The 230,686-nt window shown below is 41.5% G+C and carries 220 protein-coding genes, 2 other RNA genes, 2 pseudogenes and 1 riboswitch (2 of these 225 cut by a window edge); of the genes and pseudogenes, 163 read left to right on the top strand and 61 right to left on the bottom strand.

Going from position 1 to position 230,686, the window contains the following annotated elements:
• Together NKR21_RS11175 and recU are read right to left on the bottom strand one after the other, a co-directional pair.
• On the bottom strand, positions 1-1,830 hold the 5' portion of the coding sequence (locus NKR21_RS11175) for a PBP1A family penicillin-binding protein (protein ID WP_144457923.1). It extends 882 nt beyond the left edge of the window; only the first 1,830 of its 2,712 coding nucleotides appear in the window; its start codon is at positions 1,828-1,830; its stop codon lies beyond the left edge, outside the window.
• Positions 1,831-1,867: 37 nt separating this feature from the next.
• Entirely contained in the window at positions 1,868-2,485 is a 618-nt protein-coding gene (gene recU, locus NKR21_RS11170) for a Holliday junction resolvase RecU (protein WP_012010348.1), read from the bottom strand.
• Between the two features lie 46 nt (positions 2,486-2,531).
• Between recU and NKR21_RS11165 the strand changes: the two genes are divergently transcribed.
• Positions 2,532-3,488: a DUF2515 domain-containing protein gene (locus NKR21_RS11165; protein ID WP_012010347.1), complete on the top strand. Its 957-nt coding sequence runs from the start codon at positions 2,532-2,534 to the stop codon at positions 3,486-3,488.
• A gap of 22 nt (positions 3,489-3,510) precedes the next feature.
• On the opposite strand, the gene sspM is transcribed toward NKR21_RS11165, so the two are convergent.
• Entirely contained in the window at positions 3,511-3,615 is a 105-nt protein-coding gene (sspM, locus tag NKR21_RS11160) for an acid-soluble spore protein SspM (RefSeq protein WP_012010346.1), read from the bottom strand.
• Between the two features lie 196 nt (positions 3,616-3,811).
• On the opposite strand from sspM, the gene NKR21_RS11155 reads away from it, so the two are divergent.
• From NKR21_RS11155 to NKR21_RS11145, 3 genes are all read left to right on the top strand, one after another.
• On the top strand, positions 3,812-4,045 hold the full coding sequence (locus tag NKR21_RS11155) for a YppD family protein (RefSeq protein ID WP_225970028.1): 234 nt from the start codon (positions 3,812-3,814) through the stop codon (positions 4,043-4,045).
• Positions 4,046-4,102: 57 nt separating this feature from the next.
• Positions 4,103-4,474 carry a YppE family protein gene (locus NKR21_RS11150; RefSeq protein WP_012010344.1) on the top strand — a complete coding sequence of 124 codons (372 nt, stop codon included), beginning with the start codon at positions 4,103-4,105 and terminating at the stop codon, positions 4,472-4,474.
• A 106-nt stretch (positions 4,475-4,580) separates the two neighbouring features.
• The gene (locus NKR21_RS11145) at positions 4,581-5,033 is read left to right on the top strand and encodes a YppG family protein (protein ID WP_012010343.1); all 453 of its coding nucleotides are present in this window, start codon (positions 4,581-4,583) and stop codon (positions 5,031-5,033) included.
• A gap of 20 nt (positions 5,034-5,053) precedes the next feature.
• On the opposite strand, the gene NKR21_RS11140 is transcribed toward NKR21_RS11145, so the two are convergent.
• On the bottom strand, positions 5,054-5,473 hold the full coding sequence (locus NKR21_RS11140; RefSeq protein WP_012010342.1) for an Hsp20/alpha crystallin family protein: 420 nt from the start codon (positions 5,471-5,473) through the stop codon (positions 5,054-5,056).
• Between the two features lie 168 nt (positions 5,474-5,641).
• On the opposite strand from NKR21_RS11140, the gene NKR21_RS11135 reads away from it, so the two are divergent.
• Positions 5,642-6,148 (top strand): PTS sugar transporter subunit IIA, encoded by a 507-nt coding sequence (locus tag NKR21_RS11135; RefSeq protein WP_144457921.1) that lies wholly within the window; start codon positions 5,642-5,644, stop codon positions 6,146-6,148.
• Between the two features lie 67 nt (positions 6,149-6,215).
• Here the strand turns inward: NKR21_RS11135 and NKR21_RS11130 are convergent.
• Positions 6,216-7,366 (bottom strand): IS3 family transposase gene (locus NKR21_RS11130; protein ID WP_253602515.1). Its coding sequence is split into 2 segments (ribosomal slippage): positions 6,216-7,093 and positions 7,093-7,366, totalling 1,152 coding nucleotides; the frame shifts between segments, so codons are not numbered across the junction.
• Positions 7,367-7,485: 119 nt separating this feature from the next.
• On the bottom strand, positions 7,486-8,604 hold the full coding sequence (locus NKR21_RS11125) for an NADH-dependent flavin oxidoreductase (RefSeq protein ID WP_253602587.1): 1,119 nt from the start codon (positions 8,602-8,604) through the stop codon (positions 7,486-7,488).
• 160 nt (positions 8,605-8,764) lie between these two features.
• On the opposite strand from NKR21_RS11125, the gene NKR21_RS11120 reads away from it, so the two are divergent.
• The 12 genes from NKR21_RS11120 (at position 8,765) to pbuX (ending at position 21,719) form a co-directional block, all read left to right on the top strand.
• Entirely contained in the window at positions 8,765-11,011 is a 2,247-nt protein-coding gene (locus NKR21_RS11120; RefSeq protein WP_144457584.1) for a DEAD/DEAH box helicase, read from the top strand.
• A 23-nt stretch (positions 11,012-11,034) separates the two neighbouring features.
• Positions 11,035-12,282 carry a ribonuclease H-like domain-containing protein gene (locus tag NKR21_RS11115; RefSeq protein WP_144457582.1) on the top strand — a complete coding sequence of 416 codons (1,248 nt, stop codon included), beginning with the start codon at positions 11,035-11,037 and terminating at the stop codon, positions 12,280-12,282.
• Between the two features lie 315 nt (positions 12,283-12,597).
• Positions 12,598-12,834 carry a spore coat protein CotD gene (gene cotD / locus NKR21_RS11110; protein ID WP_144457580.1) on the top strand — a complete coding sequence of 79 codons (237 nt, stop codon included), beginning with the start codon at positions 12,598-12,600 and terminating at the stop codon, positions 12,832-12,834.
• Positions 12,835-12,883: 49 nt separating this feature from the next.
• The gene (locus NKR21_RS11105) at positions 12,884-13,444 is read left to right on the top strand and encodes an SLOG family protein (protein ID WP_254109572.1); all 561 of its coding nucleotides are present in this window, start codon (positions 12,884-12,886) and stop codon (positions 13,442-13,444) included.
• A gap of 57 nt (positions 13,445-13,501) precedes the next feature.
• Entirely contained in the window at positions 13,502-13,807 is a 306-nt protein-coding gene (gene gpsB / locus NKR21_RS11100) for a cell division regulator GpsB (RefSeq protein WP_012010336.1), read from the top strand.
• A gap of 60 nt (positions 13,808-13,867) precedes the next feature.
• Positions 13,868-14,251: RNase P RNA component class B (gene rnpB, locus NKR21_RS11095), an RNA gene on the top strand.
• A 110-nt stretch (positions 14,252-14,361) separates the two neighbouring features.
• Complete coding sequence (locus NKR21_RS11090) at positions 14,362-15,516, top strand: THUMP domain-containing class I SAM-dependent RNA methyltransferase (protein WP_144457576.1); 1,155 nt, start codon at positions 14,362-14,364, stop codon at positions 15,514-15,516.
• Positions 15,517-15,622: 106 nt separating this feature from the next.
• Positions 15,623-15,820: a hypothetical protein gene (locus tag NKR21_RS11085; protein WP_088001047.1), complete on the top strand. Its 198-nt coding sequence runs from the start codon at positions 15,623-15,625 to the stop codon at positions 15,818-15,820.
• Between the two features lie 74 nt (positions 15,821-15,894).
• On the top strand, positions 15,895-17,832 hold the full coding sequence (locus NKR21_RS11080) for an ATP-dependent DNA helicase (RefSeq protein WP_088001049.1): 1,938 nt from the start codon (positions 15,895-15,897) through the stop codon (positions 17,830-17,832).
• A gap of 127 nt (positions 17,833-17,959) precedes the next feature.
• Positions 17,960-19,465, top strand: coding sequence for a carboxypeptidase M32 (locus tag NKR21_RS11075; RefSeq protein WP_144457574.1), 1,506 nt, complete (start codon positions 17,960-17,962; stop codon positions 19,463-19,465).
• 136 nt (positions 19,466-19,601) lie between these two features.
• Positions 19,602-19,701, top strand: a riboswitch (purine riboswitch).
• Between the two features lie 117 nt (positions 19,702-19,818).
• A complete protein-coding gene (gene xpt, locus NKR21_RS11070) occupies positions 19,819-20,403 on the top strand; it encodes a xanthine phosphoribosyltransferase (RefSeq protein WP_003215672.1) in 585 nt (194 codons plus the stop codon).
• Positions 20,400-21,719, top strand: coding sequence for a xanthine permease PbuX (gene pbuX, locus NKR21_RS11065; protein WP_144457572.1), 1,320 nt, complete (start codon positions 20,400-20,402; stop codon positions 21,717-21,719). Before xpt ends, pbuX begins: the two co-directional genes overlap by 4 nt.
• Positions 21,720-21,918: 199 nt before the next feature.
• Here the strand turns inward: pbuX and NKR21_RS11060 are convergent, their stop codons facing one another.
• A complete protein-coding gene (locus tag NKR21_RS11060; protein ID WP_144457570.1) occupies positions 21,919-22,722 on the bottom strand; it encodes a polysaccharide deacetylase family protein in 804 nt (267 codons plus the stop codon).
• A 562-nt stretch (positions 22,723-23,284) separates the two neighbouring features.
• Here NKR21_RS11060 and NKR21_RS11055 point away from each other — a divergent pair.
• From NKR21_RS11055 to NKR21_RS11030, 7 genes are all read left to right on the top strand, one after another.
• Positions 23,285-24,385: a type III polyketide synthase gene (locus tag NKR21_RS11055; RefSeq protein WP_144457568.1), complete on the top strand. Its 1,101-nt coding sequence runs from the start codon at positions 23,285-23,287 to the stop codon at positions 24,383-24,385.
• On the top strand, positions 24,382-24,891 hold the full coding sequence (locus NKR21_RS11050) for an isoprenylcysteine carboxyl methyltransferase family protein (RefSeq protein WP_144457566.1): 510 nt from the start codon (positions 24,382-24,384) through the stop codon (positions 24,889-24,891). Before NKR21_RS11055 ends, NKR21_RS11050 begins: the two co-directional genes overlap by 4 nt.
• A 64-nt stretch (positions 24,892-24,955) precedes the next feature.
• A complete protein-coding gene (gene fbpC, locus NKR21_RS21195) occupies positions 24,956-25,063 on the top strand; it encodes a Fur-regulated basic protein FbpC (protein ID WP_306172627.1) in 108 nt (35 codons plus the stop codon).
• A 132-nt stretch (positions 25,064-25,195) separates the two neighbouring features.
• Complete coding sequence (gene dynA, locus NKR21_RS11045; protein WP_144457564.1) at positions 25,196-28,795, top strand: dynamin GTPase; 3,600 nt, start codon at positions 25,196-25,198, stop codon at positions 28,793-28,795.
• Positions 28,796-28,836: 41 nt separating this feature from the next.
• Positions 28,837-29,100, top strand: coding sequence for a YpbS family protein (locus NKR21_RS11040; RefSeq protein WP_012010324.1), 264 nt, complete (start codon positions 28,837-28,839; stop codon positions 29,098-29,100).
• An 18-nt stretch (positions 29,101-29,118) separates the two neighbouring features.
• Entirely contained in the window at positions 29,119-29,271 is a 153-nt protein-coding gene (locus NKR21_RS11035) for a hypothetical protein (protein ID WP_186299659.1), read from the top strand.
• A gap of 105 nt (positions 29,272-29,376) precedes the next feature.
• A complete protein-coding gene (locus NKR21_RS11030) occupies positions 29,377-30,264 on the top strand; it encodes a 5'-3' exonuclease (RefSeq protein WP_144457562.1) in 888 nt (295 codons plus the stop codon).
• Between the two features lie 16 nt (positions 30,265-30,280).
• On the opposite strand, the gene NKR21_RS11025 is transcribed toward NKR21_RS11030, so the two are convergent.
• The 3 genes from NKR21_RS11025 to NKR21_RS11015 are packed head-to-tail and all read right to left on the bottom strand — an operon-like array spanning position 30,281 to position 31,537.
• Positions 30,281-30,406, bottom strand: coding sequence for a hypothetical protein (locus tag NKR21_RS11025; protein ID WP_012010322.1), 126 nt, complete (start codon positions 30,404-30,406; stop codon positions 30,281-30,283).
• 44 nt (positions 30,407-30,450) lie between these two features.
• A complete protein-coding gene (locus NKR21_RS11020) occupies positions 30,451-30,846 on the bottom strand; it encodes a reverse transcriptase-like protein (RefSeq protein WP_144457560.1) in 396 nt (131 codons plus the stop codon).
• A 1-nt stretch (position 30,847) separates the two neighbouring features.
• Positions 30,848-31,537 carry a queuosine precursor transporter gene (locus NKR21_RS11015; RefSeq protein ID WP_144457558.1) on the bottom strand — a complete coding sequence of 230 codons (690 nt, stop codon included), beginning with the start codon at positions 31,535-31,537 and terminating at the stop codon, positions 30,848-30,850.
• A 94-nt stretch (positions 31,538-31,631) separates the two neighbouring features.
• On the opposite strand from NKR21_RS11015, the gene NKR21_RS11010 reads away from it, so the two are divergent.
• The 3 genes from NKR21_RS11010 to NKR21_RS11000 all read left to right on the top strand — a co-directional run bounded on the left by NKR21_RS11010 (position 31,632) and on the right by NKR21_RS11000 (position 32,839).
• Positions 31,632-32,303: a ribonuclease H family protein gene (locus tag NKR21_RS11010; RefSeq protein ID WP_144457556.1), complete on the top strand. Its 672-nt coding sequence runs from the start codon at positions 31,632-31,634 to the stop codon at positions 32,301-32,303.
• A gap of 1 nt (position 32,304) precedes the next feature.
• Positions 32,305-32,487: a zinc-finger domain-containing protein gene (locus tag NKR21_RS11005; protein ID WP_003215998.1), complete on the top strand. Its 183-nt coding sequence runs from the start codon at positions 32,305-32,307 to the stop codon at positions 32,485-32,487.
• 169 nt (positions 32,488-32,656) lie between these two features.
• Positions 32,657-32,839, top strand: coding sequence for a hypothetical protein (locus NKR21_RS11000; protein ID WP_003215507.1), 183 nt, complete (start codon positions 32,657-32,659; stop codon positions 32,837-32,839).
• Positions 32,840-32,884: 45 nt separating this feature from the next.
• On the opposite strand, the gene cspD is transcribed toward NKR21_RS11000, so the two are convergent.
• Complete coding sequence (cspD, locus tag NKR21_RS10995) at positions 32,885-33,085, bottom strand: cold-shock protein CspD (protein WP_003215784.1); 201 nt, start codon at positions 33,083-33,085, stop codon at positions 32,885-32,887.
• Positions 33,086-33,343: 258 nt separating this feature from the next.
• Here cspD and NKR21_RS10990 point away from each other — a divergent pair, with 258 nt between their 5' ends.
• On the top strand, positions 33,344-34,045 hold the full coding sequence (locus tag NKR21_RS10990; RefSeq protein WP_144457554.1) for an AIM24 family protein: 702 nt from the start codon (positions 33,344-33,346) through the stop codon (positions 34,043-34,045).
• Positions 34,046-34,078: 33 nt separating this feature from the next.
• Here the strand turns inward: NKR21_RS10990 and NKR21_RS10985 are convergent, their stop codons facing one another.
• The gene (locus NKR21_RS10985) at positions 34,079-35,230 is read right to left on the bottom strand and encodes a diglucosyl diacylglycerol synthase (RefSeq protein ID WP_144457552.1); all 1,152 of its coding nucleotides are present in this window, start codon (positions 35,228-35,230) and stop codon (positions 34,079-34,081) included.
• 228 nt (positions 35,231-35,458) lie between these two features.
• On the bottom strand, positions 35,459-36,367 hold the full coding sequence (gene metA, locus NKR21_RS10980) for a homoserine O-acetyltransferase MetA (protein ID WP_119125030.1): 909 nt from the start codon (positions 36,365-36,367) through the stop codon (positions 35,459-35,461).
• Between the two features lie 138 nt (positions 36,368-36,505).
• Between metA and NKR21_RS10975 the strand changes: the two genes are divergently transcribed.
• The 12 genes from NKR21_RS10975 (at position 36,506) to NKR21_RS10920 (ending at position 47,312) form a co-directional block, all read left to right on the top strand.
• Entirely contained in the window at positions 36,506-38,188 is a 1,683-nt protein-coding gene (locus NKR21_RS10975; RefSeq protein WP_119125029.1) for a formate--tetrahydrofolate ligase, read from the top strand.
• A 74-nt stretch (positions 38,189-38,262) separates the two neighbouring features.
• Positions 38,263-38,745 (top strand): glutathione peroxidase, encoded by a 483-nt coding sequence (locus NKR21_RS10970; RefSeq protein WP_003216059.1) that lies wholly within the window; start codon positions 38,263-38,265, stop codon positions 38,743-38,745.
• Between the two features lie 13 nt (positions 38,746-38,758).
• A complete protein-coding gene (locus NKR21_RS10965; RefSeq protein ID WP_144457550.1) occupies positions 38,759-39,370 on the top strand; it encodes an HD domain-containing protein in 612 nt (203 codons plus the stop codon).
• Positions 39,371-39,400: 30 nt separating this feature from the next.
• Entirely contained in the window at positions 39,401-40,537 is a 1,137-nt protein-coding gene (locus NKR21_RS10960; RefSeq protein ID WP_088001074.1) for a conserved virulence factor C family protein, read from the top strand.
• Positions 40,538-40,844: 307 nt separating this feature from the next.
• Entirely contained in the window at positions 40,845-42,521 is a 1,677-nt protein-coding gene (gene ilvD, locus NKR21_RS10955; protein WP_012010311.1) for a dihydroxy-acid dehydratase, read from the top strand.
• A gap of 81 nt (positions 42,522-42,602) precedes the next feature.
• Positions 42,603-43,037 carry a BrxA/BrxB family bacilliredoxin gene (locus NKR21_RS10950; protein ID WP_003215999.1) on the top strand — a complete coding sequence of 145 codons (435 nt, stop codon included), beginning with the start codon at positions 42,603-42,605 and terminating at the stop codon, positions 43,035-43,037.
• 66 nt (positions 43,038-43,103) lie between these two features.
• Positions 43,104-43,892, top strand: coding sequence for a class I SAM-dependent methyltransferase (locus NKR21_RS10945; RefSeq protein WP_144457548.1), 789 nt, complete (start codon positions 43,104-43,106; stop codon positions 43,890-43,892).
• A gap of 233 nt (positions 43,893-44,125) precedes the next feature.
• Positions 44,126-44,743, top strand: coding sequence for a YpjP family protein (locus NKR21_RS10940; protein ID WP_012010308.1), 618 nt, complete (start codon positions 44,126-44,128; stop codon positions 44,741-44,743).
• An 18-nt stretch (positions 44,744-44,761) separates the two neighbouring features.
• Positions 44,762-45,289, top strand: coding sequence for a phosphatidylglycerophosphatase A family protein (locus NKR21_RS10935; RefSeq protein WP_034660983.1), 528 nt, complete (start codon positions 44,762-44,764; stop codon positions 45,287-45,289).
• 103 nt (positions 45,290-45,392) lie between these two features.
• A complete protein-coding gene (locus NKR21_RS10930; protein ID WP_012010306.1) occupies positions 45,393-46,187 on the top strand; it encodes a thymidylate synthase in 795 nt (264 codons plus the stop codon).
• Entirely contained in the window at positions 46,184-46,669 is a 486-nt protein-coding gene (locus NKR21_RS10925) for a dihydrofolate reductase (protein ID WP_012010305.1), read from the top strand. The genes NKR21_RS10930 and NKR21_RS10925 overlap by 4 nt, the downstream gene beginning before the upstream one ends.
• Before the next feature lie 19 nt (positions 46,670-46,688).
• Positions 46,689-47,312: a lysophospholipid acyltransferase family protein gene (locus NKR21_RS10920; protein ID WP_012010304.1), complete on the top strand. Its 624-nt coding sequence runs from the start codon at positions 46,689-46,691 to the stop codon at positions 47,310-47,312.
• Positions 47,313-47,346: 34 nt separating this feature from the next.
• Here the strand turns inward: NKR21_RS10920 and trhA are convergent, their stop codons facing one another.
• A complete protein-coding gene (trhA, locus tag NKR21_RS10915; RefSeq protein WP_012010303.1) occupies positions 47,347-47,985 on the bottom strand; it encodes a PAQR family membrane homeostasis protein TrhA in 639 nt (212 codons plus the stop codon).
• 14 nt (positions 47,986-47,999) lie between these two features.
• On the bottom strand, positions 48,000-48,968 hold the full coding sequence (locus NKR21_RS10910; protein WP_012010302.1) for a sigma 54-interacting transcriptional regulator: 969 nt from the start codon (positions 48,966-48,968) through the stop codon (positions 48,000-48,002).
• A gap of 181 nt (positions 48,969-49,149) precedes the next feature.
• Here NKR21_RS10910 and ilvA point away from each other — a divergent pair, with 181 nt between their 5' ends.
• The 7 genes from ilvA (at position 49,150) to ypmT (ending at position 53,978) form a co-directional block, all read left to right on the top strand.
• Positions 49,150-50,418: a threonine ammonia-lyase IlvA gene (gene ilvA / locus NKR21_RS10905; RefSeq protein WP_012010301.1), complete on the top strand. Its 1,269-nt coding sequence runs from the start codon at positions 49,150-49,152 to the stop codon at positions 50,416-50,418.
• 36 nt (positions 50,419-50,454) lie between these two features.
• The gene (locus tag NKR21_RS10900) at positions 50,455-50,706 is read left to right on the top strand and encodes a YpmP family protein (RefSeq protein ID WP_012010300.1); all 252 of its coding nucleotides are present in this window, start codon (positions 50,455-50,457) and stop codon (positions 50,704-50,706) included.
• A 187-nt stretch (positions 50,707-50,893) separates the two neighbouring features.
• Positions 50,894-51,736 (top strand): DegV family protein, encoded by an 843-nt coding sequence (locus NKR21_RS10895; RefSeq protein ID WP_012010299.1) that lies wholly within the window; start codon positions 50,894-50,896, stop codon positions 51,734-51,736.
• A gap of 24 nt (positions 51,737-51,760) precedes the next feature.
• Positions 51,761-52,351 (top strand): SCO family protein, encoded by a 591-nt coding sequence (locus NKR21_RS10890; protein ID WP_088001637.1) that lies wholly within the window; start codon positions 51,761-51,763, stop codon positions 52,349-52,351.
• A 69-nt stretch (positions 52,352-52,420) separates the two neighbouring features.
• Positions 52,421-53,182, top strand: a complete 762-nt coding sequence (locus tag NKR21_RS10885; protein ID WP_012010297.1) for an SGNH/GDSL hydrolase family protein — start codon at positions 52,421-52,423, stop codon at positions 53,180-53,182.
• A 9-nt stretch (positions 53,183-53,191) separates the two neighbouring features.
• The gene (locus NKR21_RS10880) at positions 53,192-53,758 is read left to right on the top strand and encodes a YpmS family protein (protein WP_012010296.1); all 567 of its coding nucleotides are present in this window, start codon (positions 53,192-53,194) and stop codon (positions 53,756-53,758) included.
• Positions 53,759-53,780: 22 nt separating this feature from the next.
• The gene (ypmT, locus tag NKR21_RS10875) at positions 53,781-53,978 is read left to right on the top strand and encodes a protein YpmT (protein ID WP_012010295.1); all 198 of its coding nucleotides are present in this window, start codon (positions 53,781-53,783) and stop codon (positions 53,976-53,978) included.
• Between the two features lie 32 nt (positions 53,979-54,010).
• On the opposite strand, the gene NKR21_RS10870 is transcribed toward ypmT, so the two are convergent.
• The 3 genes from NKR21_RS10870 to NKR21_RS10860 form a co-directional block, all read right to left on the bottom strand.
• The gene (locus NKR21_RS10870) at positions 54,011-54,676 is read right to left on the bottom strand and encodes a DUF4397 domain-containing protein (RefSeq protein ID WP_144457546.1); all 666 of its coding nucleotides are present in this window, start codon (positions 54,674-54,676) and stop codon (positions 54,011-54,013) included.
• Between the two features lie 120 nt (positions 54,677-54,796).
• A complete protein-coding gene (locus NKR21_RS10865; RefSeq protein ID WP_012010293.1) occupies positions 54,797-55,057 on the bottom strand; it encodes a hypothetical protein in 261 nt (86 codons plus the stop codon).
• A gap of 54 nt (positions 55,058-55,111) precedes the next feature.
• On the bottom strand, positions 55,112-55,525 hold the full coding sequence (locus NKR21_RS10860; protein WP_370339267.1) for a MarR family transcriptional regulator: 414 nt from the start codon (positions 55,523-55,525) through the stop codon (positions 55,112-55,114).
• Between the two features lie 155 nt (positions 55,526-55,680).
• Between NKR21_RS10860 and msrA the strand changes: the two genes are divergently transcribed.
• Together msrA and msrB are read left to right on the top strand one after the other, a co-directional pair.
• Positions 55,681-56,217: a peptide-methionine (S)-S-oxide reductase MsrA gene (gene msrA, locus NKR21_RS10855; RefSeq protein ID WP_119125020.1), complete on the top strand. Its 537-nt coding sequence runs from the start codon at positions 55,681-55,683 to the stop codon at positions 56,215-56,217.
• Positions 56,214-56,645: a peptide-methionine (R)-S-oxide reductase MsrB gene (gene msrB / locus NKR21_RS10850; protein WP_012010290.1), complete on the top strand. Its 432-nt coding sequence runs from the start codon at positions 56,214-56,216 to the stop codon at positions 56,643-56,645. Before msrA ends, msrB begins: the two co-directional genes overlap by 4 nt.
• Positions 56,646-56,696: 51 nt before the next feature.
• Here msrB and NKR21_RS10845 read toward each other — a convergent pair whose 3' ends face one another.
• A complete protein-coding gene (locus NKR21_RS10845) occupies positions 56,697-57,725 on the bottom strand; it encodes an SDR family NAD(P)-dependent oxidoreductase (protein ID WP_144457544.1) in 1,029 nt (342 codons plus the stop codon).
• 243 nt (positions 57,726-57,968) lie between these two features.
• Here NKR21_RS10845 and NKR21_RS10840 point away from each other — a divergent pair, with 243 nt between their 5' ends.
• Positions 57,969-58,685 (top strand): acylneuraminate cytidylyltransferase family protein, encoded by a 717-nt coding sequence (locus NKR21_RS10840; RefSeq protein ID WP_144457542.1) that lies wholly within the window; start codon positions 57,969-57,971, stop codon positions 58,683-58,685.
• A gap of 34 nt (positions 58,686-58,719) precedes the next feature.
• Here NKR21_RS10840 and NKR21_RS10835 read toward each other — a convergent pair whose 3' ends face one another.
• Both NKR21_RS10835 and NKR21_RS10830 read right to left on the bottom strand, forming a co-directional pair.
• Positions 58,720-59,682 (bottom strand): CgeB family protein, encoded by a 963-nt coding sequence (locus NKR21_RS10835; protein ID WP_012010287.1) that lies wholly within the window; start codon positions 59,680-59,682, stop codon positions 58,720-58,722.
• Positions 59,683-59,697: 15 nt separating this feature from the next.
• Positions 59,698-60,099 (bottom strand): hypothetical protein, encoded by a 402-nt coding sequence (locus tag NKR21_RS10830; protein ID WP_012010286.1) that lies wholly within the window; start codon positions 60,097-60,099, stop codon positions 59,698-59,700.
• 207 nt (positions 60,100-60,306) lie between these two features.
• Between NKR21_RS10830 and cgeC the strand changes: the two genes are divergently transcribed.
• From cgeC to NKR21_RS10770, 12 genes are all read left to right on the top strand, one after another.
• Positions 60,307-60,627: a spore maturation protein CgeC gene (gene cgeC, locus NKR21_RS10825; protein WP_144457540.1), complete on the top strand. Its 321-nt coding sequence runs from the start codon at positions 60,307-60,309 to the stop codon at positions 60,625-60,627.
• A gap of 17 nt (positions 60,628-60,644) precedes the next feature.
• Positions 60,645-61,940 (top strand): glycosyltransferase family 2 protein, encoded by a 1,296-nt coding sequence (locus NKR21_RS10820; protein WP_144457538.1) that lies wholly within the window; start codon positions 60,645-60,647, stop codon positions 61,938-61,940.
• Positions 61,941-62,098: 158 nt separating this feature from the next.
• Entirely contained in the window at positions 62,099-63,475 is a 1,377-nt protein-coding gene (locus NKR21_RS10815) for a sigma-54 interaction domain-containing protein (RefSeq protein WP_144457536.1), read from the top strand.
• Positions 63,476-63,592: 117 nt separating this feature from the next.
• A complete protein-coding gene (gene kamA / locus NKR21_RS10810) occupies positions 63,593-64,993 on the top strand; it encodes a lysine 2,3-aminomutase (protein ID WP_012010282.1) in 1,401 nt (466 codons plus the stop codon).
• Between the two features lie 2 nt (positions 64,994-64,995).
• The gene (locus NKR21_RS10805) at positions 64,996-65,277 is read left to right on the top strand and encodes a YokU family protein (RefSeq protein ID WP_012010281.1); all 282 of its coding nucleotides are present in this window, start codon (positions 64,996-64,998) and stop codon (positions 65,275-65,277) included.
• 78 nt (positions 65,278-65,355) lie between these two features.
• A complete protein-coding gene (locus NKR21_RS10800; protein WP_088001623.1) occupies positions 65,356-65,580 on the top strand; it encodes a YozE family protein in 225 nt (74 codons plus the stop codon).
• Between the two features lie 144 nt (positions 65,581-65,724).
• Positions 65,725-66,405, top strand: coding sequence for a hypothetical protein (locus tag NKR21_RS10795; RefSeq protein ID WP_012010279.1), 681 nt, complete (start codon positions 65,725-65,727; stop codon positions 66,403-66,405).
• A gap of 250 nt (positions 66,406-66,655) precedes the next feature.
• Positions 66,656-66,826: a YozD family protein gene (locus tag NKR21_RS10790; RefSeq protein WP_012010277.1), complete on the top strand. Its 171-nt coding sequence runs from the start codon at positions 66,656-66,658 to the stop codon at positions 66,824-66,826.
• 48 nt (positions 66,827-66,874) lie between these two features.
• Positions 66,875-67,483 (top strand): phosphatase PAP2 family protein, encoded by a 609-nt coding sequence (locus NKR21_RS10785; protein WP_119125012.1) that lies wholly within the window; start codon positions 66,875-66,877, stop codon positions 67,481-67,483.
• 54 nt (positions 67,484-67,537) lie between these two features.
• Complete coding sequence (locus NKR21_RS10780; protein ID WP_012010275.1) at positions 67,538-67,855, top strand: YodL domain-containing protein; 318 nt, start codon at positions 67,538-67,540, stop codon at positions 67,853-67,855.
• 113 nt (positions 67,856-67,968) lie between these two features.
• Complete coding sequence (deoD, locus tag NKR21_RS10775) at positions 67,969-68,664, top strand: purine-nucleoside phosphorylase (protein ID WP_012010274.1); 696 nt, start codon at positions 67,969-67,971, stop codon at positions 68,662-68,664.
• A 68-nt stretch (positions 68,665-68,732) separates the two neighbouring features.
• Positions 68,733-69,563: a M15 family metallopeptidase gene (locus NKR21_RS10770; protein ID WP_012010273.1), complete on the top strand. Its 831-nt coding sequence runs from the start codon at positions 68,733-68,735 to the stop codon at positions 69,561-69,563.
• Between the two features lie 50 nt (positions 69,564-69,613).
• Here the strand turns inward: NKR21_RS10770 and NKR21_RS10765 are convergent, their stop codons facing one another.
• The gene (locus tag NKR21_RS10765; protein WP_003216113.1) at positions 69,614-69,865 is read right to left on the bottom strand and encodes a hypothetical protein; all 252 of its coding nucleotides are present in this window, start codon (positions 69,863-69,865) and stop codon (positions 69,614-69,616) included.
• Positions 69,866-69,957: 92 nt separating this feature from the next.
• Positions 69,958-70,656, bottom strand: a complete 699-nt coding sequence (locus NKR21_RS10760; protein WP_144457534.1) for a class I SAM-dependent methyltransferase — start codon at positions 70,654-70,656, stop codon at positions 69,958-69,960.
• Between the two features lie 151 nt (positions 70,657-70,807).
• Between NKR21_RS10760 and NKR21_RS10755 the strand changes: the two genes are divergently transcribed.
• A complete protein-coding gene (locus NKR21_RS10755; protein WP_088001617.1) occupies positions 70,808-72,193 on the top strand; it encodes a S41 family peptidase in 1,386 nt (461 codons plus the stop codon).
• A gap of 345 nt (positions 72,194-72,538) precedes the next feature.
• Entirely contained in the window at positions 72,539-73,453 is a 915-nt protein-coding gene (locus tag NKR21_RS10750) for a class I SAM-dependent methyltransferase (protein ID WP_144457532.1), read from the top strand.
• Between the two features lie 78 nt (positions 73,454-73,531).
• On the opposite strand, the gene NKR21_RS10745 is transcribed toward NKR21_RS10750, so the two are convergent.
• The 3 genes from NKR21_RS10745 to NKR21_RS10735 form a co-directional block, all read right to left on the bottom strand.
• A complete protein-coding gene (locus NKR21_RS10745; RefSeq protein ID WP_012010269.1) occupies positions 73,532-75,025 on the bottom strand; it encodes a sodium:solute symporter family protein in 1,494 nt (497 codons plus the stop codon).
• Positions 75,025-75,228, bottom strand: a complete 204-nt coding sequence (locus tag NKR21_RS10740; RefSeq protein WP_003215965.1) for a DUF3311 domain-containing protein — start codon at positions 75,226-75,228, stop codon at positions 75,025-75,027. The genes NKR21_RS10745 and NKR21_RS10740 overlap by 1 nt, the downstream gene beginning before the upstream one ends.
• Before the next feature lie 236 nt (positions 75,229-75,464).
• Positions 75,465-76,082 carry a nitroreductase family protein gene (locus NKR21_RS10735; RefSeq protein WP_012010267.1) on the bottom strand — a complete coding sequence of 206 codons (618 nt, stop codon included), beginning with the start codon at positions 76,080-76,082 and terminating at the stop codon, positions 75,465-75,467.
• Between the two features lie 139 nt (positions 76,083-76,221).
• Between NKR21_RS10735 and NKR21_RS10730 the strand changes: the two genes are divergently transcribed.
• Positions 76,222-76,554, top strand: a complete 333-nt coding sequence (locus NKR21_RS10730; protein WP_088003465.1) for a winged helix-turn-helix transcriptional regulator — start codon at positions 76,222-76,224, stop codon at positions 76,552-76,554.
• Between the two features lie 75 nt (positions 76,555-76,629).
• On the top strand, positions 76,630-76,848 hold the full coding sequence (locus tag NKR21_RS10725; RefSeq protein WP_003215921.1) for a hypothetical protein: 219 nt from the start codon (positions 76,630-76,632) through the stop codon (positions 76,846-76,848).
• A gap of 39 nt (positions 76,849-76,887) precedes the next feature.
• On the opposite strand, the gene NKR21_RS10720 is transcribed toward NKR21_RS10725, so the two are convergent.
• Positions 76,888-77,361, bottom strand: a complete 474-nt coding sequence (locus NKR21_RS10720; RefSeq protein WP_144457530.1) for an Hsp20/alpha crystallin family protein — start codon at positions 77,359-77,361, stop codon at positions 76,888-76,890.
• An 86-nt stretch (positions 77,362-77,447) separates the two neighbouring features.
• Here NKR21_RS10720 and rarD point away from each other — a divergent pair, with 86 nt between their 5' ends.
• From rarD to bshB2, 4 genes are all read left to right on the top strand, one after another.
• Complete coding sequence (gene rarD / locus NKR21_RS10715; protein WP_144457528.1) at positions 77,448-78,353, top strand: EamA family transporter RarD; 906 nt, start codon at positions 77,448-77,450, stop codon at positions 78,351-78,353.
• A 78-nt stretch (positions 78,354-78,431) separates the two neighbouring features.
• Complete coding sequence (locus NKR21_RS10710) at positions 78,432-78,713, top strand: hypothetical protein (protein ID WP_012010263.1); 282 nt, start codon at positions 78,432-78,434, stop codon at positions 78,711-78,713.
• The gene (locus NKR21_RS10705; protein ID WP_144457526.1) at positions 78,710-79,060 is read left to right on the top strand and encodes a YojF family protein; all 351 of its coding nucleotides are present in this window, start codon (positions 78,710-78,712) and stop codon (positions 79,058-79,060) included. The genes NKR21_RS10710 and NKR21_RS10705 overlap by 4 nt, the downstream gene beginning before the upstream one ends.
• 18 nt (positions 79,061-79,078) lie before the next feature.
• A complete protein-coding gene (gene bshB2 / locus NKR21_RS10700; RefSeq protein ID WP_144457524.1) occupies positions 79,079-79,744 on the top strand; it encodes a bacillithiol biosynthesis deacetylase BshB2 in 666 nt (221 codons plus the stop codon).
• 44 nt (positions 79,745-79,788) lie between these two features.
• Here the strand turns inward: bshB2 and NKR21_RS10695 are convergent, their stop codons facing one another.
• On the bottom strand, positions 79,789-81,150 hold the full coding sequence (locus NKR21_RS10695; RefSeq protein ID WP_144457522.1) for an MATE family efflux transporter: 1,362 nt from the start codon (positions 81,148-81,150) through the stop codon (positions 79,789-79,791).
• Positions 81,151-81,208: 58 nt separating this feature from the next.
• Entirely contained in the window at positions 81,209-81,334 is a 126-nt protein-coding gene (locus NKR21_RS21190; protein ID WP_260851547.1) for a hypothetical protein, read from the bottom strand.
• 79 nt (positions 81,335-81,413) lie between these two features.
• Here NKR21_RS21190 and cdaS point away from each other — a divergent pair, with 79 nt between their 5' ends.
• The 7 genes from cdaS to odhB all read left to right on the top strand — a co-directional run bounded on the left by cdaS (position 81,414) and on the right by odhB (position 91,653).
• A complete protein-coding gene (gene cdaS, locus NKR21_RS10690; RefSeq protein WP_088003473.1) occupies positions 81,414-82,040 on the top strand; it encodes a sporulation-specific diadenylate cyclase CdaS in 627 nt (208 codons plus the stop codon).
• 406 nt (positions 82,041-82,446) lie between these two features.
• Entirely contained in the window at positions 82,447-83,772 is a 1,326-nt protein-coding gene (locus NKR21_RS10685) for a C40 family peptidase (protein ID WP_140404314.1), read from the top strand.
• Between the two features lie 75 nt (positions 83,773-83,847).
• Complete coding sequence (locus tag NKR21_RS10680) at positions 83,848-84,426, top strand: superoxide dismutase family protein (RefSeq protein WP_041815635.1); 579 nt, start codon at positions 83,848-83,850, stop codon at positions 84,424-84,426.
• 89 nt (positions 84,427-84,515) lie between these two features.
• Positions 84,516-85,394 carry an ATP-binding protein gene (locus NKR21_RS10675; protein ID WP_003215912.1) on the top strand — a complete coding sequence of 293 codons (879 nt, stop codon included), beginning with the start codon at positions 84,516-84,518 and terminating at the stop codon, positions 85,392-85,394.
• Between the two features lie 11 nt (positions 85,395-85,405).
• Entirely contained in the window at positions 85,406-87,322 is a 1,917-nt protein-coding gene (locus NKR21_RS10670) for a vWA domain-containing protein (protein WP_012010257.1), read from the top strand.
• A gap of 225 nt (positions 87,323-87,547) precedes the next feature.
• Positions 87,548-90,382, top strand: a complete 2,835-nt coding sequence (gene sucA, locus NKR21_RS10665) for a 2-oxoglutarate dehydrogenase E1 component (protein WP_012010256.1) — start codon at positions 87,548-87,550, stop codon at positions 90,380-90,382.
• A gap of 14 nt (positions 90,383-90,396) precedes the next feature.
• Positions 90,397-91,653: a 2-oxoglutarate dehydrogenase complex dihydrolipoyllysine-residue succinyltransferase gene (odhB, locus tag NKR21_RS10660; protein WP_012010255.1), complete on the top strand. Its 1,257-nt coding sequence runs from the start codon at positions 90,397-90,399 to the stop codon at positions 91,651-91,653.
• A gap of 34 nt (positions 91,654-91,687) precedes the next feature.
• On the opposite strand, the gene NKR21_RS10655 is transcribed toward odhB, so the two are convergent.
• From NKR21_RS10655 to NKR21_RS10640, 4 genes are all read right to left on the bottom strand, one after another.
• Entirely contained in the window at positions 91,688-92,638 is a 951-nt protein-coding gene (locus tag NKR21_RS10655; protein ID WP_119125002.1) for a bile acid:sodium symporter family protein, read from the bottom strand.
• Between the two features lie 150 nt (positions 92,639-92,788).
• Positions 92,789-93,610, bottom strand: a complete 822-nt coding sequence (locus tag NKR21_RS10650; protein ID WP_119125001.1) for a superoxide dismutase — start codon at positions 93,608-93,610, stop codon at positions 92,789-92,791.
• Positions 93,603-95,477 carry a terpene cyclase/mutase family protein gene (locus NKR21_RS10645; RefSeq protein WP_144457520.1) on the bottom strand — a complete coding sequence of 625 codons (1,875 nt, stop codon included), beginning with the start codon at positions 95,475-95,477 and terminating at the stop codon, positions 93,603-93,605. Before NKR21_RS10645 ends, NKR21_RS10650 begins: the two co-directional genes overlap by 8 nt.
• A gap of 102 nt (positions 95,478-95,579) precedes the next feature.
• Positions 95,580-97,064 carry an aldehyde dehydrogenase family protein gene (locus tag NKR21_RS10640; protein ID WP_012010251.1) on the bottom strand — a complete coding sequence of 495 codons (1,485 nt, stop codon included), beginning with the start codon at positions 97,062-97,064 and terminating at the stop codon, positions 95,580-95,582.
• Positions 97,065-97,277: 213 nt separating this feature from the next.
• On the opposite strand from NKR21_RS10640, the gene NKR21_RS10635 reads away from it, so the two are divergent.
• From NKR21_RS10635 to NKR21_RS10600, 8 genes are all read left to right on the top strand, one after another.
• Positions 97,278-97,490: a DUF6501 family protein gene (locus tag NKR21_RS10635; protein ID WP_012010250.1), complete on the top strand. Its 213-nt coding sequence runs from the start codon at positions 97,278-97,280 to the stop codon at positions 97,488-97,490.
• A gap of 49 nt (positions 97,491-97,539) precedes the next feature.
• Positions 97,540-97,677: a DUF4025 domain-containing protein gene (locus NKR21_RS10630; protein WP_223250615.1), complete on the top strand. Its 138-nt coding sequence runs from the start codon at positions 97,540-97,542 to the stop codon at positions 97,675-97,677.
• 279 nt (positions 97,678-97,956) lie between these two features.
• The gene (locus NKR21_RS10625; protein WP_012010249.1) at positions 97,957-98,295 is read left to right on the top strand and encodes a PH domain-containing protein; all 339 of its coding nucleotides are present in this window, start codon (positions 97,957-97,959) and stop codon (positions 98,293-98,295) included.
• Between the two features lie 177 nt (positions 98,296-98,472).
• Positions 98,473-99,120, top strand: coding sequence for an SDR family oxidoreductase (locus NKR21_RS10620; RefSeq protein ID WP_119125000.1), 648 nt, complete (start codon positions 98,473-98,475; stop codon positions 99,118-99,120).
• Positions 99,121-99,211: 91 nt separating this feature from the next.
• Positions 99,212-99,712, top strand: coding sequence for a TraR/DksA family transcriptional regulator (locus NKR21_RS10615; RefSeq protein ID WP_119124999.1), 501 nt, complete (start codon positions 99,212-99,214; stop codon positions 99,710-99,712).
• Between the two features lie 132 nt (positions 99,713-99,844).
• Positions 99,845-100,030: non-coding RNA, 6S RNA (gene ssrS, locus NKR21_RS10610), on the top strand.
• A 133-nt stretch (positions 100,031-100,163) separates the two neighbouring features.
• The gene (gene recQ, locus NKR21_RS10605; protein WP_144457517.1) at positions 100,164-101,945 is read left to right on the top strand and encodes a DNA helicase RecQ; all 1,782 of its coding nucleotides are present in this window, start codon (positions 100,164-100,166) and stop codon (positions 101,943-101,945) included.
• 256 nt (positions 101,946-102,201) lie between these two features.
• A complete protein-coding gene (locus tag NKR21_RS10600; protein ID WP_012010245.1) occupies positions 102,202-102,993 on the top strand; it encodes a LysM peptidoglycan-binding and 3D domain-containing protein in 792 nt (263 codons plus the stop codon).
• Positions 102,994-103,146: 153 nt separating this feature from the next.
• Here the strand turns inward: NKR21_RS10600 and NKR21_RS10595 are convergent, their stop codons facing one another.
• Positions 103,147-103,653, bottom strand: coding sequence for a hypothetical protein (locus NKR21_RS10595; protein WP_081112354.1), 507 nt, complete (start codon positions 103,651-103,653; stop codon positions 103,147-103,149).
• A gap of 204 nt (positions 103,654-103,857) precedes the next feature.
• On the opposite strand from NKR21_RS10595, the gene NKR21_RS10590 reads away from it, so the two are divergent.
• The 5 genes from NKR21_RS10590 to NKR21_RS10570 all read left to right on the top strand — a co-directional run bounded on the left by NKR21_RS10590 (position 103,858) and on the right by NKR21_RS10570 (position 109,733).
• Positions 103,858-104,397: a DUF420 domain-containing protein gene (locus tag NKR21_RS10590; protein ID WP_012010243.1), complete on the top strand. Its 540-nt coding sequence runs from the start codon at positions 103,858-103,860 to the stop codon at positions 104,395-104,397.
• A gap of 168 nt (positions 104,398-104,565) precedes the next feature.
• Positions 104,566-105,708, top strand: a complete 1,143-nt coding sequence (mmgD, locus tag NKR21_RS10585; RefSeq protein ID WP_012010242.1) for a citrate synthase — start codon at positions 104,566-104,568, stop codon at positions 105,706-105,708.
• Positions 105,709-105,710: 2 nt separating this feature from the next.
• Complete coding sequence (locus NKR21_RS10580) at positions 105,711-107,147, top strand: bifunctional 2-methylcitrate dehydratase/aconitate hydratase (RefSeq protein WP_088003504.1); 1,437 nt, start codon at positions 105,711-105,713, stop codon at positions 107,145-107,147.
• 12 nt (positions 107,148-107,159) lie between these two features.
• Positions 107,160-108,077, top strand: coding sequence for a methylisocitrate lyase (prpB, locus tag NKR21_RS10575; RefSeq protein WP_012010240.1), 918 nt, complete (start codon positions 107,160-107,162; stop codon positions 108,075-108,077).
• 300 nt (positions 108,078-108,377) lie between these two features.
• On the top strand, positions 108,378-109,733 hold the full coding sequence (locus tag NKR21_RS10570; RefSeq protein ID WP_012008915.1) for an IS1182-like element ISBpu1 family transposase: 1,356 nt from the start codon (positions 108,378-108,380) through the stop codon (positions 109,731-109,733).
• 104 nt (positions 109,734-109,837) lie between these two features.
• On the opposite strand, the gene NKR21_RS10565 is transcribed toward NKR21_RS10570, so the two are convergent.
• Both NKR21_RS10565 and NKR21_RS10560 read right to left on the bottom strand, forming a co-directional pair.
• Positions 109,838-110,500, bottom strand: a complete 663-nt coding sequence (locus NKR21_RS10565) for a lysozyme family protein (protein WP_012010239.1) — start codon at positions 110,498-110,500, stop codon at positions 109,838-109,840.
• Between the two features lie 97 nt (positions 110,501-110,597).
• Complete coding sequence (locus NKR21_RS10560) at positions 110,598-111,923, bottom strand: APC family permease (protein ID WP_012010238.1); 1,326 nt, start codon at positions 111,921-111,923, stop codon at positions 110,598-110,600.
• A gap of 186 nt (positions 111,924-112,109) precedes the next feature.
• Here NKR21_RS10560 and czrA point away from each other — a divergent pair, with 186 nt between their 5' ends.
• Complete coding sequence (gene czrA / locus NKR21_RS10555) at positions 112,110-112,439, top strand: Zn(II)-responsive metalloregulatory transcriptional repressor CzrA (protein WP_007500691.1); 330 nt, start codon at positions 112,110-112,112, stop codon at positions 112,437-112,439.
• 32 nt (positions 112,440-112,471) lie between these two features.
• On the opposite strand, the gene NKR21_RS10550 is transcribed toward czrA, so the two are convergent.
• Positions 112,472-112,996: a CcdC protein domain-containing protein gene (locus tag NKR21_RS10550; protein WP_012010237.1), complete on the bottom strand. Its 525-nt coding sequence runs from the start codon at positions 112,994-112,996 to the stop codon at positions 112,472-112,474.
• A 118-nt stretch (positions 112,997-113,114) separates the two neighbouring features.
• Here NKR21_RS10550 and NKR21_RS10545 point away from each other — a divergent pair, with 118 nt between their 5' ends.
• From NKR21_RS10545 to NKR21_RS10515, 7 genes are all read left to right on the top strand, one after another.
• On the top strand, positions 113,115-114,047 hold the full coding sequence (locus NKR21_RS10545; protein ID WP_012010236.1) for a helix-turn-helix transcriptional regulator: 933 nt from the start codon (positions 113,115-113,117) through the stop codon (positions 114,045-114,047).
• A 54-nt stretch (positions 114,048-114,101) separates the two neighbouring features.
• A complete protein-coding gene (locus tag NKR21_RS10540; protein ID WP_012010235.1) occupies positions 114,102-114,575 on the top strand; it encodes a GyrI-like domain-containing protein in 474 nt (157 codons plus the stop codon).
• A gap of 37 nt (positions 114,576-114,612) precedes the next feature.
• The gene (locus NKR21_RS10535; RefSeq protein ID WP_144458550.1) at positions 114,613-115,332 is read left to right on the top strand and encodes an MBL fold metallo-hydrolase; all 720 of its coding nucleotides are present in this window, start codon (positions 114,613-114,615) and stop codon (positions 115,330-115,332) included.
• 3 nt (positions 115,333-115,335) lie between these two features.
• Positions 115,336-115,908 (top strand): TetR/AcrR family transcriptional regulator, encoded by a 573-nt coding sequence (locus NKR21_RS10530; RefSeq protein ID WP_012010233.1) that lies wholly within the window; start codon positions 115,336-115,338, stop codon positions 115,906-115,908.
• Positions 115,909-116,056: 148 nt separating this feature from the next.
• Positions 116,057-116,938, top strand: a complete 882-nt coding sequence (locus NKR21_RS10525) for a hypothetical protein (protein ID WP_012010232.1) — start codon at positions 116,057-116,059, stop codon at positions 116,936-116,938.
• The gene (locus tag NKR21_RS10520; protein ID WP_012010231.1) at positions 116,901-117,506 is read left to right on the top strand and encodes a DUF4166 domain-containing protein; all 606 of its coding nucleotides are present in this window, start codon (positions 116,901-116,903) and stop codon (positions 117,504-117,506) included. Before NKR21_RS10525 ends, NKR21_RS10520 begins: the two co-directional genes overlap by 38 nt.
• Positions 117,499-119,130, top strand: coding sequence for a YndJ family protein (locus tag NKR21_RS10515; protein ID WP_144458551.1), 1,632 nt, complete (start codon positions 117,499-117,501; stop codon positions 119,128-119,130). The genes NKR21_RS10520 and NKR21_RS10515 overlap by 8 nt, the downstream gene beginning before the upstream one ends.
• Here the strand turns inward: NKR21_RS10515 and NKR21_RS10510 are convergent.
• The gene (locus NKR21_RS10510; protein ID WP_012010229.1) at positions 119,120-119,599 is read right to left on the bottom strand and encodes a site-2 protease family protein; all 480 of its coding nucleotides are present in this window, start codon (positions 119,597-119,599) and stop codon (positions 119,120-119,122) included. The genes NKR21_RS10515 and NKR21_RS10510 overlap by 11 nt on opposite strands.
• Positions 119,600-119,828: 229 nt before the next feature.
• Here NKR21_RS10510 and csaA point away from each other — a divergent pair, with 229 nt between their 5' ends.
• The 3 genes from csaA (at position 119,829) to NKR21_RS10495 (ending at position 124,110) form a co-directional block, all read left to right on the top strand.
• Entirely contained in the window at positions 119,829-120,161 is a 333-nt protein-coding gene (csaA, locus tag NKR21_RS10505) for a chaperone CsaA (protein ID WP_003215734.1), read from the top strand.
• Positions 120,162-121,090: 929 nt separating this feature from the next.
• Complete coding sequence (locus NKR21_RS10500) at positions 121,091-122,482, top strand: MFS transporter (RefSeq protein ID WP_012010228.1); 1,392 nt, start codon at positions 121,091-121,093, stop codon at positions 122,480-122,482.
• Positions 122,483-122,505: 23 nt separating this feature from the next.
• Positions 122,506-124,110, top strand: a complete 1,605-nt coding sequence (locus NKR21_RS10495) for a glycoside hydrolase family 43 protein (RefSeq protein WP_012010227.1) — start codon at positions 122,506-122,508, stop codon at positions 124,108-124,110.
• A 49-nt stretch (positions 124,111-124,159) separates the two neighbouring features.
• On the opposite strand, the gene xylR is transcribed toward NKR21_RS10495, so the two are convergent.
• Entirely contained in the window at positions 124,160-125,320 is a 1,161-nt protein-coding gene (xylR, locus tag NKR21_RS10490) for a transcriptional repressor XylR (RefSeq protein ID WP_012010226.1), read from the bottom strand.
• Positions 125,321-125,533: 213 nt separating this feature from the next.
• On the opposite strand from xylR, the gene xylA reads away from it, so the two are divergent.
• The 3 genes from xylA (at position 125,534) to NKR21_RS10475 (ending at position 129,183) form a co-directional block, all read left to right on the top strand.
• Positions 125,534-126,871 carry a xylose isomerase gene (gene xylA, locus NKR21_RS10485; protein WP_088004390.1) on the top strand — a complete coding sequence of 446 codons (1,338 nt, stop codon included), beginning with the start codon at positions 125,534-125,536 and terminating at the stop codon, positions 126,869-126,871.
• Between the two features lie 35 nt (positions 126,872-126,906).
• Positions 126,907-128,406: a xylulokinase gene (xylB, locus tag NKR21_RS10480; RefSeq protein WP_144456435.1), complete on the top strand. Its 1,500-nt coding sequence runs from the start codon at positions 126,907-126,909 to the stop codon at positions 128,404-128,406.
• 90 nt (positions 128,407-128,496) lie between these two features.
• Positions 128,497-129,183, top strand: coding sequence for a glycoside hydrolase family 11 protein (locus tag NKR21_RS10475; protein WP_012010223.1), 687 nt, complete (start codon positions 128,497-128,499; stop codon positions 129,181-129,183).
• Between the two features lie 244 nt (positions 129,184-129,427).
• Here NKR21_RS10475 and NKR21_RS10470 read toward each other — a convergent pair whose 3' ends face one another.
• A complete protein-coding gene (locus tag NKR21_RS10470; protein ID WP_144456437.1) occupies positions 129,428-131,470 on the bottom strand; it encodes a molybdopterin oxidoreductase family protein in 2,043 nt (680 codons plus the stop codon).
• Positions 131,471-131,591: 121 nt separating this feature from the next.
• Entirely contained in the window at positions 131,592-132,788 is a 1,197-nt protein-coding gene (locus NKR21_RS10465; protein ID WP_144456439.1) for a cytochrome P450, read from the bottom strand.
• 471 nt (positions 132,789-133,259) lie between these two features.
• Here NKR21_RS10465 and proC point away from each other — a divergent pair, with 471 nt between their 5' ends.
• The 4 genes from proC to NKR21_RS10445 all read left to right on the top strand — a co-directional run bounded on the left by proC (position 133,260) and on the right by NKR21_RS10445 (position 137,130).
• Positions 133,260-134,057, top strand: a complete 798-nt coding sequence (gene proC / locus NKR21_RS10460) for a pyrroline-5-carboxylate reductase (RefSeq protein WP_253602512.1) — start codon at positions 133,260-133,262, stop codon at positions 134,055-134,057.
• A 27-nt stretch (positions 134,058-134,084) separates the two neighbouring features.
• Positions 134,085-135,203 carry a glutamate 5-kinase gene (gene proB / locus NKR21_RS10455; RefSeq protein WP_144456443.1) on the top strand — a complete coding sequence of 373 codons (1,119 nt, stop codon included), beginning with the start codon at positions 134,085-134,087 and terminating at the stop codon, positions 135,201-135,203.
• A gap of 13 nt (positions 135,204-135,216) precedes the next feature.
• Positions 135,217-136,485, top strand: coding sequence for a glutamate-5-semialdehyde dehydrogenase (locus NKR21_RS10450; RefSeq protein WP_144456445.1), 1,269 nt, complete (start codon positions 135,217-135,219; stop codon positions 136,483-136,485).
• Positions 136,486-136,569: 84 nt separating this feature from the next.
• A complete protein-coding gene (locus NKR21_RS10445; RefSeq protein WP_144456447.1) occupies positions 136,570-137,130 on the top strand; it encodes a GNAT family N-acetyltransferase in 561 nt (186 codons plus the stop codon).
• 45 nt (positions 137,131-137,175) lie between these two features.
• On the opposite strand, the gene NKR21_RS10440 is transcribed toward NKR21_RS10445, so the two are convergent.
• The gene (locus tag NKR21_RS10440) at positions 137,176-137,745 is read right to left on the bottom strand and encodes a GNAT family N-acetyltransferase (RefSeq protein WP_144456449.1); all 570 of its coding nucleotides are present in this window, start codon (positions 137,743-137,745) and stop codon (positions 137,176-137,178) included.
• A gap of 86 nt (positions 137,746-137,831) precedes the next feature.
• Here NKR21_RS10440 and NKR21_RS10435 point away from each other — a divergent pair, with 86 nt between their 5' ends.
• Complete coding sequence (locus NKR21_RS10435) at positions 137,832-138,653, top strand: MerR family transcriptional regulator (protein ID WP_144456451.1); 822 nt, start codon at positions 137,832-137,834, stop codon at positions 138,651-138,653.
• 46 nt (positions 138,654-138,699) lie between these two features.
• Here NKR21_RS10435 and NKR21_RS10430 read toward each other — a convergent pair whose 3' ends face one another.
• The 3 genes from NKR21_RS10430 to gltC form a co-directional block, all read right to left on the bottom strand.
• Positions 138,700-140,529: an ABC transporter ATP-binding protein gene (locus NKR21_RS10430; RefSeq protein ID WP_144456453.1), complete on the bottom strand. Its 1,830-nt coding sequence runs from the start codon at positions 140,527-140,529 to the stop codon at positions 138,700-138,702.
• Complete coding sequence (locus NKR21_RS10425; RefSeq protein WP_144456456.1) at positions 140,526-142,259, bottom strand: ABC transporter ATP-binding protein; 1,734 nt, start codon at positions 142,257-142,259, stop codon at positions 140,526-140,528. The genes NKR21_RS10430 and NKR21_RS10425 overlap by 4 nt, the downstream gene beginning before the upstream one ends.
• Positions 142,260-142,353: 94 nt before the next feature.
• Entirely contained in the window at positions 142,354-143,256 is a 903-nt protein-coding gene (gltC, locus tag NKR21_RS10420; RefSeq protein WP_012010212.1) for a glutamate biosynthesis transcriptional regulator GltC, read from the bottom strand.
• 153 nt (positions 143,257-143,409) lie between these two features.
• Here gltC and gltB point away from each other — a divergent pair, with 153 nt between their 5' ends.
• The 10 genes and pseudogenes from gltB (at position 143,410) to NKR21_RS10375 (ending at position 158,174) form a co-directional block, all read left to right on the top strand.
• A complete protein-coding gene (gene gltB, locus NKR21_RS10415) occupies positions 143,410-147,981 on the top strand; it encodes a glutamate synthase large subunit (RefSeq protein WP_088000656.1) in 4,572 nt (1,523 codons plus the stop codon).
• A gap of 16 nt (positions 147,982-147,997) precedes the next feature.
• Entirely contained in the window at positions 147,998-149,482 is a 1,485-nt protein-coding gene (gene gltD / locus NKR21_RS10410) for a glutamate synthase small subunit (RefSeq protein ID WP_144456458.1), read from the top strand.
• Between the two features lie 75 nt (positions 149,483-149,557).
• Positions 149,558-149,650: pseudogene (locus NKR21_RS21380) on the top strand (hypothetical protein); the annotation flags it as partial.
• A 303-nt stretch (positions 149,651-149,953) separates the two neighbouring features.
• Positions 149,954-152,374, top strand: coding sequence for a nitrite reductase large subunit NirB (gene nirB / locus NKR21_RS10405; RefSeq protein ID WP_144456460.1), 2,421 nt, complete (start codon positions 149,954-149,956; stop codon positions 152,372-152,374).
• Positions 152,375-152,388: 14 nt separating this feature from the next.
• The gene (gene nirD, locus NKR21_RS10400; RefSeq protein WP_012010208.1) at positions 152,389-152,712 is read left to right on the top strand and encodes a nitrite reductase small subunit NirD; all 324 of its coding nucleotides are present in this window, start codon (positions 152,389-152,391) and stop codon (positions 152,710-152,712) included.
• Between the two features lie 66 nt (positions 152,713-152,778).
• Positions 152,779-153,474 carry a DUF421 domain-containing protein gene (locus NKR21_RS10395; RefSeq protein ID WP_041815618.1) on the top strand — a complete coding sequence of 232 codons (696 nt, stop codon included), beginning with the start codon at positions 152,779-152,781 and terminating at the stop codon, positions 153,472-153,474.
• Between the two features lie 94 nt (positions 153,475-153,568).
• The gene (locus NKR21_RS10390; RefSeq protein WP_119124977.1) at positions 153,569-154,549 is read left to right on the top strand and encodes a pectinesterase family protein; all 981 of its coding nucleotides are present in this window, start codon (positions 153,569-153,571) and stop codon (positions 154,547-154,549) included.
• A gap of 127 nt (positions 154,550-154,676) precedes the next feature.
• The gene (dacB, locus tag NKR21_RS10385) at positions 154,677-156,161 is read left to right on the top strand and encodes a D-alanyl-D-alanine carboxypeptidase/D-alanyl-D-alanine endopeptidase (protein WP_119124976.1); all 1,485 of its coding nucleotides are present in this window, start codon (positions 154,677-154,679) and stop codon (positions 156,159-156,161) included.
• Positions 156,162-156,180: 19 nt separating this feature from the next.
• Positions 156,181-157,548 carry an MATE family efflux transporter gene (locus NKR21_RS10380; RefSeq protein ID WP_119124975.1) on the top strand — a complete coding sequence of 456 codons (1,368 nt, stop codon included), beginning with the start codon at positions 156,181-156,183 and terminating at the stop codon, positions 157,546-157,548.
• A 64-nt stretch (positions 157,549-157,612) separates the two neighbouring features.
• Positions 157,613-158,174: pseudogene (locus NKR21_RS10375) on the top strand (CatB-related O-acetyltransferase).
• A 19-nt stretch (positions 158,175-158,193) separates the two neighbouring features.
• On the opposite strand, the gene NKR21_RS10370 reads toward NKR21_RS10375, so the two are convergent.
• Positions 158,194-165,168: a hypothetical protein gene (locus tag NKR21_RS10370; protein WP_483298367.1), complete on the bottom strand. Its 6,975-nt coding sequence runs from the start codon at positions 165,166-165,168 to the stop codon at positions 158,194-158,196.
• 183 nt (positions 165,169-165,351) lie between these two features.
• Here NKR21_RS10370 and NKR21_RS10365 point away from each other — a divergent pair, with 183 nt between their 5' ends.
• Positions 165,352-166,371 carry an LLM class flavin-dependent oxidoreductase gene (locus NKR21_RS10365; RefSeq protein ID WP_041815615.1) on the top strand — a complete coding sequence of 340 codons (1,020 nt, stop codon included), beginning with the start codon at positions 165,352-165,354 and terminating at the stop codon, positions 166,369-166,371.
• Positions 166,372-166,409: 38 nt separating this feature from the next.
• On the opposite strand, the gene NKR21_RS10360 is transcribed toward NKR21_RS10365, so the two are convergent.
• Positions 166,410-167,030: an acetate uptake transporter gene (locus tag NKR21_RS10360; protein ID WP_012010200.1), complete on the bottom strand. Its 621-nt coding sequence runs from the start codon at positions 167,028-167,030 to the stop codon at positions 166,410-166,412.
• 143 nt (positions 167,031-167,173) lie between these two features.
• Between NKR21_RS10360 and NKR21_RS10355 the strand changes: the two genes are divergently transcribed.
• Positions 167,174-167,995 carry a uroporphyrinogen-III synthase gene (locus tag NKR21_RS10355; RefSeq protein WP_012010199.1) on the top strand — a complete coding sequence of 274 codons (822 nt, stop codon included), beginning with the start codon at positions 167,174-167,176 and terminating at the stop codon, positions 167,993-167,995.
• Positions 167,996-168,035: 40 nt separating this feature from the next.
• On the opposite strand, the gene uptA is transcribed toward NKR21_RS10355, so the two are convergent.
• The gene (uptA, locus tag NKR21_RS10350; RefSeq protein WP_144456465.1) at positions 168,036-168,638 is read right to left on the bottom strand and encodes an undecaprenyl phosphate transporter UptA; all 603 of its coding nucleotides are present in this window, start codon (positions 168,636-168,638) and stop codon (positions 168,036-168,038) included.
• 270 nt (positions 168,639-168,908) lie between these two features.
• Between uptA and NKR21_RS10345 the strand changes: the two genes are divergently transcribed.
• On the top strand, positions 168,909-169,139 hold the full coding sequence (locus NKR21_RS10345; protein ID WP_012010197.1) for an excisionase family DNA-binding protein: 231 nt from the start codon (positions 168,909-168,911) through the stop codon (positions 169,137-169,139).
• 61 nt (positions 169,140-169,200) lie between these two features.
• Complete coding sequence (locus NKR21_RS10340; protein ID WP_253602510.1) at positions 169,201-169,749, top strand: hypothetical protein; 549 nt, start codon at positions 169,201-169,203, stop codon at positions 169,747-169,749.
• Between the two features lie 199 nt (positions 169,750-169,948).
• On the opposite strand, the gene NKR21_RS10335 is transcribed toward NKR21_RS10340, so the two are convergent.
• From NKR21_RS10335 to NKR21_RS10310, 6 genes are all read right to left on the bottom strand, one after another.
• A complete protein-coding gene (locus tag NKR21_RS10335; protein ID WP_144456467.1) occupies positions 169,949-171,049 on the bottom strand; it encodes a Ger(x)C family spore germination protein in 1,101 nt (366 codons plus the stop codon).
• The gene (locus NKR21_RS10330; protein WP_144456469.1) at positions 171,046-172,146 is read right to left on the bottom strand and encodes a GerAB/ArcD/ProY family transporter; all 1,101 of its coding nucleotides are present in this window, start codon (positions 172,144-172,146) and stop codon (positions 171,046-171,048) included. The genes NKR21_RS10335 and NKR21_RS10330 overlap by 4 nt, the downstream gene beginning before the upstream one ends.
• A gap of 12 nt (positions 172,147-172,158) precedes the next feature.
• Positions 172,159-173,634: a spore germination protein gene (locus NKR21_RS10325; RefSeq protein WP_144456471.1), complete on the bottom strand. Its 1,476-nt coding sequence runs from the start codon at positions 173,632-173,634 to the stop codon at positions 172,159-172,161.
• 73 nt (positions 173,635-173,707) lie between these two features.
• On the bottom strand, positions 173,708-175,051 hold the full coding sequence (locus NKR21_RS10320) for a (Fe-S)-binding protein (RefSeq protein ID WP_144456473.1): 1,344 nt from the start codon (positions 175,049-175,051) through the stop codon (positions 173,708-173,710).
• Positions 175,048-176,457, bottom strand: coding sequence for a glycolate oxidase subunit GlcD (gene glcD, locus NKR21_RS10315; RefSeq protein ID WP_041815607.1), 1,410 nt, complete (start codon positions 176,455-176,457; stop codon positions 175,048-175,050). Before glcD ends, NKR21_RS10320 begins: the two co-directional genes overlap by 4 nt.
• A gap of 77 nt (positions 176,458-176,534) precedes the next feature.
• A complete protein-coding gene (locus NKR21_RS10310) occupies positions 176,535-177,668 on the bottom strand; it encodes a CdaR family transcriptional regulator (RefSeq protein ID WP_041815604.1) in 1,134 nt (377 codons plus the stop codon).
• Positions 177,669-177,790: 122 nt separating this feature from the next.
• Between NKR21_RS10310 and NKR21_RS10305 the strand changes: the two genes are divergently transcribed.
• Positions 177,791-178,369: a branched-chain amino acid aminotransferase gene (locus tag NKR21_RS10305; protein ID WP_144456475.1), complete on the top strand. Its 579-nt coding sequence runs from the start codon at positions 177,791-177,793 to the stop codon at positions 178,367-178,369.
• Positions 178,370-178,388: 19 nt separating this feature from the next.
• Here NKR21_RS10305 and NKR21_RS10300 read toward each other — a convergent pair whose 3' ends face one another.
• Positions 178,389-179,153 carry a DeoR/GlpR family DNA-binding transcription regulator gene (locus NKR21_RS10300; RefSeq protein ID WP_144456477.1) on the bottom strand — a complete coding sequence of 255 codons (765 nt, stop codon included), beginning with the start codon at positions 179,151-179,153 and terminating at the stop codon, positions 178,389-178,391.
• Between the two features lie 122 nt (positions 179,154-179,275).
• Between NKR21_RS10300 and NKR21_RS10295 the strand changes: the two genes are divergently transcribed.
• The 10 genes from NKR21_RS10295 to NKR21_RS10250 all read left to right on the top strand — a co-directional run bounded on the left by NKR21_RS10295 (position 179,276) and on the right by NKR21_RS10250 (position 191,388).
• Positions 179,276-180,082, top strand: a complete 807-nt coding sequence (locus NKR21_RS10295; protein ID WP_144456479.1) for a tyrosine-protein phosphatase — start codon at positions 179,276-179,278, stop codon at positions 180,080-180,082.
• Between the two features lie 24 nt (positions 180,083-180,106).
• On the top strand, positions 180,107-181,645 hold the full coding sequence (locus NKR21_RS10290) for a glycoside hydrolase family 10-like protein (protein ID WP_144456481.1): 1,539 nt from the start codon (positions 180,107-180,109) through the stop codon (positions 181,643-181,645).
• Between the two features lie 142 nt (positions 181,646-181,787).
• A complete protein-coding gene (locus NKR21_RS10285) occupies positions 181,788-182,930 on the top strand; it encodes an acyl-CoA dehydrogenase family protein (protein WP_012010185.1) in 1,143 nt (380 codons plus the stop codon).
• 42 nt (positions 182,931-182,972) lie between these two features.
• Positions 182,973-184,610 (top strand): AMP-binding protein, encoded by a 1,638-nt coding sequence (locus tag NKR21_RS10280; RefSeq protein ID WP_144456483.1) that lies wholly within the window; start codon positions 182,973-182,975, stop codon positions 184,608-184,610.
• Between the two features lie 8 nt (positions 184,611-184,618).
• Positions 184,619-185,968, top strand: a complete 1,350-nt coding sequence (locus tag NKR21_RS10275) for an acetyl-CoA carboxylase biotin carboxylase subunit (RefSeq protein WP_144456485.1) — start codon at positions 184,619-184,621, stop codon at positions 185,966-185,968.
• A complete protein-coding gene (locus NKR21_RS10270; RefSeq protein ID WP_144456487.1) occupies positions 185,965-186,180 on the top strand; it encodes an acetyl-CoA carboxylase biotin carboxyl carrier protein subunit in 216 nt (71 codons plus the stop codon). Before NKR21_RS10275 ends, NKR21_RS10270 begins: the two co-directional genes overlap by 4 nt.
• 11 nt (positions 186,181-186,191) lie before the next feature.
• On the top strand, positions 186,192-187,100 hold the full coding sequence (locus tag NKR21_RS10265; RefSeq protein WP_012010181.1) for a hydroxymethylglutaryl-CoA lyase: 909 nt from the start codon (positions 186,192-186,194) through the stop codon (positions 187,098-187,100).
• A 14-nt stretch (positions 187,101-187,114) separates the two neighbouring features.
• A complete protein-coding gene (locus tag NKR21_RS10260) occupies positions 187,115-187,897 on the top strand; it encodes an enoyl-CoA hydratase (RefSeq protein WP_144456489.1) in 783 nt (260 codons plus the stop codon).
• A gap of 18 nt (positions 187,898-187,915) precedes the next feature.
• The gene (locus NKR21_RS10255; protein ID WP_144456491.1) at positions 187,916-189,439 is read left to right on the top strand and encodes an acyl-CoA carboxylase subunit beta; all 1,524 of its coding nucleotides are present in this window, start codon (positions 187,916-187,918) and stop codon (positions 189,437-189,439) included.
• 14 nt (positions 189,440-189,453) lie between these two features.
• Positions 189,454-191,388 carry an AMP-binding protein gene (locus NKR21_RS10250; RefSeq protein ID WP_144456493.1) on the top strand — a complete coding sequence of 645 codons (1,935 nt, stop codon included), beginning with the start codon at positions 189,454-189,456 and terminating at the stop codon, positions 191,386-191,388.
• A gap of 29 nt (positions 191,389-191,417) precedes the next feature.
• On the opposite strand, the gene cysI is transcribed toward NKR21_RS10250, so the two are convergent.
• Together cysI and NKR21_RS10240 are read right to left on the bottom strand one after the other, a co-directional pair.
• The gene (cysI, locus tag NKR21_RS10245; protein WP_144456495.1) at positions 191,418-193,136 is read right to left on the bottom strand and encodes an assimilatory sulfite reductase (NADPH) hemoprotein subunit; all 1,719 of its coding nucleotides are present in this window, start codon (positions 193,134-193,136) and stop codon (positions 191,418-191,420) included.
• 37 nt (positions 193,137-193,173) lie between these two features.
• The gene (locus NKR21_RS10240; protein WP_144456497.1) at positions 193,174-194,994 is read right to left on the bottom strand and encodes an assimilatory sulfite reductase (NADPH) flavoprotein subunit; all 1,821 of its coding nucleotides are present in this window, start codon (positions 194,992-194,994) and stop codon (positions 193,174-193,176) included.
• Positions 194,995-195,174: 180 nt separating this feature from the next.
• On the opposite strand from NKR21_RS10240, the gene NKR21_RS10235 reads away from it, so the two are divergent.
• Positions 195,175-195,849 carry a hypothetical protein gene (locus NKR21_RS10235; protein WP_119124966.1) on the top strand — a complete coding sequence of 225 codons (675 nt, stop codon included), beginning with the start codon at positions 195,175-195,177 and terminating at the stop codon, positions 195,847-195,849.
• 179 nt (positions 195,850-196,028) lie between these two features.
• On the opposite strand, the gene NKR21_RS10230 is transcribed toward NKR21_RS10235, so the two are convergent.
• Positions 196,029-197,456, bottom strand: a complete 1,428-nt coding sequence (locus NKR21_RS10230; RefSeq protein ID WP_119124965.1) for an aldehyde dehydrogenase family protein — start codon at positions 197,454-197,456, stop codon at positions 196,029-196,031.
• A 211-nt stretch (positions 197,457-197,667) separates the two neighbouring features.
• Between NKR21_RS10230 and NKR21_RS10225 the strand changes: the two genes are divergently transcribed.
• The 3 genes from NKR21_RS10225 to NKR21_RS10215 are packed head-to-tail and all read left to right on the top strand — an operon-like array spanning position 197,668 to position 199,294.
• Positions 197,668-198,093 carry a DMT family transporter gene (locus NKR21_RS10225; RefSeq protein WP_012010174.1) on the top strand — a complete coding sequence of 142 codons (426 nt, stop codon included), beginning with the start codon at positions 197,668-197,670 and terminating at the stop codon, positions 198,091-198,093.
• 13 nt (positions 198,094-198,106) lie between these two features.
• Entirely contained in the window at positions 198,107-198,787 is a 681-nt protein-coding gene (locus NKR21_RS10220; protein WP_012010173.1) for a Crp/Fnr family transcriptional regulator, read from the top strand.
• A gap of 21 nt (positions 198,788-198,808) precedes the next feature.
• Positions 198,809-199,294 (top strand): DMT family transporter, encoded by a 486-nt coding sequence (locus tag NKR21_RS10215; protein WP_144456499.1) that lies wholly within the window; start codon positions 198,809-198,811, stop codon positions 199,292-199,294.
• Between the two features lie 10 nt (positions 199,295-199,304).
• On the opposite strand, the gene NKR21_RS10210 is transcribed toward NKR21_RS10215, so the two are convergent.
• Complete coding sequence (locus NKR21_RS10210; protein ID WP_041815589.1) at positions 199,305-200,711, bottom strand: phospholipase D-like domain-containing protein; 1,407 nt, start codon at positions 200,709-200,711, stop codon at positions 199,305-199,307.
• A gap of 159 nt (positions 200,712-200,870) precedes the next feature.
• Between NKR21_RS10210 and NKR21_RS10205 the strand changes: the two genes are divergently transcribed.
• From NKR21_RS10205 to NKR21_RS10185, 5 genes are all read left to right on the top strand, one after another.
• Complete coding sequence (locus NKR21_RS10205) at positions 200,871-201,647, top strand: MurR/RpiR family transcriptional regulator (RefSeq protein WP_012010170.1); 777 nt, start codon at positions 200,871-200,873, stop codon at positions 201,645-201,647.
• Positions 201,648-201,777: 130 nt separating this feature from the next.
• Entirely contained in the window at positions 201,778-202,692 is a 915-nt protein-coding gene (pfkB, locus tag NKR21_RS10200; protein ID WP_144456501.1) for a 1-phosphofructokinase, read from the top strand.
• Between the two features lie 12 nt (positions 202,693-202,704).
• Entirely contained in the window at positions 202,705-204,120 is a 1,416-nt protein-coding gene (locus NKR21_RS10195) for a PTS fructose transporter subunit IIC (RefSeq protein ID WP_144456503.1), read from the top strand.
• Between the two features lie 15 nt (positions 204,121-204,135).
• Positions 204,136-204,594 (top strand): PTS sugar transporter subunit IIA, encoded by a 459-nt coding sequence (locus NKR21_RS10190; RefSeq protein ID WP_012010167.1) that lies wholly within the window; start codon positions 204,136-204,138, stop codon positions 204,592-204,594.
• Between the two features lie 2 nt (positions 204,595-204,596).
• Positions 204,597-205,466, top strand: a complete 870-nt coding sequence (locus NKR21_RS10185; RefSeq protein WP_003210866.1) for a class II fructose-bisphosphate aldolase — start codon at positions 204,597-204,599, stop codon at positions 205,464-205,466.
• Positions 205,467-205,505: 39 nt separating this feature from the next.
• On the opposite strand, the gene NKR21_RS10180 is transcribed toward NKR21_RS10185, so the two are convergent.
• A complete protein-coding gene (locus NKR21_RS10180) occupies positions 205,506-207,026 on the bottom strand; it encodes an MDR family MFS transporter (RefSeq protein WP_144456505.1) in 1,521 nt (506 codons plus the stop codon).
• Positions 207,027-207,144: 118 nt separating this feature from the next.
• On the opposite strand from NKR21_RS10180, the gene NKR21_RS10175 reads away from it, so the two are divergent.
• From NKR21_RS10175 to NKR21_RS10095, 17 genes are all read left to right on the top strand, one after another.
• Positions 207,145-207,615, top strand: coding sequence for a MarR family winged helix-turn-helix transcriptional regulator (locus tag NKR21_RS10175; RefSeq protein ID WP_144456507.1), 471 nt, complete (start codon positions 207,145-207,147; stop codon positions 207,613-207,615).
• 205 nt (positions 207,616-207,820) lie between these two features.
• Positions 207,821-209,449: a T7SS effector LXG polymorphic toxin gene (locus NKR21_RS10170; protein ID WP_186299640.1), complete on the top strand. Its 1,629-nt coding sequence runs from the start codon at positions 207,821-207,823 to the stop codon at positions 209,447-209,449.
• Positions 209,450-209,468: 19 nt separating this feature from the next.
• The gene (gene cdiI, locus NKR21_RS10165; RefSeq protein WP_253602509.1) at positions 209,469-209,828 is read left to right on the top strand and encodes a ribonuclease toxin immunity protein CdiI; all 360 of its coding nucleotides are present in this window, start codon (positions 209,469-209,471) and stop codon (positions 209,826-209,828) included.
• A gap of 150 nt (positions 209,829-209,978) precedes the next feature.
• Positions 209,979-210,341: a hypothetical protein gene (locus NKR21_RS10160; protein ID WP_144456511.1), complete on the top strand. Its 363-nt coding sequence runs from the start codon at positions 209,979-209,981 to the stop codon at positions 210,339-210,341.
• Positions 210,342-210,471: 130 nt separating this feature from the next.
• Positions 210,472-210,888 (top strand): hypothetical protein, encoded by a 417-nt coding sequence (locus NKR21_RS10155; protein ID WP_144456513.1) that lies wholly within the window; start codon positions 210,472-210,474, stop codon positions 210,886-210,888.
• Between the two features lie 637 nt (positions 210,889-211,525).
• Complete coding sequence (locus tag NKR21_RS10150; protein WP_144456515.1) at positions 211,526-211,966, top strand: rhs-associated protein; 441 nt, start codon at positions 211,526-211,528, stop codon at positions 211,964-211,966.
• 272 nt (positions 211,967-212,238) lie between these two features.
• Positions 212,239-214,311, top strand: a complete 2,073-nt coding sequence (locus tag NKR21_RS10145) for a BglG family transcription antiterminator (protein WP_260851716.1) — start codon at positions 212,239-212,241, stop codon at positions 214,309-214,311.
• Positions 214,312-214,326: 15 nt separating this feature from the next.
• Positions 214,327-214,593, top strand: coding sequence for a PTS sugar transporter subunit IIB (locus tag NKR21_RS10140; protein ID WP_012010156.1), 267 nt, complete (start codon positions 214,327-214,329; stop codon positions 214,591-214,593).
• A gap of 26 nt (positions 214,594-214,619) precedes the next feature.
• Complete coding sequence (locus NKR21_RS10135; protein WP_144456519.1) at positions 214,620-215,882, top strand: PTS ascorbate transporter subunit IIC; 1,263 nt, start codon at positions 214,620-214,622, stop codon at positions 215,880-215,882.
• Positions 215,883-215,899: 17 nt separating this feature from the next.
• Positions 215,900-216,592, top strand: coding sequence for a D-allulose 6-phosphate 3-epimerase (gene alsE / locus NKR21_RS10130; protein WP_144456521.1), 693 nt, complete (start codon positions 215,900-215,902; stop codon positions 216,590-216,592).
• 171 nt (positions 216,593-216,763) lie between these two features.
• Positions 216,764-217,804 carry a LacI family DNA-binding transcriptional regulator gene (locus NKR21_RS10125; RefSeq protein ID WP_144456523.1) on the top strand — a complete coding sequence of 347 codons (1,041 nt, stop codon included), beginning with the start codon at positions 216,764-216,766 and terminating at the stop codon, positions 217,802-217,804.
• A gap of 218 nt (positions 217,805-218,022) precedes the next feature.
• A complete protein-coding gene (locus NKR21_RS10120; RefSeq protein WP_253602508.1) occupies positions 218,023-218,694 on the top strand; it encodes an ABC transporter substrate-binding protein in 672 nt (223 codons plus the stop codon).
• 344 nt (positions 218,695-219,038) lie between these two features.
• Positions 219,039-220,499, top strand: coding sequence for a CoA-acylating methylmalonate-semialdehyde dehydrogenase (locus tag NKR21_RS10115; RefSeq protein WP_144456525.1), 1,461 nt, complete (start codon positions 219,039-219,041; stop codon positions 220,497-220,499).
• A 235-nt stretch (positions 220,500-220,734) separates the two neighbouring features.
• The gene (locus NKR21_RS10110) at positions 220,735-222,255 is read left to right on the top strand and encodes a glycoside hydrolase family 43 protein (protein WP_186299643.1); all 1,521 of its coding nucleotides are present in this window, start codon (positions 220,735-220,737) and stop codon (positions 222,253-222,255) included.
• A 31-nt stretch (positions 222,256-222,286) separates the two neighbouring features.
• Positions 222,287-223,555, top strand: a complete 1,269-nt coding sequence (gene xynC / locus NKR21_RS10105; protein ID WP_041815581.1) for a glucuronoarabinoxylan endo-1,4-beta-xylanase XynC — start codon at positions 222,287-222,289, stop codon at positions 223,553-223,555.
• Between the two features lie 132 nt (positions 223,556-223,687).
• Positions 223,688-224,395, top strand: a complete 708-nt coding sequence (locus NKR21_RS10100) for a response regulator transcription factor (protein WP_012010145.1) — start codon at positions 223,688-223,690, stop codon at positions 224,393-224,395.
• Between the two features lie 2 nt (positions 224,396-224,397).
• Entirely contained in the window at positions 224,398-225,801 is a 1,404-nt protein-coding gene (locus tag NKR21_RS10095) for a sensor histidine kinase (protein WP_144456530.1), read from the top strand.
• A 54-nt stretch (positions 225,802-225,855) separates the two neighbouring features.
• Here NKR21_RS10095 and NKR21_RS10090 read toward each other — a convergent pair whose 3' ends face one another.
• A complete protein-coding gene (locus NKR21_RS10090) occupies positions 225,856-226,164 on the bottom strand; it encodes a magnetosome magnetite crystal formation protein family (RefSeq protein WP_144456532.1) in 309 nt (102 codons plus the stop codon).
• A gap of 374 nt (positions 226,165-226,538) precedes the next feature.
• Between NKR21_RS10090 and NKR21_RS10085 the strand changes: the two genes are divergently transcribed.
• The 3 genes from NKR21_RS10085 to NKR21_RS10075 form a co-directional block, all read left to right on the top strand.
• Entirely contained in the window at positions 226,539-227,381 is an 843-nt protein-coding gene (locus NKR21_RS10085; protein WP_012010142.1) for a PRD domain-containing protein, read from the top strand.
• 119 nt (positions 227,382-227,500) lie between these two features.
• The gene (locus tag NKR21_RS10080) at positions 227,501-229,393 is read left to right on the top strand and encodes a beta-glucoside-specific PTS transporter subunit IIABC (protein ID WP_144456534.1); all 1,893 of its coding nucleotides are present in this window, start codon (positions 227,501-227,503) and stop codon (positions 229,391-229,393) included.
• A gap of 14 nt (positions 229,394-229,407) precedes the next feature.
• A protein-coding gene (locus tag NKR21_RS10075; RefSeq protein ID WP_144456536.1) for a glycoside hydrolase family 1 protein crosses the window boundary here: on the top strand, positions 229,408-230,686 show its 5' portion. Its footprint extends 197 nt past the window's final position; only the first 1,279 of its 1,476 coding nucleotides appear in the window; it begins with the start codon at positions 229,408-229,410; its stop codon lies off the right edge, out of view.

Below are 230,686 nucleotides of genomic sequence, written 5' to 3'. Positions count from 1 at the left end.
GATTCCAGTCCAAACGGCTGCTGTATATTGCGGCGTATAACCAACAAACCACGAATCTTTCGCACCGCCAGAAGGAATATTGTATTTATTAATATCATCTTGTGTAAAGTTCGTTGTACCTGTTTTACCAGCAACTTGAACGTTCGGTACTTGTGCAAGTGTACCAGTTCCAGATTGGACAGCAGTTTTTAGCATATCTGTGACCATAAAGGCTGTGTAGTCACTCATAGCCGCTTTAGAATCTGGTGTAAGGTCAAGCTTTGTACCGTCATTAAATTCAACAGACGTGACAGCATGCGGTTCGTTATAATATCCATTATTACCGAATGCACTAAAGGCCCCAGCCATTTTTAGAGAGGACACGCCATCGTCAAATCCACCGATTGAGTAAGACTCTGGAATGTCTGACGGTAAGTCCATACCTAAGTTGTTAGCAAATTGAACGGCATTGTCTGTGCCAGCTTCTTGGAAAGCCTTTAGGGCAGGGATGTTTCGTGATTGTGCCAAAGCACTTCTCATCGACATTTTCCCTAAATGTCTTCTGTCAAAGTTATTAATCGGTGTACCGTTTGAGTACGTATACGGCGCATCATCAATTTGCTGGTACGTTGACCATTTTTTGTTTTCAATGACAGGACCGTAATCTAAAATTGGTTTAATTGTTGAACCTGGCTGACGTTTTGCATCAGTTGCATAGTTAAAGCCGCCGGCTGGTACATCACGTCCACCGCCAATAGCTCGGATTTCACCATTTTTTGTATCAAGCAAGGTGACACCCGCCTGCATACCTTTCGTAAATCCAACAGAATCCCCATTGATAATATCATCTAGGTGATCCTGAGCTTTACGATCGAGTGAAGTATAGATTTTTAATCCATCTGTTGATACATCTACTTTGGCTTTTTTCTGTACTTCTTCCATGACTTCTTCAATATAAGCAGAGTACTTACTTGAGTTCTGGCTCTTATATTTATCAGCAGGCACTACGGTCTTTTTGACAGGGGTTGCTTTTGCCACTTCATAGTCTTTCTCAGAAATATAGCCTTGTTTTTTCATGAGGCCTAACACGATATTACGACGTTTTTCTGCTGCCTCAGGATTTTTCACTGGGTTATAAGCAGAAGGGCTCTGCGGCATACCTGCAAGTGTGGCAGCCTGTGCAACAGTTAGCTTATTTAAATCTGTCACGCCGAAAAATTGTTCAGCCGCTTTCCCAACACCGTAAGCATAAGGCGAGAAGAAAATGCGGTTTAAATACATTTCTAAAATTTCATCTTTAGAGTACTTTTGCTCAAGCTGAATCGAGAGCCATACTTCCTGTACTTTACGTTTTAACGTTTTTTGATTGGTAAGTAGAGTATTTTTCACAACTTGCTGTGTAATTGTACTTCCACCTTCAGCTCCAAAGCCGTCCTCAACGTTTGCGACAAGGGCACCGCCAATACGGATTGGATCAATCCCGTGGTGTTTATAAAAACGTGCATCTTCCGTTGCAATAAATGCTTCTTTTACCACATCGGGTATATCTTTAATCGAGACATACGTTCTTTTTTCCGCACCGACTTCTGCAAATACTTTTTTGTCTATGTCATAAAGCTTTGAAGAATAAGGTGTTTTGAGCTTACTATCATCAATTGAAGGAGCGCTTGATGCAAAAACGGCAAAAGTTGTGATTCCGGCCACTAGACATAGAAGACCGATCACGAGTAAAGATAAAAATATTTTTTTAAATAGACCTGCTTTCTTTTTGCCTTTTTTGTTCTTTTGCTTCTTATTGTTTTCTTGACTTGCTTTACGTCGCTGTTCACGACTTGTAAATTGATCAGACATCACATCTCAACCTTTCGTGTTAAACCTTTTTCGAACGTTATTGATACTCACTTTCATCCGAAAAATGAAGTGTCTCCACTACTTTAATATAATCAATTCTTGGCGAATATCCAAGTGTCATTAAGTGACCGGCTTCCATTAGTTCATCTTTACTAATGGATTTCCGGCCGTTTAGTTTCTGCCGTTCCCAGAAGAAAAAGAGATCTGAAGCGGGCAAATAATAAACGGAGCCAAATGCGGATATAATAACGAAACAAATACCGCCTTGCTTTTCAACCTGTTTCATATGCTCAATTTGATGTTCATGAAAATTTTTGAGCGGAAACGAGGTGGTGCTTTTGGTTTCCTTTGCTTCAAAATCGATATAGCGCCCTCTGTACACTCCATTATAGTCTGTTGTGGATGATTGTTTAAAATAGGCTTCTTTGATCACAGCAGCGCTTCTTTTTGGATAATCCACGTTCACAATTTGAACGGGGGTAGGCTTTTTATGAATGACTGCGATCCCGTTGACCAAATAGTACTGGTTGGTTTCGTTTAAGTCAGCCTCAAGAGTCATCCCGCGGTTACTATAAGAGGATTCGCCGCTAATTCGTTTTTTTGTCCCAATTGGTTGAATGGGCTGATACGATTTTCCGTTTGGATACCGAATCATCAAGTTTCAGCCTCCTTTTAATGCATTTTGTATTGGAGAGATACTTATGTTGTCACAAGAAGAGCACATCATCACTCAGCATATATTGCGTGAAACGAAAGTGAAAAATAAAGACAACCTGACGAGGACAAATGCTTACAAGCGCTTTTATGATCGTCATCCAGAGATGAAATGGTCGCTGCTTGCTTCCTTTGTCTCGAGAAATGCTGGATGGTCTATGACGGATCTAAAGGGCGAGCTCTTCCATCCAGGTTTAACAGATCAAGAGGGGCACCTTTTTTTCACAGCATATGAAAGAGCGAATTGGCTGATCTTTTCAGATGCTTACCCCCAGCTTCTTTTGTATGAATGGTCTAAGCGGTGCGGCAAACCTTTGTTCCATCTGCTTCCGTATTTTTCTGTCTCTCGTTTTATGAGCACTGAGTGGGAACGTTTTTGGCTAAAGCGTGACACAGAGCGTCTACTTTATGCACTCATCATAAATGAACAATATACTATACAATCTCCTATTATACAAAATCCTCTTCTGAAAAAGAATGTTTTTCACTCGATTCAATATCTGTTTAGCGAGTGGGGACATTTTCAAACCGTTGTTTTCCCAACGGTTGACGGGCATTTGTACGGGTTAACCATACGGAAGTTTTCCAACGTAAAAGAGCGTATTACATTAGGGAAAAAACTAGCGAAACTATTATTTCGGGCCGATTTATTTTCGGATTTTTATCATTTTTTGCATACTGTTCCGCATACCGGATCACGGTTTGATTTTGAGCCGTTTTTAGGGATCGCTAGAAGGTCAACACCTTTTCTTCGAACTGTTTATCCAGTGATGACACATTCATTAGACGATCAAAGAGAAGATTGGTTTCAAAAGAAATTGAGCCCAACTTTGTTTGATGAAGAGACGTTACCAAAACAAATTGAACTGACCGACTGGTATTTTCATAAAAAAAGACAGCTGCGTTTTCTTTTCTCATTAGAGCACTATTTTTTGCATAAATAAAAAGCAGGGGGTACCTGCTTTTTTACGTAGATGGTCGATTAGGACCGCCAAGCTTTTTATCAAGCTGATCTGTACTGTTTTCTTTCCCTTTTGGCTTTTGCTCTTTTGGTGCTGGCTGCTTTTTCATGAAATCTACCTCCTTTGTCCTTAGAATTTACACAATCGGACGCAATCATACAAAGAAGGACAAGCAGATGTCGAAAAGGAAGAAATAGCGCTCATCTACACATAGATTGGCGATTTGCTTCTAGTTTTGTCATGTGTGAAGGAGGGTGTGAAAGAAAAGAGAATGTAACGAGAGACGATAAAGGAGGAATCTGATGATGAGCGAATTTGTATCAAAAGAATCCATTTTGCAGTTATTAGAGGAAATCGAACGAAAAATTGATGCGGTGGAAGAAGAACTATCTCTTGCTGTGAATGAAACAACACGAATAGCCATAGAAGAGCAAGAGCAAATGATAGACCGGCTTGAATCGGAAGTAAAGGACTGTGAAGGGAAGATTCACGTAGCTGAGTATCAACTGGCGGCAAGACCGGCATACCACGCAGGGTAGCTTTCTATTTGAGCAATAAGTAAACGTTTGATAGGATGGTTCATAGAGGTGAACACTTTGGATAATCAAACATTACTTGAACATACACAAAACTTGAGAATATGGATCGAAGAGGCGTATGAGCAGTACCAAAAGGGAAAGGCTGAAGAGGAATACCCTGTTTATGATTTTCACACAGACATTCAGCCAGCCGTTGAGACATTTGATCAGAAAATGAAAGAGTGGCTCACTGCTGCGATCTCGTTTATTCATCTGGCGAAACCTAGATATTTACACGAAGAACAGCTTGAAGCCGTCAAAGAAAATGGGAAAGAAGTTGTCCTGCAATCTTATTTTGGCAAACAGCATGCACCCCGTGTGAAAAATTTAGTTGAGTCAGTGATTTACACTCTGAACCTTTTAATAGAAGAAATTAACAAGCGCAGCTGAAGATATGGCTGCGTTTTTCTTATTGCTGCTTTAGGCACATCTTCTGTTTCTCATCATAATATATGAGTGACAAGACTATGCGCTGAGAGCGAGAGGAGCGAGATATATGATCCCTTATTCAAACCAGCAGCCTTATGAATTCAATCCATTCAATCAAGGGCCTTTTCCGTATCCAGAAATGCAGCAACAGCCTCCGCAGCCTCCAGAATATTTCATGCCGCCGCATCAAGGTGCCATGAGCCAGGCATCACCTGCTGTCTATCAGCCGCCTTATGGATACCAAGAAAATGTGCCGCCTTTTCAGCCGCCCGAAGCGATCAATCAGCCCCAGATGCAGCCATCAGGCATGATGCCCATGCAGCAGCCTATGAACCCTTATCCTTTGCCAAGACCGCAAAAACAGCAATCATCTCAATTTAAAAGTGTACTATCGCAATTCAAAAAAACGAATGGACAATTCGATTTTAACAAAATGTTTGATACAGCTGGGCAAATGATGAGTACAATGAATCAAGTAGGCTCATTAGCGAAAGGATTTACGAGCATTTTTAAAGCATAGTGAAAACCCAATAGAAGGATCTATTGGGCTCTTTGCTTTGGTGCCGTCACACGAAGCGTTTGATCTTTCCACACGCTTTTCATGTTCGTCTCATCTATTTTTGCCGGCATTAAAATGGTTTTTGTAAAGCTCGAATACGAGGAAGCTGTATCCGTTTTGATTGTTTCTTGCACGGATAAGTGTAAATATTGGGCTTTTACTTCTAGTGCGATATCGCCTTCGACAAAATGGTCGGGAAATTGGATTGCGATATACACAAACTGCTCATCCTCTGTCACATCGGTCGTAATCGATGCAAGAGAATGAGATGTGGTCATGAGCGCCTCCGCACTATTTAATATCTCATGAAACGGGGAGGATGCGAAAAATTGTTCAATCGCTTCATAGAGAATATCTTCATTAGCCAGCAATTCATGTTTCTTTTCGCCTTCATGTTTCATTTGGAATCACCTCTTATCTACAGCCTATGCAGAAAGGACTCAGGCGGTTATCAATTGATGAGAGGAAAAAATTATGATTAAATAGTGTTGAATGAAGCAAGGTGTATGAGCGCAGCGTTTCATACACGGAATAGATCTAGAAGCAAAGCTTGAAGGGAGCAATTGACATTGCTGAAAAAATTATTCGGTTTCGGGAAAAACCAAGATGATGTAAAGGAAGAAATCATTTATTCTCCAGCTGATGGAGAGTTAATGGATATGACGGATGTACCAGACCCTGTTTTTTCTCAAAAGATGATGGGAGACGGCGTAGCAGTCAAACCAAATAGTGGCACAATTGTGTCACCAGTAGAGGGTGAAATCATTCAGCTCTTCCATACAAAACATGCAATTGGCATTCGAACACTCTCAGGGCTTGAGCTTCTGATTCATATCGGACTTGAAACAGTGGGATTAAATGGTGAAGGATTTGAAGCGCACATCAAAGAGGGAGATAAAGTGAAGATCGGTGACCCTCTCATTACGTGTGATTTAGAACTGATTGAAGAGAAAGCGGCAAGCACAGTGACGCCGATTGTCATTATGAATGGTGACTTGATCGAGCAACTCTATAAAGAACCAAAGGGAACTGTTGAAAAACAGACATCTAAGCTTTTTACCGTTAAGTTAAAATAATAGAAAAAAAAACTACCCAAATGTATGGGGACTGACCCCCGTTTTTGAGACAGGAATCAAAACACCTTTATACAGCCAATTGCCGATAGTTTATCGGTGATTGGTTGTTTAGTTTCGTTTGAATACGAATGTTGTTATAATAATAAATGTATTCTTTGACAGTGCGTTCTACGATGGTGGTCGTAGTACGATCAATCCTGTTAAGATAGAACGTTTCAGACTTTAGTGAGGAATGAAACGATTCGACGGAGGCATTATCAGCGGGCGTCCCTTTACGGGACATGCTCATGGTAATGCCTTTTATATGAACAGCTTTTTGATACTCGTAAGATGTATACACAGAACCTTGATCGCTATGTAACACGCAATTCTCAGGCAGTGCTGGGAGCTGATTAAGTGTGTTTAAGATAAAGTCTGTGTCCTGCTTATCACCAATCGTAAAAGCAATCACTTCTCCATTATATAAATCCAATATACTGGAAAGGTACAATTGTTTCTGTCCATAAGGCAAATACGTGATGTCCGTTACTAATTTTTCAAGAGGGCGATCAGACTGAAAATTCCGATCCAGTATATTACCGGCTACGGCATAAGGCTGCCCATTCTTCTTACGCTTTTTCATTTTAACCCGGCATTGCCACTGGTTTTTCTGCATGATACGTTGAACAGTTTTATGGTTAATACGCATTCTCATTTTTAGTATGGCTGTGATTTTCCGATAACCATATCGATATTTGTGCTTTCGGCACAACGTGCCGACCTGTTTCTCTAGTTGTCTTTTAGAATGAGTCTGAGTCAAATCCTTTTTCCATCTATAATACGAAGTACGTAAGATACCTAAATGGACACAGATGTCCTGTACCGTCATCGTTTTGCACAATTCTTCTACGAGTTTGATTGACGTTTCCTTATCAACTTCCTTTCCAATTCGTTGTACTTTTTTAAAACTTCATTCTGTTGACTCAAATAGCGATTTTCTGCCTGTAGTCTCTCTAATTCAGAAGAGTACTCGGGACCCTTTCCATAGGTATATTGTTTTCCAACAGGTTGTTCGAACCTGTGTGTATCCCCAGCTTTATGCCATCTCACCCATGTCTGAACCTGCGTCTTATTCTTGATATTCAATTTCTGCATGATCTCTTTCATAGGTACGCCTGCCAACCTCATTTCCACAGCCTTCTGTTTGACTTCAACCGGATAACTCACTCTTGTCCCCATAGAAAAAACACCTCCATGTTTTATTTCGGATCACAACGATCCTTTTTCAAACTTGAAGGTGTTTTTTATTTGTCTCATCTTATGGGGTCAGTTCCATGAGGGTAGTTTTTTTGATGACATTAATCTTCCATCGGAACCCAGCCTTTACTCGCTTCCATAACAGACCACAATCCTTCTGGAATCAAATACTGACCTTTTTGGCTTCGTTTAATGACAGTTTCAATCTCGCTTTCTCTGCCTTCTTTAATCTTCTTTGCCCAATCTGGGTCGACGATCAGTTCACGTGCGACAGCGATAAGCGGAATTCCTTGGTTATAGGCACTTAGTGCATCTTCGGCTGTAATGACGCTGCCTACACCGATGAGCGGAAGAGTATCGCCACAGCGATCTTTGAGCAGCTCCATACGCGTCTTATCCGTATCTGCACCGCGTCTTGCTTTAGAGTCAATCTCCATTAAAGAGATATGCAAATAATCAAGGTTTTTCGTTTTAAGAACATCGACTAAGGTAAACGTCTCTGTCATCGTTAAACCAGGCGTTTCTGGTTCTTCAGGGGATAATCGATATCCAAAGATAAACGGTTTTGTCGCATGCTTTTCGATTGCTTCTTTTACTGCATCCACAACAGCGATAGGGAAAGCTAGACGCTTTTCTTCATTTCCTCCCCACTGATCTGTCCGCTGATTGCTATGCGGGGAGTAAAATTGCTGTAATAGATAACCGTTTGCACCGTGGATTTCCACACCGTCAAATCCTGCTTCGACCGCTCGTCTTGTCGCTTCTTTAAAAGAGTCAATAATATGGACAATTTCCTCTTCTTTTAAAGAACGTGCCATCTGTTTTCCATCTTTAAACACGTCACTTGGCGCAACCACATCACCATTTGGAACTAGGTGAGGGAGAGCCTGAGAGCCGCCGTGATGAATTTGAATGATGGCTTTTGTTCCCTTTGCCTGAATCGCAGAAGCTAGTTTTTTCAGGCCAGGTATATCTTCATCTCTTGCGATAGAAGGCTGTCCTTCAAATGCCTTACCATCTGGAGTCACGTTCGCACATGCTGTGATCACCATGCCCATATCACTAGATCTAGCTGTAATGAAATCAATTTCCTCTTTAGAAATAGTGCCATCCTCGTGAGAACCGAAGTGTGTCATTGGCGCAACAACTAACCGGCCATCAATCGACGCACCTCCTGGAAACGTAAATGGTTCAAATAAAGGCTTAAATTCGTTTTTCACTCTCATCATCTTCTTCCTTGATAAAATCATTTCACTATAGAAGTGTAATAGATACTGTTACAACACTTCAAAGTATTTGCTCATAAGCTCCGTATCAAAAAATTGCCGCCTAGTCATGCAAACAAATATTCGGTACACTATGTAAGAGAGGTGATGCGATATGAAAAAGAAAACAATGAACGAACTCATAGAAGAATTAAAAAAAGATGCACAGGTAGAACATTGGCATGAAATTGAAGCGAAGCCTGCACAGACCTCTCCGTTGCCTAAAAGAGTGAATGAAAAGCTGAAAAAGGCGCTTGAGAAACGAGGCGTGAGTGAACTCTACATTCATCAAAAGGAAGCTTTTGAACGTGTGATGGACGCGGAGCATGTCGTAACTGTCACACCAACAGCTTCAGGTAAAACACTTTGCTACAACCTGCCAGTCCTTCAGTCGATCGTTGAAGATCAGACAAGTCGCTCCCTTTATTTATTCCCAACAAAAGCGCTCGCACAAGACCAAAAGAGTGAACTTAACGAGATCATCCACGAGATGGATGTTCCGATTCATAGTGAAACATATGACGGGGATACCTCTCCTGCCATTCGGCAGCGAGTCAGACAAGCAGGACACATTGTCATCACAAACCCAGATATGCTACATTCAGCCATTTTGCCTCATCATACAAAATGGGTCAGCTTGTTTGAGAATTTGAAGTATATTGTCATAGATGAGCTGCATACATATCGAGGCGTATTTGGTAGTCATGTGGCGAATGTGATTCGCAGGTTAAAACGAATTTGTGCATTTTATGGAAGTGATCCGATTTTCATTTGTACGTCCGCAACAATTGCGAATCCAAAAGAGCTTGCGCAGCAGCTAACGGGAAGCAAGATGCATTTGATTGAGCGGAACGGGGCACCTAGCGGTAAAAAGAATTTTGTGTTTTACAATCCGTCAGTTGTGAATAAACCACTAAATATTAGACAAAGTGCCGCCACTGTCGTTAATCAACTCGCTAAAACTTTTTTAAAGGAAAAAATCCAAACGATTGTTTTTGCTAGAAGCAGAGTAAGAGTTGAAGTGATTTTAAGTCATATTCAAGAGCTAGTGAAAAAAGAGATCGGTCCAAAATCAATTCGTGGATATCGCGGAGGCTATTTACCAAAAGAGCGGCGCGTGATTGAAAAAGGATTGAGAGAAGGAGACATTCTAGGTGTCGTCAGTACGAACGCACTTGAATTAGGTGTGGATATAGGTCAGCTCAAGGTTTGTATCATGACCGGGTATCCTGGCAGTGTAGCGAGTACATGGCAGCAGGCAGGCCGTGCTGGAAGACGTCATGAGGAAGCACTCATTATAATGGTGGCAAGTTCCTCACCCCTTGACCAATATATTGTCAGACACCCTGAATATTTCTTTAATAGACCGCCTGAAGCTGCCAGAATTAACCCAGAAAACCTCATTATTTTAGTGGATCATTTAAAATGTGCATCCTACGAGCTTCCGTTTCGGGAGGATGAACAGTTTGGCGACATGGACGTAGAAGAGATTTTGCAATACTTACATGAGGAAGGCGTTCTCCATTTTAGCGGGAATCGGTATTATTGGTCAGATCAGTCATTCCCGGCACATGGCATCAGCCTCCGGTCTGCAAGTCAGGAAAATGTCGTGATTGTGGATCAATCAGATGTGGCGAATGTTCGGATTATTGGCGAGATGGACCGTTTCAGTGCGATGACGCTGCTCCATGATGAGGCCATTTATTTACACGAAGGGGTTCAGTATCAAGTGGAAAAGCTAGATTATGAGCATCTGAAGGCTTATGTGAAACAAGTAGATGTAGAATACTATACAGATGCGAATTTAGCTGTTCAACTTAAGGTACTTGAAATCGATCAGACGACAGAGAAAGAAGCTGTATCTGTTCACTTCGGTGATGTGACTGTCAACGCAATGCCTACAATATTTAAAAAAATCCGTCTGAGTACTGGTGAAAATATCGGGTCTGGACCGATTCACTTACCAGAAGAAGAAATTCATACGAGTGCGGCTTGGTTTGAATTACACGAGGCAGAGCGGAGATTTGAAGAGAAGACACTTGAACAGCTCCTACTAGGCATCGCAAATGTTCTTCAGCACATTGTACCTGCTTTTGTCATGTGTGACCGTTCTGATATTCATGTGGTTTCACAAATTAAAGCGGCACATACCGGAAAACCGACGGTCTTTTTATATGACCATTACCCTGGCGGAATCGGTTTAAGTAAGGAAGTACAAGCTCGTTTCGATGAAATAGCAGGCGCAGCCATTCAGCTCATTGAGCGGTGCCGCTGTGAAAATGGCTGTCCATCCTGCATTGGCATGGAAATGAAAGAGGTCAACGGAAAAAGGAGCATTGTTGAATTGATGTCCGTATTTTAAGAGAAAGGAGGGGACATCTGCTCATGTCTTTAAAAGGGAAATTAAACAGAATGAAAAAGCATCTATCGCACAATCAGCCACAAGAAAACCGGCAGAAAACATCAGAAGGACAACCTCAGCCTGTGACTTCAGAAAATATACCATTTTTAAAAGAATGGGAAGCATTAGGTGTGTCGCCTTATCATTTTGAGGATTCCTTTTGTCTGATTCGGGAAGTCACCTATTCATTAGATGATCAGCATGGGCGCTATTCGTTTGCGGAGCTGCCGAAAGTCATTGAGCAATGGAACGAAAGCGGCATCCAGCATTCGCTATCGGCTAAAGGGTACGAGCCGCACGAGCTGTTTTTCTTTGATACTGAAACAACAGGATTATCTGGCGGTACGGGAAATATGATCTTCTTGCTTGGACACGCACGTGTCTTTTCTGACAAAGTGGTGGTGAAACAGCATCTGCTCACCAATCCAGGAAATGAAGTGGCTCTTTACAAAAGCTTTCTAGATGAAGTAAATGTTGAATCGCTAGTTACATATAATGGTAAATCATTTGATTGGCCGCAAGTGAAAACGAGACATACACTTTTAAGAGATCAAATTCCAGCACTTCCTGAATTCGGCCATTTTGATCTTTTGCACGGATCTAGACGATTGTGGAAGCATAAATATGAACGGATGGCGCTATCTGTTGTGGAAAAGGAAGAGCTGCACGTGCAGCGTGAAAACGACACGCCTGGGTTTTTGGCACCGATGATTTATTTTCATTTTTTAAAGGAACAAAACCCGAAGCTGATTGAAGGAATCTTGACTCATAATGAATTAGACGTCTTATCGTTAATCAGTCTCTACATTCATCTATCCAAAAAAATACTATCTGTGGATGCAGTAAAGGAACACAATGAGAAGTATGCGCTCGCTAGGTGGCATCTTGCTCATCGGGATGTACAGGAAGCAACAAAGCATTTGCAGGAATTAACGAATGCTGATTTTGAGCATGCGAATCAGGCGTCTTATGATCTTTCATTGCAATATAAACGACAAAAGAAGTGGGAACAAGCGGTTCAAATATGGTGGGAATTATTTGCATCAAGCGATGTCCATTTAGCATTAAAAGCGGGTATAGAGCTTGCGAAGTATAAAGAACATCGTGAAAAAGATGCAAGATCAGCTCTTTCTGTCACTGAATCGTTATTATCATTCTCCTCGTTAAGTCAGCGGGAAACTGAAGAACTTGAAAAGCGAAAAAAACGGCTTTTGAGGAAAGCTGGGCAATAAACATTATTGCCCGGGAAAGCGCAAAACATGACAACGTTCGGCTCTCGGCCGAAAATAAAAATTGTTTAGCACTTTTATTGTAGAAAAGTCACGAATCCTGTAAAATAACGTTAGATATTGAATGAGGAGCGTAGAGCATGTATAAGGGTCTTTTCTACTTGTTTTTTCTTGTTGTCATTTTGGTTGCTTTTGTGTTTTCAAACTATAAGGATGTTTTCCTTGCAAACTTTTAAAATAGGTTAATGCATTAGTACATGTACACCCCTTAATTCATACATTGTTAATGTAAGAAAATTAAGGAGAGGGGAATGCTACATGTACCATCATCATCATTGTCACCCGAATGTTACACAGCCAATTGTTCATCCGACGAATCATTGCTGTACACACAGTGATTCCACAACAATTGTGCCGCATATCCATCCGCAACATGTGACAAATGTTCACCATCAAAATTTCAAACATGTTCACTACTTCCCGCATACGTTTTCTCAGGTGGACCCGGCAACACATCAACACTTTAACTGCGGTGGACCTTGCTGTAACAGATAAAGTGGAAAGGGACTTTTATAAGTCCCTTTTTTTAAAAGCAGGTGAAAAAATGAAAATTATTGCTGTCACAGGGTACAAGCCATTTGAGCTTGGAATATTCAAACAAGATGAGCCTGCACTTCAATACATAAAAGCGGAGCTTCAAAAAAGGCTGACGGCTTTGATTGAAGATGGACTGGAGTGGGTTGTCATATCAGGCCAGCTTGGGGCAGAAATATGGACAGCCGAAGTGGTATTTGAGCTTCAAGAGGAGTATCCAGCGTTAAAACTTGCTGTCATTACGCCATTTTATGACCAGGAAGAGCGCTGGAATGAACAAAACAAAGAGTTGTATGAAGGAATTCTTGCACAGGCCGATTTTGTAGAAAGTGTCACGCATAGACCATATGAAAGTCCGGCACAATTTAAACAAAAGAACCGTTTTTTTATTGAAAAAACAGATGGACTCCTCGCTCTGTATGATCCGGAACATGATGGCTCGCCAAAGTACATGATCAAAGAAGCGGAAAACTATACCGATTACCCCATTATGTACATCACAATGGATGATTTGAGAGCGCAAGTTGAGGCGGAAGATCCGTTTTTTGATGAAAAGCAAGAGAAAATTTGACAACGTCACGTATTTCTGAAAAAATATACTATGAATTCACGATATGAGGTGAAAAAGATGCTTGCTGATAAAGTAAAGCTTTCTGCGAAAGAAATTTTAGAAAAAGAATTTAAAACAGGTGTCAGAGGATACAAACAAGAAGAAGTCGATAAATTTTTAGATATGGTCATTAAAGACTATGAGACATTCAACCAAGAAATCGAAAAGCTTCAACAAGAAAACCTCCATTTGTCTAAACAGCTTGAAGAAGCCGTTGAGCAAGGGAAAAGACAGCCTGCACAGTCTAATACAACAAACTTTGATATTTTAAAAAGACTATCTAACCTTGAGAAACACGTTTTCGGAAGCAAACTTTATGATTGAGCCTTGCTGAAAAAGCTTGTGCCTCATGTCATTGTCGTTTATAATAACGCTTGTTGATTAACGTTCGGGTAATCGCTGCAATGCATTTAGACATTGCAGAGGAAAGTCCATGCTCGCACGGTGCTGAGATGCCCGTAGTGTTCGTGCCTGGCGAAAAGATAAGCCAGGGCAGCCTGGGAAAGGCTGACGGCAGGAAAAATGCCTACGTCCTTTTAGGATATGGCAAAGTATCCTTGAAAGTGCCACAGTGACGAAGTCTCACTAGAAATGGTGAGAGTGGAACGCGGTAAACCCCTCGAGCGAGAAACCCAAACTTGGTAGGGGAACTTTCTCAAAGGAACCAAACGGAGAGAAGGACAGAGTATTCTGTAGATAGATGATTACCACCTGAGTACGAGGCATTTGCCGTTTGCAGTACAATGGAACAAAACATGGCTTACAGAACGTTATATCCGTTATTATAAACATGATGAAAACAAAGCTCTCCTATTTCAACATATGGAGAGCTTTTATCTTGGAATACATAAAAGGACGAGAAAACAGGTGATAAATCAATGAAAACCTATACACTTATCGCAACGGCTCCAATGGGGATTGAAGCGATTGTTGCAAAAGAAGTAAGAGACCTTGGCTACGATTGTACAGTAGACAACGGAAAAGTGATTTTCGAAGGGGACGCTCTTGCGATTTGCCGTGCGAACCTTTGGCTGCGTACAGCAGACCGAATAAAGGTACAAGTCGCTGAATTTTCGGCAAAAACATTCGATGAGCTGTTTGAAAGCACAAAGGCGATTGACTGGGCTGCATTTTTACCGAAAAACAGCACGTTCCCAGTCATCGGTAAATCTGTGAAATCACAGCTTGCCAGTGTGCCGGATTGCCAGCGTATCGTCAAAAAGGCGATCGCGCAAAAGCTTATATCCTCTTACAACATACAGTCTGAATGGCTTGAAGAAACAGGGCCTGAGTATAAAATTGAGGTTGCCCTTTTAAAAGATAAAGCTGTCTTCACGCTTGATACATCTGGTGTAGGTCTTCATAAACGGGGGTACCGCATGGATCAAGGCGGAGCACCTATTAAAGAAACCCTTGCGGCTGCACTCGTGCTATTAACGAACTGGACACCTGACCGTCCGTTTGTTGATCCCTTCTGCGGATCAGGAACAATCGCTATTGAAGCGGCCATGATTGGACAAAACATCGCCCCAGGGTTTAACCGAGATTTTGCTTCAGAGTCATGGGAATGGATTGGTGAAGACGTATGGAACAAAGCGCGTCACGAAGTGGAAGAAAAAGCAAACTATGATCAGCCGCTCCACATTATTGCAAGTGATATCGACCACCGGATGATAGACATTGCCAAAATGAATGCGGAAGAAGCAGGACTCAGCGAATTGATTGAGTTTAAACAAATGCAAGTGAAAGACTTTCAAACAAAAGTAGATTACGGTGTGATTGTCGGAAATCCGCCTTATGGAGAACGACTCAGTGACAAACCAGCTGTTGAAAAAATGTATCAAGGAATGGGCGAAGCATTTAAAAGCCTAGACACATGGTCCATTTATATCTTAACGTCACACGAAAAGTTCGAAGAGTGCTTTGGTAGAAAAGCAACGAAAAAGAGAAAACTGTTTAATGGTTTTATTAAAACAGACTATTACCAATACTGGGGAAAACGCCCACCTAGAAAACAGACAACTGAATCATAAAAAATGGCCACACCTACAGAAGGTGTGGCTTTTTTTACCCGAGAAAGGTATAAACCTTCATGGGACGGAATAAACTGAACTTGATTTTAAAAAAAGAGGTGTCTCTATGATTCAATATGATCAATTTCAGTTAATCCAAAAAGCACTCGATTCGACTGCTCAAGAAATGAAAGGGCAAGAAGGTGGACAATCTACTCAGCTAACTGCAGCCATTGAAGATTTAGCGCTTGCTCAGGCATACATAGAGCGATCTGAGCATGCTTTTTTAATGAAAGAAACGTATCAACATCGTTTGCGGTCATAAAAAATATTGTCATTCCCCAGCATAAATGTTACTATAGAATGTCTGAATGATTCAAAAGTTGGGGGTTGAAGCAGGTGACAGCATCTCGTTTGCCTTTTTCATTATCAAAAGAACATAATTTTTACGAAGAACTGGGCAACTGGATTGGTGATGTGTTCTATGACATTTTGCCAGAAAAGGGCTTTGATCTTCGAGATGAACAAATATTTATGGCTTTTCAATTAGAAAGAGCCTTTAAAGAAAAAAGTGTGATGTTTGCCGAAGCTGGGGTAGGCACAGGCAAAACCATCGTTTATCTATTATTTGCGGTCACATATGCAAGGTATACAGGGAAACCAGCGATTATTGCATGTGCAGACGAAACGTTAATTGAACAGCTAGTGAAACAAGAGGGTGATATCTATAAAATTGCCAATCACCTTGATATTCAAATAGATGCGAGATTAAGTAAATCGCATGATCAATATTTATGCTTAAAGAAATTAGAGAAAACCATGCAGCGTGAAGATGATGAGAAGTGGCTCGATATTTATGAATCGCTTCCTTCGTTTGTTCATGAATCACATGGGATGCAGAACTTTTATCCGTATGGTGATCGGAAGGAGTACCCAGAGCTATCCAATGATGAATGGTCACGTATTGGCTATGACTCGTTTCAGGACTGTTTGACGTGTGATATGCGTCATCGCTGTGGTTTGAATTTATCAAGAGATCATTACCGGAAAGCAACAGACCTCATCATCTGTTCTCATGATTTTTATATGGAGCATGTGTGGACAAAGGAATCCCGCAAACGCGAAGGTCAGCTTCCGCTGCTTCCAGAACATAGTTCCGTTGTATTTGATGAAGGCCACCTTCTTGAATTTGCCGCGCAAAAAGCACTGACATACCGCGTGAAGCAATCCATGCTCGAAACCTTTTTAGAGCGCCTGCTTCAAAACGATATACGTGAGGAATTTGCCGAACTTGTTGAAGATGCACTTGCTACAAACGATGAGTTCTTCTATCTCTTAAAAACACATGCCAAAGAAATCAAGGGCTCACATCGACTTGAAATTGGACGTGTGGATGAGGTGAAGCGTTCTGCAAGTGAATTGTGTGATTTACTTGAAAAAATCGGAGAAGCACTCGTATTTGAATCAGAGATGTATACAATCGATCAATACGAATTGTCTGTTGTAGAAGAGTACATTGAACAAATGGCGTATTCTCTGTCACTTTATCAAAAAAATGCCATTAGCTGGCTTGAAAAACAAGAATTAGATACAACATTTGTTGTGATGCCAAAGACTGTCGCAGAGGTGCTTGGTGAAAAGGTATTCTCGCAAAAAAGACCATACATTTTCTCTTCTGCTACATTGTCTGAAAATCAATCCTTTGATTATTTAGCTGAAAGTCTTGGGATTAAAGATTACTTATCAATGAGTGTCGCTTCGCCGTATGATTACGATGAACAAATGAAGATTTATTTCCACGGGATTCAGCAGCTTCAAGAGCAAGAAGCAAAAGGACAGCAAGTGATCACTCAGCTGAAAGATAATGGGGGACGATCTCTCATTTTGTTCCCTTCATTTGATGAACTTCATTTCTTTAGAAAGCAGCTTGAGGCATCGAATGAATCACTGCCTTTCGACGTGTACTTTGAGGGAGACGAAGAAATCAGTACAATTGTTCAAAAGTTCCAAGCAGATGAGACATCTGTGTTATGCTCTGTTCACCTTTGGGAAGGGCTGGATATTCCAGGACAATCATTAACAAATGTGGTCATCTGGGGACTTCCATACCCGCCTCATGATCCGGTATTTGAGGCGAAACGGAATGAAGCAAAGGATGCTCGTGCTGAAGTCGACCTTCCGTATATGCTACTGCGCTTGCGACAAGGTATTGGAAGACTGATTCGGACAAGCCAAGATGCAGGAACCATTCATATTTACTTTGACCATAAGGAAAATGCAGAGCTTCAAAGTAAAATTGAATCCGTTCTGCCAGTGAAGCCAATCATTACATCCTAAATCATATATAACGAGAAAAGAGAGGAGGATACCATCTGCGTATCCTCCTTTTTCATTGACAAAAGAACATTCCTTGAAGTAGCCTTGAAACGTACATACATATTTTATCGATTGGGGGAACAAACGTATGAGTCTTGAAGCACAAGAGAAAGCGTTTTATCAATTACTAGGAAAAATCGCCCACTATACGGAGGCGCTCCATTTACTTTACTGGGACTCTAGAACACAGGCGCCTAAAAAAAGCGCCGATTTCAGAGCTGAAACGATCGGACAATTATCAAGTGATATTTTTAATATGAAGACTTCTGATGAAATGAGAGATCTTCTTGACGCATTAAATAAACACCGAGATGAGCTGTCAAAAGATACACAAAAGGCGCTCGAATTATCACAAAAAGAGTATGATGAAAACAGCAAAATTCCGAAAGAAGAATTTAAAGAATACTCGATTTTACAATCAAAAGCAGAGCATGTCTGGGTAGAAGCAAGGGAGAAATCAGACTTTTCCCTCTTTGCACCATACTTAAAACAGCTCATTGATTTTAACAAGCGTTTTATTCAATATTGGGGCGTGAAAAAAACACCATATGATGTGCTGCTCAATAACTATGAGCCAGATATGACGGTTGAACAGCTCGATCAAAAGTTTGGTGCACTTCGTGATGCCATTGTTCCTCTCGTGAAAAAAATCGAAGCCTCTCCTCATAAACCGGATACTTCATTTTTAACGAAAAGTTTTCCGATCGACAAACAAAAGGAACTGAGTCTTTTCTTCTTAAAAGAATTAGGGTATGACTTTGATGCAGGACGTCTGGATACAACAGTACATCCATTTGCTGTGACATTGAGCAGAGGGGATGTTCGTGTGACGACCCGTTATGATGAGCATGATTTTCGGATGGCGATTTTTGGCACGATTCATGAGTGTGGTCATGCCATCTATGAGCAAAACATTGATGAGGCGCTGAGCGGAACGTTATTATGTGATGGCACATCAATGGGGATCCATGAATCACAGTCTCTTTTCTTTGAGAATTTTATTGGCAGGCATGAAGACTTCTGGAAAACGTATTATCAAAAGCTTCAAGAAGCGTCTCCTGAGCAGTTTAAAGATGTCTCTTTGGAAGCATTTGTGCATGCAGTGAATGAATCGAAGCCAACTTATATTCGAATTGAAGCAGATGAGCTTACATACCCGCTTCACATTATCATCCGCTATGAAATTGAAAAAGCGATATTCAATGAAGAAGTGGCGGTTGAAGACCTGCCTGCACTGTGGAATGAAAAATATAAAGCATATCTTGGCATTACGCCTCCTAATGATGCACTTGGCATCTTGCAGGATGTTCACTGGTCTGATGGTAGCTTTGGATATTTCCCTTCATATGCCCTTGGTTATATGTATGCGGCGCAACTAAAGAACCAAATGATCAAAGATTTACCGAATTTTGATGAGTTGATTCAAAATGGGTCTTTTGCACCGATAAAAGAATGGCTCACAACTCATGTTCACCAGCATGGAAAACGCAAAAAGCCTTCTGAAATCATTCAAGATGCGACTGGTGAGGAATTAAATGTGCAATATTTAATCGATTATTTAACTGATAAATATACGAAACTGTATTTGTCTTAAATAAATGGCACCCTTTCCTCAGAAGGGTGCTTTTTTGATGCTTGAATATTCTAAAAACGAACGTTTTGATCTTATCTATTATTTAAGTTCGGTATTTTTCTAGAAAAGTGCTTTCCAAGCGTCTGAAATCTTGTTATAATTTGAACACTATAACACTCATATAATCGCGTGATGATGGCACGCAAGTTTCTACCGGACACCGATACTGTCCGACTATGAGTGAGCAAATGAAACAGCTCTTGTTTGAGTTGAAGATCCGTGGATCGTTTTCGCATTGCTTGCTCCTCATGGACAGCAATGCTTTTTTTATGCGAAAAATGAAAATGTTTGCCAATATGCTGGGAGGAAGAATGATGGAATTGTTACGTCAAAAAATTGAGAACGAAGGAATCGTTCTGTCAAATCAAGTGTTAAAGGTAGATGCCTTTTTAAATCATCAAATTGATCCTGTCTTAATGCATGAAATCGGGCAAGAGTTTGCTAGATTATTCAAGCATGATGGCATTACAAAAATTATCACAATCGAGTCTTCAGGTATTGCACCTGCTGTGATGGCCGGACTAGCTCTTCAAGTACCCGTTGTTTTTGCTCGAAAACGTCAATCACTAACACTAACAGAAAACCTATTAACAGCGAGTGTGTACTCTTTTACAAAAAAAGTAGAAAGTACGATCGCTGTCTCAAATACGCATCTCGGTGAAAAAGATTGTGTATTAATCATCGATGACTTCTTGGCGAACGGTGAAGCCGCTAAAGGACTTGCCGCAATAGCAAAGCAGGCGAAAGCAAAAGTAGCGGGATTTGGTATTGTCATTGAAAAGTCATTCCAGCCAGGAAGAGATGCGCTTGTTCAAATGGGCTACCGCGTCGAATCCCTTGCACGTATTGAATCACTTGAGGAAGGAAAAGTCACGTTTGTACGAGAGGTACAATCATGAGTGCTGCTAAAAAAGCGAAAACACTCTCGCTAGGGATTCAGCATGTGCTGGCGATGTATGCTGGTGCCGTTCTTGTACCACTCATTGTGGGAGATGCACTTGGCCTCACACCTGCACAGCTGACTTACTTAATTTCGGCAGATATTTTTATGTGCGGGGCTGCCACGCTTCTTCAAGTATGGAAAAACCGTTTCTTTGGTATCGGTTTGCCAGTTGTATTAGGATGTACGTTTACTGCAGTTTCTCCTATGATTGCGATTGGTTCTAAATACGGGATTTCGTCTATCTATGGAAGTATTATCGCTTCGGGGTGTATCATCATTCTGCTTTCCTTTTTCTTTGGGAAGCTTGTGAAATTTTTCCCACCTGTCGTGACAGGGTCTGTCGTCACCATTATTGGGATAACCCTTATTCCAGTAGCGATGAATAATATGGCAGGAGGAGAAGGAAGTGCTGATTATGGTTCTTTTGAAAATCTAGGCCTCGCTTTCCTTGTGCTGTTTATCATTGTGTTGCTCTATCGATTCACAACTGGCTTTATGAAGGCGATCGCCATATTAATCGGTATTCTCCTTGGGACAGCCGTTGCTGCATTTATGGGGAAAGTGGAAACAGCTGAGGTGGCGAATGCGCAAGTTTTTCGCATGATTGAACCATTTTATTTTGGCATGCCTACCTTTGAATTTGCACCGATTATGACGATGACGTTAGTTGCGATTGTGTCATTAGTCGAATCAACAGGTGTTTATTTCGCATTAGGTGATTTAACAAACCGTTCATTAAAAGAGAAAGACTTAGCGAAAGGCTATCGCGCAGAAGGGATTGCTGTGTTATTAGGTGGTATCTTTAATGCTTTTCCTTACACAGCCTACTCGCAAAACGTTGGGTTGATCCAGTTGACAGGGGTCAAGAAAAATCAAGTCATCGTTGTGACAGGCGCATTGCTCATGTTATTTGGACTTTTTCCTAAAATTGCTGCATTTACGACGATTATTCCAAAGTCAGTTCTTGGCGGCGCAATGGTAGCCATGTTTGGGATGGTCATTGCCTACGGTATTAAAATGCTCTCGCGTGTGGATTTTGCCAAACAGGAAAACCTACTCATTGTTGCATGCTCAGTGGGGATCGGCTTAGGTGTCACTGTTGTGCCGCAAATGTTTGAGCATCTGCCAGAATCAATCAAATTATTAACAAGTAATGGCATCGTGGCCGGCAGCTTTACCGCTATTTTGCTTCATATTATTTATCACATGATTCCTTTTAAAAAAGAAAGCGGGCATGACCTGGTAGAAGAACCTAAGCAATCTGCTATGTAAACCCCTCTCTTGGAGAAGGGGTTCAGATTATGGACAAAGAGCTAAAATGACCTTTTATTTTAGCTCTTTGTCTTCTTTTTAGCTTGATAAAAAACCTTTGAAGCCCTAGGATTCTGAGAAGGAGCGTGTGAGGATTTGTCTACAAGCTGAAAGCCCGCATCTTTTGGATACGGGCTTTTGCTTTTTGTGATTAGCACTATTAATGTTGTACCGGCGGCATTGTTTCGTTAATGACTGCAAATGTATAGCCCCTTGCTTTTAGCTGTATAATTAGGCTATCTAAATAGTTTGTGGTAGAGGGTTGATCATGCATTAAAATAACTTTTGGTTCCCATGGTTTATTTTTCTCAAACATTTGCAATTGATTCAATACCTCTGGAACATATTGTGAGTTTTTATATCTCCAGTCAAGGCTATCAATCGTCCAGTCCCAGTAAATAAAGCCACTTTGGTTTAAACGTACTTTTTGATGATATGTTAAATTTGGAACACTGCCATAAGGGGTTCTCACAAGACGACTGTAGACACCTGTAACAGAGGCAAGAATACGCTGAGCTTCTCTCATTTCATTTACAGGAGACTCGCTGTTCTGATAAAAGAGATTTTTATCATGCGTCATGCCATGAAGACCTAATTGATGTCCTTCTTGATAAAGTCTTTTCACAGCTGATTGGTGTGCTTGGATTTGCGGTCCAAGCATAAAGAACGTCGCCTTCACGTGATGTGCTTTTAATACATTTAACAGCTGATTTGATGTAGCAGAAGGACCATCATCAAATGTTAAAAAAACCGTTTTATTCATTGCCTGTTGGTTTGGGTTGGTCTTAAAATGTGTATCCAATGTTCTTGTAGACTGATCTTTTGCTTGCCCATTTGTCGCCTGCAAATGGGGTTTAGACATATCCCAGCTAAAAAAGAGAAACAGTGTAAGAAGCACTAAACCAATTACCTTTGAGAGAAGTATCGTGTTGTAGGGTGTCTTTTTTGGGGAAACCTTTTTCATGATAATCACTCCAGTCAATTAAATTTTGAGCCGAATCATGTTGTCGATTCTTTCCTTTTTCACTGTTTTTCTTGGTGCTCATATTGATTAAGTATATAGTGGGAAAAATCCTTTTGTATAGAAAATTCAAATAAATTAGAAATTTATGGTTGTTACTTTGTATTGATCAGCAAAAAAGGTGACATCGAAACGTTAATATGTATACGCTAAGATAGCAGCAGATTTGACCATTAACTCGAAGCGAAAAAGAGGTTCCGTATGAAAGTGTTGTATCATGATGATTTCATTAAAAGGGTACTCATGGAAGGTGTGGGTGCCTACGGTCTGAACACTCCTCTTTTAGAGGTGTTTTTTTGCATAAAAAAGCAGGTTCGCTTGGCTTGGAACGAACCTGTGAAGGAGGAAAACTACATCATGTTTTCACCTATATTATCCAATATTTATCAATTGTCGTCAAGACAAAAAGTTAGACGGAGGAAAATGTTTTGACTGAATTGTGACGTTTTGGCATGTATATCCTTTTTTCATTAGGGGATATTAACCGAAAAAAGAGGTGAAGCCGATGGCATATATTCTTTCAGTTGGAACAAGTCACCCGAAGCATCACGTTGATCAGAAAAAAGCTGCCAAATTTGCAAGGTCTCAATTTAAACGATCGTTTAAAGATATTGACCGGCTGCTGAGAGCATTTCAAAATGGAGAAATTAATAGTAGGCAGTTTGTGCAGCCCATTGAATGGTATCGGACGCACCACTCTTTTGAAGAGAAGAACAATATCTATTTGGAAAAAGCCCTTACTCATGCAAAAGAAGCAATCATACATTGTCTTCAAGAAAAGGCATTTCTGAAAAAGCCAGTCCCAGTTGAAGAGATTGATGCATTGTTTTTTATTTCAAGTACCGGTTTATCGACCCCAAGTCTAGATGCAAAACTTATGAACGTCCTTCCTTTTTCTCCTTATACGAAACGAGTACCGATCTGGGGTCTAGGGTGCGGAGGCGGTGCAGCAGGGCTGTCGCGGGCTTATGAATACATAAGGGCATTTCCAGAAGCAAAGGTACTTGTTATTGCCTGTGAGCTGTGCAGTTTAACGTTTCAGCCGCAAGATCAATCAAAAAGCAATTTAATCGGCACCTCCTTGTTTGGAGACGGTACGGCAGCGGTTCTTTTAACTGGAGAAGAAGCTGCGCTTGAATATGCCCATTTAAAAACGGTCCCTAAAGTACTAAGCACGCAATCCGTCACAATGAAAGATTCTGAGGATGTGATGGGATGGGACTTTACAAGTGACGGCTTTCGGGTTATTTTCTCACGTGACATTCCATCAATGATTTCAGGCTGGTTAAAAAAGCAGGTGGATCAATTTTTAGAGGAGCAAGGATATTCAACTAAAGACCTGTCCGTTTTTCTAGCCCATCCTGGTGGAAAAAAAGTAATTGATGCGTATGTTGAAAGTCTATCTTTACGAGAGGATCAGCTATTTTCTTCAAAAGAAGTCCTCAAACAACACGGAAATATGTCCTCTGCCACAGTTTTGTATGTCATCAAGCATTTCCTTGAACATCAATCTGCTGAAGCGAAGGAACTGGGGCTTTGCGGAGCACTTGGTCCGGGTTTTTCCTCAGAGCTGCTGCTTATGAAGTGGGAGGAGGTCATGTCATGATTGTTTGGTTTGTCATCGGTTTCTTCGTTTGTCAGCGACTTATTGAATTGCTTGTCGCCAAAAGAAATGAAAAGAAAGTAAAAGCAATAGGTGCCATTGAATTTGGTGCGAGTCATTATCCTTATATGGTCGCTATGCATACAGCCTTTTTTCTCTCACTTATAGTGGAGATAAGGCTTTTACATAAAGGGCCATCACAGTATTTTCTTGTACTGCTCCTTTTCCTGATGGCTACACAAATCATTCGGTACTGGGCATTGTGTTCCCTTGGGACGTACTGGAATACAAAGATTTTAGTCGTGCCAAACGCAACGATTGTTAAAAAAGGGCCGTATCGTTGGTTGAAACATCCTAACTATGTAGTCGTAGCGATTGAGCTTTTGCTGATTCCGTTATTGTTTGAAGCGTATGTCACTGCCATTTTGTTTACATGTTTAAATGCATGGATGATGGTTGTACGAATTCAAACAGAGGAGAAAGCATTAAATCAGTATTTGCTAAATTAATATTGAAAATCATTATCAATTGTGCTACACTTTCATTAATGATAAGCATTCTCAATCATGAAGGATGGACGGTGATCACATGACAATGATTTTCTTGCTCGGTACGGTGTGTGTATATAGCCTATTAATTGGCTTCGTATTAAAAGGTGTCTCCAAAAAATCTGCTTCCTGATTCCAGTCAATTGCGACTGATCGGGTAGCAGATTTTTTTATTTCCTCAGATCAGAAGAAAAATCTCTTTATTTTGTGTAAAATGGTATCACATACATAACTGACTTTTCTAAAAACAAAGGGGTTTATCGTCATGAAAGACTTGTCTATTCGAGATTCGCTCGTTCAAACTGCTGGGGCTTTATATCAAAGCCTTCTCAAAAGGAATGATCATGAGCGCGCAGCTAAACTTGCATCGATTATCAAAAAGGAAGCAGAAGAAGAAGTATATATCGCATTTACCGGCCACTATTCTGCTGGAAAGTCATCACTTGTGAATCATCTGCTTCATGATCACATTTTGCCAACGAGCCCAATCCCAACAAGTGCAAACTTGGTCGTCGTGAGGAAAGGGGAAAGTGAAGTACAGCTTCACACCTCTGATGGCCGTTTTGCAAAAATGAGCGGCTCTTATGATAAAGAAGCTGTACAACGTTTCTGTAAAGATGGAGAACAGATTGAAATGGTGGAAATTAGCGGTGATTATAGAGGCCTTGAAGAAAATGTGGCACTGATTGATACGCCAGGAATTGATTCAACGGATCATGCGCACTTTTTATCTGCTGCTTCTATTCTTCATCAAGCAGATGCTCTTTTTTATGTCGTTCACTACAACCATGTTCATTCTGAAGAAAACATTCGTTTCATTCGATCCATTAAAGAAAAAGTGCCAAATCTATATTTCATCGTGAATCAAGTAGATCGGCACGATGAGCATGAGACAGCATTTGAAGACTACAAAAATCAAGTGATTGACATGCTCCTTAAAGAGGGGATTGAAGAAGACCATCTATACTTTACATCTGTAACCGATGAGACCCATCCAAGAAATGAAATGATTCGTTTAATCAAAAAACTGCAAGAATTACAGACATTGCCCAAGGCCTCACTCCGAGCTTATACGGAGCAGAAAATTGAGCATGTCTTAAAAGAACACATTGACTCGTTAAAAGAAGACCTGCAAGGTGAGGAGCTTGAGTCACAGCTCGAAGAAAAAAGAAAAAAAGTAAAAGAATGGGAAGCGAAAATTCACTTCATTAAAAATGGAGCCAAACAGTTAGAAGAAGAAGTATCTAATGAAGTCGAGAGCATTTTGAAAAATGCCAACCTAACGCCATTTAAAATGAGAGAACTCGCAAGTGACTATATTGAATCAAAAGCACCTGGTTTTAAAGTGGGGTTGCTTTTTGCTAAAAATAAAACTGAGCAGGAAAAAGAAAAGCGGGCTACTGACTTCTTAACAGATGTCAAAGCGAGAATGAAGGCAGAAGTGGACTGGCATATTGCTGAGCTACTAAAAAAAGAAGTCAAAAAACATCAACTTGGTGAAGACTTATTAAATCAAGTGATGGCGTTTGAAACACCTGTACAAGAATCACTTCTTGAAAGTGTGATTCATCATGGAGCAACGTTCTCCAATGAATACGTACTGCAATATGCAAAAGATGCTGGCGAAGCCTTGAGAAGACAGGCTAAGCAACAAGCGATGCCACTGATTGAACAAATGGTGGAATCGCTGAAAGCCAAGCTTATGGAAGATAGGGTAGAACAGCAAGAAAAATGGGCTCAGTCTGCAAAAGAGCTCCAAACACTCGAGCAGTGTACCAAAAAAAATGAACAAATGAAGCGAGATATTCAGCATCTATGGGATATATGGCAAAATGGAACGGATGAAAAAATCGAAGAAGATTGGTTTTACGCGAAAAAGAGTCAAATGCAGCATGACCAGCTACAGCAGGATCTAGCGACCATTCCACCTGAAGAGAGAGACCAAGAAAAACCGAACAAGCAGATAGAGCAACCTCAAATGCGTCAGTCACAGCATGTCACGACGGCACAGTCGATTGCCCAGTTTGAGCAGCTTTCTCAGATTTTATTGCCATTAGATGCGCTCCAATCTCAAAGAAAGTCCTTTGAAAAACGAACAAAACGGCTGCAAGCGAAAGAATTCACACTCGCTTTATTTGGGGCTTTTAGTTCGGGGAAATCTTCCTTTGCAAATGCTCTCGTTGGGAGAAAGGTGCTGCCATCCTCTCCCACACCAACAACGGCAACCATTAATAAGCTGACTCGGCCGACGGAAGATCATCCTCATGAAAGTGTCAAAGTGGTGTTCAAAACCGAACAGGATATATTAGAGGAGCTCAATCAGATCCTAGGATTTCCGGTCTCAGACGAAAAGGGAGAGACGTTACCATCAAAGCTCGAACGAACGCTGAAAAAAAGACAGCTTGAACAAGATCACCGCATTATTGTTGAACATTTTTTACATGCACATACCCGTTTCCTTGATCACATTACGAAGCAAACGCCGCTTCATGTTACTCTTCAAGAACTGAGGCCATACGTGGCAGAAGAAGCTGTTTCTTGTGTAGTGAAGGAAGTGACGGTTTATTTGAGTACACCTCTAACAGATAAAGGGCTGACTATTGTTGATACGCCAGGCGCTAGCAGTATGAATAAGCGTCATACAGAGATTGCCTTTCAATATATGAAAGACGCAGATGCGCTTCTTTATTTAACTTACTACCAGCACTCTTTTTCGAAGGCAGATCGGTCATTTTTACGTAAGCTTGGGCTTGTAAAAGATTCATTTAGCATGGATAAAATGTTCTTTATTATCAATGCAGCGGATCTCGCAAAGGATCAAGCAGAGCTTGTCACCGTCTTTGACTATGTGAAAAATGAGCTTACAAAAGAGGGCATAAGAAACCCTAACCTTCATCATGTGTCCAGTAAGGAAGAGATCGAAGGAAAGGGAGAGACGGCTTATAATCAATACGCAAAGCTTAGAAAGCAGCTCGACTATTTTATTGAGGAAGAATTAACGAAAGATGCGATCGAGCTGTTATATTTTGAAGCTGGTACGTTATGTAGAACAGTCGACAAACTGCATGCGACGCTGCATCAGTCAGAAGATGAGAAGCAAGCGGAAAAGAAGAAGATAGATGCATCGTATGAAGCGATTCTTGATCAAATGAGTCATGTAAAACAATCTAAGCTAGTGACAGAAAGTGTGAAAAAGGACTTACTTGAGCAGCTCTATCATATTGTGCAGCGCCTGTCACTATTTGCGAATGATCTGTTAAAGACAGCCTTCTATCCTGGAATATCCCAAGGGAATTTCGGACAGCAATTGAAAAAAGCACTTGAGAAGGCACTAAAGGATTATGAATTTGAATTTGTACAGGAGTTAAAGGCACTTGATATTCGGATGGAATCATTTATTCATCAATACTTCCAAGAGGAGTGGGAGAAAGGGTTACAGGCGGCATGTGCAGGTGATCCCTACTTCTCTCTCTCACTGTCGCCGCCAGAAGAGAAAAATGCTGAACTGAAACAAATTGAAGTCGAAGCTGAACTGATGCCATTTGAACCGATCCTAAAGAAACAAAAATCAGCGAAAGTTTTCTTTGAACAGAATGGTAAGGCTGCTTTTATTGAAGGGATTCGAGACATTCTTCATCAGGTAACCACGAAATGGGCAGATAAAGAAAAAGAAGAATTACTAAGCAGGTACGACATGATGGTGAAGACGTTTACGGAAAGATATGAAACAGAAGCACTCGAGCAGCTAAATGGACAAAAACAAACATTTATCACGAGTCTCACGACAGATGCTAAAGAGCAGGCGGTCATTGAACAAGTTTATGAACAAACAAACGAATGGAAGAACCAGTTGAAATCCATTTGATTCATGGTAGACTAAATAAAAAAGAAAGCAGTTGATACAAAATGACGAGCGTACACGAAGAGATCTCCGCACACTCACAAAAGCAGCATGCTCATATCCAGTCTTTTCTTGAGCTTGAACAGAAAAGAGAACAAGCAATAGAGATGGCTGTATTCAAATGTGAGCAAAACGAGCCATTTACAACAGACGAGATCAACGCCATTACGTCGAAGATGAATGAGCTTGCACGAGGCGGTATTGTTCCATTGCGTAAGCTTGTGACGAATGATATGGTCAGGGAGTATGTCGAGCGGAAACAGAAGTAAAGAGTAACATTCGCTTTTTTGGTCATCTTAATGAATGTACCGAGAAAGGGGAATGATCATGAAAAAAAAAAGCAACAGACAAAGCAGCAGGATGAGCGTGACCCTAAACAATTAGACATGCCGTCCTATGCAGAAGCAGAATCAAAAAAAATGCAATACGGTCAAAAGTAAACAGGCTGCCTCTTCTTTTCCAAAAGAAGAAGGCGCCTTTTTTATGTCTAGTATTGCGTTCTGTGATAGAATAGGAGTATTGTTTTGAAAAGGGAGTTTATAAGAATGAGTAAACACGTACTGCTTGTAGATGGAATGGCGCTATTGTTCAGATCGTTTTATGCCACGGCCGTCCATCGCAATTTTATGATAAATGACCACGGTGTGCCGACAAATGGAGTGAATGGCTATTTGAAACACTTATTAACAGCTGTACAAACATTTGAGCCAACTCATATTGTGTGCTGCTGGGATATGGGGAGTCAAACCTATCGAAACGAATTGTTTCAAGATTATAAAGCAAATCGTGGAGAGGCGCCTGTCGAGCTCATTCCGCAATTCGATTTAGCAAAAGAAGCTACAGAAGAACTAGGAATTGTGAACATTGGTTTAAAGGGCTTTGAAGCAGATGATTGCATTGGTACTCTTGCTGCGCTTTACCAAAAAGAAGCACGTGTGACTGTCCTAACTGGTGACAAAGACTTACTGCAAATTTTGAATGGGCAAGTGACTGTTGCCTTGATGCAAAAAGGAATTGGCAATTATAAGCATTATACAAAAGCCTTATTTGAAGAGGAAATGGGAATATCACCGAAGGCACTCATTGATATGAAAGCACTCATGGGTGATGCAAGTGATAATTATCCAGGTGTCAAAGGAATCGGAGAAAAAACGGCTTTAAAATTTATTCAAACCTATAAATCAATTGACGGTTTGTTAGAAAATGTCCATGAACTAACGGCTGCACAGCAAAAGAAAATGCAAGCAGGGTTAGAAGATTTGCAGCTTTCTCGTCTATTGGCAGAGATCAAATGCGATGTCCCGCTCAGCTGCCCAATGGATGATGCGAAAATGAGCATCAATCAAGAACGTGCTGCTGCTATGCTAAGGCACCATCAAATCAAAGGAATCGAACCGATGATCAATCGTTTAAATATAAGAGAGATCAGCTAAAGCCGATCTCTTAGGTTTATCTTTTTGTATTGCTTTTCTTCGCGCTATTTTCTAGCTGAGATAGTGGCTGTTTATCTTTTGTTTGCGCATCACCTTGTGGGGTTGTCCCATTTGTGACACGACCTTTATTTTCTTTATCCAATCAGTATCACCTCACATACATTAGCATAACCGAAAAAAAGCGATTCATCCTTTAGAAAGGTGAATCGCTTTTCTAGCGAGCTGATCTGCTACTTGATTTTCCTTACTCGGAATCCATTTAATAAAAAATAAATCAAATTGGTTTTGAAGCTCGATCATCTCTTTAATAAAATGCTGAAAGTCTGGATTTTTAGCAAATCCTGCATTGGCTGCGCGGTCAACTACTTGTGAATCTGTGCGAAATGAAACGGTACGCAATCCTTTTTCCACGCAGATTTTCATCCCTTCGATCAGAGCAGAAAATTCTGCTTCGTGATTGCTCATGGACCCTAGAGGAATGGAGAAGGATTCAGCCTTTCCATTATATTTGATGAAAATGCCGATGCCAGAAGGACCTGGATTCCCTGCACTTGCACCATCAATGTATATTTCAGCTGGCAAATTACTTCACCCTTTCATCAAGTGGAACCATTTTTTTCGCTGCATAAGCGTATGGTGTAGAAATCGCAGCGACGATAAATTTAATGACATATGTCGTGATAAAGATTTCAATCCATACTTGAGTCGGATACGTGCCAAGAAAGGCAATGGTCGTGAAAATCAGTGTATCAAGAAGCTGGCTAATCATCGTACTTCCAGCATTGCGCATCCAGAGCGCACCATCAGAGGGGAAAATCCGGCGAATAAACGAATATACATAAACATCTAGCATTTGACTGATGATATAAGCAGCGAGACTGCCGAGTGCCACCCTTGGCATAAAGCCAAATATGGTTTCCAGCGATGATTGTGAGATATCAGATGGAGCAGGATCAAAAAGCAATGCCTCCTGCATGACAATAGTTAGTGTTAAAAGGGTCGTAAAACCAATCCAAACCGCTTTTTTCGCTTCATGTTGTCCATATTTCTCATTCAACACATCCGTTGCAAAAAAGACACTGCCGTACAAAATATTTCCAAGTGTCGCTGTTAAGCAAAACAATTCAACGGTTTTCACCACTTGTAAGTTAGCGGCTGCCGTCGCAAAGCCAATCCAGACGAAAAGGCCCATCTTGCCAAATCCTTTATAAAATAGAAGAACAATGATAAAATTAATGATCGCAAATAAGATCCAAATACCTTCATTAAACAAGTGACATGAACTTCCTTTCTGATTGTAAAATGTAACTTTTTGATTATAGCATAACGTATGTTTACCTTAAAAGCACGGGAAGGCGATGTGATCAATGAAATTAAGAGCACACTACACAATGAAAGTGAAATCGATTGGGGCCATTGCTTTTTATCAAGAAGATTGGTTGGAGCTAAAAGAGGCCCTAAGGTTAGCAAAACATATCGACAAAAAAGAACCCCAGTCACTTCTATCATTTGAAGATGAAAAAGGGGCCATGTGGTCTATAAAAGAGCTTGAAAAGCTAAATGAAGAATTAAAGCTTGAACCGGATGAGCTTCAAGTCTATTTTGATGCAAGTTTTCATAAAGAAACAGGCGACTCTGGTCTTGGTGTTGTCGTCTACTATAAGCTAGGAAAAGACGCTTATCGATTGAGGAAAAATCAGCCTTTCCAAGGGAGCACTAATAATGAAGCAGAGTATGCGGCTTTATTTGAGGCAGTAAAAACTTTAAAAGACCTAGGAGCAAGCAGAAATTCTGTCACGATTAGAGGAGATTCACTTGTTGTCATGAATCAGTTAAAAGGAGAATGGCCTTGTTATGATGATGTACATAACAAATGGCTAGACCGAATTGAAGCTTACTTAAAAGAGCTGAAGCTGACGCCAACCTATGAAGCCATCGATCGGAAACAAAATGCAGAAGCGGATCAGCTTGCAAGACAGGTTCTTGCAGACGTCCCAATCGAAAGTACATTGAAATTAGAAGCAGACGGAGCTGAATAATGTGGATAAAAAAACAGCAGTACAAGAATTGACCGATCTTCAAGACACGTATTGTTCAGATTGTTTGATTAAGAAGCATTTTCGAAAAGAATTTGGCAAAAAATATGCCCATTCCTTTTGTATACAGCAATGCACCGTTGGAGAGAAAATAAAAGAATATGGCCAAACGCTACTCAAAAAATAAAGGGATGCACCGGTTTTCCCTTCTCAAACATCCGTTCTTGAAAAAAAACGGATAGAATGTGTAAAAAAAGAACATATTCCGAAAAATGAGCCGATATAACTATAGAAAGTTTTGGTTGAGTTACTTTTTGACTAAGTGACGGATATTAGAGGAAAAGGGGAAGGCCGGTATGAATAATAAGGAGTTCGAAACGGTATTACATCGAACATTTCAAGAGGTGTACAGCGATCTAGAGCAACTTGTAGATGTAGCAAAGAAGGGAAGACCTTTTCTCGAAAAAGATATTTCTGAAATTGAACAACGACTAAAGCAAAATATTTTAGCAATTGAAATTCAGCTGAAAATCAAATAAGAGAGGCATAAGCCTCTCTTTATTTTGCATCATTGATTTAGTTGATTAGATTTTTGTTACGTTTGCAGCTTGAGGTCCACGATTACCTTCAACGATTTCAAAAGAAACTTCTTGTCCTTCTTCTAAAGACTTGTAGCCGTCACCTTCGATAGCTGTGAAGTGAACGAATACATCGTCTCCGCCTTCAACTTCAATGAAGCCGAAACCTTTTTCATTATTGAACCATTTTACTTTACCGTTTTGCATATTGCTTTTTCCTCCTAGTACTGTAGCATACCTTTTGGCATACTAAAAAAAATTTTCATCACCTAACGACTTTGCAGTTGCTAAATGATGGTTCCACTATACACCATTAAAAGTAAAGCGTCAAGCAGGAGAGCCAAATTTTGAGCAGAATGTTTGATTTTTTGGATAAATAACAATAATAGCTAAACCGTCCCCATTTTCTGAAACTTTATGCACAGTTTGTCCGTATATAAAAAAAATACAGAAAGAGGTGCTATCATGAATCGTTATACACTCGAAGAATTTGTTCAGAATACGCAGCAGGAAGATAAGGGAGAAGGGGTTTTTGAACTTGAAACACCAAGACTTTTAGAAATTAATTTGACGGATACCATTTGGGCCAAAACAGGGGCCATGGTTTCGTACCGAGGCAAAATCAAATTTGAACGTGAGGGCGTGTTTGAACATGGTGTCTCAAAGATGTTCAAAAAAATGCTATCAGGAGAAGGCACTTCACTCATGAAGGCAACAGGTGATGGGAAATTATATGTAGCAGATCAAGGCAAAAAAATCTCAATTCTGCGTTTGGCTCAAGGGGAATCTATTTTTGTGAATGGGAATGATTTGCTCGCATTTGAACCTTCAGTTCGCTGGGATATCAAATTGATGAAAAAAGTGTCGGGGATGCTTGCAGGTGGATTATTTAACGTCAAATTAGAAGGACCAGGTCTTGCTGCAATTACGAGTCATTATGAGCCACTCACATTGATTGTTCAGCCGGGGGACTCTGTCTATACAGATCCTAATGCGACAGTTGCATGGTCAGGGGATTTAAAAACGGAATTTGTGACAGATGTTTCATTCAAAACCTTTATTGGTAGAGGAAGCGGCGAGTCTATTCAAATGAAATTTAGCGGAAGTGGATTTGTTGTCGTGCAACCGTTTGAAGAAGTGTACACAGCAAATGGAAATCAAGGATAAAGAAAAAGGTGTCCGTCATTGACGGACACCTTTTTATGATAATGCGCGAGCATATGTTTTGTTATTCGTGATGAGATCTGATTGCTCAACGATATCTTCCAAAATGGTTTGAGAAGAATGCTTTAAGTGAAGACTTTTCATGTTTTGTTTCATGGTTTCTAACTTTTCTTCATCTTGAAGCAAGTTGGTCACAGATTCTAAAATGTCTTCATGTCTGTTGATGACGATGGCTGCACCATAATCCTCAAAGAAATGAGCATTTTCCTTTTCTTGTCCAGGGACAGGCTTGTAAAGAATGACTGGGACACCGAGTGCTGTTGCTTCTGTTAAAGTAATGCCACCTGGTTTTGTGATCATACAATCTGTTACTCTGAACAATTCATCAATTTGTTCCACATATCCAAGCGCCTTCAATTGATCTGGATGTGTTTGTTCAAGATCGCTTAGTGATTGTTTCAGCGCTGCGTTCTTTCCACATACAACAACAATTTGTACTTCACTGTCTAGAAGCAATGCTTGACATAATTCCTTGACATTTTTCAGTACACCATGAGCACCGGCCATAATCAGAAGAACTTTTTTGTTTGATGATAATCCATATTTTTTATAAATCTTCGATTTTGGCACGTTTGCTTCAAATTGTGGTCTAATAGGAATACCTGTCACTTTGACATCGCTTGGATGTGTGCCGATTTCCACTAATTTTTGTTTCACATAATCGGTTGCAACATAGTACCGGTCGATGTTTTCATGTACCCAAATTTTATGAAGACAAAAATCTGTCATCACATTAAACGTCGGGATGATTTTTCCTGTTTTGTTTCGGTATTCAGGAACAACAATCATTGGGAATGTAATAATAATGATATCTGGATTGTGTAATTGAATAAGTTCATCAAGACGCTTATTTCCCATCTTTAAATAAATGTTAAATTTGCGTTTATTGTAAATTTTATCTACACCGTAATAAAACAAGCGATAAAATTGTTTCCCAATGGAAAAGCTCTTCAAGTATAAATATTGAGTCACTTCCGACACAATGGGATTTGATTCTTGATACAAATTAGAAACTACAACATGCTCAAATCCTTGGGATTTGCACTCATCATACAGTGTTTTAGCCACCTGCATATGTCCATTTCCATAATTTGCGGTCAAGATTAATATTTTTTTATTGGTATTCAAGAATATTCACCTCAAATGTATTCAACAACAACAAAACTTCGTACGAAAACTATTAATCTCATAGGTCTACATATACATAAAGATAACATATAAACAGTCAGAGCATATCGTTCGTTACGAAAGAATTAAACTAATTTTAAAAAACAACAAGACTAAATTGATAATGGAAGACAGAGCCATTTGTATTTTAACACATTTTGCCCATTTATCATCGGACTACAGTCTATTTTATTCCCAAACGTATGGTGTTTCTTGATAAACATAATAATTGAGCCAATTCATAAACAGTAAAGTGGCATGGGCTTTCCATCGATTCACTGGGACTAATGCGTCACCATCTTCTATAAAATAGTGAACAGGTTTTTTGACTGTATCATCCTTCAACAAATCTCTTTCATATTCCTGCTTCAATGTGTCTGTATCATATTCAGGATGTCCAGTTAAAAATACTTGTTTATCATCATCTGAAACAATTAAACAAACTCCCGCTTCTTCAGAGACACTCAATACTTTCAAATTCGGCGTGTTTTTTAATTGTTCTGTATTAATATCTGTATGCCTCGAATGTGGGACATAGTATACTTCATCGAAACCTCTGACTAATCTTTCTTTTTTCTCATTCACAAGATGCTCAAATACACCAAATTTCTTCTCGGCAAGTTTGATTTTCTCAATACCATAATGGTGATACAGGCCTGCCTGTGCACCCCAGCAAATGTGAAGAGTAGACGTCACATTCGTTTTACTCCAGTCCAAAATCTCCTGCAGCTCTTTCCAATAGGATACTTCTTCAAAAGCTAAATGCTCAATTGGTGCGCCTGTGATGATCATTCCATCAAATTTTTTATGGCGAATCGATTCAAAGGTCGTATAAAATTCATCTAGATGCTCTCTCGACGTATTCTTCGGTGTATGCGTACTTGGAATTAAAAACGTAAAGTACACTTGTAAAGGAGAATTTCCGAGCATTCTGAGTAGCTGCGTTTCAGTTTGTATTTTTTTTGGCATTAAATTTAAGATCACGATATTCAAAGGACGGATATCTTGCTTGAATGCCCTTGTCTCATCCATGACGAAAATGTTTTCGCTCTCTAGTATTTGTTTTGCCGGCAGATGAACTGGTATGTTTATAGGCAACTCGCCACCCCCTGAACCAAAGCTAATTTCACTTCATTATAGGAACTTTCTGGCGATATTTCAATGTTTCAATTATGTTACAATGAAAAACAGAGCAAAAACAAAGCTGTTTCTCGAAAAAAAGGAGGCCGTTTATTTATGATCACAAAGCATTTATCAGATATTGACATCGCCCAACAGGCAAAACTGAGACCTATTCAAGACATCGCAGCTAAGCTGCAATTACATGACGAAGAATTAGAATGCTATGGTTTCACAAAAGCGAAAATATCTTTGACTATTTTTGACCGTTTAAAAGAACAAAAAGAAGGACATGTGATTCTTGTCACATCCATCAACCCAACGCCAGCAGGTGAAGGGAAGTCCACAGTCACAGTCGGACTCGGTCAAGCCTTCGAAAAAATTGGGAAAAAAGCAATCATTGCAATGCGAGAGCCTTCATTAGGTCCTACAATGGGCATAAAAGGCGGTGCAGCAGGTGGAGGATATTCACAGGTGCTGCCAATGGAAGAAATCAATCTTCATTTTACAGGAGATTTTCATGCCATTACTTCAGCACATAATGCGTTATCTGCGTTCATTGATAACCATATCCATCACGGAAATGAACTTGGCATCGACGCGCGCCGCATTGTATGGAAGCGAGTGCTTGATTTAAACGATCGTGCATTAAGACAGGTCGTAGTCGGACTTGGTGGACAGGTAAATGGGTATCCTAGAGAAGACGGGTTTGACATAACAGTTGCCTCCGAAATGATGGCCATCCTTTGTTTAGCAGAAGACTTAACTGATTTAAAAAAACGTCTTTCTTCTATTGTTGTTGCCTATAATCAAGACGGGGAGCCAGTCACAGTTGGTGCACTTGGATATGAAGGTGTTCTGACGTTACTTTTAAAAGACGCACTCAAACCGAATCTTGTACAAACGATAGAAGGAACTCCGGCCCTTGTTCATGGCGGTCCTTTTGCCAATATTGCGCATGGATGTAATAGTTTAATTGCAACCAAAATGGCGGCGAAATTAGCCGATTATGTCGTAACAGAAGCTGGATTTGGAGCAGATCTTGGAGCAGAAAAGTTCCTGAACATTAAAACAAGAGCTGGTGATTTCAAGCCTGGTGCAGTGGTTATTGTGGCGACTGTCAGAGCATTAAAGATGCATGGCGGAATGAAGAAAACAGAACTCAAAGAAGAAAATACACAAGCTGTATTAAAAGGTATACATAATTTAGAAAAGCATATTGAAACTGTGCAAGCCTTCGGTCTTCCATATATCGTCGCAGTTAACAGGTTTATCACGGATACAAAAGAAGAGATTCAAGCGATAGAAGATTGGTGCCTTACACATGACCATCCAGTCAAAGCTGTGAATGTATGGGAAGAAGGAGGCGAAGGCGGGACAGCACTTGCCGAAGAACTCACGACACTTATTGAAAAGAAGAAGAACAGCTTTTCCTATTTGTATGAAGAGGATGATTCCATCGAAGAAAAATTATCTAAAGTTGCCAAAGTGGTTTACGGTGCAGACGGGGTCACACTCACTTCAAAAGCAAGAAAGCAGCTGGCAGCCATCGAAGAAAACAGCTGGGGACATTTACCGGTTTGTATGGCAAAAACGCAATATTCACTTTCTGATGATCCAGCTCTCATTGGGAGACCTAAAGGCTTCACCATTACGATTCGTGAGTTAAAGCCATCTGTAGGAGCAGGATTTATTGTTGCCTTAACTGGAAGCATTCTGACAATGCCTGGATTACCTAAAAAACCTGCGGCGCTCGAGATGGATTTATTAGAAGACGGCAGTGTGACAGGACTCTTTTAACCGGAAGCATAAAAAGCGATTTTATAAAAGAAGCATGTTACGATAGGAAAAAGTGAATCCTAGGAGGCTATGAGATGTCAATTTATGATATTCAGGTCAAGACCATTAACGGTCAAGAAAAATCAATGGCAGATTACAAAGGAAAAGTCCTCATTATTGTTAACACAGCAAGCAAATGTGGACTAACTCCTCAATTTAAACAACTGCAAGAACTATATGATCAATATCATGAAAAGGGCCTTGAAATTTTAGGGTTTCCATGTAACCAATTTATGAACCAAGAGCCAGAAGGAGAAGAAGCCATTCAAGAATTCTGTTCTTTGAATTATGGGGTGACCTTCCCTATGTTTGCGAAAGTAGATGTCAATGGTGACAATGCGCACCCGCTTTTCAAACATTTAACAAGTCATGCTAAAGGTGTACTTGGGACGAAAACAGTGAAATGGAATTTCACAAAATTTATCGTGGATCAAAACGGAGAAGTCACTGAGCGTTTCTCTCCGAAAACATCACCAAAAGAATTAGAAAGCTCCATCATCGCTCTTTTGGACAAATAAGGTGTTGACCGTCATGCAGAAAAAACAATTGGAGGCAGCTGCCTCCTTTGTTTCGGATCGGCTGAAATATGAACCGACTGGACACGATGCGGCTCATATTGATCGCGTGCGGCAGCTTGCCTGCCACATGGCTAATCAGGAAGGCGGCTCCCAGTTTGTGATTGAAATGGCAGCGATTGTTCATGATATTATTGATGAAAAGCTGTCGAGTGAATGGAAACTTTCACCAAAGCAGCTTGAGCTTCAGCTCCTTTCTTGGGAAGTTCATACGCGGGATATTCGTTATATCATGGACATCATTACAACGATGTCTTTTCGTCATCGACATAAGCAGAATAGACCAATATCGTTAGAAGGGGCCATTGTTCAAGACGCAGATCGGCTTGATGCGATAGGAGCAACCGGTATTGCGAGGGTGTTTACTTATGCAGGCGCAAAAGGGGAAGCTCACTATACAAAGGACACGCAGCAGGGCTCCGTACTAAAGCATATGGAAGAAAAACTGCTCAAATTAAAAGACTTAATGAATACTCGTTCTGGAAAGCAGCTTGCTGAGGAGCGGCATGATTTGATGAGCCTGTTTATCAAGACATGGAAAGAAGAATGCGGCCTTACAGATGAGTAGGGTCTTTATGTGTGTAAGGAGGATGTATAGATGAAAATAACAGCGATAGAACCGACGCCAAGTCCAAATACGATGAAGGTCATTTTGACAGAAGCGCTTGCCGGCGGTAAAAGCAACAACTACAAAAAGGATCAAAAAGAAGAAGCGCCAGAGATGATTAAACGTATTTTAAACATTGAAGGTGTAAAAGGTGTTTATCATGTCGCAGATTTCTTAGCGGTTGAGCGTAATGCGAAGTTTGACTGGCAGGGCATTTTGCAGCAGGTCAGAGAAGCCTTTGGTCAACAAACAGAAGGCCTTCAGGAAGGATCGCAGTCTGGTGGTGACACATTTGGCGAAGTCAAAGTGTTTGTCCAAATGTTTAATGGAATTCCGATGCAAGTTAAATTAACCGACGGTGAAAGAGAAGAGCGATTCGGCATGCCTGAACGCTTCCAAGCAGCTATTTTAAAGCTCAGAAGCAGTTCAGACAATGTCGTATTTGAACGTGTGTGGAAAGAACATGGCGTTCGTTTTGGTGACTTTGCAGATATTGGCCAAGAAGTCACAGAAGAGCTGCAGGCAGCCTATGACGACGAGCGTTTAGCCCGCTTAACAGAAGCGGTCAAAGAAGGACAAGAAGCTGTAGATCGACAGGTGAACCGAAAGGCATATGATGTAACAGAAGATATGCTGCGCGAGGAAGACTGGAAAAAGCGTTTTGCCCATTTAGAGCAAATGCAGCCAGAACAAAAGGATATCCCTGTTTTAATGAAAGCAATGGAAGACCCTAAAACTTCCATTCGCAGACAAGCTGTTGTGAATGCTGGAATGATTGAAGATCCTGCTATTTTGCCTATTCTATATAAAGGGCTTAAAGACAAAACAGTGACAGTCCGCAGAACCGCTGGAGACTGCATTTCAGACCTTGGTGATCCGAGCGCTATAGAAGCAATGATTGAATCATTAAAGGATCCAAGTAAACTTGTTCGCTGGCGTGCAGCGATGTTTCTTTATGAAGAAGGTGACGAAACAGCACTTGACGCATTAAAAGAAGCTGAGCAAGACCCTGAATTTGAAGTCAGCCTTCAAGTGAAAATGGCAATTGAGCGTATTGAGCACGGAGAAGAAGCGAAAGGCTCAGTATGGAAGCAAATGACAGAAAGTAGAAAAAATGCATCAGAATGATGAGACTTATGAACAAGCTGCCTATCATTGGTAGCTTGTTTTTCTTAAAGTCGTAGACAGAAAAATTTTTTTAGAAAAATTATTTTGAATATTGTTGAAATATACGAAAAAACTCTATATAGTAGTACCAATATAGAATATTGGAGGTCAGATTTTATGACACGAACCTTGCTGAGCGCTAGCTTCAGCAAACATGTTGGTCATCGTTCATTCATCGGTGGCTGAATAAACAGAAAATTTGTAAAATAAAATCAACTCAAAATCATACAGTCAACAAGACTTGTAGTATAGGAGGCTTTTTAAACAGATGGCAGAACTTCGTAGTAACATGATTAAACAAGGAATTGACAGAGCACCTCACCGAAGCTTACTAAGAGCAGCGGGGGTAAAGGATGAGGACTTCGGCAAACCATTTATTGCTGTATGTAATTCCTATATTGATATTGTCCCAGGACATGTCCATCTTCAGGAATTCGGAAAGATTGTGAAAGAAGCTATTCGTGAGGCTGGCGGGGTCCCATTTGAATTTAATACGATTGGGGTCGATGATGGAATTGCAATGGGTCATATCGGGATGAGATATTCACTACCAAGCCGTGAAATCATTGCTGACTCTGTCGAAACCGTTGTATCTGCTCACTGGTTTGATGGAATGGTTTGTATTCCTAACTGCGATAAAATTACACCAGGGATGATGATGGCAGCGATGCGTGTCAATATTCCGACGGTCTTTGTCAGCGGTGGTCCGATGGAAGCGGGTAGAACAAGTGATGGCAGAAAAATTTCACTTTCTTCTGTATTTGAAGGCGTCGGTGCTTATCAGTCAGGTAAAATTAACGAAGAGGAATTAAATGAATTAGAACAGTTCGGCTGTCCGACCTGCGGATCTTGTTCAGGTATGTTTACAGCAAACTCAATGAACTGTTTAGCAGAGGCACTTGGCATTGCTCTTCCTGGAAATGGAACGATTTTGGCGACATCACCAGAGCGAAGAGAATTTGCGAAAAAGTCAGCAAAACAACTGATGGAGCTCATTAAAAAGGATATTAAACCGCGTGATATTGTGACTGAAAAAGCCATTGATAACGCATTTGCATTAGATATGGCACTTGGTGGGTCAACGAATACTGTTCTTCACACACTGGCGATCGCAAATGAAGCAGGTGTTGAATATTCACTTGAACGCATCAATGAAGTAGCAGAGCGTGTGCCTCATTTATCAAAACTTGCGCCAGCTTCGGATGTTTATATTGAGGATTTACATGAAGCAGGCGGCGTCACAGCTGCGCTAAATGAATTGTCCAAAAAAGAAGGCGCACTTCATTTAGATACAATGACCGTCACAGCGAAAACGCTTGGTGAGAACATTGCCGGTCATGAAGTCAAAGACTATAATGTCATTTATCCAATCGATAAGCCATTTACTGAAAAGGGCGGCTTAGCCGTTCTATTTGGAAACCTTGCGCCAGATGGAGCTATCATTAAAACGGGCGGTGTACAAGATGGGATCACACGCCACGAAGGGCCTGCGATCGTATTTGAATCCCAAGAAGAAGCTCTTGAAGGCATTATTAATAGAAAAGTAGAAGCAGGACATGTTGTCATCATTCGCTATGAAGGACCTAAAGGCGGACCTGGTATGCCAGAAATGCTTGCTCCTACTTCACAAATTGTCGGGATGGGACTTGGACCAAAGGTTGCTTTAATTACAGACGGACGTTTTTCCGGCGCTTCTCGCGGCTTGTCTATCGGACACGTCTCTCCTGAAGCAGCTGAAGGCGGTCCGCTCGCTTTTGTTGAAAATGGTGACCATGTCGTCGTCGATATTGAGCAGCGCATTTTAAGTGTCGATGTTCCAGAGGAAGAATGGGAAAAAAGAAAAGCAAACTGGAAAGGCTTTGAACCAAAAGTGAAAACTGGCTATCTTGCTAGATATTCAAAACTTGTGACATCAGCCAATACAGGCGGAATCATGAAAATTTAATCTGAAATAGAACATTTGAAAATTGGCTCTCTCTATAGTATCCTTTATTCACAACAAAAGGATTTTAGAGGGGGCTTTTTTATGTCAATGGCATATGAAGAATATATGCGCCAGCTCGTTGTGCCAATGCGCCAAGAGCTGACAAGTGCAGGATTCCAAGAACTGACGACGGAAGAAGAAGTAGAACAAACGATGCAAGAAGCTGAAGGAACAACATTTGTTGTTGTAAATTCTGTATGCGGCTGTGCGGCAGGATTAGCACGCCCTGCAGCGACTCAAGCTGTGATGAAGGCAGAAAAAGCGCCAGACAAAATTGTCACAGTATTCGCTGGGCAGGACCGAGAAGCTACGGCAAAAATGAGAGAATATTTCACTGGTGAAGAGCCATCATCTCCTTCTATGGCCCTTTTAAAAGGAAATGAGCTCGTTCATTTTATCCCGCGTGACGAAATTGAAGGTCATGAAATGGAAGATATCATGAAAAATGTCTTAACTGCATTCGAAAAACATTGCTAATACACGTGTTGAAATGCCCTGCGATCAGATCAGGGCATTTTTTCTTGATCATGATGGAGGAACGATATGCTCATTACTACAAGCTTTAGAGCGAATGAACAAACGATTGAAACAGCGAAGGCACTTGCAGAAGATTTACATGGTGAGTATGTAGAAAGACGCAAACAATCTGTCAAGCAGCTTGCGCTGAAACGAGGAGATGTCCTTGTTGTCGGGAAAGAAAGGTTTGAATGGTATCAGCCAAATGGTGAAAAGTTCTTCTTTCATCCAAGCTCAGCGATGTTCAGGGTGAAGCGGCTCTTGCGCGAAGAAAAGGATCCTTTAATTGAAGCAGCACAGCTAAAGCCAGGCGATTCCTTTTTAGATTGCACACTTGGCTTAGGATCTGATTCGATTACTGCAAGCTTTGCGGTAGGCAGGGAGGGAAAGATCGTCGGTATTGAAAAGAATCCCATTACGGCTTTACTTGTGCGAGAAGGACTGAATACGTGGGAGACGGGAATAGAGGAAGCAGATGAAGCGATGAAACGGATTTCTGTTATCAGTGGAGACAGTATCGAGCAGCTAAAGAAGTATCCTGACGGTTCATTTGATGTCGTCTATTTTGACCCAATGTTTGAGGAAACGATTCAAGAATCTACAAGTATAGCGCCGCTACGTCATGCAGCAGAGCACGACTTTGATCATGAAGCAGCAGTGCTTGAAGCGTTGAGGGTGGCAAGAAAAAGAGTGGTGTTAAAAGACCATTGGAAAAGCACACGATTTAAAGCGGACTCTTACCAATTTCAGGTCATCAAACGAAAAACAGCCCAATTTCATTATGGGTATATCGAGAAAGAAAAAAGCCCTTACTAAGGGCTTTAATCCGTAATCTCCATATAGACAAAATAAAACAGTGTTAGCAAGGAAGCTGTGACGAAAAAGCCTTCAAGCATACCCATTCCTCCCAAATTTTAGTTGCCTGCACTGTAATTGTAAACGTTTTATTATGAAAAAGAAAGTCTCAAATCAGTGACCAAATTGAATGACTGAAAATTCATTATATGCTAGAATAGCAGTATGATAACTTATGGAAGGAATTAGATATCATGAAGATGTGGATGAGAAAAACGCTTGTTGCGCTCTTTACAATTGCAACTTTTGGTTTGGTTTCTCCTCCGTCGGCTTTGATGACAGACAAGCCATCTGAACTTTCTTCACCTGATAAAACGCCTTATACAGCGGTTTATGATTCATCAGATGAATTGCGCAGCTGGGAACGATCGCAAGAGGCAAGCGAAGAGCAGGTAGACCCCTTTGAGCAATATAAGGAAGAGGTTCTATCAAGTGCAGAAAATCAATCCTTTCTCAAATTCGGACGTAAAATCACACCTGTCATTGAAGACGAGTACAGAGAAGAGATTCAACCGAAAATTGAACAAGTATTAACCGATGTTTTAACAAATTTCAAAGATGACGAAAAATTTCAAGATGTTGTGTTAACTGATCAGCCTTCAAGCGGAAATGGTGAAAAAATCTTTCACATCTACAACCGGAAGACTGGAGAAGATTTGCTCCGTTTCCATGTGAGAAGAGATCAGCCGCCACACAGCGGATATTGGTTTAACTTTCACTACCATACAGCAGAAGATGGATTCCAGACGCATCATGAACTCGGTAATATTTACTGGGACAAAAACACCCCGCCGAGCTGGATGAGCCACTAGAAGGAGATGTCATGCCAATTGAAAAAGTATACAATGAACGAAATGGTGCAGATTACAAAACAAATGTTAAACGAACGTGGAGTGAAAATTGAAGATATTGCACACATTGTGCTAAAGCTTCAAGAAAAATATCATCCAAACCTTCCACTTAGTGTCTGTATTGAAAATGTTGAGAAAGTGTTGAATAAAAGGGAAATTGTCCATGCGGTTTTAACAGGACTTGCCCTTGATCAGCTGGCTGAAAAAAAGCTATTGCCAGAACCTTTGCAGCACTTAGTTGAAACAGATGAGCCGCTTTATGGAATTGATGAGATTATTCCGCTTTCCATTGTCAATGTATATGGATCAATCGGTTTGACCAACTTCGGTTATTTAGATAAAGAGAAATTCGGTATTATCAGAGAATTAGATGAAGGTCGCCCTGGTGAAGTGCATACCTTCCTTGATGACCTTGTCGCTGCGCTTGCCGCAGCAGCAGCTAGTCGTATTGCTCACTCACACCAAGATATTAAGGACGAAGAGCAGGATCGGGTGAATCAAGTATAAAAAGAAAAACATGTCTGCTCCTCATGCAGGCGTGTTTTTTTGGTTTAAACAAAAGCAGAAATAAGGTAAACTACAACAAGAACATAAATAAAGGATGAAAAAAATGAAACAATACAAAGAGTTATGCCGTCATGTATTACAGCACGGGGATGAAAAAGGTGACAGAACGGGAACAGGTACAATCAGCACGTTCGGTTACCAGATGAGATTTGATTTGCAGGAAGGATTTCCACTTTTAACAACAAAGAAATTGCACCTGAAATCAATTATTCATGAGTTGCTTTGGTTTTTAAAAGGTGATACAAATGTCAAATACCTTCAGGAAAATGGTGTCCGTATATGGAATGAATGGGCAGATGAAAATGGCGAACTAGGCCGTGTGTACGGAGCGCAGTGGCGATCTTGGGCTAGTGGAGACGGTGAGACTGTGGATCAGATCACAAAGCTGATCCACGATATCGAGCATAATCCCAATTCAAGAAGACTAATCGTCAGCGCTTGGAACCCGGGTGAAATTGATCAAATGGCGCTGCCACCATGTCATTGTCTGTTTCAATTTTACGTATCAAACGGAAAGCTTTCTTGCCAGCTTTATCAAAGATCGGCAGATATCTTTTTAGGTGTTCCATTTAATATTGCTTCATATGCTCTTCTTACGATGATGATTGCCAAAGTCACAAATCTTGAGCCAGGAGAGTTTGTTCATACGCTAGGGGATGCTCATATTTATCAGAATCATCTTCCTCAGGTGAACATGCAACTAGAGCGTGAGGAACGTGCGCTTCCGCAGCTTCGCATCACAAGAGATGTGAAGAGCATTTTTGATTTCACGTTCGATGATTTTGTACTTGAAAATTATGATCCGCATCCGCACATTAAAGGAGAAGTCAGTGTATGATTTCGATGATTGTGGCGACAGGAAAAGACAGAGTCATTGGTCAAGATAATCAAATGCCTTGGCATTTACCAGCTGATTTAGCATATTTTAAGAAGGTCACAGGTGGCCATACGATTGTCATGGGCAGAAAAACGTATGAATCCATTGGACGAGCGCTGCCTAACCGCCGTAATATCGTGCTCACAACAAGTTCTTCTTTTGAAGCAGAAGGATGCGAGGTTGTCCATTCCATTGCCGATATTTTGGCAATTGGAAAAGGTGAGACAGAATTATTTATCATTGGCGGGTCTAAGCTGTATGAAGAAATGATGCCATATGCGGATCGTCTATATATCACGCATATCCATCATGCGTTTGAAGGAGACCGCTACTTTCCTCATTACGATGAAAACAAATGGACTGTTGTATCACGCGAAAAAGGCCATCGCGACGAAAAGAACCCCTACAATTATGAATTTGTCGTTTATGACAAAAAAGGATAAATGAGTAGGAGGAGTACGGTTGTTTCGTTATTGGTTTTTAACGATTTATGTTGTTGTATCTTTTTTTAAAAGTATGAGGCATTTGCATGCCCATGAATTAACTGATCCGCGCATTTCCTATACGAAACGAATGCATCTCATACATGAGCATGCGAAAAGGTTTGCCCGAGGCTGTATTGATCAGTCAGGATCAGTCATGACCATTCACCAGCAAAAGAAGCTGCCGGATGAGCCTGTTATTTATATCACGCAAGAACTGAATCCAGTTACGATGACATTATTAATTGGCCATCTTGAAAAACCATTTGCTTTCATGGCAAAGCCGAATCTTTTTCGATATCCCATTTTAAAACAATGGCTGAAAAAGATGGCGGTTATTCGCCAGAATCAATCTGACGATGCCTTATTAGAAGAAGCGAAGGAAAGAATCTTATCTGGTCAGAGTGTATTGCTTTCAGAAGCACAGCGCCACATGGCAGAGGCACTTGCTGAAGATTGTGATTGTCCGGTTGTACCGATTGAAACAAGTGGAACAGATCGTCTATTAACTGGTAAAGTCGTAAAAAGACTGCATCCTGTGAATGTTGATATTCATATTAAAGCACCTGTCATGATGAGCGATTACGCCCAAAAGCGGGCATAGAAAAACCAGCATCCGAAGTGGATGCTGGTTTTTTTCATGCAGCAGGAATGTTCACACAGTAGAACAGAATGCAGAAGAACATTGATGCACTACCGCCCAGAACAAAGCTGTGCCAAATCGCATGATGATAGGGGATTTTCCGCCAAATATAAAAGATCGTTCCGACCGAATACAATAGACCGCCTAACAGTAAGAGGCCAAACCCTGGACCTGTTAACCCAATGTAAAGTGGTTTGATGGCAATGATAATCATCCAGCCCATTAATAAATAAACGAGGGTAGACACAATGATAAACCGTTTGACGAAAAAGATTTTAAAGACAATTCCGCCAGCAGCAAGAGCCCATACAATCGCAAGAAGCGTATAGCCGAGTGCACCTTTTAATGGTCCGAGTAAAAAGGGCGTATATGTACCAGCGATCAATACATAAATAGCCGAGTGGTCGAGAATTTCAAATACATCTTTTGTTTTTTTATGCCGAATGCTATGAAGCAAGGTCGAGCTTAAATAGAGCAGTAGCATGGATGCACCAAATATTGAAAAGCTCACGATCTCTGTGACAGTGCCGTATTGAACAGCGAATAACACGAGAAAAACAATGGCTGGAATGGATAAAATCACACCAATGCCATGTGTAATGGCGTTTGCAATTTCTTCTTTTACAGTAAACAATGGATGTCCTCCTTTTATTGAACCGGTATATAACCATCAAGTGACTTTAGGAATGACAGACCTTCAAGTGTAATCTTTGTGCCGGCCCTGCCTTTTCCTTTCGTCACGTATGCTTTTTTCTCAAGGTCATCTAATCGGCTCCTCACCTGCTGAGGGGTCAGCGGGATGTCGCCTTGTTTGCTTAACTCAGACAAGATGCGCCTGCTAGCAGCTTCACCTTTCTCATTGAGAGATTTAATAGCTTCTAGCAGGAAAACAAACTCTTGCTTTTCCATTAGTGTGAGCTGGTGTTCTTCCTTTTTTCCTTTTACCTCTGGTGAAAGAGGGGTTAACACAAAGGGCGGCAGGTGGTGTAAAAATACCGTTTGCCCCTCGAGAATGACTGCAGCATATTGAACGATATTTTTAAGTTCCTGGACGTTTCCTTCAAACGGATACTCCTGCAAGGTTTCCCAAACACTTGGATCAATATCAGGTGTCATGCTCAGCTCCTGAAAGAAAGCAGTTGTTAACACAGGAATGTCTGTTTTTCGATCTGCTAATGACGGCAAAGGCAAATGGAAAACATTTAAGCGATAAAACAGTTCAGGTAAAAAGGTAGATGAAACCCTCAATGCCTCTATTGATAAAGACGAAGTGGCAATGATTTTTGTTGCAGGAGAAATTTCTAGAAAACGAATGACCTGATGCTGCATTGGAATACTTAATGAGGCAATTTCGTCTAAATAAAGAATTTGACGGGTTTTTTCCGTGAAGGCTTTCTGCAACGTAGCTTCATCTAGGATGGGACAATATAGATGTGTCAGTGAAGCGTTTGAAGCCGATGCATGAGCAATTTCATAGGCAAATCGCGTTTTGCCTGTGCCGATTTCTCCTGTGATCAAGACTGGCTGTTCGTGTTTTGTGAATTGCTTTGCTAGGTGAATGGCACGCTTTATTTCTTGATGCTCTCCATATATAGACGTAAACGAATGAGTGGTCATCGGGTGATTCCTTTCTTTATGGTTCTAATTGGTTCAATTGTAACACCCAATAAAACCAAATGTACAGAGAAACGAAAAAGTTTATAAAATTTATACTTGATCCATGATCTATTGGTTTATTTTTTGAATATTCATGTTATAATGACAAATTAAATAAGGTTAAAGAGAAAGGATCTTGTACATGAAACCGTTGCTCAAAGAAAACACGCTAATTCAAGTGAAAGATATTTTAAAGGCCCATCAAAATTTGAAGGATGTAGTCATTCATACACCTCTTCAAAAAAATGAGCGACTTTCTGAACGATATGAATGTAATGTCTACTTAAAAAGAGAGGACCTTCAAGTAGTTCGTTCCTTTAAATTAAGAGGCGCTTTTAATAAAATGAGCCAGCTTCCAAAAGATAAACTAAAAAACGGCATTGTCTGCGCAAGTGCAGGAAATCACGCACAAGGGGTTGCCTATTCTTGTAAATATCTAGGTATCCACGGAAAAATCTTTATGCCTGCTACGACACCAAGGCAAAAAGTATCTCAAGTGGAGCTTTTCGGAAAAGAATATGTTGAAATTATCTTAACCGGAGATACGTTCGATGATTCATATCATGAAGCAGTGAAATGCGGAGATGAAGAAAAGCGTGAATTTATCCATCCGTTTGATGATTTGGATGTGATGGCAGGACAAGGAACGACTGCTGTAGAAATATTAAATGATATCGAAGTGGAGCCTCACTTTTTATTTGCAAGTGTTGGAGGTGGAGGTTTGTTATCTGGAGTGGGTACATATATTAAAAATATCGCCCCAGAAACCGAAATCATCGCAGTCGAACCGCTTGGCGCAGCATCACTCCATGCTTCCCATGAAAAGGGCAAGGTTGTGACACTTGATTCCATTGATAAGTTTGTAGACGGAGCAGCGGTTCAGCGGATTGGCGAAAAGACGTTTACATCTCTACAGTCTGTTGTTGATAAAATTAGTCTTGTACCTGAAGGGAAAGTATGTACAACCATTTTAGAGCTTTATAATCAATGTGCGATTGTAGCAGAGCCGGCAGGTGCACTTCCGATCGCAGCGCTTGATGCTCACCGCGAGGAGATTAAAGGGAAAAATGTTGTCTGTATTGTCAGTGGAGGAAATAATGACATTGGCAGAATGCAAGAAATCAAAGAACGGTCGATGATTTATGAAGGGCTTCAACATTATTTCATTGTCAATTTTCCGCAAAGAGCAGGTGCGCTTCGGGAATTTTTAGATGAAGTATTAGGGCCAAATGATGATATTTCCCGCTTTGAATATACGAAAAAGAATAACCGAAGCAAAGGACCTGCGCTTGTTGGCATCGAATTGAAGGAAAGAGATGACTATACGGCGCTCATTGAACGGATGAATAAAAAAGGATTCCATTATGTTGAAGTGAATAAAGATCAAGATTTATTCCACCTATTTATTTAGGCTTAACAGAACATGGGAAAAGAGGATTGATCGTTTGTGCTGCTCAAAACAATATGTTTTAGACGGATGGATGGAGCTCAGATCAAGGTAACAGAAGTTCCTGTACTAAAGGGAGATGAGCCGCATTGTTTCATGCTCACCTTTAGACTTGAAGCTTTCTTGAAAAAAGTCTATGTATCTAAAGGAAAGAGGGCTGTGTACTCTTTCAGAGAGGATGTGAAACGTAACGTCAAGTGGAGCACATATGAGCAGATCTATCAGGAGCCTACACTGAAACACAATGCGTAAAAAGGAATCTTTGTCAAAGGGAGTGAGCGGCTGTTTTGAAATGGCTGCTGCTCAGCTTGGCAAGGATTTTTTTCATGCAACCAAGAAAATGTGACAATTTCAAAAACGTTCTGACAGTTGTTTTCAACTATGCGTGAAATAAGGTAATATCATATGTAAAGACTAAGACAGCAAGGATGAGACGATAGTGAAACAAATTAAAATTGTAACAGATTCTACTGTGGACCTTCCGCAAGAAAAAATCAATGATCTTTCGATTCACGTGATTCCGCTCAATATCTCCATTTCTGGGGTTGATTATATTGACCGAGTGAATATACAGCCAGATGAATTTATTGAAAAAATGGAGGCCGCTGAAGAATTGCCGAAAACGTCTCAACCTGCGATCGGTCAATTCGTCGAGTTATATGAAAAGCTAACGGCAGATGGAAGCGAAGTCATTAGTATCCATTTAACGGGCGGAATGAGTGGTACAGTTCAAACTGCTGAAAGCGCTTCGAAAATGGTAGACGGAAACATTACCGTGATTGATTCAAACTTTATTTCCTATGGATTAGGATTTCAAGTCACCAAAGCAGCCGAACTTGCACAAAATGGTGCAAGCCGCGAAGACATTATTAAAGAAATGGATAAAATCCGCCTTGAAACAAAGCTATTTGTCACAATCGATACATTAGAAAATCTCGTGAAAGGTGGAAGAATTGGAAGAGGGAAGGCGCTGATCGGCTCACTTCTTCACATCAAACCAATTGCCAGCTTAACAGACGGGGTATATACGCCGGAAGCGAATGTGAGAAGCTATTCTGCTCTTGTCCGCTATTTAACCAAACAGTATGTACAGGCGGTGAAAGGAAAAACAGTTCAAGCCATTGGGATAGCGCATGCAGATGCATTAGAACTCGCTGAAAAGCTCAAATCAGCGCTGCTTGATCATACACCTGAAGCTCTTGTCGACATCGCCTACACTACACCGATTATTTCGTGTCACACAGGAAAGGGCGCAATAGGTTTTACTTTTTATACCGATTGATTTGAAAAAGGGGATGGACGTGTCATGCTTAACAAAAGGGGAGCCTCACTTGGTGCGCTTATGATCATAAGCGTGCTTCTTTTAGTCTCATGTTCAAATGGACAAATCAAAGATGCGTTAAATTATCAAATACAGCCGTTTGAGTATGAAAATCAGGATGGACAAAAGGTGTCGTTAGATGATTTGAAGGGGAAAGTATGGGTGGCAGATTTTATATTCACAAGCTGTGAAACGATCTGTCCGCCGATGACCGCGCATATGACAGAGCTGCAAAAACGGTTAAAAGAAGAAAAATTGGATGCACGTATCATTTCCTTTAGCGTGGACCCGGAGGTAGATTCACCGAAAAAGCTAAAAGAATTTGCAAAAGCATATCCTTTATCCTTTAAAAATTGGGATTTCCTCACTGGCTATTCACAGTCTGCGATCGAAAAATTCGCAATGAAAAGCTTTAAAACCATTGTGAAGAAACCTGAAGATGAAGACCAAGTGATTCATCAGTCATTGTTTTTTCTAGTTGATCAAGAAGGAAAAGTGATGAAAAATTATGATGGTGTACAAAACACGCCATATGATGACATCATCAAGGACATCAAAACGCTGATCCGAAGCTAGCATAAAGATGTTCAAATGAGCAAAAACATGATACACTTTTTTAATCAGAAAAAGGAGGGACATCATCGTTTGAAGGCTCGTTTGATTTTGATTGTGATGTCTCTAGCTTTTGTTCTTTCTGCATGTTCCGCGCAAGAGGCTGGCATAAAGGATAAACTAGAAGACACACAAGACGTAAAAGAACATATTACCATCGCAGCGGTTGGAGATTCCTTAACAGAAGGAATCGGAGATCAACAAAAAAAAGGATATGCAGGCATGACCCGTGATAAGCTAGAAGCGGTGGATGGCGTGCAATCTGTCACATTAAAAAACTATGCCATTAAAGGCAGTAGAACGGTAGATTTATTAAAAAGATTAAAAGAAAAAAAGGTGCAAGACGGTCTGAAAGATGCTGACTATATCTTCTTTACGATCGGCGGCAATGATTTAATGCATGTCGTTCGTCAAAATGTACTCAATTTGACGTTTGCTCCTTTTCAAAAAGAGCAGGGGCCTTTTGAGGAGCGCTTTAAAACCATTCTTGCTCAACTGAGAGAGCATAATGACCATGCGAAGATCATGTATGTAAGCATGTATAATCCTTTTAAATTCAGTCTCACTGAGCTGAAAGACATTGATGAAGTCGTCAAAGACTGGAATGCCGTCGCCAAAAAAGAACTAAAAAAAGACGGCAACGCTGAAATGATCAACGTAGCAGATTTATTTGAGGAAGATTCTGATGAAAAATTACTGGCAGATGATGATTTCCACCCAAACCAAAAGGGGTACTCTCTTATGGCAAATCGATTATTCTCCAAAGTGAAAAAAGAAGGACTGCCGAAGGAATAGGGTGAACGTATGAAAAAGTGGAAAAGCTTATTTTTTATTTTACTTGCAATCAATCTATTGATTGTACTTGCCTGCGGTATTTTAATGTTGCTGCCAGGCGGTCAATCCGCTTCAACGAAAGAATTGAAAAGCGAGTATTCTTTTAATATATCTAGCTCAAAAGAATCACTCACTAGCTTTATCAATGATTATTTGAAAAATCAAGGGTCAAGTGATATGCCAGACTTTCATGTGGCGATCGATCAAGATGTGAAAGTAACAGGCGCCATTAAAGCTTTCTCTTCGACGATTGATGCAAACGTCTCATTTACGCCAACTGTTGAAGATAATGGTGATGTGCTTTTGAAAGTGGATGGTCTTTCAATTGGTCAATTAAGCATTCCGGTTAGTTTTGTTCTAAGCTACATGGGCCAGTTCTATGAACTGCCAGAATTCGTTCATGTGAAACCGGATCAAAAAACGGTTGAAGTGCGCCTTTCAGAAATGCCACTGACGAATGATATGTATGTGAAAGCGAACAAAATTGATCTAGAGAACGATGAAATTGAGTTCTCCTATTATCATCCAAAGCAATAGAAAGTGAGTCAGGAGTGAAATCATGAAGCGAGTCTATCAATATTTTAGTTTACTGTCGTTTTTATTTGCTGCATACTTTGGCATTACAGCTGCCACTGATTTACGAGCAGAAAATATCGATCAGTTTTACTTAAATATTGCCTATTGTGCATTATTTCTAGGTATCATGATTCTTGCTTTTGATTTTCAAAAGCAAGAAAAAGCTGAAGATGTCTCGTAAAAGAGCCTTTCCTCTATGGAAAAGGCTCTTTTTTATATTTGCTGAGACAAGACTACCTTCGCCATAAGCTCTGGCTCTCCGTTAGCAAAACCATGAAGTAGAATGAGATATGCACGATTAGCTTGCAGATGAACTTTTGGAATATCAAGCAATATACTTTGAGTGCCGGCAGCTTTTAATTCAAAATGATATTTATTCGGAGAGAAATGATGAATGTGAGTGCTGTTTACATAGTGAAGCTCCTTTGCCAACATCCCTTGATCACGTTCATATAGATCAATGGAAGGAAGGTCTGGAGACAGATGGACAAATGTAAGGGCTGAAAGGTCCTCATGTTGAATCAAAGGGTCTTGCCGCTCTGTGAGTAGCGCAAAACCTGCATGTGCACCTGTGATGCATAAAGTGTAAATCTCGTCACGCTTAATTATCATACGAGAATGAAGAACTCTTTGTTTTGTAGCTAGCTTGAACACTTCAATCTCATACATTCCCTCATCCCACTCCATATAAGCTGTTAATTGGCTGTAAGGTATTTTTTTCAAGACCTCATTTCGGTTCACATATACAGCGAGCTCATTAAGATCTGGGGCAGCGTGAAAGAGCCGAATAAAGGCTTTATTTGCAGGACTGCTCTGAGGGTGCTCGAATCCCGCAGCGAGTGGACGATATGGATATTTATGATAAAAGAGCTGCTGCATGTTATCAATCCCTCCTTTCTTATACGATGGTGTTTTTTGTAGCGTATGCATGTAAAAGGTGATCTGTATAGGCAAATGGGACATAGAAAAAAGCCTGACGTTTTCCGTCAGGCCCGCATGTTAAGAAGGAGAAGAATATTGATGATATTCAGCTAGCTTAATGAACGTTTTTTCATCCTCAATGAGGCCACAAACACCGCACTGAACTTTTATTTGTGGACCTTGATAGCTCATGTGAAAAGGAGAAAGCTGCTCTCCTTCGTATCTTTCAACAACTGCTCCGGTCGCAGGGTCAAGCTTCACAGGTTCTGAAAGCTGCTCAATCAAATTAAAGCGCGTTCTGTTCGTTTTACAGTTTGGACAAAGATAAGGGCTCGTCATGGTTCATTCCACCTCTTTTTATCTGTAGCATGTCCAGAGCGCTAAATTCTATGCTTAATCCTTTTGACTTTTATCCAGCTTTTTAAATAATTTGATCATTGTTTTTAGTTCCTCGTCGTCGAATGATTCAAATCGCTCCATAAAGTATTCTGTTTTCTTTTTCTCAAAATGCTCAGTAATTTCCTTACCCTTATCGGTTAAGTGGATTTTGATGATGCGGCGATCCTCTTTAGAACGGATACGGGTGATCCAGCCCTTTTCTACAAGTGTGTCGGTTACAGCTGTGATATGGCTTGCTGACACTCCTAAAATGGACGCAAATTCCGTTACTTTTTTTGCCCCTTGCTCACGAAGCAGATTTAAAATGAGAAATTCATTCCGAGATAATTCGTTTTCGAGCAGGCTGTTAATCTCATAACGGATCTGCTTAAATACGGTTCTCAGTAAGGTATCCATTTCATACATCATTTTTTTTCTTTGTTCCAATCATTAAACCCCCATTATATTTTAAAATACGACAAAATGCTTTTTGATCATTTAGGTATACAAGTCGTATCATTTTCATTATTTTTCATCATGTTATAATATGATGATACCATTTTTTAAATGAAGGGGGCACTAATATGTCTGAAAAACAAGAATTAGCCACATTTGCAGGAGGCTGTTTCTGGTGTATGGTTAAGCCTTTTGATGAACAGCCGGGCATTATCAAAGTTGAATCAGGGTATACTGGCGGACATACAGTGAAACCGACCTATGAAGAAGTATGTACAAATACAACGGGACATAGAGAAGCGGTTCAAATTACGTTTGATCCAGACGTTTTCCCATATGAAAAGCTATTAGAACTGTATTGGCAGCAAATAGACCCAACAGATGATGGCGGGCAATTTGGTGATAGAGGAGAGTCCTACCGCACAGGTATCTATGTTCATCATGACGAGCAGAGAAAGCTTGCAGAGGCATCGAAAGAGAAGCTGAACGAAAGCGGCATCTTCCAAAAGCCAATCGTAACAGAAATTTTAGATGCTGCTCCTTTTTATCCCGCAGAGGAGTATCATCAGCACTATTATAAAAAGAATAAAATGCATTATGAACGTTATCATGTCGGTTCTGGCAGAGCGGGTTTTATTGAGTCCCATTGGAGTGATAAATCATGACAAACGATAAAGAAAAACGACTAAAAGAATTAAACCGTATGCAGTACGAAGTCACACAGAATAATGGCACGGAGCCGCCATTTCAAAATGAATTTTGGGATCATAAAGAAGAAGGCATTTATGTCGATATCATCTCAGGCAAGCCGCTTTTTTCTTCTTTAGATAAGTTTGATGCCCATTGCGGCTGGCCGAGTTTCACAAAGCCGCTTGAAGATGAGGAAGTAGCGGAGAAAGTGGATAAAAGCCATGGGATGGTGCGGACAGAGGTACGCAGCAAGACAGCTGATTCTCATCTAGGCCATGTCTTTCCTGATGGACCTGGACCAAATGGTCTTCGGTATTGTATTAACTCAGCCGCTTTGAAGTTTATCCCAAAAGATGATCTTGAAAAAGAAGGCTATGGGGATTTGAAACATCTATTTGATTGATCTATTGAAAAATCGTCACATGGAAAGCATCTGCTTCCATGTGACGATTTTTTATTTTTTATGATGCGTGTGATGTAATTGTTCAATGATGTGGAACAGCTTTTCTTTTGTAATGAGAGGCGCTTCATTGGATGTGTAATTGGTTAAGTCGACTTTTTGAAAGTCAGGATGACGTTTGGGCCTTGGCAAAATGGCATAAAATTGTTCATGCTCAAATAGTGCATCTGCTTCGTGCTGAAATGTAAGCTCTTCGTGAAGCTTTTCTCCAGGTCTTTTCCCGACAACGAGAATCTCCGGAGATGCGACACTGATTTGATCAGCATATTCTTGAAACGCTTTTAAGAGATCAGCAAGCTGTAATGACTCCATCTTGAGAATGAATGTTTCTCCGCCTTTCATCATGATGGCTGCTTGAAGTGTGAGGGAGACAGCCTCTTCGATGGACATAAAAAAACGTGTCATAAGAGGATCAGTAACAGTCAAAGGTTTTTCATTTAACAACTGCTGGAGCATGATGGGAATGACGGAACCTCTTGATCCAAGCACATTGCCAAAACGCACAGAGCAAAACATCGTTTTTTGGTTCGGAATACTTTCGTTTGCTTGGAAAAATAATTTTTCTGAAATTAATTTTGTTGCACCCATGGCATTTGTCGGAGACACTGCTTTGTCAGTGGAGATATTGACAACATGACTGACCTCATGTTCAATCGCAGCCTCAATGACGTGCTGCCCGCCGATAATATTTGTTTGTACGGCTTCAAACGGATTGTCTTCACAAGTAGGTACTTGTTTTAAGGCGGCTGCATGAAAGATGATATCAACGCCTTTGACGAGCTGTCTCACTCGGCTTGCATCTCGTACATCCCCTAAAGCGAAGGCCACTTCTGGGTGATCTGCATACTCATTTTTCATCATGTATTGTTTGCTGTCATCTTTGCTGAAGACGATAATCTTCTTTGGAAAGCATGCTGTTAATTTTTTCACAATTTGACGGCCGATTGAACCTGTACCGCCTGTGACTAATATTGTTTTATCACGAAAAAAAGCCCTCAAATTCTTTTCTATCTTTTTGGACATATCTAATCCCCCAACTCTCATTTCTCTACTTTGCATCATATGTGAAAGAGTGGTATCCGTTTGAGGAAAAGAACCACTTTCTATATAAATTAGGTGAACACATTATAACCATCTGCTTGACGTGTTAATAGAATATGGAGAGATAAGAGAATAAGTAGAAAAACGAGAGACCTGAATACTTCAGTACTGCGATCAGCTCAGGAGAAAATGAAGAGAGCTTTGCGCGAGGGGAGAAGGGAATACATGTATAGGGGAAATCGTATATTAGCCTTGATACCAGCTTTTAGAAGCAGGCGCGATCAGCATGATGAACACATTCGCGTATTGGCGGAGCGGCCGCTCATCTATTGGACCATTCAGCCGTTACTGCAAATGATTGAGTTAGATGAAATCATCGTCTCTACAGAGGATGTCAATACGCAAATCATTTCTTCTCACTACGGAGCCCGTGTAATTGAACTGCCAGACAGTCATGTAACAGAACAAACACCGTCACTCATAGCGGTGAAACATGCGCTTGCTTATTTAGAGCGTGAGGGGAAAACATTTGATATTGTTCTATATTTACATCCATCGTCTCCTTTGAGACAGCCGGAAGATATTGAGAAGTGCTTGAAGCTTTTAGTAGAAGGAAATTATGACTGCATGGCAACTTTTACAGAGGCGCTAGAAAACCCAAATGAAACATGGACACTGCATGAGAATAATGAAGCTACTTTATATAAGGACAATCATTACTTTTTCATGCCAAAAAAAGAGCAGCCATATACGTATGGTCGTTTAAATGGAGCAGTGTATGCTTTTCATGTTCCATATGCAAAAGAATGCATTCATTCCTTTTTAGAAGGATCTGTTGGAGCGTATATTATGGATCCCCAAAAATCACTTGTGGTGAAACAGGAAGAAGACCTTGAGAAAGCGGAGAAAGTCTTATTGGCTCGTAGAGATGCGGAGGGTTAGGCATAAGATGAATTTCAACGAGAAAAGCGCCCTGTCATAGGGCGCTTTTTACGATTTCATAAAGTCTGTGTGGAAATGACTCAAATGTATTCCAGGAAACGACTTGTTCGTAATTGTTTTGTGCGATTGCTTTTCTTTTCACGGCATTTGATCCATAATATTCAACCTGTTCTAGCATATCGTCCTTATCTTTATAAAAAGCGAAGCTTGAAAAGGCTGGAGGCGGTTGTAGATCCGTCAATTGAAAGCTTCCCGCTGCAGCGATATCAAACGCTCTATTGTTCAGGCTTACATTTTGAATCATGGCTTTGTTTTTGTTATAGGCAAATTGAGCTGGTCTGTGCGGATTAAGAACAATCGCTGATTGTTGATAGATGCCCGCCATTTGCTGAGGACTCAGCCAATTGGTCACTAATGTGAGATCTCGATCATGTCTTCGAATCTTATTTAAATGACGATGCCATTCCTTACCTGCAACGAGAATGCGCCATTTTTTCTGCTGTAAGAGTGTATCAATGGCTTTCGTGCGATTGGGGTAAGGGTAGCCAATGAGTGCAATGTCGTAGATGCACATTTTTTCAGGCGATTCGTTTTTTTGAAAAATACGTGTATTTGCCGGAATGGGAAAGTAGTAGGCGTCACCTATGCCCAATTGCTTGTAAAATGGCAAAGCTCCTTCATCAATTGTTAATATGAGCCGCGCATCATGTGCACAAGCAGCTGACACATCTGTATAAAAAGGATCTTCTGTCATCCACAAAACGATCGGGATCTTTTCTTGTTTGAATTGATGAAGTACTTCGCTCGGAACATGATCACCGATCATCATCAAAACAAAATCCGGAGAAAATGTCCGGATTTTGTGCATGTGAGTGGGTAGAGATTCTCGGTTAATCTTTACACATGAAAAGGGGGAATCAATGAAGCTCTCTTCTACCCATTGATCAAACATGTGATAGATTCCGCCGTAGCCAGAGCTGATATAAAGAAGCTTCATGATGACCCTCTCACATTAAGACGTGAACGTAACACTTTCAACTTTATCTACATCTAATAAAGTCGTTGCAGAGCCTGTTGGTGTGACTGAGCTTTCTTGTGTAACAAAGACAACACCTGTTGACGCATCGAATGATACGAATTGAACTGGCCCGATTAAGTCTCCTGAATCAGTGACAATGCTAATGACAGTTCCTGGTGAAAGTCTTGCAAAAATCCATCTTGCTGGCTGAGATACATCGAGTGTTGTAGCAGAATCTGAAGGTGATGCCTCAGCTGCCACTTCACTTAATAAATCATTCAATTTCTCTTCCATTTGAACTCCTCCTTCTTCAAGATTAACTGTTAATGCACGAGTAAGTGGTTTGAAAAACACTTTAAATAGTTCTTTTTTTAATTCGGCACGCTTGTCGTTCATTTTTTCCCCATCCTTTCTTCATCAATTCAAACTCACCCCTATGTATATGCCGTTTATTTTTTTTTGTATAAGCAGAACGCTGATTCCTTGTTCTTTTTAAAATTTAATCACTTCACACATTTTTAAAAATGTTTTCAAATGCTGAGGCTAAATGAAGTGAATCTCATACTCTAGTAAAGATTAAATGTGAAGAGAGAGGGATTATGAATGGAATTTGATCAATTATTAAATGGTTGGAACGAAGAATTACTAGAAGCAGAAGGAGTACTTGAAGTCATCTTGATTTTACTTCTTCTTCGTCTATTAGAAGAAAGTGAGGAAGAGAGTGTGTCAGACATTAAAGAATTACTTCGTCCATGGCTTGAACTTGGCATTCCAGTGCCACGCGTTCATTTAGTCAATGGAGATGTCCTTCAAAACGTAGTTGTTGTGCAGCTCTTTGATTCAGTAGCGGTCTTTAAAAACGCGACAAATCAGCTAAGAGTGAATGTTCCTTACGTGAACATCGTCAGCTGGGGGGCTTTTTAATCTAATTAAAAAGGATAATGATCATGAAAGTATCGGTGATTTTAACAAGTTACAATAAACCTGATTTCATTGATCGTGTGCTAAAGAGTATGATGGAACAAACGTATTCAAATTGGGAGCTTCTCATTATGGATGATGGCTCAGAACAAGACACCATCGAAAAGATCCAGACCTATTTAGAAGATGAGCGCATTCATCTATATTCACGCACGGTTCATCCTGCAAAACGGCTGTTAACTGTACGGTATGCGACGCTCATTAATGAAGCGTTAGCGCGTATAACAGGTGAGCTCATTTGTTATTTAACAGATGATACAGTGTATCAACAAGAACGTTTGCAGAAAATGGTGGATGTTTTTCAGTCGATGCCTCATATAGATATAGTGTATTCCTCGCAGCGGGTCGTGCATGTTGATAAGCAATTAGTCGAGACGATGAGCTTTGTGCGTGAAGCAGACCAAATATTGGAGCATGCGTCCTTTCAAGTGGATCATTGTTCGGTCATGCACAGAAGGCGTTTGCTTCCGCTCATTCATGAAAAATACGGACAATATTGGGATGATGAGGCGAAACACTGGCATCATGCAGATTCTGTTTTTTGGATGAGGCTGAATCAATTTGCTGCGTTTTATCCATTAAGAGATGTGCTTGATACAACGTATAAAACGCCCCATTCCTTTCATCATTTGTTTTCGAGTATGCCGTATGATCTCATTGACGGAACGGTGATTGAAAAGGAAGGGGACTACTACCAAATCGCAAGCGGGAATCTTCATAGAATTGAAAGGTGCTGGGTGAACGAAAAAAATAGGCGCGCCATTCGGGTTCCTTCGTTATGTGCGATGAAATATGAGATAAAAGATATGCTGGCAGTACCCAATTATACAGTTGTCACGGCAGATCATGGGAAGACGTTCTATTATATTGAAAATCAGAAAAAAAGGCGATTTGCTTCAAAGCGTGACGTGCAATATTTTCAGTTTCACTCTAAGGAGATCTATACGATTTCAAATGAACGCCTTCAGATGTATGAAGATGGAGGCATGATTCAAGTGTCTCCAGTATTTCATCCGCCAAACAGGAGGCTCTTTAAATGGAAACAAGAGGTGTATTTACTGATGCATCACACCTTTTGCCGGATTGACCCTGAGGTTGTCAAGCGATTTGCTTTTTATCATCAGCCCATAAATTTATACCCTTCCCAATTTACTTTATTTCAAGAAGGAAAGCCGATCATACCGCTGTATATGGAATCGCTGCAAGAATTCGATATGTCTCTTTATCAAACATCAGGGCGAAAGCACTCCTCATAAGAGGGGTGTTTTTTTGACGCTATTGACAAAAAAAGCAGGAAGTTGCACGGAAAAAGCGAAACATGAAAGGACAGAAGAACGTGTGATGAAGCTGATCAAGCCGCTGAAAATCCGGCAATAGATGCCGGTTTTTCGGCACTGAAAGTGAGGGGGAAAGAATGGGGAAGGTTGTCGAAAGAGCGGATTGGTTTGAATTAATTTTAGAAGCCATTGATGAAGCCATCCATGTTGTAGATGATCAAGGAATGACGATCTTTTACAATCATAATGCTGCTAAGTTTGACTGTTTACAAAAAGAAGAGGTGATTGGCAAGTACATCCTTGATGTGTATCCTTCATTAACAGAAAAAACAAGTACGCTGATGCATGTTTTGAGAACAGGGAAGCCCATATATCATTCGCTGCAAACCTATTTGAATAAAAACGGCGAAAGAATTGAGACCGTCAACACGACATTGCCAATTATTGAAGACAGCCAGTTAATAGGTGCTGTCGAAGTCGCAAAAGATGTATCGAAACTGTCAGCCCTTTCGAATCGTTTAGATCAAAAAAAACGAATACACGATGCGGCTGGTGCAGAACAAATGCACGATTTTTCTTCATTTTTAACAAATGATCCGCTCTTAAATGAAATGCTTGAAAAGGCAAAAAAAGCGGCTGCTTATCCGTCGTCAGTTGTTGTCTACGGGGAAACAGGGACAGGGAAGGAAGTGCTTGTTCAAGCCATCGTTCATGAATCTGACCGGAAAAACCAAGTGTTCATTCCGCAAAACTGTGCAGCACTCCCAGAGTCGTTACTTGAGAGCCTCTTATTCGGATCTGTCAAAGGGAGCTATACGGGCGCAATTGATCGCAAGGGTCTCTTTGAACTGGCTGATGGAGGCACGCTTTTTCTTGATGAACTGCAAGCGATGCCGCTCACGCTACAGACAAAATTATTACGTGTGTTAGAGGATGGCGTGGTGCGCCGTATTGGGGATGCAAAAGCGATTCAAGTAGATGTAAGACTCATTACTGCACTCAATATGGACCCATTTGAAGCGATGAAAAAGCAAATTTTAAGAGAAGACTTATTTTATAGACTGCATGTGTCATCTTTTCATATCCCGCCGCTTCGTGAGAGAAAGCAAGACATCTTGCTACTTTCCCGCCATTTCATTCAAACCTATCATCAGCAGTTTTCAAAAAACGTCAAACGCCTTTCTGAAGAAACAAAGCATTTATTTATGGCTCATCACTGGCCGGGGAACGTTCGAGAATTAAAACATACCATTGAGCATGCTGTATTGATGATGCCAAAGGAAGCGGAAGACATTACACCTTCCTATCTTCCTGCTCACTTACGTACGCAGAAACTTGAGGAAGAAACACCAGATGCCTCCTTAAAAAGTCAGGTCTCCTCATTTGAACAAACACTCATTCAAGAAGCTTTAAACAAGCATCAAGGCAATATTAAAAAAACTGCCGCAGCTTTAAAAATCCCTCGACAAACGCTGCAATATAAACTGAAGAAATATGCAGATGCCGAAATATAGGCACCACCATCCATTCAATATCACGGGTAAAGCTCCTTTTATAAAGAAAAGGGGCATTTTCCCATGTTGGCACATAACTTGCATAGTATAAGGTGAATGCTGATAGGGGGAATGGATATGAATCAGAAACTATATGAACCGGCACGTCATTGGAAGGACATTGAGCTTTGGAAAGATGTACCTGAGGAAAAATGGAACGACTGGATTTGGCAGCTGACGCATACAGTGAAAACGCTTGAAGATTTAGAGAAAATCGTAAACTTAACAGAAGAGGAAAGAGAAGGGGTGAAGATTTCCACCAAAACCATTCCACTCAACATTACACCCTACTATGCCTCATTGATGAATCCAGACGATCCAAGATGTCCAGTACGTATGCAATCTGTGCCAATTGCTGAAGAGCTTCATAAAACAAAATATGATCTTGAAGACCCTTTGCACGAAGATGAAGACTCACCTGTCCCGGGGTTAACGCATCGATACCCAGATCGTGTGCTCTTTCTTGTAACCAATCAGTGCTCCATGTACTGCCGCTATTGTACGAGAAGACGTTTTTCTGGACAGATCGGTATGGGCGTGCCAAAAAAGCAGTTAGATGCTGCCATTGGATATATTAGGGAAACGCCTGAGGTGCGGGATGTGTTAATTTCCGGCGGAGATGGTCTTTTAATCAACGATCAAGTACTTGAATACATTTTGAAAAACTTACGAGACATTCCGCACGTTGAAATCATTCGCATAGGCACACGTGCGCCGGTCGTCTTTCCGCAGCGAATTACAGATGAGCTGTGCGAGATTTTGAAAAAATATCATCCGGTTTGGCTAAATACTCATTTCAATACAAGCATTGAAATTACGAAAGAAGCGAAAGAAGCGTGCGAACGTCTTGTAAATGCTGGCGTGCCTGTAGGTAATCAGGCCGTCATCCTTGCAGGAATTAACGACAGTGTGCCGATTATGAAAAAGCTTATGCACGATCTCGTGATGATACGGGTCAGACCTTATTATATTTATCAGTGTGATTTATCTGAGGGGATTGGCCACTTTAGAACACCAGTATCAAAAGGTCTTGAAATCATCGAAGGCTTAAGAGGACATACGAGCGGCTACGCCGTGCCAAGCTTTGTTGTGGATGCACCAGGAGGCGGGGGAAAGATCGCCTTGCAGCCAAATTATTTATTATCGCAAAGCCCTGACAAAGTCGTGCTTCGTAACTTTGAAGGTGTCATCACCTCTTACCCTGAACCAGAGCATTACGTTGCAGGCCAGGCAGATGCGTATTTTAATGAAATTTATGAAGAGAAACAAGATCCGGCAATTGGTATTACTGCACTATTTCAGGATGAAGCGAAATCGTTTACGCCAGAGAATTTAAGCCGGATGAAACGAAGAGAAGCATATGAAACAAATCCTGAGCATGACACACTCAAAAACAAACGTGAAAAACGAGATGAATTAAAAGAGAAAAAATATCAAGCGCAGCTTAAAAAAGATCAAACTGTAAAGGAGGAGAAATAGCCTTGCTGACATGTGATTGGTGTGAGGAAAATAAAGCAAACGCAGAGCAGACAACAGTCTATTGGGAACTGATCACTGGCACACAATCCATTGAAATCATCGAAACACCGTCCATTTCCTGCACGCATTGTGGTATGACATATCAAAAGGATGAGACGGTCAAAGAGATAGAAGATCAATTAATTTTAGTGGATCAGACAAAACTTCCAGAAAAAATTTCATATGAAGAATTAATGAGCATGGAGCGGTTATTAAAGCGAAATTACTTTGACTTTTCATCATAAGTTGTACCTCCGCCTATACAAGTCATCAAATTGCTGTATAATATAACAACAAAATAGAGTGTCGCGGAGGGAAAATAGGTGAAGTCGTTTTACCATTATTTAATGAAGTACAGACATCCAAAACCGAAAGATGAAATCAGCCATTTTGCAAATGCTGCTTATGAGGATCACAGCTTCCCGAAAGCGTCCACTGATTATCATGAGCTGTCTGCCTATTTAGAATTAAATGGCGATTATTTAAGCTCAATGACAACATTTGACGAAGCGTTTGAGCAATATGATGTAGAAGTCAAAAAAAAATAACACACAACCGCTTTTTCCAGATGGGAGAAGCGGTTTTTTGATGAGAAATAAAATGGCGTTTTGCATGGTGTGGTTGCCCATGCAGAATTCCTTGCGCCGGCATACGATACGTTAAGACCAAAAGTCGGGCAAGGGGGAGACAGAATGAAGGCGAAAGCACCAAAATATCAAGTAGGGGATATTGTCGTCGTTGTCATGTACGGCACAGTCGGAACGATTACAAAAGTCCATCAAATTGACCAACACTATTTGTATGAGGTCAATCATAATGAGGTGCTTTATTTTGAAACATCACTTCAGCTTTACGATGAGTACGACGGGGTGATTGTGGATACAGAAAAGCTGGACATTGAATATGAGTTCCTCATTGGCGATGTTGTATATGTAAAAGACTACGGAAAAGAGCTATTTAAAATTATTGGCCATCGGACTGAAATATGGCGATACCTTGATGATGGCTGGGAAGATGTCATTTACGAACTCACGAGGCTAAAAGACGGAGAGTGGCTGGAAACAGAAGAGGAAGACTTAACGCTTGTCCTGAGGAAATATGAGATGGACCAGTTCGTTCATCAGCTTCTTTTTGTGCATTACGTGGGTGAAACCTCAAAAGAAATGGAAGAAGATATGGTGCAAACGGCTCTATTACAATTAGAAGAGAAACAAGAAAGCGAAGCATCACTAGAATTCCTCGCTGTATCTATAGTGGATGAGCTTCTTGATATTTATAATGACTATAAAATTCTCTACGAATTTTTCGAAGATCCAGAATACAAAGATATGATGGATTTTATATTGGAAAGTTTACACGAGCATTTTGGTTAAAGAAAGACTTGTCCTAACACGAATAAAAAATAAGGCACACAGAAAAAAACAATCACATAAAACCATCCCCTCAAGATACGGCCCATCACCTGATCAAACATTTCTCCATCTAATATGTTGAACCATTTCATTGCCTCAAACCCCTTTTCTTTTTGTTTACTGCATTTATATGTATGGAATGAGCCATTATGACAAACTGTAATAAAAAACAGGCGACGTTCATACATCATAAAAAAGGAGGCGGAATGTAATGAAAGAAGCAGATTTGGTGATTGATACAGAGGAAATTGCGGAATTCTTCTACATGGAGCTGATCAAAAGAGGGTACATACCTGCGGAGCTAGAAACGTTTGAGCTGGCTGACATTACGTTTGAATATATGCTGAAAAAAACAATGATAGTTGAAGAAGAGGCGTGGTAGGCACTATACTTTGAAGAGATTCTGAAAAGAGGGAGGAGAATCTTTCGCGTGTATATCTTATGTCTTTTGATTTTATTTGGCGCCATTGCTGCGCTCATGGTATCTGGAGCGGGTCAAGCATTGGACAACCAGATCATTTTATCGTTTGAGAGCATCAGACTCCCTTTTTTAAATGATGTCATGCTGACTTTGACAGACTTTGGCATTAGTGCGCTGCTCGTGCCCATCATGCTCATTTTCAGTGTCGCTTTATTCATATATAAGCGCTATTACTCTATCATGATGCTTTTTCTATTATATCTCACAGAAAAAACCATTAATCATGAACTAAAAGGGCTGTTTGCTAGAGAGCGCCCAGCCTTTGATCATCTTGTCAATGAAACGTATTACAGCTTTCCGAGCGGACATTCGATGAATGCAGCCACCATCTATCCTTTTATAGCTTACCTACTCGTTGAAATGATTCCATGGCTGAAAGAAAGGCAAAAAATCGTCTATTTGATCACAGGGATCTGTGTTCTTATGATTGGGGTCAGCAGAATGTATATCGGCGTTCATTTTTTGACAGATGTGGCAGGTGGTTTTGCGATAGGACTTGCTTTATTCCTCATTTGTAAAAAGATTGACGAAAAATTGTCTGTCATTCGACAAAAGTAGAAGAAGGAAATTGACAGATCCCAGCCAATTTTATATAAAAGGGGAGGGATTTGAATGCAATTGACGTTGAGATTTTTTCAAAAGAAACCTTCAGCATTTCACTTAACCATCTATCAGACACCTGAATATGGCGCTGCAAGCGGGCATCAGCCTGTGTACCGGACAAAAATTGGCGGCAGAACACACCTGGATGTTCTGGAAAAAGCATTCTCGACATTTAATGTACATGATACAGTCCCTAGTGATTACAATGCACGGTTTATGACAACAGGCGATATTGTTGTGATTGATGATAAGAAAAAAGGAAAGTGCTATTATCAGCTTTTTCCGGCAGGATGGAAACGCAGTGAGCGACTGATGACAATGAGTTAAATAGATGATTGACGATGCCAGCTTGAGCTTCAGCTGGTATTTTCTTTTTTGGGCTTAATCGTTTATACTTAATAGGACAAATCACATAGTAAACGTAAGTGGAGGCTAAAAACATGAGTGTACATATTGGAGCAGAAAAAGGACAAATTGCAGAAACGGTATTGCTGCCAGGCGATCCGCTTCGTGCGAAATATATTGCAGATACATATTTAGAAGATGTCGAATGTTATAACGAAGTGCGCGGCATGTATGGTTATACTGGAACCTACAAAGGAAAGCGCGTTTCTGTACAAGGAACTGGAATGGGCGTACCTTCTATTTCGATTTATGTGAATGAACTCATTCAAAGCTATGATGTTCAAAACTTAATCCGCGTCGGATCTTGCGGGGCGATCAAAAGGGATGTCAACGTACGTGATGTCATTTTAGCTCAAACCTCTTCAACAGATTCACAAATGAATCGTGTGGCGTTTGGACCGATTGATTACGCACCTTGTGCTGATTTTGGACTTCTTAAGAAAGCTTACGACACAGCGGAAGCAAAAAATGTCGCTGTACGTGTCGGCAATGTATTTACAGCAGACCAGTTTTATAATGAAAAACCACTGGAGCTCATGGCTCAATACGGAATTCTAGCAATTGAAATGGAGACAACCGCTCTATATTCGCTTGCAGCAAAATTTGATCGAAAAGCGTTATCTATTCTGACAGTGAGCGATCATGTTCTCACAGGAGAAGAAACAACGGCTGAAGAGCGTCAAACGACATTTGACGAAATGATCTTAATTGCGCTAGACTCCGTTTTATAATACTATAAAGGGTGTGCTACGATGTAGCGCATCTTTATTTTTTTAGAAGAGCAAAAGGAAGGTATGTCATGAAGAAAAGCTATAAAATACTCTCAATCGCATCGATTCTTGGTTTGACAGCCGCATTATCGGGCTGCCAGTTGCTGGATCAAAAAAGCGGTACATCTGAATCGAACAAAACAAACGAACAAAAAAGCGCAGAAAATTCATCTACCCAGCAAAACTCAAACAATACAGCAGATTCATCTGATCAAGAGCTGACGTTAAAGAGTGAATATTTCAATGACATCAAGGTGGTAAGCGGGCTGAAAACCATTCAAAATCCTGCAAACGTGCTAGCACTTGTCAACAAAGAATACGCATTACCAGGAACCTATAAACCTTCTGATCTCGTTGTACCAAAAGTAGAATTCTCTTTTTCAGAGGATATTGAAAAACGATATATTCGTAAAGAAGCAGCAGAAGCACTTGAGACATTATTCAAAGATGCGAAAAAGAAAAACTTCGAGCTGGCTGCCGTATCTGGCTATCGTTCCTATGACCGTCAAAAGGTCATTTTTGATAGTGAAGTCAAGTTAAAAGGCAAAGAAAAGGCGCAAGAAGCAGTAGCATTACCAGGCGAAAGTGAACATCAAACAGGCCTTGCGATGGACATTTCTTCAAAAAGTGCCGGTTTTGACATCTCTGAAAAGTTTGGTGAAACACCTGATGGCAAATGGGTGGCTAAAAACGCCTATAAATATGGTTTTATCATTCGCTATCCAAAAGGAAAAGAAGATATTACAAAATATGAATATGAGCCGTGGCATCTACGTTATGTTGGAAAAGAAGCCGCAAAAGCGATGCATGATCACGATTTAACATTTGAAGAGTACATGAACAAAGTAAAGAAAATTTAATCAAATAAAAAGGCCTCCCAGCTATTCGGGGGGCCTTCTTTATTCTTCTTTTAAAAAAAGAACAATCCTGCTAATGCGAATCCTGTAATGAACCCAAGCCCGATGCCATAAGCGGCACCCCAGCCGTAATACCCACCGTAATAACCAAAGCCAAAGCCGCCGCGAGAACCGCCGACTGGGCGAATATACACTTTACGGTTTGTCACCCGCTCAATGCGTCCAACATGTACTCTGCCATTACGATCTGTGATTCTAGCGACTTTTCCCATATGCTGCTGACAAAGCTTTTGATAGCGCTCCATATTTTTCCTCCTTATGACAAACTCTTTTCACTCTTATCCTATGCGAGAGACCTCATAGAGTTTGGACAAAACATATAGGAGATTCGCTCATTTTATACAGTACATTCAAATAGAATGTGGCTTAGATGCTTTCGGTGCGCCTGAATCAGATCGTAGTGTGTTTGCATCGTTTCGTAAAGAGAAGGTGGGATATACTCAGATAATTCCATTTCTGTCGGCTCTTCTTGTACCATGTGTTCATCAAATGAGAGAATGCGAACGTCTTGTAATCCTGCTGCTTTTAGCTGCTCCTGCCAATCTTCAACTGAAAAGAGTGCGTGAAACCCGTAAAAATCTCGAACGGTCGCAAGCTCCTTCGGCGTAAGGGGTGCTTTTAATACTGCTTCGTTTGCAATTATTTGACTTCCAGGAGCAAGCACACGTTTGATCTCAGCAAGTGCTGCTGAAAGGTTCGTAAAGCTTAAAACAGATTCACTGATCAGAAGATTGAACACTTCATCTGGAAATGGCAGCTGTTCGATCGATGCTTGCAATGCGCGGATCGGCAGTTCTTCTCGTTCAAATCGCAGATTGGCTTTTTCAATCATCAAAGGGTGTGTATCAATCGCCTCTACCTGATAACCAATATTGCCTAAATATGCCGCCGTTTGTCCAGTTCCGCATCCTGCATCCAGTATACGTGCCTCTGGTGTCAATTTTATATGCTCAAGCATCGTTTTTGTTAGCTCTATTCCACCAGGATGGGCACTAGATACGCCAAAATAGGCAAGCATTTCTACATAATCACTCATGAAATCCCTTCTTTCCTTATCAAGTTCCTCTTTAAAGATTATGCAATGTAAGGTCAAATGGCTTATCTTTTCAAAGAGAACTTCGATCCTTTGGTTGACGGATGGTGCATCGTCCTTGATAATAATGAAAGGAGATAAAGGTGGTGTTTTTTTGAAAAAACAATTTAAGTTCGTCATCGCCATTCTAGTGACAGCGGCACTGTCCTCAGCGATTACATTTGTGATCACAAAACAAGGGGCAGTCAATGTCTCAGGAGATGAGAAGTTTAGTAAACTCATGGCTGCGTATACGAAGGTAAAAGATGAGTATTACGAAAAAACGGATGATCAAAAACTAGTAGATGGTGCGATTCAAGGAATGATTGCATCACTTGATGATCCATACTCTACATATATGGATCAGGAGGAAGCCGAAGGATTTAACAACACCATTTCTTCATCATTTGAAGGAATTGGTGCGCAAGTAGAAGAGAAGGATGGACAAATTTTAATTGTCGCACCGATAAAAGGCTCTCCTGCTGAAAAAGCCGGGTTGAAACCTCATGATCGTATTTTAAAGGTGGATGGAAAAAGCACAAAAGGCATGTCAGTCAATCAAGCAGTCTCTCTAATCAGAGGGAAAAAAGGTACCGATGTGAAGCTGCACCTTAACCGCCAAGGAGTGGGCAATGTTGATGTGACCATCACAAGAGACACTATTCCGGTTGAAACAGTGTATGCAAAACTCACAAAAGACAAAATAGGAGAAATCCAAATTACGTCCTTTGCTGAAACAACATCGAAAGAGTTAGATAAAGCCATTGATGACCTCGAGAAAAAAGGGGCAAAAGGATTTGTCATTGACCTGAGAGATAATCCAGGCGGCATCATGACAGAAGCGATTGAAATGAGTAATGACTTTATCGATAAAGGGAAAGTCATCATGCAAGTTGAAGAAAAAGGGAAGAAAGAAGAGTACAAAGCAGAAAAAGAACGTAAAGTTCATCAGCCGGCAGTTGTCCTTGTAAATGGCGGCTCAGCCAGCGCTGCAGAAATCATGGCAGCGGCTCTGCACCAATCTTCAGGTATCAAAATTATTGGTGAAAAGACATTTGGTAAAGGAACTGTTCAAAATGCGCAAAGCTATAATGATGGTTCTAGTGTCAAGTTAACCATTGCTAAGTGGCTGACGCCGGATGGTTCATGGATTCACAAAAAAGGAATTGAACCACAGGTCAAAGCATCACTCCCAAGTTATGCAAAGCTGCCATACTTAAGCCCGAAAAAAACGTATCAGCTGAATGACAGTGGAGATGAAGTCAAAGCGGCTCAAAAAATGTTCCAAGCGCTTGACTACAAAGCAAAAGCAAATGGTGAGTACGATCAAGCCTTCCAGACGATCGTCAAAAAATTCCAAACAGATAACGATCTGAAAGCAGACGGAATGCTGACGGGAGATACAACGACAGTACTGATGACAAAAATTCAAGATAAGTTAAAGAACAATGATACGCAAATGAAAAAAGCGATTGAAGTCTTGAAAAAAGATATGAAATAAAGAAACAGTCACATCAGAGGACTGGTTTCGAACTGTAGATAAACCCCACCTTTACTTTAAGTAGAGTGGGGTTTTTATATTTTTTGATAAAAACTTAAAGTGTTATACGATGCATAGCGTGCACTGAAACCATTTTGGGATAAGGTAATACTTCCTTCTTTTTTGCTCCATCTAACGCTTGCTAAGTGAGAATATTTGTACAAAAAAAGCTGCGATAAATAATTTATATTGACAAAATAATTTAGTTATGCTATAATTTACTTTTAAATTTTTTGAGTATATAATAGGATTCTCCTGGCCAGGAGAATCCTATTTTTTTGTTCTAAAATGAAGGAGTGTGTCTGTATGAAGAAAAATGAATCAAGTGTGACTTCGTTAATATCGGCTTTTGCCAGATCCTATCATAGTCAATTTGATACCCCTAAAATCTTTAATGATTATTTAGCCAAAGAATTCATTTCGGAAAAAGAATTCACTGAAATCAAAGAAAATATGGTCCAAGGCATACACTTCTTCAACAAAGATATCGCACAGAAATTTGAGGGAAATACAGAAGAAATATTAAAATGGATTACACAAGTCCAACTTTCTCCAATCACCTTGTCACGAGCTGCGTATTGTGAAAAAATATTACTTCATGAGGTAACGCTAGGATTAAGACAATACGTCGTACTTGGTGCTGGATTAGATACTTTTAGTTTTCGACATCCAGAATTGGAAAACAGCTTAGAAATATTCGAAATTGATCATCCCGCTACACAGGAATTTAAAAAGCAAAGGTTGGACGAGGCTAAATTAAAAATCCCAAGTAATCTTCATTTTATTTCTATGGACTTCACCAAAAATTTGTCCTATCAAAACCTAAAACATAAAGGATTTGATCACAAAAAGACGTTTTTTAGTCTTTTGGGTGTTTCTTACTATTTAACGAAAGAGGAAGTTTCAAGCTTAATAGATGATTTATTCACCAAGGTTCCATCAGGAAGTTCGATCGTTTTTGATTATGCAGACGAAAATCTATTCGAAGAAAAAGGAATCTCTAATAGAGTTGAAAATATGGTGAAAATGGCTTCAATAGGCGGAGAACCGATGAAATCATGTTTTTCGTACTTTGAAATCGAAAAAATGTTAGAAAAATCAGATTTACTTATTTATGAACATTTATCACCTGAAAAAGTGAATGAACTGTATTTTAACAATAGAGAAGATGACCTGTCAGCTTTTGAGACCATTCATTACATTCATGCTATAAAAAAATAAAACACAACGAACATGGTGTTATAGTAGATTTTGTCTACAAGATAAAAGCAGTCCTCATAAGGGACTGCTTTTTTAATCTCATACTTCGTTTACGGTCGTCGCTGTTTTGTCGTGATCTTTTTCAAATAGATCATTCATGACAGAATTGGTTGTGACCTTCTTTTGAAAGAATGGATTCAAAATCAGGATGACCACAACGTTTGCTAGTAAACCAAGAAATCCTTCATAAAGACCAAACGTGACTTGTGAGATATTGGCTGTAAAGGTGACGATGATGCCAACAACTAACCCTGCAATCGTTGCTTCTCTCGATTGTTTTTTCCAGAACAAGCTGATCGCAATGGCAGGGAAGATTTGAACCATTCCTGAAACACCAATGAGCTGAAGCGTTACAAGTGCTGTTGGGAAGAGCATTCCGAATAGTAGAGCCAGCCCAATGACGATAAATACCATTGAACGAGTGATCATGGTCAATTTTTTAGGTGATACATTCGGATGAATTAAATCACGATATAAATTATTGGCAAATAAATTCGATGCACCAATGGCCATGATCGAGCATGGAATGAGGGAAGCAAGTGCAATCGTTGAATAAGCAAGACCCTGCATCACGCCGCCATATGACGTTTGAATTAAATGAAGAAGTGCAAATCTTGGATTCGTATCTTCTGGTAAGACTAAGAAGGCAATAAATCCAAGGAAGATGACCAAAATCAATACAATGTTATAAAGAGGCAAAAACATACTGTTTTTACGGATAGCGTCTGCACTTTTGGCTGTGAAAACCCCTGTTGCCGCATGTGCCCACATAAATAAAGCAAGGGCAGAAACGCCTGAAGCGGTAATGAACCATAAAATACCTTTAGGGCCGCCGTCAGGAATTGTCAGAAGCTGTGGCGCTTCCTTCGCTAACGTATTCATCATCGGAGTCCAGCCGTTAAAATGAATGATTGGTAGTGAAACCACCATAAACAGCATGATGACCCAAACGAGAATATCCTTGATAATCGCTGTATATGTAGGACCTTTTATCCCGCTGAAAAATGTATAAAGTGCAACTAAAATAAATGAAATAATAACAACTGCATTCACATTAATATAACTAGTTCCAGCGACAGTTAACGTATCTTGAATTCCGCTTAGTTGAAGACAAATATAAGGAATGAGCATAAGTACTCCAATAATCGCAATGAGACTGGATAACAGCTTGCTGTCAAAGCGCTCACGTGCATAGTCAGCAAGCGTTGTGAGGTTGTGATTTTTCGCAACCGTCCATAACTTTGGTAAGAAGAAATAAGCAATAAAATACGCTAGTACTGAATAGGGAATAGCGAAAAAAGCGACACTTCCAGCTGTATAGGCTGTACTAGTGAGCCCTAAAAAGGTATAAGCTGTGTATAAATCGGCGCCAACAAGGAACCAGACGAGCAGCCCGCCAAATTTCCTCCCGCCGACAGACCATTCCTCTACTGATTGTCTGGATGATTTATCACGGCCAGCGGCAAATCCAATGACCACCACGATGAAAATGATACTTGCTGTAATCAATAAAGCTGTCAAATTTCCTTGCATTAGTCAGTTCCTCCATTTGAATGTTGCATCCGATAAATGATAAATGTACAGACTGGTGTGAGAACAATCCATAGTAAGAGCCAGAAATGGAAAAAAGGCAGGCCGATCACAAATGGATGAATACGATTCGCAAAGGGCAGCAGTGCGAGCTGTCCGATAAATGGAATCGCTATAAGTAGTGCCAGTATCAATTTTTTATTCATGATTCCCTCCTGAATTTTTTGTAATTTCATAATAATAGCAGTTGTCAGATTAGATCACAAGACCATTTTCAGAAAAAACAATCATTTCGGAGAATATCATACTAATATAACGCTTTCATTCTTAAAAAAAGAAAAAGTGTAGATGAAAAGGGGGAAAGTAAAAAGAAAATATGCAAAAATAATATTTAAAGCAAATAAAAAAAGCCCCAGCACGAAAGCTGGGGCCTTGCCATTTTTTAAAGAAAATCAGAAACTTCTTCGATGTCGAAACGGTTGCTTTTATGAGCTTCTTTCGCTGCTTTACCAACTGAAATCAGCATGACTGGCTCGTAACGGCCGCTTACATTGAATTCTTTGATGAAGGCTTCCTTACTGAAACCACCCATTGCACATGTATCATAGCCCATTGCTTTTGCAGCAATCATTAATTGCATAGCAGCTAATGAAGCATTTGAATACGCAGCTTCACGTGCATACTGCTCGCTTTGATATGCGCCATTGATTTGAGTCATCAATGTTTCTTTGATGTCTTCAGTAATAAACCCTTGTTCTGCTAGCTCACTGTAGATTTTTTCGCCATTTTGATTGGCTTCAAGATCACCTAGTACAGCAATAACAGCTGATGCTTGTGAGATTTGTTTTTGGTTATAAGCGATTGGAAGTAACTTCGCTTTGGATTCAGCACTGTGGAACACAGTAAAATGCCAATGCTGAAGGTTCCACGCAGATGGAGCTTTTGTTGTGATATCAAGTAGCTCTGTTAGCTCTTCTTTTGTCATTTCATGAGTTGTATCATACTCTTTTACTGAAGCTCTTTGTTTTAAAATGTCAATCGTTTTTTGATCAGTCGCCATATGGATATTTCCTCCCGTTTTTGCAAATAGTATGGTACAATAACTAAAAAAGTGAGAAACTTACTTATTGTAACTAGAGATATTTTAAATTGTATACCGTTAGTTTGTCAAACAATCATGAAAAGAAAGGCTGAAATTTATGGAATTTCAATTATGTCCACACATTCAGCAAGCTTTTTTACTGCTAGGCAAAAGGTGGAATGGTCTCATTATTCATGTATTGCTTGATGGTCCAAAGCGATTTAAAGACATGACGGACATTATCCCATCTATCAGTCAGAAAATGCTCGCAGAGCGTTTAAAAGAACTTGAGCAAGAAGGGATTATAAAGCGAACTGTACTTCCTGAGACGCCTGTTAAAGTCATTTATTGTTTAACTGAAAAAGGAAATGCGCTACATGATGTGTTTCATGAGGTATCTAGGTGGGCAGGGGAATATACAGCATCTCATGAAAAAAAGGAGCAAGCCTAGTTTCAGGTTTGCCCAAACGTTTTGACTCCTGATGAATATGCTGATCTTAGGCACATGACAAAGGAGGAGAAATGCATGTACCCTCATACTCCGTATTTCCGAGGCGGCGCCCCTGGCATTCCGCCATATGAATCCAGAGTCCCTTTGTTTTTTGGTTTTGGCGCTCCTTTAGTCGGCGGACTGCTTGGCGGATTTTTAGGAAGTGCGATTTTTAATTATCCCCGTCCATATTACCCGCCACCACCTCCGCCTGTTCCACCACCTTATGGCGGAGGATATCCACCATATTATTAAGAAAAAGAGTAAGCCTGCTTCTATATCAAAGCAGGCTTTTTATAATGGAATATCGATTTCAGAAATCCCCGGATCATCATGCTTTAAAAACATAATCTCCAAAATACCGTCCTGATACGAAGCTTTCGTTCCTTTTCTTTTGACAGCAGCAGGGAGGACGACTTTCTTCTGCGTACCTTCCTCAGGAAAATGATCAATAAATAGCAGGTTGGCTGTATGTTTGATTTTTACTTTTTCTGTGTTCGGCCGAGCAAGCTCAATCTTAACGAACACGTGATCAGTGGTTTCAAACACTTCCACTTCGGGTTCTTTTTCTTTTTTGACGTCTGTTTCTTTCATTTTTTGATGTTGAGAGAGTGGGTTCTGGAAAGGGAACTGAGCAGGATAATTGGAGCCGAATACACTTTCCATCACTTGATTGACGTACTGCTCGACGTCTTTAGGGTCTGAGTTTTTTAAGGCTTCTTTTGAAAATTGCTTTTGAAAAGGGAATAATCGGTTCCAGTCAAACATGCAAATCATCCTTTCTAAATGCCCTGAATTAGTATATGCCCATTCACTTGAGTGCGTGCTATAATATACGATAAGGAATGGTTAGATTGAACGAACAACAGCAATCAAAAGGTGTTCTCTATACGGCAGCATCTTTTACATTATGGGGGTTATTCCCGTTATATTGGAAACTGATGGAACATATTTCGTCAGGCGAAATTTTAGCGCACAGAATTTTATGGTCATTTGTTTTTATGTGCGGTATTCTTCTGTATTTAAAACAAGTCCGGCCAGCCATGCAGACAGTGAAGGGTCTCATGCTCGATGGTAAAGCACTTTTTTCATTACTACTATCTGCTATTTTAATATCGGTTAACTGGTATGTGTACATTTGGGCAGTCAACCATCATCTTATGCTAGAAGCTAGTTTAGGGTATTATATTAATCCGCTTGTCTCTGTTTTACTAGGGATCATTTTCTTGAAAGAGCGGCTCAATAAATTACAAACCATTGCGATTTTAATTGCCGCAGCAGGGGTGATTCTTTCTACGATTCAGTACGGTTCATTTCCTGTCGTTGCCATATTACTTGCCTTTAGCTTTGGTTTTTATGGATTGATTAAAAAAAGAATGAGCTTTACGAGTGCCATTGGTTTGACCATTGAAACGCTGCTTCTCGCACCGGCAGCTCTTGTTTATTTATTGTTCTTCTTAAAAGAACCTGTTGTGACAATGAATCCTAACAGCTTCGGATCGCTTGGTCTGTTATTCTTCGCAGGGGTCTTTACTGCGGTACCGCTTCTTTTATTCTCTGAAGGGGCAAAACGAATTCCTCTTTATCAAGTGGGTATTTTGCAATACATTGCACCAACGATTACGCTGTTTTTGGGGTTGTTTGTGTATCACGAGCATTTATCTTCAGCTAAAATTGTGACGTTTCTTTGTATCTGGGTGGCGATTTTATTGTTTACGACCTCTCAATTACGCATGAAAAAAACAGTGAATTCTCATTAAGCTCGACGAGCAGTTTGCTTTTTTTTGAAGGCGGATCATGTCATAATAAGTTGTTACTAAAACTGTAGAGGTGATTACATGTCATCAGCCAATGAGCTTACAGCTGCTTATCAATCTTTATGGAAAAATCGTCAGCTTGATGTCGATAATATGACTTCTTTACTCGAGGCAATTTGTGATGATTTAAGCGATGCGCGCACTCATCCGAGGGCGAGGAAATCATTCCATCAAAAATATGTACTTGCTGTAGAGAGAATATTAGAAAGTGGGCTTGGGCATGATCATCAACTGCAGCTGATCAGTTTACATACAAAAAAGCTGCGCGAATTAATTCAAAATGAAGGAAGGAACCACTCATGAAACCAATTCAAACGGAAGATGTCACAACACATCTTGAATCGTTTTTAAATCGCCCAGTCTTCGTTCATCTTGAAACGACGACTGGTTCTTATTCAGCTCATGTAAATGAACAAAATATGACGGTCGTTGCCTATATCCGCAATTCGAAAGTCGTCTATTCACAGGCAAAAATAAAAGGACAAGGTCCGTACCGTGTTGGAATGAAAACAGAAGATGGCTGGATTTACGCAGAAGGCTTAACCGATTATGAATTTGATGACCAAGGCCGCTTGCTGTTAGCAGGGCACTTGCCAGACGGGAAGCTAGCGATCTCATTACAAATTAGTGAAACACCATTTCAGGTGTAGAAGAGAGGGTGACGAGTCATGAATGAACATGTACTAGTGATGTTGCCTCACCCAGATGATGAATCGTTTGGGGTTGCAGGTCTCATTGCACAAAGCAGAAAACGCGGCATCCCAGTCACGTATGCATGCGGGACACTTGGGGAAATGGGTAGAAATATGGGCAGCCCAACATATGCCAATCGGGAAACACTTCCTGAGTTAAGAAAACAGGAATTAATCAATGCCTGCAAAGAAATGGATATCACAGACTTACGTATGCTTGGTCTTCGTGATAAAACGTTGGAATTTGAGGACGACGAGTATTTAGCTGATGTGATGGAAACCATCATTGATGAAGTCAAACCTTCACTGATTGTCACGTTTTATCCTGGACATGGTGTACACCCTGATCATGATGCGACAGGGGAAGCAGTAATCCGCGCTCTTTACCGTAAGAAAAAAGAAGATCGTCCTGTCACATACTGCATGGCGATTACGAAAAATAGAGAAGAAGTGCTCGGAAATGCAGATATTACGATCGACATTACAGATGTAGCAGATATCAAATTAAATGCTTTAAGAGCACATAGAACGCAAACAGAAGGCATGCTGAGAGAGCTTGAACAAAAGCTAAAAAACAAAGAACCTGTTGTCCAAAAATGGTTCGATGAAGAAATCTTCTGGACATACCAATGGAATGACTAAATAAAAAGCAGCTGACATCGATCAGCTGCTTTTTTGTGGCGTATTTAGTGACTGGGCGCTTGCTGAAGCAAACGTTTTTCCATCAATCTGAGACGGATAAAGAGGACAACAGCACCTGCTGCAAGTCCTGCAATGAGACCAATCCAATACCCGAATGCCCCATACGAGGTATAGGTGCCAATCAGATAGCCGGAAGGAAGACCGATCACCCAGTATGAAACAAATGCGGCAATGAGCGTATAGTTCACATCTTTATAGCCGCGTAGCGCCCCTTGAATAGGTGCAGCAATGGCATCTGACAGCTGGAAAAAGATCGCATAAATCAAGAAGTGCTGTGTCAGCTGTAAAACAGCCGATTCAGCTGTGTATAAACCAGCAATTTCTGGTCTAAATAATAAAATGAGTGCTGCCGTAAACAAGGAGAATAATACCGCCGTTCCAATTCCGATATAGCTATAGCTTTGCGCATCTTTATAGCGCTTGGCACCGGCTTCAAACCCAACGACAATCGTTAAAGCCATTGATATACTAAGCGGTAAAATATATAAGATAGAAGCAAAGTTCATCGCGGCCTGGTGACTTGCAATCGTCACAGTATCAAAGTGCCCCATTAATAACGTAACAGCAGCAAAGATACTCGTTTCAAAAAAGATCGCAAACCCAATAGGAAGACCAATTTTCAGTATTTGCCCCATACGGGAGATATTGATTCGAGGCAGTTTTTGAAACAAATGAAATGAGGCAAAGGGTTCTGCTTTCATGACAATACAAATGCTCATGATAAAAATTGCCCAATACGTCATCGCAGAAGCAAGACCAGCTCCCGCACCGCCAAGCTTTGGAAAGCCAAAATTCCCAAAAATAAATACATAGTTTAACACAAAGTTAATCGGAAGTGCTGTTAACGTGATAAACATCGTTACACGTGTTTTTCCTAGTGCATCAATAAATGACCTAAGCACTGAATAACCAAACAGCGGGATAATACCAAAAGCAAGAAAACTTAAGAAATGGCGGGCAATATCCTCTACGGATTGTTCCAGTCCAAGTCCCCCTAATACGTAAGGGATGCCAATTGTTCCAATCGTAATCACACAGATACTTAAAAGAAACGATAAATAAATCGCCTGAAAGACAGCCTTTGGAACATCTTTTTTATGCCCCGCGCCCATCAGTTGCGCGACAATTGGCGTAACGGCCATTAATATACCTGCAAGTCCTGTATAAACGGGTGTCCAAATACTTGAACCGATCGCAACACCCGCAAGGTCTTCTGCACTCACTTTTCCAGACATGACGGTGTCTAAAAACGTAATAAGCGAAAGACCCGCTTGAGTGATTAAAATCGGAATCAACATAGTTAAAAATAGTCTCACCTTAGCTCGAATGCTATTTGTTTCTCTCATCATAAGTTCCTCTCTGAACAGAAATAACGAGAGGATTATATCATGCTATGTAAAAAAATCAATTCTCCGTCGGATTATTTTTCTTTGATGGCTTCGTTTTTTTAAACATTTGGGCATAAATAAAGGAAAGACTCACAACACCTAAAATGCTGCAAGCATATTGAATCACTTTCTGAACGGTCATTATTAAGTCACCTCCCTAACAATAGAATGCGCATCATTTGTTATTTTATGACAACGAAAAGGAGGAGGGAAAAGATCAAATGATCAATCGTACAAATGAAGAAGCACAATTTAAAGTGGGTATGAGAACACACTTGATGAAAATTATGAAAGATGCAAGTGACATTATCGATTCTCTTGATGAAATTGAGCAATGTCTACTTTGTGATCTCGAGTCATTACATGATGAGTTTAATGAAATGCATGCAGAGGCTTCCTCGTTTTATTTGCAATCGTATATGGAAGAATACACACCCGGATTTGCTCAATTTTCGTTAGCCATTGAAAACTTATCAAAACAAAAACACGGGGCATTGATTGTGATTCAAAGGCGGGATGAGGTTGAGGATTTTATTCAAAGAGGGACAAATCTTCATGCGAAAATAAGTGCATCATTAATTGAAAGCATTTTCTACCCAGGAAATCCACTTCATGATGGTGCGCTTTTAGTCAAAGAAAATACGCTCGTATCTGCGGCAAATGTGCTGCCGCTTACTTCAAAAAAAGTCAGTCCTTCTCTCGGGACAAGACACAGAGCTGCGATTGGACTCTCTGGCATGACCGATGCACTTGTTCTCGTCGTTTCAGAGGAAACAGGGAAAATGTCATTTGCGAAAGAAGGCGTCCTTTATCCGCTCACTGTAAAAGAGCCTGAAATCAAAAAATAAAAAATCACTTGTTGCATTCTTCATTCGGAAGGATGCTTTTTTTCATTCGAGGAGAAAAAACAGGCAATTAAGTAAAAAGTCATTTGATACAGAAAAATTTGTCATGTAGAATAGAACTATGAAACTAGCAACGTGCTTGTTTTGACAAATTTCTAAACGTCAACTTAAAAATTCCTTAAAAAATGTTTATAAATACAGTAAACTGTCGATACAAACGATATGGCTTTGTTTTAGCATTTTGAGTTGACTGCTTTAGCCTATTTGTTATTGCCCAACGTCTACATGTCGAGTAATATAATAGAAATAAAGATAAAATAGTGCAAGAGAAGCAGGATCATTAAATGCTAAACTTAAAACTAGTACATATGTATTATTGAATGAAATCATGAAAGGCGGAGATTCATCTATGAAGAAAAAAGTAGTAACCGGCCTCACAGTTTCAGCGATCGCTGGCTCAGCTGTGTTTGCTGCACCGGCAGAAGCACAGACGATCAAGGTGAAAAGCGGTGACTCACTTTGGAAGATTGCCGAACAGTACAATACAAGTATTTCGGAGCTTCAATCTCTTAATCAACTAAAAACGACGATGATTTTTGCAGGACAGAGCTTGAAAATTCCTGGCGCAAAAAGCACAAAATCCAGTTCGTCAACTGGTTCAAAAGCAACGAAATCAAATGCTTCAACGACATCAAGCTACACTGTAAAGCTTGGAGATTCTTTATGGCTCATTGCAAACAATCATAAAATGTCAGTCGCAAGCTTAAAAAGTCTCAACAGCTTAAACAGTGACTTAATTCGTCCTGGACAAAAGCTAAAAGTATCTGGAAGCACAAAGACAAGCGGGAGTCAGTCATCAAACTCCTCTTCAAATTCCAGCTCAAACAATAAGACAACGAACTCAAATAGTTCATCTTCATCAAGTACATACAAGGTCAAATTAGGGGATTCTCTCTGGAAAATTGCCAATTCGCTCAATATGTCGATTGGTGAAATTAAAACATTGAATGGGATCAAATCTGATACGATTTATCCGAATCAAGTCTTAAAAGTAAAAGGGACGGCTACATCAAAACCAAGTCAGCCTAAAGCACCTGCAAAACCAAGCAATCCACCTTCAAACGGTAACCAGTCTTCAAGCGGGAAAGCGACATCTTATACTGTAAAATCAGGTGATTCTTTATGGAAGATTGCGAATCAATTTAAAGTGCAAGTTCAATCCATCCGTACAGCTAACAGCTTAAAAAGCGATGTGCTTAGAATTGGACAAGTTCTCAAAATTAATGGTGCAGCTTCAGGCTCAACTGGGTCAAATGGTTCGACGTCTAACGGCTCGACAACTCCAGTCAACAATGACAAAAACAATGTGCCAATGAATGCAAAAATCACGACGATGATTCAAGAAGGGAAAAAGCTGACAGGCATCCCTTACAGATGGGGCGGCAATACACCATCTGGATTTGACTGTAGCGGCTTTGTTTACTATCTCATTAACAAGGTTTCATCTGTCTCGAGATTAAGCACAGCAGGCTATTGGAGTATGATGACACCTGTGAGCACACCTCAAGTTGGCGATTTTGTTTATTTCACAACGTACAAAGCGGGTCCATCTCATATGGGACTATACCTTGGCGGAGGAGATTTCCTTCATGCAAGTGACAGCGGTGTGGGGATCTCGAACTTGAGCAATCCATACTGGAAAAAAGCCTATTTAGGTGCAAAACGTTTCTTCTAAAAAAGCCGATTTTCGGCTTTTTTTGTTTGCCTATTGATCAGGTTGTCCATACTGATATCAAAAGGGGGCAATCATATGAAAAAGTCAGTGTGGTTGATCATGATGTGTCTGGTTTTTGTCACAACAGCATGTCATGCACCGCCGAAAAAAGAAACGACAGAAGAAACCATTGAAGTTGCAGCACCTAAACAAGCACCGGTTACCACGCCACTCATTAATGAAAGCGGGCAAAAAATAGGAAGTATCGAAGTAAGAGACTCCTCAGAAAATGGGCTGGATTTACATGTGAAAGCAAAAAATCTGCCGCCAGGTCCTCATGGCTTCCATATTCACGAAACAGGAAGATGTGAAACGCCAGATTTTGAAACGGCAGGGGCTCACTTTAATCCCACACACCGGGAGCATGGCTTTGATAACCCAAAGGGCCACCATGCTGGAGATATGCCTAATTTAGAGGTTGGGGCAGATGGACAAATTGACGTTGTCGTGAATGTACCAGATGTGACGTTAAAGGGAGGAATGAACCAATTAATCGATCAAAATGGGCGCAGCTTTATCATTCATGCAGAAGCAGATGATTACTTAAGCAACCCTTCTGGAAACTCAGGGAAACGCATCGCCTGCGGAGCAATCACAAAAGAAATGGTAAAATAACAGATGTCTAGCCTTTATGTATTGAGTGCATAAAGGTTTTTTTAGTATACTTGGTGAGGAAAATGATCGAAGAGAGGAATTAATCATACATGTTTAACGAACAATCACTCCCAGAAGAAATTCAAGCAATGATTGAAGCAAAAGCAAAAGGACTAGAAGAAGAATTCCGTCCGCTTATTGGAACAGGCGGCTATGAATCACAGGACACGTCTATCATACAAGATGCGATGATTGCACTGGCACTTGGCAAAAATGTTCTTTTAAAAGGGCCGACCGGTTCAGGTAAAACAAAACTAGCAGAAACTTTATCTGCTTTCTTTCAGCAGCCGATGCACAGTGTGAACTGCTCAGTTGATCTTGATGCAGAAAGCCTGATTGGCTATAAAACCATTCACAATGATGGTCAAGTTGCTTCTATTGAATTTATAGAAGGACCTGTAACAAAAGCAATGAAAAAAGGCCATCTTTTATATATTGATGAAATCAACATGGCGAAGCCCGAAACCTTGCCTATTTTAAACGGTGTACTCGACTACAGAAAAATGATGACCAATCCATTTACAGGCGAGGTCGTTCGAGCAGATGAAGGCTTTGGCGTAATTGCGGCCATCAATGAAGGCTATGTCGGCACAGTCCCACTAAATGAAGCGTTAAAAAACCGTTTTGTTGTCATTGACGTTCCATATATCGGCGGTGGCATCTTAAAGGATGTACTGCAATCTCAATCTGTATTAAAGGATGAACGCTTGATTGATCAATTCGTGCAGCTCTCATCAGACCTCATTACACAGGCGCACAACGGGCAGGTAAGTGAAGAAGCAGCATCCATTCGCGCACTGCTAGACACATGTGATCTTGCGCAATACATCCCGCCGCTTCGGGCAGTTGAACGAGGGATTGTGGAAAAGCTAGAAGATGACCGGGAAAAAGCAGCGGTAAGAAATATTGCCCAAACATTATTCGAGTGAGGTTCTGAGCTTTGAAATTCATCAAATTTAATGACAGCAGAATCGATTCATTTTTATTTATGGAATTAACGGATTTAGCCAAAACGTTAGCGAAAAGTGATGATGTCGAGCTTGAATATGGCGTGCAGTCCTACTATGATCCTTTTGAAAAGAAAATTTTCATCAGTCATTTTTGGGATGACCGTAAACAAGAAGACATGACAGCTGGGCTGAAAAGTGATGTATTCCTCCGAGCAGTAGGTACCGTTTATAGTGATCTGAGTGTCTTTCAAGAAATCATTCGCTATGCTCACACAATATCCATTCCAGATTTGTGTAAACAGTTATTTATGCTCTTTGAAGATATCCGGATTGAAGAGCGGATTAAACGTGAACGTCCAGGAACAAAAAAGGTATTTAAACGAAGAAGAGAACTGTACCGGCGTCATTTTAAGACGCAATTAACGATTAACCAAGAGCGGAGCATTTTAACAGATGCACTTTATTGTGCAATGTATGTGAAGCTGACAGCAGATTCGCCGCTGGAAGAAATTCCGCCTCTTCACGAGCAAATCAACCCAATGATTCCGTTTATTGAATCAAGTCTCGAGCGTGTTTATGAAGCGCATTCAACCGGAGATATCGCAGTCATTGTCAAAGAATTAATGGAAGGTTTTGATGAGCTTCTTGATAAAGATATGCTGAATACGTACTTTTTCTTCCCCGAATTGGATTATGAAAAAGCGGCAAAAGAACCGCTATTTCATGACTTGAAAAGGAAACCTAAATTAAGTGAGGACATCAAAGTCGACCGGGAAAAAGAGGGTGATGAAGACATCCACGAAGAGTATATGGAAGTGTGGCACCGGGAAACAGAGGCCCCATCAAAAAGCTTCCTTCAATTTGATTTAGAGCACGGCGGGAAAAGTGATCTCGGGAAGGATGCAGCAAGAGAAGGCGATGACGGAGATCAAGCACTTGGCACTGTCCAAGGCTCTGCCAAGCAGACTCATCGAAAAGATTATTCAAAGCTTGAGGCGCTGGAAGAGGCTGAAGGCGAAGAAAGCGGGGCGGATGCTCATGAGAATGGAAAAGAGAACAAATATGCATTTCCAGTCATGATTTCACCAGAACCTCCCGCGCCAGAGCAAATCGACGTATACAAACAGCATGCCAAGGAGATTGAGCCTTATCAGAAACGGCTAAAACAGATGATTCAAAAAACGCTCGAACATAAAAAAACATGGCCAAAAACGGATCTTCATGCAGGACGACTGAGTAAAAAGCTCATTCGTTATTTTACAGAGTCAAATCCGCGTCTCTTCTATAAAAAACAGGCACCTTCTACGGAGATTGATGCTGTGTTCACTTTATTAGTGGATTGTTCTGCCAGCATGTTTGACAAGATGGACGAGACGAAAAAAGGCATTGTTTTATTTCATGAAGCCTTAAAGTCCGTTCAAGTCCCACATCAAATTGTGGGGTTTTGGGAAGATACAAACGATGCATCAGAAACAAGTCAGCCGAACTATTTTAACACAGTCGTGTCGTTCAAAGATTCTTTATTTGATGCAGGCCCTTCCATCATGTCTCTTGAACCGGAAGAGGATAATCGGGATGGCTATGCGATTCGCCAAATGACAAAAATGATATTAAAAAGAAGAGAAGAGCAAAAGTTTCTCATTGTATTTTCTGATGGAGAACCGGCTGCATTCAGCTACGAACAAAATGGGATCGTCGATACACATGAAGCAGTTCTTGAGGCGAGGAAAAAAGGCATTGAGGTCATCAATGTGTTTTTATCCAATTCACCGATCGAAGAAGCGCAGATGAAAACGATTCAAGATATGTATGGCAAGTTCAGCATTTTTGTACCAGATGTCGATACATTGCCAGATGTTTTATATCCGTTACTGAAGAAATTACTGCATAAAAGCATTGGGGCATAAGGTTTTGCCCCTTTCCCTCAAAATATTTTTCGGAATGATTTAAATTTTTTGTTTTTCTGTGAATTTTTTATCTTTAATTGAACAAAGAATGTAGAAAGTAATCCGAAACAGTGGTAGAATATTATTGGAAGCGTTTTATTACATAAATTTGGTCATTGTGTTCTGGAAGTTATATCGAGATAGTGTTCAATCACTTGATGATCAAAGTTGGGGGTAGTGTTCAAAATGTTTCAAAATGATGTGAAACAACCGTTGAGTTGGGAAGAATTTCATGGTCCGAACCTCGGCTATGTGCTCGAGCTCTACGATCAGTATGTCCAGGATCCTACTAGTGTTGATGAAGATCTAAGAGGCATATTTGATGAACTTGGTGCACCACCGAGTGAAATGAAGGAGGAAATTGGGAAAAAAGAAAATAGCGTAGTTACTTCTGAACAAATCCAAAAGATAGCATCAGTCGTTAAACTGGCAGAAGACATCAGAACGTATGGCCATTTAAATGCTTCCGTCAATCCTCTTCGCAAAGAAAAGGAATTACAAGAGCTGTTTCCTTTAAAGGAGTACGGCTTAACAGAAGAAGACGTCAAGAATATTCCAATATCTATTATTAGTCCTGACGCACCAAAACACATTTCAAACGGCATAGAAGCCATTAACCATTTGAGAAATACGTATAAGCGTACGATTTCATTTGAGTTTGATCACGTACATGATTTCGAAGAGCGGAACTGGCTCTCAAAATCAATCGAGTCTGGTGAATTATTTAAGAAAAAACCAGCCGATAAACTAGTTTCTGTATTCAAGAGATTAACAGAAGTTGAGCAGTTCGAACAGTTTCTTCATAAAACATTTGTTGGGCAAAAGCGCTTCTCGATAGAAGGTTTAGACGCACTTGTCCCAGTACTTGATGAAATTATTTCAGAGTCTGTTACACAAGGGACTTCAAATATTAACATTGGAATGGCACACAGAGGCCGTTTAAATGTATTAGCACATGTGTTAGGAAAGCCATATGAGATTATTTTCTCGGAATTCCAGCATGCGCCGAATAAAGAGCTCGTTCCATCAGAAGGCTCTATTGGCATCAGCTACGGATGGACTGGTGATGTAAAGTACCATCTAGGAGCGGATCGTCAAATTAAAGACGAAGATACAAAGAGTGCGAGAGTCACGCTTGCTAATAACCCAAGTCACCTAGAATTCATTGATCCAATCATTGAAGGTAGCACACGTGCCGCTCAGGAATTGCGTACTCAAAAGGGGTATCCAGCTCAAGACGTTGAAAAGGCATTAGCCATCTTAATTCATGGTGATGCAGCATTTCCTGGAGAAGGAATTGTGGCAGAAACATTAAATTTAAGTCAACTTGTAGGCTATCAAGTGGGTGGAACGATCCATATCATTGCAAACAATATGATCGGATTTACGACGGAAAGCAATGAATCTCGCTCAACGAAATATGCAAGTGACCTTGCAAAAGGGTTTGAGATTCCAATTGTTCACGTCAATGCAGATGATCCAGAAGCATGTTTAGCAGCTGTTCAATTAGCTGTGGAATACCGCAAACGCTTTAAGAAGGATTTCTTAATTGACTTGATCGGTTACCGCAGATATGGTCATAACGAAATGGATGAGCCTTCTACGACTCAGCCGATGCTATACGATGCCGTCAGAAAGCACAAAACGGTCAAGAATATCTTTGCAGATAAACTTGTCTCAGAAGGTCTTCTAACGAAAGAACAGCGTGAAGAAATCGAGCAGGCTGTAGCGACGAGAATAGAAGAAGCCTATCAAAAGGTGCCTTCAAAGAAAGAGCATACGATTCAAGAAATTGAACTGCCAGAACCAGTATCAAATGGCTTCCCAGCAGTGGATACATCGGTAGAATTTGATGTATTACGTAAGCTGAATGAAGAATTGATCAGCTGGCCGGACGATTTCCAAGTATTTGGTAAGCTTAAACGGATCCTTGAAAAACGGGCAAAAGTGTTTACAGATGACCGTAAAGTAGAATGGTCACTTGGAGAAGCACTTGCATTTGCATCTATATTAAAAGACGGTACGCCAATTCGAATGACCGGACAGGATTCAGAGCGCGGTACTTTTGCTCAAAGAAACCTTGTTCTTCACGACAGTCAAACTGGAAATGAATTTATTGCTCTTCATGAGCTAAGTGATGCAAACGCATCATTTACTGTTCATAATAGTCCACTGTCAGAGGGCTCAGTCATCGGGTTTGAATATGGTTATAATGTCTATTCTCCTGAAACGTTAGTCATTTGGGAGGCTCAATTTGGAGACTTCGCAAATGCGGCTCAAGTGTATTTCGATCAATTTATTTCGGCTGGACGTGCAAAATGGGGACAAAAATCAGGTCTAGTGATGCTCTTGCCTCATGGATATGAAGGACAAGGTCCTGAGCATTCAAGTGGAAGAACAGAGCGATTCCTGCAATCAGCTGCTGAGAATAACTGGACAGTGGCGAACCTCACAAGTGCAGCGCAATACTTCCACATTCTAAGAAGACAGGCGAAGATGCTGCTTCGCGAAGAGATTCGTCCGCTTGTCATCATGACACCGAAGAGTCTGCTTCGTAACCCGAACTCATTGTCTGAAGTCCAGGAATTAACGGATGGACAGTTCCAACCAGTTCTTGAACAACCAGGCCTTGTGCATGATCATGAAAAAGTATCGCGCCTTGTGCTATCTAGCGGGAAGGTATCCATTGATATTAGTGATCGTTTTACTCAAATGGAAGAGCCGAAAGATTGGCTTCACATTGCGAGAGTGGAACAACTATATCCATTCCCAGCCAAAGATATTAAAGCGATTTTATCAAAACTAACAAACTTAGAAGAAATCGTATGGACGCAAGAAGAGCCACAAAATATGGGGGCTTGGGGATACATTGAGCCATATTTACGTGAAATTGCGCCTGAAAAAGTAAAAGTACGTTACATCGGCCGAAGAAGACGTTCAAGTACGGCTGAGGGCGATCCAACTGTGCATAAAAAAGAACAAGAACGAATTGTATCTGATAGCTTGACTCGCAAAAACTAAGGGGGAAATGAAAAATGGCGGAAATTAAAGTACCTGAATTAGCGGAATCGATCTCGGAAGGAACGATAGCTCAATGGCTCAAGCAGCCGGGCGATTATGTGGAACAGGGAGAATACCTGTTAGAGCTTGAAACAGATAAAGTCAATGTCGAACTGACAGCCGAAGAATCTGGTGTACTCAAAGAAGTGCTGAAAGATTCTGGTGACACTGTACAAGTTGGAGAAGTCATCGGAACAATTGCAGCGGGTGAAGCTGGCGGAAGCGAGTCCGCAGCTCCAGCACCTGAGCAAGAGTCTGCACCAGCTCCGAAAGATGAACCGGCTGCTGCTCAAAAAGAAGAAGCAGTGAAAGAAGAGCCGAAATCTGGTAATGGCAGAACCATCGCTTCTCCTGCAGCTAGAAAACTAGCGAGAGAGAAGGGGCTAGACTTATCTGAAATTCCAACCGTAGATCCGCTGGGCAGGGTACGAAAGCAGGATGTTGCTTCTTATCAAAAGAATGAAGCACCTGCAAGTGCACCAAAAGCCGCGCCAAAAGCAAATGCTGCGGTGCAAAATGAACAAGCAGGAAAGCCAGTTGAACGTGAGAGAATGTCGCGCCGGAGACAAACGATTGCCAAACGTTTAGTTGAGGTTCAGCAAACGGCTGCAATGCTGACGACATTTAATGAAGTAGATATGACAGCTGTGATGGACTTAAGAAAGCGCCGTAAAGATGCCTTCCTTGAACAAAATGATGTAAAGCTTGGTTTCATGTCCTTCTTCACAAAAGCAGTTGTAGCAGCACTGAAGAAATATCCGCTGCTTAACGCAGAAATTCAAGGTGATGAGCTTGTCTTGAAGAAATTCTATGACATCGGCATCGCTGTTGCTGCTAACGAAGGACTTGTCGTACCGGTTGTCCGTGATGCAGACAGATTGTCGTTTGCAGGGATTGAAAAGGAAATTGGTCATCTTGCGAAAAAAGCACGAGATAACAAATTGTCTCTAAATGAGCTACAAGGTGGATCATTCACGATCACAAACGGCGGAACATTCGGTTCACTGCTTTCAACACCAATTTTAAACAGCCCTCAAGTTGGAATTTTAGGGATGCACAAAATTCAGCTTCGACCTGTGGCAATTGATGAAGAACGTTTTGAGAACCGTCCGATGATGTATTTAGCTCTTTCTTACGACCACCGGATTGTCGATGGAAAAGAAGCAGTTGGATTCCTTGTCACGATTAAAAACTTGCTTGAAGATCCAGAGCAGCTATTGCTTGAAGGATAATCTTCAATTTGAAAAGCTAGCACCTATTAAAGGGCTAGCTTTTTTTCTTTTCACTTTCAGCATTTCCTCTTTTTGACCAATATGTCGCAAGCCAGGAACCGGATAAATTATGCCACACACTAAAAATGGCACTTGGTACGGCTGCAAGTGGAGAGAAGTGTGCTGTTGCTAGAGCTGCACCAAGTCCAGAGTTTTGCATGCCTACTTCAATCGAGATGGCTCTTCGAGAAGGGATATCCATTTTGCACCACTTTGCAATAAGATAACCAAATAAAAGACCAAGTCCATTATGTAAGATCACAACGGCCAATATTAGCAGACCAGATTGAAGAATCTGCTCTTTATTTGCACTGACAACCGCTGCAATGATCATAACAATTCCGGCGACAGACACAAGCGGTAGTGCTTGAACCGCATAGGTTACTTGTTTTTTGAAAAATAATTTAACGATGACCCCTAAGACAATAGGAATGAGCACAACTTGTACAATTGATAAAAATAGTGCTTCTGGCGATACAGGTAACCAAGATTTTGCAAAAATTAAAATGAAAACAGGGGTTAAAAACGGCGCAAGTAATGTTGATATGGTAGTGACAGCTACAGATAAAGCTGTATTTCCTTTCGCCAAAAAAGTCATAACGTTCGATGCTGTACCGCCTGGGCAACAGCCTACGAGAACAACTCCTACTGCGATTTCGGACGGGAGTCTTAGTCCGTAAGCTAACAAAAAGGCGAGAAGCGGCATGAGTGTGTACTGCGTCAGTACCCCGATCAGAACATAAAGAGGTTTTCGAAACAGTTCTTTAAAATCTTCAGCAGATAAAGTAAGCCCCATCCCAAACATAATAATACCGAGTAAAAAAGGAATATAAGATCCAATTTTAGAGAATTCCGCAGGAAAGGCGAATCCAAGAAATGCAAAGACAATGACCCAAATCGCAAACGTCCTACCTGCAAACTGACTAATACTTAAAAGAATCTTCATATATTGCTTCATCTCTCTTTCTATACATATCTTTTTTATTTTAAATGAATTTTCTGAAAAAACAACCCATTCTTTATCAAGTTGTTTATAATTATATTATGTAAACCATAAATACTCCATATAAGCGGATGCCTACATGGAGTAGCGTTGTTAAAAAGGGGTCCATTTCACTTGCTGAGCTTGCTTAAGCCGTGCTTCTGGCTCATGCCAGTCAACGACATTCCACCAACGATCTACATAGGCCGCTTTTTCATTCAGATATTGCAGATAGTAGGCGTGTTCCCATACGTCAAGAGCGAGAAGAGGGATCACATCCCATTGTGATAAAAATTGGTGGCGTTCTGCTTGTAAAATCTCTAATCGCTGAGATCTGGGCGCCCAAACGAGAATCGCCCAGCCGACACCTTCTACTTGTTTAGCTGCAGCAGAAAATTGGGCTTTGAATGCATCATAGCTTTCAAACGATTGTTCAATCTGGCGAAGCATTTGCCCAGTGGGCTTTCGCTTCCCTGAAGGACTCATGGAAAACCAAAAAATGCAATGTAAATAGTGTCCCGCACCATTGAAGGCAAGCTCCCGTTCCCAATGCTTGATCATCTTAAAATCATTGGTTCTTCTCGCTCTTTTTAAGGCAAGCTCAGCTTGGTTCAGACCATCAACATATGATTGGTGATGCTTCTGGTGATGCAAATACATAATTTCTTTTGAAATAAACGGTTCTAGTGCATCATACCGGTAAGGGAGAGGGGGTAATTGATGACCGCCAACTGCTACATCTCGCATTGCATCTTGTGGAATTATATCCTCTGCAATACTTTCAGCCAATGTGTACCACTCTTCTTCACTGGAATGCTCATCATTCATGATGAACGATAAATGTTCTGCTTTTTGACGGATGTTGTCATCTTGAATTGCATCTTGAATGGAGCTAAGCCAATCTTTAAGCTGCATACGATATTCTTCCTTATTCATTTTTACGCCTCATTTCTTCTAAAAATGTGGAACAAGCCATCATTGGAAAAACAAATGGATAGCTATGATAGGTAATGTAAAATTGCTTTGGAAGACCAATGCCTACTGGATAGTGCAAAGCTTTACTCGAATGCTGATGTTGAATCAAAAACGAGATGGCTTTTAAAATCGATTTGTCATCTGGCTGCACGTATTGTAAAAGTGCCTCAGCAGCCCAAGCCGTTTGAACCACTGTTCCAAATGGAAGCGGGACATATCTTTTAACCTCTGAACTTTTACACGATTCTCCGAAGCTGCCATCTTCTAATTGAATGGTTTTTAAAAATCGACATGCTTTTTGAACAGCAGGATGCGATGAGGGGATGCCACTAGCCTTTAGTCCAGTTAACGCAGCCCAAGTACCATAAATATAGCAAACGCCCCATCTGCCGTACCATGATCCGTCCTTCTCTTGATGATCAAGCAGCCATTTCACACAATGATCTTTTTGCCTTTGCATGAGTGGTGACTTGTCGTTCTCTTCAGAAGCGATAAGGTGGAGCACACGACCTGTAATATCAGGAGTAGAAGGATCAATGGCCGCATCCTCAGCAGATTCGAGCGGGAGATGACGAAGCAAGAAGTGATCTTGATTTTTTTCAAAAGCTGAAAAGCCACCATCCCGGTTTTGCATGGAAAGAAGCCAATCAAATCCTCGTTTCCACTGAACAGGAGCATAAGTTTGAGGAATGGCTTTTAACACAATTTGCGTATCATCACAATCTGGGTTATTTGTGTTCAAATCTGAAAAACCAAAGCCTCCCGGAGCCGCATGCCGGTTATGGATTGCCCAATCTGCTTTCTTCATTTGCTGCCGGTTCAGTAAGTACGTAAAAGACTTTTTAATAACTGGATCATCTTGTGTTCTGCCCGCTCGCTGAGAAGCATAACTGACAAGCGCTGTATCCCAAACAGTAGATGTAGAATTCTCAGCGTATTTCTTCCCCCCACAGTCAGTGACTAGCTGTTTCATCCCTTTGACTGCTTTTAAAATGAGATGATGTCCCGGAGAGTATCCAAGACTCATGAGAGCATAGACCATAAAAATACTGGCACTTAAATAGCTGTACAGCGTGCCATCTTTTTCAAGACAGTCAAACATATATCGCTTCGCTGCCTCATACCCGAAAAAGTCGAACCTGCTGTCGAGTGCTGTATACGACCGCATGTACGCTAGAAAGTGGTGAGTGGAACGTTCTTCTCTTGCCATAAACCAGTCAAAAGGATTTTTAGACATGTTCGCATCAAGATGTGATAAGCTTGGAAACTGCTCATGGGAAGTATATCGTTTGTTAAGTGCAATCATCATTGGGACAAAATGAATTCTTGCATAGGCACTAAGATGATAGAAGTGAAGCGGGAAGTATGTAGGGATGAGTAAAAATGAAAGTGGGGCATAGAAGTATGGCCAAGGGTGCATTCCATTGACGGCAAGCATCCACTTTGTCATAAAATGAACGTCTTTTAATCCACCTTTTGATCGTATATATCGTGCTGCTTTTTCCATATGCGGCTCATCTTGTTGATACCTGCCTGACACAAGCATTCCGCAGTAGCCTTGCACAGTCGCGGTTACATGTCCCGCCTGATCATGATACAAAGAGAAAGAACCATCCTCATTTTGCTTTTCGCGAATTGCTTCTGCCAATTGATGAACCAAAGCCTGATCCGTATCGCCGACAGCCTTTAATAACATAATTAAAAAAGCATTTGTCATCATGGACCCTTCAAAGCAGAAGACAAAAGCGCCATCTTCTCGTTGTCTATGCTGCATTTGCATGTGCAGTTCATCCATATATACGTTTACTTTCGTTTTGAAATCTTGCATATTCTGCCATGCTCCTTTCCTTTATTACTATATTCAGGAGCCTGCCTGTCACATGCAATCACAAAAAAGCCGATGACTTGGTCACCGGCTTAATAGGCGTCATTAGTCTTGGAGGTTAATCCACACACTTTTGACTTCTGTATAGTTGTTAAGGGCGTATGATCCCATTTCTCTGCCAAGACCTGATTGCTTGTATCCTCCAAACGGGGAGGCAGCATCAAAGACGTTGTAGCAGTTGACCCAAATCGTGCCTGCTTCAAGGCTTGCAGCAATATCATGGGCATGCTTTAAGTTTTCTGTCCAAAGTCCTGCGGCTAATCCATAGTCAGACTGGTTGGCTCTTTCGACCACTTCTTCAATGGAATCGTAAGGAATCGCAGATAGGACAGGTCCAAAGATTTCTTCTTTTGCGATGGTCATATCATCTTCTACATCTTTAAAAACAGTAGGGGAGACAAAATAACCAGCCTCATAAGGGCAATCGCCACCGACAACAGCTGTTGCACCTTCTGATTTACCTTTTTCAATATAGCCTAACACGCGCTCATGCTGTTCTTTACTGACAAGAGGCCCGATTTGTGTATCTTGATGAAGACCGGCTCCTTGTTTGAGGGATGTTGCATATTCAGCCATTTGATCAACAACCTCATCATATTGACTCCGGTGAACAAAGACCCTAGAACCTGCACAGCATACTTGACCTTGGTTAAACATAACCCCATTTAAAGCACCAGGAATGGCTTTCTTTAAATCGGCATCTGGCAAAATAATGTTTGGTGATTTTCCGCCAAGTTCTAATGTGACTCTCTTAATGGATTTGGCAGCTTTCTCCATAATGAGTTTCCCAACACTTGTTGACCCCGTGAAGGCAATCTTGTTTACATCAGGGTGATCGGTTAAAGCGTTCCCAGCTGTTTCACCAAATCCAGGAACGATGTTAATCACACCTTCTGGGAAGCCGGCTTTATCTACTAATTCAGCTAAATAGAGCGCAGAGAGGGGTGTTTGTTCTGCTGGTTTTAACACGATGGTGCAGCCAGTCGCAAGTGCCGCACCCATTTTCCACATGGCCATAAGTAGCGGGAAGTTCCAAGGAATGATTTGTCCTACAACGCCAACAGGTTCATGACGGGTATAGTTAAAGTATCCTTTGCTGACAGGAATGGTTTGTCCGCTTATTTTGGTTGTCCAGCCCGCATAATAGCGCATATGCTCGATTGCGAGAGGGATATCTGCATTGGTTGTTTCATTAATTGGCTTCCCGTTATCTAGAGTTTCAAGCTGCGCGAGCTCTTCTTGGTTTTCTTCCATTAAATCAGCAAGCTTAAACATGAAGCGGGCGCGTTCGGCGGCAGACATGGAGCGCCAAGGACCATGAAAGGCTTTTTTGGCTGCTTTTACTGCCTCATCAATGTCTTTTGCACCTGCTTCATATACATCAATAAGGGTTTCACCTGTGGCTGGGTTAGGAGTTGAAAAGGTTTTGTTATCGTGACTTGTGACAAACTGGCCATTAATGTAGAGTTTTTTCGTCCCTTGGAGAAAAGATTCGAGTTTTGAACTAATTTGAAGTGTTGTAGAGCTCATAAATAAACAAACCTCCTTAAAGAAATGGATTGTTCTGCGAGTTCTAGGTGGAAAAGCGGACTTGAAGCAAATGATCTAGTATACGCACATGAATGTAAACGTATACATTCATCATATTACACGACATCTTTGAAAGCAATCCATAACACTCATTGCATTTCATGAAAAATTGGCTACAATAAATGTATAGATGAAAAAAGGAGTTTTTAAATCATGATCCATCAAAACTGGCAAACGGCTCAAACGTTAAAACAAGTAAAATGTATACATACGAATGCGAAAAAATATATGGTCGACCGTGCACTAACCGTTGGCAGCACATATGAAGTGAAAAATGAAACAGAAGAATTCCTGTTTGTCGTTGATAATACAGGTAAAGTCGGCGGGTATTATAAAGAGTATTTCGAAGACATTTCTGCTGAATGATTTTGGTGATCATCACTCATACTAAGAAAAACAGTAAAGGGTGATGATGATGAAAAAGAAGCAAACAGATGAGCAGAATCAACAAAATGCTTGGCATGATAACGAAGATGCTGATATGGCGATTACACTTGAGCAGATTTCCGATGTGTATGCAGAGGGAACTATTGAAACACCAAAAGACGAATAGTCATTTTTAAACAGTGATTTGAAAAAATCACTGTTTTTTTTATTGGTCACAATTTACCCATTTTCTCAAAAAGAACTGAAACTTTTTTCCTGCTTTACCTGTCTAAATAAGTAGAGGAAAGAGCATCGAATCAAAAAGAAAAAGTTAAATGAAATTTAATCTATTCGTAATGGAATAACGACCATTTATAGCGTATTCTATAAGTGAGAACAAAACGTATCCACAGAGCGTGTGGCCGTTTTTTCATAAAGGAATTTGATGGAGGAAGAGGGGGTTTACGTGGGTATTTTTTCTGTCAGTAAACAAAATGATAAGAAATTCGAATCCTTACTAATTGAAGGGGAAAGAATTGAAGCTGTTTACAGACTGCGTCACGACCAAATTTGTTTCACCAATAAACGACTGATCTTTGGCGATAACCGCGTATTTTCTAAAAAGAAAGTCAGGGTCTCCTTGCCGTATCGATCAATTGAAAGTTTTGCCATTCAAGAAGCTGGCGTGTTTGATCAGGACACAGGTATGTTGCTTGTCACAAGCTCAAAAGTATTTGAACTCGATTTTTCGAAAGAGACGGATTTGAATGATGTGCAAGCCATTTTAACAAAACATCTCTGCTGATCAACCTTGCGATTACATAGATCACATGCACTTTTCTCATTCTTCGTATTTATTTTAATAGATCGCACATTGCCTGAGCCCTTGCCCATATTTTCTGGGAAGGGCTTTTTTGTTTACGTGTTTGAATGATAGAAAAAAAGGATAAAGATGAAACAGACACAGAAAGGAGAATGAACAATGAAAGTATTAGTTGCTGGAGCAAATGGACATACAGGTAGGCTCGTCATTCGTTATTTAAAAGAAAAAGGACATGAGCCGCTTGCCCTTATTCGAGATGAAAAACAAGCGGATGCGCTAAAAGAACTTGGTGCATTGCCTGTCATCGGTGATCTTGAACAGGATGTGACAGATGCTGTGAAACAAGCAGATGCTGTCATCTTTGCAGCTGGTTCAGGCTCAAAAACGGGGGCAGATAAGACGATTGCAGTGGATCAAGAAGGTGCAAAACGTCTTGTTGACACAGCGAAAAAAGAAAATATTCAGCATTTTGTGATGCTGAGTTCCTATAATGCCGATGATCCAAACCAAGGAAAAGGACAAGGAAGTATGGAAATTTATTATGAGGCAAAAAGAAAAGCAGATGAACACCTTAAACAGTCTGGGCTTTCCTATACCATTGTCCGACCAGGTGCCTTGCTGCATGAGGAAAAGACAGGAAAGATTGAAGCTGCAGCGCATATTCCAGATGATCAAAACATTGAGATTTCAAGAGAGGACGTAGCTACTGTTCTTGTGGAAAGCTTAACAGAATCCAATGTGAAAAATAAGTCCTTTGATTTGATTAAAGGCGATAAATCAGTAGAAGAAGCACTTCGCACCTTGTAAGAGAAGAAAGCTGCTGCCAATTAGGCGGTGGCTTTTTTGATGTTTTCAATTCCTTTGTAGCGGGAAGGTATTAAGAAAGGAGTGATTGACCGTGGGCTTAACGAAAGAACAAAAAGCTGATTTATACGAGAGATTGAATCAATTAAAGGAAGATGTAAAAGGGTCAAAAAAGAAAGAGGAATCTATGCTAAGTGAATCGAGCGAGATTTCAAATGGTGTAGGGAACCATATCGCTGATCATGGAAGCATCTATTTAGACCGCATGACCGAACAAACGCTGGACCAAGTTGATGACCAGCTTGAAGCCGAAATTGATGCAGCACTGAAACGAATGGAAGACGGAACATATGGGATTTGTGAGAAAACAGGGAAAGAGATTCCCTATGACCGTTTAAAAGCAGTTCCCTATACACGCTATTCAATTGATGCGAAGAAAAACGAAGAAACCACTCAAGATCCAAATGAGTTTGACCGTAATTTCTCTGATCAAATGCGTGATTTAACAAATAGACAAACAATGGATCAGATGCATTCAGATACGTATGAACGATTAGAGGAAGAGCAGGATGTTGACATAGATGATGATAAATAGGATAATAAGTGGAATTTACATTTTTTCAGAATAATTTTTTCTTATGTGTGCAAGGACAAATCTCTTGTATACACGAGTTTTTTATAGAAAAAAGATCTCTTGAAATTTAATAAACTTTCGTGTAATATAGTTTAAAGGCTGCGATGTGCGTAATGTTAATTAAGTTTTAACCTTTAAGCTGTAATAGGGAGTTTTATATTGAAGCTGGAATGTCATGCCTCCTTAGAGAGGAAGACAGGAACGTTTCTGCAAACACCCACTTTGAGGAGTGGTGGTTTAAAACTTTCTTACTTAGATTACGGCATCCGCAGCTTTTCCTAGGATGATTCAAGCCATTTTCCATTTCGGAAAATGGCTTTTTATTTTGCGAAAAGACGAAATTGGATTGAATGCCTGTAGAGGCAAGAATCTATGTTAAAATAGACAAAACAAATGACGGAGAGGGAATTGGATGTTAGAACAAGCAGAAGCACTCCTGAAACAATATTATGGCTTTGATGCCTTTAGAAATGGACAGAAACAAGCCATTGAAGCGATTGTAAATAAACAAAAGGATACCGTCTGCATTATGCCGACAGGCGGAGGGAAGTCAGTTTGCTATCAGATCCCTGCGCTCATGATGGAAGGGACAACGATCGTCGTATCTCCGCTTATATCTTTAATGAAGGATCAGGTGGATGCGTTAAATGAGATGGGCATACGTTCTTCCTTTTTAAACAGCACCCTGTCTGCATCTGAAATGAATGAAAGGCTGAAAAAATGCGAAAAAGGGGAATATGAACTTCTTTATATCACCCCTGAACGCTTACAAAATGAACGTTTTTTTCAGCTGCTAGATCGGTTAACGATTCCTTTAATTGCAATTGATGAGGCGCACTGTATATCCGAGTGGGGACATGATTTTAGGCCAAGTTATCGCTTCATTCAAGAATGCTTGAACAAGCTGTCAAAAAGACCGGTGATTGTCGCATTAACAGCTACAGCGACGAAAAAGGTCCAACAAGATATATGTGAACAGCTTGGTATAAACGGAGAAGAAACCATTTTTACTGGGTTTGCTAGAGAAAATTTGTCCTTTCAAGTGATCAAAGGAGAAAACAGTGAACGTTTTATCACACAATATATGAAGAAAAACAGTCTTGAGTCTGGCATTATTTATACTGCCACTCGTAAAGAAGCGGATCAAATTTATTATCGACTAAAAAAACAAAAGATCAAAGCTGGTGTTTATCATGGTGGCTTGGATGATCATACGAGAGAAGAGCAGCAAAACCTCTTTTTAAATGATGATATCCAGGTGATGGTCGCCACATCAGCATTTGGCATGGGGATCAATAAGTCGAATGTGCGTTTTGTGATCCATCATCAAATTCCAAGGGATATAGAAAGCTACTATCAAGAAGCTGGGCGTGCCGGTAGAGATGGGCTTGAAAGTGAATGCATTTTACTGTTTTCACCTCAAGGTGTAAGGGTGCAACGTTTTCTCATTGAACAGTCAATAGAAGATGAGACGCGCTACCAGCATGAGTTGCTTAAATTAAGGCAAATGGTGGATTACTGTCATACTGAGCAATGTTTGCAGCAATTTGTGATGGATTATTTTGATCAAACAGCTAGTTCGCCTTGCGGTAAATGCAGCAATTGCCTTGATGAAAGAGAGCGTGAAGAGGTCACAAGAGAAGCGCAGATGGTGTTATCTTGTACAGTGAGAATGAATGAGCGATTCGGTAAAATGATGATCGCCCAAGTACTGGCAGGCTCTAAAAACAAAAAAGTGCTAGAGCTAGGTTTTGACCGCCTCCCTACATATGCTTTAATGAAACAACATTCGGCTCAACAAATCAGTGACTTCATTGAATTTTTAATTACAGAAGAGTATTTGCACATGTCTGAAGGGGCTTACCCAACACTTAAGGTGACCCATAAAGGGAAGAAAGTGCTAGTTGGACAAGAGGCAGTGTATAAAAAGCAGGCGATCAAAGCAGAAGCTATTCAAGAAAATGATGCACTATTTGAGCGATTGAGATCGCTTAGAATGAAGCTAGCTAGAGAGCAAGGTGTTCCGCCTTTTGTTGTTTTTTCTGATCAAACATTGAAGGAAATGTCAGCGGTAGAGCCTCAAACAGATGAAGAATTACTCCAAATTAAGGGGATTGGCGCTCAAAAAAGAGAGAAATACGGAGATGTTTTTTTAGAAGAAATTCGTTTATTTATAGAAAAAGAGAAAAAATAAAGAGTTTGAAAAAGAAAAATAAATTTTTTTCGCTGCATTTGGACACGTTTTCATCAGGCCGTTTTTGATCCTTTTAAAACCTTGATATGGCAAGGAATCAAGCCGTTTTGTGGTCTGATTTACCAATGGAGAGAGATGTTTCATGTAAAGGAACTGTAATCTAAAACATATCGTTTTGTTATTGAATTGACATTTACATATGTTACGATAGCACTCGTTAGCCGCCATAAAAAGCTAACAAGGGAGGATTTACTTTATGAAGAAGACTATTATGTCCTTGGTTGCTGTTGCAGCAATCTCAACAACAGCATTTGGAGCACAGCAAGCTTCTGCAAAGGAAATCACTGTACAGAAAGGTGATACACTTTGGGGAATCTCACAAAAAAATGATGTGTCTCTAAAGGACCTAAAGGGTTGGAACAATTTATCTACTGATATGATCTATGTGGGTGATAAATTGACAATCTCTTCAAAAGAGAAAACTCAGGAGCAGTATAAAGTCCAGAAGGGGGACAGCCTCTGGAAAATCGCTCAAAAATTCAATGTGTCAATTAGCGATATTAAGTCTTGGAATAACTTAAACTCAGATATAATTATGGTTGGTTCAACACTAAGTGTTGCTGGCCAAAGCTCGGCTCCGGTAAGCTCAGAACCTGTTCAAAAACAGGAACCTGTCCAAAAAGAGCAAACAACGAAAAAAGCTGCTCCTAAAAAGGAAACAGCTAAAGCAGAATCATCTTCTGCTAGTCAGAGTGTACAAAAAGAAATGACTGTTACGGCTACGGCTTATACAGCAAATGATGGTGGCATCTCAGGTATCACTGCAACAGGGGTAAACTTAAACAAAAACCCAAATGCAAAAGTAATTGCAGTAGATCCTAGTGTCATTCCATTAGGAAGTAAGGTTTATGTTGAAGGCTACGGTGAAGCCATCGCAGCAGATACTGGCGGCGCAATTAAAGGTAACAAAATTGATGTACATGTACCAAGCAAATCCCAAGCGAAAAATTGGGGCGTAAAATCAGTCAAAGTAAAAGTACTTAACTAGTAAACAATTGTTTTTTGGAAGAAAGCATCAGGTGGCGGCCTGATGCTTTTATTGTACCCTTTTTTTGGTCAAAAATACACATATTTTTCTGAAAAATTTGCATTTTCGACAAAAAGCAGCGCATATCATATGATACACGCTGGTTTTTTGTCGTTAGCTGTCCACCCAATAAATTTCTCCGCTTTGTTCTTTCCAATTGATCTGGACATCAAATTGATGCTTTTCATAAAAATGAATCAAGCGGTCCACGTGATCCCAGTCTCTTTTGACGAGGTCACCAGTAATCACTGGGATGTTCTGCTCTCTAGCGATTTCTTTTAAATGCTTCATGCAGATGGAGCCGTACCCATTATCTGGCGGGCCTTTAATATCGGCAATATGAATCTTTCCTTCTTCAGGATATTCCGCAATTAAGGAAAAATCAGATTGTCCGCGAAAAGCTTTTTCACAATCGCTGAGCATAATTTTACATGTATCTGCATTTTCAATGGCAGAGACGATCAGCCACTCATCTTCTTTCGCTTGATCGATGCCAATGATTTTTGCTTTTTTCGAAATATCTTTCATGTTTTCTTGCATTCGATACATTTGGAACTGCAATTGCTGTAAATCTTGCTCTAACGACTTCACATCTTTGGCTGTTTCCTGTAAGATTGACAAGTCCATTACTCCTTTCCTATCAGAAATGATAAAAATCACATAAATTCCAATTTTAAAGGAAGTGGATGGATCTTTCAAGCCGGTAGAACGCCTGCAACTTGCAAGTTTGTCTAAAATTCGACGAAGACAGCGAATTCATTGACTTTATAGAGAAATTTAAATAACATACTCTTAGTCGGAACTAATAAAGAGAGGTTTTCAAACATGAAAGAACAGAATCAAAAACCGAAAAATTTTACTGGTATTGTGATCATTTTAACAATTGCCATAAACGGATTAATCGCTTTATTATTTTTAATGCCAAAATCAGATAAATTTAGTCATCTGGATATTACATTTTTGCCGTTACTAAATGCCGTGATGAACAGCTTTACGTTTATCTTTTTACTTTCAGCACTCATCATGATTAAACAAAAGAACATTAAAGCGCATAGACGATTTATCTTTGCTGCATTTTCAACAACACTGGTCTTTTTAATTTCGTATGTGACCTATCATTCAATGGCAGCTGATACCCATTTCGGAGGAGAAGGGATCATCCGTCCAATTTACTTCTTTATTTTAATCACACATATCGTCTTATCAGCAGTCATTGTACCGCTTGCCCTGATTACGCTATTTAGAGGCGCACAGATGCAAGTCGAGCGCCACCGTAAAATTGCTCGCTGGACAATGCCGCTATGGCTTTATGTCAGCCTTACTGGCGTCATTGTATATATGATGATTTCTCCATATTACAGCTAACGTATGTCCAACTGGACATACGTTCTTTTATTTACAAGATGCAGTGCTTTGGATAAAATGGGAATTGGGTATCCGACTTGCACGGTATCTTCCCATCTATAGACTCACATCATTTCTGGCCGTTTGCTCGTTTGGAGAACAACAATTGAACGAAACGGGGGTTATATGATGACTGAACAACTGCAGTATAAACCGGGGCTTGAAGACATTGTGGCAAGCGAAACGTCTATCTCATACTTAGATGTGCAGCAAGAAGAGATTGTAATTCGCGGGTATGACCTCATCGAGTTGGCACAAAAAAAGACCTATTTAGAAACAGCCTATCTGCTTATTTATGGAAGATTACCAGATGCCATGGAATATCATCAATTTCAGCAAGACATTTCCTCACAAACCAACTTACATCCAACCATTCAAACCATTTTAACAAAACTGCCAAAAACCACCCATCCGATGGATGCCATGAGAACGTGCATATCTGCTCTTAGTGGATACGATGATGCATTACAAGATCGATCAGAAGCGTGCCAGCAAAGACGTGCTGTTCGATTACTCGGCCAGCTGCCGGCGATTGTCGCTGGAAGCTATCATATTCTCACAAAAGACGCCGCTATTTCTCCAGATCAGACCAAATCCTACACTGAAACCTTTTTAACCATGCTAACCGGACGCACGCCAACCCAAGACGAAATCACCGCTTTTGACCAAACACTCACATTATATAGTGAACATGAGCTACCTAATTCAACATTTGCTGCTAGAGTCATTGCTTCCACACATTCTGACATGTATGGTGCTTTTACTGGAGCAATTTCTTCATTAAAAGGTGACTTGCACGGGGGAGCGAATGAAGCCGTCATGCATATGCTTCTCGAAGGAAAAACAACAGAAGGCTTCCTTGCGCTCATTGAGCGAAAATTAGCCGCAAAGGAAAAGATGATGGGCTTTGGCCATAGGGTATACATGAGAAAAATGGACCCAAGAGCCGCTCTTTTAAAACGATCATTGAAAACGCTTACCGAATCAAAGGGCGATACAACGCTGTATGACATGTGTGTGGCAGGAGAGGCATACATGAAAGAGAAGAAAAATCTCTATCCAAACCTTGATTATTATGCCGCACCTATTTATTATGTGCTCGGGATTCCAATTTCACTTTATACACCGATTTTCTTTGCTGCAAGGGCAAGTGGATTAGCTGCTCATGTCATTGAACAGCATTTGCATAATCGCATTTTCAGACCAAGAGTCCGGTATTTAGGACCAAGAGGATTAAAAGTTTCAGATGATGATAGAAAAAAGGGGGAATGAACATGAATAAAACAGCAGTCGCCAATCAAACGGATCAGCTATTAGAAGAAATCGCAGCCTATGCAGTAGACGGGGAAATTACAAGTAAAGAAGCCATTGAAACGGCACGTTATGTGCTGATAGACACACTTGGTTGCGGAATGCTGGCGCTCAATTTTCCTGAATGTACGAAGCATCTTGGACCGATCGTCCCTGGAACTGTTGTACCTAACGGAGCAAGAGTTCCAGGCACTTCCTTTGTGCTAGATCCTGTTCAAGCCGCTTTTGATATAGGCTGTATGATTCGCTGGTTAGATTATAATGACACGTGGCTTGCAGCGGAGTGGGGACATCCGTCAGATAACTTAGGCGGGATATTAGCTGTAAGCGATTATATTAGTAGAACACGGCTTGCAAACGGAGAAGAGCCGCTTTCGATGAATGACGTGCTACATGCGATCGTCAAAGCACATGAAATTCAAGGCGTGCTGGCTTTAGAAAATTGTCTGAATCGCAATGGCTTGGATCATGTGCTATTTGTCAAAGTAGCAACAAGTGCTGTTGTATGTGCATTGCTTGGCGGAACAAAGGAGGACGTGCAGCACGTTTTATCACAAGCGTTTGTTGACAATTCTCCGCTTAGAACATATCGTCATGCCCCGAACACAGGATCAAGGAAATCATGGGCAGCAGGTGATGCAACAAGCCGCGGAGTGAGACTCGCAATGATGACACTCAAAGGGGAAATGGGCTATCAAACGCCGCTTAGTGCAGAGAAGTGGGGCTTTGAAGATGTTCTGATGAAAGGGAAATCTCTCACACTTGCTCAGCCGCTAGGATCATACGTCATCGAAAATGTGCTTTTCAAAATTGCTTATCCTGCTGAGTTTCACGCCCAAACGGCTGCAGAAGCTGCTATGATCCTGCATGACGCTGTAAAAGATCGATTGGATGAAATTGACCGGGTAGAGATTACAACACATGAATCGGCGATTCGAATTATCGATAAGAAGGGACCGCTATATAATCCAGCAGACCGTGATCATTGCTTGCAATATATTACTGCGATTGGATTGATCTATGGGGAGCTCACGGCTGACCATTATGAAGAAGAAACGGCGCAAAATCCGGCTATTGATCGTCTCCGGGATCAAATGGTCGTCAAAGAAGATACACAATATACAGCGGATTATTTAGACCCGAAAAAGAGATCCATTGCAAACAGTGTGCAGATTTTCTTTAAAGACGGAACGATGACAGACCGAATTGAAATTGAATATCCACTTGGTCATCGCAGAAGAAGGCAGGAAGGTATTCCTCTGCTCGAAAAGAAATGGCTCTATCATTTGAAGACGAGATTTCCGCAAAAACAAGTGGATCACATTGTGTCACTCTGTCAAAACCCAAATCAATTAAAAACAACGACTGTACCAGCATTTATGGATTTATTCGTCATATAAGGGGGAACTAGTGTGTGGATCGTGAATGATGAATCAAGTCAAGCAAATTTAGCCGCAGCCTTTCAAGAACAAATGCACAAATCAGCTTTATTTCAAATCCCAGGCGTTCACGATGGAATGTCTGCGCTTTATGCAAAAAAAATGGGCTTTCAAGGGCTCTATTTATCCGGTGCCGCTTTTTGTGCCAGCAAAGGGTTGCCTGATCTCGGCATGATCCATTCAACGGAAATGGCTGAAAAAGCGAAGGAAATCATTCGAGCTTCTCAGCTGCCGCTTTTGGTCGATATGGATACTGGCTATGGCGGTGTATTGAATGCTGCAAGGGCGGCAAAGGAAATGGTAGAAAGCAAGGTGGCAGCTGTTCAAATTGAAGATCAGCAAATGCCGAAAAAATGTGGGCATTTAAATGGAAAATCACTTGTTCCAGTAGAAGAAATGGTCGCAAAAATCAAAGCCATTAAACAAGCGGCACCAACGCTTTTGGTGATTGCGAGAACTGATGCGAAATCTGTAAGCGGCATGGAGGATGTCATCCGACGGGCCAATCTTTACGTAGAAGCAGGAGCTGATGCTATTTTTCCTGAGGCACTTATCACAGCAGAGGACTTCACGCATGCGTCAAACAATATTAAAGGTCCGCTTCTTGCAAACATGACGGAGTTTGGGAAAACGCCTTATTATCATGCTGACGAGTTTTCAATGTTTGGGTTTCAGATGGTCATATACCCTGTGTCATCACTCAGAGTCGCTGCAAAATCATATGAGCGTTTATTTACAGAAATCATGGAGAAGGGGACGCAGCAAGGAATGCTGAAGGACATGCAAACGAGACAAGAGCTGTATGAAACGATTCATTATGATGAATATGAGGAGATGGACCAGCATTTAGCGAAAACGATCCTGCCGGAAATCGGAAAAGAACATCGATAAAATGAAAAGCACTTCCATTTAGGAAGTGCTCAGCGTGTAGACAAACCCTCGCATTCGTTGTCAGTCCTGCGCGCTGGTGCTCACGAATGTTATATTCGCTCCGCGCCAGTGCTCGTCCTTCCTAGACTGCAAAGGTTTTCTATCACGCTGAAAAGAAGACAAAGGGCTAAAATAAAAATCATTTTAGCCCTTTGTCAACAATCTGAAGCACTTCCATTAAGGAAGTGCTCAGCTTGTAGACAAAGTCTACAAGCTTTTTTGTATAATAAGGGTAATAACAATAATCTGTGGGGGATAAACATGTTATCGAAACGTGAAGAAGAAAGAAGAAATCAATTAGAAGTAGTGGCTTTAGATGAATTAGTGCCTGAAGATCATCTTGTGCGGAAAATTGAACAAGCAATCGATTTCGATTTCATTTATGATCTTGTCAAAGATCATTATAGTTCTGATAATGGTAGACCAAGTGTTGATCCTGTTGTTCTCATTAAGATGGTCTTAATCCAATATCTATTTGGCATTCGCTCCATGCGTCAAACCATTAAAGAAATTGAAACCAATGTGGCTTATCGTTGGTTTATTGGGTATGGATTTTCGGAGAAAATTCCGCACTTTTCTACCTTCGGTAAAAACTACGTGAGACGCTTCCACGATACAGATTTATTCGAACAAATTTTTTATCGAATCTTAAGAGAAGCGATGAAAAAAGGGCTCGTTGACCCGTCTATCGCCTTCATTGATTCGACTCATGTCAAAGCGAACGCCAATAAGAAAAAACTTGAAAAGAAAATCGTTCGAGTTGAGACAAGAAGTTATCAAAATCAGCTTCATGAAGAGATCAATATTGATCGTGAAGAACATGGAAAAAAGCCCTTACCCCTACAGAATAAAGAAGAAACAAAAGAAATCAAGGTCAGTACAACTGACCCAGAGAGTGGCTATTATGTAAAGGATGAACGTGAAAAGTCATTTGCTTATTCATTTCATACAGCGTGTGATTCAAAAGGATTTATTTTAGGCTCGCTGGTCACAGGCGGAAATGTTCATGATAGTCGTATGTTGGATTCACTCGTATCAAAAGTGACAGAGAAAGTCGGAAAACCAAATGTAGTCGCAGTAGATGCGGGATATAAAACACCTTACATCGCTAAGTTCTTAATGGATCAAGAGATAAGACCTGTCATGCCCTACACTCGTCCAAGAACAAAAGCTGGTTATTTGAAAAAGAATGAATACGTATATGATGCATATTTTGATTGTTACATTTGCCCCAACGGGCAAATTCTCTCTTATCGTACAACGACTAGAGAAGGCTATAAGCAATATGTATCCGATTCAGAAGTATGTGAGTCCTGCTCGTTTTTAGATAACTGTACCCAAAGTCAAAACCACACCAAACAAATTCATCGGCATATTTGGCAGGATTATCTAGATGAAGCAGACAATCTGAGACTCACTGAAATAAATAAGAGCATCTACGCAAAACGGAAAGAAACGATTGAACGCGTTTTTGCGGATGCAAAAGAAAAGCATGGTATGCGTTGGACGAAACTTCGTGGACTAAAAAAAGTTTCAATGCAAGCGATGCTTACTTTCGCTGCCATGAACCTTAAAAAACTAGCAAACTGGACATGGAAAGTACCATGTCCAGCGTAAAACACATGATGTTTTTCAAAAAAAATGTGAAAACCCCACTTTTACTTGAAGTAAAGGTAGGGTTTGTCTACGGTCTGAGCACTTCCATTAAGGAAGTGCTTTTTTTACGATGATGGTGAGGATGACGAAGCCAATTTCATCTTTTCTTCAACTGTTTTCGTTTTTTCTTTTACTTTTTCAGCATAAGTGAAGTCACCGAAGCAATATGGGTAGCGGAAGTTATCTTTGTTGCCTCCGCACGTATAGACTTCTGGGTTTCGTTTCACTTGCTTTTTAGAGTATTGCTTTGCCAATTTCTCGGAATGTTTTCCCCCGTTTTTTGCAACAAAATCAATATAGCCAATTCCCATATTATAGCTTTGAATTATGGTTTCCAAATCAACGCCTTTTTTCTTCCCATGCTTGTACATAGTAGAAAAATGATGGACTCCTTGTTTAATGCTTTTCTGAGGGTCATTGATTTCATTTCGTTTCAAACCAAGAGATTCAGAGGACTGCATTGGATCTCCGCCTCTGCCTTTTGATTCTTGATACATCATACCGAGGATTAACGCGGTATATTGATCTAAATCTTGATCTCTTAACTCTGTTTCTACAAGCGGTTTGAAATCATCCAATCTCGACAAAACAATTGATTCCGTATCAATCGGCAACTTTTTTAACTCCTTTTGATTAAAGGACATGACAATGGCTGCTAATACGAAAACAAACAGAAAAATCGTGAAGCAGCCTGAAATGGCAAAACATCCTGTTTTTTTCTTTTTCAAGGTCAGTTCACCCCTGTTTTGCCCCGCTTTTAAAAGGGAAGTACAGCCTTTTTATTATGCCATATCCTGCACAAGATACCAAGTGAAAACCTGATAATCAATCATATCCAAATGTAAATTCGGGTCTTGTTTTCAGTCTGTAGCAGAAATAAACAAAACCGATAATCAGCCAAAGCATACCAATGATTAATGCATTTGTACTGATGCTCGTTAACAGCCATAGACAAAAGGCCGTCCCGCATAGAGGAATCACTGCGTATCTCAATGTATTGAGTACACCTCTTTGTTTTTGTTTAACGAAATAATACGCAAAAACCGATAAGTTCACAAATGTGAAGCCAATCAACGCTCCGAAGCTAATAAAGGAATAAATGACTTCAAGTTCGCCAACGACTGCGGTTAAGGAGAAAGCACCAATTAATAAAATATTAAAAACAGGCGTTTTTAATCTCGGATGAATATATCCGAAGAAACGCTTCGGTAATGATTCATCTCTACCCATTGCATATAACAGCCTTGCTGCACTTGCATGTGATGATAAGGAAGAAGAGATAACAGCAACCATTGTGCCAGCTAAAAAGAACGAGTGGAGAAAGGCGCCGCCCACAAATTCCGCAATTTCAAGTGAGGCAGCATCGGGATGCTTGAACTGCTGAAAATTTGGAAATACTTGCTGCAAAAAATAAGACGTCAAGGTAAACAGTACGCCTCCAATAGCAACAGTTAAGAAGATGGCAAGTGGGATCGTCTTTTTGGGCTTAATGGTTTCCTCAGACATGGTCGAAATCGCATCAAATCCTAGAAATGAAAAACATAAAATCGTTGCTCCTGAAAAAATAAGCGCTGGATCTAAGCTCGCCGAATAAAATGGCCGGGCGGATAGTAATTCTCCGCTACCTGCGTTTTGTGTGAGCCCATAAATAATAAATCCAACAAAAGTCACGGCGACAATGACCTGAAAAGTCACAAATAGAGCCGTAATGTTGGCTGTAAGCCGGATACCGATTACATTGACAGTCGTTATGGCGATAGCAAGTATGATGATCCAAATGTAATGAGGTACATCAGGAAAGGCTGCAGTTAAATAAGCACTTCCAATCGCAAAATTCACCATAGGCAAAAATAAATAATCCAGTAAAAGTGTCCAACCTACAAGAAAGCCAACATGAGGATGAATACTTTTTTGCGCGTATGTATAAGCAGATCCTGCTTTTGGAAAAGCCTTCACCATATTCCCATAGCTAAGCGCTGTCAATAGTAATGCAAGTAACGTAAATATATAAGCTGCCGCGACGTGTCCTTTCGTCAGCTGAGCCACAATGCCGTATGAATCAAATACGACAAGTGGATCCATATAAGCAAGCCCGATCACCACAAGTGGAAAGACGGTCAGGCTGCGTTTTAGTCTTGGCTCCTCAGTCAATTTGCCTATCAGCTCCTCTAAAAAAATGAATAAATAATGCTCATTTTAAAAAGAATGCTACCAAGTGTCAATGCTATTTGAGTAAATCTTTTTTCTAAAGTGTGCTCTCTTTGCACGCCGGACGTTTTGGTATATGATGATACATAGAATAAGTCGTGATTTGACGGACAAGAAAGGTGAAGCAAAATGAAGGAAGAACTGAATACAAATCAAGAACAGGAACGGATGGAGCTGGATGAAGAAAGTTTATTTCTTGTCTCCCAAACCTTTAAAGCTTTATCTGATCCGACACGTATTCGAATTCTGCACCTGCTGTCTCAAGGTGAACACTCGGTTAATGATATAGCAGAAACACTGAATCTCATGCAATCAACCGTTTCTCATCAGCTGCGCTTTTTAAAAAATCTTCGTCTCGTGAAATCTAGACGAGCAGGGACTTCCATTTTTTACAGCCCTGAAGATCAGCATGTGATGGAAGTGCTTGAACAGATGATTCACCATGCACAGCACGATTGATAAAAAACCTTCCTACGTTAATAGGAAGGTTTTTATGCATGATGCACATGTGTCGATCGTTTACTTGCTTTCATCATGTGAAAAGAAAAAACAACATAGTAAGCCGCTAAAAGAAAAAAGCTGAGCATGGTCATCGCATCATCGCTTACGATGTGCTGATACAGTTCAACGACACTGATTTTGGTGATCGAATGGTTTGTCAGCTCAACCAGCTTAAAACTAAGCCTAGATAAAAACAAACATAAAATGAAGCTTTCAATCCATTTACTCGTTTTCATATACAACCGGCCATTTTCTTCTTTCATACGAATCGTCTGATAGGCATGAACAGCGAGGCTGCTTCCAAAAAGCATGCCAATAGCAGCATAGATGATGATACTATGATTTTGCCATCCTTCTGATAGGAGAATAAGGGCTGAAAGACCAAAGAGATACATTCTCATCAAAAGCCTGATAGGGCGTACAAGCTGATAGCGTCTCATTCGATTCATACGAATCATGATGCAGATCAATATAATACTCCCAATCATGAACAACTGCCACACGTTATGTGTCATGATGCAACCTCCTCCTGCACGTGCAGGGATGTAAACGAATGCTGGCTGTTACTTATCTTTACCATTCTTTCTTTTTTTATCAAAACAAAACCTACATTTATGAAAAAGAGGAAAAGTCATGAAAATTGACCGTATTTTATCTACTGTGATGTTGCTCATTAGCAAGAAGCAAGTACAGGCGAAAGATCTTGCTGAACTTCACGAAGTGAGCACGAGGACCATTTATCGTGATATTGATACCATCAATCAAGCAGGAATCCCTGTTGTGACAACCCAAGGAGCAGGTGGCGGCATTTCACTTGTTGAGGACTATCGTTTAGAGAAAAAATTATTTACCGATGATGACATTGAAGTCATTTTAACAGCCCTTGAAAGCATGATGAGTGCGTACTCCTTTAAAGAAAGTGAGCATGTTCTGAAAAAAATTAAATCGCTTATTCCCACGCAAACAGGTGAAAACGAAAAGCAGCATCATGTCTTCATTGATTTAAGCTCCTGGGGAAAAGACAGTCAGGCAGAGCAGAAGCTCCAGCTCATTCATACAGCTGCGTCAGCGCACCAATACATTCAGTTTACTTATCGTAATGCGAAAGGTGAAACTCTTCCACGCAACGTGGAACCTTATACACTCGTTTTAAAAGGGAGGCATTGGTATTTGTATGCGTTTTGTTGTGTAAAAAAAGCTTTTCGCCTGTTCAAGCTGACTAGAATGACGGGTCTTGTCGCCATTTCAGGGTATTTTCAACCGAAAAGAGTCAAAAACGAAGAGAAGCCTTGGAATGACTCTTGGCAAGAACAACCATCAGTCAGCCCTGTCACGCTCAGGTTAACAGAAGCATCAGTGGGGAAAGTAAAGGAATGGGTAGATGAGAATGAATTGAACGTCTGTTCAGACGGCACTTATCTTGCCACCATCACTGTACCTCTTCATGATTGGTTAAATAGTTTCCTATTCCACTTAGGTCCAGAAGTCGACATTCTTTCTCCGAAGCATGTCAAAGAAGCATTTGATCTCCAGTTGAAACAATTTCTCAAACGATTAGAAACTTGACACAGTGTTGTCAGGTTTCTTTTTATATGATAGAAAAAAAGGAGATGAGAATGTATGTACGATATCGTGACATTAGAGAAAAAATGGATAAAAGGGTTATCTGTTCGAACAACAAACGAAATGGAGCAAACAAAAGAGCGAAAGATTGCTCCACTCTGGCAGCAATTTTTTGCGCAGCAGCTTCACGGAGGACAAGCGCCCGTCATAGGATTGTATTCAGATTATGAAAAAGATGAGCATGGCTCTTATTTATTTACGGCTGGACAATTCGTGGATCAGCAGTTAGAACAAGTTATAGAGATTCCTGCGTCCACCTACGCAAAATTCCGAACGAGAAAGGGACCGATTGAAGAGGTCGTATTGGAAACATGGCAGCAAATTTGGACGTGGGATGAGCGCCATTACCGCACATATACAGGCGATTTTGAATGGTATGACGAAAGATCTTTAGACCCAAAAGAAGCGCAAATTGATATTTATATTGCGGTTGATGAAAAAATGCTTGCTAAAACTAATAGTATTAGTTAATATAAAACTAACAATATTAGTTTTAGGGGGACACTTGATGAGATTGACAACTTTTGACCGTCTGCACCAGCTCACATTAATGCCAAGATTATTCCCGGTAAACTGTTATGTTTTTGAGGAAGAGAATGGACTGATCTTAATTGATGCTGCGTTAAAAATGGCAGCAAACTCGATCATCGAATTTGCTCGACAAAAGAACAAGCCTATTAACAAAATTATTCTTACTCATAGTCATATGGATCATATCGGCGCATTAGATGAAGTGAAAAAGGTTTTTCCAGAGGCTGTCGTCTATTTATCAAAACGCGATGCCGGCCTATTTGAGGGTGACTTGTCCTTACTTCCTGGCGAACCCCAGCAAAAAATCAAAGGCAGTTTTTCGAAACATATTCGTACACAACCGGATGTGCTTGTCGAAGAAGGGGATGAGATTGGACCGCTGAAAGTCATTGCGACACCAGGGCACACACCTGGCAGCATTTCTTTATACGATGAAAGGTCAAAAATTGTGATAGCCGGTGATGCCCTTGTAACAAAAGGCGGCTTATCGGTTACGGGTGAACTTCGGTGGACTTTTCCTTTTCCGGCTTTTGCTACATGGGATACAGAAACTGCACTCAAAAGCGCCGAAAAATTACTGGCACTTCGCCTATCCTGTCTTGCTGCAGGACATGGCGATCTCATCATAGAACCTCATGAAAAGCTTCAAGCTGCCGTTCATAAAAGGCAGCAGCAGCTGAAGAAAGGGGAGCAGTAAACCGTGTCTCCAAGAATGGGAATCACGCAAGAAAAAATCATTGATACTGCAGCCGCACTTGTTGATGAAGAGGGTTTTTCTGCTTTGACCATTGCTACATTGTCTAAAAGACTGAACATCAGACCACCTTCCCTTTATAATCATGTATCTGGTCTTCAGGAAATTCAGGCGGCACTCGCAGAAAAAGGACTGACCATGCTACGTGAAAAAGGCATACACGTAACAGAGGGGCTGGATAAAGAAGGAGCTGTGTTAGCCTTTGCCAAACAGTATGTTCAATTTGTCCGCGAACATCCAGGTCTTTATGAAGCAGCCTTTTCACATATGGAGGACAAAAAAGTAAGAAGTGAGGCCGAGCGCCTTGTTGAATTTGTCCAATCGATCATGACCCGTTTTGGTGTCAAAGAAGAAGAGATGACACATGTGGTCAGAGGATTAAGAAGCTTATTGCACGGCTTTGGTGATATTTCAAATAAAAAGGGATTTCAACGAAAAGAACAGCTTGAAGAGAGTGTGAGCTATGCGGTCAAGCTTTATATCTCAGGTGTGTTGCAAAAAGAAGATCTGTCTTATTGACAGGTCTTTTTTTGGTAGTGAATCGATATGTTAAAGAGGCGGCCATCTTGAACCAATTTTTTTTCAAAAAAAGAATAAACATTTGACAGTTTTGTGAAACATGTTATGATTATTATGTGAAACAATTCACATAGAGGAGTAGAGGCAGATGAAAAGAAAGCCTGTTTATGTGGAAACAACCATTCATGCACCGATAGAGAAAGTATGGGAACATACGCAAAATCCAAAGCTTCATGAACAATGGGATTTGCGTTTTTCAACCATTTCATTAAATGAACCTCAAAACGAACAACCCCAATCCTTTTTGTATGAAAAGCATCTTGGGTTTGGTTTAAGTGTCACAGGGACAGGAGCTTATCGAACAAGAATGATGGATGAACGGAATGAGCGGGCATCCTCACTAAATTTCAAATCGTCACACCCATTGTCTTTTATCAAAGAAGGCAGCGGTTACTGGAAGTATATAAAAACAAGCGACCACATTGTGTTTCAAACGCAATTTGATTACAAAACGAAAGAAGGAAAAGGATGGACATGGGCAGACAAGATTCTTTTTCGCCCAATGATTGGATTTATGACAGCCTTTAGTTTTGGTGCATTAAAGACGTGGCTTGAAAAGGGAACGCATCCCCGGTTATTACTAGAGAGAACACTTGCTCATTACGGGATTTGTTTGCTGTTTGCCATCGTCTGGCTATGCCAAGCGATCATTCCTTTTTCACATTCGGCTTTTGATCATAGCATGAGTTTTCGATTGTTTTATGCGCTTTTAGGCGTAGCATGGCTAATGCCCAAACTATCAAAGAAATATCTCTTCATTTTACAAAGTATGTTTCTTCTCATGATGCTTTGTATAGGAATTCTATCTCCGCAAACGACGCTTCATGAACCGCTTGTGATGAGTGCATTTTTGATTTTGTCGATTGCAGGTATGTTCAATTTAAAAGATTGTGTAGATGTATTTTCCATCAAACGAAAAAGGGGAGGTAGACATGGTCGTTCATCGTCATCAAGTAAAGGATTACGATAAACTGCATCCAAAACTAAAAGAGAGATACAACCGCGCATTTACTGCTGAAGGTACTATGGAGGAAATAGGCGGCGGGTCAAGACTCATTCGATTGATCTTCAGAATGGGTCCACTATTTCGTTGTTTTTTCCCAGAGAGAGGGGAAAACATTCCTTTCCAAATTGTCAACGAGCCCTTTGTGACAAATAAGGGGGAGGAAGGGATGCACTGGTATCGAACGTTTTATTTCCCAAAGAAGGAGCGGCACTTTGATGCAGATATGATCATTGATCAGGAGAGTCATACCGTACTAGACTATTTTGGAAAGCCTAGACTTCTTGTGTCAGAGCTTCATTTTACAGTAACAAAGCATGGCTTCTTGCACATCCAATCCGGCCGGCAGAAGTTTTTGATGTTCGGAAGAGAATGGCCGCTGCCTTCATGGCTTTCTGGTGTGTCAGATGTAACAGAAGGCTACGATGAGTATGCAGGTGAATATACCATTGATGTCCACGTGAAAAATCGCCTGTTTGGTACTCTTTTTACATATAAAGGTCGTTTTACAGAAAGGATGTCTCATGATGAATAAGTGGCATTTGGCATCCAGTCTGATCTTCATGTCTTATTTTATCGCCACTCGTTTCATGACAGGTCTGATAGCAGAATTTTTTGTTCTCTTGGCCATTCTATTTTTTCTTCCCACCGCCTTACACTTTTTTAAGAAAGAAGGGAAGAAACACAAGGAAGAGAGGCTGATCGGGTTTTTAATGAAAGCCTTTCCATTAGCTTCTCTTTGTGCAACTGCTGCTTTTATCTATCATTCTGCTTGGTTCGCATCAGGATGGATTTTATATACAATCTTATTGGCGTTATTTGGATTTTCTCGTTTGCTGAAAAGAGGAATCTTCCCGCTACATGAGCTGATGATTGATGGCGCATGGATGTATCTTGCTTTAGGCGGGCTATGGTTTTGGCTTTATACAGCAGATATACAGGTGATGACATTTTCGCCGATTATTGTTCTTTTGACCGTTATTCATTTTCATTATTCTGCTTTTTTTATCCCGCTTTTTTATGGATTTTTAGGACGGCAGCAAGCAAAAGAAACAGCTTTATACAAAGCGGCGGGATGGGTGATTTTGCTGTCGCCTGTAATGATTGCTGTGGGGATTAGCTTTTCCCGTCTATTTGATACGTTCAGCGTCATTCTTTATGTGGTGGCCCTCTACATATATGGCATCCTTTGTATGAAAACAAGGTTTCGGTCAACTTTAGCAAAAGGTCTTGTTGTGTTTTCTAGCTTAGTTTTAATGGGGACGATCGTGTTATCACTTCTATATTCCGCTGGGATGCTGATGCGTGTGACCTACATTAGCATTGATCAGATGATTTGGTTTCATGGCAGTATCAATGCTTTTTTTGTGATATTGCCAGGTTTGATTGGCTGGCTGATTGAAGGGCCGAAGGATCAATTAAAGCAGAAGAACTTTCCGATTTCGAAAGTGCATGGCCGGTTTCAAATGATTTCTTTTCAAGAGGAAAGTGTGCATAACCCTGAGAAGCTGGGTTTAGTCGATTCGCTTGATGAATTAAATGGAACGACATTTTCAGCTGATAGGGTGTCACCTGTGATTCGCAGATTTTATGAAGATCCTATGGCTTTTACATTAAAAGCGGCCGTCAGCTTTCATTGGTGGATAAGGCCGTTCGTCTTTTTACTTCAACCACTATTTAAGCAAATAGGGCAGCTTTTTTTGGGGTTATCTCGTCATCCATATGAAATGAAGGGACGTCTGATTAGATTTCAACATCCGAAGGAAGAAAGGAAAAATGTTCGGGCTTGGATACGGCACAATGTAAAAGGAGAGCAAGTCTTTTTTGCACTATATGCTCTTCATCACGATGCAGCTACGGGTTATATGAATATTGCGCTGCCGCTTCCATATTCTCAACTGACAGCTATTTTAAGGCCTTTTAATGAGAAAGAAGATTTTATATTAAAAAGTACATGTCCAAAAGGCAGTACCGGTGACGAAGGATTGTATTTGCATACGCCTTTTATCACCATGCAACTGCCAATGGAAGAAAGCTTTCATATGAAACCGGAGACGGATCAAAGTCTCACAGCGGTACATCAAATGAAGCTTTTCGGTATTCCTTTTTTAACGATTCATTATCAAATTGACAGTGAAAGTCATCATGTTAGTCAATGATGTCACATGGTTCACCGTGCCGAATAATGTTCACAATCGCTTGCCCATCACTCGGATGATGATCTGCATACTGGACTGGCAGAAGTGCAAAAAATACATAGTAGACTGAGAAGTAAGCAAATTGATAGAAAAATTGGTGCTCTGGCAGGAAATCATTGGCGATCATTGTGTTCAGTATGAGAACACTGAGCAAGTTGCATAATGATCCGCCTAGGTAGACAAGAATGTGAGACAATCGGTTGTTTTTTCTCATTTCTTCATAGTGGCAAAATGCATCTAAAAAATAGATTCGTCTAATTTCAACGACGCCGACTTTCAACACTTTTTTACCTCTGCCAAGAGCAAAAGAAACCTTTGCTCCAAACATCCACGCAACCAAAATATGGCCAAGTTGATGCAGGATGGCAACAATAGGAAGAATAACAAAAAACGACCAGCAAAACGTCCACATATCTGATAACGTAAACAAGTGTGAACCCTCCCAAAAGTATTCGAGAGGAAGCAGTAGGATTATTTGCCATTCTACCGAAATCATTTTTATGATGCAAATATTTAATACATGACCATAAAATTATTATGTAAACTAAAAAGTGATTTAACGCTTTGTAGGCTTTTTGAACCTCCTCGATGACAAAATGAATGTGCTACAATGAATAATCAATAGATTACGTTACCTTTTATGAAGGGGAGAGAGGCAGATGGCAGATATTGAACAGTTTTTGGCGTTAGATATTCGCGTTGGGACGATCATAGAAGCAGAATTTTTTGCAGAGGCAAGAGTGCCTGCGTTGAAGCTAAAGATTGATTTTGGTGAAGAAATTGGTGTAAAGCAATCTAGTGCTCAGCTCACAAAGCGTTATACAGCAGAGAATCTTACTGGCAAACAAATCGTAGCGGTCGTGAATTTTCCGCCAAGAAGAATTGCTGGGTTCAAATCAGAAGTGCTTGTCTTAGGTGGCATGCCGTCAAAAGAAGACGTGGTTTTACTAGCGACAGATGAACCGGTTGAGAATGGAACAAAAATAGGGTAAGAAAAAAGACATCTTCCTAAGAAGATGTCTCAGCGTGTAGACAAACCCTCGCATTCGTTGTCAGTCCTGCGCTCCGGTGCTCACGAATGTCAAATTCGCTCCGCTCCGATGCTCGTCCTTCCTAGACTTCAAAGGTTTTCTATCACGCTGAAAAGAAGACAAAGGGCTAAAATAAAGATCATTTTAGCCCTTTGTCAACAACCTAAGACATCTTCCTAAGAAGATGTCTCAGCGTGTAGACAAACCCTCGCATTCGTTGTCAGTCCTGCGTGCTGGTGCTCACGAATGTCAAATTCGCTCCGCGCCAGTACTCGTCCTTCCTATACTGCAAAGGTTTTCTATCACGCTGAAAAGGAGACAAAGGGCTAAAATCAAGATCATTTTAGCCCTTTGTCAACAATCTGAAATAGGGTAAGAAAAAAGACATCTTCCTAAGAAGATGTCTTTTGCGTATTGAGGCGGAATAACCACACGCCACATTCGTGTGTGTCTCAAAGAGACATGTTACCCGACTTACACAATTCAGCTCATCGCTTGATTAATATAGCATGGGATGAGCTTGAATGCAACCCTTAAATCAATTCTTTCAGATTTCCACGTTAGTTCACAAAAATAAATGACAACATAGCAATTATTTGGATTATTTTTTCAAAAAATATTGAAAAGTCAGATCAGATTTTATAAAATGAATTCATCTTAGTTTGTTTGGTCAATAAACTAAGATGAGTTTCAAGTATTGATCCCTCTATTGAAGGAGATGATTCTGTCATTCGACTGTTTTGCTGCGCATTTGGGCTAAGCTGAAAAATTGAAATGTTCAGCTACATTTTTATCACAAATTGAAAGCGCTTTATATTTCCTGTATTGATTGCTGCTGCCCTCCATCATCTGTTCGTTAGAAGAGGCTAAGTGAAGAAGGGAGAAAGCTCATGGTTAGTGAGAATTTAAAGAAGATTCGTATGTCTGAAAAAGTGGGATATGCTTCAGGGGATTTCGCATGTAATTTGATTTACGCAACTGTCTCTACGTATCTATTATTTTTCTATACAGATGTGTACGGTTTATCAGCAGCAGCAGCAGGGACGATGTTTTTGGTTGTTCGCGCTATAGATGCGCTTGCAGATCCATTTATTGGTGCATTGGTGGACCGGACGAACAGCCGTTTTGGTAGATTCAGACCTTATTTGTTATTCGGCGCCTTTCCTTTTGTCGTACTTGCCATTCTTTGCTTTACAACACCTGACTTTTCCGAAATGGGTAAACTCATTTATGCCTACATCACGTATGTTGGTCTATCGCTTACATACACATTCATCAACGTTCCTTATGGTGCTTTAACTTCCGCAATGACAAGAAATAACCAAGAGGTTGTCAGTATTACGTCCGTTCGTATGGTGTTTGCCAATTTAGGCGGTCTGGTTGTGGCTTTTTTTGTTCCGTTTCTTGCGACCTTTTTAAGTGATACGACAGGAAATACAGCACTCGGCTGGCAGATGACGATGGCTTTTCTCGGCGTTCTTGGCGGCGCATTACTCATTTTCTGTTTTAAAAGCACAAATGAACGTGTCACGCTTCAAAAGCCAGAGGAAAAGATTAAATTCAGTGATATCTTTGTTCAGTTACGAGTGAATCGCCCGCTAGTTGTATTAAGTATTTTCTTTATTATTATTTTTGGTGTGAACTCGATCAGCAACTCTGTTGGGATCTATTATGTGACGTATAACCTTGGCAGAGAAGATTTAGTGAAATGGTACGGACTCATTGGCAGTCTACCAGCTTTAATGGTGCTGCCGTTTATTCCAAAGCTGCACAAGTTTTTAGGTAAGAAGAAACTGCTGAATTATTCTTTATCGCTGAATATTGTGGGTCTTCTTGCTTTACTTGTGATACCACCGAGTCAAATCACATTAATCCTGATTTTCAGGCTCGTTGCTGCTGCGGGGAGTATTACAGCCGGTGCTTACATGTGGGCACTCATTCCTGAGACCGTTGAATATGGCGAATATAAAACTGGAAAAAGGATGGGCGGACTGATCTACGCAGTCATTGGGTTTTTCTTTAAATTTGGAATGGCATTAGGCGGAATTGTTCCGGGGCTTGTACTCGATCGATTTGGCTATGTTGCAAATCAAATACAGACGCCAGAAGCATTGCTTGGCATTTTACTCACGGTAACAGTGATTCCTGTATGCTTGTTGATTTTAGCGATGATTGATATTAATTTTTATAACCTAGATGAAGAAAAGCACCAAGAAGTCGTGAGGGAGCTTGAGAATAGGGATCAAGTATATATCGATCATATGGATGATTTTAAAATGTAGGTCGTGAAAGAGGAGGAAGTTGAATGAAAATTACCAATCCAGTGCTGAGAGGATTTAATCCGGATCCAAGTATTTGCCGTGTAGGAGAAGATTATTACATGGCGGTCTCTACATTTGAATGGTTTCCAGGGGTGCAAATTTATCATTCGAAGGATCTCGTCCATTGGCGGCTTGCTGCGCGTCCTTTGCAAAAAACGTCGCAGCTGGACATGAAAGGGAATCCTGATTCTGGCGGAGTATGGGCACCGTGCCTGAGCTATGCAGATGGTCATTTTTGGCTCATTTATTCAGATATTAAAGTAGTGGATGGTCCATTTAAAGATGGTCATAATTATTTGGTGACAGCAAATGAAGTTGACGGTGATTGGAGTGAGCCGGTGAAGCTTAATAGCTCTGGCTTTGATCCCTCTTTATTTCATGACCAAAGCGGCAAGAAATACGTCTTAAATATGCTGTGGGACCATAGGGAAAAACACCATTCCTTTGCGGGTATTGCCCTGCAGGAATATAGCGTGACAGAAAAGAAACTCATTGGTGAGCGGAAGGTTATTTTTAAAGGCACACCGATTAAATTGACAGAAGCACCGCATCTTTATCACATTGGCGATTACTATTATTTATTAACAGCAGAAGGAGGCACCCGCTACGAGCATGCGGCAACAATTGCCCGTTCCCCGCAGATTGAAGGGCCTTATGAGGTTCATCCTGATAACCCAATTTTAAGTGCTTTTCACACACCTGAACATCCGCTTCAAAAATGCGGGCATGCTTCCATTGTTCAAACGCACACAAATGAATGGTATCTCGCCCATTTGACTGGTCGCCCTATTCAATCAAGCAAGGAATCTATTTTTCAACAGAGAGGGTGGTGTCCTTTAGGAAGAGAAACAGCAATTCAAAAGCTTGAATGGAAGGATGGCTGGCCGTATGTTGTGGGCGGAAAAGAAGGAGCACTGGAGGTTGAAGCACCAGCGATCAACGAAAAGGTTTTTGCTCCAACCTATCATACAGTCGATGAATTTAAAGAATCAACGTTAAATAGACACTTCCAAACATTAAGAATTCCTTTCACTGAACAGATCGGTTCATTAACGGAAAAACCTCAGCATTTAAGGTTATACGGTCAGGAATCTCTCACATCTAAGTTTACCCAAGCCTTTGTTGCAAGGCGCTGGCAAAGCTTTTATTTTGAAGCTGAGACAGCAGTATCGTTCTTTCCAGAGAATTTTCAGCAAGCTGCTGGTCTTGTGAATTATTATAATACGGAAAATTGGACGGCGCTTCAGGTGACATATGACGAGGAATTTGGCCGCATTCTTGAATTATCTGCCTGTCAAAACCTTTCCTTTTCTCAGCCATTGACACAAAAAATCGTCATTCCAGAGGAAGTCACCTATGTGTATTTAAAAGTGATCGTTCAGAAAGAAACATATACCTATTCTTATTCTTTTGATCAAAAAGACTGGAAGGACATTGATGTGATATTTGAATCTAGCCATCTATCTGATGACTTTATTCGAGGAGGAGGATTTTTTACAGGGGCATTTGTCGGCATGCAGTGCCAAGATACAAGTGGCGAGCGTCTGCCTGCTGATTTTAACTATTTCCGTTATGAGGAAACAGAATAAATAAAAAAAGACAACACGGTAAGAGCTGTCTTTTTTATCTAAGAATCTGTCATGGTGAGAGGGTGGCATCTTGCAGAAAGGCTTCAATGACGAGAGATGTCATCCCTAATACCGGTGCGTTATGTCCTAATGATGAAGGTAGCAGCTCGACATGTGAGCTGAATTGAGTATCTATCCTTGAGGATACTTCCTCTTGAATCACACGTAAAACTGTTGGCTGCGATTCAATCACTTTGTTTCGTAAAATAATTGCTTGGGGGTTAAAGGTATGCAGGACGTTTGTGAGACCGACCCCAAGGTAAAAACCAAAGTTGCGCAAGGCATTGAGCGTTTTCATATCATTTAACGTTGCCAGCTGTTCCACATCTTGGTGGGAGATGGGCTTTTCATTTGTTTGAAGAGACTGAAACAAAGCTTTCTCAGATGCATACAACTCCCAGCAACCACGATTTCCGCAGCTGCATGTTGGTCCATTAAAGTCGATGGTCATATGTCCCATTTCACCAGAAAAGCCGTATGCTCCTCTGTATAAATGATGATTAATAATAATCCCAATCCCAATACCAGTGCCGATGCTTGCATAAATCAAATGATCATAATGTTTAGCGGCCCCAAAGATTTTTTCACCATATGCACCGGCATTTGCTTCATTTTCAATGAAGACTGGTACTTGGAATGCGTCTTGGAGCGCCTTTTTCAGGTCAACATTTTTCCATTTAGAATGCGGCGTAAACACGATTTGCTGATCGGCATCCACTAGTCCCGGTATACATAGACCAATACCTATGAGTCCGTATGGGGAAGAGGGGATTTGGGACATCAACTGCTGTATTAATTCAGTTAATATGCGTATGGTCACATCAGGAGCACTTGATGGGAGGTTGATCTGCTCTTCGTGAAGGATGGACCCTTCAAGGTCGGTTAAAATGCCGTTGACATAATCAACGCCGACATCAATCCCGATGGAGCAGCCTGCACGTTTATTAAACATGAGTAAAACAGGTCTTCTCCCGCCGCTAGACTCACCTTGACCGATCTCATAGACGAGTTGCTCTTTCATTAATGTACTTACTTGAGAGGAAACAGTCGATTTATTTAACCCAGTGCGTTCAGATAATTTGGCTCTAGAAATTGGCGCATGCTGGAGAATTTCTTTTAATAATAGCTTTTGATTTATTTTTTTCACAAAGTTCTGATCAGCGATATCCATGTTATCCACTCCATTTGTTTCGTCTTTAGATTAAGTGAAGAAAAAACTGATTTTCTTCGTCTGTTATCTGTAAGAAGGATGATTTTAACTTTATTATAACGAAAATATTTCTAAAAAACTAAAAAATATGGAAAATTCAAAGTGAATGGATCATCAATTGAATATTAGTTTGTTGAATCAACTTACAAAGTGTAATCATAGGAGGAATAAAAGATGGCTAACTCAAATATGAAAACGTTACACAGCTTAGAAGGAATCGGAAAAATACAATTTGAAGGAAAACAATCAAAAAATCCACTCGCTTTTAAATCCTATAATCCAAGTGAAGTAATTGGCGGAAAAACAATGAAAGATCACCTGCGCTTCTCAGTCGCTTATTGGCATACATTGACTGCTGATGGAACAGACATGTTTGGAACTGGCACGATGCAGAGAGCATGGGATTCCTACAGCGGGATGGATTTAGCAAAAGCTAGATTGGAAGTTGCCTTTCAACTGTTTGATCTATTAGATGTCCCGTATTTTTCCTTCCATGACCGTGACATTGCACCGGAGGGAGATACGCTTCAAGAGACGAATCAACAATTAGACATCATTTTAGAAAGAATGAAAGAATACATGCGGGATAGCGGAGTCAAGCTACTGTGGAACACGGCCAACATGTTCAAGCATCCTAGATTTGTTCACGGCGCAGCGACATCTTGTCATGCAGATGTCTTTGCCTATGCAGCCGCACAGGTGAAAAAAGGCATCGAAACAGCTAAAGACCTTGGCGCAGAAAATTACGTTTTCTGGGGAGGACGAGAAGGATACGATACTCTGCTGAATACTGATATGAAAAGAGAGCTAGACCACATGGCGTCATTCTTGCATATGGCTGTTGATTATGCAAAGGAAATTGGATACACTGGCCAATTTTTAATTGAGCCTAAGCCGAAGGAGCCGACTACTCATCAATACGATGCAGATGCAGCGACATCTATCGCCTTTTTAAAGCAATACGGATTAGATACACATTTTAAATTGAACATTGAGGCGAATCATGCGACGCTTGCTGGCCATACGTTTGAGCATGAATTACGTGTCGCGAGAATACATGGATTGCTCGGTTCTGTGGATGCGAACCAAGGGAATACGCTGCTTGGCTGGGACACTGATGAATTTCCAACCGATTTATATGCCACAACGCTTGCCATGTATGAAATTCTGCAAAATGGTGGGCTAGGTACTGGTGGTCTCAACTTTGATGCAAAAGTTAGAAGAGCTTCTTTTGAGCTTGAAGATATTTTGTATGCCCATATTGCGGGGATGGATGCATTCGCAAAAGGATTGAGGGTCGCTCATAGACTCATAGAAGATCGTGTGTTTGAAGATGTCATTAAGCACCGGTATCGCAGTTTTTCTGAAGGGATTGGCCGTGACATTTCAGAAGGAAAGGCAAACTTTCATACATTAGAAGAGTATGCATTGAAACATCCTTTAATCAGAAACGAATCGGGAAGAGAGGAACAGTTGAAAGCCCGGTTAAATCAATACTTGTTAGAAGATTGATAGAAGAAGCGGACCTGTTTTGAAGGAGTGAAGACATGAAGTATGTGATGGGAATTGACCTTGGAACGAGCGGAGTCAAAGCCATATTAGTCGATGAGGACGGAAAGGTATGCGGCGAGGCCACTAAGCCTTACCGCCTCATTCAAGATAAACCTGGATATTGTGAGCAGAACCCAGAGGAATGGGTTGAGCAAACAGTGGCTGTGATGAAAGAACTGATGGCAAGGCAGCCTGTCCTTTCAAAAAAAGTAGAGGGCATCAGCTTTTCTGGACAGATGCATGGGCTGGTTCTTTTAAATGAATCCCGCGAGGTGCTCCGCCCTGCGATTTTATGGAATGATACACGAACGACAGCGCAATGTATACACATCACAAACAAGCTGGGGGAACGGCTCCACCAAATAACGAAAAATCAAGCGCTAGAAGGATTCACACTGCCAAAATTATTATGGGTAAAGGAACATGAACCAGAAATTGATCAACAAATCAACATGTTTTTACTTCCGAAAGATTATGTCAGATTTCGTTTAACAGGTTCTGTCCATATCGATTATTCTGATGCGGCTGGCACCTTGCTGTTAAATATTGGGGAGCGAGCATGGAGTGAAGAGATTTGTCAGGCATTTGATATTCCTTTTCATATTTGCCCACCGCTTGTCTCGTCAGAGGATGAGGTTGGAACTCTATTGCCGCACATTGCACGTGAAGCCGGGATTGAAGAGGGGGCCAAAGTCTTTGCTGGCGGGGCAGACAATGCTTGCGGAGCAATTGGAGCTGGCATTTTATCTTCTGGCCGCACGTTATGCAGCATTGGCACATCTGGCGTCATTCTTTCTTACGAAGAGGATCATGAAAGAGCGCTGCAAGGAAACTTGCATTTGTTTCATCATGCAAAAAAAGATGCTTTATATACAATGGGTGTGACGCTTTCAGCAGGATATAGCCTGAACTGGGTAAAGCATTTACTATCCCCAGAGGAATCGTTTCAATCACTTTTAGAGGGTGCGGTTGATGTTGCACCTGGAGCGAATGGATTGCTCTTCACACCCTATTTAGTAGGAGAAAGAACACCTCATGCGGATTCTATCATTCGTGGAAGCCTGATTGGATTAGACAGCAGGCATGAAAGGGCACATGTCGTCAGGGCTGTGCTAGAAGGGATTACCTTTTCGTTAAATGAATCGATCGCCTTATTTCGGCAAGCAGGGAAACACATAGATTCTATTGTCTCCATCGGAGGCGGTGCGAGAAGCCGGACGTGGCTTCAAATGCAAGCAGACATTTTTCAGGCTGAGGTCATCCAGTTAGACAATGAACAAGGGCCTGCTTTAGGTGCAGCGATGCTTGCCGCCGTTGGCTGCGGCTGGTATCCGTCGCTTGAGGCATGTGCAGATCAGTTTGTTCATCAAGCTGCTGTCTATGAGCCAGAGCAGAAACATGCAAATCTATATGCTGATCTATTTCATCTGTATCAACAGATTTATACACAAACAAGAGATATCCATGCCGGATTAGCGCAATATCGATCCATCTAGCAGAAAAGGGTGATATGAAAGGAGGTGATGGGTTCGCTTCATCTTAGAGAAGTCAGAACAATTTAATTGGAAAAAGGAGAGGGATGGAAAATGAATTTGAAAAGATTGAGGCTGTTGTTTGTATTGTGTATTGGATTTGTGCTGACACTGACGGCTGTGCCAGCACATGCGGAAACGATTTATGATAATAGAATCGGCACACACGGCGGTTACGATTTTGAGTTATGGAAGGATTACGGAAATACCTCTATGACACTTAACAATGGCGGCGCATTTAGCGCGCAATGGAACAATATCGGAAATGCTCTGTTTCGAAAAGGGAAGAAGTTTGATTCCACTAAAACTCATCATCAACTTGGTAACATCTCCATCAATTACAACGCAGCCTTTAACCCAGGCGGGAATTCCTACTTATGTGTCTACGGCTGGACACAATCTCCATTAGCTGAATACTACATTGTTGAGTCATGGGGCACATATCGCCCAACAGGAACGTATAAAGGATCATTTTATGCCGATGGCGGCACATATGACATTTATGAAACGCTACGTGTCAACCAACCTTCTATTATTGGAGACGCTACCTTTAAGCAATATTGGAGTGTACGTCAAACAAAACGTACGAGCGGAACTGTATCCGTCAGTCAGCATTTCAGAAAATGGGAAAGCCTAGGTATGCCAATGGGGAAAATGTATGAAACAGCATTGACTGTAGAAGGCTACCGAAGCAACGGAAGTGCGAATGTGTTTACCAACCAGCTGATGATTGGACGTTAATAGAATACAAAAAAAGCCAGCAGTTTTTTGCTGGCTCCAGCGTGTAGACAAACCCTCGCATTCGTTGTCAGTCCTGCGTGCTGGTGCTCACGAATGTCAAATTCGCTCCGCGCCAGTACTCGTCCTTCCTATACTGCAAAGGTTTTCTATCACGCTGAAAAGAAGACAAAGTGCTAAAATCAAGATCATTTTAGCACTTTGTCAACAATTTGAAGCCAGCAGTTTTTGCTGGCTTTTCTTCTGTCTATGATAACTTTTCAACTTCAACTCTGCCAGAAAAGAACGTCGCACCGCCGCCCATATCTGCTAGCCGATCAGGTGTTAGTCCATTGACTAGCTGTTTTTTGCCTTTTTGATCTGCCCATAATCCTTGGCTCACCACAACACCGGATAAGACATTTTGACCAACTGACACGACAAGCTCGCATTCACCCCGGTCATTCAGCACACGCACCATATCACCATCTTCAATCTCTCTTGCCTTTGCATCCTCTTCATTCATATGAAGCTTAGGAAACTTCTCGAGTTTTTGATGCTTTTCATGAAGAGAGAAGGTCGAGTTAAGGAAATTATGATTCGGACCCGGTATAAATGTAAGTGGATATTCGCTTTCCTGATAGAGGGGCACATAGGTTGGAAGCGCTGGATACCCGTCTTTTTTCATTTGTTCAGAATAAAGCTCAATTTTACCGCTCGGAGTAGAGAGCTTTAAGTCCTGGAAAGGTCCTCTTTTTGCTTTGATCCATTTCTTTTCTTTTAATGCCTCGTATGAAATGTCCTCATAATGCGGATTTTCTGGATGATGAAGGGCTTGTTCCATAAGTTCCGCATCTGTCTCGCGGAAGGCTTCATCTTCAAAGCCCATCGCATGAGCTAACAAGCGAAATACTTCTGTATTGGATTTGCTTTCTCCATAGCGTTCAATCACTGGCTCTTGAATTTGAATATAGTGGTGCCAGTATGATGTATAGAAATCCTCATTTTCAAAGGCGGATGTGGCAGGCAGGACAATGTCTGCATACTTAGCTGTCTCTGTCAGAAATAGATCATGAACGACTGTAAATAAGTCCTCTCTCAGCAAACCTTCTCTTACTTTATTTGCTTCAGGCGTGACAACGGCTGGGTTTGACGAGTAGACAAAGAGTGCATCTATGGAAGGCGCTGCATTCGTCAGTCCACTGCCAAGCTGATTCATATTAAATGACCTAGGCGTGTGGTCCTTTAATAGATCTGGCCGCTGAAGAGCTGTTTCATTATAGCTCAGAAAAGAAGAGTTTGATTTCATCGCACCGCCGCCCTTGTGGAGCCACTGACCAGTCAGAGCAGGGAGGCAGGAAATAGTTCGAATGCTCATCCCGCCATTATCATGGTGCTGCAACCCATTGCCAATACGAATAAGAGATGGTGATGTCTCTGCATACATTCTTGCAAGTGTCACGATGTCCTCTTTTGAAACCCCAGTGATCTCCTCAACTGTGTCTGGATCATACTGTTTCACATGCTCACGCAGCTCCTGATGACCGGTTGTATACGTTTCTAAAAAGGCTTCATTTGTCAGTCCTTCTTTAAAAAGGACATGCATGATGCCAAGTGCAAGGGCACTGTCAGTACCAGGTCGAAGCGGAATGAACCAATCTGCCATCCGGCCAGTTTGGTTTTTGTGAACATCAATCACAACAATCTTTGCTCCTTGCTTTCGGGCTTTTTGCGCGAGGGTGATTTGGTGCATATTGGTCGACACAGCATTGATTCCCCAAAAGATGAATAGTTTCGTATGAATGGTGTCTTCTGGGTCAGTCCCGATGCTTGCACCCATTGTATATTTATAGCCGGTCGTTCCTGCTGACTGACAGATGGTTCGGTCTAACTGACTTGAACCAAGACGATAGAAAAAGCGGCGGTCCATGCCTTCAGCATTCAGATTGCCCATATTCCCATAGAAGCTGTATGGCAGAATACTTTCTGGACCTTTTTCGTCAATGAGCTTTGTCCATTTTTGCCGAATGGTTTCAATGGCTTCTTCCCACGTAATCGGCGCAAATTGCCCATCGCCTTTTCGACCGACACGCTTCAAAGGAGTCGTCAATCGTTTTTCATCATATAAACGAGCTGTGACATTCCGCACTTTGTTACATATGTTGCCTTGGGTGACGGGGTGGTCTGGATCTCCCTGCACTTTTACGATCTTTCCATTTTCTTTATGTATCAAAAGACCGCACTGATCTGGGCAATCTAACGAACAAACTGATTTGAATATTCCGTCTTTCATTGCTGTATAATCGGTCATGAATTTTTGGCTCCTTTTCTGAAATCCGTTATCTCTTTGTATGGACTTTATTTTAGCATGTTCAGAGATAGAAGGTAAGAAAGAGATGATGAATTGAAAAAAAGCCCCTTAAGAGGGACTTTTAAAAACGGGTGACTTGTACAGGAAATTCTTTTACTCCAAAAACAAATGTGCTTTGGATAGGTTTTAGCTGATCTGCAACGCAGGTGATGTCTTGAAACGTCTGGAGTAAAACTTCAAGTGCAATGTTGCTCTCAAGACGGGCAAGCGGTGCGCCGAGACAAAAATGAATACCGAAGCCAAAGCTCATATGCGGATTTGATTTCCGGTCAAGACGGAACGTATCTGGATCGTCAAATTTCTGTTCATCGCGATTTGCTGAAGCGACCCAGCTAATGAGATAGTCCCCTTTTTTAATTTTTGAGCCTGCAATCTCAACATCCTCGGCCGCGATTCGCCCAATGGCTTGAACAGGTGGGTAATAGCGTAACGTTTCCTCGGTCAATTGAGGATTAAGAGAAGGGTCTTGCCGTACGGCTTCGGCGATATGCGGCTGCTCTGTTAGCAGTCTTACTGCATTTGTAATCAAATTGGTCGTTGTCTCATTACCGGCAACAAGTAATAGAATACAAAAACCAAGCAGTTCATCCTCGGTTAAACGCTCACCGTCGATTTCTGCTTGAATGAGAAGTGAGATCAGATCATCAGTAGGTGATTCTTTTCGTTTTTGGATCAAGTGAGTAAAATAAGCGGACAGCTCTTCCTCTGCGCGTTTCTGCATATCGACTACTGCTTGAATGGCTTCTTTTGATTCATCCTTTGCACCTGCTACTAGGGCATCAGAATGTTTCTTAATGAACGCTCTATCCTTTACCTCTGCGCCGAGAAGCTCAGCAATGATCATGACAGGCAGGGGAGCTGCTAGATCTTGGACGATATCAAACGTACGCTGATCCTTGACTTGTTGCAGCAGGTCATGTGTCAGGTCTCTAATGTTATCTTCTAATTGTTTGATCGCTTTTGGTGTGAATGCTTTATTCACGAGTGCTCTCATTTTTGTATGTTTTGGCGGGTCCATCGTTAAAATACTCGTTTTCGTTGTGCTTCTTCCTCGCTGTGATGAGAACACTTTTGGCTGCTTCAGAACAGACTGGATATCCGCATATCGAAAGAGATCCCAGCACTTTCTTGTTTCATCATATCTAATATCACTCTGCGCACGTAGCTCATTGTAAATAGGGAATGGGAAAAGAAGGTCATCGGTCGAACGGATTTCTTTCATTGGAATGACATTGATATAGTTTTCTTTCACTTTCATTATGAACGCTCCTTTTTCACTTGGTTTCTCTTTCACGGTATCACCCGTAAAATATCATTTCAACGGACATGTTTTCTAAAATATGTCAATAGTCTAATCGGAAGATTCAAGCACATTCGTCGTATAGGAAAATAGAAATCCATTAAAAATGATAGCGCTTTCTATAAAATAGAATTGAAGTCACCGAAACCAAAAATAAAATGGGGAATTCAGTCGAACGAAAGGGTACTATGATGCAAATATGAATAGTTCTTTAGATCTAAATTGTTGTTTTACAAAAGCGCAGTCAGTATACATACAGCAAGCGGTTGAATGCCTATTCGGGACTTTTGAAAAGCGCTGGCTCTTTCTTGACACGATTTCTCATCATGTTACGATAACTAACGTGCGAAAAACACGAACAAAAAGCGAACAAGGGAGAGGATCAATATCATTGATCAAAAGAAAGTTGCTTTCATTGGAGCAGGTTCTATGGCGGAAGGAATGATTGCAGGGATTGTGCGATCAGGACAAATGCCGCCGGGCCAAATATACGCAACAAACAGACAAAATCAACTTCGATTGAATGAACTAACGACACGTTACGGAATACAAACAGCCACAATGGATTCTTTTCCTTTTGAAGAAATGGATATGTTGATCCTAGCCATGAAGCCAAAGGATGCTGAAACAGCACTTGAATCGTTAAAACCTCATATTCAGAGAGACCAGCTGATCTTGTCTGTCCTTGCAGGCGTGAAGCAATCCTATATTGAAGATATGCTGCATGAAGGGCAGCCCGTGATGAGGGTCATGCCGAATACGTCAAGTACGATCGGGGCTTCAGCGACCGCTTTATGTGCTGGGCGTTATGTGAAAGACGACCATATCAGCATGAGTCAGGCTCTTTTATCTGAAATGGGTGAAGTGTATACCATTCAGGAAGAACAAATGGATATTTTTACTGGAATTGCCGGAAGCGGACCAGCCTATTTTTATTTCTTAATGGAAAGAATTGAAGAAGCAGGGGAAGAAGCAGGTTTACCTAAGGAATTGTCTCGCCAAATTGGCGCGCAGACACTTCTCGGTGCTGCGAAAATGCTGCAAGAAACAGAGGAAGACCCTTCTGCATTAAGAGAGAAAATTACGTCACCAAATGGAACAACTGCGGCAGGACTGAATGCATTAGATGATTTTGGCGGAGGAGAAGCCATCAAGCAGGCCGTCAAACATGCTGCCAATCGATCAAAAGAAATCAGCAAACAGCAAAAACAAAAAGTATCTATATAAATAGAGCTCAAATACAGGAGTGATAAGGTGTACGCAGATAAAGAGAGAAAACGAATTGTTGTGAAAATCGGAAGCAGCTCTCTTACTAGCTTTCAAGGGGAGATTAGTTTAAAAAAACTAGAAAACCTCGTCAATCAAATTGTGAAACTCAAAGATGAAGGACATGAAGTCATTTTGGTTTCATCTGGTGCGGTTGCAGCTGGTTACCGAAAACTAGGATTTATCGATAGACCTAAAACACTGCCGGAAAAACAGGCATCTGCCTCGATAGGGCAAGGGCTTTTAATGGAATCATATTCTACTTTATTTTTATCACACGGTTATATTGCTTCACAGCTTTTAATCACAAGAAGTGATTTTTCAGATGAAACGCGCTATCAAAATGTGCGGAACACAATGAATGTGTTATTAGATCGAGGCATCATTCCGATTATCAATGAAAATGATACAGTGACGATTAATCGCTTGAAGTTCGGAGATAACGATACATTGTCTGCAAAAGTAGCTGGACTCATTGATGCGGATTTCCTTGCCATTTTATCTGATATTGATGGCCTGTATGAAGAGAACCCGCATACAAATCCGAATGCGAAAAGAATCCTTGAAGTCACAGACATCACAGAAGACATCGAAGCAGCAGCTGGAGATGCAGGTAGCAGTGTGGGCACAGGCGGAATGAAATCAAAGCTCGATGCGTTTAAAATTTCAATGGCTGCTGGTATCAATGGCTTTTTAGGCAAAGCGGATACGCCTCACATTTTAGACAAAGCAATCAATGGAACAGAGGATGGCACTTATTTTACCGCTGATGAAAACTTAGCACCGCTGAATTACAAGAAGCAGTGGATTGCCTTTCATTCTGGACCAAAAGGCGAGATCGTTGTGCAAAAGAAATCACAGGAACATCTTATGCACCGGGAGAAATGCCTTGATTCTGATGGGATTGTCAATGTAAAAGGTTCGTTTAAAAAAGGCGATGTCGTCCGTATTTTAGATCAAGATGAAAGAGAAATCGGGCTTGGTATTGTGAATTATCCATCTGACGAACTGGCACTAAGCCGTGATTCGTTACAGGATGAAGTGGTTCATGTCGTCGATCTTGAAGCTTTTGTTTGTCATTTAGATTTATCGATACCAGTTTGCTAAAGGGAGGAATTTCATGACACTGACAGCTGAAGTTGTCACATCGGTCAAAGAAAAAGCGAAAAAAGCAAAGCACGTTTCAAAAAAACTAGGTTTACTTCATACAGAGGATAAAAACGAGGCACTGCTTAAACTAGCAGAAGCGTTAGAACAAAATAGCACGTTCATTTTACAAGAGAACCAAAAGGATATAGATGCCGGGAAGGAGAAGGGCTTTTCAGAGGCACTCTTGGATCGTTTAATGTTAAATGAAGAAAGAATTCATGATTTTGCCGAAAGCTTGAGACTTGTGACGAGATTAACAGATCCTGTTGGAGAAATATTGGATGAATGGACTCTTGAAAACGGCTTACATGTGAAAAGCCGAAGAGTACCGCTCGGTGTGATCGGGATGATCTATGAAGCGAGACCGAACGTCACTGTCGATGCAGCAGGACTTGCCCTTAAAGCAGGTAACGCAGTGATTTTAAAAGGCGGTTCCTCCGCTATTTCTTCCAACAAAGCGATCGTGAGTGTGATTCATCAAGCATTGGGTCAAACAAAAATTCCGCGTGATGCGGTGCAATTGATAGAACAAACAGATCGGTCATCGGTTCAAGCTATGTTCCATCTAAAAGAATGGATTGATGTCTTGATTCCGCGAGGCGGAGCTTCTTTAATCAAAACAGTGGTTGAACAATCTACCATTCCCGTTCTTGAAACAGGAACAGGAAACTGTCATGTCTTTATTGATCAAACAGCCAATGTGAAAAAAGCGATTGAGATCGTCATCAATGCAAAAACGAATCGTCCAGCAGTATGTAATGCACTTGAAACGCTGATCATCCATCGCGATTGGCTGAAAGAAAATGCGGCATCATTGAATGATGCCCTGCTTGAGCACGATGTCACCGTACATGGTGACGAGGCTGCATTGTCTCATTTTTCAAATGCCATTCTTGCTGAGGAAGTAGACTGGACAGATGAGTATTTAAGTCTTGATCTTGCCATAAAGGTAGTCGATTCAATCGAGGAAGCGATCCAGCATATTGAGAAATACGGTACAAAACATTCAGAAGCCATCGTGACAGAGGATGAAGAGCAGGCACTCATATTTTTAAACGAAGTCGATGCGGCGGCAGTTTATCATAACGCATCTACTCGCTTTACAGACGGCGGTGCACTTGGATATGGAGCTGAAATTGGCATCTCCACACAAAAATTGCACGCCAGAGGTCCAATGGGGCTGCCAGCACTCACAACAACGAAGTTACTTCTGTCTGGTGACGGTCAGATTAGAAGCTAGATGAGATTCAAAAAACACTACCTTTTTTCATGGGGTAGTGTTTTTTAGTGTATGATGAAAGGATAGATGAGAAAGGGGTATGACATGGAGAATATCAACTTATCCATTTATTTGAGAGATTTTATAGAAGACGATGCTGAAGCGCTGACAACACTTGAATATGAAAATCGTGATTTCTTTCAGCCCTTTACTTCATTGAGACAAGAACATTTTTACACCATACCTGAGCAATTGAAGCGAATTCAGATGTATCAGAAAGGTCGGAAAAACGATGAGACATATGCAAAGGGTATTTTTCATCGTGAGACCAATCAACTCATTGGATCGATTACACTGTCTGGTATTGTCAGAGATGTGATTCAAAGTGCTTGGCTTGGCTACGGTCTTGATCAAAATCAAAATGGTAAAGGCTACACAACTCAAGCCATTGCGCTCATGCTTGATGAGGCATTTCAAAAGCTTAACCTGCATAGGATAGAGGCAGGTGTTCAGCCTCATAACCGCGGGTCTATTCGAGTACTTGAAAAAGCAGGCTTTCAAAAAGAAGGTCTATCTAGGCAAAATGTGAAAATTAATGGAGAATGGAAAGATCATTATTTATTTGCCATATTGTCTACAGATGAACGACCTAGTATTCTATCATGATAAAAACTCCCTATACGAGGGAGTTTTTTTATCGTTTCCATGCATTCATTTGTTACAGCAGGTTTTCTTCATCACTTTCTCAAACTTAAAAAATTCAAATTCCTCAGGTGCTGTTTGCTCACTTTCTCTCTCATCCTCTTGAGGTGCGTTTGGATCTTGATGTTTCATATGATAAAACTCCACAATTTGAAAGCCGCATTTATTGACATAGAAGTGAATGTTGCGTTTTTCAAAATATGGGGTCACAACCTCCCAGACAATCGTTTCTGGATATTGCGCCTCAATGGCTTTCCATGCTGCCTGACCAATGCCTTTTCCGTGTGAGGATGAAGAGATGTATAATAGGTCAACTGAATTGTGGTTGGTCTCTTGGTTGATTTTAATAACCACGCCGCCTGCCTTTTCGCCATTTAGCATAATATGATAAACAATGTGGTCATTCGAATGAAAAGATGCGTCAATCACATCATCTGGAGGAATCGGCCCGTCATGCGCATCGCCAAATGCGTCAATCACGCCAGCTGTAAAAGCTTTCTGTAGCTCATTTTTCATAAAAGGGAAGTCTTCTTTTTTTGCAAGTTCTAATGTCACTTCATGTTGAGTGATGTTGTTCATGTTTTTATCCTTTCCAAGCGTAGTGGTGTTCTGCATGTTATCATAAAGGGTGGAGTAACTCCATAGTCAAGAGAGGAGCCTTAATGATGATAAATGATGTGCAAAAAACATTTTTCACTGGAGAATTTGCCAAGTTATTTGATGTGAAGAAAGATACCCTGTTTTATTACGATAAAATTGATTTATTTAAGCCTGCTGGTGTCAATGAAAATGGGTACCGTTACTATACCCTTGAGCAATTTGACCATTTTATAGCGATCCAATCACTTCGAGCTGTGCAATTTCCGATAAAAGAATTAAAACAATATTTCACTGAGCCTTCCCGCGAAAGGCTTCAAAGCCTAGCAGCTGAACAAATAGAAAAGGTTAAACAAGAGATTGAAAAACTTCAAGATATCCAGTCTTTTCTTATACGGGTGATGGAGACAACGCATGAATTATCAACTGTGAAAATAGGGGAGGTGCTGTTTCAAGAGCTCCCAGAAGAACCAGTTGTATTAAGCGCGTCAAACCCGATTGACATGAATACATCCGTAGAAGAAATATCTCGTATTGTTGGACATTTTCTAAAGGAAATTGGCATAAAAGGGGCTGCCGCAAATGGAGCTGTCTTAAAAAAGGAACAGTTCCTTCAGCGACAATATCATCAGTCAGATCAGTTATTCTGCCGAATGGAAGCGCCGGAAGCAGTTAAAAAACCTGCTGGCCTTTATGCGGTGATGTATGATCAAGGATCATATGAAGAGATTGAATCTGCTTATTCGCGCTTGTTAGATGAAATTGAAAAAGAGGACATGATACTAGATGGAGATGTATTTGAAGAGTATTTGCTTCATTCACTCATGTCTAAAGATGAAGCAGAGTATATAACAAAACTCAGTGTAAAAGTGAAAAAGTACTCAGATTAACCAAAAAAGGATAGATCGCATGGATGCGCGTCTATCCTTTTTGATATTAACCGACTTGATTCTCCGTAAATTGGCTCATATATAAGTCTGCATAAAAGCCATTTTGTTTTAAGAGTTCGCTGTGTGTTCCTTTTTCAATGATGGTGCCATCTTTCATGACTAGAATAAGGTCGGCATCTTTAATCGTTGACAGTCTGTGTGCAATGACAAAGCTCGTTCTGCCGTTCATCAATTCATTCATCGCTTTTTGAATGTGCATTTCTGTCCGTGTATCTACACTGCTCGTCGCTTCATCTAATATTAATATTTTTGGATCAGATAAAATCGCACGGGCGATGGTTAACAGCTGGCGCTGACCTTGTGACAGGTTGCCGGCATCTTCTGTTAAGAGTGTGTCATATCCGTCTGGAAGCGTGCGGATGAAGTCATCAGCATAAGCATGTTTGGCCGCTTTGATGACCTCCTCTTTTGAGACGTTCTGCCTGCCATAGGCAATATTGTCATGAATCGTCCCTTCAAAAAGCCACGTATCCTGAAGAACCATCGCAAATAAGTCACGTACTTGCTGACGGCTGAGATCAGTAGTTTTGACGCCGCCGATGCGGATAGAGCCTTGATCTAATTCATAGAAACGCATTAAAAGATTGATGATGGTTGTTTTTCCAGCGCCTGTTGGCCCAACAATCGCAACCGTTTGACCTTCTTTGACATCTAAACTCAAATTTTTAATAATCGGATGGTCTTTTTCATATCCAAATTGAACTTCTTCAAAGCTCACATCGCCTGATAGTGATTCAAGGTCAATTGCTGCATCTTCCTCAGTGCTTTCTTCTTCCTCATCCAGGATTTCAAACACCCTTTCAGCAGAAGCAATCGCTGATTGAACCAAGTTGGCGACGCTTGATGCTTGCACGAGCGGTTGAGACATTTGCTGCGTATATTGGATAAACGCCTGCACATCCCCGACACGAATATTCCCGTTTATCACAAGAATACCGCCGGCTACACTGACTGCCACATAGCCAAGGTTCCCGATAAAGGTCATCATAGGCATCATTAAACCAGAAATGAACTGCGCTTTCCTTGAGGATTCATACAGCTTTTCGTTTAATTGATCAAATGTATCGATTGCTTTCTTTTCGTAGCCATACGCACGAACTGTCTGATGTCCTGTAAACATCTCATTAATATGGCCATTGATCGTCCCAAGCTCTTTTTGCTGCGCTTTAAAATGCTTTTGAGAAAATGACGTAATGCCGCGAATCGCAAACAGGCTGAGTGGCAGCGTCAAACAAACAAGCAACGTAAGCATCGGACTGATGAAGAGCATCATTACGACAATTCCAATCACTGTAATAACAGATGTAATCACTTGGGTGAGCGCCTGCTGAAGCGATGTATTAATATTATCAATATCATTCATCACACGGCTCAGTGTGTCCCCATGGGTTGTTTTATCAAAATACCGAAGGGGGAGACGTGTGAGCTTGTCATTTGCTTCCTGTCTCAATTCAGCAATGGTCTGTTGGGAGACACCCGCCATCACATATTGCTGAACAAATGAAAAGAGAGAGGCAACGACATATAATAGGATAAGCAGTAATAAAATCCGTGAAATGACATCAAATTGAACAGCCGTTCCTTGAGTAAAACTGTCAAATAGGGAAGAGGTGGCATCCCCTAGCAGCTTTGGACTAATGACATTAAAAGCGGTTGAACCGACCGCTGCAATGAAAACAAGGATCAACTGAAGTTTTCTCGGTTTCAAATAGCCAATCAAACGAATTAGTGTTTTCTTAAATTCCTTTGGTTTTGCGACAGGCCCTCTAGGGTGGCCGCCTTTATGGCCCATGCCGGAAGACATTTTCTTACTCATCCTCGCTCCACCTCCTGACCTTCCTGTGATGCCACAATCTCTTGATAGACAAGATTGTCCTTCAGTAATTGTTCATGTGTTCCGATACCTGCAATTTTCCCTTCATCTAGTACGATGATTTTATCACTATGCTTCACTGTGCTAATTCTTTGCGCCACAATGATGAGAGCAGCATGTGCTTTTTCGGCCTCTAATGATGCCCGAAGCTTTGCATCTGTTTTATAATCAAGTGCTGAGAAACTATCGTCAAACAGATAGAATGCCGGCTTTCTCACCAGCGCTCTTGCAATAGAAAGACGCTGCTTTTGACCGCCAGATAGATTCGATCCACCCTGGTCAATTTCCGCATCGATGCCGCCATCTTTTTGCAAAACAAATTCTTCCGCCTGCGCCGTGCGAAGCGCCTGCCAAATATCTTCATCGCTTGCATCCTGCCTGCCAAAGCGCACATTATCAGCAATGGTTCCACTAAATAAAACCGCTTTTTGAGAAACATAGCCCATCTGACTTCTCAGTTTCTCCTGAGGCAAATCTCTAATGGCTACACCATCAAGTGTAATCCGGCCTTCTGTCGCTTCGTAAAATCGCGTCATTAGCTGGAGAAGGGTGGTTTTCCCTGAACCTGTACTGCCGATAATAGCTGTCGTTTCGCCAGTTTTGGCTTCAAATGTAATATCTTGAACCGCCGGTTTTTCCGCATTTGAGTAATAAAATGACACATCCTCAAAGCGAATGGATTGTGCGGGCGCACGCAGGTCAGTAACCGTTCCTTCATTGTCTTGAATTTTCGGTTCCATGTTTAACACTTCGTTCATGCGTTTAGCTGATGCTTGTGCTCTTGGGACCATAATAAAACTCATTGACAGCATAATCAGTGCCATCAAAATCATCATCGCATATTGGATAAAGGCAATCAGATTCCCAACTTCCATCTCTCCGGCATCAATTCGGTTTGCACCAAGCCAGACGATGCCGATATTTGTGAAGTTCATGATGATGAGCATAAATGGAAACAAGTAAGCCATTAAACGGTTAACTCTAAGACCCGTATCCTTGTAGGATGTGTTGGCTTCTTGAAAACGTTCCTTTTCATCATCTACACGGTTAAAAGCACGAATGACCCGGATGCCTGAAAGAGATTCTCGCATAATTAAATTCAGCCGGTCTGTTTTTTTCTGAAGCTGACCAAAGAGAGGAATGGCCTTTCTCGATACTAAATAGATAAATCCGCCAAGAAGGGGAAGGGCTGCTAAAAAGATGAGAGATAGGACAGCATCGCGGGATACAGCCAAAATAATTCCGCCCACAAGCATGAGCGGGGCTCTCGTCATCATTTGTAAAATCATGATCGTAACATCTTGGACTTGTTTCACATCATTTGTCGATCTTGTAATAAAGGAAGACGTGCCGATCTTTTGAAATTCTTCTAATGAAAATTGTTCGACATGCACAAAAAGCTGTCTTCTCATATCACGCCCGAAGCCAAGTGCAGTCATTGATGACAAGTAAGACTTCCAGATCGTGAGCAAGATGGCGAGTAAAGAACAAGCCACCATCCAGCCGCCTACTTTCCATATGTAAGCAATATCTCCTTGGACGATCCCGACATCGACGATATCTGCCGTAAGCGTCGGTAAATATAGCTGGAGCATACTGCTTAAAAAGGTGAGGATCACAATGGACACAACGGATAGCCGATAAGGCTTTAAAAACGATAAAATTGATTTCATACAAATACCTTTCTTCCATATAGTCTGTTGTTCTGTAACCCATCATATACAAAGAGGGTTTATTTCTACAAATGAAATGTCTTGTTTGAATGAATTATTTATATTGTTCAATTTTAGAAAAGAAATCCTTCACAAACACATAAAAATCATGAGCAGATGGAGACATTTCTCGTGATTTAGAAGCAATAATGCCAACAGTTCTTCTCACCTGCGGAAAATCGATCGGAATTTTCACTGTAAATCGCGGTGTGGTTTCATAAAAAGCACTTTCGGGTAATAAGGTAACGCCCATACCCGCTGATACAAGACCTTTAATGGCGTCTAAATCTTCTCCTTCTGATGAAATGGTTGGTTCATAGCCTGCCTGCTTACAAGCATCTACCGCAATTTGTCTCAGCACATATCCTTCCGGAAATAACACGAAATGATCTTTTCTTAAATCACTTAAATGAATACTCCTTTGTCCGCTAAAGGGGTGGCTGACAGGCAGCAAGGCATAAATGCTTTCTGAAAACAAAATATTTCCTTCTATTTGAGGGTCGTTTGTCGGTACAGGTCCTAAAAAGGCGAGATCAATATCTCGATTTTTTACAGCTTCAATGAGAAATTTATAGGATCCTTGACGAAGTAAAAAATCGACCTCTGGGTATTCCTGCTTAAAGGCGGAAATGACAGAAGGTAGCACTTGGCTTGCTAGGCTAGTAGGAAAGCCAATATTGACAGTTCCTTTGTGCGGATCTAAATATTCATCAATTTGCTCTTTCGCATAATCAATGGCTTTGAGTGCTGTTCTGACATGATCTAAAAATTGCCTGCCAATCTTCGTTAATTTGATATTTCGTCCTTCTCGTTCGAATAAGGCCACTCCAAGTTCTTCTTCTAAATTCGCAATCTGCCGACTGATCGCAGATTGGGCAACATGTAAGTTTTCAGCCGCTTCTGACACGTGTTCACGGTCTGCGACTTCTACAAAATAACGCAATTGACGAAGCTCCATTTTTACACTTCACACCCATCTATCTCAAAAAGAGATTGTTTTCATCTAAATTATATATTGTTTATATTAATTTGAAAACTTAAAATAAGTTACAGAGTTTGTGAGATTTTATTACTGTGAAAAAACGGATCTTTAAAACGGGGGAGAGAAACGATGACTTATAATCAACTACCACAACCACAAGGTCTCTACCGTCCTGAATTTGAACATGATGCATGTGGGATCGGACTGTACGCTCATTTAAAAGGGGAAGCGACACACAGCATCGTCAAAAAGGGATTACAAATGCTATGCCAGCTTGATCACCGCGGCGGGCAAGGCAGTGATCCGTATACAGGTGATGGTGCCGGTTTAATGGTACAACTGCCAGACGCTTTCTTTAGAAGAAGCTGCAAAGACTTTGCACTTCCTGAAAAGGGCCGTTACGGGGTAGGAATGGTCTTCTTTTCAAAAGAGGATGACGAGAAAACGCGTCAAGCCATCGAACAGAAAATCAACGGGTTCATTAAGCAAGAAGGTCAAACATTGATTGGCTGGAGAACCGTTCCTGTTGATGCTGGGAAAATTGGTACTGTCGCAGCGAAGAGCTGTCCGGTTGTGAGGCAAGTCTTTATCGGGGCAAACGACAAGATCACAGATCGTTTGTCATTTGAAAGAAAATTATATGTCATTCGTAAGCAGGCTGAGAACTGGGGAACAGAAGAGGAAAAGCAATTTTACTTTGTCAGCTTGTCGAGTCAAACCATTGTATACAAGGGGCTTTTAACATCAGATCAAGTCGATGCTTTTTATCTTGATCTTCAGGATGAAACATTTGTTTCTGCATTTTCACTTGTTCATTCACGATTTAGTACAAATACATTTCCTACATGGGAAAGAGCCCATCCAAACCGTTACTTGATTCACAACGGTGAAATTAACACATTAAGAGGAAACATCAATTGGATGAGAGCAAGAGAACAACAATTCGTATCTGAAGCTTTCGGAGACGATTTAGACAAGATTTTGCCAGTGCTGAATGCAGACGGAAGTGATTCATCCATTCTAGACAATGCCTTTGAATTCTTTGTGCTTGCAGGACGTACACCTGCTCATACAGCCATGATGCTGATTCCAGAACCATGGACTGAAAACACGCACATGTCGAAAGAGAAACGGGCATTTTATGAATACCATAGTTCTCTTATGGAGCCGTGGGATGGGCCAACAGCCATTTCCTTTACTGATGGTAAACAAATTGGAGCCATCTTAGACCGAAACGGATTAAGACCGGCAAGATACTATGTCACAAATGATGATCATATTATTTTCTCTTCTGAGGTCGGTGTGATCGACACAAATGAAGAGGATGTGAAGTATAAAGATCGTCTTGAGCCAGGTAAAATGCTACTAATTGACTTAGAAGAAGGACGAATTATTTCTGACGAAGAAGTGAAATCGACGATTGCGAATGAACTTCCTTATCAAAAATGGCTTGATGAAGAAATGGTGCACGTCAATCGCTCGGAAGAAAATTCAGAAAATTCTAGTATAATGGATGATTTATTGACGCGCCAGCGTGCGTTCCATTATACGTATGAGGACATTCAAAAGTATTTAATTCCTTTACTAGAAGAAGGCAAGGACCCAATTGGTTCAATGGGAAGCGACACACCACTTGCTGTGTTATCTGATCGTGCGCAGTCTCTGTTTTCTTATTTCAAGCAGTTGTTTGCACAAGTGACGAACCCGCCTATTGATGCCATTCGTGAGCAGCTTGTGACATCTACGATGACGTGGCTAGGTGCTGAAGGAGATATTTTACATCCGAATGAATATTCATGCCGGCGAATTAAATTGTATACACCCGTCTTAACAAGCGGGCAGTTTAACGGTTTGAAAACGATTGTTCATAATGCCTTTAAAAGCAAAACGATTCATACTCTTTTCACCGATGATTTAAAGCGTGGAATGGATGCGATGTTTGAAGAGGCAGAAAAAGCGATTCGTGAAGGTGTATCTTTATTAATCCTTTCAGATCGTGACATGACAGAACAAAAGGTGCCAATCCCACCGCTACTAGCGCTAAGTGCACTGCATCAGCATCTTGTGCGTCAAGGCTTACGGACAAAGGTGAGTCTGATCGTTGAATCTGGAGAAGTGAGAGAGGTCCATCATTTTGCCGCACTGATTGGCTACGGTGCAGATGCCATTCATCCTTATCTTGTGTATGAGACGTATAAACAGTTGATTGCAGAAGAAGCCATCTCATTCAGCTTTGATGAAGCAGTCACAAAGTTTGGGAAAAGCGTAACCGAAGGTGTCGTCAAAGTCATGTCTAAAGTGGGAATCTCCACTGTGCAAAGCTACAGAGGAGCGCAAATCTTTGAAGCCGTCGGCATTAGTGAAGACGTCATTCAGGCGTATTTCACGGGAACCGCTTCTCAGCTTGGCGGGATTGACCTTGAGACCATTGCACATGAAGCAAAACTCCGTCATGAAGCAGGGTATCAGGCAGCGACTGACCAAACACTCGAATCAGGAAGTGATTTCCAGTGGAGAAAAAATGGTGAGCACCATGCCTTTAATCCAAAAACGATTCATACGCTTCAGTGGGCATGCCGCAATGAAGATTACGATCTATTTAAGCAATATACAAAGGCAGCGGATGAAGAAAGAATCGGCTTCCTTCGAAATTTATTTGCTTTTCAGCCAAAGCAAAAACCAGTTCGTTTGGAAGATGTTGAATCTGCTGAATCCATCGTGCGCCGATTCAAGACAGGTGCCATGTCATTTGGGTCTTTAAGTAAAGAAGCGCACGAAGCGCTTGCCATTGCCATGAACCGAATTGGCGGTAAAAGTAACAGCGGAGAGGGCGGAGAAGACCCTGCTCGCTTTAAAGTTGATGAGCACGGTGATGATCGTAGAAGTGCGATTAAACAAATTGCTTCTGGACGCTTTGGCGTGAAGAGTCATTATTTGGTCAATGCAGATGAATTGCAAATTAAAATGGCACAGGGAGCAAAACCTGGAGAAGGCGGACAGCTGCCAGGAAATAAAGTATACCCTTGGGTTGCTGATGTACGCGGATCTACACCAGGCGTTGGGTTGATTTCACCACCGCCGCATCATGATATTTATTCCATCGAGGATTTGGCGCAGCTGATCCATGATTTGAAAAACGCGAACCGTGATGCACGTATCAGCGTCAAGCTTGTGTCTAAAGCAGGTGTTGGTACGATTGCAGCAGGTGTTGCAAAAGGGACGGCGGATGTCATTGTCATCAGTGGATACGACGGCGGCACAGGAGCTTCCCCGAAAACGAGTATTAAACATACAGGACTTCCTTGGGAGCTCGGTTTGGCAGAAGCGCATCAAACCCTTGTGCTAAACGGCCTTCGCGAAAGAGTCGTTCTTGAAACGGACGGAAAGTTAATGACTGGCCGCGACGTTGTCATGGCTGCGATCTTAGGAGCAGAGGAATATGGCTTTGCAACAGCTCCACTTGTCGTATTGGGCTGCGTCATGATGAGAGCATGTCATTTAGATACTTGCCCAGTCGGTGTCGCTACACAGAATCCAGAGCTTCGTAAAAAATTCATGGGAAACCCTGACCACATTGTGAACTTCATGATGTTTATTGCAGAGGAAGTCAGAGAAATCCTAGCAGAGCTTGGCTTTACATCAATGGATGAATTAATTGGACGCACGGATGTTCTAGGAGTTAGCGAACGAGCAAAAGCTCACTGGAAAGCAGGCCAGCTAGACCTTGAAACACTGCTTTATCAGCCAGAAGGAGCTCGTACATTCAGAACACCGCAAAATCATAAAATTGATGAATCACTGGATATGAATGAAATCCTCCCTTATGTACAGGAAGCACTGAATCATCAAACACCGGTTGATCTATCATTGAATATTCGCAATATCAATCGTGTGGCAGGAACCATTACTGGAAGTGAAGTGTCTAAGCGCTACGGGGAAGAAGGCTTGCCAGAGGATACGATCACATTAAGGTTTACTGGTTCCGCAGGACAAAGCTTTGGCGCATTTGTACCAAAGGGCATGTCTCTCTATTTAACGGGTGATTCAAATGACTATATTGGCAAAGGACTCTCTGGAGGCAAAATTGCCGTCAAAACCTCTGATCACTTTGTACAAAATGGACATGAAAACGTCATTGTCGGAAACGTTGCATTCTACGGAGCGACAAGCGGAAAGGCCTTTATTAACGGACGTGCAGGTGAACGCTTTGCCGTTCGTAATTCAGGGGTGCATGTGGTCGTTGAAGGAATCGGTGATCACGGCTGTGAATACATGACAGGCGGGCGTGTCGTCATTTTAGGAGACGTCGGAAAAAACTTCGGTGCAGGCATGTCTGGCGGCGTAGCTTACGTCCATACTTCCGATGCGAAACAATTCAAAAGAATGTGCAACATGGAAATGATCATGTTTGAAAAACTTACAGATCACGATGAAGAGCAAGAAGTGAAACAGCTGATTCAAGAGCACCTTCACTATACAAACAGCGCAAAAGCTTCGGCACTTTTAGAAAACTGGGCGCAAGAAAAGGATCAATTCATTAAAGTGATTCCGAGAAATTACAAAATGATGCTTCAAAGTATTGAAGAACAAAAACAAGCGGGCCTTAGTCATGAAGAAGCTGTCATGTTCGCCTTTGAAGCAAACACGAAACCGAAAAATCAAGAAACGGCAAACGGGCAAAAAGCAGCCCTCGCTCATTAAGAAAGGGGAGAGGACAATGGGCAAAGCAACAGGTTTTATGGATTATAAAAGAGAAAAGCCAAATGAACGTGACCCTCTCACTCGTCAAAATGACTGGAAAGAATATTCAGCTCCTTATACAGATGACATATTGAAGAAGCAGGGCGCTAGATGTATGGATTGCGGCACACCGTTTTGTCAAATTGGGATGGAGATCAGAGGCGGTGTGTCAGGTTGCCCGATCTACAATTTAATTCCAGAATGGAATGACCTTGTGTATCGCGGGAGATGGAAAGAAGCACTCGAAAGACTGCAAAAAACAAATAACTTCCCTGAATTTACTGGAAGAGTGTGTCCAGCGCCTTGTGAAGGATCATGTACAGTCGCTATCAATGATCCAGCTGTTTCAATTAAAAATATCGAACGCACGATCATTGATAAAGGCTTTGAAAATGGCTGGATCACACCGAGAATTCCTTCAAGCCGTACAGGCAAAAAAATTGCCATTGTTGGCTCAGGACCAGCAGGACTAGCAAGTGCGGATCAATTAAACCAAGCAGGTCATGCCGTTACCGTGTTTGAACGGTCTGACCGCCTTGGCGGACTGCTGACGTACGGCATTCCAAACATGAAGCTGGACAAAGAAGTCGTGGAGCGAAGAGTCAAACTGTTGAGACAAGAAGGCATTGACTTTGTGACAAACACAGAAATTGGTGTAGATGTCACTGCCGATGAACTGAAAGAACAGTTTGATGCGGTTATCCTTTGTACAGGTGCACAAAAGCAGCGTGACTTGTTGATTGAAGGCCGGGAAGCTAAAGGGATTCACCTTGCGATGGATTATTTAACCCTCGCAACAAAAAGCATGCTGGATTCAGAATTTAAAGACAAAAACTTTATTGATGCAAAAGGAAAAGACGTTATTGTCATTGGCGGGGGAGATACAGGTGCAGATTGCGTTGCAACTGCCCTTCGCCAAAAAGCAAAAAGTGTTGTTCAGTTCGGGAAGCATCCGAAGCTTCCAGATACACGTGTAGGGGATAACATGTGGCCTGAACAGCCTTACGTCTTCTCACTCGATTATGCTTATGAAGAAGCACAAGCGAAATTCGGGGAAGATCCGCGTCAATATTCCATTCAAACCACTAAAATAGTGGCAGATAAAAATGGAAAATTAAAAGAGCTTCATACCATCCAAATGGAAAAGGTGAAAAACGAACATGGGAAGTTTGAATTTCATGAGATTACAGGGACAGAAAAAGTATGGCCAGCTCAGCTAGTCTTTATTGCAATTGGTTTTGAGGGAACTGAACAGCCACTCGTGAAACACTTTGGCGTGGACAGCAAAAACAATCGCATTGACGCAAAGTATGGGGAGTATACAACAAATGTAGAAGGCGTATTTGCAGCGGGAGATGCAAGACGCGGGCAAAGCTTGATTGTCTGGGCAATTAATGAAGGCAGACAAGTGGCGCACGAGGTAGACCGGTATTTAATGGGGAGTTCGGTTCTGCCAAAATAGGTCAAACAAAGGGTGTTTACACATATAAAGAAAAGCCATGACCAAATAGTGGTCATGGCTTTTTATGATTCAGAAGATGTAATTTTACTTACTTCGTCATATTTAAAGGCTGAAGGTACCGTGACAAACGTAGAAGGGCGCGTTACGCTAAAAGAAGCAACATATCCATTTGTATTTTAGCAACTATATGAAGACAAATGCGGCTTTTTCACTCGCAGAAGAAAAATGGTGAGCCGTAATATGAAGAATCTGATTATTCTGGCATGACCTATGAACAGAACAATGATTTAAAAATGAATGCTCACATGATGATAGTGGAGCAAAACTTGCCGTCGTCACACAGCATGAAAAAAGGAGGCTAGGGAACTGTCCTACAGCCACCAGACTATGTGAGAAATTAAAAGGTGTATTTTATATCTATGTTTAAATGATGGTACTTTCTAAAAATGATCACTTGAGGGGTGTTTTATCATGAAAGAAAGACTCGTATTAGTGGGGAACGGTATGGCTGGTATTCGGAGCATCGAAAACATTTTAAAAATGGACAGCGAACGATTTGAGATGACGGTATTTGGAAGTGAACCGCATCCTAACTATAACCGGATTCTTTTATCAAAGGTGCTTCAAGGAGATACGATGGTTGAAGATATTACACTAAACGATTGGAACTGGTATGAGGCGCATGATATTCAGCTTTTTACAAATGAAACCATTGTGAAGGTCGATACAGAAAACCAAACAGTCACCAGTGATCAAGGACGTACCGTGCCTTATGACCGGTTGATTTTAGCTACAGGCTCACTACCGTTTATCCTGCCAATTCCAGGAAGTGATAAAAAAGGTGTGACGGGCTTTCGGACATTGCAAGATACAGAGGAAATGGTGAGTGCCTCTCACAAGTACAAAAAAGCAGCCGTCATTGGAGGCGGACTTCTTGGACTGGAAGCAGCACGCGGCCTACTTAACTTAGGCATGGAAGTGAATGTCATACACCTCTGTCCCCATTTAATGGAACGCCAGCTAGACCCTACTGCAGGTCAGCTTCTCCAAAAAGCATTAGAGGAACAGGGCATGAACTTCTTACTAGGAAAGAAGACAACTGAGATTTTAGGATATACAAGAGTTGAAGGATTATCATTTTCAGATGGCTCAACACTTGAGACAGACCTCGTCGTCATGGCTGTAGGAATTAAACCAAGTAAAATGCTTGCAGAAATAAGTGGACTTGAAGTGAACAAAGGTATAATCGTGAATGATTTCATGGAAACAAGTGTACCAGGCATTTATGCCGTCGGAGAATGTGTAGAGCATAGGGGACAAACGTACGGTCTTGTTGCTCCTTTATATGACCAAGCGAATGTGCTTGCTGGGCATATATGTGACATGAACCCTGCCCCATACAAAGGATCTGTGATGTCAACACAGCTGAAAGTGTCAGGAGTTGACGTATTTTCCGCCGGTGATTTTATTGAAAACGATGAGAAAAAAGCGATCAAAATTTTTGATGATCAAAAAGGCATTTACCAAAAACTAGTCTTCCAGCAAAATCGATTAGTAGGTGCCGTCATGTTTGGAGAAACAAGTGATGGACCCCGCCTATTCTCGTACATTAGAAAAGGGATAGATATGTCGGATAGGGAAAAGGTGTCTGTTCTAACCTCAAATGATCCGGCGCAAGAAAGCACGATTGAAAGTATGTCAAACGACCATATCGTTTGCGGCTGTAACGGGGTCTCAAAGGGTCAGATTGTGGAAGCCATTCAAAAAGAAGGCTTAACAACGCTTCAGGAAGTCAAGCAATGTACAAGTGCCTCACGATCATGCGGAGGCTGTAAACCCGTAGTTGAAGAGATTCTTTGGCACACGCTGGGCGATGGTGCGAACCGAACAGCTCAAAAAGAAACCATTTGCGCTTGCACCACTCTTTCACGAGATGAAGTCATTCACGAAATCAAAGAGAAGGGCTTGCAGCATGTCAAGGAAGTCATGAGCGTACTTGATTGGGAGACAGAAGAAGGCTGTTCAAAATGCCGACCTGCCCTGAACTACTATTTAGGCATGCTTCAACCTCTGGAGTACAAAGATGAAAGGAGCTCAAGATATGTGAATGAACGTTTGCATGCCAATATTCAAAAAGATGGTACTTATTCGGTTGTTCCACGGATGTACGGTGGCGTCACAAATGCAAATGACTTGAGAAAAATAGCTGATGTCGTCGACAAATATGAAATACCGCTTGTGAAAATGACGGGTGGTCAGCGTATTGACCTTCTAGGTGTCAAAAAAGAAGATTTACCTAAAGTATGGGAGGACCTGGATATGCCTTCTGGTTATGCATACGGAAAATCTTTAAGAACGGTCAAAACGTGTGTTGGCGAACAATTTTGCCGGTTCGGCACACAGGACTCAATGGCGCTTGGTATTGCACTTGAAAAGAAATTCGAAGGTCTTGCGACACCGCATAAAGTCAAATTGGCTGTCTCTGCTTGCCCTAGAAACTGTGCAGAATCTGGCATTAAGGACCTTGGCATTGTGGGGTTAGAGGGAGGATTCGAATTGTACGCTGGCGGTAATGGCGGCACGCATCTGCGTGCTGGAGATTTATTGATGAAGGTCAGTACAGCTGAAGAAGTAGAGCAAGTGGCAGCTGCATACCTTCAATATTACAGAGAAACGGCAAACTATTTAGAAAGAACCTCTGCTTGGGTTGAACGACTTGGATTAGATCATATCCAATCTGTACTTCTAGACGATGAAAAACGAGAAGCCTTGATCCAAAGAATGGACATCGCACTTTCCACGTATGATGAGCCTTGGCAGGAGCTTCGCGAGAGTCAAAAAGCGACGAAACAATTATTTCAAAAAGCAACGGCTTCTGTATCAATCAATTGAAGGGATGAGATCATATGACAGTTTCAGTTGTAAAAGTTCACATTGGCACCTTATCAGATTTTCCGATGCAGCTAGGAAAAACAGTTGAAGCAGGTACTCTTGAATTAGCTGTTTTTCAAACCTCTCAACAGCAATTCAAAGCGATTGAAAACCGCTGCCCTCATAAAGGCGGTGTTCTGGCTGAAGGAATGGTAAGCGGAGATTATGTGTTCTGTCCAATGCATGATTGGAAAATCGATCTTTCTTCAGGGAACGTTCAAGCACCAGATGATGGATGCGTTAAAACATATGAAACATTGGTTGAGGGAAATGAGGTCTTTGTTTTATTGCCTTCATAACTAGTTTAGATCCTTCCTTTCATGTAAATGCTGTATGTAAATAGAGCAAGAAAGGAAGGAATCTTCGTGCCGTTTATTAGTATTTTGCTTGAGCTCTTTATCGGGTTTTTCGCCTTATTTTTTATTACAAAATTATTAGGGAAGACACAATTTGCACAAATCACGCCATTTGATTTTATTTCTGCACTCATTTTAGGCGAAATGGTCGGAAACGCTATATTTGACCCAGAAGTCAAAATTCAGCACATTTTATTTGCTGTTGCGGTATGGGGTATTCTCATCTACACAGTTGAATGGTTTTCACAGCGCTTTAAAGGGATCAGGGCCTTTTTAGAAGGAAGACCGACACTAGTCATTGATCAAGGTAAAATTCACTACAATCGCTTGAAGAAAAATATGCTTGATCTTAATCAGCTGCAGACATTAATTCGTGCGAAAGGTCATTTTGCCTTGAATGAAATTGAATATGCCATTTTGGAAACAGACGGCTCTGTCAGTGTTCTTCCGAAAATGAAATACGCAACAGCAACCGCAGAAGATGTGAATGTGAAGGGAAAAGAAGTCAAATTGCCTAGAACGTTTATTATTGATGGTGAAATTTTAAAAGATGATCTACAAGAAGCTGGCTTTGACGAAACATGGTTGAGTGAGCAATTAAAAAGGCAGCACATTTCCTCCTATCGAGACGTTCTATTTTGTGAATGGATTGAAAATGAAGGGATTTATGCGATGAAATATGAAAAGTCTAAAAAACACTCATAACAGCAAGAAGTGGGTGTTTTTTTATGCCCGTCATGAATAGGATCAAAAAGAATGTTTGATTGAGAACGTTCACAAAAAGAGGAGGAGATGTACGATGAAGTATGGAAAGGTATGGATTGTGATCGCCTTGTCTTTATTGCTATTGAACTCTGCTTCACTTCAAGCAGCCGGACATCAGAATCAAACAAATCGCGTCCTTGTGGTCGATCAAAAGGGAAATGGCTCGTTTCGAACCGTTCAGTCTGCCATTGATGCGATTCCAGCAAATAATCAACAGCGCGTAACGATCTATATTAAAAATGGTGTGTATAAAGAGAAAATCCTGCTTCCGCAAAATAAACCTTACGTGTCCTTGATCGGGGAAGACCAAGACAATACGATTCTGACCTATAATGATACAAATGCAAGTACTGGCAGCACAACAAATAGTTCAAGCACAATGATTCGTGCGAACGACTTTTATGCGGAAAATATTACCTTTCAAAATACGGCGGGCAGATATGCTGGTCAGGCGGTTGCACTGTACGTTTCTGGTGACCGGGCTACGTTCAAACAAATACGTGTCTTAGGATATCAAGATACACTTTATGCAACGGGTACAGGCCGGCAATATTATGAAAACTGCTATATTGAAGGTACGGTCGATTTTATTTTTGGATCAGCTACAGCCGTGTTTAAAAGAGCTGAAATAAAAAGTCTTGGAAATGGGTATATTACTGCAGCATCCACAACAGAATCTCAAAAATATGGCTATGTATTAATTGATTCTACGCTGCAAAAGGGGACGGCTGCTGCTCAATCGGTTTATTTAGGACGTCCGTGGAGGCCTCATTCTGCTGTGACATTCCTCAATACAAAAATGGATCATCATATAAAGGCAGAGGGCTGGCATAACTGGGATAACCGCGATAACGAAAGAACAGCAAGATATAAAGAATACGGATCGACAGGGGCAGGAAGCAATTTGACAAACCGCGTAAAATGGTCCAGCATTTTAACGAAAAACGAAGCAAGTCAAATCACCGTGCAAGCTGTTCTTGGCGGAGCCGATGGCTGGAATCCAGAAAAAAGGTAAAGGGCATGTCAGTTTTCGTCAAAGAAAGCTGACTTTTCTGTTTAAAAAACCTTTGAGAACAAACGTTCTTTTGTGTATAATGAACATATTCTTCTAAAATTGGCTGAGACAAAAAAGGAGGGATTCCGTGAAGCGTTTTTCACAGCTCTTGTTTTTACAAATATGCATTCTGTCGATTTTATTTCTCCCGTTTTCAGCAAAAGATGATCAACTGACAGCTCGTAACGGCTCACTGTCGTGGATGACCACTTTAGATGAATTTATACGAAAAGCACCTGATTTAGAAGGCGCAATCTCAGGCATTAGCGTCCGTGATACTTCTGACTCCTCTCTTCTTTATGAACATCAAGCCGATATTCGCCTTACTCCTGCTTCTAATATGAAACTGCTCACATCAGCCATCGCCCTTGATATACTTGGAGAAACACACACATTCCCTACAGACATCTGGATGGATGGTTCTATTCAAAAGAAAACGTTACATGGAAGTCTGTATCTACGCGGTACCGGAGATCCGACTTTATTAGAAGAGGATTTTGCAGCACTTGCCAAACAAGTGAAAAAGGCCGGAATACATACGATTCGCGGACAGCTTGCGGCAGACGATACATGGTATGATGACACAAGATATTCGATTGATTTACCTTGGAGTGATGAGGATCAATATTACGGTGCACAAATCTCTGCTCTCACCGCTTCACCGAATCAAGATTATGATGCCGGAACAGTGATTCTTGAAATAAAGCCAGGCAAAAAGGCAGGGCAAAAAGCGACCTATGACATGATTCCGAAGACTTCTGTCCCTCAAGTCATCAATCAAGTAAAAACCGTACCAGAAGGCGGGAAAAAGAAAATTTCTTTTAAGCGTTCTCACGGAACCAACAAGATCACTTTGACTGGAACTATCCCGGTGAAAGCGAGTGTATCTAGGCAATGGGTAGCGTTATGGGAACCAACCTCTTATGCGTTAGATTTAATGAAACGCGCGTTAAAGGCGGAAGGGATCCAAGTAAAGGGACCACTGAAAACAAAACAAGTTCCTAAAAAAGCGAAGAAAATTGCCACCCATTCATCTATGCCTTTATCAGAGCTTCTTGTTCCCATGATGAAACTCAGCAACAATACCCATGCAGAAGTTTTGCTAAAGGAGCTAGGCAAGAAAGTGAAGAACAAAGGGAGCTTTGAAGCTGGACTAGATGTCATGAATGAACGGCTTCCTGCCTTTGGCATCGATTCTTCTCTGACAGTTTTGCGAGATGGGTCAGGCATATCACCTATTAACCTTGTTTCTGCCAATCAGTTCACATTATTTTTAGCAAACATTCAAAAAGAAAAGTGGTTTAAGACCTTTGAACATGCGCTTCCGTTAGCTGGGGCAAGTGAACGAATGGTCGGAGGGACGTTAAGGAACAGATTAAAAGAACCTGCTACACTAGAAAAAGTACGTGCCAAAACAGGCTCATTAACTACAGTCAGTACACTTTCTGGATACATTGACACGAAGAGCGGAAAGACAATCGCTTTTTCCATTTTATTAAATCATCTTGTTGATGACGAAAAGGGGAAAGAGATAGAAGACCACATTGTCAACATTTTAGCTGAGAATCTTTAGATAGAGAAGGAGAACCATCATGACGTTAGATAACAATCAATCTTTAGTAAAAACCATGTCCATTTTTCTCGTCCCGCTTTTGCTTAGCAATATTTTGCAATCAATCGGACAGCTTGTATCCATCGTTCTTGTCGGCAGATGGATCGGAGAGGATGCAGTAGCTGCCATTTCTGCATTCTTTCCGCTTTTCTTTTTACTCGTTTCTTTTTCCATTGGAATTGGATCGGGTAGTTCAATCCTGATCGGACAAGCGTATGGAGCAAAAAATGAACAGAGATTAAAAGAAATTATCGGCACGACGCTTTCATTCACTTTTTTGATCGGTCTTTCTTTAGCAATCATTGGAGGTTTTTTCGCCACGGACATCTTAAACCTCATGGGGACACCTGCGAATATCGTGGAAGAAAGTGCGGCTTATGCCAGAATTCTATTCATCTCAATGCCCATCTTATTTCTTTATTTTGTTTACACAACCTTCCTGCGAGGAACTGGGGATTCGAAAACACCTTTTTATTTCTTAATGATTAGTACAGCAACGAATATTTTAATGCTGCCAATTTTATTATTTGGCTGGCTCGGACTGCCGGCGTTCGGTTTATACGGCGCTGCGTATGCTTCTGTAATTTCAACCATTGTGACGTTTACTATTCTACATATCTACTTATATAAGACAAAGCACCCGCTTCGCATTGATGCATCGGTTAGAAAGCATTTATTGATGAAAGGGGATTTACTAAAAACATTATTAAAACTCAGCATTCCATCGAGCATTAATATGATTCTCATTTCCTTATCAGAAATTGCCGTTATTTCTTTCGTCAATGATTATGGGTCACAGGCGACTGCTGCGTATGGCGTTGTCAATCAAGTTGTGAGCTATGTGCAGATGCCGGCGGTAAGTCTCGGCATTGCAGTCTCGATCTTTGCAGCTCAATTCATCGGTGCAGGGAATATCAACCGCTTGAAAGATGTAATAAAAATCGGGTTAGGGCTCAATTTCGCCATAGGCGGATTCATTATTATCATCGTTTATCTCTTTGCACCACAGATTTTATCTATCTTTTTAACAGATTCTAAGACGATTGACATTGCCTATAGCTTAGTCGTCATTACATTATGGAGTTATCTTATTTTTGGAACAGCCCAAATTGTTGCTGCCACGATGAGAGCAAGTGGAACAGTTTTATGGCCAACGATCTTTAGTATTTGCTCCATCTGGCTTGTAGAAGTACCAGTTGCTTATGTGTTATCGCACTACACATCCCTTGGTATCAAGGGCATATGGATTGGCTACCCTGCGGCTTTCTTTGTGAACTTACTCCTTCAATATGGCTACTATCAGCTGGTCTGGAAGAAAAAACAGATTGTTGCGCTTGTGCAGTCATAATGTAAACGTGTGAAACAGCATATACATACGAAGATTTATCACTTTTCAGGAGGTGTGATCTTCTATGTTTCTGAATCAAAGAAGTGAACTGAGCTCGTACAATATCGGTGATTTTTCTTATGCTGGACCAGATTTCCAAGTGCTGACATGGGGGGGAAGGAACGACACTAACCATTGGAAAGTTTTGTTCCATTGCAAACGAAGTGAAAATTTTTCTTGGTGGTGAACACCGGACAGATTGGGTCACAACGTATCCGTTTAATCAAATTTTCAAAGAAGCTGCCCACATCAAAGGACATCCCAAATCAAAAGGAGATGTGCAAATAGGACACGACGTGTGGATTGGATATGGAGCGACGATTATGTCAGGAGTATGTATAGGAAACGGTGCAGTAATTGGAGCAAATAGTGTGATCACAAAAGATGTGCCGTCATATGCCATAGCTGCAGGTAATCCGCAAAAGCTCATGAAATACCGATTTTCATCTGAAACAATTGAAAAACTTCAGTTATTAGAATGGTGGAATTTAGAGTTTACCATCATCCAATCTATTTTTCACCTCTTACAATCTGATGATATTGAACAATGTATAAAAGTCATAGGAGACATAAAAAAGAAAGGCTGAAAAGCCTTTCTTTTTTCGTTTAGCTAAGCCGAATGATGGTCAAGGTAGCACCTGCAGCACCGCCTCCTCCAACTAAAATAGCTGTGACAACTGCCCCAAAAAACTGCAGTGAAATGGTGCTTCCAGCTGTTAAATTAACAATAACAGTGTTGTTGATAAATGAAGTTGAGATAACAGGTGATTGAACAGAACCAGAAATAGTAGTTGCTCCATTTAAAAGCAAACGTGTACTAATCAAAAGAGCTGTAGTGGTGTTGACTTGATACGTAATATAATATTTACCAGTTTGCAGAACGGTAAAAACAGTACTTGTGCCGTTTGCCGTAAAACCAGTAATGTTTTGAAAGTTTGGCAGAGGAATATTCGTTCCACCGGCTACAGTAACAATGGTAGGTCCAGAACTATTAGCAGCATAAAGTGCAGTATCTGTAAAACCACCTGTTCCAGTAGCTCCCGTAGGTCCGGTTGAACCAGTGATTCCGGTAGCCCCTGTAGGCCCAGTGGCCCCAGTAGATCCGGTGGCACCAGTCGGACCAGTTGGTCCAGTGCTACCTGTGGCACCAGTAGATCCGGTATCTCCTGTAACCCCAGTAGGTCCGGTTGCACCAGTGATTCCTGTCGCTCCAGTGATTCCTGTAACACCAGTCGGACCGGTTGCACCAGTGATACCCGTAGCCCCAGTAGCTCCAGTTGCACCAGTGATACCCGTAGCCCCAGTAGGTCCGGTTGAACCAGTAATTCCTGTGGCACCAGTAGGTCCGGTTGAACCAGTAATTCCTGTGGCACCAGTGATTCCTGTGGCACCAGTTGGTCCAGTTGCACCAGTGATTCCTGTGACGCCAGTCGGACCAGTTGCACCAGTGATCCCCGTGGCCCCAGTAGGTCCGGTTGAACCAGTAATTCCTGTGGCACCAGTGATTCCTGTAACACCAGTCGGACCGGTAGCACCAGTGATTCCTGTGGCACCAGTTGGTCCAGTTGCACCAGTGATACCTGTGACGCCAGTCGGACCAGTTGCACCAGTGATCCCCGTGGCCCCAGTAGGTCCGGTTGAACCAGTAATTCCTGTAACACCAGTCGGACCGGTAGCACCAGTGATTCCTGTGGCACCAGTTGGTCCAGTTGCACCAGTGGTCCCCGTGGCACCAGTAGATCCGGTTGAACCAGTGATTCCTGTAGCGCCAGTAGGTCCGGTTGAACCAGTAATTCCTGTGGCACCAGTAGGTCCGGTTGAACCAGTAATTCCTGTGGCACCAGTGATCCCCGTGGCTCCAGTAGATCCAGTTGCACCAGTGATCCCCGTGGCCCCAGTGATACCAGTCGCTCCAGTAGATCCAGTTGCACCAGTGATCCCCGTGGCTCCAGTAGGTCCAGTTGCACCAGTGATCCCCGTAGCCCCAGTAGGTCCGGTTGAACCAGTAATTCCTGTGGCCCCAGTAGGTCCGGTTGAACCAGTAATTCCTGTGGCACCAGTAATTCCTGTGGCACCAGTAGGTCCGGTTGAACCAGTAATTCCTGTGGCACCCGTAGATCCGGTTGAACCTGTGATTCCCGTGGCACCCGTAGATCCAGTTGCACCAGTGATTCCTGTGGCTCCAGTAGGTCCGGTAGCTCCTGTGATACCTGTGGCTCCAGTCGGACCGGTAGCACCAGTGATTCCCGTGGCTCCAGTCGGTCCGGTTGCACCAGTGATTCCTGTAGAACCAGTCGGACCAGTTGGTCCAGTGCTACCCGTGGCACCCGTAGATCCAGTTGAACCAGTGATACCTGTTGCACCAGTAGGTCCGGTTGAACCAGTGATACCTGTTGCACCAGTAGGTCCGGTAGCTCCTGTGATACCTGTGACGCCAGTAGGTCCGGTAGCACCAGTGATTCCCGTGGCTCCAGTAGGTCCGGTAGCACCAGTGATTCCTGTAGAACCAGTCGGACCAGTTGGTCCAGTGCTACCCGTGGCACCCGTAGATCCGGTTGAACCTGTGATTCCCGTGGCACCCGTAGATCCAGTTGCACCAGTGATTCCTGTGGCTCCAGTAGGTCCGGTAGCTCCTGTGATACCTGTGGCTCCAGTCGGACCGGTAGCACCAGTGATTCCCGTGGCTCCAGTCGGTCCGGTAGCACCAGTGATTCCTGTAGAACCAGTCGGACCAGTTGGTCCAGTGCTACCCGTGGCACCCGTAGATCCAGTTGAACCAGTGATACCTGTTGCACCAGTAGTTCCGGTAGCACCAGTGATACCTGTTGCACCAGTAGGTCCGGTAGCACCAGTGATACCTGTGACGCCCGTAGGACCAGTTGCACCAGTGATACCTGTTGCACCAGTAGTTCCGGTAGCACCAGTGATACCTGTGACGCCAGTAGGTCCGGTAGCACCAGTGATTCCCGTGGCTCCAGTAGGTCCGGTAGCACCAGTGATTCCTGTAGAACCAGTCGGACCAGTTGGTCCAGTGCTACCCGTGGCACCCGTAGATCCAGTTGAACCAGTGATACCTGTTGCACCAGTAGTTCCGGTAGCACCAGTGATACCTGTTGCACCAGTAGGTCCGGTAGCACCAGTGATACCTGTGACGCCCGTAGGACCAGTTGCACCAGTGATACCTGTTGCACCAGTAGGTCCGGTAGCTCCAGTGATACCTGTGACGCCAGTAGGTCCGGTAGCACCAGTGATTCCCGTGGCTCCAGTAGGTCCGGTAGCACCAGTGATTCCTGTAGAACCAGTCGGACCAGTTGGTCCAGTGCTACCCGTGGCACCCGTAGATCCAGTTGCACCAGTGATACCTGTTGCACCAGTAGGTCCGGTAACACCAGTGATTCCTGTGCTGCCAGTAGATCCGGTAGTACCAGTGATACCTGTGACGCCCGTAGGACCAGTTGAACCAGTGATACCTGTGACGCCCGTAGGACCAGTTGCACCAGTGATACCTGTGACGCCCGTAGGTCCGGTAGCACCAGTGATTCCTGTTGCACCAGTCGGACCGGTAGCACCAGTGATTCCCGTGGCTCCAGTCGGACCGGTAGCACCAGTGATTCCTGTAGAACCAGTCGGACCAGTTGGTCCAGTGCTACCCGTGGCACCCGTAGATCCAGTTGAACCAGTGATACCTGTTGCACCAGTAGGTCCGGTTGAACCAGTGATACCTGTGCTGCCAGTAGATCCGGTAGTACCAGTGATACCTGTGACGCCCGTAGGTCCGGTAGCACCAGTGATACCTGTGGCCCCAGTAGTTCCGGTTGAACCTGTGATACCTGTGACGCCCGTAGGTCCAGTAGCACCAGTAATTCCTGTGGCACCCGTAGATCCGGTTGAACCTGTGATACCCGTTGCACCCGTAGATCCAGTTGCACCAGTGATTCCTGTGGCTCCAGTAGGTCCGGTAGCTCCTGTGATACCTGTGGCTCCAGTCGGACCGGTAGCACCAGTGATTCCCGTGGCTCCAGTCGGTCCGGTTGAACCTGTGATACCCGTTGCACCCGTAGATCCAGTTGCACCAGTGATACCTGTTGCACCAGTAGTTCCGGTTGCACCAGTGATACCTGTTGCACCAGTCGGTCCGGTAGCACCAGTGATACCTGTGACGCCAGTAGGTCCAGTTGCACCAGTGATACCTGTGACGCCCGTAGGTCCGGTAGCACCAGTGATTCCCGTGGCTCCAGTAGGTCCGGTAGCACCAGTGATTCCTGTAGAACCAGTCGGACCAGTTGGTCCAGTGCTACCCGTGGCACCCGTAGATCCAGTTGAACCAGTGATACCTGTTGCACCAGTAGGTCCGGTAACACCAGTGATTCCTGTGCTGCCAGTAGATCCGGTAGTACCAGTGATACCTGTGACGCCCGTAGGACCAGTTGAACCAGTGATACCTGTGACGCCCGTAGGACCAGTTGCACCAGTGATACCTGTGACGCCCGTAGGTCCGGTAGCACCAGTGATTCCTGTTGCACCAGTCGGACCGGTAGCACCAGTGATTCCCGTGGCTCCAGTCGGACCGGTAGCACCAGTGATTCCTGTAGAACCAGTCGGACCAGTTGGTCCAGTGCTACCCGTGGCACCCGTAGATCCAGTTGAACCAGTGATACCTGTTGCACCAGTAGGTCCGGTTGAACCAGTGATACCTGTGCTGCCAGTAGATCCGGTAGTACCAGTGATACCTGTGACGCCCGTAGGTCCGGTAGCACCAGTGATACCTGTGGCCCCAGTAGTTCCGGTTGAACCTGTGATACCTGTGACGCCCGTAGGTCCAGTAGCACCAGTGATTCCTGTAGAACCAGTCGGACCAGTTGGTCCAGTGCTACCCGTGGCACCCGTAGATCCAGTTGAACCAGTGATACCTGTTGCACCAGTAGGTCCGGTTGAACCAGTGATACCTGTGCTGCCAGTAGATCCGGTAGTACCAGTGATACCTGTGACGCCCGTAGGTCCGGTAGCACCAGTGATACCTGTGGCCCCAGTAGTTCCGGTTGAACCTGTGATACCTGTGACGCCCGTAGGTCCAGTAGCACCAGTAATTCCTGTGGCACCCGTAGATCCGGTTGAACCTGTGATACCCGTTGCACCCGTAGATCCAGTTGCACCAGTGATTCCTGTGGCTCCAGTAGGTCCGGTAGCTCCTGTGATACCTGTGGCTCCAGTCGGACCGGTAGCACCAGTGATTCCCGTGGCTCCAGTCGGTCCGGTTGAACCTGTGATACCCGTTGCACCCGTAGATCCAGTTGCACCAGTGATACCTGTTGCACCAGTAGTTCCGGTTGCACCAGTGATACCTGTTGCACCAGTCGGTCCGGTAGCACCAGTGATACCTGTGACGCCAGTAGGTCCAGTTGCACCAGTGATACCTGTGACGCCCGTAGGACCAGTTGCACCAGTGATACCTGTGACGCCAGTAGGTCCGGTAGCACCAGTGATTCCTGTTGCACCAGTCGGACCGGTAGCACCAGTGATTCCCGTGGCTCCAGTCGGACCGGTAGCACCAGTGATTCCTGTAGAACCAGTCGGACCAGTTGGTCCAGTGCTACCCGTGGCACCCGTAGATCCAGTTGAACCAGTGATACCTGTTGCACCAGTAGGTCCGGTAACACCAGTGATACCTGTGCTGCCAGTAGATCCGGTAGTACCAGTGATACCTGTGACGCCCGTAGGACCAGTTGCACCAGTGATACCTGTGACGCCCGTAGGACCAGTTGCACCAGTGATACCTGTGACGCCAGTAGGTCCGGTAGCACCAGTGATACCTGTAGAACCAGTCGGACCAGTAGGTCCAGTGCTACCCGTGGCACCCGTAGGACCAGTAGCACCAGTGATACCTGTGACGCCAGTAGGTCCGGTAGCACCAGTGATACCTGTGGCCCCAGTAGTTCCGGTAGCACCAGTGATACCTGTGACGCCCGTAGGTCCAGTAGCACCAGTGATACCTGTGACGCCAGTAGGACCAGTTGCACCAGTGATACCTGTGGCTCCAGTCGGACCGGTAGCACCAGTGCTACCCGTGGCTCCAGTAGGTCCGGTAGCACCAGTGATTCCTGTAGAACCAGTCGGACCAGTTGGTCCAGTGCTACCCGTGGCACCCGTAGATCCAGTTGCACCAGTGATACCTGTTGCACCAGTAGGTCCGGTTGAACCAGTGATACCTGTGCTGCCAGTAGATCCGGTAGTACCAGTGATACCTGTGACGCCCGTAGGACCAGTTGCACCAGTGATACCTGTGACGCCAGTAGGTCCGGTAGCACCAGTGATTCCTGTTGCACCAGTAGGTCCGGTTGAACCTGTGATACCTGTGGCCCCAGTAGGTCCGGTTGAACCTGTGATACCTGTGATACCTGTGGCTCCAGTCGGACCGGTAGCACCAGTGATTCCTGTAGAACCAGTCGGACCAGTTGGTCCAGTGCTACCCGTGGCACCCGTAGATCCAGTTGAACCAGTGATACCTGTTGCACCAGTAGGTCCGGTTGAACCAGTGATACCTGTGCTGCCAGTAGATCCGGTAGTACCAGTGATACCTGTGACGCCCGTAGGACCAGTTGCACCAGTGATACCTGTGACGCCAGTAGGTCCGGTAGCACCAGTGATTCCTGTGGCCCCAGTAGGTCCGGTTGAACCAGTGATACCTGTGGCCCCAGTAGGTCCGGTTGAACCAGTGATACCTGTGATACCTGTGGCTCCAGTCGGACCGGTAGCCCCAGTGATTCCTGTAGAACCAGTAGGACCAGTGCTGCCTGTCACACCAGTAGATCCAGTTGAACCAGTGATTCCCGTGACGCCAGTAGGTCCAGTTGAACCAGTGATACCAGTCGCTCCAGTCGGACCAGTTGGTCCAGTGCTACCTGTGGCACCAGTAGAACCAGTTGCACCAGTAGAACCAGTTGCACCAGTGATTCCTGTAACTCCAGTAGAACCTGAAACACCAGGTGCTGCCAAAAGCGTATAATCCGGGGACGTATCTGGCGTACCTAAAGGTGGAGCAGAGTCCACAATATACGTACCACCTTCATAAGTGACCACTTGACCGATTGAATATGTTGATGCTCTTGTTGGATCATATGCTTCAATACCACTTAATCCTATCCCTGTAGGACCAGTCGGACCAGTTTCCCCAGAAGCTGCCAAAAGGGTATAATCGGGGGAAAGTCCAGGTATTCCTGAGGGAGCATCTACATTGGCAATATAAGTACTGCCATTAAACGTGACGACTTGACCCGCCTCGTAATCTTGTGATTGTGAGGGGTTAAAAGGGAGGGCGCCGATTAATCCGCCAGCAGGTCCGGTTGGTCCGGTAGGCCCAGCGGGACCTGCTGGGCCTCTTCGTCCAACCCTTTGAATTATTTTTGGTTGTTTTTCTCCTTTTGCACAGGAGGGATCTCCTTGAGGTCTGTTTTGTTTTGAATGTTCTTGTTTGATATACGGACAGTCTCTTCTTTGAGGACGGTCATGACGTGATCTTTTGTAATGAGGCTCCTCATGATATTTACCGCAAAAGGGACATTTGTGATCGAATTGATTGTACAAATTGCCCATCTCCTAAAATTGATATTTCATTCTATGAGCAAATTTTTAAATTGGAAGTAAAACCTAGAAAATCATCATTTCGAAAATCATCGAATCAAATCATTTAAATGTTTTATGATTTTATGTTATGGTGTTGAAAGTATGAAACTAGTATGATTTTTGACAGAAATGGGGACATCATTTATGAGTCAATCAGTTTTAAAGCGCACAGCTTATTCCGTTTTAAATTTATCCTCTGTGACAGAAGGCGGTACCATTAAGGAATCTTTTGAACATAGTATGAATTTAGCAAAAAAGGCGGAGAAGTGGGGTTATCATAGATATTGGCTCGCAGAACACCATAATATGGAAGGTGTTGCAAGTTCAGCAACGTCCGTTTTAATAGGGTATATTGCTGGCGGAACCGAAAAAATTCGAGTAGGATCTGGCGGAATTATGCTGCCAAACCACTCTTCACTTGTTATTGCTGAACAATTCGGCACACTTGAGACATTATATCCGGGGAGAATTGATTTAGGTCTTGGAAGAGCACCAGGGACAGATCAGTTAACGGCAAGGGCACTTAGACGTAATCTTCATAATGGAGAAGATTTCCCTGAACAGCTAGAAGAACTTCGGCAATATTTCAAACCAACCGGACAGGTCAAAAAACATGTAAGAGCCGTTCCAGGAGAGGGACTAGACATTCCGATTTGGCTACTTGGTTCAAGTGGATTTAGCGCAAGACTTGCAGGAGAGCTTGGATTGCCATTTGCATTTGCGGCACATTTTTCACCTAAAAATACAATTCCTGCTTTAGAGCTGTATAGACAGTCATTTAGAACTTCTGATGTGTTAAAAGAGCCTTATGCCATGGTGGGGGTGACAGCTTTTGCTGCAGATCAAACAGAGCGAGCTGAATATTTGGCAACGTCTCATTATCAGCGGTTTTTAAGTCTCATTCGAAATACCCCGGGAAAACTCAAAGCGCCTGTCGACAGTATGGACGGTCTTTGGAGTCCATATGAAAAAGCGATGGTGGATGAACAATTAAGTTCGACAATGATCGGAGATAAGGAAAAGGTGAAAAGAGAATTGGAAGCCTTTGTTGAAGCCACTCAAGCAGACGAAGTGATGATTAATTCGGATATGTTTGATCATCAAGAAAGAATGCGTTCATATGAAATTATCGGCGAGATTTTCCAAGAGGCGCAAGAAAAATAAACATAAAAAAGAACTGCACAAAGCAGTTCTTTTTTTACTTATGCTTTTGTAAAAATACGAAATGGTTGTCCAATTGGTAGCACAGTACGACCGAAATGAGTATTGAGCACAACTGCTGCTGAACCATAAAATGAAAGCAGAGAAATGATCAATTCTGCAATACCGGCAATGGTATGAGTCACGTCGTACATCACACCAAACGAGCTTAGGGAAAGACCAAGGAATAAGAAATCAATAAAGACGAAAATCAAAAATAATACTTTATGAGTTTCCATTGCACCAATCGTCATAAACAAGCTGAAAATTAAATACCCGATAAACGCAAAACCTAGTTGTTTTGGATCTGCTGCTTCCGCAAGCGTTTTCCCAAAAACGCCCGCTTGAATGAGCCAAGTCGTTCCAACGCCCATCCAAAAGAGACCGAATGCGCCAAAGGCAGTGGCTCCAAAAATATTATGATGCTTTGAATCTTGTATGGACGCGATCAGTTGCGCGATGCCTCCAAGGAAGATAGCCCAAGGTAAAATAAGGGAAGTGCCATCTGTAATTCCTAGTTTTTGTGAGGACGCAACGAGCGTCACCATTGCTAAACCAAACAAACCAAGTGGTGTTGGGTCTGCAATTGATAATCGATAAGCTTGAACATTCTGTTTTTCCATAATGACCTCCTACAATTTGCACTTACAAAAGATACTCGAATTAGACCGAAACGTCAAGCTCTTTTTTAGTAGACACTTGCAACGTCTTCCAAATAAATCTATATTTAATACATATCAAATGTGATAGAAAAAGAGGGATAAAATTGAGTAAAGGCTTATCTGGAAAAACGATTGCCATTTGTGGAACGAGAAAAACAGAAGAAATGCGTACACTTGTCGAAAAGCAAGGGGGACAAGCTGTTATTCGTTCTCTTCAAGGAACCGTATTTTTAGCCAAAGAGGAGTTAAAGCCAGGCATTGAAACTTTTGTGAAAAAAGGTGCCGATTGGGTGGTTTTAACCACAGGTATCGGAACTGATACATTAATTGAGAGTGCAGAAGAGCTTGATTTAGGAGAAGAATTTATGCATATTCTATCAAATGCACAAATTGCTTCAAGAGGATACAAAACTTATGCTGCACTCAAAAAACGCGGAATTCAGCCAGACGTGTCTGATGAAGATGGGACAGTACGTGATCTGATCGCAAAGCTTGAAGGCAAAGAGTTTCAAGGCAAACGTGTCATGGTGCAGCTGCACGGGGAAAATGCTCCGGCCCTCATCCAGTTTTTACATGAAAAAGGGGCAGATGTATTGCCACTTTTACCTTATCAGCACACACCACCTGAACCAAAAGCCGCAGAAACATTGCTTCAAGAAATGAAAGACGGAAATGTCCACGCCGTCTGTTTTACAACCGCTGTTCAGGTACACGCCTTTTTCACGTTAGCAGCAAAATGGGGAAGAAAAGAAGAACTTCAAGCGCTATTTGAGCAGCACGTACTGGCAGTAGCTGTTGGAAAAGTCACAGCTGAAGCTTTAAAAGAAGAGGGCATTGACAGGATTCTTACCCCGTCACTTGAGAGAATGGGCGCAATGATTATGGAATTATCTCAATATATGAAAAAACAATCCTCACACTCATAGAAAAAACGCCTTTCACTCAGCCAGTGGAAGGCGTTTTTCATTAGATTGTCCGTTTTCGGTTCGTCCGAATTTTTTTTATGACGAAATAGAGAACGATCAAGACGATTGCAATGGTCATAATAGGAGTTGTATAAGCGTGAGCAACGCTTTGAATGTGATCCCACTTTGTCCCAAGCTGCATACCGAGATAGATAAATAAGATCGACCAAGGGATGGCTGCTAATCCTGTCAAGAGAACAAATTTCAAAAAAGGCATTTTGGCAATACCAGCTGGAATGGAGATGGCATGGCGGACAACAGGAATAAAACGCGCTGTAAACACCACACCGGTTCCATATCGATCAAACCAGCGCTCTGCAGTGGCGATATGATGTTCATGGATGAATAAGTATTTTCCGTACTTTGTTAAAAAAGGTCTTCCGCCATAAAGACCGATCCAGTATATAAAACACTGTGCGAGCGTACCCCCGATGACGCCAGCGATAACAGCTCCAACAAAACCGATTGTTCCTGTTGACACCATATATCCGCCATAAGCTAGTACAATTTCGCTCGGTATGATTTCAATCATCAGACCTAGAGCTACACCTACATAACCAAGGCTTGTCAGCCAGGTTAAAATTTCATTAAAAAAGGTTCCCATTCATTTCACGCTGCCTTTAAATACGAATTTTCTTCAAGCATCCTGATAAAAGCCTATGCTTGTTTTGCTTCTCTCATGAGTCTGCTTTTCTGTTTATCTCTTATGAAGGCTAAACCGAAAAACGCCCATCTAGCAAACTTTATCATACCATATTTGCTCACACCTAATGAATACTTGTTATGTGAAGAACTATCATGTACAGGCTGTGACCGTTTTTTCAACAAATCATGATATACTTTGTTAGATGAAACGAACGGGTGGTGCACAAACATGTATTTAACAATTGAAGAAACAGCTGAATACTTAGAAGTATCTGAGGCGTATATTGAGAAATTAATTCAGCAAAAAAAGATCCGTTTTGTATTTGACGGAGAATCATATCTCATTTATCAAGGACAGTTTCAAACGCATATAAAGCAGCTTGAACAATATAAAGAGCTCGTCCAAGAGATTTTAAATGAACCGATTCCTGAAGATCCAGATGTAAAGGACGAAGATTAGATTCAAAGGAAGTGAATGGAGTGGAAAATGCCGTCTTGTCTGAGCCTGTCAAAAGAACGCAATGAATGTGGTAGAAGATACGGATGAACCAACACAACCTTATCAATTATGCCAGCCGTATCACAAGAGACTACTCAACAATTCTTTACGACCGATTGAATGGTATCACTTAGCCGTTCTCCATTCTCCTAAACAATTTTTATTACATGATGACTTTTATGGAGAGGACGGACAGGCTTTCTTATCAGAGGGTGATGTTGTCCTCACAAAAGAAGATAAAGCCCCCACATTACAAGACGTTCGTCAAGATTTGGAGTCTTTATTAGACTTTTCAATCATGAGGTGGTTTCTTGAGGCTGATGTCATCGATGCGCTGAAACAGCATGATCAGCAAAGGATCTTAAACTCTGTTCAAAATCGTTTTAATGAGACTCAGCATATTGAAGTGAAATCACGTATGTTAGAAATCGCAGCTAATGTTTTAGATACATCTGCCACTGGGTGGGTGAGGGAACTTGTGAATCAGGCTGGCAGCCTTAAGCCATCCAACCTGGGATCGAATGAAAACATGGCTAGACAAAGGAAGACCTTTCAGTTTAATTGCCCTTGAAACAATGGCACACTGTGCTAAAGGGAATAGACCAGTCCTTGTGGAACAATATTCTCCTAAAATCCTTCACACAGATAAAAGTGAAGTAGAGAACACTTTAAATGACTATCTTCAAAAAGATGGCGTTCCAAGAGTCAAAACGAACGTGTCTACCATATTGAACAATAAAGAAGATATTTTCGAATAATTTCCAACTCCTTTATTGACTGACACCAGTTTGCACAATATTCATATGGCATTTAATTTGTATATCCGCATCAGGATAGATTTTCTGCCATTTTTCTGGTGTCATGGCTTTGTCTTTTGATCGATACCTTAAACCTAGCCCAAGCGGATCAATAGGTTGCTTTTTAAAGGACTGAACTAGTTCTTGTCCTTGCTGAGCGACACGTTTTTCTACTTCTTTTTCGACTTGGTCCAATATATTCGGTTTATCAATTTTTTTGGACTTCATGAATTCTTTTAATTCGCCTTTCAGTTTAATATCAATCGTGATATGAGGCTTTTTTGTTAAATTATTCGTTGGTTTGATCTGATAGGACACATGTGATTTGATATTTTCAATGACGACATGGGTCTTATCATGATCAGCCATTTGAAACTCATAGATGCCATTTTGATGATTTTCAATCATCGCTTTAAATGTAAACGCATCTTCTCCAGGGATATGCCCCACCATTTTTTCATTATCAAACAGGGCGACTCCTGTGACTTTGATGGTATTGCTTGTTTTCTTGATGTAAGGAAGGTAAGCATCGACACCTTTTGCTAGCATCTGATTCATAAAAATATGTTGATTGGTGACAGGTTGATTGCCATTTCTCATATTTTGAGATAACAGATCAGAGAGATACACACCTATATTTAAGTTCGTTTGATTCATTTTTGTATATAACAAGTCTTCAACTTCTCCGCCTACAATCGCAAACACTTGGCGTGAACCAATGATAGGATCACGATATATGTAATTCATTAAATCAATCATGCCGACTTCCTTTGCTATTTTTTCACTGACTAAAATAACAAGCACCTGACCCATGACCACTGGAAAAGGCGATTTTTCTGATACAAGAAACTGAATATTACTAATCGTGTTTGACCTCGCACTTAATATTTGATAATTTCCTTGTTCTTGACTTTTAAAGACAGGGAAGACAAAAAAGCCCTTCATTTCTCCATCTTCGACCAAATCAAACCCTGCCGCCTGAGAGATATTTAATTCATCTAAAAGGCGTGGCTGTGCACAGCTAGTTAACAAAAGACTAAACAACATGAGACCTATGAGGATATACTGTTTCATGCTCGTTTTTTCACCCACCTTTTTTTCAGCAACAGCCCAATAACTATACAAATAATGAATCCATAGACAAGAAAGAAACCAGTATATTCCACCCATTGGTTAAAAGTTTCAAACGAGGTGGCGCCGGCAAATAACGAAAACATGATCAGAATGAGGATGCTGAGCCCGATGAACGTAATGCGCTGACTCGTATGAAACACCTGTTTCGCCATTCGGCTCGCAGCCCATAGTGGAATTGCCATATTTGGAACGATTAAAAATAGCCAGAGAGACACTTCAATAAATTCAAAGCGCTGGATAAATGGCAGCTTCACAATGCTTGTTAACGTTAGCGTCGGCCATTTTGTTAATTTAAGCTGTGCACTTGAGTAATACGCAATGGAGACAAGAAAAGTGAGTAAGTTTAAGCATGTCGTGAATAATACCCCCATGTGAGCATATTTTTGAGACGTCTGCGCTTGTTTAATAAAGGGATAATAGACAAGCAGCGTGCCAAAACCAAACATGGATAAGGACGCATCTTTCACTCCGACTAGAAGCTGTGAAAATGTATGATCAAACATGGGGAACATGAAGCGAATGTGACTATATTTCATGACATAAAAACAAATAAACGTCATCCAGTACGTGAGTACGATGCTAAAAAATGCCCATCCAGCTATGGTTCTAAAGCCGCCCGTATGGATGTAATACAGAAGCAACAATAGTACAGACGCAAACAATAGACCAGAAATTTCTTTAAACAACCATACATGGATCACGTCCATATAATGGATAAGAACCGTCAAAGTCAAAGAAGCAAAATATAAAATATAAATTATGTTTAATAATTGACCAATCCACTTGCCAAATACGTATTGCGTGATTTCACCAAATTCATCCGAAGGGGCCTTTTTGAACATCAGGTACATAAGAAAGATCATGACATTGACACTGATGCCAGAAATCACAATGGCGATCCATCCATCATTATTTATAGAACGAACAAGATTTGTTTGAAAGTTTAGAATGCTGACACCTACTTGATTAGCATTAATGAGAAAAAACACGAAAAAAGGGGAAACTTGAAATTTCTCTTTTACAGAAGAAGAACTCATACTTTCACTTCCTTATTCATAAAAATCATTTTTCCCTTGCTTAGGCTTTTGCCGATGAAGGATTTCATTTTCCGGACGTAAATTTTCCGGTCTTTTATTCAAAAAGCGGAGCTGAGGACGAATTAAGCTTCCCCTTAAATCCGTCAGTCGCAGAGGGAAAATTGGCTCTAGATACGGGCGTCCAATAGACGTTAATTTCATTAAATGGGTGAGAAGGAAAGATCCCATTACGGCAATGCCGAGTGCACCCCACACCTGAGCTGCAAGCAGAAATGGAAATCGCAGCAGCCGAATAGCACTACCCATTTTGTAAATAGGGGTGACAAATGAGGCAAGAGCAGAAAGGGCAACAATAATGAGTAAAATATTACTTGTTAAGCCTGCTGCCACAGCAGCCTGTCCAATCACAATCCCTCCAACAATCCCAAGCGTCTGACCGACTTTAGCTGGAAGCCTTGAACCTGCTTCTCTCAGTAATTCAATCGAAATCTCTAAAAATAGTGCCTCAATGATAGGAGGAAATGGAACAAGATAGCGAGAAGACACGATTGTTTCTAATAAATCCTTTGGAATCAGCTCATAATGAAACGTTAAAACGGCTACATATAAAGGTGTCGCAAATATGGAAAATATCACAGCAAATATGCGTAACAGCCTAAAGCAAGAAGCTGCAATCCACGACATATTGTAGTCTTCCATAGTGGAAAAATACTCAAGTAAAATTGTCGGAGCAAGCAAGACATGAGGCGATCCATCCACTAAAATGGCAATTTTCCCTTCTGATAAACCTGATGACACACGGTCGGGCCTTTCTGTATTTAAAAACAACGGAAAGATCGTATTGGACACATCATAAAGCATTTGTGCAAGGTAATTTGCATCTAAAATTTGATCAAAATCAATATCTTCAATGCGCTGGAGAACGGTCTCATTGTTTTCCGGATTTGCAATCTCTTCAATATATAACACCGCTACTTTTGTTTGAGAAAGCGTGCCAACCGTCTTTTCCGACACTTTCAGGTTCGGGGTCGGCAGCCGCCTTCTGACCAAATTTAAATTGGTATCCAAAACTTCCACAAATGCTTCTTGTGCACTGATAATGCCAAATTCAATCTCAGGCGGACCTACTTGTCTGCCTTTCTTTTCTTCAATCGGGATTAGAAGCGCTTTGCCCCAGTCCGTTTCAAGCCGAATGGCCATATTCCCTCGATGAAGGGCTTTTTCCACTTCCTGAAGATCGGTCGTGATAATAGACTGTTCAATGGGGATTCGTTCTTTCAGCTCTTCAAGAGTGGGGGTGAGATGTAATTCTTTCAAGTAGGGCAAAATTTGTTCATGGAGTAGCTGACCATTAATTAAAGAACGAAAAAAAGAAATTCGATAAAGAAATCCTTCACTTCGTGACAACTCGTTTGTAAAATCAGAGGAACGTGACAATGCCTCAAATACTGAATTTGGGTCTTTTTGTTGTTTGTTTTTCTTCAGCACTTGAACCATCTCCTTCCTCGATTTGCCTCTATTATCCAACCAATTGCCTGAAGATATGCATGAAAAAAAGCGTTCAGCTTGATGAGCTGGACGCTTCTTTCCCATAGTGAACGGCTTCTAATAAAAAATCGACGAGATGCACGGCCCGCATGTTAGGCGATTGTCCTGACCGTTTGATACCTGCTGCCATTTGCAGCTGGCAACCTGGATTGGACGTGACAATAGCCGCCGCAGCTGTTTGACTAGCTTCTATCATTTTATGATCTAAAATTTGCATTGACATCGTTGGCTGCAAAATATTATAAATGCCAGCTGATCCGCAGCAGCGGTCGGCATCCTTCATTTCTTTAAATGATACCCCTTGAATCGCCTTCATCAGCACCCTTGGCGCTTGCTGTACCCCCATTCCGTTCCGCAAGTGACAAGAATCTTGATAGGTGATGACTTGCTCTGGCAAAGCAAGCGGTGTACGGCGGTGAAATGCCATCTCCACTAAAATGTCTGATATATCCGTGATTTTCTGTGAGAAGGCTTCACCTCGTTTTTGAAAACCTGGCTCATCCTTTAACAAATGATCATAATCACTTAAAAAGGCACCACATCCTCCCGCATTCATGACAATCGCATCAGCCTCTATGTTCTCAAATGCTTCAATATTCCGCCTTGCTAACTGTTTCGCTTGTTCCTTTTCTCCGCTATGACCATGAAGTGCGCCGCAGCACGTCTGAACAGGAGGGACAACAACGTCACAGCCTGCCAGTTGCAAAAGCTGGATGGTCGCTTCGTTTGTACTAGAAAAAACAGTGTCCATTAAACAGCCAGTAAAAAACGCAACACGCTTTCTTGTTGTGCCAATGGCTTTGAATTCTAACGCACGACTTTTTTGTTGACGCGGCACCTTTGGAAGGGCCTGCTCCATCAGCTGTAAATGCGGCGGAAGCACCTTTAGCATGCCAGACTTGCGAGCGGCTGTTTGCAGACCAGAGGTTTGATAAAATCGCAGAAGTCCAGCCGCCTGTCGCATTCGGCTTTGGGAAGGAAAGAGTCCTTTAAATACAACACGTCTCACAAATTTGACAGGAAGAGATTGTTTTTTGTGCTGCTGAATGATGTCTCTTGCATCCTCAAGCAAACGTCCATATTTGACGCCTGAGGGGCAGACTGGTTCACATGCGCGGCAGCCAAGACAAAGGTTCAATGAATGTTCGACGTCTTTATCAGGCTCAATCACGCCGTCTCTTACCGCCTTCATTAAAGCAATTCGGCCGCGGGGAGAGTGCGCTTCTTGTTGACCGGATTCAATATAAGTAGGGCAGGAAGGGAGGCAGAAGCCGCAGCGCATGCAATTGAGCAGCTCCTTTTCATCCATTTGCTGTTGAAATGTTTGCTGCATCTCTGTTTGTTTAGAGGAATTCATGAGATCACCACTCGCTTCCTTGCTGCTTTTCCAAACACCTTATCAGGATTCATGATATTTGCTGGATCTAGCGCTTGTTTGATCGCTTTCATTGCAGCGATTCCTTCTTTTTTGACCTTGAGTTCCAAATAAGGGGCTTTCATGAGACCTACGCCATGTTCACCTGTAATGGTGCCGCCAAGGGAGACTGCTTTTTCAAAAATGGCCTGAAAGGCTTCTTCAACCCGTTTCATTTCTTCTTCATTTCTTGCATCAGTTGCACAAGTAGGGTGCAGATTTCCGTCGCCTGCATGACCAAAAGTACAGATTTTCACTTCGTACTCTCTCGCAATGTCTTCAATTGCCCGTACCATGTTCGCAATTTCAGAACGGGGGACTGTGGCATCTTCTAAAATGGTCGTAGGGCTTAAACGGGCGAGAGCAGATAAAGCGGCTCGTCTCGCTGTTAAAAGGGCACTTGCTTCTTCTTCAGAATGTGCAATATTCACTTCTTTTGCACCGTGCTGTTGACAAACCTTTGCGATGTTTTGCATATCACGGGAAACAGCCTCAGGATTGCCGTCCTGTTCGATTAATAGTACCGCTTGAACGTCAGTCGGGAGGCCAATTTTGGCAAAGTCTTCAACGACTTCTAGTGTCGGCTGATCCATAAATTCTAATGTGGCGGGGATGATACGTTCTGCAATAATCGCCGAAACTGATGCAGCTGCTTCCTCAAGGCTTTCATATAAGCAAAGCATCGTTTGTTTAGTTTCTGGAAGCGGCAAAAGCTTTAGCGTAGCTTCAGTAACGATTCCGAGCGTTCCTTCTGATCCAACAAATAAACGGGTCATATCATACCCGGCCACGTCTTTTGCGAGCTTACCGCCCGTTTTAATGATGTCGCCGTTTGGCAGAACCACTTCAAGTCCAAGTACATAATCTCTCGTCACGCCATATTTTAAACCTCGAAGCCCACCTGAATTTTCATTAATATTGCCGCCTAACGTCGAAATTTTCATCGAGCTTGGATCTGGTGGATAGAAAAGGCCTCTTGCCTCTACTTCGCGAATGAGTTCCTGTGTGATCAAGCCAGGCTGGACCGTTGCAGTCAAGTTTTCTTCATCTATTTCGATGAATTGGTTCATTCTTGTAAACAACATCACAAGTCCACCTTGTGTAGGACAGGTTCCTGCACAAAGGTTCGTTCCGGATCCTCTTGGCACAATCGGCACCTGATATGAGGCGCAAAGCCGAACAATATGCTGGATGTCCTCAGCCGTGCGTGGGCTTACGATAACATCTGGCATGTGCTGAAAATTAGGCGTTGCATCATAAGAGTAGGCAAGCCGATCAGCTTTGCTGTCTTGTACATGAGATGCACCGGCAATCTTCTTTAATTGATTTAAAAATTCAGAATTTAACATGCGCATTCACTCCTATTGGTTAGACATACCGTTTCTTTCAGTATAAAAAAAGAACCGCCTCATGCCTATGGACGATTCTACAAAATATCAGGCTGCTTGCTCCGATTATTTGGATGATGATCTAATAGCATCAAGGCTAAATAAAAGAGCATCGCATCTTGCATGCGTTTTGGATCAAGTGTCGTTAAATCTTGGATACGTTTTAGCCTGTAATGCAGTGTATTGATATGTACGTGCATCGCTTCCGCGGTATATTTCAATGAGCAATCCGACGTCATGAGTACACGCAATGTTTTTACTAGCTCAGGGTAGGGGAGAAGTGGGACAATTGTTCGATCAAGGAACACTTCTTTAGTTTCCTGACTCACTTCTTCTATAAAAAGCTCAAGTGTTAAATCTTCATCAAATACAATCGGTGTATCCGCATTCGCCATTTTCAAAGCACGAAAGGCTTGATGAAATGACTGCTTCATCATTTGTCCAGCTGCAGGTTTTCCCGCACCTATCAAAACTTTTGACGTGGAACGTGCAGTGAGCGCAGCATGGATATGAAAAAGACGCTGCTGCAAAGTATCACGATCATTTGCTGAGGTTTGCAGCATGAGCAAAAAGCGGGCATGCCCCCAGCGGACGATCATTTCCTGATGAGTGAGATGCAGCATTTCCTTCACTTTTTTATATTGATCCTGCTTCATAAACGATTCATCATGACAATCAATAAGGACGACTACACGCTGCATATTAACATCAAGCTGTAGCCGCGCTGCTTTTTCAGTGAGATCGATGGCTGTCTCTGGCAAGTGAAGCCAATCGAACACGAACGCTTCAAGCTGCCGTTCATCGGTTTCCGTTTCAAGAAAAAATTCATGTTCTTGAATGAGCAATTCAGTCATTTTTCGTAATATTTCGCCAAATGGAGAGACATGGATAGGATTTCCTGTCATCCCAATCACACCAATGACCTCTTGCTTAAAATAAATAGGCAGATTGATACCAGCTTTGACCCCTTTCATTCGCTGCTCATCATCCTTTGTGAGGATTCGTTTTTGTCCTTCAAAAGATGTCAAATATGCCCCTTCATGAAATTGACCAATGCGCGCTGGATCTGTTGCCGCTATGATGGTGCCGTTTGTTTGTGCTATGATGATTTCCTCAGTCAGCACCTTTTTGACCTCGTCTACAATTTTTTCTGCCAGTGTCATTGTGAGCAAAACGTACCCCTCCGAGATGTATCTTTTGACACTATCATACCATCATATGCGGAGTGATATCTTTCTTTTCATGAGTTATGCTAAAATAAGACACGCACATGAAGAAGAAAGGAGACATCGCTATGTCGCTACAAAATCGCTTACAAGATTTATTGAAAGAAGGACAAGCGCTGACAGACTTTGAATATGACGAAGCGGAGCGCCGCAATTGGCATTTAGAAGGTGCAAGAATAAAGGAAGAGGCACGCTTTAGCGATGTATATATAGAGCGTGTAGACAAAGAAACTGAGGACATGATTCAATCAGAAGGCACCTCATTTCTCAACACACCACTTACATATGTAAAACAACATCAAAAAGAATTCATTTATATCGAATCAAAGTGGTTTGATGTGGTAAGAGTCGATGGGTTAGCCATTGAATGGGATGAAGTATTTCAAACGTATACGGTGTTATTCGGTTTCAAACGTCCTAAAAAAGACACGGGCATTCTAAAGGACATGCTGGCTCCATTAAATGGTGCACAGCTTCAATTTAATGGACAAGATGGCTTATTTGATGTGAATTTACAGCTTCTTGAGCTTGAGGACATCCATGAAGAGATGCCTTTCATTGAAGTCGTCTCAGTCGTGTACCGCTTTTTATTCCGTCTGATCATCCAGCTTGAAATGAATGAATCAAACAACGGCTCAACTACCTGAGCCGTTGTTTTTGTTACGTCTACTCATTTGATAAAGGCGTGGCAAACTGTACATCATGCTCTTTTCCATATTGAAGATAGTCATCACTTGGCTGCTTATTCGTCACGACGACATCAAGATCTTGCAAATGACAAAATGTGGTCAAAGCGTAATGATTAAATTTACTATCATCCACTAATAAAAACGTTTTGCCACTTTTTTCAACCACTGTCTTTTTAATATCCGTTTCAAGAGGGGATGAATTCGTGACTCCGTGGCCAATCGATAAACCAGTTGATGCGATAAAGGCTTTATTGACATTGTAAGCTTTCAAACGCTCTACACTTTGATAGCCAACGAAAGAATTCGTTTTTCTCTCAAGCATCCCGCCGGTAGAAAAGATCGTCATATTTTCATAAGGCATTGCCTGTGTGATGAAATCTACATTATTGGTCACAACTGTCACCTGTTTGTCAGTCAAATAGGGGAGCATCTCAAGTGTTGTCGTACCAGAATCTACAAATATCATATCCCCATTCTCCACAAAAGCAGCTGCTGTTTGACCAATCAATTGCTTTTTACTGAGCTGACGAGTCTTTCGCTCCTGATAGACCACTAACGTTGAATGATTCACAGCCACTCCGCCATATACTTTTTTGAACACGCCGGACTCCACCAATGCTTGTACATCTCGGCGTATCGTGTTTTTTGAAACGCCAAAATGCGCCACAAGCTCATCTAATGAGGCAGATTCTCGGTCAAACACATACTCTTTGATTTGCTGAATCCGTTTTGTTTTGATCATGCTACATATCTCCAATCCAACCGAATGTGCTTTTTCCATTATACCAAATGGCTTCTCTTTTCCCCATCTCGATAAAAGCGTATGATAGAGAAAAGGACGTAACGGAAAGGAATTTCACTTCTATGAATCAATCAAACAACCCATTTTCGAAGCTTGCGAATTTTAGAGAAGTAGGCGGACTTCAGACAACAGATGAAATGGTGATCAGAGAGGGGATGATTTATCGATCCGCAGACTTATCCCATCTGACAAAACAAGATATCGAAACGTTTTCAACCCTTGGTGTTCAAACCGTTTGTGATCTCCGTACAGCCTCAGAACGAAAATCACATCCGCCAAAAATCAAAGAACATGACAAAATCGTCCATATTCCCATGCATCCTGACAGTAAGATGCCCAGTAAATGGGTCATGTTCCGTATGCTAGTAGCAGAAGGGAAATCTTTCACTTTCACACCGATTATGAAAGATTTATATCAAAGCATGCTCACAGAGCGTAAAGAAGAAATTCAGCAGCTGTTTAAACTGCTTTCAGATAAAAGCAATTACCCGCTGATGCTTCACTGCACAAGCGGTAAGGACCGGACAGGCTTTTTATCTGCCCTCATTCAATTAGTAGCAGGTGTACCGGTATCTGTCGTTTTAAGTGAATACATGCGCTCTAATGAAGGGGTGAAAATGCTTGTCAGAAGGCAGCAGCGATTTGTCCGCATGATGAGTTTATACCGGGTGTCAAAACAGCAAATTCAGCCGCTTCTCGGCGTGCAGCAGGATTATCTGGAAGATGTGCTAAACGAAATGATGGAGACATATGGGAGTGCAGAAAGGTATTTAATTGAGGCTTGCGACATACCTGAAGCCCAGCTAAAGGAAATGAAAAACATCCTGCTGACACCATCTGCTGGCATTCGATCTCAAAAAGCGGAATAAACTGATGATGAGGTGATGCAAAAAATGGTGAAAAAGATCAGTATGACGTGTCTAACACTAATTTTGATGTTTGTCTTCTTATTGATTCCATCTAGCAGTCTAGCTCGTCCAATGCCAAAAGGAAAACTTGAAAGCACAAGAGAGATGCGCGCGGTATGGATCGCATCGGTTTATAACTTAGATTGGCCTTCAAAGAAAGGACTGCCTGTCAAAGAGCAGAAAGAAGAGTATATTCATTTGTTAGATGAGATCAAAGCGATGAATATGAATGCTGTGATCATGCAAATTAAGCCGACAGCAGATGCCTTTTATCCTTCTGAATATGGGCCGTGGTCCGAATATTTGACCGGCACGCAAGGGAAAGACCCCGGGTATGATCCGCTTGATTTCATGATTGAAGAAGCTCATAAACGCGGTCTCGAATTTCACGCTTGGTTTAACCCGTATCGCATCACAATGAATCATACAGACCTGAGCCGTTTATCAGCCGATCACCCGGCAAAAAAACATCCTGATTGGACCATAGCGTACGGAAATCAGCTTTATTACAATCCTGGTATTCCTAAAGCACAAGAATTTATTGTCGGCGGTATAGCAGAAGTCGTGAAAAACTACGATGTTGATGCAGTGCATATGGATGATTATTTTTATCCGAATAAAATAGCCGGTGTGCCGTTCCCAGATCAAAAAACGTATGAAACATATGGAAAAAAGGCATTCACACATATAGAAGATTGGCGAAGAGATAATGTGAACCAATTGGTCAAGCAAATCAACGACACCGTGAAGAAAGTAAAGCCGTATGTGAAATTTGGCATTAGCCCATTTGGCGTCTGGCGCAATATAAAGGATGACCCGACTGGTTCAAATACGACAGCAGGGATGACCAATTACGATGATTTGTATGCTGATACAAGAGAGTGGATTCAGCAGCACGATATCGATTATGTCACCCCGCAAATCTACTGGAGCATCGGTTTTCAGGCAGCCGCCTATGACGTGCTCACGAAATGGTGGTCAAATGAAGTGAAGGGAGAGCCTGTTCATCTGTACATTGGTCAGGCGACCTATAAAATCAATCAAAACAGTGATCCTGCTTGGTCTGATCCTGAAGAATACTTTCGGCAGATCCAGCTGAACAGGCAGTCACCTCTCGTTCAGGGAAGCATGCACTTTAGCCTAAAAGATATCAATCGCAACCCTTTGAATGTCAAAAACCGATTGATAGAAGACGCCTACCGGAAGCCGGCTCTCATTCCAGAAATGCCTTGGCTTCATCTGAAAGCGCCAAAAAAACCAATCATTCAATCTATTAAAAAAACAGCAGACGGTACGGCTTTACAGATCAAAAATGATCCGAGGTCTACCGCATCCTATTATGCGGTCTATCGATTGACGACAAAAGGAACATACGAATTGCTTCAAACTGTTAAAAAAGAAACCGGTACGCTAACATCTGTCAAAGATCTTTCAGTTCACCAGAATAAGAGCGATACTTACAAAGTAACGGCTCTCAATCGTCTTCATCACGAAAGCAAGCCTTCTACAAAAAGAGTGAGATAATGAGAAAGCATGAATGAGGATTTCCTTCGTTCATGCTTTTTTCTATTATTTTTGTTTTAATTTTCTGAATTCACCCAAGCTTGGCATGAAGCAGCCACTTGATTAATAAATATGATAGAAAAGAGCCAAAGGGGGAAAAAAGATGGATTTTGAATTAACGAAAGAACAACAAATGATCCGCCAGATGGTCAAAGAATTTGCTAAAGCAGAAATTGCACCACTCGCTCAAACCATTGATGAACAAGCTGTATTCCCAGCCCAAACTTTTCAAAAAATGGGGGAGCTCGGCTTGATGGGTATTCCATTTCCAGAGAAATACGGAGGATCAGGGGGAGATACAATCTCATATGCACTCGCTGTAGAAGAAATCGGAAAACAGTGTGCGAGTACAGGTCTTAGCTATGCCGCAGCCGTTTCCTTAGGTGCAAGCCCCCTTTATTACTTCGGTACAGAGGAACAAAAAATGGACCACCTCGTTCCGCTGGCATCTGGAACAGCACTCGGTTCCTTCGGATTAACGGAGCCAAATGCAGGATCAGATGCTAAAGGAACAAAAACAAAAGCGGTCAAAGACGGACAAGAATATGTGATCAGCGGGGAGAAATGCTGGATCACAAACGCCAATTTTGCCAGAACCATTATCGTTACCGCTGTATCGGATCACGATGAGCACGGCCGCCCGATCATCTCCGCCTTCATTGTAGAAAAAGGGCAAAAAGGGCTAACCATTACAAATCCATACGACAAAATGGGGGTGCGCGGTTCAGATACGGCTGAAATCATTTTAGATAACGTACGTGTACCAGCACATCATATATTAGGAGATCCAAACAAAGGCTTCAAGCAATTTTTATACACGTTAGACGGTGGGCGAATTTCGATTGCTGCCTTATCTGTTGGAATCGCGCAAGCTGCACTAGATGCTTCTCTCTCTTATGCAAAGGAAAGAAAGCAATTTGGGCAGACCCTTTCTTCCTTCCAAGCCATTCAGTTTAAGCTGGCGGATATGGCGATGCAAATAGAACTCGCTAGACAAATGGTGTGGAAAGCGGCCTGGCTGAAAGATCATGGCAAGCCATTTACTAAAGAAGCTGCCTACGCAAAACTTTTCGCTTCAGAAATGGCGACAAAAGCAAGCCTCGATGCTGTCCAAATTCACGGAGGAACAGGCTATATGAAAGAGTGCGGGGTAGAGCGGCTTGTGAGAGATGCCAAGCTCATGGAAATTGGAGAAGGCACCTCTGAAATTCAGCGTTTAGTCATTGCAAGACAATTGTTAGCTTAATTCTATAATGTAAACGCTTACCATCGATGAAGGAGGAAAATCATGATGTCGATTCATCCGCAAACGATCGGCTCCCTACTAAAAGAGAAAAAGGAGCAGCACCCAGCACATGAAGCCATTGTGTATCCAGAACGTTCATTACGTTATTCATACGAAGCGTTTTTTAGAGAGGTCAAGGAAACAGGGAAAGGTCTTATGGCATTAGGTGTTCAAAAAGGCGACCACATTGCCATCATGGCACCTAATGTACCTGAATGGCTCATACTGCAATTCGCCTGCGCTTCTATTGGAGCTGTTCTTGTCACCGTGAATACGAACTTTCAATCACAAGAACTCGCATACTTACTAAAGCACTCTGATAGCAGCATGCTGTTTATCGTTGACGGGTTTAAAGAGACATCATATGTCAGGATGCTTGAAGACCTCATTCCAGAGCTTCAAACAGCTCACCAAGACGACATCACTTCAACAGCTTTTCCATATTTAAAAAGTGTCGTCTATATTGGTGAGCACACGCCAAAGGGTATGCGGAGCTGGGACAGTATTCAAGCTGCTGCCAAAAGAACGGAGAATGATGAATGGGAGAAACGAATGGAGGAGCTGACGCCTGATGACGTCATTAACATGCAGTATACGTCAGGGACCACCGGCTACCCAAAAGGTGTCATGCTCAGCCATACAAACATCGTCTGCAATGCTAGTCAAATCGGAGATTGCATGAAGCTCACACGTGATGACCGCATGTGTATCCCTGTGCCGTTTTTTCATTGCTTTGGGTCTGTTCTTGGTGTACTGGCTTGTCTCACAAAAGGTGGCACGATCATTCCAATTGAATCTTTCCACCCAGAGCGCGTCCTTCAAACAGTGGAAAAAGAGAAGTGCACAGTTCTTCACGGCGTCCCGACAATGTTCATCGCAGAGCTAGATCACCCGAATTTTCACAAGTACAATCTGTCCACATTACGCACTGGCATTATGGCAGGATCTCTCTGTCCATCCCATGTGATGAAAGCCGTCATTGAACAAATGGGTCTGAAGGAGCTCACGATTGCTTACGGCCAGACAGAAAGCTCTCCTGTCATTACCCAAACAAGAACGGATGATTCATTTGAAAGGCGGGTTCAAACAGTCGGCCGGGCGCTTCCTCGCATCGAAGTGAAAATCACCTCGCCAGGTACCCAAGATGAAGTACCAAGAGGAGAACAAGGCGAGCTATGTACGAGAGGCTATCACGTGATGAAAGGCTACTATAAAAATGAAGAAGCCACAAATGAAGTCATTGATGAGGACGGGTGGCTGCATACAGGAGATTTAGCGGAGATGGATGAGGATGGCTATGTGAAAATCACCGGACGGCTGAAAGATATGATTATTAGAGGCGGAGAAAATGTTTACCCAAAAGAGATTGAAGACGTTCTTTACACGCATCCAGCCATTCTTGATGCACAGGTCGTCGGTATTCCTGACGAGACTTACGGAGAAGAAGCCGCCGCATTCATTCGGCTCAAACAAGGTCACACTGTGACGATTGAGACATTAACAAGCTACTGTCAATCACAAATGGCACGCTACAAAATTCCGAAATATTTTTTCATCACAGATGAGTATCCAATGACCGCCTCAGGGAAGATTCAAAAATTTCGTCTGAAAAAACAGGCGCTTGATCTAATAAAGGAGTGAGGGCAGCGATGTTCAAAAAAGTACTGATTGCCAATCGAGGCGAAATTGCTCGTCGAATCATTCGGACTTGTAAAAGGCTAGCGATCAACACCGTGGCTGTTTATTCAGAGGCAGATCAGCATGCGCTTCATGTGCAAGAAGCAGACAGCGCCTATCTCATTGGAGGCGCAAAAGTATCTGAAAGCTATTTAAACATGGAAGTGATCATCGAGATTGCCAAGCAGACAAATACAGATGCCATCCATCCTGGCTATGGCCTTTTATCAGAAAATGCAGCCTTTGCTGAACGATGCCGCAGCGAAGGAATCACTTTTATTGGTCCATCTGCCCAGGTCATTCAGTGCATGGGCAATAAAATTGAAGCAAGAAAAAAGATGGATCAAGCGGGAATCCCCATTGTACCTGGCGTTTCAGCACCTCTTTATGACGCAGAAGAAGGAGTCAGTAAAGCGCAGTCTCTCGGTTACCCGATCATGCTCAAGGCATCAAGTGGAGGCGGAGGTATCGGCATGCAGCTTGTTCGAAATGATGAGGAGCTGCGTAAAGCTTTTGAAGGAAATCAAAAAAGAGCGCAAAGTTTTTTTAACGACGGGACGCTTTATATGGAAAAGGTCATTGAAGATGCGCGTCACATTGAAATTCAAGTCCTTTTTGATTCATTCGGCCATGGGGTTCACTTATTTGAGCGCGACTGTTCACTCCAAAGAAGACACCAGAAAATCATCGAAGAAGCACCAGCTGCCTGTCTCGATAAATCCGTAAGACAAGAGATGGGACAAATGGCGGTGAAAGCAGCCAAAGCCATCGGCTATGAAAATGCAGGGACAATTGAATGTTTAGTCGATCAAAACCAACACTTTTACTTTCTTGAGATGAACACGAGATTACAAGTAGAACACCCTGTCACAGAAGAAATTACAGGAATTGATCTTGTTGAAGAGCAGCTGAAAATCGCAGCATCAGAGCCGCTTTCCTTTAATCAGGAGGACATTCATCAAATCGGGCATGCCATCGAGGTCAGAATCTATGCGGAGGATCCCGTCACCTTTTATCCGTCACCAGGAACAATCACTCGGCTATCTATGCCAGAAGCTCCCTATATACGCCATGAATCAAGTGTGACAAGTGGAAGCGTTATTACCCCATATTACGATCCAATGATTGCGAAGATGGTCGTTTATGGTGAAACACGAAAACTTGCAATAGAACGATTAAAAGCAGCGTTACAAGCATATGAAATAGAAGGGATCAAATCCAACTTACCGCTTTTAAGAGAAATGGCTGGATCATTTGCTTTCTTACATGGCAGCATCACAACCGATTTTCTTATGAAAAAAAGGGAGGGAAACCGTCCATGAAAACAGTCACAATACAAATGGCAGGAAACTTATGGAAGCTTCTTGTGAAACAAGGCGATGAAGTGCAAAAAGGGCAGGAAGTCGCTATTTTGGAATCAATGAAAATGGAGATTCCTATAGTAGCAGAAGAGGCGGGTTTTATTAGCAAAGTGTATAAAGCAGAGGGAGAATTTGTTGATGAAGGGGAGGTTCTTCTAGAGCTGACAGAATAGGGGGGAGAGAGATGGCATTACCAAAGCGTGTACTTATTAGGGAGGTCGGCCCGCGGGACGGTTTGCAAAATGAATCCACTTGGCTAGACACAAGCGAGAAACAAAGGTGGATTGAACTACTCACAGCAGCCCGGCTTCCTTATATTGAAGTCACCTCATTTGTTCATCCTAAATGGGTCCCAGCTTTAAAAGACGCCAAAGAACTAGCCCAATCCTTACACAAAAAAGGTGACATCACCTATGCTGCACTTATACCTAACGAAAAAGGGTTAGCTCACTTTTTTGAAGCAAATCTTGATACAGGCGCTATGTTTATCTCTTCGAGTGAAACGCATAACAAAAAGAACATGAATCAATCCATCCAAGAAACACTTCCTGTCATCAAACAAATGACAGCTGATTTAAAAGCAGCAGGAAAACACACACGCGCATATATTTCCACCGTGTTTGGCTGCCCTTATGAACATCAAGTGCCGATGGATCAAGTGTTGCGGTTAACGGAAATGCTGCTTTCTTATGGCATTGATGAAATATCACTCGGTGACACCATTGGCGAAGCCCACCCCCTTCAAGTAGAAAGGCGCTTAGACATTTTACTTGAACGCTTTCCGGCTGATAAAATCGCTCTTCATTTTCACGATACGAAAGGGATGGGGCTTGCCAATATTTATACAGCATTAAAAGCCGGAATTACCATATTTGACGCCTCTAGCGGTGGGCTAGGTGGCTGTCCATATGCGCCTGGTTCTAGCGGAAATGTCGCAACAGAAGATGTCGTGCATATGCTTCAAAAATTAGGAATCGATACCAATATCAATTTTCCAGCATTGATAAAAGCGGCAGAATGGATCGAAACAAAAGTAGACCGCACCCTGCCTAGTCATTGTTTACGTGCTTTTCACTCTCATACTACTTCATAAAGGATGAATGTGACATGACATCATTGGTCAATTTTACGATACAAGATGAACAGATTGGGATCATAACCTTAAACAGACCAGAACAAGCAAATGCCCTTTCTGCTGCGATGCTCGAGGAGATCAATCAGCTCATTCAAGAAATCAAACACGATGAAAGCATCCGCTGCCTGCTCTTGAAAGGAGCTGGTTCTAACGTCTTTTGCGCAGGTGCTGATTTAAAAGAGCGACGATTAATGACAGAGGAAGAAGCAAAAGAAGCAGTTCTGTCAATTCAGCAAACCTTTACGGAGATTGAATCCCTTCCTGTACCTGTCATTGCCGTCATAAATGGACACGCACTCGGCGGAGGACTTGAACTCGCACTGGCTTGTGATATTCGCATTGCACGAGCCGGAGCAAGACTCGCCCTTCCAGAAACTGGACTAGCTATCATACCAGGAGCAGGAGGAACGCAGCGTCTCCCGCGCCTCATCGGACTCGGTAAAGCAAAAGAGATCATTTTCACAGGTACTTCATTACAAGCTGAAGAAGCCATTCAAATTGGACTGATTGAGCACCTTTCATTAGCAGATTCCCTTATGAATGACGCCATTTCTCTCGCAAAACAAATTTCAAAAAACGGTCCAATTGCTTTAAAAGAAGCGAAACGAGCGATTCAAATGAGCCTTGATCACGATCTGCGTACAGGTTTAATGAAGGAATACGAAGCCTATTTACGGCTCATTGATACAGAAGATCGAAGGGAAGGCCTTCAAGCTTTTCAAGAAAAACGAGCGCCTCATTACAGGGGCAACTAGCAAGAAAGGGGAATGGGCATGATCGAAGAATTTGAATTGAAAAAACAGCGAATTGTCAAAGGAGGGGCCGAGCGATACCATCAAAAAAACAAAGAAAAAGAAAAATTGTTCGTCCGCGACCGGCTCCAGTTGCTATTAGATCAGGATTCGTTCATTGAGGATGCAATGTTTGCCGAGTGTAAAGATGAGCATTTACCAGCAGATGGTGTTGTCACAGGGACGGGACGGATGAACGGGCAAACCGTATGCGTAATGGCAAATGATTCTACTGTCAAAGCTGGATCGTGGGGCGTCAAAACGGTCGAAAAAATCATCAGAATTCAAGAAACAGCGGAAAAACTCAACTGCCCGATGCTGTATTTAGTTGACTCTGCGGGTGCAAGAATCACCGATCAAATTGCAATGTTTCCAGGCAGAAGGGGAGCGGGACGTATTTTTTATAATCAAGTAAAGCTGTCTGGACGTATCCCGCAAGTTTGTTTACTATTTGGCCCTTCTGCGGCAGGAGGTGCTTACATTCCTGCTTTTTGTGACATCGTTGTGATGGTCGAAGGGAATGCCTCGATGTATTTAGGCTCTCCGAGAATGGCTGAAATGGTGATTGGAGAAAAAGTAACGCTTGAAGAAATGGGCGGCGCAAACATGCATTGCAGCATATCAGGATGTGGTGATATTTTAGCCAAAACAGAAGAAGAAGCCATTCAAATCGCTCGCGACTATTTAACTTACATGCCTGCTAACTATACAGAAAAACCAAAACCGGCAGCCGCAAAAGCACCTAAAGCATCTGAGATGACCATCCAAGGACTTATTCCTAAAGGGCAAAATACCCCTTTCGATATGTATCAGCTCATTGATTTACTCATTGATGAAGGGTCTTTTTTTGAAATCAAAAAACTGTTTGCCGCAGAGCTGATCACAGGCTTTGGCCGAATGAATGGGCAGCCTGTCGGTCTGATTGCCAACCAGCCGAGGGTAAAAGGCGGGGTGCTGTTCCATGACTCAGCTGATAAAGCCGCTAAGTTTATTCAGCTTTGTGACGCCTTTCATATCCCGCTCCTTTTCCTTGCGGATATACCGGGATTTATGATCGGAACAAAAGTGGAACAAGCTGGTATTATTAGACATGGGGCGAAAATGATCTCCGCTATGTCAGAGGCGACCGTTCCGAAAATATCGGTCATTGTGCGGAAAGCTTACGGTGCAGGTTTATATGCAATGGCAGGACCAGCGTTTGAACCAGACTGCTGTCTCGCTCTTCCATCGGCACAAATTGCTGTCATGGGACCAGAAGCGGCTGTAAATGCTGTCTATGCAAATAAGATTGCCGAATTGCCTGCTGAAGAGAGAGCTGCATTTATCCAAGAGAAGCGTAAGGAATATCAAGAAGATATGAATATATATGAGCTTGCCTCTGAAATGATTGTCGACGGCGTCATCCCGTTTGACCATCTGCGAAATGAGCTTTGTCACCGATTCCATGCCTATTCCTCAAAAGAGATGACATTTACAAGACGAAAACATCCGGTCTATCCGGTCTAAAGGGGGACATCCTCATGATGAACCTGAAACCAGTATGGAAACCGGAAGAGCAGATGATCAAACAGACACGTCTTTACAAATGGATGCACTCACTTGGTTTTTCTACTTATGATGCATTCTACAAAGCTAGTATCGAGCGTACCGATTGGTTTTGGAGAGAAGCTGAAAAGGCGGTCGGTATCAAGTGGAAGGTTCCATATGAAGCTGCATTAGGTCAAGATTCATTCATTTGGCCGAAGTGGTATAAAGGCGGTCAACTCAACATAACCGAAACGGCCGTGGACAAATGGGCAGAGAACGAAGAAGCGCAGCATCAGCCAGCCGTAATTTGGAAAAATGAGATGGGAGAAGAGAGGAGATGGACGTTTCTCGATCTTCAGGAAAAAGTAAATCGCCTTGCTGCTGGCTTTTTGAAGAATGGGCTTCAAAAAGGAGATGTGGCTGTTATTTATATGCCGATGCTTCCTGAAACGGTCGCTGTCATGCTAGCCTTTGCAAAAATTGGTGTTATCTTTAGTCCCGTCTTCTCCGGCTATGGAAGTGAGCCTCTTGCCGTGCGTATTCGTGCGTCAGGTGCAGCTATTGTCGTCACAGGCTCAGGCATGACGCGCCGCGGAAAGAAGATAAATATGCGAGAATGTACGGCAGAAGCGATAGACAAAACTTCAACCGTCAAAACCGTCATCGTACACACCTTCTCTGAAACTGAATATGAAGGGGATATCAGGCTTAATGATTTATTAACAGAAGACCCGATATGTGAAACGACCTATCTCTCAAATGAAGAGCCTCTCATGATCTTATACACTTCTGGAACAACGGGCACGCCAAAAGGAGCTGTCCATACACACGCAGGCTTTCCTGTAAAAGCAGCTTTTGATGCCGGCCTTTGTATGGACGTTGCAAAAGGAGACCGCTTGTTTTGGCTCACAGACATGGGCTGGATGATGGGGCCATTTCTCGTCTTTGGCGGCTTGATCAATGGAACTTCGATTGTTTTATATGACGGCGCACCCGATTATCCAGATGAACAGCACCTCTGGTCATTTATTCACGAGCAAAAGGTCACCCACTTTGGGCTTTCACCTACGTTTGTTCGATCCGCGATGCAGCAAGATCTTGCAAGTATAAAGCTACCCCATGTCAAAGCCATCATATCTACAGGTGAGCCGTGGAATGAAGCACCATGGCAATGGCTTTTTGACAAAATTGGTCACAAGCATATTCCAATTCTAAACTATTCAGGAGGAACAGAAGTCTCTGGTGGAATTGTAGGAAGTACGTTGCTTCGCCCAATTAAGCCAGTCCTCTTTAATGCGGCAATCTTAGGAATGGCAGCTGATGTATATAATGAAGAAGGTGAGAGCGTCATAAATGAAGTAGGAGAGCTCGTTGTGAAAAAGCCTTGGGTCGGCATGACATGCGGGTTTTGGAAAGATCCTGAACGTTATGAAGATACGTATTTCAAACGATTTGATGGGGTGTGGACGCATGGTGATTGGGTGGTGCAATCAGATGATGGCACGTTTCATATCACTGGCAGATCAGATGATGTCATTAATACAGCAGGAAAACGTGTCGGTCCAGCAGAAATAGAATCCATTCTTGTCGGGCATCCAGCAGTACACGAGGCAGCAGTGATTGGGGTCAAGGATGAGGTGAAAGGGGAGGCACTCGTGTGCTTCATCGTGACCAGCCCGCAGTCTTGTGACGAATCAAAATTGATTCAAGAACTCAAAACTCATGTTGGTTCATATGCGGGAAAAGCGCTCACGCCAAAGGACATTCATCTGATTTCAGCTTTACCGAAAACAAGAAACGGAAAAATCGTCCGGCGCTTATTAAAAGGAGCTTATGAACAGCAACTTTCACCAGATCTTTCTTCTTTAGACAATCCTCATGTATACGAAAGTATTTGTGAGTATTTGAACCGGAAACAGAATCAATAGAAAAAGACAGGAGAGTGTCCTGTCTTTTTTTATTGCACATGAAAGTTCGTGCCATCTGTTGTTTCTTTGACAATCCCTGCTCGAACAACAAAATCACCGAAATGTTCTTTTTCTTCTCGCTCTTTTGCATAGCGAGGGAGAAGAGAGCCAAGCTCATTTAAAATCTCTTCCTCACCAACATTTTCACGGTACAGCTTACTTAATCTGCTACCATCAAACGCAGCGCCAAGATACATGTTGTATTTGCCAGGTGATTTCCCGATAAAGCCAATTTCACCTAGCGCATGACGGGCACATCCATTAGGACAACCAGTCATACGAATCGTGATTTCTTTATCACTTAAGCCGTTTTCTTCGACAATCTCTTCAATTTTGTCAATCAAGCGCGGGAGGTAGCGTTCTGCTTCTGCCATCGCTAAGCCGCATGTCGGAAGAGCAACACAGGCCATTGAACTACGGCGGAGTGCAGAGTGCTGCTGACCATCTGATAAATCGAACTCCTGTATAAGCTGCTCAATTTGTTTCTTTTTATGAGAAGTGACATTTCCAATGATCAAATTTTGATTCGCTGTTAAGCGGAAGTCACCTGAATGAATCTTTGCGATTTCGCGAATGCCTGTCATTAGAGGATAATCATCATAATCTATGATGCGTCCGCCTTCTACAAACATCGTATAATGCCATCTGCCATTGATGCCTTTTACCCAGCCATAGCGGTCACCGTTATGATCAAAGTGATAATCTCTTGCATCTAAAAGGGCAAACCCGAGGCGGCGCTCCAGCTCTTCTTTTACATTCTCAAGACCAAGGCGGTCCACCGTATATTTAAAGCGGGCATTTTTTCGCACGGAACGGTTTCCGTAGTCACGCTGAATGGTAATCACTTGTTTTGCAATCTCTACGACCTGTTCTGGTGTACAAAAGCCAATCACTTTTGCAAGCTGAGGATAGGTCGCTGTATCACCATGAGTCATACCCATGCCGCCGCCAATGGCGACATTAAAGCCGATCAATTGTTCATTTTCGATGATCGCAATGAAGCCTAAATCCTGCGAAAAGACATCAATATCGTTAGCAGGAGGGACCGCCACACCAATTTTGAATTTCCTTGGTAAATAAAGCGGGCCATACATCGGTTCAACTTCCGTATCAGGCGTTGCCGCAACCTTCTCCTCATCAAGCCAAATTTCATGATACGCTCTTGTTTGCGGGAGCAAGTCATCACTTAATTTTTTCGCCAGCTCGTATACATCATGGTGCACTTCTGATTGATAGGGGTTTGATGTACACATGACATTCCGGTTCACGTCGCCGCAAGCAGCAATTGTATCAAGCATAGTAGAATGAATGTCTTGAATGGTTTTTTTCATATTCCATTTTAAAATACCATGAAGCTGAAAGGTTTCACGAGTAGTCAGCTTTAACGTTCCGTTCCCGTATTTGTGGGCAAGCTCATCCATCACAAGCCACTGCTTAGAAGTGGCGATTCCACCAGGCAGGCGTACGCGCAGCATAAATTGATAGGCTGGCTCAAGTTTTTGTTTCTGCCGTTCATTTCTGAGGTCCCGATCATCCTGTAAATAGCTGCCGTGATGCTTCATTAGGCGGTTGTCATCATCAGGAATTCCCGCTGAAATCGGATCAAGCATTACTTCTTTTAACGTACCCCGTAAATAATCACTTTTTTCTTTGATTTCTTCTACGTCGCTCGGAGGTCCTTCCGGCGCTGTTAATGCTGTCTTCACCATGTAAGTAAAAGCTCCTTTCTTTCAAGCATCAAGTCCATTAATATACGTCGCGCTGATAGCGTTTTTGCTGCTGCAAGTTAGCTAGATAGCTTTCTGCTTTCTCTTTGCTCATCGCACCTTCTTCTTGAATAATCGATAGAAGAGTATGATGAACATCATGCGCCATATGCTTTTCATCTCCGCAAACATATACAGAGGCACCTTGCTCTACCCATTCGAATAATTCTTTACTTTGCTTCTTCATTTGATGCTGAACATATACTTTTTCCTCTGAATCTCTTGAAAAAGCCACATCCATTTTCGTTAAGACGCCATCTTTTAACCACTTTTGCCATTCGGTTTGATATAAGAAGTCCGTCACAAAGTGCTGATCACCGAAGAATAACCACGATTTTCCGCTTGCACCGATTTCTTCTCGTTCCTGCATAAACGAACGAAAAGGGGCAATACCTGTGCCTGGTCCCACCATAATGATCGGAGCATCAGGGTTTTCAGGAAGCTTAAAGTTTTGATTGTGCTGAATATAAACAGGCAGTGTATCACCTGGTTCTAAGCGCTCTGCACAGAGGATGGAGCAGACCCCTTGACGTTCTCTCCCATGCGCATCATATCTCACGGCACCGATCGTCAAGTGAACTTCTTCTTCATTCGCTTTTAGACTGCTTGCAATTGAATAAAGGCGGGCAGGAATTTTTCTTAAAATCGCAGTGAAGTCTGCGGCTGTTCCTTCAAAAGGACCGAAATCCCGCGCAGCATCGACTAAATCTCTTCCTGCTATATACGCTTTTAACTTTTCTTCATTTCCTTCTTTTAAAAGGGCATGGAGGGCTTCATCTTTCGTCAAGTCCGCCAATTTTTGAAGAAGAGGTTTTGTTAACACTGTAATCTCAAAATGTGAGGTGAGTGCTTCTTTTAAAGGAAGAGTCTCACCGTTTTTATGAACAGTTACGGCTTCGTCTGCATTCCATCCGCATGTCGTGATCAGTTCATCAACAAGCGTAGGATCATTTGTTGGATAAATTCCAAGACTGTCACCCGGTTCATAAACAAGTCCTGACCCTTCAAGTGAAAGCTCCAAATGGCGGGTTTCTTTGTTAGAGCCGCGGCCATTTAGGTTGATATTTTCAAGCACTTCCGCATAAAAAGGATTCGTTCTTGAGTATTCAGAAACTGTTGTTTCGCTGTTTTCTGCCGCTGATTCTTGCGTGAATGCTGCGGCTTCACCTTCGCTAAGTGAAGCTGTCACCCCTTGAAGCCATTCAGAAAACGGCTCATCATAATCAAGGTCACAATCCACTCGATCTGTCAGGCGCGTTCCGCCAAGTTCTTTGAAGCGCTCATCAAATTCTTTTCCAGTCTGACAGAAGAATTCGTAGGAGCTGTCGCCAAGCGATAGAACAGAAAAGCTTAAATGATCGAGCTTTGGCGCACGTCTACCATGGACATATTCATGGAAAGACAGAGCATTGTCAGGCGGATCTCCCTCGCCATGTGTGCTGACGATCATCAGTAAATTGTGTATTTTTTTCAGATTATTCGGTTTAAAATCTGACATAGAAGAGAGCGTCACTTGAAAACCTTTCTCCTCAAGATGCTGTGCTGTCCTTTTCGCTAATCCTTCAGAATTACCTGTTTGTGAGCCATAAAGGACGGTCACATCTTTACTGACAGGCTGCGCAGGTGCTGCGGCAGAAGGAGAAGGGGATTGAGTAGCTGTTTCTGATCCGGCTAGAGCTGCTTGTGCTGATAAATAACCGGTAAGCCAAATTTTTTGTTGATCTGTTAAAGTCGGAAGCAGCTGATTGAGCAAGTCTGCCTGCTGCTGACTAAAAGGACTGTTCAATACATGAAGTTGCAACGATATCCACCTCACAAGGAATATAAACATAGATTAATTCGATAGGAATTATATATATAGGTTCAATTTGAACTTTACCGAAAGTTTGCCATTAAGTAAAATATATAATGTTGATTGTCATGATTAAGATTATTAATAGCTTTGCATGGTGAAATGAATTTGTTTAGTCAAGGAGGTAATATGAGTATTATTAGAGATTTGGAAGATCCAAAAGTTAAATTTAAATTAGCAAAGAAGGTGTCTATCCATAGAAAAGAATTAGAAAAATTAAATCTGAGTCAAGTTGCAGATTTTCGAATTTATGCGAAAGATAAATATGAAAGAGCTGCCAACTTTTCTACAAAAGCTTCGATTATTACAATAACAATTGTGCCAATATTTTTATTTTTGAATTCTTTCTTTAATTCATATTTTAACTTTGGGTTAAATTTTATTTCAAGAAAATACAATTCTAACGATTCGAAATTACTAGATAGCTCACATAAGCTACAAAATGATTTTGATAAACTTTCAGTCAATATATTTGAAACTTATTTATATTTTGCTTCAAGTATTTTAATAGTGGTTTTTATTGTTCTTCTCATTAGAAGATTTGATGTTTCCAAAACAAATAAACTTTTCAATTTAATTGATGAAATATATGTTATGAAATTAAAGCGAGAGGAAAAATTCCAAGAGGATTATAAACAATTGCAAAAGATCAGAGCTATGGATTGGAAAGTAATCTCTTTTGGTTATTATTCTGATCGTTTAGAGATTTTGATGAAATCTCCAAATCGAAAAGAAGCTGAATTTTTTATGTTCTATGAATTAGATCATATTAAAGAAGTTGAAGTAACTTTGGGAATTGGTTGAAAATTAAATCCTCGATTATTCATCAAATAATACTCTTCTTATTAATAAGTATTATCATGATCTAATCATTATGGATAAGAATAAATAGGAGAGTATGAGATGTTCTTAAAATTCGAACTGGGTTCTTATTGTTAAATAAAGAAAGGAGAACAACCCTAAGGTTTTTCTCCTTTCTCAAATTACGCCGTTGGAAGTCCCATCACAGCTTTTACTTCTAAATATTCCTCGATACCGAAGTCTCCCCATTCTCTTCCGATACCTGATTGCTTAAAGCCGCCAAATGGGGCAAAGTAATCTGTTTCGGCATTGTTAATGGTGATTTGGCCAGCGCGAATATGTTCAGCGACATATTTTAATGTTTTTTCATCTTTTCCCACAACATACCCTGCAAGACCATACACTGTATCATTGGCGATCTCAAGAGCATGATCAAGATTCTGATACGTGATGACACTCATGACTGGGCCAAAGATTTCTTCTTGTGCAATGGTCATGTCATTTTTCACATTGGTGAAAATGGTATGCTTGGCGAAATATCCTTTATCGATTCCGTCTAGCTTTCCAGTTCCCCCAGCAAGAAGGGTAGCACCTTCTTCGATTCCTTTTTCAATATAAGATTGCACGGTATCCCATTGTTTTTTAGATACAAGCGGACCTGTAGCATGATCTTCTCTCGGATCACCAACTGTAAACTTCGGTAGGGCGTTCAGTAGCGCTTTTTCAAACTGATCTTTCATTGATTCTGGAATCAGCACACGTGTAGCTGCAGAACACACTTGACCAGTATTCATCGCAATATGCTGAATGGCAGTTTCAGCTGCCACATCCACGTCTGCATCATCTAAGACGATAAGAGGGGATTTCCCGCCAAGCTCAAGAGCGACTTTCTTCACATTGTCCGCTGCGTTTTCCATAATTTTAGAGCCAACAGCACCTGACCCAGTAAATGAAACAAAGTCAATATCAGGATGTGAGCTAATGCCGTCTCCAATCACGTCTCCCGTTCCGTTTACTAAGTTGAAAACCCCTTTCGGTACACCAGCTTCATCAATAATTTCTGCAAGAATCATTGCAGCAAATGGTGTAATTTCCGCTGGCTTTAAGACAACTGTTGAGCCTGCCGCAATGGCTCCTGCGATTTTAAGGGATGTCTGGTTCGTCGGGAAGTTCCACGGTGTAATCAACCCACTGACGCCAATCGCTTCTTTTATAATGGTATGTCCGCCGCGATCTTCGGTAAATGTATAAGATTTAAGTGCTTCCGCCGCTTTAGAAAAATGTTCATAGCCCATTTTATAATGAACTTCTTCTGATACTTTTAGCGGTGCACCGAGCTCTTGTGTCATCACTTCTACAAGTTCATCTTTGCGTTTTTCATAGCCGCGCACAATGTTTTCCAGCATTTTTACTCGTTCATTTCGAGATGTTTTTGAGAAAGAAGGGAAGGCGGAACGAGCTGCTTTGACTGCCTTATCTAAATCCTCTTTTGTTCCTAAACTAATCGTGCCAATAACCTCTTCTGTTGCAGGATTGATGACCTCTGTCGTTTCGTTTCCAGTTGATGCAACCCATTCTCCGTTAATAAAATGTTTCTCTTGATTTCTCATTCTGACATGTCTCCTTTTTGTATGTGATTCATTCAATATTCTGTTTTCAGCTGATATAAAACTGTACCCACTGTGAAAAATCTAAAACGAACAAACTGCAAAAGAAAAAGTTTTTGATATAATACGCAAAGTGGGACATATGTCCTTTTCAACCGGCGGGCATGTATCATTTAATGGTAATAGACTGAAAAAAGAAGGAGCTTTTGAACGAATGAAAGGTGTTATTTTCGCTTTATTAGGAGGCGCTTGTATTACACTACAAGGCGTAGCCAACGCAAGAATTAGCCAGGATATCGGCACATGGCAGGCAGCCACCATCACGCAGCTAACCGGCTTTATCATCTCGCTCGTCATTTTACTCATCGTACGAGACGGACACTTCAGGGAATATCGGAAGGTGCAGCCACTTTATTTAATAGGCGGCGCATTTGCTGCGATTATTATTTTTAATGAAGTCACTGCGATTCAAATTATCGGCGTGACACTCACTATCGCAGCGTTACTGATTGCACAGCTTGCTTTTACCTTTGCAATCGATGCAAAAGGGTGGTTTGGTGTACAGAAGAAGAAAATGAAATGGCCTCATTATGCTGGAATTTTATTGATGGTCACAGGGGTGATCATTTTAAAACTATAAAGGAGGGCATCAGATGGAGGAGCTTCATGATGAATCTCTTTTTGCCTATTATATGAAGGCACATCAATTAGAAAGTGTCTTTCATCAAAAGCTTATGTCACACGTAAGTTTGTGTCGCTATGAGCAAGGGGAGCTCGTTTGTTCAAAAGGAGATAAGAGGGAGTACCTGTACTTGTTAGTGAAAGGAAAATTAAAGATTTTCACAACAACAAAAGAAGGAAAAACCTTTATTCTTAGCTTCAAACATCCCCTTGAAGCGATTGGAGATATTGAATACGTTCAGCAGACTGACATGGTCAATACAGTCGAAGCGGTCACAGAAGTACATATGTTAAGGGTTTCTCATCAAGCGCTCATGCGCCATGCGAAGGATGACCCGCGCGTGTTAAATTTTCTGCTAAAAGGGATCACAAACAAATTTTATACAAAATCAAACGATTTAAGTTTCCACCTGTTATATCCTGTAGAGGTCAGGCTTGCAAGCTACTTATTATCTGTTGTCACAAGTGATGAAAGCGCAAGCGCCCTTCGTCTCACTGATGCGGCAAGTTTAATCGGTACAAGCTACCGTCATATTAACCGAGTCATTCAGCAATTCTGTGAAAAAGGATTGATAGAAAGGCGGAGAGGAAATATTACGATTTCTGATCGTAAAGGGCTCCTAGAAATAGCAGAGCACAACATTTATGAATAAAGGAAATGAAGGGATTTTTATATGATCATAGGAATAGTATTAGCCATTACGGCTGGCGCACTCGTCAGCTTACAAACCATTTTTAATAGTAAGGTCAATGAAAAAACAGGCTCTTGGTCAACTACAACCCTCGTTCTTGGAATGGGCTTTATTGCTTCACTCCTGATGGGGCTCTTACTAGAGGGAACTGGCATGTTTCGATTAAGACATATGGAAGCGTGGTACTGGATCAGTGGGGCCATTGGGGTAGGTGTGGTCATTTGTCTTGTTCAGAGTATTAAACATCTTGGACCGACTTATGGCATCTCGATTGTCCTCACGTCACAGCTGGGCTGCGCGCTTTTGTTTGATTCACTTGGCTGGCTTGGATTAGAAAAAGTAGAATTTTCTTTAACAAAACTTTTAGGTGTTATGGTGATTGTTGCTGGCATCTTGGTGTTTAAATTAACCAAATTGGAGTCTGCAGAAACAGATCAATCGCAAGAAAAAGGGCTGCCACAAGAGTAGCTGCCCTACTTTATATCAATCGCCGCCATAAAACCGTTATCGCGGATAATCCATTTAACAGGAGCCTTTTCATCAAAGGCTTTTTTTTCTGTCCATAAGCGTTCGTCTGGTAGACAGTTCGATCTTTAGCAACGAGATAACTATAGGCAATTTTTCGTTCAATTGCTTGTGTAAGTGATAACGCAAACGGGGCACTGTCAATGACCAAAATTGACTCAGTGTTTAAAAAACTAGACCTCGCATCTAAGTTATATGTCCCAATAATACTCAAATAATCATCAATCACCATTGATTTCGCATGAATGGAATATGGACCTTCGTATTCATACAAATGAACGCCTGTTTTCATCAATTCCTTTTTTGTACTTAAATATCCAGCAAAGGCTAATGGATTTGGCGTCGCCGTAAGAGAATTCGTCACCACTGTCGTCTGGATCTCATTAGGTAAGGGAGTGAGTCCGGATTTCATCGGGCGTGTTGGAATGACATAAGGCGTCTGTATGAGCACAGAACGCTTTGCCCGGTGCGCAAGATCGTTCAGTTTTTTCAGCACAAGTGGCCGCTTATTAAACCGTTCCACAGGATTTGTAAAAAAGGCAATCTGTTTCACAGAAGTGGTATCTGCTGCCCAATTAAAAGACGACATCACAAAAGGTTCTTTCGTGCGCACGGCTTCTTGGTATGATCTGAGCAGCTGTTTTCTTAGCTTTAACCCTTTTTTTGCTTTTGCCTTGGAAAACACATCTTTTGTTCTTTTCGTAAAATCATGATTCCATAAATAAACGAAATATTGCTCCATTTCATCTAACACTTTTCCTTTTTTTGCGTTATAGAGCAGCACATCTCGGTCAAAAGCAAAGTCTTTCGGCGGCTGATCTGCAAAGTATTTATCACCAATATTTCTTCCGCCCATCACAGCCACTCGGCCATCTGCTAGTATTAGCTTATCGTGTAGCCGATTATGCCACGTCCATGGTTTGAACAAACGAAAGGGCTCATAAAAACGAATCGCCATATTAGGGTGATTTGCTACCGCATAGCGTAAATGCTTCAGCGGCCCGCGCAAACTGTGACAGATGCCATCTAACAACAATTGCACTTTCACACCTCGATCAGCTGCTTCAATTAAAGCACCTAATGTCCACTCGGCTGTTTTTCCCTTTTGAATAGAGTAGTAACTGAGGCGGATGATCTTCTTTGCCTCACGAATCATTTGGACCCTCACCTGACCAGATTCAAACCCGTCGTCAAGAAGCATCACTTGATTTGTCCCCTGATCGTCTCCTGAGATAGAAGAGGCTTTATAAATGCAATGTTCTTTGCATGTTTTTCGAACCGGTAAGTAAAACAAAACAAATGCGGTCAAAAATACATAGACAACATAAAGAAGGATGAGATAAAACAAAAGATGAAGCATCATGATCAGCTCCTTTCACACAGACACAACTTTTCCTTAGTGTATGTCAAAATTCAAATTTCACTCATTTTGGCTATCTAATAAAATATATGACAAAAGAATCAGCTTGTTTTTATTGGGTAATTAATTATAGTATGAAATGAGTAAGGGGGAATCGAATTGAATGAACCACTATTTAACATTCCAAGCGAAGTATATCAAACATTAAGTGAAACAGAACGTTATTTACTCCATTATATTCACCAGCATTTAGAGGATATCTCCACCTTATCCATCGTCACATTGAGTGAAAGGGCGAATGTGTCGACAGCCACAATTGTCAGACTGATGAAAAAAATTGGCTACAATGGCTATACATCCTTTAAATATCGATTGAAACAAGAAAAGAAAATGACGGATGCAAGCGACCAGCTCAAAAATATTGATGAAGACATCAAACTAGCGATTCGGAAAAATGAAGAAGAGGTTTTAAAGACGATCCAGCTGCAAAGTATTGGGCAAATTGAAGATGCCGTTCAAAAAATACATAATGCCGAGAAAATTTATATTTTCGGTAGAGGCTTCTCAGAAATGATTGCCAAAGAAATGACCATTAAATTACAGCTCATCGGAAAAACATGCGAAGTGCACGACGACCCGAATATCATTCGGCTGAAATCAAGAGACATCGATAAAAACGAACTTGCGATCTTTGTTTCATTAAATGGTGAAACAGCAGAGCTCGTTGAAGCGTGTCAAAATCTTAGCATGAAGCAAGTCACGACCATTACCGTCACAACAAGAATAGATTCTACATTAAGTAAAATATCAGATATGACTCTAGTCGGATATAAAGGCGAACAGTCTTTCTTTCCAGATTATGAGGTCAGATCGCGCCTGTCTCTTCATGTCATCGCCCGCATTTTACTAGATGCCTACGTGATTCGAATGAAATAACCGATAAAAAAGCCTTCGAGACTTTGATCTGGAAGGCTTTTTATGATGAAAACCTTTACACAATCTGAAAACATTTTCACTCCAGCGTATGAGATACTTTCTTTAGAGAAAAGAAAGAAGGTGAAACCAATTGATATATACCTGCACCTTAAATCCTGCGATTGACCTATATATTGCATTAAAAGAAATGAAGGCAAATGCAGTCAACCGCACAGAAGATGAAGATTATCAGCCAAATGGCAAGGGAGTCAATGTCTCCATTATGCTAAAGAAATATGGATTCACAAGCACTGCATTAGGATTTATTGCTGGGTTTTCAGGCTCTTATATTGAACAATCCTTAAAGGACCTTTCTATTCAAACTGATTTTATCTCAGTTGAAGGAATTACACGCATTAATGTTTTTATTAATACAACAGAAGAATACAAGCTCGTGAACCAAGGACCGGCGATTGAAGAAAAAGCACTTCACGCCTTTCGTGAAAAAATAGCGGCCATCCCGCAGGGGGACATCCTGATTATGTCAGGCAGCCTGCCAAAGGGCGTACCAGCCAGCATTTTTTCAGAAGTAGCAGCTATTTGTCATCAGAACAACGTGAAGTTTATTTTAGACACAAGCTCCGCGGCAGTTCTTGAGACACTTCAATACAAGCCTTATTTATTAAAACCGAATGAAGAAGAAATCGCTACTTTTTTCGGCAAAACACATCCTATGTCAGAAAAAGAACTCATTCAATCAGGAGAAAAACTCATTGAGATGGGTGCAGAGCAAGTGCTGATTTCCCGCGGGGGAGAAGGGGCTTTGTTCATTACGAAAGACGCTGTCTTAAAAGGAAACGCGCCAACAGGCACTGTGGTAAACACAGCTTGCTCTGGAGATGCAATGCTCGCAGCCTTTCTTAGTAAACAGCTTGAAGGTCATTCACTGGAAGAATGCTTACGTTACGGCATTGCAACAGGCGCATCTACTGCATTTTCTAAAGGCTTAAGTGATTTACATGACATTCATTCATTAATTGATCAAGTACACATTGACAAGATATAAGGGGGAATAGACATGAGCCGCAAAAAAATAGTCGCTGCAACTGGCTGTCCAACAGGCATTGCACACACGTTTATGGCAGCTGAGGCATTAAAAATAGCTGCTGAGCAACTAGGGGTAGACATCAAAGTCGAAACGCACGGTCAAGTAGGAATTGAAAACGCTTTAACTGATCAAGACATTCTGGAGGCAGACGGGGTCATTGTCGCAGCTGACAAAGATGTGAATACAGATCGTTTTCACGGCAAACCACTGATTGAAGTGCCTGTAGCGAAGGGAATCCGCACGCCAAATGAATTGATCCAAGGCATTATCAATGGAGAAGCGCCCGTTCATCAAGTGAAAGGAAGAGCTTCTGGAACAGAAAAAACATCTGCGCCTTCACCATCTCAACAAAAGTCGTCGAATAAGTGGATACACACCATCTACAAACATTTAATGAACGGTGTATCACACATGCTTCCATTTGTTGTTGGGGGCGGGGTCTTAATTGCTTTATCTTTTCTATTCGGTATTTACTCAGCTGATCCTCAGCATGAAACGTATCATCCGTTTGCTGCCTACTTGAAAAATATTGGCGGACTCGGCTTTAGCTTAATGGTGCCTATTTTAGCAGCATTTATCGCTGATTCAATCGCCAAACGCCCAGGGATGGTTGTCGGATTTATCGGCGGCTTGCTTGCAAACGATGGAGGCGCTGGATTCTTAGGTGGTATTATCGCAGGTTTTGCAGCAGGGTATATTATCGTACTTCTTCAATTCCTACTTCAAAAATTACCTGCATCACTTGATGGATTAAAATCAATCTTCATCTATCCTGTCATTGGTATTTTCTTAATTGGGGCTGTGATGACACCTCTATTAGTTCCAATCACAGGCTTAAATAATTCATTAATGGATTTTCTTTCAGCAGTTCAATCCACGAATCCACTGCTCTTAGGTTTAATTGTTGGAGCGATGTGTGGATTTGATATGGGAGGACCTTTTAACAAAGCAGCCTATGTTACAGGAACGGCTTTACTTGCAGAAGGTAACCTTTACTTCATGGCAGGTGTGTCAGCAGCATGTATCACACCGCCACTTATCATTGCGATTGCCACAACGATTTTCCGAAAACATTTCACACCGCAAGAACGAAATGCAGGGGCGATCAACTATATTCTAGGAGCGACACATATAACAGAAGGGGCCATCCCATTTGCAGCCAAAAACCCAGTCGTTGTCCTGCCAATTATCATGTTTGGTTCCGCCATCTCTGCTATATTGACGTATCTCTTTGGCGTACAGGTTCCAGCTCCGCATGGCGGGTTCCTTGTCCTTCTAGTCGTCACAGGTGCATTCCAGTGGGTCCTATCCATACTGATCGGATCACTTGTAGGTGCGATTCTATACGGACTTTATCGTAAAAAAATAGACAAACCCGCAGTTTAATAGGGAGGAAGAGAAATGATGGAACATATTTATATGAATCTTCATGAAACCGCGTCGTCACAGGCTGGCGTTTTCGCAGCCATTGCTGACATTGCTTACAAAGCAGGTATTTGTACATCACCAGAGGATGTTAAAAAAGGCTTAGCTGAAAGAGAAGCACTGAGCACAACTGGATTTCAAGATGGATTTGCGATTCCGCATACACAAACAGACGCCATCACAAAACCAGCACTCGTGATCGTACGCACGGAAACAGGTATTGAATGGGACGCTTTTGATGGGAAGCCTTGCTTTTTCTTCTTATCCTTACTGATCCCCAAAAGTGAAGCAGGGACCACTCATCTAAAGGCTCTTTCTGCCCTTTCTCGAGGATTAATGGATGAAGCGAAACGCCAAAAGCTGCTAGAAACAAGAACAAATGAAGACATGCTGACTGTTTTAGAAACAGATATTTTAACGAGAGAGGATGTTTGATCATGCCTTTACTATCAACAACACCAATGCTTGAGACTGCGAAAAAAGAAAAATACGGAATCGTTGCATTCAACGTACATTCCTTTGACAGTATTTATTGGGTGCTCGAAACGGCCGCAGAATTAAAATCACCTGTCATATTGCAAACAACGGTTGGAACCGTTCAATCTCTTGGAGCAAAAGCGATTGCAGATACAGTCAAGGCTGCGGCTGATCAATATCAAATACCAATCGGCCTGCACCTCGATCACTGTACGGATTTTGATGTGATTCTCACCTGTATTCGAGCGGGATATACATCTGTCATGATCGATGCATCGATGCACTCATATGAAGAAAATGTTCGCCGCACAAAAGAAGTGGTAGACCTCGCATTAAAAGTAGGGGTAAATGTTGAAGCAGAATTAGGTAAGGTAGGCGGTGTCGAAGATGATATCGTTGTCGATGAAAAGGATGCTGAAAAAGCCATTCCATCAGAATGCCGTCAATTTGTAGAAGAAACTGGTGTACCAACTTTAGCGCCTGCAATTGGTACGGCACACGGCATTTATAAAGGGGTGCCGGATATTGACTTTGACCGTATTGAACAAATTGCATCGCTTGTTGATGTTCCCCTTGTGCTGCACGGCGGTTCCGCTGTTCCGGATGAAGACGTCAGACGATGTGTGGCTCTTGGTATGGCAAAGGTCAATGTCTCTACTGAATTAAAAAATGCGTACTCTGAAGCCATCCGTGACCATTTCTCAAACGAACCGGAAAGCTTAGATCCACGGATGTATTTACAAAAAGCAAAACAAGCAGCAAAAGATATGGTCACATCGAAAATACGTATCGTAGGCAGTGAGGGTAAAGCCCATCCTCTCTATCAGTGAAACAAAAAAGCAGAGCCACTTAAGCTCTGCTTTTTCACATTATTCGTTTTCTTTCATTTCATTTGAAGTGCGTACACGTGCATTTCCCATAAACAGGACCGTAATTGCTGCAAGGGCAATAGGGAATAACGCAATCAAAAATACGTACGTAATACTTTGGGACATCGCATCGATGACTTTATTTAAAATATCAGACGGAATTTGTGAACGGGCACCTTCTTGGAAAATGGCTTGTGGATCGCCTATTTGAGAAGAGGCTCCTTTCATTCCGCTAAAGGCATCTGCTAAGCGATTCGATAGGACATTGGTTTGAATCGTCCCAAAAATCGTGACACCAAGTGTCATCCCTAGTGATCTCATAAATGAATTGGTCGAGTTGGCACTGCCTCGGTAACGAGGGGCAAGATCATTCATTGAAGCTGACGGCAGAAGGGAGAAGCTGAAGCCGACACCAAAGCCTGATATCATCATAAAGATTGTGAGCCAAAGTCTAGCTGTATCAGGTGACATATTGGCAAGCAGCAGCATTCCAGCGAAAAATGAGATAACAGAGATCGCCATAAGACGTCTGAAAGGCACTTTCGTCTGCATCGTTCCACCAATCATACTGCCAATGACAGACCCAATCATCATCGGCGTTAAAATGAATCCTGCACTTGTCGCAGATTCGCCGTACACCGCCTGAACGAAAATAGGAATGAAGACGGCAAGAATAATAAATGTTCCGCCATATAAGAACGCCAAAATTTGAGATGTCGCAAATAAACGATTTTTAAACATCCAAAATGAAATAATCGGTTCCTCCGCTTTACGCTCAACAATAAAGAAGATAGTACCGAACACAAGAAATACAGCAAAAAGTGTGAGGATTTGCACTGAATCCCACGCATAAGATTTACCGCCAAGCTCAAGAGCGAACATCAAGCTCACAACCGCCACGACAAGTGTGATAGCACCTGACCAGTCAATTTTCTGCTTCCGATGTTCCAGCGATTCCCGGTAGTATCTGGCAATCAAGAACACACTAACAATACCGATTGGTACGTTAATATAGAAAACCCAGTGCCAACCGATCGAATCTGTGATAATAGCTCCTAAAAGTGGTCCTAGTACACTCGATAAACCAAACACTGCACCAAACATACCGGACATTTTTCCGCGCTTTTCAGGCGGGAAGATATCAAAGATGATTGTAAACGCGATTGGAAGAAGGGCACCGCCTCCAAGCCCTTGAATGGCTCGGTAAATAATGAGTTGATCCATCGTTTGTGCGATACCGCACAGCGCAGATCCAATTAAAAAGAAAATAAGTCCAAACAGAAAAAAACGCTTTCGACCATACATATCAGAAAGCTTTCCATAAATCGGCATTCCAGCCATTACTGCCACCATATAAGAAGCCGTCACCCAAGCAAATTTATCAAAACTGCCCAAATCTGCTACGATGCTTCCCATCGCTGTTGCAACAATGGTATTATCCATCGCTGCCATGAAAATTCCTAACAGCAAACCGATGACAACAAAGCGAGTGGATGCCTTACCTTTATCCACATGATTCATTTCATTTACCCCCTGCTTACGTTCTCTTCTTATTTTTGCTATGATCAACTTAAATATAAAGTAAGAGAACATTTATCTTGATGATCAAGATAATTTATTTTAAAGGGAGGAGAACAAGTTGTCAATAAAGAACGACGCAGAAGACAAAGCAGACCTGATCATCCATACAATGAGGCGTCTCGCCACACGAACGGTTTTATTCCACCAAGCGGCCGCACAATCCCTTGGCCTTTTTACAACAGACCTGAAATCAGCCGATTTATTAAACGAACTTGGTCCTCTCACAGCAGGAGAATTAAGTGAAAAAACAGGTCTTAGCTCCGGTGCGGTCACTGCTCTGATTGACCGCCTTGAAAAAGCGGGCTACGCCAAAAGAGAAAAGGACCCAAAAGATAAACGAAGAGTTATCATCGTTCCATTAACGGCAGGGAAATCACAAGTAAAAGAACTCTTTCAATCTTTATCGGCTTCGACTAAACAGCTCACAAACGAATACAAACGAAAAGAATTAGACTTAATCATTCAATTTATTAACGAAGCAGCAGATATTATGGACCAAGAGCTACAATTGCTTAAGTCTAAATCGTAAGAGAGCACGATGTTAAGGATATGCTTTTCTTTGAAATAAAATAGAGAGAATACGAATCTGATCATTTACATATTAAGTACTGTTTTTGTATCTATATTCCTATTTAATGACAAACTTTGTATTGGTAAAATTGACCTTGTCAATGAATAGGAAGGAGTGAATTCTTCTGGGGAAGATACTTGATGCAAAAGCACTAACAAATGCCATGGACGCAAGGGCAAAACACTATCAGGAACTACGAGAACAAATGGTCGATTTAAAAAAGACACTTCAAGGCATGGCAAACCTCGGTGATGATTTTACGGGTAAAGGTGCCGATAACATTAAAAGCTTCTACAAAGAGCTCGCCGGAAATGTAGACATGTTTATCAGCTTCATTGATAAGCAAAAAGCCTTTCATGAAGGTGTCTCTGGAACACTGGATGATACAAACTTTGGCGGCGATACCTTTGTAGAAGAACACTTTTTAGATAACGCAGTACATATGGGCATCAAAAACGCCAAAAGCATTGTAAAGGATCAAAAAAAGGCGCTTAAGACCATTTTTCAAGACATCGACGACCTCATTTCTCTAGAAGTATTTGATAGTCAAACCTTTGATGAAAAAATTGCAGATGCGGAAGACGAGCGAAAAAAGACAGTAAAAGATCTAAGAGAGCTTGATCAAAATTTAAAAGATGAATATGCTTTGTCAGAAACGGAGCAGCAAGCTACAATGGCATTGTACGCAGAAATGATAAACGCGACAAATGATGGAAAAGCGATTTCTCCAATGAATTTTGACAAGAAAGCGTATCAAAATAGCGAAATCTACAAGGCAAAAAGCGATATTGAGAGACAAACTTCTGAATATCTGAAAATCAAAAAAGAACAAGAAGAAGCCCGCGAGATCGCGAAGGAACAAGAAGCACTCGCAAATCGTCCTTGGTATGAAAAAGCCCTCGATTATGGTGGAAATATCGTCAATGAACTGACAGGCGTAAACGATGCAAAACGCGCCGCAACAGGCGTTGACCCGATCACAGGCGAAGAACTCACCGCAGGACAGCGCGTTGCCGCAGGCGGCATGGCAGCCGCAGGATATATTCCAATCGTCGGCTGGGCAGGACGCATTTTCAAAGGCGGAAAAGCCGTCTATAAAACGACCCAAGCCACCTCAGCCGCAGTCAGAGCAGTCGACATCTACAAAACATCGCAAAAATCCTTTGACGCCCTAAAAATATCGCAAAAAGGTTTATATGGTCTCACCGCCACCAACGGCTTCAGCGAAGCAATTACAGGCCGAGACATGTTTGGAAACAAGATCTCGAAGGAACAGCAGGAAGCCAGTATGAATGCGGCGCTAGGAATGCTTTTGCCGTTTGGGGCGAAAGGGTATCATGGGAAGATGGGAATTATGGGTAGGGAAAAAGTTAAGTACTCATCTAGCTTAGAAGATCATATAAGAAAAGTTGATACCAATGTTCCAAGGAGAAGAGGAATTGGTGGGGCGCATAACAAAGATGAATTTATGAAAAATGATGTAAATATATTAAATGTTAAGAAGCATGATGCTTTGCCAGGAGTGGAAAAAATAACTTACCAAGTTTCTTCTTTAGATGCTAAAACAGGGCAAAAAATTGGATGGAAGGCAAAGCCATTTGATAAAACTGTTTATGATCCTAAGTTAATTTCTGATGAAGATTTTATTAAACGAGGAAAAGAAGCTGTAAATAATGCTTCTTCAAAAGGTGTTTTAGGGAGAGAATGGGAAGGTTATGATGGACAAGGTATAAAATGGAGAGGTTATACAGATAAGGATGGGGCAGTTACCTCGTTTTATCCTGAATTATAGGTGGGGGGATTCAGATAGTATGTTAAAAAAAATTTCAGAAACTCAAATGTTAAGAGAAGAACATTTTCCTGTGGTGGCTTTTTTTAATGCCATTACTGATGATAGCTTTGTAAATATTGTTCAGCATTTATCTACGGGAGTAGGTTATGGAATTAACGATGTTGATTGCACATTTCCAAATGATCTGGAACCCGACGAGGAGCCCTTTCATGGAGTACTATTTGCACTTCATGATGATGAGGTTATTGTTGATTATCAAACATTCTACTATTATCTTGAGCAAGCCTGTAACACGTACATTACAGAGTATCCTCAGGATAAGAAACCTATTAGTGAGGTGTTAAGGAAGGTATTTGAAAAATATAGATTGGCCAATTGACAAAAGCAACCTCTGAAAATTGTAGAGCAACTAAGGAATTAATGAGTAGAATGATTAAAGACAATATAATTAATCTAATTGATAATTTATAGTCTAAATAATAAATTGGGACTTAAATTACTATCAAATTTATGAATAAGTTAGAATTAAATGAGAAGGAAAATAAAACTCGAAGTCCCTGTATTCAACATTCATCCTTTAAGAATAACTGAAGGTTGGATTGTACGTTATAATAATTTTAGGGAAATTGACCCTAAAAAGTTAGAAACAGAAGATGATAGATGGTTTATGTTCACTGAAGGTTTATTACAACTTTATCATGAGAAATCATCAATAACATTGGATTTAGGTTGGTATCCCGATATATCTTCTGATGGTAACTACCTTGTTCTATTAGTTAAACATACAGATAGGGACAATCCTATTGAGGAATTCAACTCGGATGACTATACCAAAGTGATTGATTTTATAGAATTCCATTTGAAAGAAATTACATCCAACTGGTGGAAATAAATAGTAGATACTTAATTACTAACAAATTAACATCGCTAGTTTCTTCAATTTTACTCGTTTATGATCAATTTTTTGGGCTGTAGGTACTCGAATGTGTGCTCAGAGTAATTTGATAATTAGGGGACTCAATATGTTTAAAGAATTAGATAATCTTTTATCTGCTGATACAACAGTAGATTCATGGTATGGTGAAGGGTGTTTGATTGCTAGTGAGATACTCTCTGATTTTAGCCTAAACGACTGGGAAGAACTATCAAATCAGGTACTTAATAAACCAATAGAGTGGCAGCGTAAAATCGCTTATTGTCTGGACAATGAGTGCAATGAATATGAGTTAAATATTTTAATAGATTTGTTGAATACTAATGATAACGAATTATTTGAGATTTGTATTGATACTTTGAGAAGCTTCCCAATTGAAGAAGGCAAGAAATTGATATTGAAGCAACCTCAAATTTTAGAACGTGTAAATCGTGTATTGGCTACTACGAATTCACCAGTAAAAGTAGTTCTTCAAGTCTTTCTTTCAAAAATGAATTCAAATTAGATCATTTTTAATGAGATTACGCAAAAAAACTTTGATCGGCTTAATGCCTTTCAAGGTTTTTTGTGTTATTGGACTTCAAATTGAGAAAAAAACGACCAAAAAGGGGATGGGGACCATCGCATGATAAAGACCAGTAAAAGTAGGCGCTTACAGCTTTTATAGGGAGCTTTTTTGAATGAGGGGGGATACTTTACATCTGTTTCTTTGATATAGATCAGAAATTCCTTTGCAGAAGTATAGATGTTAAACAATGAAATAGCAGGACATTTATATAAAAGACGAATCAACAAGCCACTTTAACAGCGAACTTCTTCATAAGAGAATGAAGTTGGTACAATAAACAGAAAATCATCCTCTAATAATACATAGAGAATGCTGCTCTGTTTAGAAGGGGGATGCGTTCATTTTAAATGATTTGTTTGTTGTAAACGATTTTCGACAAAAAGGGGAGGTAAGCAATTGATGAAAAAAGCATTTTCATTCGCAAACGAAATATGCTTTGTCAGAGACGGATCAGCAAGCTACAATGGCATTGTACACTGAAATGATTGCAACAAAATGACGTAACAGCAATTCCTACGGATTTTGACAAGAAAGCCATTAAAAAAATATATTTTAGATAAAGGAGGTAATTGTATTGAATTCTTATGATGAAGATCTAATAAAGGATTTGGGATTAAAAGATCTTCTTAAATATGTCAAAGTAAATAAAAAACCAAAAATTTTTTTAGATTTAATAGAACAAAAATTCGATTTTGCTGGTTCAAAAATAGATTGGTTACAAACCAATAAACATCATAGTAAGAGCTCAAATCATGAATCGTTACTTTCTGATGCTCTTCTATTTATAACTGAATTAAAAGAGAGATATTTAGCTAATAACTTACAAGTAATTTACATAGGGGATAACCTTACAGAGTTTGGTTACCAGTTTGAATTAAGACATCTAGAAGAGTTACTAGTCTATTTTTTAGATATCCCGCAGCACCACTACTTTATATCATTAGAAGGCGATTGGTGTATTTGTATTTCATTTGAAGACTATTTGGATTTTGGATTTAGTTTAAACAAAAAATAATTTTGAGCGTCACATATAGTAAAAATAAAAGATGATAAGAACCTTGATTGGCTTTATACCATTCAAGGTTTTTTGTGTTTATTGTTCCTCAAACACGTAAAAGAAGAGAAAGGTCTCTTTGTATAAAAGCCTGAAAGCTCACTTAAATGGTGTGTTTATCTATGAGAAGAGCACACAATCACTGCACAGCACGTGCTGAAAACATTTGGGCTTCTTTCACGCATGGGAGTTGATTAGACTTATAACCAAAGAGAAGAAGGGAGGAATTCCAACTGCACTTAACCAGAAGGGGCACGACGTTACTATCAATGCTGATTCACACGACATCTTATTTATCAATTGAAGATTTACAGAATCGACTGAATGTCTCTACTCGAACCGTCTACTCTGAAATCAAACGCATGAATAGCTGGCTGGAAACGCATCAGCTTAGCAGCGTTCAGCGAAAAGATCAACTTGGCTACTACTTACACCCACATGAAAAAGAAGTCATTATTCAAAAAGCTGACACCATTCTTGTCGGTCACGATTACGAACTATGTGTAAAGGAAAGAAGAGCGATCCTGCTCTTATCGATTGCATGCAATGAGAAATATATAAAAATAGATGACTTGATGAAGCTCACCAAAGTGAGCAGAAATACACTGCTTGAAGATATGAAACAGCTAAAAGAAGCACTTTCAAAGCAGCAGCTCACGCTTCACTATCAGGCAGCCTGTGGCTATTTGATTTCAGGAGAAGAAAGAGCGATTCGATTGGCTCTGAAACCTTATATTCATTCCATTCGCACCATGATAAAAAACGAAAAAGCGTTTTCATCTTTTTGGTTAAAGGGGCCCATTTCATATAACAGGTTAAAACATCTCCTCGAGCAGTCAGAACAAGAGCTTAAGCTCGAGTTTGCTGATGACATGCTGGATCAGCTGTCTTTGGATCTCTTTTTCTACTTTAAGCGGATGAAGCTAGGACATGATATACACCTTTCAAACGAAGAAAAGCGTACATTACAGGAAACTGATGAATGCTTGGCGGCGATTCGGTTTATGGCACGAATTCAAAAAGAAACGGGTCTTCAAATTCATGATGATGAAATCTATTTTCTTAGCACGCTATGGCTCAGCGCCAAGAAACAAAAGCTTCCATCAACTCAAAATCCAGAGGAGCATCTCATTCGCACCATTGCTCGACAAATGATTTTTGATTTTCAGCGGTATGCATGTATCTCCTTTGAAGAGTACGAAGCCTTGGAGCAAAACTTAACCATGCATCTCATCCCTGCCTATTACAGACTCATCTATCACATTGATATCAACAATGAATTAACAGAATCTATTAAAAAAACACAGCCAGAGGTGTTTGACATCACTCAAAAGGTCGTATGCCATTTAGAAAAGGCGACCTGCTCTAAGATAAGTGAGCATGAAATTGCTTACATAGCGATGCATTTTGGTGGTTGGATGAGAAGAGAAGGGATTTCGCCAATTGTGCGGCGTTCTGCATACATTGTTTGCGGGGAAGGAATTGGCACAAGTCACATGCTGAAAACACAACTTATCGAATTGATCGGTTATATCGAAGTGCGTGATCTATTATCGAAGCGGTCATATGAAGAAATGTCATCTATTGATGTCGACTTTGTTGTGTCCACAACACCTATATCGTTTAAAGGAAAACCAGTTCATCTCGTTCATCCTATTTTAACTGCCTATGAGAAAAAAACATTACTTCAATACGGGAACGGCTTAGAAACGAAGGTTGACGAGCAGCATATGAACGCTTTATTCAACATCATTCAACAGCATACCATCGTAAAAAATGAAAAAGCACTGCTTCGAGATCTGAAAGAGCTACTTCATCCCGCATATGTATCCCATCAGAAAGGGTGGAAACCAGTGTTAAACGATTTATTAACAGAAAACACAATTGATCTCCAACAAACAGCAGAAACGTGGCAAGAAGCCATCTCAAAAGCAGCGCAGCCTTTACTCGATCAAAACGCCATTCAGAAAAGTTATGTGGAGGCCATGATTCAATCCGTTGATCAAAATGGACCTTATATTGTCATTGCACCACAGGTAGCCATTCCACATGCTAGACCAGAGGACGGCGTCAACGAATTAAGCATGTCACTCATGACATTCGAACAGCCTGTTTTTTTCTCTAAGGATGAAAAAAAACGGGTACGTCTCATCATCGTGCTAGCAGCCATTGACAGTATCACTCACCTGAAAGCACTCAAACAACTGACCATGCTGTTAAGTGATGAAAAACGGAGGAAACAACTGATTGAAGCAAAGGATTTAGCATCGGTGCAAAAACTAGTTGATCAATTTTCACAACAATAAAGGAGGAAAAAGAGAATGAAAAAAATTCTTGTTGTATGCGGAAACGGATTAGGAAGCAGCTTTATCGTAGAAATGAATGTCAAGAAAGCATTAGAAGAGTTAGGGCTTGTAGCTGAAGTGGATCATACCGATCTCAGCACAAGTAAAAATGAACTGGCTGATCTATATATCGGAGCAACAGACATTATCGATCAGCTGGATGACGGCATAAGACAGGTTGCTGGATTACATAACTTGTTAGACCAGGAAGCCATTAAAGACGTCCTTCGCAAACACATATAAGCCACGAAAAAAGGGGGATTCACATCATGATAGAACTGATCATGAACGATATATTGGGTACACCAGCCATTCTCATTGGTTTGTTTGCACTGGCCGGTTTACTTTTGCAGAAAAAATCAGCCGCAGATACCGTGTCAGGCACCTTCAAAACAACCATGGGTTTTGTCATATTAGGAGCAGGCGCCACAGTCGTGTCTGATTCACTTGGGGTTTTCCGGAAAATGTTTGAAGCAGCCTTTCACATTCAAGGGGTTGTGCCAAATACAGATGCCATGGCAGCTATTGCTCAAAAAGAATTCGGGACACAGACAGCTCTCATTATGATTTTTGGCATGCTGGTCAATTTGCTATTGGCAAAATTCACCCCCTTTAAATATGTTTTTTTAACAGGACACCATACCTTGTATATGGCTGCTATGCTCGCAGTCGTTCTATCGACAGCGGGAATGGAGGGACCGTTTCTTGTCACCGCCGGTTCAATCATATTAGGGACAGCTATGGTCATTGCACCCGCTATTCTTCAGCCATTCACAAGGAAAGTCACTGGAAGCGATGATCTAGCGCTTGGACACTTCAGTACCTTCGGTTATTTTACAGCTGGAATGATCGGAAAATGGATCGGTCGTCCAGAGAAATCAACAGAAACCATTCAAGTGCCTAAATCACTCGGCTTTCTACGAGATACATCTGTGGCCATTTCAATCACGATGGCTTTGCTCTTCTTTGCAATTGCACCATTTGCTGGAATTTCTTTTATAGAACAAATGAGTGGCGGCACAAACTTCGCTGTCTTCATTCTCATTCAAGCGATTACCTTTGCTGCTGGTGTTTACATTATTTTAGCCGGGGTGCGGATGGCAATCGGTGAAATCGTGCCTGCTTTCAAAGGAATTGCCGATCGTTTTGTGAAAGGGGCAAAACCGGCACTAGACGCACCAACCGTTTTTCCATTTGCTCCAAATGCAGTCATTATCGGTTTTTTATGCAGCTTTGCGGGAGGCATCGTATCTATTTTTCTTTTACCATTGTTTGGTTTAACTGTCATTGTTCCTGGTCTTGTCCCGCACTTTTTTTGCGGTGCTACAGCAGGAGTGTACGGCAATGCAACAGGAGGGGTGAGAGGTGCTATCGCTGGGGCATTTGTGAATGGGTTGCTCCTTTCCTTTTTACCTGCTTGTTTATTGCCTGTGTTAGGAACCCTTGGTTTTGAAGGGACAACTTTTGGAGATACAGACTTTGGTATCATCGGAATCTTGATTGGACTGATCAAGTTTGTATTTCAACTGTAAAAAGGAGGATTCTGAGAATGTCAGCCATTTTTTCACCGTCACTGATGTGCATGGATTTAACGCACTTCCGCGAACATATTCATATTCTGAACACAAGAGCAGATCGATATCATGTCGATGTCATGGATGGTCATTACGTGAAAAATATCACCTTATCACCTTTTTTTATAGAACAGCTTCGAAAACTGACAGACAAACCAATTGATGTGCATCTTATGGCGGAATCCCCCCAAGAATTTTTAATCGATGCCTGCATTGATGCAGGCGCAAGCATGGTCTGCTTACACCCAGAGGTCGTGCAAAGAGACGTTTTTAGGATCATTCAGCATATCCATCAAAGAGACTGCGAGGTTGGCTTTGTCTTAAATCCCGCCTCACCAATTGCAGTGTTAGATTCTTACCTGCATTTAATAGACCGAGTGACGATCATGACGATTGATCCAGGCTTTGCAGGACAGCCTTTTATTAAAGAAATGCTACAGAAAATTAAACAGGTGAAAGAGGTAAAAGAGAAGAAAGGATACTCATTTTCAATTGAAGTAGACGGCTCCTGTAATGAGCACACGTTCCGGCAGCTTGCTGAAGCTGGAAATGAGATCTATATTATCGGCAACTCAGGTTTATTCGGACTTCACCAGCAACTCGATACGGCTTGGGAGACAATGAAGCAATTGTTTTCAAAAGAAACAGCCTCAATTGAATCACATTAGTAAAAGAGGATGAAACAATCCTCTTTTTTTACGCAATTTTACTAAAACATCACTTCTAACCAAAAAACAAAGAAAAAAACCACAAATTCACACTTGAAAGCGCTTTACCAACATGGTATCCTTCAAATATCTTTAGTAAATATTTAGTCAAAAAACAAGAGGAGTTTGCCTATGACCACACTCAAAGATATTGCTCATGATGCAAAAGTGTCCGTTTCTACTGTATCCCGTGTGTTAAATGGCGATCAAACCCTTGCCGTTTCTCACGCAACAAGACAAAACATCCTCGATATTGCAAAGAAGTTAAACTATACCCCCGTGAGAGCAAGAAAAGCCGATCAATCAGAGGAAAAAAGCCCACCTGAATCCCCAATCATCGGTATCGTTGTCGCTCAATCCATTGACGAAGAATTAAATGATCCCTTTTTTTCATCGATTCGAAAAGGAATTGAAAAAGAATATGCCAAACAAGGGCTGTCCACCCTCCATACCTTTCGCCTGAGAAGCATGGATCAAGAGGCGATGCTAAAGGATATTGATGGTTTGATTGTCATTGGCCGAATCAGTCCTGATACGGTTGAAAAAATGACAAATCGAATGGAACATATTGTTTTTATCAATCATTATGCGGATGAGGATTTGTATGATTGCGTACATGTTGATTTTGTCAGAGCGGCAGATCGAGCAATTCGCCATTTGCAATCGCTTGGCTATACACATTTAGGCTATATTGGTGGAAAGGAGCGAGAGCATTATTTCGAAGGGAATGCTGTGATTGAGGACGAAAGACAAACAACGTTTATGAAAAGAATGCAAGAAGTAGGTGGTCTTCATCTTGATGACATCCATATCGGGGAATACTCCATGCAAGAAGGCTATACGCTCATGCAGCAGGCCATTAAAAAAGGAAACCTGCCACAAGCCTTTTTTATCGGAAGTGATTCAATGGCGATCGGTGCAATGCGCGCGCTCAACGAAGCCGGTCTACGTGTACCTTCAGATGTATCCATCGTTGGGTTTAATGACATTGAAGCGGCTTCATTTTCAAGTCCGCCACTTACAACCGTCAAAGTATATACAGAAGAAATGGGGGAAGTCGGTCTGAAGCTTTTGCTTGAGAGAATAAACGGCAGAAAGCTTCCTCTAAAAGTCGTCGTGCCAACAAAACTCATCGAACGGGGCAGCACATGTCTCGTCCATGAAAGGGGGTGAACCCGCGATTTCAGCAAACAAAAAAGAGACAAAAAAGCAGAAAGCAAGCTGCTTCGCACGATGGCCAGATCATGCGAAGAACAAGGCAGCCTACCGGTATGCTCTCTTATCTCTTTGAAAAGAATAGAATTCCAGTATAATAGACTTCTTTTGTTTCAGCAACTGCATGAATTCTACCGATTATCGTCTGAATTTTCAGTGATCAAAAGGAGGAAACCATGAATAAAAAAATGCTACTGACTGCGGTCTTTGTCTTGACCATTCTTTTGTCTGCTTGTGGCAATAACGGTACGTCCGAAGCAAACGGAAAGGTCACACTGACGCTCTTTTCGACGATGAGCAATAGCGGGGAAAGAAAAGCGTTTGAAGAAGTGATTCGAGCGTTTGAAAAAGAGCATCCACATCTTCGAATCGATGCTAACTTCCCAGGCAACAGCTATGAAGATACGATCCGTGTCAAAATGGGGGCAAATGATATGCCAGATCTGTTTGACACTCATGGCTGGGCAAAACTCCGCTATAGCGAGTATGTCGCTGATTTAAAAGAGATGAATTGGGTGGAACAACTTGATCCTTCACTCGATCAAATTTTAAAGGATCAAGATGGCAAAGTATACGCGTATCCGCTGAATCAAGCAAAAGATGGGATTAGCTTTAATGCCAATCTATTAAAGGACTATGACATTGAGGTTCCTAGAACACTCGATGAATTTAAATCGGCTTTGCTGACGGTGAAAGAAAAAAGTAAAGGAGAGGTTGTGCCGCTCTGGATACCAGGAGGAGACAACTCAAATATCGCCCAAGTCTTTGATGAACTCATTGAAGCACATGGTGAGATGCTCCCGCATTTTGCAGATCCGAATCAATACGCCGCATCAACCAACTTATAGAAATAAACCACCCTCTACCTGATGCAATGCGCATCAGGTTTTTTTATGCTGCAAAAAGAGGATTGACTGAAAGCGTTTTTAATATTATGATTTTTCTAAAGTTAACCAGAAGTTAATCAAAAATATACCATGAATGAATCACATCCAGGCATCATTTCTCACAAACCAATGGATGGGCGTCAGCCTTTCACACGTTAGAGCAAGCTTTTATCACAACGTAAACCAAAACGACAATAATATTTGACAAAAAGTGTATACAGATGGACGCCCGTTAGATGAGACAATGACAACTAAACACATCCTATAAGCATGACACATTTTTTCATAAAAAGGAGAGAGGGAACATGACCAAAACAGATGTACAAATGTTGAAAAATTATATTGGCGGACAATGGATTGAGGCAGAAACTAGTCAAACAGAGGCAGTATATAACCCAGCTACTGGCAAGATCATCGCAGAAGTGCCGCTTTCAACAAAAAAAGATGTCGAACATGCGGTACAGGCAGCACAAGAAGCATTTTCCAATTGGTCGAAAACTCCCGTTCCCCGCCGTGCACGCATTTTATTTAAATACCAACAGTTACTCGTTGACAAATGGGATGAGCTAGCTGAACTCGTAACGATGGAAAACGGAAAAAGCATCACAGAAGCAAAAGGAGAGGTGCAGCGCGGGATTGAATGTGTCGAATTTGCCGCTGGTGCACCAACCTTAATGATGGGAAAACAATTACCAGATATCGCATCTGGACTCGAATCTGGCATGTACCGCTATCCAATTGGCGTCATCGGCGGAATTACACCCTTTAACTTTCCGATGATGGTTCCTTGCTGGATGTTCCCAATTGCCATTGCCTGCGGAAATACGTTTGTTTTAAAACCTTCAGAGCGCACGCCGATTCTTGCCGCACGATTAGCCGAATTATTTGAAGAAGCAGGTCTTCCAAAAGGGGTTCTCAACATTGTCAATGGAGCTCATGATGTCGTCAATGGTCTGCTTGAACACCAAAAGGTCAAAGCCATTTCATTTGTCGGCTCTCAGCCAGTTGCAGAATACGTCTATAAAAAAGGCACAGAGCATGGCAAACGTGTCCAAGCACTTGCAGGAGCAAAAAATCACTCCATTGTCCTCAAAGATGCAGATTTAGACGCAGCAACGAAACAAATCATTGGTGCTGCCTTTGGATCAGCAGGAGAGCGCTGCATGGCCGCGGCCGTTGTCGCAGTAGAAAAAGAAGTGGCAGATGATCTCATTCAAAAATTAGTGGATGAATCGAACGAGCTTGTCATTGGAAACGGAATAAAAGAAGAGGTCTTTCTTGGTCCAGTCATTCGAGAGGAACATAAGGAGCGAACGCTTCAATACATTCAGTCAGGAATTGAAGAAGGCGCAAGTCTCATTCGAGATGGCAGGAAAGATCACGAAACAAATGGAAAAGGGTATTTCGTTGGACCAACGATCTTTGACCATGTGACAAATCAAATGAAAATTTGGCAGGACGAGATTTTCGCCCCAGTCTTATCAATTGTACGTGTCTCTTCACTGACAGAAGCGATCGACCTGTCCAATCAATCAAAATTTGCGAACGGTGCCTGCCTGTACACTGACAGTGCATCAAGCATTAGAGAATTTCGCGAAAACATCGAAGCAGGGATGCTCGGCGTCAATATTGGTGTTCCCGCACCAATGGCATTTTTCCCGTTTTCCGGCTGGAAGGATTCTTTCTACGGGGATTTGCACGCCAATGGAACAGACGGAGTGGAGTTTTACACAAGAAAAAAGATGGTGACCGCTCGTTATATGTGATCAACACTCATAAATTAACTAAGAAAATGCAGTTCCAAAAGGAGAACTGCATTTTTTTGTTGCCTCCTAGTCTAAAAGTAAGGGTTTACATAGTTGTTTCAGCAACGATTCCCCCTAAGAAATCATCCTTTGTATTCATTCTTCATCAGCGTCTTTCAACATAATTTGAAATTGGGCGTAAACCCCAATATTAGGAAGATGAAAACAGGAGGAAAATGATGCGATGAGAAAGAGGATGAAGTGCGGTTTAGGTTTTTTGATTCTTGCTTTGGTACTAAGCTGTATACCCGTATATGATGCGAGTGCAGCAAGTAGCCCCATTGCAAAACGAGTAGGAAATGCAAATCCGCTCATAGACCATCACCTGGGAGCAGATCCGTTTGCGCTCACCTATAACGGCAGAGTGTACATTTATATGTCGAGTGATGACTATGAATATCAAAGCAATGGAACGATTAAGGACAATTCTTTTGCGAATTTGAATAGGGTCTTTGTCATCTCTTCGGCAGATATGGTGAACTGGACAGATCACGGAGCGATTCCAGTAGCAGGCGCAAATGGGGCAAATGGCGGGAAAGGGATTGCCAAATGGGCAGGCGCTTCTTGGGCTCCAGCGGCTGCGGTGAAGAAGATCAATGGGAAGGATAAATTTTTCCTTTATTTTGCTAACAGCGGCGGAGGGATTGGCGTCTTGACAGCGGATAGTCCGATTGGTCCTTGGAAAGACCCTATCGGAAAAGCGCTCGTCACACCAAATACACCAGGAATGTCCGGTGTTGTATGGCTGTTTGATCCAGCTGTATTTGTAGATGATGACGGGACCGGTTATCTATATGCCGGCGGAGGCGTTCCAGGCGGTTCAAATCCAACACAGGGGCAATGGGCCAATCCTAAAACAGCAAGAGTTCTGAAGCTAGGGCCTGACATGACAAGTGTGGCCGGCAGCGCATCAACCATTGATGCTCCTTTTATGTTTGAAGATTCAGGGATGCATAAGTATAACGGTACCTATTACTATTCGTATTGCATCAATTTTGGCGGCTCCCACCCAGCAGATAAACCGCCAGGCGAGATCGGTTATATGACGAGCTCAAGTCCAATGGGGCCCTTTACGTATAAAGGACACTTCTTGAAAAATCCAGGTTCATTTTTCGGTGGCGGCGGTAACAACCATCATGCGGTGTTCAATTTTAAAAACGAATGGTATGTCGTGTATCACACGCAAACGGTGAGCTCTGCCTTATACGGAGCAGGGAAAGGCTACAGATCTCCCCACATTAATAAGCTTGTCCATAATGCGGACGGCTCCCTTCGAGAGGTCGCAGCCAATTTTGAAGGCGTTAAACAGCTTTCTAACCTCAATCCATATCAGCGGGTAGAAGCTGAAACATTCGCTTGGAATGGACGCATTTTAACAGAGGCTTCCTCAGCACCTGGTGGGCCAGTCAATAACCAGCATGTCACAAACATTCAAAATGGCGATTGGGTGGCTGTCAGTAATGTCGATTTCGGCTCTAGGGGTGCCAGAACCTTTAAAGCCAATGTAGCAGCCTCAGGCGGACAAATTGAAGTACGTCTTGGCAGTCCAGACGGCAGAATGGTAGGAACACTCAATGTCCCTTCCTCAGGTGGAAACTGGCGAGAAATAGAAACAACAGTAAACGGGGCAACGGGAGTACACAACGTATTTTTTGTCTTCAAAGGAAATGGTGCCAACCTATTCCAATTTGATTCCTGGCAGTTTACTCAAAGATAAACAAAACTAGTTGATGGGAGAGTGGGAAAATTTGATGTCCATAATCAAAAAACCAATTTGCACTTTATTGGTCTGCTTCACTATGCTGTCTGTCATGTTCATAGGCCCCGGCGTAACTGAGGTGTCAGCGGCAAGTGATGCGAATATTAATGTCAACGCGGAAAGACAAATGATCCGCGGCTTTGGCGGAATGAACCATCCGGCTTGGATTGGTGATTTGACCGGACCTCAAAGGGAAACCGCATTTGGTAATGGGCAGAATCAGTTAGGATTCTCCATTCTACGCATTTATGTAGACGAGAACAGAAATAATTGGCACAGAGAAGTCGCCACCGCTAAAAGAGCGATAGAGCATGGCGCTTTGGTGATCGCTTCACCTTGGAATCCTCCAAGCCATATGGTGGAGACTTTCAACCGTAATGGTGCGTCTGCAAAGCGGCTAAGATACAATCAATACGCCGCATACGCTCAGCATTTGAATGATTTTGTGACATACATGAAAAATAATGGCGTCAATCTATATGCCATTTCTGTACAAAACGAGCCTGATTATGCACATGAATGGACATGGTGGACACCTCAGGAAATCCTGCGATTCATGAGAGAAAATGCCGGCTCCATTAACGCACGCGTGATTGCACCAGAATCCTTTCAATACCTTAAGAATATCTCAGATCCTATCTTAAACGATTCGCAGGCGCTTAGAAATATGGACATTCTCGGAGCCCATCTGTACGGAACCCAAATTAGCCAGCTTCCGTATCCTCTTTTCAAACAAAAAGGAGGGGGAAAAGAGCTGTGGATGACAGAGGTCTACTACCCGAATAGCGATAACAATTCTGCTGACCGCTGGCCTGAGGCATTAGGGGTATCAGAGCATATTCACCATTCAATGGTGGAAGGGGACTTTCAGGCGTATGTGTGGTGGTACATCCGCAGGTCATACGGTCCTATGAAAGAAGATGGAATGATTAGCAAGCGCGGATACAACATGGCGCATTTCTCCAAGTTTGTGCGTCCAGGATTCGTCAGAGTTGATGCAACAAAAAGCCCTGAACCGAATGTTTTCGTGTCAGCCTATAAAGGAAACAATCAGGTCGTCATTGTCGCGATTAACAAAAACAATGCAGGAGTCAATCAACACTTTGTTATGCAAAATGGAACTGCTTCTAAAGCGTCAAGATGGGTCACAAGCAGTAACAGTAACCTTCAGCCTGGAACTGACTTAAACATATCAGGAAATCAATTTTGGGCACATCTCCCTGCTCAAAGTGTGACAACATTTGTGGTCAAACGCTAAATAAACACCAAAAGCCAATTTTCTCATTAAAAAAGAAAATTGGCTTTTTTTCTGTGTAAATAGAAAGTTGATTTTTCACGACGTCTCCACTTTGGATATAATAATAACAATGACTTCAGGAGAGTGATCATAATGCCAAAACTTCAAAACAAAGTCTTGATTATAGATGACGAAAAAGAAATCTTGGAATTAATCCATACCGTATTAACAAGAGAAGGCATTGACCGGGTGATAACAGCTTCAACTGCCCGTGACGGGCTCTCACAATTCCATCAAGAACAACCCGATCTCGTCATACTGGATATTATGCTGCCAGACGGTGAAGGCTACGATATTTGCAAACAAATCAGAGACGTCTCGCATGTTCCCATTATCTTTTTATCAGCAAAGGGAGAAGAATCAGACAAAATTGTAGGACTTGCCATTGGCGGCGATGATTACATTACAAAACCGTTCAGCCCAAAAGAAGTTGCCTACCGGGTAAAAGCTCAGCTAAGACGGTCATCATACTTACAGCCTTCTCAAGAGGAGCCCGTGATTAAAAAAGGACCTTTTGAGTTAAACGAGCAGCAAGCTGAACTAACGAAAAACGGAGCGGCGATTGAGCTCACTCCGAAAGAACTTATGTTGATGACTTATTTCTTGCAGCATCCGAATCGCGTGATCAGTAAAGAAACGCTATATCAAACGGTTTGGGGAGAGGATTTCTTCGGTTCTGATAATACAGTGATGGTACATATACGAAGACTTCGGGAGAAAATAGAACATTCCCCATCTACACCAGAATTTCTCGTGACAGTTAAAGGGCTTGGCTATAAATTTGTTGTAAAGGATGCGTAAAGATGAAATGGCGATTAACAGGCAGATATATGGTCTCTGTCATTATCGTGACCATTATCACAGTCTTTATTAACTTATTTGGATTCATGATTTGGCTTGTACTACAAGCAAGCAGCCAGCAAAACGAAGAAAATACGCCGGAAACCTTCACAAGAACATTTGAACAATACATCACCTTGTCTGATCAAGATATTACTGTGAGTAAAGAAGGACAACAAGCCTTAAAACAACAAAACGCTTGGATTCAAATATTAGATGAAAATGGACAAGACGTCTATCATGCACAAGCACCTAAAGGTTTAAAGAGCAAATACACACCTATAGAAATCGTGAACTTACATAAATATAAAGATAAGCAATTGATGTCGACTATTTATGCTGGGGGGAAAAACGGAAAGGGCGAGGAATACAGCTACTTTATCGGATTTAAGGACCCTTCCATCGGAAAATATTTATTTTCTTTTGATACGAAAGACTTAATATCGCAATTCAATATCGGGACGATGATTTTATTATCGATTGATGCCATCATTGCCTTATTCATTGGATACTTATTCAGCCGGCAGCTCATCAAACCGCTCGGCCGTGCCATTTACGGCATCCAGCGACTCGCAAACGGAGATTATACGACGAAGCTGCCAACGAAGGGAATCTATAAAGATGTGTTCTATAATGTCAATCACTTATCAGAGCAGCTCGCTTCAAGTCAAAAGGAAAAAGACAAATTAGAGCAAATGCGAGAAGAGTGGATCAGCCATATTTCTCATGATATTAAAACACCATTATCCTCTATTCAAGGCTATGCAGAAATCATGAAAGATCCAAGTTATCCTGTTTCAGAACAAGATATCAGACATTACGCTGATATCATTGAGAATAAATCACTGTACATTAAAGATGTGATGGAGGATCTAAATTTAACAACAAGGCTTAAAAATAACGACGTGATGCTGCATAAAGAGCTGGTGAACATTGTGCCGTTGCTGCGTGAAACGTTAATTGATATCCTCAATGATTCGAGATATGCTAATCAGACCATTGAGCTGCAAACGAATGTAGACAAGCTTATGCTGAATATTGATACGATCCTCATACGAAGAGCGGTCACCAATCTCATATTAAATGCCCTGGTCCACAATGATGCGGATGTGAAAATCATTGTACAGCTTGAACAAAAAGACCATACCCACATCACAATTCAAGACAACGGCAAAGGAATTGAAGAAGCAGAGCTAGAAAAAGTGTTTGACCGCTACTATAGAGGGACGAATACAGGAGGGACACATGCTGGCTCTGGTCTTGGAATGGCGATTGCAAAAGATATCATCCAAAAACACGGCGGAGATATGACGATACAGAGTATCATTGGAGAAGGGACTACGATTAATATCCAGTTACCCGCATAAAGAGACATACAAAAAAACGGTTCTGCTCAATGACAGAACCGTTTTTTCCATCTATTATTCTGAAAACACTTTAATGCCTTTCACAATGTTCCAAATGAAGAAGTAGATCGCCACAAGGAATGTCACAGCATATGTTGCAATTAAGAACGGACCAGCATGCCTGATATCGTTCATGCCAAGTAAACCTGATCCGGCAATTCCAATACCGAAAATCAAATAAGGAATAACATGCGTCCATAGTGACTTTTTCGCATGATATTTCACTTCATCCTTTCCTAAGAAGTAAACGATAATCGGAAACAGAAACGGTGCAAAAAAGATACTGAAGTAACATAATGAAGACAAAATTTTATTTTCTCTCAAAACATTTCACCTCTATGATTGATTTAGAAGAGGGGACCATTTGACTCATCCCTCACTTCCTTACAAACCCATTGTACAACCTCAACCTTAACTTGTATTAATCCTAACCTTACAACAACCTTAAATATGTTAAACTGTAGAATGATCCATGCAAGATAAAATCATTATAGGTATTTACATCTATTTTTTCAGAAAAAAAAGTTGACTTTGGTCATTCCTCTGTTTAAAATAAAGTCGTAACCGATGCAGGAGTGTTACTGATATGATCAGGCACCACCAAGTCAGGTAAACAGTTTGTACATTTGTACGTTGTTTGCTGAGATTTTGGTGTTTTTTTATGCTTTTTTTAGCATTTTAGGTAAGGTGGGATGAGGATGTTCACCGTCGTTAAAGTTTTAAATAATAATATCGTATTAGCTCTAACAGAGGCTCAAAATGAAGTTGTTGTGTTTGGAACAGGAATAGGTTTTAAAAAGAAGAAAGGTGATACACTTGATGAGAGCGCTATCAGTAAGACATTTTATTCTGATCAGACGTCTCCATTAGAATCTCAACTTACCGCTATCCCAACTGATATCCTTTTATTAACTGAAAAAATCATTCGCGTGGGCGAAGAGATGTTGAATAAGAAGTTAGGTTCCAGCGTGCTCTTTTCGCTTTCCGATCATCTTACCTTTGCTATTCAAAGGCACGAAGAAAAAATAGCGTATGAAAACCCCATTGTGTGGGAGATTCCACATCTCTATTTTCAAGAATATCAAATCGGGAAAAAAGCACTGACAATTATTCAAAAGATGATGGGCATTTCTTTTGAAGATACTGAAGCTTCACTCATTGCCCTGCATTTTGTAAACGCTCAAATAGATGGTCAGTCTATGGGAGACACCATTAAGATGACTCACCTCACGAAAGAAATCGTCAAAATCATTCAAAATATTTTTGAGATGATATTAGATAAATCATCCATTAATTATTCGAGGTTTATCACACATTTGAGATATTTTATTGTCAGGCAGGAAACCAATCAACCACCACAGCAGATGGATGACTCGTTAAAAGAATTAATACAGGATCGTTATATGAAGAGTTATGCGTGTGGGTTGATTATCAAAGAAATGTTAAAACGAGAATTCAATTGGAATGTGACAGAAGACGAGCTTGTTTTTTTAGTCATCCATATTGAAAGAATTACAAAGGAACACCAAAAAAATAAATGATTTCTTTTAGGCGTGTTATGAAAAAGCATTAACCTAAACAAATCTCCATGAAGAAGAATGATCTTTTCTAATGGTGGATTTTGTTTAGGTTTTTTTTGTGAAAATGAAGGGGTGAAGGCATGGAAAACAAAGAATTGGCTCAAGAAATTGTGAAATTAATCGGTGGAACCGAAAATATATCTCAAAGTTGGCATTGTATCACAAGGCTAAGATTTAATCTCAACAATGAAAGCAAGGTAAAAGTGGATGAGCTGAAAACATTAGATGGTGTTTTAGGTGCACAATTCCAAAGTGGACAATTTCAAGTCATTATTGGAGCAAAGGTAGCAGAGATTTATGAGGAAATCGATCATCTGGTCGGTCATAGTAGCAATGATTCTACTCCTGTTAAAAACACGTCAAAGATGAATCCAATCGAAGTCGTATTCGATGTAATCAGCGGAATTTTCACACCTATTTTACCAGCGATTGTTGGTAGTGGATTGATCAAAGGGATCATGGCACTGTTTGTTAGCTTAGGTTGGCTAACGGAGACAAGCTCTACCTATCAAGTACTTCAAATCTTTTCAAATGCTGTGTTTTACTTTTTACCTTTCCTCATTGCTTATTCGGCAGCGAAAAAGTTTAAAACGCGAGAATCTCTTGCGCTCGCATTAGCAGGGATTTTACTATATCCAGCGATGATCGAAGGTGCAGCAAAGGGAGCAGATCCGTTAAGTTTTTTAGGGTTGAGTATTCCATTAAATAATTACACATCTTCTGTATTACCAATTATTTTAGGTGTGCTATTACTAAGTTTTGTCGATAAGTGGATAACAAAAGCGATCCCCAAATCCTTAAGTATCGTATTTACACCAGTACTGAGCCTAATGATCACGGCTCCTCTTACACTGGCTTTTATCGCTCCTATTGGAAACGTTTCCGGGCAGTATTTAGAAATCTTTTTCACTTCCTTGTTCAATTTCGCTGGTCCGATTGCCGGTTTATTAATGGGAGGCTTGATGCCACTCATTGTGTTAACTGGGATGCATTACGCATTTTTCCCAAGCACGTTAGCCAGCTTTGAAAAAATGGGTTACGATATCATGCTGCTTCCGATGAATTTCATCGCGAATATGGCGCAAGCAGGCGCTGTGTTAGGTGTCATCATCCGTACCAAACGGGTAGAAACAAGGTCTTTAGCGCTTTCAACATTGCTTCCTAGTTTCTTCGGTATCACAGAACCAGCCATTTATGGAGTCACGCTTAGACTAAAAAAACCATTTTATGCTTCATTAATTGGCGGCGCAGTCGGTGGATGTTTTTACGGTTTATTTTCAGTTAAAACAACAGCCTTTTCGATTCCAGGCATCACCTCACTGCCCACTTACATGATGAAAGGGACGAATAATTTCCAGCTGGCTCTGATTGGAATCGCCTTGAGCTTTATCGTGTCACTTCTCGTCACCATTTTCCTTGGATTTAAGGAGTCTGTTACAGCCGTTAACGAGCAAGCAGCAGAAAAGCCAAATCACGCTGTGGGTACAGAGAATCAACAATTATCTAAGCAAACAAGCCCATTCGAAGTTCAAGCACCTATGAGCGGAAAGGTCATTCCTTTATCTGAAGTGAATGATTCCGTGTTCTCAAGTGAAATGATGGGAAAAGGAGTCGCAATTTTGCCTGATAAGGGGGTGGTACAAGCACCGTTCTCAGGAAAAGTAGTGACTGTTACGCCTACTAAACATGCCATCGGAATCGTTTCAGATGATGGGATTGAATTATTGATTCACGTGGGGATTGATACCGTCAGCCTAAACGGCCAATTCTTTGATGTACTCGTAAAAGAGGGCGATGAGATCAAAACCGGGGATCATTTATTATCGTTTGATATAGAAGGAATTCAATCAAACCATTTAGATGTAGTGACACCTATTATCGTCACAAATTCTACGCAATACCTTGATGTGATTCATACAGGTGACGCTCATGTCACTGCAATTCAAAATAAGCTCTTAATGCTTATTCACTAATATAAAGAGAAGGGATGATTGAAATGAAAGAATTAAAAAAAGGATTTTCAGATAATTTCCTATGGGGTGGCGCAACTGCTGCCAATCAAATAGAGGGCGCATACTTAGAAGGTGGCAAGGGCCTGTCGACATCAGACTTTGCTGCATATAAAGATCCTTATGAAAAAGGAAAAGTGAACAATTTTACTTTCGATGTTAGTTCAGCTGAATTAAAAAGATACAAGGAACAACCTGATGAATTTGATTTCCCAAAAAGACGCGGAATCGATTTTTACCATCGATATGAAGAGGATATTGCACTATTTGCAGAGATGGGCTTTAAAGTGTTTCGCTTGTCTATTTCATGGGCAAGAATCTTTCCAACTGGTTTAGAAGACAAGCCAAACGAAGAAGGATTGGCTTTTTACGATCAAGTATTTGATGAATGTGCGAAATATGGAATTGAACCGTTAGTCACGATGTCTCACTATGAAATGCCGATTACTTTAACAGAGAAATATAATGGCTGGATGAGTAGAGAGCTTGTCCCGTTGTTTGAAAAATATGCCCGCGCTATTTTAGAAAGATATAAAGATAAAGTGAAGTATTGGATTACATTCAATGAAATGAATATGAACCTCAACAGCCTTTACACCGGTGCTGGAATTTTAGAGGACCTAGTAGACCATAAATTACAGGCTGCGTATCAAGCATCACATCACCAATTTATCGCCAGTGCTCTCACAGTGAAGGCTGCAAAAGAAATCATTCCAAATGTCCAAATTGGCTGTATGATTAACCAAATTGAAGCCTATGCAAAAACAACGAAGCCAGAGGACCAGCTGCAAGCGGTAAAATCGAACCAATTGAATATGTTCTATCCGGATGTTCAAGCTAGAGGTGAATATCCAACATACATGGTGAAATATTTTGCTGACAACGACATAAAGCTCGATAGCGAAGAGCAAGATGAGCAAATTTTGAAAGAGGGCATCGTTGATTTTGTGGCGATCAGCTACTATATGTCCCACGTAGCAGAAGCGCGAGAAGATGCAGCCGAGCTAGCGGGTACATTTGATAGCCCAATCAAAAATGAGCATTTGGAGTTATCACAATGGGATTGGCCAATTGATCCGATGGGTCTGCGCATTTCATTAATTAAGCTGTATGACAGATACCAAAAACCTTTATTTGTTTGTGAAAACGGACTTGGTGCAAGAGATACACTGACATCAGACGGAGAAATACACGACGATTATCGAATTGATTATTTAAAACAACATATTGAACAGATGAAAGAAGCAGTCAAAGAAG

This window comes from Bacillus sp. 1735sda2 (assembly GCF_024159245.1).
Classification (GTDB): Bacteria; Bacillota; Bacilli; order Bacillales; family Bacillaceae; genus Bacillus; species Bacillus pumilus_O.
This window is presented reverse-complemented; position numbering and strand designations above follow the sequence as displayed.

Coding starts and splice junctions, on each gene's coding strand:
- recU (WP_012010348.1), bottom strand. CDS start 2,485: ATGATTCGGTATCCAAACGGAAAATCGTATCAGCCCATTCAACCAATT.
- NKR21_RS11165 (WP_012010347.1), top strand. CDS start 2,532: ATGTTGTCACAAGAAGAGCACATCATCACTCAGCATATATTGCGTGAA.
- sspM (WP_012010346.1), bottom strand. CDS start 3,615: ATGAAAAAGCAGCCAGCACCAAAAGAGCAAAAGCCAAAAGGGAAAGAA.
- NKR21_RS11155 (WP_225970028.1), top strand. CDS start 3,812: ATGAGCGAATTTGTATCAAAAGAATCCATTTTGCAGTTATTAGAGGAA.
- NKR21_RS11145 (WP_012010343.1), top strand. CDS start 4,581: ATGATCCCTTATTCAAACCAGCAGCCTTATGAATTCAATCCATTCAAT.
- NKR21_RS11140 (WP_012010342.1), bottom strand. CDS start 5,473: ATGAAACATGAAGGCGAAAAGAAACATGAATTGCTGGCTAATGAAGAT.
- NKR21_RS11120 (WP_144457584.1), top strand. CDS start 8,765: ATGAAAAAGAAAACAATGAACGAACTCATAGAAGAATTAAAAAAAGAT.
- NKR21_RS11115 (WP_144457582.1), top strand. CDS start 11,035: ATGTCTTTAAAAGGGAAATTAAACAGAATGAAAAAGCATCTATCGCAC.
- cotD (WP_144457580.1), top strand. CDS start 12,598: ATGTACCATCATCATCATTGTCACCCGAATGTTACACAGCCAATTGTT.
- NKR21_RS11105 (WP_254109572.1), top strand. CDS start 12,884: ATGAAAATTATTGCTGTCACAGGGTACAAGCCATTTGAGCTTGGAATA.
- gpsB (WP_012010336.1), top strand. CDS start 13,502: ATGCTTGCTGATAAAGTAAAGCTTTCTGCGAAAGAAATTTTAGAAAAA.
- NKR21_RS11090 (WP_144457576.1), top strand. CDS start 14,362: ATGAAAACCTATACACTTATCGCAACGGCTCCAATGGGGATTGAAGCG.
- NKR21_RS11085 (WP_088001047.1), top strand. CDS start 15,623: ATGATTCAATATGATCAATTTCAGTTAATCCAAAAAGCACTCGATTCG.
- NKR21_RS11075 (WP_144457574.1), top strand. CDS start 17,960: ATGAGTCTTGAAGCACAAGAGAAAGCGTTTTATCAATTACTAGGAAAA.
- xpt (WP_003215672.1), top strand. CDS start 19,819: ATGGAATTGTTACGTCAAAAAATTGAGAACGAAGGAATCGTTCTGTCA.
- pbuX (WP_144457572.1), top strand. CDS start 20,400: ATGAGTGCTGCTAAAAAAGCGAAAACACTCTCGCTAGGGATTCAGCAT.
- NKR21_RS11060 (WP_144457570.1), bottom strand. CDS start 22,722: ATGAAAAAGGTTTCCCCAAAAAAGACACCCTACAACACGATACTTCTC.
- NKR21_RS11055 (WP_144457568.1), top strand. CDS start 23,285: ATGGCATATATTCTTTCAGTTGGAACAAGTCACCCGAAGCATCACGTT.
- NKR21_RS11050 (WP_144457566.1), top strand. CDS start 24,382: ATGATTGTTTGGTTTGTCATCGGTTTCTTCGTTTGTCAGCGACTTATT.
- fbpC (WP_306172627.1), top strand. CDS start 24,956: ATGGACGGTGATCACATGACAATGATTTTCTTGCTCGGTACGGTGTGT.
- dynA (WP_144457564.1), top strand. CDS start 25,196: ATGAAAGACTTGTCTATTCGAGATTCGCTCGTTCAAACTGCTGGGGCT.
- NKR21_RS11040 (WP_012010324.1), top strand. CDS start 28,837: ATGACGAGCGTACACGAAGAGATCTCCGCACACTCACAAAAGCAGCAT.
- NKR21_RS11030 (WP_144457562.1), top strand. CDS start 29,377: ATGAGTAAACACGTACTGCTTGTAGATGGAATGGCGCTATTGTTCAGA.
- NKR21_RS11010 (WP_144457556.1), top strand. CDS start 31,632: ATGAAATTAAGAGCACACTACACAATGAAAGTGAAATCGATTGGGGCC.
- NKR21_RS11000 (WP_003215507.1), top strand. CDS start 32,657: ATGAATAATAAGGAGTTCGAAACGGTATTACATCGAACATTTCAAGAG.
- cspD (WP_003215784.1), bottom strand. CDS start 33,085: ATGCAAAACGGTAAAGTAAAATGGTTCAATAATGAAAAAGGTTTCGGC.
- NKR21_RS10990 (WP_144457554.1), top strand. CDS start 33,344: ATGAATCGTTATACACTCGAAGAATTTGTTCAGAATACGCAGCAGGAA.
- NKR21_RS10975 (WP_119125029.1), top strand. CDS start 36,506: ATGATCACAAAGCATTTATCAGATATTGACATCGCCCAACAGGCAAAA.
- NKR21_RS10970 (WP_003216059.1), top strand. CDS start 38,263: ATGTCAATTTATGATATTCAGGTCAAGACCATTAACGGTCAAGAAAAA.
- NKR21_RS10965 (WP_144457550.1), top strand. CDS start 38,759: ATGCAGAAAAAACAATTGGAGGCAGCTGCCTCCTTTGTTTCGGATCGG.
- NKR21_RS10960 (WP_088001074.1), top strand. CDS start 39,401: ATGAAAATAACAGCGATAGAACCGACGCCAAGTCCAAATACGATGAAG.
- ilvD (WP_012010311.1), top strand. CDS start 40,845: ATGGCAGAACTTCGTAGTAACATGATTAAACAAGGAATTGACAGAGCA.
- NKR21_RS10950 (WP_003215999.1), top strand. CDS start 42,603: ATGTCAATGGCATATGAAGAATATATGCGCCAGCTCGTTGTGCCAATG.
- NKR21_RS10945 (WP_144457548.1), top strand. CDS start 43,104: ATGCTCATTACTACAAGCTTTAGAGCGAATGAACAAACGATTGAAACA.
- NKR21_RS10940 (WP_012010308.1), top strand. CDS start 44,126: ATGAAGATGTGGATGAGAAAAACGCTTGTTGCGCTCTTTACAATTGCA.
- NKR21_RS10930 (WP_012010306.1), top strand. CDS start 45,393: ATGAAACAATACAAAGAGTTATGCCGTCATGTATTACAGCACGGGGAT.
- NKR21_RS10925 (WP_012010305.1), top strand. CDS start 46,184: ATGATTTCGATGATTGTGGCGACAGGAAAAGACAGAGTCATTGGTCAA.
- NKR21_RS10910 (WP_012010302.1), bottom strand. CDS start 48,968: ATGACCACTCATTCGTTTACGTCTATATATGGAGAGCATCAAGAAATA.
- ilvA (WP_012010301.1), top strand. CDS start 49,150: ATGAAACCGTTGCTCAAAGAAAACACGCTAATTCAAGTGAAAGATATT.
- NKR21_RS10890 (WP_088001637.1), top strand. CDS start 51,761: ATGCTTAACAAAAGGGGAGCCTCACTTGGTGCGCTTATGATCATAAGC.
- NKR21_RS10880 (WP_012010296.1), top strand. CDS start 53,192: ATGAAAAAGTGGAAAAGCTTATTTTTTATTTTACTTGCAATCAATCTA.
- ypmT (WP_012010295.1), top strand. CDS start 53,781: ATGAAGCGAGTCTATCAATATTTTAGTTTACTGTCGTTTTTATTTGCT.
- NKR21_RS10870 (WP_144457546.1), bottom strand. CDS start 54,676: ATGCAGCAGCTCTTTTATCATAAATATCCATATCGTCCACTCGCTGCG.
- NKR21_RS10865 (WP_012010293.1), bottom strand. CDS start 55,057: ATGACGAGCCCTTATCTTTGTCCAAACTGTAAAACGAACAGAACGCGC.
- NKR21_RS10860 (WP_370339267.1), bottom strand. CDS start 55,525: ATGATGTATGAAATGGATACCTTACTGAGAACCGTATTTAAGCAGATC.
- msrA (WP_119125020.1), top strand. CDS start 55,681: ATGTCTGAAAAACAAGAATTAGCCACATTTGCAGGAGGCTGTTTCTGG.
- msrB (WP_012010290.1), top strand. CDS start 56,214: ATGACAAACGATAAAGAAAAACGACTAAAAGAATTAAACCGTATGCAG.
- NKR21_RS10845 (WP_144457544.1), bottom strand. CDS start 57,725: ATGTCCAAAAAGATAGAAAAGAATTTGAGGGCTTTTTTTCGTGATAAA.
- NKR21_RS10840 (WP_144457542.1), top strand. CDS start 57,969: ATGTATAGGGGAAATCGTATATTAGCCTTGATACCAGCTTTTAGAAGC.
- NKR21_RS10835 (WP_012010287.1), bottom strand. CDS start 59,682: ATGAAGCTTCTTTATATCAGCTCTGGCTACGGCGGAATCTATCACATG.
- NKR21_RS10830 (WP_012010286.1), bottom strand. CDS start 60,099: ATGAACGACAAGCGTGCCGAATTAAAAAAAGAACTATTTAAAGTGTTT.
- cgeC (WP_144457540.1), top strand. CDS start 60,307: ATGGAATTTGATCAATTATTAAATGGTTGGAACGAAGAATTACTAGAA.
- NKR21_RS10820 (WP_144457538.1), top strand. CDS start 60,645: ATGATCATGAAAGTATCGGTGATTTTAACAAGTTACAATAAACCTGAT.
- NKR21_RS10815 (WP_144457536.1), top strand. CDS start 62,099: ATGGGGAAGGTTGTCGAAAGAGCGGATTGGTTTGAATTAATTTTAGAA.
- kamA (WP_012010282.1), top strand. CDS start 63,593: ATGAATCAGAAACTATATGAACCGGCACGTCATTGGAAGGACATTGAG.
- NKR21_RS10795 (WP_012010279.1), top strand. CDS start 65,725: ATGAAGGCGAAAGCACCAAAATATCAAGTAGGGGATATTGTCGTCGTT.
- NKR21_RS10790 (WP_012010277.1), top strand. CDS start 66,656: ATGAAAGAAGCAGATTTGGTGATTGATACAGAGGAAATTGCGGAATTC.
- NKR21_RS10780 (WP_012010275.1), top strand. CDS start 67,538: ATGCAATTGACGTTGAGATTTTTTCAAAAGAAACCTTCAGCATTTCAC.
- deoD (WP_012010274.1), top strand. CDS start 67,969: ATGAGTGTACATATTGGAGCAGAAAAAGGACAAATTGCAGAAACGGTA.
- NKR21_RS10770 (WP_012010273.1), top strand. CDS start 68,733: ATGAAGAAAAGCTATAAAATACTCTCAATCGCATCGATTCTTGGTTTG.
- NKR21_RS10765 (WP_003216113.1), bottom strand. CDS start 69,865: ATGGAGCGCTATCAAAAGCTTTGTCAGCAGCATATGGGAAAAGTCGCT.
- NKR21_RS10760 (WP_144457534.1), bottom strand. CDS start 70,656: ATGAGTGATTATGTAGAAATGCTTGCCTATTTTGGCGTATCTAGTGCC.
- NKR21_RS10750 (WP_144457532.1), top strand. CDS start 72,539: ATGAAGAAAAATGAATCAAGTGTGACTTCGTTAATATCGGCTTTTGCC.
- NKR21_RS10745 (WP_012010269.1), bottom strand. CDS start 75,025: ATGCAAGGAAATTTGACAGCTTTATTGATTACAGCAAGTATCATTTTC.
- NKR21_RS10740 (WP_003215965.1), bottom strand. CDS start 75,228: ATGAATAAAAAATTGATACTGGCACTACTTATAGCGATTCCATTTATC.
- NKR21_RS10735 (WP_012010267.1), bottom strand. CDS start 76,082: ATGGCGACTGATCAAAAAACGATTGACATTTTAAAACAAAGAGCTTCA.
- NKR21_RS10730 (WP_088003465.1), top strand. CDS start 76,222: ATGGAATTTCAATTATGTCCACACATTCAGCAAGCTTTTTTACTGCTA.
- NKR21_RS10725 (WP_003215921.1), top strand. CDS start 76,630: ATGTACCCTCATACTCCGTATTTCCGAGGCGGCGCCCCTGGCATTCCG.
- NKR21_RS10720 (WP_144457530.1), bottom strand. CDS start 77,361: ATGTTTGACTGGAACCGATTATTCCCTTTTCAAAAGCAATTTTCAAAA.
- NKR21_RS10710 (WP_012010263.1), top strand. CDS start 78,432: ATGTCATCAGCCAATGAGCTTACAGCTGCTTATCAATCTTTATGGAAA.
- NKR21_RS10705 (WP_144457526.1), top strand. CDS start 78,710: ATGAAACCAATTCAAACGGAAGATGTCACAACACATCTTGAATCGTTT.
- bshB2 (WP_144457524.1), top strand. CDS start 79,079: ATGAATGAACATGTACTAGTGATGTTGCCTCACCCAGATGATGAATCG.
- NKR21_RS10695 (WP_144457522.1), bottom strand. CDS start 81,150: ATGAGAGAAACAAATAGCATTCGAGCTAAGGTGAGACTATTTTTAACT.
- NKR21_RS21190 (WP_260851547.1), bottom strand. CDS start 81,334: ATGACCGTTCAGAAAGTGATTCAATATGCTTGCAGCATTTTAGGTGTT.
- cdaS (WP_088003473.1), top strand. CDS start 81,414: ATGATCAATCGTACAAATGAAGAAGCACAATTTAAAGTGGGTATGAGA.
- NKR21_RS10685 (WP_140404314.1), top strand. CDS start 82,447: ATGAAGAAAAAAGTAGTAACCGGCCTCACAGTTTCAGCGATCGCTGGC.
- NKR21_RS10680 (WP_041815635.1), top strand. CDS start 83,848: ATGAAAAAGTCAGTGTGGTTGATCATGATGTGTCTGGTTTTTGTCACA.
- NKR21_RS10675 (WP_003215912.1), top strand. CDS start 84,516: ATGTTTAACGAACAATCACTCCCAGAAGAAATTCAAGCAATGATTGAA.
- sucA (WP_012010256.1), top strand. CDS start 87,548: ATGTTTCAAAATGATGTGAAACAACCGTTGAGTTGGGAAGAATTTCAT.
- odhB (WP_012010255.1), top strand. CDS start 90,397: ATGGCGGAAATTAAAGTACCTGAATTAGCGGAATCGATCTCGGAAGGA.
- NKR21_RS10655 (WP_119125002.1), bottom strand. CDS start 92,638: ATGAAGATTCTTTTAAGTATTAGTCAGTTTGCAGGTAGGACGTTTGCG.
- NKR21_RS10650 (WP_119125001.1), bottom strand. CDS start 93,610: ATGAATAAGGAAGAATATCGTATGCAGCTTAAAGATTGGCTTAGCTCC.
- NKR21_RS10645 (WP_144457520.1), bottom strand. CDS start 95,477: ATGCAAGATTTCAAAACGAAAGTAAACGTATATATGGATGAACTGCAC.
- NKR21_RS10640 (WP_012010251.1), bottom strand. CDS start 97,064: ATGAGCTCTACAACACTTCAAATTAGTTCAAAACTCGAATCTTTTCTC.
- NKR21_RS10635 (WP_012010250.1), top strand. CDS start 97,278: ATGATCCATCAAAACTGGCAAACGGCTCAAACGTTAAAACAAGTAAAA.
- NKR21_RS10630 (WP_223250615.1), top strand. CDS start 97,540: ATGAAAAAGAAGCAAACAGATGAGCAGAATCAACAAAATGCTTGGCAT.
- NKR21_RS10620 (WP_119125000.1), top strand. CDS start 98,473: ATGAAAGTATTAGTTGCTGGAGCAAATGGACATACAGGTAGGCTCGTC.
- recQ (WP_144457517.1), top strand. CDS start 100,164: ATGTTAGAACAAGCAGAAGCACTCCTGAAACAATATTATGGCTTTGAT.
- NKR21_RS10600 (WP_012010245.1), top strand. CDS start 102,202: ATGAAGAAGACTATTATGTCCTTGGTTGCTGTTGCAGCAATCTCAACA.
- NKR21_RS10590 (WP_012010243.1), top strand. CDS start 103,858: ATGAAAGAACAGAATCAAAAACCGAAAAATTTTACTGGTATTGTGATC.
- mmgD (WP_012010242.1), top strand. CDS start 104,566: ATGACTGAACAACTGCAGTATAAACCGGGGCTTGAAGACATTGTGGCA.
- NKR21_RS10580 (WP_088003504.1), top strand. CDS start 105,711: ATGAATAAAACAGCAGTCGCCAATCAAACGGATCAGCTATTAGAAGAA.
- NKR21_RS10570 (WP_012008915.1), top strand. CDS start 108,378: ATGTTATCGAAACGTGAAGAAGAAAGAAGAAATCAATTAGAAGTAGTG.
- czrA (WP_007500691.1), top strand. CDS start 112,110: ATGAAGGAAGAACTGAATACAAATCAAGAACAGGAACGGATGGAGCTG.
- NKR21_RS10550 (WP_012010237.1), bottom strand. CDS start 112,996: ATGACACATAACGTGTGGCAGTTGTTCATGATTGGGAGTATTATATTG.
- NKR21_RS10545 (WP_012010236.1), top strand. CDS start 113,115: ATGAAAATTGACCGTATTTTATCTACTGTGATGTTGCTCATTAGCAAG.
- NKR21_RS10540 (WP_012010235.1), top strand. CDS start 114,102: ATGTACGATATCGTGACATTAGAGAAAAAATGGATAAAAGGGTTATCT.
- NKR21_RS10535 (WP_144458550.1), top strand. CDS start 114,613: ATGAGATTGACAACTTTTGACCGTCTGCACCAGCTCACATTAATGCCA.
- NKR21_RS10525 (WP_012010232.1), top strand. CDS start 116,057: ATGAAAAGAAAGCCTGTTTATGTGGAAACAACCATTCATGCACCGATA.
- NKR21_RS10520 (WP_012010231.1), top strand. CDS start 116,901: ATGGTCGTTCATCGTCATCAAGTAAAGGATTACGATAAACTGCATCCA.
- NKR21_RS10515 (WP_144458551.1), top strand. CDS start 117,499: ATGAATAAGTGGCATTTGGCATCCAGTCTGATCTTCATGTCTTATTTT.
- csaA (WP_003215734.1), top strand. CDS start 119,829: ATGGCAGATATTGAACAGTTTTTGGCGTTAGATATTCGCGTTGGGACG.
- NKR21_RS10500 (WP_012010228.1), top strand. CDS start 121,091: ATGGTTAGTGAGAATTTAAAGAAGATTCGTATGTCTGAAAAAGTGGGA.
- NKR21_RS10495 (WP_012010227.1), top strand. CDS start 122,506: ATGAAAATTACCAATCCAGTGCTGAGAGGATTTAATCCGGATCCAAGT.
- xylR (WP_012010226.1), bottom strand. CDS start 125,320: ATGGATATCGCTGATCAGAACTTTGTGAAAAAAATAAATCAAAAGCTA.
- xylA (WP_088004390.1), top strand. CDS start 125,534: ATGGCTAACTCAAATATGAAAACGTTACACAGCTTAGAAGGAATCGGA.
- xylB (WP_144456435.1), top strand. CDS start 126,907: ATGAAGTATGTGATGGGAATTGACCTTGGAACGAGCGGAGTCAAAGCC.
- NKR21_RS10475 (WP_012010223.1), top strand. CDS start 128,497: ATGAATTTGAAAAGATTGAGGCTGTTGTTTGTATTGTGTATTGGATTT.
- NKR21_RS10470 (WP_144456437.1), bottom strand. CDS start 131,470: ATGACCGATTATACAGCAATGAAAGACGGAATATTCAAATCAGTTTGT.
- NKR21_RS10465 (WP_144456439.1), bottom strand. CDS start 132,788: ATGAAAGTGAAAGAAAACTATATCAATGTCATTCCAATGAAAGAAATC.
- proC (WP_253602512.1), top strand. CDS start 133,260: ATGGCGGAAGGAATGATTGCAGGGATTGTGCGATCAGGACAAATGCCG.
- NKR21_RS10450 (WP_144456445.1), top strand. CDS start 135,217: ATGACACTGACAGCTGAAGTTGTCACATCGGTCAAAGAAAAAGCGAAA.
- NKR21_RS10445 (WP_144456447.1), top strand. CDS start 136,570: ATGGAGAATATCAACTTATCCATTTATTTGAGAGATTTTATAGAAGAC.
- NKR21_RS10440 (WP_144456449.1), bottom strand. CDS start 137,745: ATGAACAACATCACTCAACATGAAGTGACATTAGAACTTGCAAAAAAA.
- NKR21_RS10435 (WP_144456451.1), top strand. CDS start 137,832: ATGATAAATGATGTGCAAAAAACATTTTTCACTGGAGAATTTGCCAAG.
- NKR21_RS10430 (WP_144456453.1), bottom strand. CDS start 140,529: ATGAGTAAGAAAATGTCTTCCGGCATGGGCCATAAAGGCGGCCACCCT.
- NKR21_RS10425 (WP_144456456.1), bottom strand. CDS start 142,259: ATGAAATCAATTTTATCGTTTTTAAAGCCTTATCGGCTATCCGTTGTG.
- gltC (WP_012010212.1), bottom strand. CDS start 143,256: ATGGAGCTTCGTCAATTGCGTTATTTTGTAGAAGTCGCAGACCGTGAA.
- gltB (WP_088000656.1), top strand. CDS start 143,410: ATGACTTATAATCAACTACCACAACCACAAGGTCTCTACCGTCCTGAA.
- gltD (WP_144456458.1), top strand. CDS start 147,998: ATGGGCAAAGCAACAGGTTTTATGGATTATAAAAGAGAAAAGCCAAAT.
- nirB (WP_144456460.1), top strand. CDS start 149,954: ATGAAAGAAAGACTCGTATTAGTGGGGAACGGTATGGCTGGTATTCGG.
- nirD (WP_012010208.1), top strand. CDS start 152,389: ATGACAGTTTCAGTTGTAAAAGTTCACATTGGCACCTTATCAGATTTT.
- NKR21_RS10390 (WP_119124977.1), top strand. CDS start 153,569: ATGAAGTATGGAAAGGTATGGATTGTGATCGCCTTGTCTTTATTGCTA.
- NKR21_RS10380 (WP_119124975.1), top strand. CDS start 156,181: ATGACGTTAGATAACAATCAATCTTTAGTAAAAACCATGTCCATTTTT.
- NKR21_RS10365 (WP_041815615.1), top strand. CDS start 165,352: ATGAGTCAATCAGTTTTAAAGCGCACAGCTTATTCCGTTTTAAATTTA.
- NKR21_RS10360 (WP_012010200.1), bottom strand. CDS start 167,030: ATGGAAAAACAGAATGTTCAAGCTTATCGATTATCAATTGCAGACCCA.
- uptA (WP_144456465.1), bottom strand. CDS start 168,638: ATGGGAACCTTTTTTAATGAAATTTTAACCTGGCTGACAAGCCTTGGT.
- NKR21_RS10345 (WP_012010197.1), top strand. CDS start 168,909: ATGTATTTAACAATTGAAGAAACAGCTGAATACTTAGAAGTATCTGAG.
- NKR21_RS10340 (WP_253602510.1), top strand. CDS start 169,201: ATGAATGTGGTAGAAGATACGGATGAACCAACACAACCTTATCAATTA.
- NKR21_RS10335 (WP_144456467.1), bottom strand. CDS start 171,049: ATGAAACAGTATATCCTCATAGGTCTCATGTTGTTTAGTCTTTTGTTA.
- NKR21_RS10330 (WP_144456469.1), bottom strand. CDS start 172,146: ATGAGTTCTTCTTCTGTAAAAGAGAAATTTCAAGTTTCCCCTTTTTTC.
- NKR21_RS10320 (WP_144456473.1), bottom strand. CDS start 175,051: ATGAATTCCTCTAAACAAACAGAGATGCAGCAAACATTTCAACAGCAA.
- glcD (WP_041815607.1), bottom strand. CDS start 176,457: ATGTTAAATTCTGAATTTTTAAATCAATTAAAGAAGATTGCCGGTGCA.
- NKR21_RS10305 (WP_144456475.1), top strand. CDS start 177,791: ATGTCGCTACAAAATCGCTTACAAGATTTATTGAAAGAAGGACAAGCG.
- NKR21_RS10300 (WP_144456477.1), bottom strand. CDS start 179,153: ATGATCAAAACAAAACGGATTCAGCAAATCAAAGAGTATGTGTTTGAC.
- NKR21_RS10295 (WP_144456479.1), top strand. CDS start 179,276: ATGAATCAATCAAACAACCCATTTTCGAAGCTTGCGAATTTTAGAGAA.
- NKR21_RS10290 (WP_144456481.1), top strand. CDS start 180,107: ATGGTGAAAAAGATCAGTATGACGTGTCTAACACTAATTTTGATGTTT.
- NKR21_RS10285 (WP_012010185.1), top strand. CDS start 181,788: ATGGATTTTGAATTAACGAAAGAACAACAAATGATCCGCCAGATGGTC.
- NKR21_RS10280 (WP_144456483.1), top strand. CDS start 182,973: ATGATGTCGATTCATCCGCAAACGATCGGCTCCCTACTAAAAGAGAAA.
- NKR21_RS10275 (WP_144456485.1), top strand. CDS start 184,619: ATGTTCAAAAAAGTACTGATTGCCAATCGAGGCGAAATTGCTCGTCGA.
- NKR21_RS10270 (WP_144456487.1), top strand. CDS start 185,965: ATGAAAACAGTCACAATACAAATGGCAGGAAACTTATGGAAGCTTCTT.
- NKR21_RS10265 (WP_012010181.1), top strand. CDS start 186,192: ATGGCATTACCAAAGCGTGTACTTATTAGGGAGGTCGGCCCGCGGGAC.
- NKR21_RS10260 (WP_144456489.1), top strand. CDS start 187,115: ATGACATCATTGGTCAATTTTACGATACAAGATGAACAGATTGGGATC.
- NKR21_RS10255 (WP_144456491.1), top strand. CDS start 187,916: ATGATCGAAGAATTTGAATTGAAAAAACAGCGAATTGTCAAAGGAGGG.
- NKR21_RS10250 (WP_144456493.1), top strand. CDS start 189,454: ATGATGAACCTGAAACCAGTATGGAAACCGGAAGAGCAGATGATCAAA.
- cysI (WP_144456495.1), bottom strand. CDS start 193,136: ATGGTGAAGACAGCATTAACAGCGCCGGAAGGACCTCCGAGCGACGTA.
- NKR21_RS10235 (WP_119124966.1), top strand. CDS start 195,175: ATGAGTATTATTAGAGATTTGGAAGATCCAAAAGTTAAATTTAAATTA.
- NKR21_RS10230 (WP_119124965.1), bottom strand. CDS start 197,456: ATGAGAAATCAAGAGAAACATTTTATTAACGGAGAATGGGTTGCATCA.
- NKR21_RS10225 (WP_012010174.1), top strand. CDS start 197,668: ATGAAAGGTGTTATTTTCGCTTTATTAGGAGGCGCTTGTATTACACTA.
- NKR21_RS10220 (WP_012010173.1), top strand. CDS start 198,107: ATGGAGGAGCTTCATGATGAATCTCTTTTTGCCTATTATATGAAGGCA.
- NKR21_RS10215 (WP_144456499.1), top strand. CDS start 198,809: ATGATCATAGGAATAGTATTAGCCATTACGGCTGGCGCACTCGTCAGC.
- NKR21_RS10210 (WP_041815589.1), bottom strand. CDS start 200,711: ATGCTTCATCTTTTGTTTTATCTCATCCTTCTTTATGTTGTCTATGTA.
- NKR21_RS10195 (WP_144456503.1), top strand. CDS start 202,705: ATGAGCCGCAAAAAAATAGTCGCTGCAACTGGCTGTCCAACAGGCATT.
- NKR21_RS10190 (WP_012010167.1), top strand. CDS start 204,136: ATGATGGAACATATTTATATGAATCTTCATGAAACCGCGTCGTCACAG.
- NKR21_RS10185 (WP_003210866.1), top strand. CDS start 204,597: ATGCCTTTACTATCAACAACACCAATGCTTGAGACTGCGAAAAAAGAA.
- NKR21_RS10180 (WP_144456505.1), bottom strand. CDS start 207,026: ATGAATCATGTGGATAAAGGTAAGGCATCCACTCGCTTTGTTGTCATC.
- NKR21_RS10170 (WP_186299640.1), top strand. CDS start 207,821: ATGGACGCAAGGGCAAAACACTATCAGGAACTACGAGAACAAATGGTC.
- cdiI (WP_253602509.1), top strand. CDS start 209,469: ATGTTAAAAAAAATTTCAGAAACTCAAATGTTAAGAGAAGAACATTTT.
- NKR21_RS10160 (WP_144456511.1), top strand. CDS start 209,979: ATGAGAAGGAAAATAAAACTCGAAGTCCCTGTATTCAACATTCATCCT.
- NKR21_RS10155 (WP_144456513.1), top strand. CDS start 210,472: ATGTTTAAAGAATTAGATAATCTTTTATCTGCTGATACAACAGTAGAT.
- NKR21_RS10140 (WP_012010156.1), top strand. CDS start 214,327: ATGAAAAAAATTCTTGTTGTATGCGGAAACGGATTAGGAAGCAGCTTT.
- NKR21_RS10135 (WP_144456519.1), top strand. CDS start 214,620: ATGATAGAACTGATCATGAACGATATATTGGGTACACCAGCCATTCTC.
- alsE (WP_144456521.1), top strand. CDS start 215,900: ATGTCAGCCATTTTTTCACCGTCACTGATGTGCATGGATTTAACGCAC.
- NKR21_RS10125 (WP_144456523.1), top strand. CDS start 216,764: ATGACCACACTCAAAGATATTGCTCATGATGCAAAAGTGTCCGTTTCT.
- NKR21_RS10120 (WP_253602508.1), top strand. CDS start 218,023: ATGAATAAAAAAATGCTACTGACTGCGGTCTTTGTCTTGACCATTCTT.
- NKR21_RS10115 (WP_144456525.1), top strand. CDS start 219,039: ATGACCAAAACAGATGTACAAATGTTGAAAAATTATATTGGCGGACAA.
- NKR21_RS10110 (WP_186299643.1), top strand. CDS start 220,735: ATGAAGTGCGGTTTAGGTTTTTTGATTCTTGCTTTGGTACTAAGCTGT.
- NKR21_RS10100 (WP_012010145.1), top strand. CDS start 223,688: ATGCCAAAACTTCAAAACAAAGTCTTGATTATAGATGACGAAAAAGAA.
- NKR21_RS10095 (WP_144456530.1), top strand. CDS start 224,398: ATGAAATGGCGATTAACAGGCAGATATATGGTCTCTGTCATTATCGTG.
- NKR21_RS10085 (WP_012010142.1), top strand. CDS start 226,539: ATGTTCACCGTCGTTAAAGTTTTAAATAATAATATCGTATTAGCTCTA.
- NKR21_RS10080 (WP_144456534.1), top strand. CDS start 227,501: ATGGAAAACAAAGAATTGGCTCAAGAAATTGTGAAATTAATCGGTGGA.